Source organism: Massilia sp. ZL223 (genome assembly GCF_018119395.1).
Lineage (GTDB): Bacteria > Pseudomonadota > Gammaproteobacteria > Burkholderiales > Burkholderiaceae_D > Telluria.
In genome coordinates this window covers 57672-276723 of record NZ_JAGPWD010000002.1, presented here as the reverse complement: position 1 = coordinate 276723, position 219052 = coordinate 57672, and the positions used below count along the sequence as shown (strand labels likewise).

The window sequence follows — 219052 nt, the reverse complement described above, 5'->3', positions numbered from 1 at the left end:
GGCGACGGCGGCGCAGGCGGCTCCAACACCTCGGGTGCCGGCGGCGCGGGCGGCAGCAACACCGGTGGCGACGCCACTGGCGGTGCCGGCGGCGCAGGTACCGGCGGCGCAGGTGGTACGCAAACCGTGACCACCGGCGAATTCAACATGTCGAACACCATGTCGAACATCGCCCAGTCCGCAGCCGGCGTCTCGGTGATCAGCCAAAACAACGGCTTCTCCTCGCTGATCCAGCAAAGCGTCAACGTTCAGTCGAACATGACCGTCGGCGGCGCAGCCAGCCAGTAATCCAGCAGTGACACCGCGCGGCATTCGCCGCGCGGTGTTTTTTCCGACAAGGGGAACCTGTATGAAACCTGTGAACCGATCTCTGCTGGCTGCGCTGGCCGCGCTGCCGCTGGCGGTGCAGGCCGCCGATCCTGACAAGCTGCCGGTCGAACCCGGCTTCCTGTACGAGGTAAAGGTCGCGGCTGCGGACAGCGCCTGGGGCGAAGCCGTCGCGGTCGAACGCCTGGAACGCGCCTCCGGCAAGGACGACACCGTGCATACCGAAGCAGTGCTGGGCGGCACGGTGGGCAACAACACTGCGGTCAATACCGTCAGTGGCAACAATGTGATCGACGGCGGCTCTTTCGCCAACGCGCAAGGCTTGCCGATGGTGATCCAGAACAGCGGTTCGAACGTGCTGATCCAGAACGCGACCGTCATCAACCTGCGCTTGCAGTAGCACAACGATAAAGGCTCTATGAAAACGTTTGTCGCCATCTCTGCCGCCATGTGCGGCTTGTTGCTGGCGCCCCGCTGTCCGGCCTCCTCGATCGAACTGGCCGTCGGACAGCGCGCCACGGTGCCTGTCACCTCTTTGAAGGAAATCAAATTCCGCAAGACCACACGCCAGCAGTTCGATTTCAGCTGCGGCTCGGCTGCCCTGGCCACGCTGCTGACCTACCACTACGGCACTCCGGTGACCGAGAAGGAAGTCTTCGAGAAAATGTTCATGGCCGGCGACAAAGCCAAGATCCGCCAGCAGGGCTTTTCCATGCTCGACATGAAGCGCTACCTGGCCGGACGCGGTTTCGTCGGCGACGGCTTCCAGCAGCCGCTCGACAAGCTGTTCGAGGCGAAGCTGCCTGCGATCGTCCTGATCAACGACCGTGGCTACAACCATTTCGTCGTCATCAAAGGCGCGGAGGACGGCCGCATCCTGCTGGGCGACCCGTCCAGTGGAACCCGTTCGGTGACGCGCGAGCGCTTCAACGAACTGTGGGCCAACAAATTGCTGTTCGTGGTGCACAAATATCCGGGCAAGGTCGCCTTCAACCGCGCCGAAGACTGGCTCGCCGCACCGCGCGCGCCGCTCGGTAACGGCATCAACGTGGAACAGTACAGCCAGAGCCTTCCGAAGTTCGGTCCTGGCGATTTTTGAAAGGAATCCCATGCATTGGCTCATACATGCTCGCCACGCCCTCGTGGCTGCGCTGCTGGCCGGAGCCTGCCATGCGGCGCTGGCTGAGCAAAACCCCGTCATTGATGCCGCCGATTGGGCACCGGTGGACGAGGCGACCCTGGACGCGAACCGCGGCGGTTTCGACACGCCGGGCGGCCTCAACATTTCGCTGGGGATCGAACGCGTGGTATCGGTCAATGGCGAGGTGCTGTCGCGCACCAATCTCGCCATTCCCGACCTTGCTTCCATCAATGCCGAGCAGCTCGCACAAGCGCGCGATGCGCTCGGTACGGCCCGCCTGGTCCAGATCGGCGGCAGCAACTTCGCCCCCAGCGACCTCGGCCTGGGCAGCGGCGCCACCTTCGTCCAGAACAGCCTGGATCACCAGGCAATCCTGGCCCAAACCACCATCTCCTCAACCGTCAACAGTATGGCCTTGATCAAAGACATGAATTTTCATGCAACTATCTCCGATGCAATCGTGCGCTCGGCAGGAAACCTGTAGCATTGCAATATGATTAATTGATCAGGGAGAAACGGATGCGCACCCGTGTTTCGCGTCTCAAGGCCGCAGGTCTGGCCGCCTTGCTGCTGGGGCCTGTGGCCCACGCGCAGCAGGGGCCGGCCAGCGAACAGGATCGCAGCGCCGAACTGTCCACGCTGAAGGCCGAGCTGGCGGCGCAGCGCGAACTGGTCGAGCGCCTGACCCAGGAGCTGGAGGCGCAGCGCGCCAAGATCGAGCGTATCGAAGAACGGCGCGACGAAGCTCAGCCGATGTTGGCCGAACAGCTGGAATTGCCGCCACGCGCCGACGATCTGACCTTGTCGGAGCAGCGCGGTACCGGCGGGCAGAACAGCGGCGCGCCGGCGCCGCAGCCGGCAGCGCAGCCGGCAGCGAAGCCGGCGCCGCAAAAGAAAACCGCACAGAACAGCAACGCGCCGGCCAATCAGCGGCCATCCTCGCCTGCGGCGCCGGCCGTTCGCGGCCCCGCCCAGCCGGCGGCGCGCGCTCCCGCCCAGACCCAGCAGACGGCGGCGAACAGCAACCAGAAGGACCAGCGCCCGCCCGAAGTCGCGCCGCTGTTCGAGGCGCCCGGCGTGCTGACGCCGCGCGGCAAGTACATCCTGGAACCCGCCATGCAGTTCGGTTATTCGTCCAGCAACCGGGTGGCCCTGGTCGGCTACACGGTGATTCCGGCGCTCCTGATCGGCCTGGTGGATGTGCGTGAGGTCAAGCGCAACACGTTCACCGGTTCACTCACCGCGCGCACCGGCCTGAACAACCGGATGGAGATCGAGGTCAAGCTGCCCTATGTGTATCGTTCGGACGCCACCGTGAGCCGCGAGATCTTCACCGGCACCGCGGTCGAGCGCGTCTTCAACACGAGCGGCAAGGACATGGGCGATATCGAGATCGCCGGCCGCTACCAACTGAACAATGGCGGGCCCGACAAGGCCTATTACATCGGCGGCCTGCGCTATAAATCGTCCACCGGCAAGGATCCATTCGAAGTCGTCACCGATTGCCAGACGCGCTGCATCGGCGAGAATGTCACCGGCACCGGCCTGCCGCTATCGCTGCCGACCGGCTCTGGCTTCCATTCGCTGCAGGGCAGCCTGACCTGGCTGTTCCCCTCCGACCCGGCGGTCTTCTTCGGCAACCTCAGCTACCTGCACAACTTCAAGCGCAGCAATGTGGAGCGCCTGGTGCGCAACAACATCCGCGAGCCGCTGGGCGAACTGGAACCGGGCGCGATCATCGGCTTCAACTTCGGCATGGGCCTGGCGCTGAACGACAAAGCCTCGCTCAGCCTGGGTTACGACCACAGCACGGTGGGGCGCATGAAGCAGAACGGCAATAATGTGCCGGGCTCGGTACGCACCCAGCTTGGTACCTTGTTGCTGGGCTATTCCTACCGCTTCAACGAGAAGCGTTCACTGAGTATCGCCGTGGGCGCCGGCGTCACCCGCGACACCCCAGATGTCACGCTGACGGTACGCATGCCGTTCACATTCCGATAGGAAACACTGCACGGGCGTACGTAAAGAACGCCAATCGCAAAGGGGGTGTACGATTGAAAAAAACTTGCCGAAAAAATAAAAATTGCTTTTATAATCAGAATTGCAATGATGAGCACGCCGCTGGTTCCAGTCCTCCGACGCGCGCACAGAGCGATAAGACAAATACTTTCTTTTGAGGGAATAACATGGCGACTGGCACTGTAAAGTGGTTCAACGATGCGAAGGGTTTCGGCTTCATTACGCCTGACGGCGGTGGCGAAGACGTCTTTGCACACTTCTCGGCCATCAACGTAACCGGCTTCAAGTCGCTGCAGGAAAATCAGCGCGTGAGCTTCGACATCACTGCCGGCCCAAAAGGCAAGCAGGCTGCGAACATCCAGCCGCAATAAGTTAGCGCACGGCCCGCTCAGCGGGCATGCCGACCAAGACTGAGAGCACGCCTTTGGCGTGCTCTTTGTCGTTTCAGGGGACGGCGCGACGCGGCTAAGAGCGCCATCCCTGCAACAGGGTCAGCACCCCTGCCCCGACCAGCACCGCGCCCACCATACGGGCAGCGAACAGACCGCCGCGCGGGTTGGCATTGATGCGGCGCTGGGCGCCCAGCGCGCCCACCGTCACCGCGCCATACACCAGGGCCTGGGTGAAGGCAATGATCAGGCCCAGCAGCGCAGCCTGTGTCCACAAACCGCCTTGCCCGGGGCGCAGGAATTGCGGGAAGATCGCCAGCATGAACACATAGGCCTTGGGGTTGAGCAGGCAGGTCAGCATCCCCTGCAGGAAGATCGACCTGCCGCGCGGCAGCTGGGCCTGGGGCGAGATCGCCAAGGTGGGCGCCGCTTGCGCGCGCAGCAGCGTCCAGCCGATCCAGCCGATGTACACGGCCCCCGCCAGCAGCATGGCGTTGAACAGCGGCGGCCACACGGCCAGGATCGCCGCCACGCCGAGCACGCCCATCAGGGTGTGGGCGATGCCGCCCGCGACGATGCCGCCCACGGCGGCGAAACCGGCGCCGCTGCCACCGCGCATCGAGCTGGCCAGTACGAAGGCCATGTCCAGTCCTGGCAGCGCGATCACGCCGAAGACGACCACGAAAAACAATCCCAGTTGTGCCGCTTCCATCTTTTTCTCCTTGTTGGTTGATGCGAGCATGCAGCCTAAGGGCAAATCAGGACATAATCAGACCTAATTAAAACAAACATTTTTCGAGATGGCGAAACCGGCGACACGGGTGCTGGCGGTGCTGGAACTGCTGCAGGCGCATGGCCGCATCAGCGGCGCCGACATGGCGGCGCGCCTCGGTGTGGATGGCCGCAGCTTGAGGCGCTACATCGCGGCGCTGGAAGACATGGGCATTCCGGTAACGGCCGAACGGGGACGGGCCGGCGGCTACGCCTTGGTGGCGGGCTTCAAGCTGCCGCCGATGATGTTCAGCGAGGACGAGGCGGTGGCCCTGTCGGTGGGCTTGCTGGCCGCGCGCAGCTTCGGGCTGGACCGCAGCGCGCCGGCGGTGGCCAGCGCCCAGGCCAAGCTGGAGCGCGTCATGGCCGCCGGCCTGCGCCAGCGCGTGCGCGCGGTCGACCAGACGGTGCAACTGGACGTCGCCGGCGCCTCCGCCGCGGCCAGCCCCAGCCACACTGCGCTGGCGGCGCTGTCGGTCGCGGCCCAGGCGCGGCGGCGGGTGCGCCTGGGCTATGGCGACACCGCGGGCCGGGAGTCGGAGCGCGAATTCGACGCCTATGGCCTGGCCTATCACGGCGGCTGCTGGTATGCGATCGGCTGGTGCCACCTGCGTCACGCGATCCGTTCGTTCCGCCTGGACCGCATCCGTTCGGTGGAGACGCTCGAGCGGCCTTTCGAGCGGCCCGACGGTTTCGACGCCCTGGCCTACCTGCTGCGCTCGGTCGCCACCCTGCCGCGCGCGCACGCGGTCGAGGTGCTGCTCAAGACCAGCCTGGAGCGCGCGCAGGCGCTGCTCTCACGAACGATCGCCGTGTTCGAGCAGACGGAGGATGGCGTGGCGATGCATTGCCAGGCGGACGAGATCGATTGGATGGCCCGGCAGCTGGCCAGCCTGCCCTGCGATTTCGAGATCAGGCAGCCGCCGGCGCTGAGGGAGGCCGTGCGCGCGTGCGCAAGGAAGCTGCTGCGCCTGACAGCGTAGGGTGGACGGCAGAGCCGTCCACCCTACAGGCAAATTACTGTATCAATGTTTGTGGCCGCAGCCCGACATCACCGGCGCGCCCGGCAGCTCGGCGCCCGGTGCGCGCCCGGTTTCCTCGTCGAAGCCGGCCGCCTTCAGGCGGGCCAGGTACTGCTGCCACAACACCTGCTGCTCGCTGCCGAGCTTGTACAGGTAATCCCAGCTGAAGATACCGGTCGCGTGGCCATCCGAGAACAGCGGCTTGATCGCGTAATTCCCGACCGGCTCGACACCCGTGATGCCGACTTCGCGCTTGCCCACCTGGAGCACTTCCTGTCCCGGCCCGTGGCCCTTCACCTCGGCCGAGGGCGAATACACGCGCAGCAGCTCGAAGGGAATCGCAAACGCGGCGCCGTCGTCGAAGGCGATGTCTAGCAGGCGCGATTTCTGGTGGACGGTCAGTTCGGTCGGGTTGGGCATGGCGATTTCCTGGATTACGTGAACCGGCGAAGGATAGCAGCTTCGAGCTTCGGCAGCAGCGCGCGGCGCGCCGCCAGCACGTCAAGCGGGGTCTCGCGCGCCGCCTGCGCCCACACCGGCGCCGGGAAATGCGCGTCGTCCGCATAGCGCGGAATCACATGCCAGTGCAGGTGCGGCACCACATTGCCCAGGCTGGCCACATTGAGCTTCAGCGGCTGCATCACTTCGCGCACCGCCTCTTCCAGCTGGAACACGGCTTCGTTGAGCAGCAGGCGGTCTTCCTGCGTCAGGTCGCTCATCTCGCGCACGTGCTCGTTCCAGATCACGCGGCAAAAGCCCGGATAGCTGGCGTCATCGACGACGATGACGCTGAACTTCGGCCCGCGCCAGACGACCGGTGCGGAGAGCTCGCACAGTTCGCAACCGGCCTGCTTCATACCAGCACCCTTTCGATACCGCCGTTGTTGGCGCGCGCCACGTAGTCGGGCAGCCAGTTCTCGCCGAGCAGGTGCCTGGCGATCTCCACCACGATGTAGTCGGCGGTGGTGCCGGCGTCGTCGTTGTAGCGCGACAGGCCCTGCAGGCAGGACGGGCAGGAGGTCAGGATCTTGACGTCGCCCTTGAAGCCGTCGGCGCGCAGCTTGTCGGCGCCCTTCTCCATCTCGGCTTCCTTGCGGAAGCGCACCTGGGTCGCGATGTCCGGACGGCTCACCGCGAAGGTGCCCGACTCGCCGCAGCAGCGGTCGTTCTTCTCGATCTGGACCTTGTCCGAGGTCGAGACCAGCGCGTTCACGGTCTTGAGCGAATCCTGCATCTTCATCGGCGTATGGCAGGGATCGTGGTACATGTAGCGCGTACCGGTGACGCCTTCCAGCTTGACGCCTTTCTCCAGCAAATACTCATGGATGTCCATGATGCGGCAGCCCGGGAAGATCTTCTCGAACTCGTAGGTCGCCAGCTGGTCATAGCAGGTGCCGCAGGACACGAGCACGGTCTTGATATCGAGGTAGTTCAGCGTGTTGGCCATGCGGTGGAACAGCACGCGGTTGTCCGTCATCATCTTGTCGGCCTTGTCGTACTGGCCGGCTCCCCGCTGGGGGTAACCGCAGCACAGGTAGCCCGGCGGCAGCACGGTCTGCACGCCCACTTCCCACAGCATCGCCTGGGTCGCCAGGCCCACTTGCGAGAACAGGCGCTCCGAACCGCAGCCCGGGAAGTAGAACACGGCTTCGGTGTCGGCCGTGGTCTTCTTCGGATTGCGGATGATCGGGATGACCTTGTCGTCCTCGATGTCGAGCAGCGCGCGCGCCGTCTTCTTGGGCAGGTTGCCCGGCATCTTCTTGTTGATGAAGTGGATCACCTGCTCGCGCACCGGGGTCTTGCCGGTAGTCGGCGGCGGCGCCTTGGTCTGCTCTTTCGCCAGGCCTTTCAACAGCCCTGCCCCAACCCGCTGGGCCTTGTAGCCCCAATCCACCATCGCCTTGCGGGTGGCGTTGATGGTGGTCGGGTCGGTCGCGTTCAGGAAGAACATGGCGGCGCGGTTGGCCGGCTTGAAGCTGCGCTTGTCCATCTTGCGCAGCAGGTTACGCATGTTCATCGAGACATCGCCGAAGTCGATGTTGACCGGGCACGGCGTCACGCACTTGTGACACACGGTGCAGTGGTCCGAGACATCCTCGAATTCTTCCCAGTGGCGGATCGAGACGCCGCGGCGGGTCTGCTCTTCGTAGAGGAAGGCTTCGATCAGCGCCGAGGTGGCGAGGATCTTGTCGCGCGGCGAGTACAGCAAATTCGATTGCGGCACGTGGGTGGTGCAGACCGGCTTGCATTTGCCGCAGCGCAGGCAGTCCTTGATGCTGTTGGCGATCTCGCCGATATCGCTCTGCTGCATGATGAGCGATTCGTGGCCCATCAGGCCGAAGGACGGGGTGTAGGCGTTGCGCAGGTCGGCGTGGGCGCCTTCCAGGTTCAGCAGCTTGCCCTTGTTGAAGCGGCCTTCCGGGTCGATGCGCAGCTTGTAGTCGCGGAAGTCGCCGATTTCTTCGTCCGTCAGGAATTCGAGCTTGGTGATGCCGATGCCGTGCTCGCCCGAGATCACGCCGTCCAGCGAACGGGCCAGCTTCATGATGCGCTCGACGGCCTTGTGCGCGTCCTGCAGCATCGCGTAGTCGTCCGAGTTGACCGGCAGGTTGGTGTGCACGTTGCCGTCGCCCGCGTGCATGTGCAGGGCCACGAACACGCGCGAGCGCAGCACGCGCTTGTGGATCGCGGTGCATTCGTCGAGGATGCACTTGTAGGCGGCGCCGTTGAAGATCTGGCGCAGCGGGGCGCGCAGCTCCTGCTTCCAGGATACGCGCACGCTATGGTCCTGGACCACGTCGAACAGGGTGGCGTCCGGCTGGTTGCCGATGCGCAGGTCGAGCGCACCGGTCAGGTGGCCCAGGCCCAGCTCGGCCAGCTCGCCGGTCACGTCGCGCAGTGGCGCGTCCAGATTCGCCAGGATGAAGGCCCAGCGCTTGCCGACCAGCTGCACCAGGGCTTGCGCCTGCTGCGGGCGGTCGCCCAGGATCTCGGCGCGGTCGACGGTGTCGCCGGTGGCGTCGTCGCTCTTCTCGATCGGCAGGTGCTCGTTGCTCAGGTACTGGTGCAGCTGTTCGGCGAGCTGCAGCTTGTTCTTGATCGACAGCTCGACGTTGATGCGCTCGATGCCGTCGGTGTACTCGCCCATGCGGTTCAGCGGGATGACGACGTCTTCGTTGATCTTGAAGGCGTTGGTGTGGCGCGCGATGGCCGCGGTGCGGGCGCGGTCGAGCCAGAATTTCTTGCGCGCTTCCGGGCTGACGGCGACGAAGCCTTCGCCGACGCGGGTGTTGGCGATGCGCACCACTTCCGAGGCGGCCAGCGCCACCGCGTTCTCGTCGTCGCCGACGATGTCGCCGAACAGCGCCATCTTGGGCAGCACGCCGCGCTTGGACTTGGTGGCATAGCCGACCGCGCGCAGGTAGCGCTCGTCCAGGTGTTCCAGGCCCGCCAGGCGCAGGGTCGCGAAGGCCGGGTCGCCGTTCTTCGGCAGGCTGTCCAGGTAATCCTTGATCTCGACGATCGACGGGATCGCGTCGCGCGCCTGGCCGAAGAATTCCAGCGCCACGGTGCGGGTGAACTTCGGCATCTTGTGCAGGATCCAGCGGCTCGACGTGATCAGGCCGTCGGTGCCTTCCTTCTGGATGCCCGGCAGGCCGGCCAGGAATTTATCGGTCACGTCCTTGCCCAGGCCTTCCTTGCGGAAGCGGCGGCCTTCGATGGTCAAGGTCTCGGTGCGGAAAGGCTCGCCCTTCGGGGCGCCTTTCGTGGATGGGTGGGTCCACTCGAGCTTGAAAGTGGCCACCGGCGCGTCGTGGATCTTGGACAGGTTGTGGTCCATGCGCGTGACTTCCAGCCAGTCGCCGTTGGGGTCGACCATGCGCCAGGACGCCAGGTTGTCGAGCGCGGTGCCCCACAGGACGGCCTTCTTGCCGCCCGCGTTCATGGCGATGTTGCCGCCGATGCAGGAAGCGTGGGCCGAGGTCGGGTCGACCGCGAACACGAAGCCGGCCTTTTCGGCCGCCTGCGAGACGCGCTGGGTGACCACGCCGGCGCCGGTGTGGATGGTCGCGTACTCGCGGTCCACGCCAGGCAGGCGGGTCATCTCGACCTCGCCCATGGCCAGCAGCTTTTCGGTGTTGATCACGGCCGACATCGGCGTCAGCGGAATCGCGCCGCCGGTATAGCCGGTGCCGCCGCCGCGCGGGATGATGGTCAGGCCCAGCTCGATACAGCCCTTGACCAGGCCGGCCATCTCTTCCTCGCTGTCCGGCAGCAGGACCAGGAAGGGGTACTCGACGCGCCAGTCGGTGGCGTCGGTGACGTGCGAGGTGCGGTGCATGCCGTCGAAGCGGATGTTGCGCTTGTCGGTGTAGGCGCCCAGCACGCGCGTGGCGCGCTTGCGCAGGTCGTACATGTCGCTGAATTCGCGGCCGAAATCGTCGACCGCCTTGCGTGCGGCGGCCAGGAGCTGCTCGACGGCGGCGCTGCGCGAGGCGCTGTCGCCGCCTTCCTGGGCGTCCACGGTCAGGCGGCGCTTGTCGACTTCGGCCAGGCGGTGATGCAAGGCTTCGATCAGCTTGGCCCGGCGCTTCGGGTTGTCCAGCATGTCGTCCTGCAGGTAGGGATTGCGGCGCACCACCCAGATGTCGCCCAGCACTTCGTACAGCATGCGTGCCGAGCGCCCGGTCTGGCGGGCGCCGCGCAGCGCGTCGAGCAGCTGCCACGACGACTCACCCAGCAGGCGGATCACGATTTCGCGATCGGAGAAAGAGGTGTAGTTGTACGGGATCTCGCGCAGGCGCGCGGGAGCATTGTCGGCGAGCAGGGTATGGATATGTGCGGGGGCGTTCATGGGGATACGGATCGACGTCGGACAGGCCCGAAGGATGATCATTCTAGCTTATTGCGCTGCACCACGCAGGGGACTGGCAAAGTTTGCTACAGACCGCCTTGGAATGAAATCTCGCCACGAAGCAATTCATGCAAACTTTATTTGCACAAATTACCTGTTCTTCGTCAAAGGTATGGGTGCGTGAGCAAAACGACATATCCCATACCGTCTGCACATGCCGGCTAGTCCTTGACCTCGAAGGCCTTGCCCGTCTCGAAAAAGTGCCCGCCGGCCACGTAATGGATGCTCTTGCGGCCGCCCTGCTCCGGGTTCCAGTGACCGTTGCCGAAGGCGGCCGGATCGGCCCAGGCGGCGACCACCTCGCCCAGGAACAGGTCGTAGGTGTCCTGGATGTGCGGTTCGGGGATGAGGCGGCATTCGAGCCAGGCGATGCAGCCTTCCAGGAGGGGCGCGGCGACCTGTTCGCCCTGGAAGGTGGCGGCGCCGTAGGCGGCGAACTTGTCGACCTCGCGGCCCGACACGGAACCGACGTCCACGGTCAGCTTCGCCAGCTCGCGCGTGGGGACGTTGAGGGCGAATTCGCCGGAGGCTTCGACCAGCTTGCGCGTGAGGGTGTTCTTGTCGATGACCACGGCGACCTTGGGCGGCTTGAAGTCGAGGGGCATGGACCAGGCGGCGGCCATGACGTTGTCCTTGCCGGCGTGGTGGCTGGAGACCAGGACGGTGGGGCCGTGGTTCAAGAGGCGGTAGGATTTTTCGAGGTCGATGGGGATGCGGTGGGTCATGGGGTTAGAAGCGGAATGAAGTAGCTGCCCGCATCCTACCCCACCCGTCGTTCCGGCGAAGGCCGGAACCCAAGTTTGCGTGCGTGGCTGCTCACGCAAACTTGGACGAAACAATGCCAGTGGCATTGTTTCGGCCTTCGCCGGGATGACGATGCATAGTTCGCGGCAGGCTTAACCGATGAGGCGTTCGAAGAACTCCCCCACCGTCTTCCAGAACCCGTTCGGGATATACAGCAGCACCGCCGTCATCGTCACATACCGCAAGAACTTGCCGATCGCCATGTACATCACGCTCGGCCAGAACGGCAAGTGCAGCCACCCCGCCAGCGTGCACAGCGGATCCCCCACCCCCGGCACCCAGGACAGCAGCATGGTCTTGGCGCCATACTTCTTGAGCCAGCCGAACCACCTGCTCTGGCGTTCCTTGGCGAAGGCCACCTTGGCGCGGTAGCCGACGAAGTAATCCACCGCCCCGCCCAGGGTATTGCCGACGGTGGCGACGAAGATCGCCGGCCAGAACATCGCCGGGTTGGCCTTCACCACCGCGAACACCGCCGGTTCCGAGCCCAGCGGCAACAGGGTGGCCGAGACGAAGCTGATGAGGAATACCGACGTCAGGCCCACGGTCGGCGCGGCGAGCACATTCAGGAGCCAGAGGACGGCGTTTTCGATCATCGATGGTGGTCTGGGACGATAGTGTTGAGCGTCCATTATAATGACCCTCACTTATCGTCACGACACGATACGACGAGCCTGCTATCCAGTGCTTCATGTCGTAGTGCGGTACTGCATGCCTCGGCTACCCTCCCGGCAAAACAGTTCGCGTCGTCCCGGACCGCCGGCGCCCCTGGCACTCATTACAGACATCCGACCATGACTACCGACTACCTCAAGAAAATCCTGACCGCCCGCGTCTACGACGTGGCCGAGGAAACGCCGCTGGAACTGGCGCCCACGCTGTCCCAGCGCATGGGCAACCGCATTTACTTCAAGCGCGAGGACATGCAGAGCGTGTTCAGCTTCAAGCTGCGCGGCGCCTACAACAAGATGGCCAACCTCTCGCCCGAGCAGCTCAAGCGCGGCGTGATCTGCGCCTCGGCCGGCAACCATGCCCAGGGCGTGGCCCTGTCGGCCTGCCGCCTCGGCTGCCGCGCCCTGATCGTGATGCCGACCACCACGCCGCAGGTGAAGATCGACGCCGTCAAGGCGCGCGGCGGCGCCAGCGTGGAAGTGGTGCTGCACGGCGACTCCTACACCGACGCCTACAACCACGCCCTGCTGCTGGAAAAGGAACAGCGCCTGACCTTCGTCCATCCCTTCGACGATCCGGACGTGATCGCCGGCCAGGGCACCATCGGCATGGAGATCCTGCGCCAGCACTCCGGCCCGATCCACGCGGTCTTCGTGGCCATCGGCGGCGGCGGCCTGGTCGCCGGCGTCGGCGCCTACATCAAGGCGGTACGCCCTGACATCAAGGTGATCGGCGTGCAGACCCTGGATTCGGATGCGATGGCGCGCAGCCTCAAGGCAGGCGAGCGCGTCACCCTGCCCGACGTCGGCCTGTTCTCGGACGGCACCGCGGTGCGCCTGGTGGGCGAGGAAACCTTCCGCGTGGCCAGGGAAGTGGTCGACGAAATCATCCTGGTCGACACCGACGCCATCTGCGCCGCGATCCAGGACGTGTTCCAGGACACCCGCAGCATCCTGGAGCCGGCCGGCGCGCTGGCCGTGGCCGGCGCCAAGGCCTATGTCGAGCGTTCGCAGATGGACCGCGAGCCGGTGAAAAACGAAACCCTGGTGGCCGTGGCCTGCGGCGCCAACATGAACTTCGACCGCCTGCGTTTCGTGGCCGAACGCGCCGAGCTGGGCGAATCGCGCGAAGCGGTGTTCGCGGTCACCATCCCGGAGCAGCGCGGCAGCTTCCGCCGCTTCTGCGCCCTGGTCGGTCCGCGCAATGTCACCGAATTCAACTACCGCATCAGCGACGCGCGCGAAGCCCATGTGTTCGTGGGCGTGCAGGTCGGCAGCCGCGGCGAATCCGGCCTGCTGGCGCGCACCTTCGAGGAACACGGCTTCAGCACCCTGGACCTCACCTACGACGAGCTGGCCAAGCTGCACATCCGCCACCTGGTCGGCGGCAAGAGCACGCTGGCGCACGACGAATTGCTGTACCGTTTCGAATTCCCCGAGCGTCCCGGCGCGCTGATGCGCTTCCTGGACAGCATGGCGCCGAACTGGAACATTTCGCTGTTCCACTACCGTAACCAGGGCGGCGATGTCGGCCGCATCCTGGTCGGCCTGCAGGTGCCGAAGGCGGAGATGGAAGAGTTCCGGCAATTCCTCGCCACGCTCGGTTACCGATACTGGGACGAGAGCGCCAATCCGGTGTATAAGTTGTTCCTGGGGTCCTGAGCGGCCCGACGCGGGCTGCGTTACCAGCGCGGCGCCGCACACGATTATTGAACGCGTCGGCAGCGGAGCTGCCGACCCTACGGGTGTCACAAGCACCCTGTCTTTTCTATGAATACTCCTGATCAATCGCCACTTGGCAAAACCGCTGCATATCAAAGCCAGTACGCGCCCGAGCTGCTGTTCCCGATCCCGCGCCAGCAAAAGCGCGAGGAACTGGGACTGTCGGGCACCCTGCCCTTCTTCGGGGTCGACATCTGGAACGCCTACGAGCTGTCCTGGCTGAACATGCGCGGCAAGCCGCAGGTGGCCATCGCCACCTTCAGCGCGCCGGCCGACTCGCCCAACATCGTCGAGTCCAAGTCTTTCAAGCTCTACCTGAATTCCTTCAACCAGACCCGCCTGGCCAACACCGACGCCCTGCTGGCGCTGCTGCGCGAAGACCTGTCGAACGCCTTCGGCGCCACGGTCCACGTCGCGCTCACCACGCCGGACGCCTTCGGCAGCCTGAAAATGGGCGAGTTCGAGGGCACCCTGCTCGACCGCCTGGATGTCGAGATCGACGCCTATGTGCCTTCGCCGCACCTGCTCAGCGCGAACCATGAGGAAGCGCCGGTCGAGGAGACCCTGGTCTCGCACCTGCTCAAGTCGAATTGCCTGGTCACCGGCCAGCCGGACTGGGGCACCGTGCAAATCCATTACGTGGGACCGCAGATCGACCAGGAAGGCCTGCTGAAATACCTGATCGGCTTCCGCGAGCACAACGAATTCCACGAGCAGTGCGTGGAGCGCATCTTCATGGATGTACTGCGTCAGTGCAAGCCGACCAAGCTGGCGGTCTATGCCCGCTATACCCGGCGCGGCGGCCTGGACATCAATCCCTGGCGCGCGAATTTCAGCACCGGCAAGCCGTCCAACCTGCGCACGGCGCGCCAGTAAACGCCAGTAAGCGATGGACATGAAGGATAGATGTACGATTTTGGCCACAGTCGTGGCCGAATCGACATCATCCGGAACGATGGAAAATGATCTTTTTAGCACTGCCCGATTTTTGAGCAGAACGTGTTCAAAAGTCGGTGGAACGCGGCACGGGCATACGTTCGCTGGCCCTGCAGCTGGATTTCGTTAAGGAAATTGCGTTCCAAAATAGCTGAGAAATAAGACGGAAAGACCCCTGTTTCGTCGTGTGTCAGACGGGCGTTCGGCAAGGCCTAGATACGGACGCGAAATCGAATGTCATGGCTGTGAAACAGGCCTATAATGCGTGCTCGCAAGCACACCACTTGTGCATCGCACCATACGTTATGACGAACCTTAGCAAAATCCTCTCGCTCGACAACGTGCAGCTCGACCTCGAAGTATCGAGCAAAAAGCGTGCTTTCGAGCAAGCCGGCCTGATCTTCGAGAACAACTGCGGCATCGCCCGTTCGACCGTCTCGGACAACCTGTTCGCGCGCGAGCGCCTCGGTTCGACCGGCCTGGGCCATGGGGTCGCCGTGCCGCACGGCCGCATCAAGGGCAGCAAGAGCCTGAAGTCGCCGCTGGCCGCCTTCGTGCGCCTGAAGGAGCCGATTCCCTTCGAATCGCCCGACGGCCAGCCGGTCAGCCTGCTGTTCTTCCTCCTGATCCCGGACCACGTCACCCAGCAGCACCTGGAGATCCTGTCCGAGATCGCCGAGCTGTTCTCCGACGAAGCGGTGCGCACGGCGCTGGCCACGGATACCGACCCGAAATCGGTCCACGAGCGCATCATCAACTGGCAGCCAAGCCTGCAAGCTCTCGGCTAAGCTATACTGCGACTGCCGCGCGGCAATTTGGCTGCGCCTTTCCAGAAAACGCCATGCTGCAATCTCCGCTGACCATCCAACGGCTGTACGACGACAATCGCGATAGTCTCCAGCTGGGCTGGTTTGCAGGCTTTCCCGGCGGCGAGCGCCAGATCGCGGGCGACGCCGCTTCGGCCGCCGACCAGGTCGGCCACCTGAACCTGATCCACCCGGGCCGTATCCAGGTCTTCGGGCACCAGGAACTGAATTACTACACCCGCCTCAAGTCCAGTTCGCGCACCCACGTGATCGGCGAACTGATCGGCGGCGGTCCGCCGGCCCTGATCATCGCCCAGGGCCTGGAAACCCCGCCCGACATCCTCGCCATCTGCGACGAGCAGAACATTCCGCTGTTCTCGACCCCGCTGCCGGCGGCCCAGGTGATCGACTTCCTGCGCGTCTACCTGTCCAAGAAGCTGGCCCAGCGCGTGATCATGCACGGCGTGTTCATGGACGTGCTGGGCGTGGGCGTCCTGATCACCGGCGACTCCGGCCTGGGCAAGAGCGAGCTGGGCCTGGAACTGATTTCGCGCTCGCACGGCCTGGTGGCCGACGATGCGGTGGAGTTCTCGCGCATCGCTCCCAACATGATCGAGGGCCGCTGCCCGCCGCTGCTGCAGAACCTGCTGGAAGTGCGCGGCCTGGGCCTGCTCGACATCAAGGCGATCTTCGGCGAGACCGCGGTGCGGCGCAAGATGCGCCTCAAGCTGATCGTCCACCTGGTCAAGCGCGGCGCGCTCGACGAAGAGGTGGAGCGCCTGCCCTTCCACTTCCCGACCGAGGACGTGCTCGGCCTGCCGATCCGCAAGGTCGTGATTCCCGTCGCGGCCGGCCGCAACATCGCGGTGCTGCTCGAGGCCGCCGTGCGCAACACCATCCTCCAGCTGCGCGGCATCGACACCCTGCAGGAGTTCATGGAGCGCCAGCGCCAGGCCATGAGCGGCGACTGACAGAACGGCAAGGCTTGCGGTATCATCGGGCCATGCACATCGTCCTCATTACTGGCATCTCCGGATCGGGCAAATCGGTTGCCCTCAACGTATTGGAAGACGCAGGCTACTACTGCGTCGACAACCTGCCGCCTGCGCTGCTGCCGGCCCTGGTCGCCGCGGTGAACGAGACCGGCACCGGCAAGGTCGGGGTCGCGGTCGATGCGCGCAGCGCCGAGTCGCTGGTGGAACTGCCAGTGAGCGTGCGCCGCCTGCGCGAGGAAGGCCATTCGGTCACGGTGATGTTCCTGACCTCGAGCACCCATTCGCTGGTGGCGCGCTTCTCCGAGACCCGCCGCAGCCATCCGCTGTCGCACGAGCTGCGCCCGGGCGAAAACCCGGCTTCGCGCCGCACCCTGATCGAATGCATCGCCGAAGAGCGCGAGCGCCTGTCGGCGATCGAGAACCTGGGCCATGTGATCGACACCTCGGAACTGTCGGCCAACAAGCTGCGCGCCTGGATCAAGGAGCTGGCCGAGGTCGACCACGCGCCGCTGACTTTGTTCTTCGAATCCTTCGCCTTCAAGGTGGGGGTGCCGCTGGATGCCGACTTCGTGTTCGATGTGCGGGCGATTCCGAATCCGTATTACGACCTGGCGCTGCGGCCCTTGACCGGCCGCGACGCGCCGGTGATCGCCTTCCTCGACGCGCAGCCGAGCGCGGCGGAGATGCTGGAGGATATCCGGGCTTTCGTGGAGAAGTGGCTGCCGTCGTTCAAGACGGATAACCGCAGCTACCTGACCGTGGCCGTGGGCTGCACCGGCGGGCAGCACCGCTCGGTGTACATGGCCGAAAGGCTGGGGGCGTATTTCGGAGCGACCGAGCGGGTGATCGTCAGGCATCGGGAGCAGCCGAAGAATCTGACGGCGTAAGCTGTCTGTGCTCTCCCCCCTCACTTAGTACCCGCTACCCCAGCACGTCGTAGGCGCCAGTGGCGCGTACGACGTGCTGGTGGTGCGGGCCGAACGATGCTGTATTGCCCCCTAGAGGCAGTCTTACTTCAAATGCCTTAACGGATGCGCAACCGCCGGCCACGCCGGCACGAAGAAGCGCTCCACCATCTCCGGCGTCACCTCTTCCAAAGTCGCCGGATTCCACTTGGGCGCATTGTCCTTGTCGATCACCAGCGCACGCACGCCTTCCAGCACCTCGCCGTGCTCGAAATTGCGGCGCACCAGGTTGCGCTCCATGCGCAGGCAATCCGCCACATCCATCGCCGCCCCGCGCGCCAGCAGCTCGCGCGTCACGCACATCATCAAGGGCGAGCGCAGCCGCATCGCCTTGAGCGCCTTTTGCGCGAACGGGCTCTCGTCACGTTCCAGCGATGCCATCACCGCCGCCACCGAAGCCGCGCCGAAATGCGCATCGATCACCCCGCGCTGCGCCTGCAGCTCGCTTGCGCCTGCCTGGCCGGCGAACTGCGCCGCGAATGCGCGGATCGCCGCCGGCAGTTCCTTGCCCGGCGTGGTCTCGATGATCTGGTTCAGCCCCGCCAGCCCGGCGCCCGGCACGAACACGTCCGCCAGTCCCACATAGAGGGCATCGGCCGCGCCCACGGTCAGCCCGGTCAGGCCGAGGTAGTTGCCCAGCTGCCCAGGCGCATGCGACAGGAAGTGGCTGCCGCCCACATCCGGGAACAGGCCGATGTTCACCTCGGGCATGGCCATCTTGGTGCGGTCGGTCACGATGCGCAGGCCGCAGTCCGGGCCGCCCTGGGCGATACCCATGCCGCCGCCCATCACCACACCGTCCATGATGGCGATATAGGGCTTCGGATAGAAATGGATCAGGTGGTTGAGCGCGTATTCCTCGGTGAAGAAGTCTTCCAGCAGCGCGCTGCCGCCCATCGGGGTCGCATGGCCCACGTCATGGAAGAAGCGGATGTCGCCGCCTGCGCACAGCGCTTTTTCGCTGGTGCTGGTGATGACCACCGCATCGACCGCGCTGTCGTCCTGCCAGTCCAGCAGGATGGCGGTCATGGCGCGGACCATCTCGAGCGACAGGGAGTTCAGGGCCTTCGGGCGATCGAGGGTAATGATGCCGGTACGGTTGGCGACGCGGGTCAGGACATGGTCGGTCATGGCGTGTTCTGTGATCGAAAAGATATCTATTCTACAGAACTCGAATCGCGATAGAAACATCGGCAGGGGCAAGCTTTCCCCATCGCTTTCTGCCGCTATCGACTCGCGCCGCTTTTATTTATGCGCATTACATCCGATATTTTAATTATTCAATATGGATTACCCAATGCGGATTATCTCCCGGCGATATTCGCTTTCCTACGGCAAGCAATAAAAGTAGTCAAACTTCGCGAAATGAAAAGCACCATCGAATATATCCAATTCGCATGCGCCGAGTTCATTCATTCTGCATAATAACTGGCGTTCTTTTAATTTTACTACAAAGATGCATATATGATTTCCAATCAAAGTAACAACCTGGCAAGGTTGACGGGAAATCATTAAAGATCGGCTGAACAAGCGGGTTAACGCTTTAGAATCTGGCCCGCCGGGATATTGACGGACAGGCAGCACGATGTCGCGCAGCGCCCCCGGAATGCGGTGAGGTAGTTTTATTACCCGCTTTAAATAAATAATACAGCCGTAGTAAAACAAGAAGCCGTCTTGATGAGTATTGCCGTCATTGAAGAATTGCTCGCTCGCCTGCATTTCCCGGGCGACCCTCAGTCCAGAAAAGAATTGGCGCTCGGCCTTGCCGTTCGCTATTTCAATGGACAATGGGGCGGCATTCCTGCCGGGGTTCATTTGAACCGGCTGATGGCGGCAATCGAAAACAGCCAATACTGCTTTTTCACCGACGCTGTCGGACGTACGGTGGGCTTCGTCAGCTGGGCAATGGTGAGCCCGGCGCTCAGCCAGTCGCTGCTCCGTTCCGGCCCGGCCGCGCTCGCGCCTGCCGACTGGCGCAGCGGCGACGAGCTGTGGGTGATCGATTTCAGCGCCGTCAACGGCAGCCTGCGCCACATCCTCGCGGCGCTGCGCGACCACCTGTTCGCACAAGCGCAGAGCGCCACCTATTTCCGCTACAAGGGCCGCACCCGACTGGTGAAGCAGGTGTCGCGCCACGACCGCACCAGCTTTTTCGCTTCGCCCGGCACCCCGCCCTGCGCCCGGGGTCCCCTGACGCCGCGCGACGAGGTATTGCACGGACGCCTGCCGAACCTCGTGCGCGCCGGCGAAACCGGCGCCAGCCTGACCGCCTTGCGCTTCGCCCCGGTCCACATGCAGGCGCCGCTGTCGGCGACCCTGCACCTGGTCGGCGAATCGCTGGCCTTGCGCCAGCTGCGCCTGTACCGCACGGAAGACGGCGCCCCCGCAGGCCTGCTGGCCTGGGCATGGCTGTCCGAACGAACGATCGCCCGTATCGCGCAAGCGCCGCTGCATCAGCTCAATACCGCGGAATGGAACGAAGGCGGCATCCTGTGCCTGTGGCTGGCCTCGGTATCGGCGCCGGTATTCGACGCCATGGAGGCCGACATCCACACCGGCCTTTTTCCCGAGGAGCGGCGGATCTTGCTCTATGTGCCGGCAAGCCAGCACGGGCCGGCCCATGTCGTCGACATGGATCGCAGCAGCCAGTCCGCCCGCGGCACACGCTGGCTGCGGCAGGCGGGGGCCGGCCATGCGTGATCTCCAGTCTGCCGAAAGCCATCCGCCGATGCCGGACGTCTCCTGTCTCGGCGCAGCCGGCAGCCGCTGGCTGTTCGGCGAAGGCAGCCACCACGTACCGGTCAGGCTGCGCCGCATCGAGAACGCGCGGATCCTTTGGCTGAACCTCGGCGCAGCCGAGGCGGATCCGCAGTTTGCCGCCTGCGGCGGCGATGCCGCGCGCTACGAGGAGCATCTGTTGTCCGCGTGCGCCTACCTGGTGGACGAGGAAGCCTGGACCAGCGGCGCGGAAACGACGGGCCATGCGGACCGCTATGGCGGCCTCGGCATCGGCGCCAACGGCGGCAGCGGACGCGCCGTCGTCGTCAACGGCTACCTGGTGAAGGGTTGCGGACGCACGCCGCTGGTGAGCGCCCTCACCGATCCGGCCCACGCCTCTGGCGGCGCCTACCTCGAAGAATCGGTCAGGGAAGTCATCTACGGCGAAATCGTGCGCGCCGAGTTTCCCCATTCCGCGATCCCGGCCCTGGCGATCATCGACACCGGGCTGGTCCAGGAATGGCAGGAATCCGCCGGCCCCAAGCTCGAGCGCCGCACCTTGCTCGTACGGCCCTGCTTCGTCCGTCCCGCGCACTTCCAGCGCGCCACGGCCTTCCACTCCGGCTACCCGAAAGAAGGGATGTTCGACACCCTGCGCGTGGCCGCATGCTTCGCCCGCACCGGCGCCGCCTGGGGCGCGCAGACGCTGGCGGCACTCTACGAGCGCCTGTGGGTGAACTGGGCGCAGCAACTCGCGTATTCCTTCGTCCACCGCCTGCCGCACGGCAGCAACACCGTGTCCAACATCGCCCTGGACGGCAAACTGCTCGATTTCGGCGCCACCTCGGCGGTGCCCTCGTGGGCCAATGTGGCGACCATGCTGGCGTCCCTGCCTTTCAGCCGGCATTTCGCCACCCTGCCCGACGCGCTGCGCGCGAGCGCCTATTTCTTCGGGCGCTACCTGGATCCCGTCTTCGCCACCGAGGAACGCATCGCCATGCTGGCCGAACGCGCGCGGTCGGCCTATCGCCAGACCCTGGCCGGCGAAGCGCTGCGGCTGTGCGGCGTCCCGCGCGAGGCGGCGCAGGCGGCGGCATGCGGCCCTGACGGCGCCCTGCTCTGGTCGACCGTGGCCGCCCTGATCGGCTACTTCCAGTGCGAGCGCATCGACATGGTCCACGCAAGCCCGCAGCCGGCCCTGGCATGGGACCTGGCGGCGGTGTGGGACGAGGCGCCGCCCGCGCACCTGCTTGCGCTGCGCGCGCTGCTCGACGACCTGGTCGCGCCGGCGCAGCGCGCGGCCGCCGCGCGCCAATGCGCCAGGCTCTGCGCCGACCGCACCGGCCTGTATCGCGAAGCCGCCAAGCGCGCGATCTTCCGCGCGGTGGATCCTTCGCATGCCGGCGAGGCCCCCGATCCCGTGCACATCGGCCGCTTCATCCGGGAGCAGATTGCCGGCGGACGGCGCGACCACCGCATCGAACTCGCGCATGCGGCCACGGTCGGCTTCGCGGCCGGCGCCGATGGCGCATGGATCATCGCACGCTGCGACCACGGCGGCGGCTTGTTCGCAGTGCGCGAATCGGCAGGCGATACGCAGCGTTTGCCGATACGCCGGCTCACGGCGTACACGATCGAATTCGCCGATCCCGCCCTACCGGTGCTGGAAGCGGCCGTGCGCATCGCGGCCCCGTTCGCCGATCTGCCGGAGGCATCGGCATGAGCCTGCTCTTCAGGAAAGAAGCCCTGGAGGCGAAGAACGACTCCCTGCTCGGCAGCATCCGGGTCGGCCGCCGGCTCGACTTCTCCCTGATGACCGGGATCTCGCTGGCGCTGGGCGCTGGGCTGATCGCCTTCTGCACCTTCGGCGAAATCACGCGCAAGGCGCATGTCTCCGGCGTCCTGGTGCCGGCTGCGGGCGCCTTGCAGGTGATCGCGGCGAGCTCGGGGACGATCGTCGACCTGCCGGTACAGGAAGGCCAGCAGGTCCGGCAAGGCGCCGTGCTTGCCACGCTGGGCATGGACCGCTCGACCGGGCAAGGCGACACGGTGGAGCTGGTGCTGCAGAACATCGACTCGCGCGCCGCCGCGCTGGAGGCGGAGCGCCGCAGCCGCGCCATGCTGGGGCAACAGCGCCAGGAAGCCCTGGCCGCCAGGGTGCGCAGCCTCGCCGCCCAAGTGCAGCGGAGCAAAGACGAAGTGGACCTGGCGCGCCAGCGCGTGGACCTGGCCGAACAGGGCCTGCAGCGCTTCACGCGCCTGGCCGGTTCCGGCTTCGTCTCCGGCATGCAGGCCCAGCAAAAGCAGGAGGAATTCCTCGACACCAAGGCGCGCCAGCACAGCGCCGAACGCAACCGCGATGAGCTGCTCAGCCAGCTCGACGCCTTCACGGCGGAACAGCGGCAGGCGGAACTGCAACTGAACACCGAGCTGGGCGAAGTCGAGCGCGGCCTGGCCGCCCTGCGCCAGGAGCGCATCGAAACCGAAGCCAGGCGCCGGCTCGTGATCCGCGCCACGCGCGACGGCGTCGTCTCGGGGCTGACCATCAAGCCCGGCCAGGCCATCAATGCCGGACAGACGCTGGGCGTGCTGCTGCCGACCGACCACCAGGGCGACGTGCACCTGCAGGCGCAGTTGTACGCGCCCAGCAGGACCCGGGGCTTCGTGCAGCCCGGACAGACAGTATGGCTGCGCTACGCGGCCTTCCCGTACCAGAAATTCGGCATGGCGCAGGGAAAGGTCAGCCGCATCAGCAGTTCGCCGATCGCACCGCAGGACTTGCCGGCGGGGCAGGCGCAGGCCTTGCTGGCGGGCGCGCAGGCGAACGAGCCCTTGTACCGGATCGAAGTACGTCTCAAGGAGCAAAGCGTGGACGCCTATGGAAAGCGGTATCCGCTGGTGGCGGGCATGGCGCTCGAGGGGGACGTGGTGCAGGACCGGCGCAGGGTGTGGGAGCTCGTGCTCGACCCGCTCCTGGCGGCCCGCGCCAGACATGGGACCTTGTAGGCCGCGGCGAAGTGCGCGGCCGAACGGACGGTCCGGCAAGGGGCTGGACCGATCAATCGCAGTAATCATCGAAGGAGACTAGATGCGAATCTTGCAGCAAAGTGAAGTGGCAAGCGTGGCCGGCGGCCTGATGGCCGAGCCGACCATGGACCCGAATTTCAGCGGCCGCTACGGCTGCCCGGACGGCTACTCGGGCGTGACGCTGTACACCACCACCGTCACCCAGTCCTACCCCTCCGGCAGCACCACGAGCGGCATGGGCACCGGCTCGACCACGGCCACCATGCCGGCGCCGAAGGTCGAGACCAGCACCCGCTACGAGTGCCTGCCGCCGGTAAATTCCGGCTCGACCAGCGGCAGCGGTTCCACCGGCAGCGGTTCGACCGGCAGCGGTTCGACCAGCTCCAGCGGCGACAGCAGCAGCAGTGCTTCCGACCAGAGCGAAGACGACGAAGGCGTGTGCATGGTGCCTTGAGCGCACCAGTGACGCCCCCGAGATTTCGCCCCTGCCATGCAGGGATGCGAAAGCAAGTGCCGGCAAGGTCCGGCGATTTTTAGTTTGATTGGAGATTCAAATGCGTGTCTTAGAAAAACAAGAAGTTACCGTGGTTTATGGCGGCCTGATGATGGCAGCCGATGGCGATTCCGGCGGCAGCACCGGCTCGACCAGCACCAGCAGCGGCAGCAGCACCGCCTTCCCGAACTATTGCCCACCGGGCTATGCCGGCACGACCACCATGACCCAGTCGACCACCACGACCGGCTTCAGCACCTCGGGCACCATCAGCGCGACCGGTCCGGTCCCGGGCGCGAGCGGCACCCTGAACTCGCCGACCACCTCCACGACCACGACCTACACCCAGCAGTGCCTGCCGGTTTCGTCGGGTTCGTCGGGCTCCACCAGCTCCTCGTCGTCGCCGAGCACCTCGAGCTCGAGCAGCTCGGACAAGCCGGAAGATGACGAAATGTCCTGCAAGCCGTAATCTGCTGCGCTAAGCGTCTGAACTAGCATCACCGGCACGACAGGGCCGGCCACGCCGTCCCTGTCGTGCCATACCAGCTTTACAATGACCTATTTTTGCCTTGCCATGCCCGGATTCCGCCGTCTTCGCCATTTGCTCATTTGCTCGGCTGCCTGGATCGCCGCCCCCGGCATCGCCGCGCCGCTTCCCCCGGCCAGCCGTATCGATATTCCGGTGGCGCTCGACCAGGGCGCCTCCATCACGATCGAGGTCGCGTGGCCGGAGAACCGCACGCCGCGGGCGCTCGTGGTCGTCGTACCGGGCTCCGGTGGCGTAGCGGATCCTTACCTGGGCTCCGAATTGAAGCGGGCCGCCTACGACCCGGACAGCCGCGGCGGCACGACGGCAAGCCTGCTGGCCGCGGGCTATGCCGTCGCCTACTACGGCCAGCGTGGCTACGCCTTGCCGCGCACATGCATCCGCGGCGATACGCCGGCGGCACGCGCGGCTTCCTTCGTGCAGCACTGCGTCGACTACCGGCTGCGTGCCGGCGTCAGCCTCTCGTCGATCACCGCCGACACCGGCCGCGTGTTCACCGCGCTGCGGGAACATCCACGCACCGGGAAGCTGCGGCAGATCGCCCTGCCGTTCTCGGAAGGCATGCATCACGTCAGCGTCCTCGCCGGGCAAGGCGCGATCCAGCCGGCGGGCATCGTCTCGATCGGCGGGCCGCAGGTGCCGGTCTCCCACGTCGCCTGGTACCAGACCAGCCGCGAGCACTTTGCCGCGCTTGCCAGGAAGGCCTTCGCCCGCTGTCCGTACAAGCAGCTGACGGTGGAAAAGATCTTCAGCTGCGCCGGCAGCCCAGGCACGCCGCCGCAGCTCGACAGGATGCGGGAATTCGCGGGCGGCGAAGTGCTCAGCCGCGATTTTCTCCCGCTACGCCAGCAAATGTTCCGCGACATCTACCGGCTGGGCCTCCATGACAAGGTACTGCCGGAGAACGCCATCCTGTCGGCCAGCTTCGAGGGACACCCGATGCCGGTGGGATGGAATCTTCGCTACGCCCAGGAGCAACAAAACGCGAACAAGACCACCTTGGAACAACTGGGCCCCTACACCGGCAAGGTGATCTACCTGTTTGGCGCGCAGGACTATTTCTTCCCCCTGCCCGCGCCGGGGCCCTGCCGCGTCGAGGGCGCCAAGACCTCCGCGCCGGCCGATTGCAGCGTCAAGCTGGTGGACGGCGTCAGCCACGGCCTGGAAGACGCCGGCGGATTTCCGCCCGGCGCGGTGCTGGATGAAGTGGTTCGCGCGCTCGACGATGTCAACGCGGCTGCCGCGCGGCCTGAAGGACAAGTCCGATGACACCCAAGCTGCAAACCCAGGCGGCCGAGTGCGGCCTGGTTTGCCTGGCGATGATCGCCACGGCGCACGGCCAGCACTGGGACCTGAACGACCTGCGCCGCCGTTTTCCCCTGTCGCTCAAAGGGGCCACGCTCGAGAGCATCATCGCGTATTCGGCCGAGCTGGGCCTGGCCGCACGCCCCCTGCGCCTCGACCTGGACGAACTGCGGGAACTCGCCCTTCCCTGCATCCTGCATTGGGACCTGAATCACTTCGTGGTGCTGGAAAAGGTCTCGCGTGCGGACATCACCATCCTCGACCCGGCGGTGGGCCGGCGGCGCGTGGCCATGGCCGACGTGTCGCGCCACTTCACCGGTGTCGCCCTGGAGCTCACGCCCACCGTCGAATTCGAGGAACAGCCGCCCAAGCCGCGCCTGAGCCTGTCGAGGCTGACCGGGCAGGTGTCGGGCGTGTGGCGCTCGCTGGCGCAGATCTTCGCGCTCGCGCTGGTGCTCGAGCTGTTCGCGATCACCGGGCCGATCCTCAACCAGCTGGTGCTCGACAACGTCCTGACCTCCGGCGACCTGGACCTGCTCGACGTCCTGATCGCCGGCTTCGCGCTGCTGCTCCTGGTCCAGACCTTCATCGCGCTGGTGCGCTCCTGGATGGTCATGGTGCTGGGGCAGACCGTCGGCCTGCAATGGGTCGGCAACGTCTTCGCGCACATGGTGAAGCTGCCCGCGGACTACTTTGAGAAGCGCCACCTGGGCGACATCACCTCGCGCTTCTCCGCCGTCGGCGCGATCCAGCGCACCCTCACCACCTCGGTCGTGGAAGCCATGCTCGACGGGCTCATGGCGATCACCTCGCTGGTCATGATGTTCGTGTATGCGCCGGTGCTGGCCGTGCCGGTCCTGATTTCCTGCGCCGCCTACGCACTGATGCGCCGGCTCAGCTACCAGCCCTACCGCAACGCGGCGGCCGAGCGCATGGTGCTGTCCGCGAAAGAGAACACCCATTTCATCGAAACCATCCGCTCGATCGTCCCGCTCAAACTGTACGGCCGCGAGGACGAGCGCCGGGCGCGCTGGCAGAACCTGATCGTCGAAGTGCAGAACCGCGATATCAAGACCGCGCGCATGAACATCTGGTACGCCTGCGCCAACACCCTCATCTTCGGGATCGAGAACCTGGTGATCTTCTGGCTCGGTGCGCGCATGGTGATCCACGGCCAGACCGGCGTGGCGGGCGGGATCTCGGTCGGCATGCTGTTCGCCTTCCTCAGCTACAAGGGCCAGTTCACCGGCCGGGTCGCGGGCCTGATCAATTACACCGTGCAGCTGCGCATGCTCAGCCTGCACACCGAGCGCCTGGGCGACATCGTCCTGACGGAACGCGAACGCGACACCGAGGACGGCAACATTCCCTACAACGACCTCGAACACCTGGAGCCGTCGATCGAACTGCGCAACGTCAGCTTCCGCTATGCGACGGGCGAGCCCTGGGTACTCAAGGACGTCAACCTGACCATCCGCTCCGGGGAAAGCGTGGCCATCACCGGGCCCTCGGGCGCGGGCAAGACGACCCTGCTCAAGATCGCGCTCGGCCTGCAGCAGCCGACCGAGGGCGAGGTGCGCTACGGCGGCATTCCGATTCGCCAGCTCGGCCTGGCGAACGTGCGCAAGAAGATCGGCACCGTCATGCAGGACGACGCGCTGCTGTCGGGCAGCCTCACCGACAACGTGACCTTCTTCGATACGCTGCCGGACCGGGAGCGCGTCGAGCAGTGCGCCAGGCTCGCCAACCTGCACGAGGAGATCGTCAGGATGCCGATGGGTTTCCACACCCTGGTGGGCGACCTGGGCACCGGCCTGTCGGGAGGACAGAAGCAGCGCCTGCTGCTGGCGCGGGCGCTGTACAAGCAGCCGAAGATCCTCGCGCTCGACGAGGCCACCAGCCATCTCGACGTCGACAACGAAAAGCTGATCACGGAAGCGCTCAAGCGCATGGACGTGACGCGCATGATCATCGCGCACCGCCCGGAGACGATCAAGGGCGCGCAGCGCATCATCAAGATCAAGGACGGCGCTGTGATCGAGATGATGCAATCGGTCGATCCTGGCCGCCGCATCGAAGAAGCGCAAGCCGTGTCGTAGGCCGCATGGCCTGCGCAAGACAGACTTTCAAGACTCCCCTCGCATGAACAAGCCCTCCCCTGCCTCGAAGGCCAGCCTCGTCCTCAACAGCCTGCCCGCCACCGCCATGGGTTTCGCCTTGTGCGTCCAGATCTCGGCGCTCAGCTGGCTGCTCAGCACCAGATACCACCTCGCCATCCACGAGATCGGGATCGTCTGGGCCGCCGGCCCGGTAGCCGGCATGCTCGGGCAGGTGCTGGTCGGCTTGTCCAGCGACAGGACCTGGCTGTGGGGCGGACGCCGCCGTCCGTTCATCCTGCTCGCCGGCATCACCTCCTCCCTCTCGCTCTATCTGCTGACGAAGATCGACAAGCTGGCCGGCGCCCTGGGCATCGCCGACCTGGTGATCGTCGCCGGCGCCGTCGCCCTGGCGCTCGACTTGTCCATCAATATCGGCCTGAATCCGGCGCGCGCCCTGATCGCGGACCTGACGCCGGAGGGCGAATCCCGGACCCGGGGATTCTCGTGGATGCAGGCCATGTCGGGATTCTGGGGAGTGGTCGCCTACCTGATCGGCGCTTTCATCGGCAACGAGACGCTGATCCAGGCCGGCTGCCTGATCGTCCTGGTGTTCGCCTGCGCCACGCTGTTCGTGAAGGAAGCGCCTGTGCTCGCGAAAACGGAAACAGCGCATGCGAGCGTCTCCACCGGCACCGAGTGGCCGGAACTATGGAAGATCTGGATCGCCCATGGGTTCGCGTGGTTCGGAATCCAGGCGATCTTCGTCTACCTGATCGCCTTCGTGCAGGCCTATCTCGTTCCCGCGGCCGCCGCGGGAGCGGCCGCATCCGGAAAGGTCGTTGCCGTCTCCTTCGCCATCATGAACGTCGTCGGCTTCATCGTGCCGGCGCTGGCGCTCCCGCGCGCATCGGGCAGGTTCGGGCGTGTCAGGGTGCATGCCGCCTGCCTGGCCCTCATGGCCGGCGCCTGTCTCGCCATCGCCTTGTTCGCGCGCAGCCAGGCCTCGCTGTACGTGCTGATGGCGGTCGCCGGCATCGGCTGGGGCGCCGTCATCAGCCTGCCGTTCGCCATCATGAGCGAAAAAATCGACCGCCAGCGCATGGGCTTCTTCATGGGCATCTTCAACCTGTCGGTCGTGATCCCGCAGCTGGCCACCACCCAGGTCGGCTTTCTTCTCGCGAAAGGCGCCGGCGCCCACACATTGTTCCTGATCTCCGGCACGGCCCTGCTGATCTCTTGTTTCCTGTGGACATTGGTAGCCGACCCGGGCGCTGCGCCCAGGCAGCTCGGGAGCGTCGCCGCTCGCTAGGGAGGAATGCGGCAAAGGAAAGGCTGGATGCAAAAAGGGCGCCCCCTCAGACGCCCTTAGCTGGTATGCCCTGCTGCCTGTCAGGCCGCAGCGGCTTCTTCGCTGCCTTGATCCGGCAGGCGTTTGATCGCCTGGTGGTTATGGTCTTTCAACATCTGCTTGTGTTTCAGAACCTGCCGATCCAGCTTGTCCATCAGCGTGTCGATCGCGGCATACAGGTCTTGGGCGACACTCGCCACGTGCAGGGTCTTCCCGGACACCTGGACGTTAATCTCCGCTTTTTGCCTTTTTTCTTTTTCAGTGAGGTTGTCGACGGCGAGGAAGACATGGGTATCGATCACTTGATCGAAATGCCTGATGATGCGCTCGAGCTTATTCTGAACGTATTCACGGATAGCGGGAGTCACTTCGAGATGGTGGCCACTGATTGTGAGGTTCATACACACTCCTTTGAAAAGCGCGCCGCCCAGGCACAAGGCAGGAGTGGGCAGCGCTGTTACAAGGCTTTGCGGAGGCTGACGGGAGGGATCTTGAGCGCTTCTCGGTATTTGGCGACCGTCCTGCGCGCAATGACCATGCCTTGTTCCCCGAGCATCTCCGCGATCTTGCTATCGGATAAAGGATTCTTAGGGTCTTCTGCTCCTGTCAATTGCGCAATGAGAGCGCGGATCGCCGTCGAGGAGGCTTCTCCCCCCGCTTCGGTGGCGACGTGGCTTCCGAAGAAGTATTTCAACTCGAACATGCCGTGCGGGGTCAGCATGTACTTCTGCGTTGTAACACGAGAAATTGTGCTTTCGTGTAGGCCTAGTGTATCAGCAATCTCACGTAAAACAAGGGGACGCATCGCAACCGCGCCGTGGGAGAAAAAGTTCTTCTGGCGCTCCACAATCGCCTCTGCCACACGCAAAATCGTATCGAAACGCTGACGCATATTCTTGATCAGCCATTTCGCTTCCTGCAGCTGGGCGTTCATCTGCCCTTCGCACTTGCCCTGCTTCATCAGCGACGCATACAGGCTGTTCACCCGCAGGCGCGGCATCACGTCCGGGTTCAGCATCACGGCCCAGCCGTTCTTGGCGCGGCGCACGATCACATCCGGTACCACGTAGTCTGACACGTTCGAGGCGAAGGCCGCGCCCGGATGAGGATTGCACTGGCGCACCACGGCTTGCACCTCGCGCAAGTCTTCGTCGTCGCAATCCAGCGCCTTCTTGAGCTTGCTGTACTCGCGCTGGGCGAACCAGCTCAGGTAGCCTTCGACGATCTTCAGCGCCAGGCGGCGCGTCACCAGGGGCACGCCCTGCATACGGCGGATCTGCAGCGCCAGGCATTCGCCCGCGCTGCGCGCGCCCACGCCCACCGGGTCCAGGCTCTGCACCAGCGCCAGCGCGCAGCGCAGCTCGTCCATCTCGATCTCGAGCTCTTCCGGCAGGCGCGCATGGATCTCGTCCAGCGGTTCTTCCAGGTAGCCGTTGTCGTCCAGCGCGTCGATGACCAGCTCGGCCAGCGCGCGGTCGCGCGCGGAACAGCCGGTGACACGGATCTGCTCCATCAGGTGCTCGCGCAAGGTGACGGAACTTGCTTCCAGCTGCGGGCGGCCGTCTTCGTCCTCGCCCCCGCCCGCGCCGCCGCCCGAACCCCAGTCGGCGTCCGGCGCGTCGCGCTCGCCGTCGCCGCCTTCGAAGCCTTCGCCGTTCTCGCCCGAGGCGGCGGAGGCCTCCGACGCGCCCTCGCCTTCCTGCGCGGGAGCGGCGGGCGCTTCGCCAGTGGCGGGCGCGTTATTGATGGCGCCGTCGGCCAGCAGGCGCACCGAACGGTCGAGCGGGTCGTCGAGCCGCTCGAGCAGGGGATTGTCGGACAGGATCTGCTCGATCTCCTGGTGCAGCTCGAGCGTGGACAGCTGCAGCAGCCGGATCGACTGCTGGAGTTGCGGCGTCAGTGCAAGATGCTGCGATGTGCGGAGTTGCAGGGACTGTTTCATGTCTACATGCGGAAGTGTTCACCCAGATAGACGCGGCGCACGGATTCGTTGGCGATAATATCATCCGGCCGGCCCGAGGCCAGCACCGCGCCCTGGTTGATGATGTAGGCGCGGTCGCAGATGCCGAGCGTCTCGCGGACATTGTGGTCGGTGATGAGCACGCCGATCTTGCGCTCCTTCAGGAAGCGCACGATGCGCTGGATCTCGATCACCGCGATCGGATCCACGCCGGCGAAGGGCTCGTCGAGCAGCACGAAGCGCGGGTTGGTCGCCAGCGCGCGCGCGATCTCCACCCGGCGCCGTTCGCCGCCCGACAGCGACATGGCCGGGTTCTCGCGCAGCTTCTCGATCTGCAGCTCGGCCAGCAGGGTGTCGAGGCGCTCGCTGATCTCGTCCTTGCCCAGCGGCCGGCCATCGACCTGCTGCAGTTCCAGCACAGCGCGGATGTTCTCCTCGACGGTGAGCTTGCGGAACACCGAGGCTTCCTGCGGCAGGTAGGACAGGCCCAGCACCGCGCGCCGGTGGATCGGCAGGCTCGAGATATCGGTGCCGTTGATGTCGATCGAGCCGGCGTCCGAGGGCACCAGGCCGACGATCATGTAGAAGGACGTGGTCTTGCCGGCGCCGTTCGGGCCCAGCAGGCCGACCACTTCGCCGCACTCGACCTGGAGCGAGACGTCGCGCACCACCAGGCGCTTGCCGTAGCTTTTCTGCAGGCCCTTGACGATCAGGGTGCTGCCGCTGTCGCGCGCCTCCATCAGGGCTTCCCTGCCGGAGCCGGCGCCGCCGGAGCGGTGGTGCGCTTGGGCGACAGGATCAGGGTGCCGCGGCCGCCACCCACCTTGCTCTGGCCGCTGGCGTCGTTGCGCACGCTGGCCACTTCCTTGCGGTTGTCGTAGGAGATGAAGGGGGCGATGATCTCGTTGGTCACGCGCTTGCTTTCCAGCTCCTTGACCACGGCGTCGGCGAACAGCTTGACCATCTCGGAGCGCTCGTCGTATTCGATGCGCTGGGCCTGGCCTTCGACCCACAGGTCGGGGCCGCCGTCGCGCTTCTGGCGGAAGGTGGCGACCTTGCCCGGGTTCGCGGTCAGGGTCACGCTCATGTAGCCTTCCGGGGTTTCCTTCACCAGCGCGCGGTCCGACTTGAGCACCAGGGTGCCGCGGGTGACGACCACGTTGCCGGTCAGGATGCGGGTCTGGGTGACTTCGTCGACGTCGAGCGAATCGAAGTTGATGACGGCCTGCTTGAGCGAGTCGGCGCGCTCGGCGAAGGCCGTGAGCGACAGCAGGGAAAGGCAAACGGCAGCGAATAGTTTCTTCATGGTGTGCTGGGTCCTGGGTTGACGCGGCGCCTTCATTGTCGGGCGCCGCGCGGCGGATAGACGATCTGGCCGCGGCTGGCGATGTGCATCTTCTGGGTCGCGTTGTTGGCCACCATGCCGGTGCCGCGCACGCTGGAGGCGCCCAGCTGCATCTCGATCGGCTGATCGGTCTTGAGGATTTCTTCGTCGGGCAAGGCGGTCAGGGACTGGGTGCGCACGCGCAGCGCTTCCGAGGTGGCCGTGCGCGGGCGCTGCAGGTCGACGTTGCCGAGCATGTCGACGCGATGCTCCTGGTGGTAGATGCGCGCGCTGTCGGCGGTGACGGTCATGGCCGGGCGGCCCGGCTCGACGCCGCGCAGCACCGGCTGCACCACGGTCGAGACGTCGCCCTCGGGGATGTGGGTCAGGCGCTTGCCCGACACCAGGTAGCTCGGCTGGCCGCCTTCGGTCATGCGCACGAAGGAGAAGTTCTCGACGATGTAGTCGGGTTCGGTCGGCGGCCCGCCCAGGCGCGCATTCGTGTCGTCGCCGTCGAAGGCCTGCAGCAGCCAGAAGCTGCCGAAGGCGCAGAACACCGCGATCATCATGATCGTCAGCAGCTTCCAGCGGTGCGCGGTGCGCTTGTTGGTGAGGTAGGCGGCCATGGCGCGTCGGTGAATCAGGCGAAGTAAGGCGCGAGCGCCTGTTCGTAGGTGCCCTGGGCGCGCATCACCAGGTCGCACACTTCGCGCACGGCGCCGCGGCCGCCCGCGTTGCGCGTCACGTAGTGGGCGCGGTGCTGGACTTCCGGATGGCCCGAGGGCACGGTGACGGCGAAGCCCACGCGCGTGAACAGCGGCAGGTCGATCACGTCGTCGCCGATGTAGCCGCATTCCTCCGGCGTCACGCCGGTTTTCGCGAGCAGCTCGGCGAAGCCGATGCGCTTGTCGTGGAAGCCCTGCCACACGTGGGTGATGCCCAGGTCGGCGGCGCGCTTGACCACGATCGGCGAATTGCGCGCGCTGATGATGGCGGTCTGCACGCCGGTCTTGTTCAGCAGCTGGATGCCCAGGCCGTCGAGCACGTTGAAGGTCTTGGTGACTTCGCCGTCCGGGCCGTAGGTGAGGCTGCCGTCGGTGAGCACGCCGTCGACGTCGAAGATCATGACCTTCACGCGCTTGGCGCGTTCCATGTGTGCGAGCGGCAGCATCAGATCACCTTGGCGCGGGTCAGGTCGTGGATGTGCAGGGCGCCGACCAGGCGGTCGTCCTCGTCCACCACCAGCATCTGGTTGATGCGGAATTCTTCCATCACGGCGACCGCGTCCACGGCCAGCTGGTCCGGATGCACGCGGCGCGGGTTGGCGTGCATGACGTCGCGGATGGTCAGGTTGGAGAAGTCGTGCATGCGCTCGATCAGGCGGCGCAGGTCGCCGTCGGTGAACACGCCGATCGGGCGCTTGTCGGCGTCGACCACGGCGGTCATGCCCATGCCCTTCTGGGTGATCTCGAGCAGGGCCTTGGCCAGCGGGACTTCCGGCGCCACGGCGGGGATCGCCGCGCCGCTGCGCATCACGTCGCGCACGTGGGTCAGGAGACGGCGGCCGAGGGCCCCGCCCGGGTGCGACAGCGCGAAGTCTTCCTCGCGGAAGCCGCGCGCGTCGAGCAGCGCCACCGCCAGCGCGTCGCCCATGGCGAGCGTCACGGTGGTGCTGGTGGTCGGGGCCAGGTTCAGGGGGCAGGCTTCCTTGTCCACCGCGATGTTCAGGTGGATCTCGGCCAGCTGCGCCAGGCGCGAGGCCGGCTTGCCGGTCATGGCGATCACGTGCGTGCCCATGCGCTTGACGGCCGGCAGGATGTCGAGCAGCTCGCTCGACTCGCCCGAATTCGAGATGGCGATGAAGATGTCGTTCGGCGTGACCATGCCCAGGTCGCCGTGCGCGGCTTCGCCGGGGTGGACGAACATCGCCGGGGTGCCGGTCGATGCCAGGGTGGCGGCGATCTTGCGGCCGATGTGGCCGGACTTGCCCATGCCGGACACCACTACCCTGCCCTTGCAGGCGTACAGCAGGTCGGCGGCGCGCACGAAACTGTCGTCGTCGCCCAGGCGCGCATGCAGCGCGCGGATCGCGTCGGCCTCGATGGCGAGGGTCTCGCGCCCCAGCTCCAGCACGCGGCGGGCCTGGCTCTCGTCAAAACTTTTCAGCATTGTTTTTTCATCGGTTAAACTCATACCGGAAGTATAAACGAATTGGGAAAGCAAAAAACTTGCCAGTCATAACAAACAACAACACCGACCGGAACGGGGCATGCATTCTGGACTTGAACTGACCCTGCTCCTGCTGGGCTGCGCCGTGCTCGGCGTGGTTGCCTTCCGCATGCTGCACCTGCCGCCGATGCTCGGCTACCTCGCCGTCGGCGTCCTGATCGGCCCCCATGCCCTGGCCCTGGCCGACGACAGCCCCGCCACCCACGCCCTGGCCGAATTCGGGGTCGTGTTCCTGATGTTTTCGATCGGCCTGGAGTTCTCCCTGGCCCAGCTCAAGGCGATGCGGCGCATCGTATTCGGGCTGGGCATGGCGCAAGTCGTATTGACAATCGTCGCCACGATGCTGTTCGGACAACTCATCGCGATGCTGACGCCGCAGCTGAACATCAGCTGGCAGGCCGCCTTCGCGCTGGGCGGGGCGCTGGCGATGTCCTCGACCGCGATCGTGGTCAAGCTGATCACCGAGCGGCTCGAGCTGGAGAGCGAGCACGGGCGCCGCATCATCGGCATCCTGCTGTTCCAGGACCTGGCGGTGGTGCCGCTGCTGATCCTGATTCCTTCGCTGGCGCGCAACCCGGAAGACCTGCCGGCCACGCTCGGCCTGGCGGCCCTGAAGGCGGCCGCGGTGCTGGCCCTGCTGCTGTTCTTCGGCCAGAAGCTGATGCGGCGCTGGTTCACGGTGGTGGCCAAGCGCCGCTCGCAGGAGCTGTTCATGCTCAACCTGCTGCTGGTGACCCTGGGCGGAGCCTGGATCACCGAGCAGGCCGGCCTGTCGCTGGCCCTGGGGGCCTTCGTGGCCGGCATGCTGATCTCCGAGACCCAGTACAAGCACCAGGTGGAAGAAGACATCAAGCCCTTCCGCGACGTGCTGCTCGGGCTGTTCTTCATCACCATCGGCATGCTGCTCGACCTCAAGGTGGTGCTGGCCAACTGGTGGCTGGTGCTGGCCCTCCTGGTCCTGCCGGTGCTGCTCAAGTTCGCGCTGATCGCCGGCCTGGCCAAGCTGTTCGGCTCCTCGGACGGCGTCTCGATGCGCACCGGCCTGGCCCTGGCCCAGGCGGGCGAATTCGGCTTCGTGCTGCTCAACCTGGCCTCGGACTCGAAGCTGATCGATCCTTTCCTGATGCAGCTGGTGCTGGCCTCGATGGTGCTGTCGATGCTGGCGGCGCCCTTCATGATCGCCAACATGGACAAGATCGTGATGAAGATCGCGGCCAACGAATGGATGATGCAGTCGCTGGCCCTGACCCAGCTCGCCACGCGCACCATGAAGACCCAGAAGCACGTGATCATCGCCGGTTTCGGGCGCAGCGGCCAGAGCCTGGCGACCCTGCTGAGCGAGGAAAAGCTGCCCTGGTATGCGCTCGACCTGGACCCGGAGCGGGTGCAGGAAGCGCGCGCCGCCGGCGCCAACGTCTCCTACGGCGACGCCTCGCGCCGCGAAGCCCTGATTGCAGCCGGCATCAACCGCGCCAGTGCGCTGGTGATCACCTTCGCCGACACCCGCCTGGCGATCAAGCTGCTGCACCTGGCGCACGAGCTGGCGCCCAATCTGCCGGTGATCGTGCGCAGCCACGACGACAGCGACCTCGACATGCTCAAGGCCGCGGGCGCCACCGAAGTGGTGCCGGAAGCGCTGGAGAGCAGCCTGATGCTGGCCTCGCACGCGCTGGTGATGCTGGGCGTGCCGCTGCGGCGCGTGGTGCACCGGGTGCAGGCCGCGCGCGACGAGCGTTATGCGGCGCTGCGCGGCTACTTCCACGGCGCGGGCGACATCACGGACGATCCGGAGCACACCTATGTGCGCCTCCATTCGGTGACCCTGCCCGAAGGCGCGGCGGCGGTCGGCAAGACCCTGGCCGAACTGCGCCTGGATGAAGTGGGTGCGGAGGTGACGGCCCTGCGGCGCGAAGGACAAAAGCTCGACGCGGGCCCGGAGACGGTGCTGGACGCGGGCGATGTGGTGGTGCTGCGCGGCGAGGGAGAATCGGTCAGCCGGGCCGAGGCCCGGCTGCTCTAGGGACGCGCGATCAGGCGACCGTGACGACCTTGTTGCGGCCGCCCGCCTTGGCTTGATACAGGGCCGAATCGGCGGTCGCCACCAGGTCCTGGGCCACGCCTTCGATGGCGTGATCGCGTTCGAAGTCCGACAGCGCCGCCACGCCGATCGACACCGTCACCGCCACCTGCTCGCCGGTGCCCAGGTCCACCGGCTGCCCGGCCACGCTGGCGCGGATGCGCTGGGCCACCATGCTGGCCGCTTCCAGGTCGGCGTCGATCAGGAGCACCACGAATTCCTCGCCGCCGAAGCGCCCCAGGGCGTCGGACATGCGCAGCTCGGCCTTGATGCGCGCGGACACCTCGCGCAGCACATCGTCGCCGCCCTGGTGGCCGACCGTGTCGTTGACGCGCTTGAAGTGGTCGATGTCGATGTACATGCAGGACAGCTTGTAGCCCTGGCGCCGCGCGCGCGCGATCTCTTCCAGCAGGCGGCGGTCCATGTAGCGGCGGTTGTAGACGCCGGTGAGCGAATCGGTCAGGCCGATGTACTTCAGCATCTCGTTGCTGATCACGTTCTCCAGGCAGATCGCGATGATCGAGCCCATGTGCTCGACGAAATCGGTGCCCAGGTTCGGCGTGAAACGGTTGGGGTCGGTGCTGCCCAGGTTCAGGCTGCCGATCAGGCGCGTGTTGCGCATCAGGGGCACCAGGGCCACGCTCTGCAGCCCGGCGGGCGGGTGCGGGAACATGGCGCAGTGCTGGGCCGGCGCATAGGCGCCCAGCAGCGGGCGCAGGCGCTTGCCGTCCGCCAGGTCGAAGCCCAGCTCCACCGCCTGCTCGCAGAACAGCAGGTTCGGGAACTGCTCGAAATCCACGCCCAGCTTGTGCATGACGGTGTAGATGTCGGCTTCCTCGTCCACCAGCGACAGGGTGACGATGTCGAGCTCGGAAATCACGGGCAAGGTGCGGAAGATGGTGCCGACCAGCTCGGGGAAGCTGCTGGCGCCCACGATCTGCAGATCGAAGGCCTGGTGGCGGCACATGATTTCGTGGTTGCGCTCCGCCTGTTCGATCAGGTAGGCCATGCGCGCGCGCAGGGTTTCGTTTTCCGCCATCAGTTCTCGCGTCAACGCGTCCGGCTCGTGCATGGGAATTCCTTTCAGCAATTACCCGTAACATTACGCCATCCGTCGCCGCTTGGAAACGAAAAGCGCCCCGGGAGGGGCGCGGCGGAGGCGAATTTGCGACACCTGTTATGGCATTGGCAACAGCCGCCGGAGCGCCTTTAGAAAGCGATGCTGGCGTCCAGGTGCTGGCCGACGCGCAGGACCTGGCCGGCGCCTTCCTGGACGATGCAGTTCATGCCCATGCACACGGCGTCTTCCATGCGCGGATTGGCGCGGTAGGTCTGGAGGATGTCGAGCGGATCGGGGCCGGGAATACCGCTGGCCTGGTCGATGGCGGGAATCGGGCAGCGCGCGCAGGGTTTGACCGGCCGCAGGGACAGGCCATCCGTCGAGAACGATTCGACGAAATCCTCCTCGAACGCTTCGATACCCTCGACCACGAGGTTCGGGCGGAAGCGGTTCATCGGCAACGGAGCACGGCCGGCAGCGACCAGTTTCGCGTTCAGGTCGTCGAGCGAGGCCTGGCCGATCAGGAGCAGCGGATAGCCGTCGGCGAAGCGCGTCTCGGACGGCGTGCCGCCGGTCCACTTGGTGCTGGTGGGGCGCTGCACGTCCGAGCGGAAGCGCACCAGGCGGCAGGCGCCCCCGATGGCGTCGGCAAACCAGGCCGCGGCGGCGTCGCCGCAATCCGCCGCGGGCACGCTGTGGTCCCAGATCTGCACCTGCAAGATGGCGGCGGTGGCGTCGTGCGCCAGCGGCAGGCGCAGCAGCGGCATGCCGGGCGCCTCGACCACCAGGGCGTCGCCGTCGACGCGCGGCGCGATCAAGGCCATGCGCGGGTACTCGCGCTGGGTCAGGAACTGTCCTTCTCGCGTGACCAGCATCCATTCGCGGTCGTGCACGCCCTCGGCCACCAGGCCGGACGGCGCCAGCGTGGCCTGCGGCACGGACAAGCCGGCGCAGGATTTGATCGGATAGACGACGAGTTCGGTCAGGGTGGCCATGCGAGGATGCGAGTGCGGTGAAAGAGCGTCAGTATGGCAGCAATCGGCTCAGCGTGCGGCGGTGGGGCTGGCCCTGTCCTTCTCGTCGCGTTCGCGCTGCAGGCGCGCCTCGAGGCTGCGGCTGGCCGAGGCGGCGTACTTGGCGCAGCCTTCCGGATCGATGAAGGGATTGGTGTCGGCGGTCTTGGCGGCCGCCTTGCCGAACAGGTCGCTGAAGGACGGATGGGCCGCGACCAGCACGTCGCACTTCAGGCCGGCGAGCCGTGCGATGGACTTGCGGAAGCTCGCACTCAGGTCCGGGCGGGTGGCATCGCCGCTGTAGTGGAAGCCGTCCATCGACACCGGGTTCAGGCTGTCGGCGTAGACGATGCTCGCGCACTTGCCCTGCTCGCAGGATTCCCAGCTCCAGCTGGTGCCGCCCGGCGTGTGGCCCGGCGTGTAGTGCACGGTCAGGCGCAGCGGGCCCACCGAGACGCTCTTGCCGTCGGCGATTTCCTTCACCTCGGCGACCTTGGGGATATAAAAGCGCTCCTTCGGATCGTACTGCGGATCGTCGGTCCCCGGCGTGCCCTCGCGCAGCACCTGGGCCGCCTGCGGACTGGCGACCACGGTGGCGCCGCTGGCGCGCTGCAATTCGGCGATGGCGCCGGCATGGTCGAAGTGCGGGTGCGAATTGAGGATGAGCTTGATGTCTTCCATGCGGAAGCCCAGCGCTTCGATGTTCTTGCGGATCAGGGGAGCGGACTGAGGCAAGGCGCCGTCGAGCAGCACATGGCCCTGGGGACCGGTGACGAGCAGCGCCGACAGGCCTGCGGTGCCCACGTACCAGGTATTGCCGTAGACCTTGAACGGGGCCACGGGCTTGTTCCATTCCTCGCACATCGAGCACTTGATCGCCTCGTCGGCGAAGGCCGGCACGGCACAGCTCAGCGCCAGGCTGGCGGCCACGGCTTGCAAACACTTCTTCATCATTCACCTCGCACACGCGAACAAGGGAGCTTTTAAGCCCCTGCAGAGGGGTGCAGCGCGGGCTCATGGCGCTGCTGCCAAAACAGTACTTTACCACGCACAACACATCCGTTTTCCCCCATGCCGGGGGCTGTTTCGCCATTACCTGGCGTGGCTAAATAGCATGTCCGCAACTATGAAAACGTGAGGCGCATGATGCACAGGTCGGTCAACACCGTGGCGAAGCTTGGAGTGATGCTGGCGCTCGTCCTGGGCGCCGGCTACGTCTTGCCGGAGACCGGGCAGCTGATGGCGCCGGATTATGTCGCCGGCGACTTCAAGGCCTTTTATCCGGACGCGCGGACCAAAGTGGTCATCTACGGCGCCGGCAACTGCCCCTACTGCGCCGAGGCGCGCGCCTACCTCAAACAACGCAATATCGCCTTCGTCGACTTCGACGTGAACGACGCCGCGAAGGGCCGGCAGGACTATACGGCCCTGCACGGCCAGGTGGTGCCGCTGATCCTCATCGGAGGGCGCCGCCTGGACGGCTACAACGAGAAGGCGATCGAGGACGCGCTGGAAGAATTGTCGGCCTCGTAATCAAGGCTGGAAAAGCAAAAGCCCCGCACTGCGGGGCCTTCGTTGGCGCATCGTGTTGCCGGATCAGACGTTGAACAGGAAGTTCAGCACGTCGCCATCCTTGACGATGTATTCCTTGCCTTCGGCGCGCATCTTGCCCGCTTCCTTGGCGGCCTGCTCGCCCTTCAGCGTGATGTAGTCGTCGAAGGAAATGGTCTGGGCGCGGATGAAGCCGCGCTCGAAGTCGGTGTGGATCACGCCCGCGGCCTGCGGCGCGGTGGCGCCGATCGGCACGGTCCAGGCGCGCACTTCCTTCACGCCGGCGGTGAAGTAGGTCTGCAGGCCCAGCAGCTTGAAACCGGCGCGGATCAGGCGGTCCAGGCCCGGCTCGTCCATGCCCATGTCGGCCAGGAAGTCCTTCTTGTCGGCATCGTCCATCTCGGCGATTTCCGATTCGATCGCCGCGCAGATCGCCACGATCGGCGCGTTCTGCTTGTTGGCGAACTCGGTCAGCTGGTCCAGCAGCGGGTTATTGGTGAAGCCGGTATCCGACACGTTGGCCACGTACATGGCCGGCTTGGCGGTGATCAGGCACAGCGGCTTGACCAGTTCCATTTCTTCCTTGTCCAGGCCCATGGTGCGGACCGGCTGGCCCGCGTCCAGGTGCGGCATCACGCGCTCCAGCAGGGCGACCAGCTTGGCCGCATCCTTGTCGCCCGAGCGCGCCTTCTTCTGCTCGCGGTGGATGGTCTTTTCGACGGTGCCCATGTCGGCCAGCGCCAGTTCGGTCTGGATGACTTCGATGTCGTCGATCGGGCTGACCTTGCCGGCCACGTGGATCACGTTGTCGTCCTCGAAGCAGCGCACCACGTTGACGATGGCGTCGGTTTCGCGGATGTGCGACAGGAACTGGTTGCCCAGGCCCTCGCCCTTCGACGCGCCGGCCACCAGGCCCGCGATGTCGACGAACTCGACGATGGCCTTGACGACGCGCTCCGGCTTGACGATCTCGGCCAGCTGGTCGATGCGCGGATCCGGCACCTCGACCACGCCCACGTTCGGCTCGATGGTGCAGAACGGATAGTTTTCAGCCGGGATACCGGCCTTGGTCAGCGCATTGAACAGGGTGGACTTGCCGACGTTGGGCAAGCCGACGATGCCGCATTTGAGGCTCATGGGAATTCTTTCTCTCGGTAGACGCAGGCGGCGACGCGGCCGCCCTCAAACCTCACATTGTACCTCTGGACGGGGCGTATTGCCCAAAAAACGATCTCGTGACGCAACAGCTTGGCCTGTCTGGTGACATCCGGATAAGGCTGGGGGAACCTGAAACTGGCGCGGCTCCGCAGTCTGCGGCTCGTCCCCGGATGGCGCAAAGGCTTGTCGTCCATGCACATCTCTCTTGCGTCGTAACAACGAGTGCGAGATGCCGGTATTAAACAATCGCATGTGCTATCACTCGCGGAAAAGCTTATGCCAGCACGAGTCCTCTCACGCTTGAGCGTGTTTATTGCCTTTGCATTCAGCTCGCCGCTGGGTCAGGCACAAGCTGTTTCACTGTCCCCGTGGATGACGGGCGAGCGGCTCGTCAAGCTGATGGGCAATGTCAACGCCACCGAGGTGGCGTGGACACCGGACGGTCCCTTCCGCAGCAAGGCGCTTGCCGCCGAATACCGCGACATGGCGAACGGCCAGTTCGTCCAGGGCTACATCCACGCCTTGCACGATGCGACCGAAGGCAAAGAATGGTGCTGGAGCCAGTACAAGCCCAAGCCGGACACACTCATCAGTGCCGCGATGGACAGCCTTCAGCGCATGCCGGACGCCCAGCTCAAGCGCAATGCGGCCGAGCTGATCGTCGAGGTGTGGCGCAAGACATGGCCTTGCCCCGACCACCTGCGGAGAAGACAATGAGAGTCCCTTACGCCACTTTGAGAATGCACTTCCCCGATACCGGCAACGTCAGTCCCGATGAGCTGTACCAATGGATCGGCTATCCGGAGAACACCGCCAACCCCAACTTCCGGAACACCTGCGCAATTCGGCTCAGCCTGGCCTTGCTGGGGGCTGGCTATCCCAATCCCGGCGCCTGGCCGATCAAAGCCGGGAAATACAAGGGCCGCGCCATCGAGACCAGGCAGCGCAAGCTGAGCAGTTGGCTGGTACGCCACCTTGGTAAGCCAGAGACATTCAGCAGTGGCAAAGAGGCCGAGGAAAAGATCGGGACGCGGCGAGGCATCATTTCCTTCTTCAGCATTTACGGCGACGTCGATCCGCAGGGGCACATTGCCATCGTGGCGAAGGACCGCTGGGGCCTGTACACCCGGTGCGGAAACGAGCTGGATGGCTCAATGACGGGCTGCTACTGGAGTTCCCGCGAAGTCTGGTTTTGGGAACTCCGATAACAATATCTTGGAATCAGATCGGCTGGATGCGCGAAGGATCCGGCCGCTCGGCAAACTCCGCCAGCTCGTCGCGCAGCCGCTCGCCTTCCCCGATGGCGCGTTGCCAGTTGCGGATGCGCTCGTCGTGGTCCAGGCCGTAGAACTTGAAATCGTTGCGGTCTGGGAGTTTTGCACGCGGAAGGGTTTTCAGGAATTCCTCGGATGGGGCGACGATCACGACGTTGTCGAACCAGCCACGATTGGCGCCGCGCGCGGCACGCCGCCACGGCAGGCCCTTGTCGAGCCAACCCGGCACGATATGCGGTGTGAAGTGCGGATACAGCACGATGTCGCTGCGCCCTTCCCCTGCCGCACGCGCATAGGGCAGCGCCAGGTGGTAGTCGATGATGCCGCCGTCCCAATAGTGCCCGGGCGGCAGGGCCGTGATGCCGGTCACCGGCTTCATGATGAGCGGCAGGGTGCCTGAGGCCAGCAGGCCCGAAGCCAGGTTTTCTCGGCTCAAGGCGGAGAAATGGGTGGTGAAGGCGTCGAAACGCTCACGTAGCCAGGGCGCCGTGGAACGCTGGTCACCGATCACGACACGCTCCATCAGGCGGCCCAGCCAGGCGCGCGAGCCGATGTTGTGCAGGGCGGCCGAGGCGAAACCGCGCAGCTCGGCATAGCGGTGCGCCGGCGCCGCCAGCGAACGCAGGCCGCGCACGGTCAGCAGGTGCAGGCGGTGGTGCGGGTGGTTGACGATGTCGTCCTCGTGACCGCGCACGAATTCGCCGAGCAGGCCCTGGACTACTTCGTCGATCTCCTGCTGGGTCGGCTTCTTGCTGGTGTAGCGCTGGCCTGCGTACAGCTCGCCCAGGCGCGCGAAGGCCTTGGCCGGGTCTTTCTGGCAAGCCGCCGCCATGCGCCAGGCGCCGATCGAGGAACCGATCAGGGTGCGTTCGCGCGGGGCGCCGGCGAACCATTCGCCGAACATCCACTGGTCGAGCGACTGGAAGATCAGGCCTTTCGGGCCGCCCGCCGCAGCGGGCACGATGGCGATGTCCTGGGCGCGCAGGCCCTGCGCACGGATCTGTGCGAGCGCCAGCGGGCCCGCATGGAAAGTTAGCGACTTCATGACCGAAATTATCGCAGGAAGCGCAGGCTTGCGTCGGCTCAAGGATCGCTTGTGGCCCGTACGTAACATGGATCGGTCGCGTGTCCGGAGAACGCCTATGTCCTTCCGCTTCGCTGTGCTGCTGTGGCTATTGTTATGTTTGCATCCGGCCCTCGGCCGCGACACGGGCACTGACCACTCGGTCGTGATCGACCGCTACATCCAGCATTTCGTGGTCGAACCCGACGGCAGCTACCTGCTCACGGTCGAGCAGGTCAAGACCCTGGCCGCGCGCGAGGCGCTGCACGACCACGCGCAGTACACCATCAGCTACAACCAGTCGCTCGACGAAGTCCTCGCCATCGAGGCCCATACCGAAAAGGCCGACGGCCGACGGCTCGCGGTGCAGCCGCACCAGATCCGCGACCAGCAGGAAACCGCCAGCCTGGAAGCGCCCATGTTCCAGGACACGCGCCTGAAGATCGTCGTGTTCCCGGACGTGCAGCCGGGCGACCGGGTCGCGGTGCGCTACGTCATCCGCCGCCATACGCCGCTGTTTCCCGGCCAGTTCGAGGACTTGTCCGCGGCGCGCTTTCATCGCCACCGCGATTTCCGCCTGATCTACGACATGCCGCCCACGATGACGCTGTACGCGGACGCGGTCGGCTTCGCGCCCCTGCCCGACCAGAGTCCGCCAGGGCGCAGGCGCTACCAGTGGCGCTACGTCGACGGCGACAACGAACGCATCGAACTCGATTCCGTCAGCTACCTCGACTACGGCAAGCGCCTGGCCGTGTCGACCTTCCCCGACTACGCGGCCTTCGCACGCGCCTACCACGCGCGTGCCGCCGGCAAGGCCGTGCCCGATGCGAACATCGCAGCGCTCGCCGCCTCGATCACGCGCGGCATCGCCGATCCGTACGCGCGCGCCGTCGCGCTGTCGGACTGGGTGCGCAGGAACATCCGCTACGTCGGCGTCTACCTCGGCCCGGGCGGCGTGGTGCCGCACGACGCGGCCAGCGTTTTGGTCAACCGCTACGGCGACTGCAAGGACCATGCCGTGCTGCTCGAAGCCCTGCTGCGCGCAAGCGGCATCGAGTCGACCTCCGCCCTGGTCAACAACGGCGACGCCTATCGCCTGCCGGAAGTGCCCACGCTTGGCGTACTGAACCATGCCGTCGTCTACGTCCCCGTCCTCCAGCTCTACCTGGATCCGACGGCCGAATCGGTGGCGGGAGGGTTCTTGCCGCCCGCCCTGCTCGGCAAGCCTGTCTTGCTGAGCAACAGCGGCGGCTTCGCGATGACGCCCGGCTCGCAGCCCGCGCGCAGCAAGACCAGCACCCGCTTCGACATCCTGGCCGACGGCAGCAGCCGCTTCACGGTCACGCGCACCAGCAGCGGCGCCTCGGCCGAGCCTTACCGGCGCGTGGTGCGGGCCACGCCGCAGGCCGAGCGCGAACGCTTCGTCGAGCGCATGCTGCAAGGACTTGGGCAACAGGGAGCGGGCGTGTTGGAGCCGGGCGATACCGACGGCAGCACCGACGACTACACGCTCTCGTTCTCGGGCAATAGCCTGGCCTTCGCCCACTTCCCGGGGCCGGTGGGACTGTCCACCACCTACAACTTCTGGGGCGGGCTGGGAGATGCGGTATCCGGCTTCATCCAGGAACCGGAACGCAAGCAGGACTTCGTGTGCCCGTCCATCGATGCCGAGGACGAGCTGCAGTTCCGGCTGCCGCCGCGCGCGCGGGTGCTGGCGCTGCCGCGCCCGCTGGTGGTCGAGGATGGGAACTTCGCCTATCGCTCGCGCTATGCGCGGCGCGGCGCCACGGTGTCGGTGATCCGCCGGCTGCAGTTCCGGCATACGCAGGCCACCTGCACGCCGGAGGACTACCGGCGCATGCGGCCGGCGCTGGACAAGATGATGCGCGACCTGCGCGCGCAGGTCGTCATCGAAAGAAGATAAGTGATGCGGCGCTGACGGGTCAGGGCGTGTGCAGCTGCATCATCGCCACGTCGAACTTGCCTTCGCAGACGAGCGAGATGATGCGCAGGCTCTTGTCGATCGATTCCTCGATCAGGGTCTGTTCTTCGCGGCGCGGACGGTGCAGCACGAAGTCGGCCACGCCCTGCTGCAGGTTCAGGCTGCGCGGGTGGCCGATACCCAGGCGCAGGCGCCAGTAATCCTGGGTGCCGAGGGCCGAGGTGATGTCCTTCAGGCCGTTGTGGCCGCCCGAGGAGCCGCCCTTCTTGAGCTTGGCGGCGCCGGGCAGCATGTCGAGTTCATCGTGCACGACCAGGATTTCGTCCGGGTTGATCTTGTAGAAGCGCGCCAGTGCGCCGACCGACTGGCCGGAGCGGTTCATGTAGGTCAGCGGCTCGAGCAGCCACACCTCGTTGCCGGCGATGCGGGTCTTGGCCACCATGGCGTTGAAACGCGCTTCGCGCTGCAGGCGGCAGCCAGGCATGCTGTTGGCCAGGTTGTCGACCAGCCAGAAGCCGGCGTTGTGGCGGGTTTGTTCGTATTCAGGGCCGGGGTTGCCGAGGCCGACGATCAGGCGGATGGACATCGTGTCGTTAGTTTGATTCTGGGAAAAACAGGATTATCGCTGAAAACGGTCGCCGCACGTTCCGGTAATGCGCCGGACAAGGCCAATAAAAAACCCGCCGGGCTAGGCCACGGCGGGTTTCGTTTCCTGCGCGCCGCTTGCGCGGCACACAAGGAAGGTATTACTCAGCAGCTGCTTCAGCCGAAGCTGCGCCGCGCGGGATGGTCGAGGTGGCGATGGTCAGGTCCTGGCCGTGGGCGACCGCGGTCACGCCTTCCGGCAGGGTCAGGTCGCTCACGTGGACCGACTGGCCGGCTTCCAGCTTGCTCAGGTCGACTTCGATGAACTCCGGCAGTTTACCCGGCAGGCAAGCCACTTCCAGTTCGTTCACGACGTGCGAGATGACAGCGCTGTTCAGCTTGACGGCCGGCGAGATCTCGGCGTTCACGAAGTGCAGGGTGACCTTGGTGTGGATCGGCTTCGATGCGTCGACGCGCTGGAAGTCAGCGTGCAGGACCAGTTGCTTGTATGCGTGCATCTGGAAGTCGCGCAGCAGGACTTGCTGGGTCTTGCCTTCGATTTCGAGGTCCAGGATCGAACCGTGGAAAGCTTCTTTCTTGAGCGCGTGGAACAACGCGTTGCCGTCCAGAGCGATCAGTTGCGGGGCTTCGGCGCCACCGTAGATGATGCCCGGGGTCTGGCCAGCGTTGCGCAGGCGGCGGCTCGCTCCGGTCCCCTGCTGAGTGCGGTTGAATGCGACTACTTTCATGTGAAACTCCAAAAATAAACGGGCCCGAATGCAGGAGAAATTTCCCCAGCCCGGTTGCCCAGAGTGGCGGCCATCCCCGCGACCAGGGACAGCCAAAAAATGAGCGCCGTACTGCGCACTCAAGAAAATACTGAAACTTTTATACGTCAACGGCGCGCCGGCTATTCAGCCTGGCGCGCCGCGAAAAAACAGCGGGTGTTGCTTAGTCGACGAACAGCGAGATCACCGAGTCGCCCTTCACGATCCGCTTGAAGGTCTCGGCCAGCAGCGGTGCGCTGGTGAGCTGGCGGATCTTGCTGCAGGCGGCGCCGGCGGCACTCAGCGGGATGGTGTCGGTGACGACCAGTTCGTCCAGCGGCGAGTTCGAGATACGCTCGATCGCCGGGCCCGACAGAACCGGGTGCGTGCAGTAAGCAACCACTTTCTTGGCGCCGCGCTCTTTCAGCACTTCGGCAGCCTTGCACAGGGTACCTGCGGTGTCGACCATGTCGTCCATGATCACACAGTTGCGGCCTTCGACTTCACCGATGATGTTCATGACTTCCGACACGTTCGCCTTCGGGCGGCGCTTGTCGATGATCGCCAGGTCGCAGCCCAGGCGCTTTGCCAGCGCACGGGCGCGCACCACGCCGCCGACGTCCGGCGATACGACCAGCAGGTCGTCGTAGTTGCGCTTCTGCAGGTCGCCCAGCAGGATCGGGGAAGCGTAGATGTTGTCGACCGGGATGTCGAAGAAGCCCTGGATCTGGTCGGCGTGCAGGTCCATGATCAGGACGCGCTCGACGCCGGCTTCTTCCAGCATGTTGGCCACGACTTTCGCCGAGATCGCCACACGCGCCGAACGCGGACGGCGGTCCTGGCGGGCATAGCCGAAGTAAGGAATGGCGGCGGTGATGCGGCCTGCCGATGCGCGCTTGAGCGCGTCAACCATCAGGATGATTTCCATCAGGTTGTCATTGGTGGGAGCGCAGGTCGATTGCAGAACGAAGACGTCCTTGCCACGAACGTTCTCGTTGATTTCGACCATTACTTCGCCGTCAGAGAACTTCGAGACCACGGCCTTGCCGAGAGGAATGCCGAGGTTTTTTGCGACCCCTTCTGCTAGCGCCGGATTGGCATTGCCGGTAAAAACCATCAGGTTTTCGTAAGCCATGGGAGTCCCAAGAGGTGAGCGTTGATTCTAGAAAAACAATCAGCCGGGAGGTCCGGCTGATTAGGCTAGTGACGGGCGCTTAGCGCCGCCGGATTTCCTTGCTGGACGCATTCGCATCGACAGATCAAGAAAACTTTGGCAGGGGAACAAGGATTCGAACCTTGGTATGCCGGAATCAAAATCCGGTGCCTTAACCAGCTTGGCGATTCCCCTACACGACCTTTTACTACTTGCCGCTGCGTTCTACATTGTATCGTCTAACGCGTCGACAGGCAGGATTTTATTCTATAACTCACTGATTTTGCAAGAGCGATTTCATCAGCGGGTGACTCTTCAGCGACTTCGCCTTCCATGCCGTCCACTTATTTGGCATGGCCGCCAACACCTGGTCGGCAGCGGCTTCGCTGGAGAACGCGCAGAACACGCACGCCCCTGAGCCAGTCATCCTGGCATCGCCGTAGCCGCTCAACCATTCAACCGCCTCTGCTACCGGCGGGAACAGGCGCATGGCCACGTCCTGCAAATCATTCTTTCCGAAGCTCAACCGAATGCCTGAATCGGTGTTGCTGGAAAAGTCCGCTATTCTGACCGGTTTCGTATCCCTTGTCAAATCCGGCGCCGAAAAAATTGCAGGGGTCGGAACGGCCACGCCAGGCTCGATCACCACGTACCAGCAGTCCGGGCCGGGCACCGCCTGCAGCGCTTCGCCGATGCCTTCGGCAAACGCGGTCTCGCCGAACAGGAAGAAGGGAATGTCGGCGCCGAGCGGCAGGCCAAGGTCCATCAACTCCTGCCGCGACAGGCCGGCCTGCCACAAATGGTTGGCCGCCATCAAGGCGGTGGCGGCGTCGGACGAACCGCCGCCCAGCCCTCCCCCCATCGGCAGGATCTTCTCCACCGCCACGTCGATGCCGGGCGGCAGGCGCCCGTGGCGGCGCTGGTATTCAGCCTGCAGCAGGCGCAGCGCGCGCACGATCAGGTCCTGCTCCTCGGGCACGCCCGGGACTTCGGTGGTGCGGCGGATCTGCTCGTCCTCGCGCAGGTCGAAATGCAAGGTATCGGCGCGGTCGATCAGCTGGAACACGCTTTGCAGCAGGTGGTAGCCGTCGGCGCGGCGCCCTAGCACGTGCAGGAACAGGTTGAGCTTGGCCGGGGCCGGGCAATGGTGCAGGGAACGCATGGATCAGCCCGCCGGATTGACGACGATGCGGATCGCCAGGTCCTGGATGTCGCCGGCGGCGCTGCGCTCGGCGTCGATGCGCCGCGGGATCGGCTGGGCGCTCGTTTCGTCCTGCCAGGAGACGAAGCGCAGGCGCCAGCCGTCCTTGGTCACCACGCTGTTGTTGGCGGGCGAGGCGGCGAAGCGCTTGCCTTCGGCGTCCAGCGCATAGCCCTGCAGCCAGTCGCGCAGGCCCGAGACCGGCAGGGTCCAGCCCAGGGTCTGCTGGGTCAGTCCGTCGATGTCGGCCGCGGTGCGCGGCGGGCGGTTGGCCTGGGTGAGCGTCGCCCCCTGGGGCGTCACGGCGATGGTGGCGATGGTCTGTCCCAGCGGCGAAGCCAGGCTGACGTCGATGCGGCCCGGGGCCTGGTCCCAGGTGAAGTTACCGCTGAGCGATTCCTGCTTGCCGTCCTTGATGTAGTTGACCGACAGCTTGCCGGCCAGGTCGATGGTTTCGCGGTAGGCGCCGACGGTGGCGGTGGACAGGGGCGCGCGGGTGGTGGCGCAGCCGGCCAGGGCGGCGGCAAGAACGATCAGGGAGAGGCGTCGGGAAATCGGCATCGGTAGTGGTATCGGTGAATGGCAGACAGGTTTGGCCGGGACGCATCCCGGCCAAACCTATAAAACGTGGATTATTTCACAAGGACAGGCCGAGCCGCGCCAGCGTGGTCCGCAAGGTGTCGTTCTGCGGGTCCTTGGCGCGCGCTTCCTTCCACAGCTGCTGGGCCGCGAGCTTGTCGCCCTTCTTCCACAGCACTTCGCCCAGGTGCACCGCGATCTCGGGGTCGCGGCGCAGGCCGTAGGCGCGGCGCAGGTGCTTTTCCGCCTCGTCCAGGTTGCCCAGGCGGTAGTGCACCCAGCCCATGCTGTCCATGATGAAGGGGTCGCCCGGCGCCATTTCCATGGCCTTGGCAATCAGTCCATAGGCTTCCTGCAGGCGCACGTTGCGCTCGGCCAGCGAATAGCCGAGGGCGTTGTAGGCGTGGTGGTTGTCGGGCGCCTGGGCCATCACTTCGCGCAGCTGCTTTTCCATCACGTCCACGCGGCCCATCTTCTCGGCCAGCAGCGCGAAGTCGTACAGCAGGTCGGGATTCTTCGGATGGCGCTTGGCGGCCGCTTCCATCAGGGTATAGGCCTCCATGGTGCGGCCGGCGTCGCGCAGCAGCTGCGATTCGGCCACCGCCACCTGGGCCGCCTGGCCCGCATCCTCGGTCTTGATCCCGGACAGCAGGCGGCGCGCGCTGGGCAGGTCGCCCTGCTTGCCGATCAGGTGGGCGCGGCGCAGTTTGGCGCTGAACAGGGTCTGCGCGTCGGTACCGTCCGGCACCTTGTCGAGCCACTGGAGGGCGCCGGCCAGGTCGCCCCGCTCCTCCGCCAGCTGGGACAGGATCAGGAGCGCGCGCGAGGGGTCGCGCTCATCCTCCGGATTGCGGCCCAGCACCTCGATAAAGCGGGTGAAATAGCCTTCCGCGCCGGGCGCATCGTTCATTTGCGTGGCCAGGATGCCGAGCGCATACAGGTGGGCCGCGTTATCGGGCTGGTCCTGCAGCAGTAGTTCGAATTCCTGGCGCGCGCCCGGATAATCCTTGCGGTTGACCAGGATGCGGGCACGGGCCGCGCGCACGTCGCGCGCCTTCGGGTTGTTCTTCAGGAACTGGTCCAGCAGCGCCATCACCTGGTCCTCGTCCTCGATGGTCTGGGCCAGCATCAGGGCCGCGATCTCGGAATCGGGCTTGGCCACGAGCGCGGCGCGCGCTTCCTGCTGGGCCGCGTCCTTGTCGCCGCGGCTCAGGGCCATCTGCGCGCGTACGATGCGCGCTTCCATGGTCTGGCCATAGGGCGCGATCAGGCGTTCCAGCATGGCGCCGGCGGCGTCCTTGTCCTTGGCGCGGGTCAGCAGCTGCTGCATCTGGAACATCAGCAGGCCGCGCCGGGCCGGCGCCGCTTCGCGCAGGCGCTTCTCGAAGATCGGCTCGATATCGGCGATGTTCTCGGAGGTGACGGCCATGCCGACGAAATACTGGGTCGCTTCCTCGGATTCCGGATCCAGGTCGTGCCACAGGCGCACGGCGGCCAGGGTGTCGTCGGCCTGCTTGGCGGCCACCGCCATCTCGGCGGCGCGGCGCGCCAGGCGCGGATCGCGGGTCTGCTGGGCCAGGCTCAGCATCGTCAGATAAGGGCCTTGCCAGTCGCCGCTGCGGAATTCGAACTCGGCCTTCATCAGCTGGTAGAGCATGTTGCTGCTGAGCTCGACCTTGGGCAGGCGCGCCTCGAGTTCGGCGCGCGCCTTGGCCAGGGCTTCTTCTTCGTCCAGCGCAAGATCTTCCGCCTGCTCCTGGGCGAGCGGCGTCGCCTCCTCCTGGGCAGGCGCCGCCGGCTGCTGTTGCGGCGCGACAGCACACGCCGTCAGGAGGCCGGACAGGGTTACAATGACGAAAGCGTTTTTCAAGGCAAGTCCAGGTTTGAGATGATGTCTGATTCTACGCTCAAGCCGGCCCCGCCACGCGGCTCCATCGGCTCGTCGCTCTACTGCACAGATTACACGAATCCCCTCCCCCATGCCTGAATTGCCAGAAGTAGAAGTCACCCGGCGCGGTGTCGCGCCCCATATCGAAGGCCGCGTCGTCGAACAGGCGGTGTTCCGCCGCGAAGGCCTGCGCTGGCCTTTCCCGCCGGGCCTGTCGGAACTGCTGGCCGGGCGCCGCATCACGCACACCGATCGCCGCGGCAAATACCTGCTGATCGGCTTCGAGCACGGCACCCTGATCGTGCACCTGGGCATGTCCGGGCACCTGCGCGTGCTGCCGCCGGGGATCGAGCCGCGCAAGCACGACCACTTCGACCTCATCGTAAACGGACCGGAAGGGCGCCAGGTGCTGCGCCTGCACGACCCGCGCCGCTTCGGGGCCGTGCTCTGGCACGGTAACGAACAAGGGCCCCTGGACGAGCACGAACTGCTGCGCGGCCTGGGCGTGGAGCCGCTGGGCGAAGGTTTTTCCGGCGCCCTGCTGCACCGGGAGACGCGGCGCCGCAACGCGCCGATCAAGCAGGTGCTGCTGGCGGGCGACATCGTGGTCGGCGTCGGCAATATCTACGCCTGCGAAAGCCTGTTCCGCGCCGGGATCAACCCGAAGACGGCCGCTTCGCGCATCAGCCGGGCGCGCTACGACAAGCTGGCCGAGGCGATCAAGGAGATCCTGGCCGCCGCCATCGTGCAAGGCGGCTCGACCCTGCGTGACTTTATTGCGGTAAATGGTCAATCTGGATATTTCCAGCAGACATATTTCGTCTATGATCGTGCTGGAGTGCCTTGCCGCAACTGCGGGGCGCCGGTCCGCCAGATCAAACAGGGCCAGCGCTCGACTTTCTACTGCGCGCAGTGCCAGCGCTAGGCCGGACCTTATAAGTAGGGCAACACATGCAGGATTTTCAACAGTATGGAGCGTGGCGCGCGCTCGTGGCATCCGCGCTGGAGGGCTACGGCGCGGCGCTGCAGGATGCGTCGCTGATCGACGGCGCCGGCGAACAGCAGCTGGCCCGCGCGCTGGCGCGCTTGCGCGACGACCGGCTCTCGGTCGCCTTCGTGGCCGAATTCTCGCGCGGTAAAACCGAGCTGATCAACGCCCTCTTCTTCGCCGACTACGGCCAGCGCATCCTGCCGTCCAGCGCCGGACGCACCACCATGTGCCCGACCGAGCTGCTGTGGGACCCGGCCCTGCCGCCCTGCATCCGCCTGCTGCCGATCGAGACCCGCGCCCAGCAGCTGTCGACCAGCGACTTCCGCGAAGACGCCGGCGCCTGGACCGTGCTGCCGCTGGAACTCGATTCGCCCGAGCGCATGATCGAGGCCTTCCGCCAGGTCAGCCAGACCCGCCATGTGCCGCCCGCCGAGGCGGAGCGCTACGGCCTGTACGACCCGGCCGACCCCGATCTCGCGGCCGGCCTGGCCCAGGACGGCGCGGTCGAGATCCCGCAATGGCGCCACGCCATCATCAACCTGCCCCACCCGCTGCTCAAGCAGGGGCTGGTGATCCTCGACACGCCGGGCCTGAACGCCATCGGCACCGAGCCGGAACTGACCCTGAACCTGATCCCGAACGCGCACGCGGTGCTGTTCATCCTGGCGGCCGAAACCGGCGTGACCAAGAGCGACATCGAAGTCTGGCGCACCCATATCGGCGCGGGGCCGGGCCGCCTGGCGGTGCTGAACAAGATCGACGCCATGTGGGACGAGCTGAAGTCCAGCGAGGACAACGAGGCCGAGATCGCGCGCCAGCAGCGCGGCGTGGCCCAGCTGCTGGGCCTGGAGACGGCGCGCGTGTATCCGGTATCGGCGCAGAAGGCCCTGGTGGGCAAGATCAACGGCGACATGGCCCTGTTCGAGAAGAGCCGCCTGGGCACGCTGGAAGCGGCGCTGTTCCACGACCTGATCCCGGCGCGCAAGGAGATCATCGGGCGCCAGCTGCGCGCCGACCTGGACGCCCTGCTGGCCGGCCAGCAGGCGCTGGCGGGCGCGCGCCTGCGCGATCTGGTCGAGCAGCAGCACGAACTGGAAAGCCTGCGCGGCAAGAACCAGGGCGTGATCGCCCACATGGTGCGCCGGGTCGAAGCGGAGAAGAAGGAATTCGACGCCAGCCTGTTCAAGCTGCAGGGCACGCGCGCGGTATTCGCGCGCCTGTCCACGGAGCTGTACACGACCCTGGGCATGGACGTGGTGCAGGAGCAGACCGAGTCCGTGCGCGCGGCGATGCAGGCGGCGCGCTTCGCCACCGGCATGCGCGCCCCGGTGCGCACCTATTTCGAGCTGCTGCGCGCCAGCCTGGATGCATCGCAGGCCAAGGTCGGCGAGATCGGCGCGATGATGGAAACCATGTACCGCAAGTTCTCGGCCGAGCATGGCCTGTCGCTGAACCTGCCGATGAGCCTTTCGCTCGCGCGCTACCGCGACGAGATCGACCAGATCGAAGCCTTGTTCGACAAGCAGTTCGGCACCGCCACCCTGCTCTTCAGCAGCCGCGCGGCCCTGCTGGAGCGCTTCTTCGACTCGATCGCCTCGCGCGTGCGGCGCGCCTTCCGCGCCGCCAACCTGGATGCGGAAAACTGGCTGAAGGTGATCATGGCGCCGCTGGAAGCGCAGATCCGCCAGCACCGCGACCAGTTGCGCCACCGCCAGGCCTCGATCCAGCGCATCCACGACGCCACCGACAGCCTGGAACAGAAGATCGGCGCTTTTGAAGCCAGCCAGGCCGACCTGGAGCGCACCCGCGCCTACCTGGCCGACCTGGCCGGGCGCGTGAGCGCCAGCCTGGATGCCGATGCGCCGGAACGGAGGGCGGCGGCATGAGGGACGGGAACATGAAACACCTCGAGGAGCTCACCGACCCGAGCTTCTCCCAGGCGGTGATCGACTGGCAGCGCACGCACGGCCGCCATACCCTGCCGTGGCAGAACACGCGCGACGCCTACCGCATCTGGCTGTCCGAGATCATGCTGCAGCAGACGCAGGTGGCTGCGGTGCTGGGCTACTACGGCCGCTTCCTGGAGCGCTTCCCCACCGTGCAGGCGCTGGCCGAGGCGCCGCTTGATGACGTCATGGCCCTGTGGAGCGGCCTGGGTTACTACACCCGGGCGCGCAACCTGCATGCCTGCGCCAAACGGGTGGTCGCGGATTACGGCGGCGTGTTTCCGAGCGACCCGGCGCTGCTGGCCGAGCTGCCCGGCATCGGACGCTCGACGGCGGCGGCGATCGCTGCCTTCTCGTCCGGCGCGCGCGCCGCGATCCTGGACGGGAACGTCAAGCGCGTGTTCGCGCGGGTGTTCGGCATCGACGCCTATCCGGGCGCCAAGCCGGTCGAGGATGCGCTGTGGCGGCGTGCGGATGCGCTTCTTCCGGAGGGCGACGGCATGCAGGCGTACACGCAGGGCCTGATGGACCTGGGCGCCACCTTGTGCACGCGCTCGAAACCCGATTGCGGCCGCTGCCCGCTGCAGGCGCGCTGCGTGGCCTACGCCACCGGGCGCACCGCGGAGCTGCCGGTGCGCAAACCGAAGAAGGCGACGCCGGAGAAGCGCACGGCGTTGCTGGTCGTCGTCGATAACGGGCAGGTGCTGCTGGAGCAAAGGCCGGGGACCGGGATCTGGGGCGGCTTGCTGTCGCTGCCGGAAGTCGGCGGGCACGTGGCGCTGGAGGACGAGGCCGACCAATACGATACGGCGGAGATCGCGCGCGAGGCGGCGCAGTTCGGGACGGTGGACGAAGTGCAGGCGCTGGGGCATCTGGTGCATGTGTTCACGCACTACCGGCTGCATATCGCGCCGTTCATGGTGAGGCTGGATGCGCGCGGGGGCGCCACCGGGAGGCATGTGTGGTGGCATCTGGATGCCATCGCCGATGCGCCGCTGCCGGCGCCGGTCAAGAAGCTGTTGGTGGAGTTGGGGCAGCCGAGTTTGTTTGTGTGAGTGGCTGCTCCAAGTTTGCGTGCAGGCCCGCAGCTCAGAACTGATCAAGCGAAAAAATCCGCTTATGCTCCCGGATCGCATACCGATCCGTCATCCCCGCAATGTAATCCGCAATCTTCCTCGCCTGCTTCATCACATCGCCCTGCACCTGGTAATCCGTCGGCAGCAGCACCGGATCCTGCATGAACGCATCGAACAGCTCCCGCACCACGCGGCTGGCCTTGACGCGCATGCGGTTGACCTGGAAGTGGCGGTACAGGTTCGCATGCAGGAAGCGCTTGAGCGCCGTGGTCTGCGCCCGCATCTCGTCAGAAAAACGAATCAGCGGCGGCCCCGCCCTGACATCGTCGATGCTCTTCGGCGCGGCGTCCAGGATGCGCGCCGCCGAGGTCTCCACCAGGTCCGCCGTCATCGCCGTGATCATCAGCCGGATGGTCTCGTACAGCGCCCGCCTGCCCGGCAAGCCCGGATACTGCGCCTCCACCGCATGCCGGTGGCGCGCGAACAGCTCCACTTCTTCCATCTGCGCCATCGTCAGCAGCCCCGAACGCAGCCCGTCGTCGATATCGTGGTTGTTGTACGCGATCTCGTCCGCCAGGTTGGTCAGCTGGGCTTCCAGGCTGGGCTGGGCCTTGTCGATGAAGCGCTGCCCCAGCTCGCCCAGCTGGCGCGCGTTGTTCAGTGAGCAGTGCTTGAGGATGCCCTCGCGCGTCTCGAAGCTCAGGTTCAGGCCGTCGAAGGCGCCGTAGTGCTCTTCCAGGTGGTCGACCACGCGCAGGCTTTGCAGGTTGTGCTCGAAGCCGCCGTAGTCCTTCATGCATTCGTTGAGCACGTCCTGGCCCACGTGGCCGAAAGGCGTGTGGCCCAGGTCGTGCGCCAGCGCGGTGGCCTCGACCAGGTCCTCGTTCAGGCGCAGGCTGCGCGCCAGCGTGCGGCCGATCTGGGCCACCTCGATGCTGTGCGTCAGGCGGGTGCGGAACAGGTCGCCCTCGTGGTTGAGGAAGACCTGGGTCTTGTACTCGAGCCGGCGGAAGGCCGTCGAGTGGATGATGCGGTCGCGGTCGCGCTGGAACTCGCTGCGCGAGCCAGGGGCCGGTTCCGGGTAGCGACGCCCGCGCGACTTCGACGAGTGCGCCGCATAAGCTGCGAGATGGGCGTCGAAATCCATCATGATGTGCAGGCCTCCAGGGTGGCGCGCAGGGTGTCGATCGGCACCGTGGTGATCGACGGGCTGCCCAGGGGCTTGAGCAGGATGAAGCGGATCTCCCCGCCCTCGTTCTTCTTGTCGACCGCCATCAGCTCGATCCAGCGCTGCTCGCCCAGGTCGGGCGCCGTGGTCGGCAGGCCGGCCGCGCGCACCAGGTTGCGCACGCGTTCGACGGCGGCCTCGTCGATCAGGCCCAGGCGCGCCGACAGGTCGGCCGCCATCACCATGCCGCAGCCCACGGCTTCGCCGTGCAGCCATTCGCCATAGCCCAGGCCCGATTCGATCGCGTGGCCGAAGGTGTGGCCGAAGTTCAGCACCGCGCGCAGGCCGCCTTCGCGCTCGTCCTTGCGCACCACGTCGGCCTTGATTTCGCAGGAGCGCGCGATGGCGTGCGCCAGCGCTTCCGGATCGCGCGCCACCAGCTTGGCGATGTTCTGCTCGATCCATTCGAAGTAGGCGGCGTCCAGGATGGCGCCGTGCTTGATCACCTCGCCCAGGCCGGCCGACAGCTCGCGCGCCGGCAGGGTGTCGAGGGTGGAGGTATCGGCTAGCACCGCGCGCGGCTGGTAGAAGGCGCCGATCATGTTCTTGCCCAGCGGGTGGTTGATGCCGGTCTTGCCGCCCACCGAGGAATCGACCTGGGACAGCAGGGTCGTCGGGATCTGCACGAAGGGCACGCCGCGCATGTAGCTGGCGGCCGCATAGCCGGTCAGGTCGCCGATCACGCCGCCGCCCAGGGCCACCAGGGTGGTCTTGCGGTCGCATTTGGCGGCCAGCAGCGCGTCGAACACCAGGTTCAGCGACTGCCAGTTCTTGTGCTCCTCGCCGTCCGGCAGCACGATCTCCACCACTTCCAGGCCGGCCGCGCGCAGATGGCCGGCGACGCGCTCCAGGTAGAGCGGCGCGATGGTGGTGTTGGTGACGATGGCGGCCTTGCTGCCGGCGATGTGGCGCGAGAGAAGCGCGCCGTCGTCCAGCAGGTGGGGGCCGATCACGATCGGATAGCTGCGGTCGCCGAGTTCGACGTTGAGGGTAATGGGTGCCTGTTCGTTCATCGATGTCTTCGCCAGCCGGCGCGCCCGTGCTGCTTCGAGCGCGGCGATCTGGTCCAATATGGTCTGTACCATCGATTGTACGTTAGGACGGCCGGTGTCGATGACCAGGTCGGCAATCTCGCGGTACAGGGGGTCGCGCTGGGCCAGCAATTCCTCCAGCTTCTTGCGCGGGTCAAGGGTCTGCAGCAGCGGGCGGTTCTTGTCGTGCGCGGTGCGCTGCAGGATGCTGTTGATCGAGGCGCGCAGGTAGACCACGGTGCCGCGCTCGGCCAGCAAGGCCCGGCTGGCGGCATTCAGGACCGCGCCGCCGCCGGTGGCCAGCACCAGGTCGTGCTGGGCGCTCAGGTCGCGGATCACGTCCGCTTCGCGGCGCCGGAAGCAGGCTTCGCCCTCGATCTCGAAAATCCAGGGAATCGAGGCGCCGGTGCGCGCTTCGATCTCGTGGTCCGAGTCCACGAAGCGCTTGTTCAACTTCCGTGCAAGCAGCCTGCCGATGGTGGTCTTCCCCGCTCCCATCAGGCCGACGAGGAAGATATTGTTGTTCTTGGGATGAGGCACTACCAAACCCGCTTAGATGGTAAAACGGCCAGTATAGACTGGCCGTTCCCTGTTCCGGTAAAAAAACGCAAGGCGGGCCCTCAGGCCCGCCCCGGATCATGCGCTCCTGAAGCGGTAGCTCTTGCCCTTGCCGCGCGGGGTGACCACCTGCAGCAGGAAGTCGCCCGCTGCGCAAGCGTCTTCCGGCTTGACCGTCACCGTGTGGATCGTGCCACCGGCGTTGTTGGTCGAGGGCACCACGTCCGGGAAGAAGGTCCCCGGCTTCACCTTGGTCACGTCCGTCGCGCCGACTTTGGTGCCGACAGGCAATGGATTATTGTTGGAATCGTACAGGCGGAAGGTCAGGTCGACCGATTTGCAGGAGCCTCCCGACAGGCCCTGGAGCACGCTCGGGTCGCCGTCGCCGCCGGGGGCGCTGTTCCAGTCGCGGCAGCTCGGATTGCCGCTGCTGTCGGTGCTGCAGACCTGGCGGACCATGTTGGCGTCCGAACCGCTGAACACGATCTCGAAGGAACGGCGGATGTAGTTCAGGCCCCACTTGCCGTCGCCCGCGGCGCTGTAGGCGCTGCGGTTGTACGGGAACGGCAGGTCGCCGGCGCTTGCTTCATAGGCGCCGTTCACGTTGGCGTCGAGGAAGGCGTCGGGCAGGTCGCCGCTCTGGCCGGTGCTCGCGCCCGGGAAAGGCTCGCCGCCGCTCGGGCAGGCGTCGACCAGCGGACGGTAAGGCGTGCTGCCGGTGTAGCCGGTGCAGGTGTACTGGCCGTCGCCGTTCAGGTCGACGAAGTTCTCGATACCCTGCACATAGGCCAGCACAGTGACGCGGCCGTTGAGCGGCCTGAAGGCCTGGCTGCGCAGCGGCACCGTGCAGCCGCCGTCGGTGGTCACGCAGGCGCCCTGCGCCGACGAGCCGATCGCGCCGCCTTCGGTGACGAAGTTGACCACGGTGTTGTCCGACACCGGGTTGCCGTACTGGTCGGCCAGGCGCACCGTGATGTCGGTGCTTTCGCCGTCGTAGTCCATGCCCTCGATGTTGAACTTCGAGGCGCTCATCGACATCGATTTCTGGATCGGCAGGCCGGTCGAGATGGTCAGCGCGTCGGACAGGCCGCTGATCGTCACGCCGTTGCGGGTGGCCTCGGCGACCACGCGCACCGGGGTCGGGATCGTGCCAGAGGAGACCATGGTCGAGACCTGGCCGCTGTTGTCGGTGGTGGCGCGCGCCGGCGACACGGCCAGGCCGCCGGTGCTGGTGGTGGCGCTGAAGTTCACGTCCACGCCCGGCAGGCCGTTGCCGTGCTGGTCGACCACGCGGAAGATCAGCTGCGCCGATTCGGAGCGGCCCAGGCCGCCCGAACCCTTCAGCACGATCGAGCTGCCGGCCACGCTGCTGCTGGAGAACTGGATGGAACCGATATTGGCCGCGTCGACGTCGACGCCGATGGTCTGGGTCGAGTTGCCGAGCGAAACGGTGATGGTGTCGCGCCCGAGCAGGCAGCCGTTGTTGGTATAGGTCGCGGTCTGGACGCCGTTGGCGAAGCTGCCCGGCACCAGGGAGGCGGTGCCGTTGTTGACGCACAGCGAAGTCATGGTCAGGCCCGAGACCGAGCTGGCCGGCTGGCCGCCGCTGGTGACGGGAATGTTCAGCGACAGGGTGCTGAAGGCCGGCAGGCGCCCGGCCGGCTGCGGCGCGAAGCTCAGCGTCCCGATCGTCAGCGGCGCGGCGCCGATGGTGATGTTGCGGGTGAAGGTGGCGGTCTTGCCCTCGACCACGGCGGTGCCGGTGATCGCCACCGCGCCCGCGGCGCTGGTGCTGGCCGGCTTGACGGTGACGACGGCCACGCCGTTGGCATCGGTCAGCGCGGAGCCGGTTTCGGGAATGAAGCTGACCAGGTTGGCGGTGCCCGCAGTGAACTGGACGATGGCGCCGGCCGCCGGCTTGCCGGCCGCCGTCAGCACGGTCGCCTTGACCGAGGCGCTCTGGCCGCCGGAAAGCGAGGTGACGGCAGTGCCGGCGCCGTCGGCCAGGGTCAGGTCCATCTTCGGCGCGGCGACCGTGCCGGTGCCCGGGGTGGTGCCGGTGCCCGGGGTCGTGCCTGTGCCGGTGCCGCTGCCGTCGCCGCCGACGCCTGCCGAGCCGCCGCCGCCGCCGCAGGCGGCCAGGCTGGCCGCGACCAGCGCGGCCAGCGCCAATTGGGTCAGATGCCCGGGCGAGGTCCGGGTTCCCTGTTCTGGAGTGTGTTGCATGACGTTCTTGTTCCTGTTGTTTATGCCGTTTGGGTAAATTCGTCGTGGTAAACGAAAAACCGGCCGGGACGACCCGGCCGGCGCGATGATCAGCGCAGGTTGTTACTGCGCTCGGTCACGATCTTTGGTGTGATGAACACCAGCAATTCGGTCTTGGTATTCTCCCGGCCGGTGGTCTTGAACAGATGGCCCAGGACCGGGACGTCGCCCAGCACCGGCACCTTGCTCTCGCTGTTGCGCTCGGCCTGCTGGTAGATACCGCCCAGCACCACGGTGCCGCCGTTCTCCACCATCACCTTAGTCTTCACGTGCTGGGTGTTGATGGCGAAGCCGGCGCGGGTTTCCTCGCCCTTCGAATCCTTGTTCACGTCCACGTCCAGCACCACGTTGCCGTCCGGGGTGATCTGCGGCGTCACCTCGAGGCGCAGGTTGGCCTTCTTGAAGGCGATCGAGGTCGCGCCGCTGCTGGTCGCCACCTGGTAGGGCAGCTCGATGCCCTGCTCGATCACGGCGATCTGCTTGTCCTCGGTGACCACGCGCGGGCTCGAGATGATCTTGCCCTTGCCGTCGGCTTCCAGCGCCGACAGTTCCAGGTTCAGGAAGCGGTTGGCGGCCGAGGAGAACAGGCTGAAGGCCAGCGAGGTGGCCGGGATGCCCGCGATGCCGGCGGCGGGCAGGTTGACCATGGTGGTGTTGGTGTAGCCGTCGCCCTCGTCCGGGGTCTGGCCGGTGACCTGGCCCACGCCGGTGAGGTTGCCGCCGATGGCGACGCGCTCGTTGCCCTTGACCTGCCAGCCCGAGTCGCCGCCGCGCAGGGTGCGCAGGTCGGCGAAGCCGAGCTTGGCGCCCAGGTTGCGCGAGAAGCCGTCGTTGGCCTCGACCAGGCGGGCCTCGATCAGGACCTGCTTCGAGGCGATGTCGGTCTTCTGGATCAGCTTGCGGATGTCCTCGATCTTGGAAGCGATGTCGGTCACGAACAGCTGGTTGGTGCGCGGGTCGATGATGGCGCTGCCGCGCTTGGACAGCACGCGGTTCTTGCTGTCGGCGGCGGCGGCGCCGCTGGCGTCCAGGCCGAACACGGTGCGGAAGGCTTCCGCCTTCTGGTAGTTCAGCTGGAAGATCTCGGAGCGCAGCGGCTCGAGGTCGGCGATCTGGGCGCGCTGCTCGAGCTCGAGCTTTTCCTTGGTCAGCAGTTCTTCCTTGGGCGCGATCCACAGCACGTTGCCGTTCTTGCGCATGTCCAGGCCCTTGGCCTGCAGCACCACGTCGAGCGCCTGGTCCCAGGGCACGTCGCGCAGGCGCAGGGTCAGGTTGCCGGTCACGGAATCGCTGGTGATGATGTTCAGGCCCGAGATGTCGGCGATCGCCTGCAGGGCGGCGCGCACTTCCACGCTCTGGAAGTTGAAGGACAGCTTCTCGCCGCGGTAGCCCTGGGGGCCGGGGCCCACCCGGTTCGGGTCTTCCTTGACCGGGCGCACATCGACCACCAGCTGGGTGTCGCTCTGGTACACCGACTGCTCCCAGTTGCCTTGCGCGTCGATGGTCATGCGCACGTTCTCGCCCTGGGCGGAGGTGGTCACGCGCGACACCGGGGTGCCGAAATCGGTCACGTCCAGGCGGCGGCGCAGCGCTTCCGGCAGTCCGGTGCGCAGGAAGTCGACATGGATCTGGTTGCCGGCCTGGCGCACGTCGACCGCCACCTGGCTGTGCGGCAGGTCGACCACAACGCGGCCTTCGCCATTGGCGCCGCGGCGGAAATCGAGGTTGCGCAGCAGTTGGCGGCCGGCGGCCGCCGGGGCCGGCGCCGCCGCGGCAGGCATGCCGGCCGCGTTCACGGCCTGGGCCACGCCGCCCGAGCCTTCCACGGTGACGATCACGGACTTGCCGTCGACCGCGGTGGCGTAGTTCAGCGGGCGCGCCAGGTTCAGCACCAGGCGGGTGCGCTCGCCGGCCTGCACCACGTTCACGCCGCGCACGTCGCCCAGGTTGATCTCCTGGGAGCTCTTGCCGGTGGCGTTGGCGGTGGCGCCGAAGTCGAGCGCGATGCGGGCCGGGTTGGTGATCGAGAAGCCGATCGGCGCCTTGGCGGGCGCCGCGCGCATCGCCACGTTGATGACGACGTTCGAGCCCTGCTGGTTGGCGGTGATCGATTCGATCGCATTGCCTTGCGCCAGGGCGCTGCCGGCCGCCATGGCCAGCAGCATCGCGCCGGCGCCGCGCGCCAGCCATGCCGGGACGACGAAACGAATCATTGCTTGATGGGTCATTTCCCAGTCTCCTTACTGTCATGCAGCTCGATCGTCGCCATGCGCTCGACCCAGTCGCCGGTGGCGTCCTGCATCACTTCCCTGATATGGATGGCGCCGTCGGTCACGCGGGTGACGACGCCGTAGTTTTCGCCGATGCGCTGGCCCGCACGGACCTGGTACACCGCCTTGTCGATCTGCACCAGCGCATAGCTGACGCCGGCCTTCTGCAGGGTGCCGACCATGCGCATGGTGTCGAGCGGATAATTCTCCAGCAGTTCTTTCGGACGGCTGGTGTCGGGCTTGTTCTTGCTGGCCGAGGCCTCGGCCACGCGCGCCATTTCGGTCAGCAGCTTGTCCTGGCTGAAGGGCTCGATGGCCGCGCCCGGATTGTAGGCGTACGGGACGAAGGGCTTGACGGCCGGCAGCGGCTTGACCGAAGGCCTGGTTTCCTTCTCGACCTTCTTCATCCAGGTGCGGACTTCGTTCACGCCGCCGTCGCCGCAGCCGGCCAGCAGCACGGCCGCCAGCAGTGGCGCAATGCGGTTCAGGCGCATCATTTGGCGTCTCCTTCGGCGTTCTTGCCCTTGCCCTTGGCCTTCTTGCCCTTCTTGCCCTTGGCTTTCTTGTCCTCGCGCGCCTGGCGCTGGGCGTTCAGCTCGTCCTGGTCGAGGTAGCGGAAGGTCTTGGCCACGGCGTCCATCTGCAGGGCGCCGTCCTTGCCCGTGACGACGGACATGTTGTTCAGGGTGACGATACGCGGCAGGTTGGCCATGTCGGCGGCGAAGGCGCCGATGTCGTTGTAGCGGCCCGTCACCTTGATCTCGATCGGCAGCTCGGCGTAGTAGTCGCGCACCACTTCCTGGCCCGGCTTGAACAGCTCGAACTGCAGGCCGCGGCCGACGCCGGCCTGGTTGATGTCCGACAGCAGGCGCGCCATTTCCGACTTGCTCGGCAGCTGCTTTTCCAGCAGCACAACCGACTTGTCGACTTCGATCTTCTGCTGCTTGAGCGCTTCCAGGTTGATCGCCTGGGCCATCTTGCTCTTGTATTCGTCGCGCAGCTTCTGCTCTTCGCGCGCGCCTTTTTCCTGCTTCTCGAACTGGCCGCTCCAGTAGAAGAAGTAGCCCAGGCCGGCGACCAGCGCCATCACGCCGGCCGCGCACAGCAGGCGCGGCGCCAGCGGCCACTGGCCCGGATGGCGGCCCTGCAGGCCCTGGAACTGTTCCGCCAGGCGCGGACCGATGTCTTTCAGATCGATGTTCATGACTTCACTCCGGACCCGCCTTTGCCCGCAGGCCTGGCGGCGCCTGCCGCGTCCTGGCCCTCTTCCTCGCCGTCGGTCGGGCGCTTGATCGCCACCGACAGCGTGAACTCGACCACCTTGCGGCCGGTCTTGCTCTGCGCCAGGGTGACGGCCTTCACTTCGACCAGTTCGGGACGCTCCAGCCAGGCCGAGTTGCCCGACAGATTGCGCAGCAGTTCCGCCACGCGCTCCTGCGACTGGGCGTAGCCGGTCAGGACCACGCGCCGGCCTTCCTGCTTGAGCGACTTCAGGTGCATGCCTTCCGGCGTCTGGCGCACCAGTTCGTCCAGCAGGTAGACCGGCTGGTTGCGGTCGCCCTGCACGTCCTGGACGGCCTGCTGGCGCGCCTTCAGCGCTTCGATTTCTTCCTTGAGGGTCTTGATCTCGGCGATCTGCTTGTCGAGTTCGGCGTTGGCCTTCTTGAGCACCAGGTTGCGCTGGTCCTGGGCCGACAGCTGGCGCGCGTTGTAGGCGCCGACCGCCAGCACCACGGCGACGCCGGCGGCGGCGCCCAGGGCCAGCAGGGCGTAGAACGCGGCCTGCTTCTGCTTGCGCTTGGCCTCGCGGTGAGGCAGGAGATTAATACGGATCATCAGCCGAACCTCCGCATCGCCAGGCCGCAGGCCACCAGGTAAGCAGCGCCTTCCTGGCGCAGCTGCTGTTCGCGCACCTGGGCGCCCATCAGCATGTCCTCGAATGGATTCACGAGCGCGCTCGGGATCCGGGTGCGGCCAGCGATGATGTCGAGCAGTCCCGGCACCAGCGCGCTGCCGCCGGCCAGGTAGAGCTGGTCGATGCGCGTGTAGGGCGTGGACGTGTAAAAGAACTGGATCGCGCGCGTGACTTCCAGCGCCGCGTTCTCGAGGAAAGGAGCGAGCAGGTCGGCGCGGTAGTTTTCCGGCAGGTCGCCGGATTTCTTGCGGGTCTCGGCTTCCTCGAAGGACAGGCCGTAGGCGCGCACGATGTCCTGGGTCAGCTGGTTGCCGCCGAAAGGCTGCTCGCGCTCGTAGACGGTTTCGCCGCCCAGCAGCACGGAGACGTGGGTGGCCTGGGCGCCCATCTGGAACAGGGCGACGATCTGCTCGGAGCCCTTGTTCGCGGAGCGCTCCATTGCGCGCTCCAGCGCGCTGCGGGCGGCATAGGATTCGATGTCCATCACGGTCGCCGTGAGGCCCGCGGCTTCGGCGATCGCCACGCGGTCCTCGACCTTTTCGCGGCGCGCGGCGGCCAGCATGACCTCCATGTCCTCCGCCGAATTCGGCGCGGGACCGATCACGTCGAAGTCCAGGCTCACTTCGTCGAGCGCGAAGGGGATGTACTGGCTGGCCTCGGATTCGACCTGCACTTCGAGCTGGTCTTCCGCCAGGCCGGCCGGGAGGATGATTTTCTTGGTGATGACGGCAGCCGGCGGCATGCCCAGGGCCACGTGTTTGGCCTTGGAGCCGCTCTTCTTCCAGACGCGGCGCACGGCTTCGGCGACCTGGTCGATATTTTCGATGTTGCCGTCTACGACCGCGCCGCGCGGCAGCGGTTCGGCGGCATAGCGCTCCAGGCGCAATTCACCCTTGCCGGCATCGGCCAGCTCCACCAGGCGCACGCCCGAGGTGCTGATGTCGAGACCGGCGAGTGGCGGGCTCGACTTTCCAAACAAGGAACCTAGATTGATCACGAGCGCACTCCCTCAGCTGCCCTTCCTGCCCTGCAGCGGCGCTGTGAACGCCCGCGAGGGAAAATTTGTCTTATAAAACCGGTATTTAGTGCATATATATGAGGCACTGCGTTGAATCGTAGCAATAAGGTTGACCAGCGACAAGAAATTTCTGCACTGGAACATTACTATCCCCCCCTCGACTGCGTCATGCGCGCCACATATGCGCGCAAGCTCTGATCACCCTTGCAACCACTGTGTTCAAGGCAACAACGGCTGTGTACTCGAAGGCAATATTGCACTGTTCTGTTGCCCTAGATCCAGTATCAGACGCGATAGCGCTGCCTTATAATGAGGCGGATCAATAAAGCGAAAGCCAGCATGAAAGAGAACCAAGCAGCATCCAAGTCTTCTTCCTCGAAATACAGTCCCAAACGCCTGGTCCTGATGGCCATCGGCGCCCTCGCCGGCCTCGCGGTCATCGGCGTGCTGGTGGTCGTGTTCGCGCTCGCGATGGCCTACCCCAACCTGCCGGCGCTGGACACTATCACCGACTACCGTCCTAAGATGCCGCTGCGCATCTTTACTGCGGACAATGTGCTGATCGGCGAGTTCGGCGAGGAACGCCGCACCCTGGTGCATTTCAAGGACATCCCGGACGTCATGAAGAAGGCCGTGCTCTCGATCGAGGACGACCGCTTCTACGAGCACAGCGGCATCGACTACTGGGGCATCCTGCGCGCCGTGTTCAAGAACGCGACCGGCGGCGCGCGCCAGGGGGCCTCGACCATCACCCAGCAGGTGGCGCGCAACTTCTTCCTGTCCTCGGAACAGACCTTCAAGCGCAAGGCCTACGAGGCCCTGCTGGCCTGGAAGATCGAGAAGAACCTGTCCAAGGACCAGATCCTCGAGCTGTACATGAACCAGATCTACCTGGGCCAGCGCGCCTTCGGCTTCCAGTCGGCGGCCCAGATCTATTTCGGCAAGGACCTGCGCGACATCAGCGTGGCCGAAGCGGCCATGCTGGCCGGCCTGCCGAAGGCGCCGTCTGCCTATAACCCTGTAGTCAACCCGACCCGCGCCAGGACGCGCCAGCAATACATCCTGCAGCGCATGCATTCGCTGGGCTACATCAGCGACGCCCAGTACAAGCAGGCGAAGGAAGAGCCGCTCAAGATCAAGTCCGACAGCAACGCCTTCGGCGTGCACGCCGAGTACGTGGCCGAGATGGCGCGCCAGCTGGTCTACGAGCAGTTCAAGGAAGACACCTATACCCGCGGCCTGAACGTGTTCACCACGATCACCAAGGCCGACCAGGACGCGGCCTACCTGGCCGTGCGCCGCGGCGTGATGGAATACGAGCGCCGCCACCCCTACCGCGGCCCGGAAGGCTATATCGAGATCCCGAGCGACAAGAGCGAGGCCGACGAAGCGATCGAGGCCGAGCTGGCCGAGCATCCGGACAGCGACAACATCGTCGCCGCCATCGTGCTGCGCGCCTCGGCCACCAAGGTGTCGGCGACCATCGCCTCGGGCGAGACGATCGAGATCGGCGGCCCGGGCCTGGCCTTCGCCAAATCCTGGCTGAGCGACAAGGCCGCGCCCAACCGCCGCCTGCGCCGCGGCGCCGTGATCCGCGTGATGCAGGACGACGACTCCAAGTGGCTGATCACCCAGATGCCGGAAGTGGAATCGGCCTTCGTTGCCACCAGCACCGAGGACGGCGCGATCCGCGCGCTGGTGGGCGGCTTCGACTTCAACCGCAACAAGTTCAACCACGTGACCCAGGCCTGGCGCCAGCCGGGTTCCTCGTTCAAGCCCTTCATCTATTCGGCATCGCTGGAGCGCGGCCTGTCGCCGGCGACCATCGTCAACGACGCCCCGATCTCCTTCGACGCCGGCCAGACCGGCGGCCAGGCCTGGGAGCCGAAGAACTACGACAACAAGTACGAAGGCCCGATGACCATGCGGCGCGGCCTGACGCAGTCGAAGAACATGGTCTCGATCCGCATCCTGAACAAGATCGGCGCACGCTATGGCCAGGAATATGCGACCCGCTTCGGCTTCGACCCGGACCGCAACCCGGCCTACCTGACCCTGGCCCTGGGCGCGGGCGCGACCACCCCGCTGCAGATGGCCGGCGCCTACGCCGTGTTCGCCAACGGCGGCTACCGCATCAGCCCCTACCTGATCTCGAAGGTCACCGATGCCGACGGCAAGGTGCTGTCGGAGGCGCGTCCGGAGCGCGCCGGGATCGAGGCCAACCGCGTGATCGATGCGAGGAATGCCTACCTGGTCGACAGCATGCTGAAGGACGTGGTGCGCTACGGCACCGCGACCAAGGCCTTGTCGCTCAAGCGCCCCGACCTGGCGGGCAAGACCGGCACCACCAACGACTCGATCGACGCCTGGTTCGCCGGCTACAACCCGAAGCTGGTGGGCATCGCCTGGATCGGCTACGACCAGCCGAAGAACCTGGGCAACCGCGAGACCGGCGGCGGCCTGGCGCTGCCGATCTGGATCAGCTACATGGGCAAGGCGCTCAAGAACGAGCCGGTGGTGGAGCGCGAAGTCCCGCCGGGGCTTGTGCTGTACGGGAACGACTACTACTATGCGGAGAGCCCGCCGGGGACCGGGGTGCAGACGCTGGATGTGGGACCGCCGCCGGCGCCGGCTGAGCAGAAGGCGCGGGATGCGGTGAGGAATGAGTTGTTCTAAAGCTGGTTGAACTTGGGTCCCCGCCTTCGCGGGGACGACGTGCCAGAGGACGTGGCCGAAGTCGCTGGGCGAGTAGATCACCCACCCTTAACCAACGTCGTCCCCGCGAAGGCCGGGACAATGCCACTGGCATTGTCCCGCCCAAGTTCGCAGCACACCGCAAACGCAACAACGGCGCCTCAGGCGCCGTTTCCATTTTCAAACCAGCGAAACCTGCGCCCCGCCCTGCTCGCTCGCATACTTCGACAGCGACGCAAACAGCTCCGACTCATCGCGCGTATTGCGCCACTCGTCCCCCACGCGCTTGTAGTGGAACCCGCCCGAGCGCGCCGCCACCCACATCTCCTGCAGCGGCGCCTGGCTGTTGACGATGATCTTCGACCCGTTATCGAGGAATTCGATTTCCAGCACGTTGCCGCTGCGCTTGCACTCGACGTCGATCGCGTCTTCGTCGTTCAGGCGGTCGAGCGCCTGTTCGATCTGGTCGAGGGTGCTTTTGGCCAGCGCCAAAAATTCCGTTTCGGTCATGCTACACTCCAAAATCTGCCAATAAAACGTGATTCTAATCGTGAAGTCCTCCATCGCGCTCCCAACTGCTGCCGTTCTGCTCGCAGCAAGCCTGAGCGGCTGCGGCCAGACCGGCCCGCTGTACTTGCCGAATCCGCCCGCCAGGCCGGCTCCGGCCCCTGTCGAGCAGCCCGCCCAGCCCGTCCCGTCGAACAACGCCTCCGTCCCCGCTCCCACCAAGTAAACACCGCCATGTCGCATTTCTCGTACCAAGCCGGCGTCCTGCACGCCGAAGCCGTCGCCTTGCCCAAGATCGCCGAAGAATTCGGGACCCCGACCTACGTCTATTCCAAGACCGCCCTGCTGCAGAACTTCGCCGCCTACCACGACGCCTGCCAAGGCCGTGACGCGCTGGTCTGCTATGCGATGAAGGCCAACTCGAACCTGGCGATCATCGACCTGCTGGCGCGCCAGGGCGCGGGCTTCGACATCGTCTCGGGCGGCGAGCTGCTGCGCGTGATCGCGGCCGGCGGCGACCCGGGCAAGACCATCTTCTCGGGCGTCGGCAAGACCGTCGAGGAAATGAAACTGGCCCTCGACAAGGGCATCCTGTGCTTCAACGTCGAATCGATTCCCGAACTGCACCGCCTCAACGAGGTGGCCGGCAGCATGGGCAAGCGCGCGCCAGTGTCGCTGCGCGTGAACCCGAACGTGGACGCCAAGACCCACCCCTACATCGCCACCGGCCTGAAGGCCAACAAGTTTGGCGTGGCCTTCGACGACGCGCTGGAAACCTACCGCGCCGCCGCCAGCCTGCCGCACCTGGACGTGGTCGGCATCGACTGCCACATCGGCTCGCAGCTGCTGGACGACGCGCCGCTGCTGGAAGCGCTGACCAAGCTGATCGAACTGATCGACACCCTGGGTTCGGAAGGCATCCACCTGCATCACCTGGACATCGGCGGCGGCCTGGGCGTGAACTACGGCGCCGAAGGCGACAAGCCGCCGGTCTTGGTGCGCGACTACCTGGGCCGCCTGTTCGCCCGCATCGACGCCTGGCGCGCCGAGAAGCATGGCGGCCAGCCGATCAAGGTGATCTTCGAACCGGGCCGTTCGATCGTGGCCGACACCGGCGTGCTGGTGACCAGGGTCGAGTTCCTGAAGCCGGGCGAGGAAAAGAACTTCTGCATCGTCGACGCCGCGATGAACGACCTGATGCGCCCGACCTTGTACCAGGCCTGGATGGGCGTGCAGGAAGTGGCGCCGCGCGCGGGCGACAAGCTGACTTACGACGTGGTGGGCCCGGTGTGCGAATCGGGCGACTGGCTGGCGCGCGAGCGCGCGCTGGCGGTCGAGCAAGGCGACCTGCTGGCGGTCATGACCGCCGGCGCCTATGGCATGACCATGGCCTCGAACTACAACACCCGCGGCCGCGCGGCCGAGGTGATCGTCGACGGCGACCAGGTGCACCTGGTGCGCCAGCGCGAGAATCCGGCCGACCTGTTCGCGCTGGAATCGATGCTGACGTAATGAAAAAAGGCCCGCGCAAGCGGGCCTGTTACTTTCAGGCCGGCGCCGCCTGCGTGCGCGCCCGGCTCCACCATACCCGCAAGCCCAGCAGCACCGCCACGATGGTCCCGAACAGGATCGGTTCGGCGAAATCGTTCTTCCCCGCTTTCATCCACCAGAAATGCAGGATCGCCAGCGGCGCGATCACATAGATCAGGCGGTGCAGCCAGCGCCAGCGCTTGCCGCCCAATCTCTTGACCATGCCGTTGGTGCTGGTCGCCGCCAGCGGCACCAGCATCAGGAAGGCGATGAATCCGACCGTGATGAAGGGCCGCTTGAGCACGTCCTTCCACATCTCGCCCCAGTCGAAGAAATGGTCGAACCAGAGGAAGGTGGTGAAGTGCAGCAGCGCGTAGAAGAAGCAGAACAGCCCCAGCATGCGGCGCAGGCGGATCACCCAGTTCCAGCCGGTGAAGCGGCGCAGCGGCGTCACCGCCAGGGTAATGCACAGGAAGTACAGCGCCCAATCGCCGGTCTGGTGGGTGATGTACTCGAGCGGCTCGGTCAGCTCGCCCTGCACCGTCAGCCAGGCCATGTTCGCGAAGGGCAGCAGGCTCGCCAGGAACAGCGCCACCTTGATGGCGCCCAGCTGCTTCGGGGAGGGATTGAAGGCCATCGTCAGAAGAACTTCTTCAGGTCCATGCCCGTGTACAGCGAAGCCACCTGGTCGTAGCCGTTGAACATCAGGGTCTTGCGCTTGGGCTTGAAGAAGCCGTCCTCGCCGATGCGCCGCTCGCTGGCCTGCGACCAGCGCGGGTGGTCGACGTTCGGGTTCACGTTCGAATAGAAGCCGTATTCGTTCGGGGCGGAGTCGTTCCAGGCAGTGCGCGGCTGCTTGCTGGTCAGGCGGATGCGCACGATCGACTTGGCCGACTTGAAGCCGTACTTCCAGGGCACCACCAGGCGCACCGGCGCGCCGTTCTGGTTCGGCAGCACCTGGCCGTACATGCCCAGGGTCAGCAAGGTCAGCGGATGCATGGCCTCGTCCATGCGCAAGCCCTCGACATAGGGCCAGTCGAGCACCGGGCTGCGCAGGCCCGGCATCTGCTTGCGGTCGGCCAGGCTGGTGAATTCGACGTAGCGCGCATTGCCGGTCGGTTCGACTTGCTTGAGCAGGTTCGACAGCGAATAGCCGACCCAGGGAATCACCATCGACCAGCCTTCCACACAGCGCAGGCGATAGATGCGCTCCTCCAGCGGCGCCAGCTTGAGCAGGCGGTCGATGTCGAGCGTCAGCGGCTTCTTCACCTCGCCATCGATGGTCACCGTCCAGGGCCGTGGGCGCAGGGTATGCGCGTTCTCGGCCGGGTCGGACTTGTCGGTGCCGAATTCGTAGAAATTGTTGTAGTGGGTGGCGTCCTTGAACGAGGTCTGCGGCTCCTTCGTCGACAGTGCCGGGTTGGCGCTGGCGGCCAGGCGCTGGGCCGCGTCCTGGGCGAAGGCTTCACGGTTGGCCATTTCCCAGATGCCGGAGCCGACGGCGGCCGTGGCCGCGATGCGGGCGATGAAGCGCCGCCGTTCTTCGTAGACCTCGCGGGGCGTGATCTCGGAGGGGAACGGGAGATCGATCCCGTTCGGATTGCGTTTGATGAGCATGATGGACCCCGCAAGCAGAGAGAAACTTCAGCTTACACGGATTGGCTTAAAAGAACGTTAGTGCGCCAACATACTCAGCCGCAGAAGCGCGGCAGGAACGGGACAAGGGAGCCTCCAGGAAAAACGCCAACCCCGGCGGTTGGCGTTCCAGCTTCGCTGCCCGATGCCAGGCGCTCAGCGCTTGCTCCTCTGCGCGGGGATCGACACCATCGATGGCTTGCTGGGGTCGGGTATGTAGCTCAGCTTCATGTCGTCGCCCGTGTCCTGGTTGAATTCCATGGTCACGTTGCCATCGCCGGAAACGAATTTGTTTTTCGAGACCGCGCGCAGCCGCATCGGCTTTTCCTTGTCGATGGTCGCGTCGATGTATTGCGGCCTGGCGTCGACTTTCAAATGCCAGCCGTTCTCCATGTCGTAGGCACCGGCAATCCGCTTGACTTCCTCGGTCCTGAGCCGGATCGGCTTGGCAGGGGCGGCCGTCACCGTCACGGTCGAGATCGGCGCCGTGTCGGGCGGTGGGTAGGGTTGGGTCTGCGCACCGGCGCCGGCGGCGAACACCAGCAGGGATGCGGGTATCAGGAGAGATAAGCGTCGCATGATCGTTCCTTCGCAAAGCAGTTACCTTTGGACAGGCGTCACGCCGGATCAGCCTCGTGGCGGGCGTCGGATGCCGCAAAGCCGGCACTGCGCTTGCGGATAATTCAGTCTAGTCCGGCGTCCCTCCAGGACAAGGGTTGCGGGCAAAAGCATCACGAAACTGTCTCGAACCGGAGACCGTCATAGCCGCACGAAATGATGTCAGGCGGGCGGCACCCGGTTGACGAGTTCCTCGCCGCGTTCGAAGGCCGTCAGGCTGGCGATGGTGGTCTGCATGATCTGGCCGATGGCTTCGACGGTGAAGAAAGCCTGGTGGCCGGTGACGATTACGTTCGGAAAGGAAACCAGGCGCTGGATCACGTCGTCGCAAATGATGGTGGACGACAAATCCTGGAAGAACAGATTGGCTTCCTGTTCGTAGACGTCGATCGCCAGGCCGCCCAGTTGCCCGGTCTTGAGCGCGCCGATGGCCGCTTCCGTATCGATCAGCCCGCCACGGCTGGTGTTGATCAGTACGCTGCCGCGCTTGGCGCGCGCCAGGCTGTCGCCGTTCACGATGTGCCTGGTCTGTTCGGTCAAGGGACAGTGCAGGGACACGACATCGCTGCAGGACAATAATTCCCCGACAGGGACGTAGCGCGCGCCCAGCGCTTCGAATGCGGCGCTGGGATAGGGGTCGTAGCCCAGGACCGTGCAGCCGAAGCCCAGCATGATGCGTGCGAAGATCGCCCCGATCTTGCCGGTGCCGATGACGCCGACCGTCTTGCCGTTCAGGTCGAAACCCATCAGGCCCTCGAGGTCGAAGTTGCCGTCGCGGGTGCGGGCGCTGGCGCGCGCGATCTTCCTGTTCACGGCCAGCAGCAGGCCGACGGCGAATTCGGCCACGGAATACGGCGAATAATCGGTGACGCGGACGACGGCGATGCCATGTTGCGTGGCGGCCGCCGTGTCGATCTGGTTATACCCGGTGGAGCGTGTCGCGACCAGGCGCGTGCCCTGGGTGGCCAGGATGGCCAGGACCTCGGCGTCGACGCTGTCGTTGACGAACACGCAGACGGCCTCGCATCCCGCGGCCAGGGGAGCGGTGGCGGCGCTGAGGCGGTCCTCGAAAAAGACCAGTTCATGGCCGGCATCGCGGTTGGCGTCCGCCAGCATCGACTTGTCGTAGCGGCGCGCGCTGAAGACTGCGGTTTTCATCTCCCCCCTCCTCGCGCGTCGGCCGGCGCTGCTTTCGGCCATGCGGGCTGCGGCCGCAAGGCTTATTCGTCGAAGTCTTCCGCCAGGTTCTTCCAGCCCCGGCTCTTGGCGAAGGCCGCGAATTCCTCGGGCGCCTCGAGCACGATCAGGCGGCTTTCCTGCAGGCCCGGATCGCTGTGCCCGAAGTCCGGCCCCTTGTACCCGACCGCGCGCAGACGGTCGATGATCTGCCGCACCAGCACTGTGTCCTTGTAGGCGCCGGGCTCGAGCTTCTTCGCGAACTCCACGTACACGTCGATGATCCCGTAACCCTCGTCGAAGATGCGAATCGCCTTGACGTCGAGGGTACGGCCGCTGCTGTCCCGGGCCTGGAAGGCGCCGGACAGTTCAATATCGGAATCGGTAGTCATGGACGAAGCATACCACCCGCTTCGGTCAACGCAGCGCCGCCAGTCCGAATGTGCCCAGCATGCTGAAGCTCACCGTCCAGAAGACGATGCCGGCCGCCAGCAGCGCCAGTGAGAAAGCCCGCGGCAAGCCGATCGCTCCTGCAAGGCCAGCCGACAAGACAGGTCCGATGAGCAATGAGCCCAGCAAGCCGATCGCCCATGGCCCTTTCGCGGCCAGCCACTGCGAAAGGCGCCCACCCTCTTTGCTTTCACTCTTGCGCCAGAACATCAGGCGGCGCAGGCCATTTCCTAAAAACATCGCGATCACGGCGCCCAGGCATGCGCCCGTCGAGGCTGCGACAATCAGCAAGCCGGGATGCAGCTTCAGGTGGATCCCCAGCGGGATGGCCGCCCACAACTCGACGATCGCCAGCGTGAACACGCCAAAGAAGCTCTCGATCATGGTTTTCTCTCCTTTACGTTTGTCATGAAGCCTTGTTTGCAGCAAGATAGTAGGCAGAGAGCGGGCCGGGCAGTTCCAGATGCCGACAATGCACGAGATCCGTGGCACAAAGCACCTGGATCGGGCGTCGAAAGGCGGCGCGGAACTCCCTGAAGGAATACAAGGAGACATCGCATGGACCGATTCACTGGCGGCTGCCTGTGCGGCGGCGTTCGCCTGGTGGCGACGGGACGTCCCTACCGCGTGGGTCTTTGCCATTGCCTCGATTGCCGCAAGCATCACGGCGCCCTGTTCTACGCCGCCGCGGTCTTCCCCCGGGATGCGGTCGAGGTCGACGGCGAGACGCGCGACTACGCCGGGCGGCACTTCTGCCCGCGCTGCGGCTCTTCCGTGTTCGCGCGCAGCGGGGACGAGACCGAGGTGCACCTGGGCGCCCTGGACGCGCCCGACCAGTTAATGCCGACCTACGAGAACTGGACCGTCCGGCGCGAATCCTGGCTGCCGGCCTTTCCGCTGGCGCGGCATTACGAAGGCAATCGCGAGGGCCGGGGCCGCACGGAAGACTAGCCGATGCCGCAAGCCGGGCGCTGGACGACGATGCAGAGGTGCTTTTCAGGCAGCTGGTCGAATTCGAGATGCCGGAGCATGCAGCCGGCCTCCCTGACGACGCCGAGCAGTCCCGGTATCCCGAGCGTGCCGTAATAGACCTCCGGCCCCATTGCCGCGTCGGTGTGCTCGCTCGGCTCGTCGAGCCCGCCTGCGGAGAAGAGGAAGACGCCGCCGGGTTCGAGCGCGCGCATGAGCTTCAGCATCAGCGGTCGCTGCCGGTCCAGCCGGATATGCCAGATGCTGTCCCAGGCCGAGATGAAGCGGTAGGCGTGCGGGGGCCGCCATGCGCAGACATCGGCGTGGTACAGCACGACATCGGGATCGGCCTGCCTGGCCAGCGCCAGCATGCGCGCCGAGATGTCGATGCCTTCGAGGCGCAAGCCGCGTTCGCGCAGCAGCGGATTGAAGCGGGTATTGCAGCCGCAGCCGACGCTCAGCGCCCGGCCCTTCGCGGCTTCCAAAAACGACAAGGCCTGCGCGTGCAGGCGCAGGCCGTTGCTGGGGTCGAATGCCGCATCGGTCCAGCGCTCGGCCAAGGCGTCGTAGGCCGAGGCGATGGACGCGTGATCCACGGCGGCCGGCTTACAGCGCCCCGTAGGAATGCAGGCCCGACAGGAACATGTTCACGCCCAGGAAGGCGAAGGTCGTCACCAGCAGGCCGACCAGCGCCCACCACGCCGCCATGCGGCCGCGCAAGCCGGACATCAGGCGCATGTGCAGCCAGGCCGCGTAGTTGAGCCAGACGATCAGCGCCCAGGTCTCCTTCGGGTCCCAGGACCAGTAGCCGCCCCAGGCCTCGGCCGCCCACAGCGCGCCCAGGATGGTGGCGACCGTGAAGAAGGCGAAACCGACCGAGATCGACTTGTACATCACGTCGTCCAGCACTTCCAGCGCGGGCAGGCGGTCGGCCAGGATGCCGTGCGACTTGAGCAGGTAGGCGGTGCCGACCATGGCGGCCAGCGCGAAGGTGCCGTAGCCGATGAAATTGGCCGGCACGTGGATCTTCATCCACCAGCTCTGCAGCGCCGGCACCAGCGGCTGGATGTCGGCGGCGTCGCGCGACACGGTGTACCACAGCAGGAAGGCGACCGCGGCCGAGATGATCAGCATCACGAAGGCGCCCAGCTGGCGGGTGGCGTAGCGGCCTTCGTAGTACAGGTAGAACAGGGCCGTGATCAGGGCGAACAGGATGAACACTTCGTACAGGTTCGACACCGGGATATGGCCCACGTCCGGCCCGATCAGGTAGGACTCGTACCAGCGCACCATCATGCCGGTGGCGCCCAGCACCACGCCGGCCCAGCACAGGTTGGCGCCGGCGCCGCTGCCGAAGCTGCCGCGGCTGAGCAGGCCGACCCAGTAGAACACGGTCGAGAACACGAACAGCGCGCTCATCCACAGGATCGCGGACTGGCTCGACAGCATGTACTTGAGGAAGAATTTCTGGTTGGCGGCCGCCAGCGAGCCGTCGTACAGCGAAATCGCCCACAGCGACAGCGCGCCCACCAGGGGCAGCAGCCAGCGCATCGGCTTCCAGTGCCAGCCCAGCGCCGCGAATACCGGCGCGGTGCACAGCAGGATGGCCTTTTCGTAGATGTCCATGTAGTCCGCGTAGCGGTTCAGCGCGAACAGCGCCGCCGCGCACAGGGCCAGGGCGTAGACCCAGTCGACGGCGTTCAGGCGGCGGAAGTAGCCCGGCTCTTCCTGGTAGGTGGACTGGCTTGCTTGGGACAATTCCATGGTGTTCTCCAGGCCGCTGCCGCTTAAGCTTGCGGCAGCTTGGCTTTCAGTTCGTCAAATTCGCGCTCGAAGTCGAGCGTCTTGCGCTGGGTGCTCATCGCCATCAGCGCGTGGGCGCCGCCCTCGTGCTCGGTCACCCAGACCCACATGCGTCGTTCACGAATATAAAACATTGCGAACACGCCGGCTACCAGCAGCAGACAGCCCAGGTAAACCACGCTCTTGCCCGGCGAACGGGTCAGCTGGAGCACCGAGGCCTTGATCTCGTTGAATTCTTCCAATTGCAGGTAGACCGGGGCGCCGTACAGGAAGCTGTCCGAGAGCGCATTGGTGGCCAGCTGCAGGAAGCGGCCGTTGGCCTCGGTCGGCTCGGCGGGCGCGCTGCCGGCCTGGGCGCGCGCGACCTGCCACAGCTCCCACAAGGTGCCGTTGAGCATCTTCATGAAGATATTGGCGGCCTTTTCCTGTTCGGCCTGGGGAATCTTTTCCAGGAACTGGGCCACGGCCACGAAGCCGCCGCGCCCGCTGCCCTCGCCGGAGAAGATCTCCAGGGTGCGGGCGCTCGATTCCTGGAGCTGGGACGCCAGGGCGCCGTCGCGCTGTTCCGGCGCCAGCGCACGCTGGGCGTAGCGCCGCGCCGCTTCGGCGCGCGCCTTCGGATCATTCAGGGCGGCGCGCAGGCGCATCCAGTCGCCCACGCCGTACTTGTCGTCGGCCGGAATGCGCAGGAAGCTGAACTGCTCAGCCGGGCTGGAGCGCACGCCGGCCAGGTAGACCTGCGATCCTTCCAGGGTCACCGGCTGCATGTAGTTCAGGAATTCGCGCGCCTGGCCGGTCTTGTCGCGCAGCTTATACTGCACGCTCGGGCCGACGTTCTTGAAATCCTTGCTGTTGGCATTCTTGGCGGCCGAGCCGGAGGCCTTGCCGAGGGTGGACGCGAACTGCTCCTCGAAGGATTCGCCCTTCTTGACGGCGCGCACGTCGCCGCTGGCGTTCACGTTCTCGACGTTGAACGGACGGAAGCCCGACCATTCGACGGCATAGGTCTCGCCGCCGGCCTTCAGCTCGGTGGAACCGTTGACTTCGCCGGTGAGCTGGAAGGGCTCGGCGCTGTTGCCCGCCATCGGGTGGCCAGTCAGCTTGAGCTTGCTGCCGCCGTCGTCGAAGCTCGACTGGTAGACGGCGATGCCCTTGTAGATCAGGGGCTGGTTGACCTTGATGCTGGCCGGGAAGGTATGGCCGTTCTCGAGGTCGCGCACCACCACTTCGCTGGCGAACAGCTTGGGTGCGCCGGTCGAGTAGAACTCGATGATGAATTTCTTCAGCTCGATGGAGAACGGCAGCTCCTGCACCAGCACGCCGTTCGGCTGGGTCAGGATGGCGGTATGGGTGGTCTGGCCTTCGGCGATCGCCGTGTTGCCGCGGAAGCTGGGGTTGGCCACGCTCAGGCGGTGCTGGGCGGGAATCTGGGCGATCACGCCGCCGCCCGTGAACGGGGTTTTGCCAAGGAACCACTGCTGGAAGCGCACCGGCAGCTCGGAATCGAGCATGCCGCCCAGCAGGATCACGATGATGGCCGAGTGCGCGAAGATATAGCCGAACTTGTTGCCGGCGCCTTTCTTGGCCGCCACCAGCACCCCGCCGTCCTTCTCGACGATCCTGGTGGCGTAGCCGGCATGGCGCAGGCGCGCCGCGGTCTGGGCGGCCAGGTCGGCGCGCTTCAGGGGCGCCAGCCATTCGACCTTGTGGTGGAAGTTGCGCAGCGAGACTTCGCGCACCTGTTCGCGCCAGCTGCGCATGTCGCGCAGCATCTTGGGCGTATTGCGCACCACGCACAGGCCGGTGGAGACGATCAGGGTGACCAGGATCAGCAGGAACCACCAGCTCGAATACACGCTGTACAGGCCCAGCTTGCCGAACACTTCGAACCAGAACGGGCCGAACTGGTTGACGTAATTGGGCATCGGCTCGTTCTGCTTGAGCACGGTGCCGATCATCGAGGCGATGGCGATGATCGTCAGCAGGCTGATCGCGAAACGCATCGACGAGACCAGCTCGACCGCCTCGGCCAGGCCACGGCGGCGGGTCTTCAGTTCAATTCCGGTGGTACTCATCTTCCACTACTCACATGAGGCGCGCAAACGCCTGAGCATACAGCAAAAAGGGCAGCCAGCTCGACGCCGCCGCCCTTTCTATTTCCTATGGTGCGCCGCTTATTTCAGGCCGGCGATGTAATCCGCCACGGCCTTCATTTCTTCCGGCGACATGCGCTGCGCCAGCGTGGTCATCTGGATGCTGTTCTTGCGTGCGCCGTTCTTGAAGTTTTCCAGCTGGGCGTAGGTGTAATCCTGGTGCTGGCCGGACAGGCGCGGGTATTGCGCCGGGATGCCGCTGCCGGTGGCGCCATGGCAGCTTGCGCAGGCGGCGACGCCCTTCTCGGCGATGCCGCCGCGGTAGATCTTGCGACCCAGTTCCACGGTATCCTTGTTCTTGGCGGCGCCCGGTTTCTGCTTCTGGGTGCCAAGGTAGGCGGCGATGTGCTTCTTCTCGTCGTCCGTCAGCATCTTGGCGTAGGTCGTCATGACCGGGTTCTGGCGTTGCGGGGTGGTGAAGTCGACCAGCTGCTTGTAGGTGTAAGCGTCGATCTGGCCAGCCAGCTTGGGATTGGCCACGATGGTCGAGTTGCCTGCGGCGCCATGGCAGGACATGCAGGCCGGCAGGCCGCGCGCGGCGTCGCCGGCGTCGTACAGGGTGCCGCCTTTGGCCGGATCCGGCTTGGCAGCGGCGGCCTTCGGTGCTTCGGCCGCGACAGCAGCACTACCGCAGACAGCCAGGGCAAACAGAGATTTCACCAACGCAAACGTCAAACGATTCATTCAAGCACCCTGAAAAAGTCGAAAACAAAATCGGAATGTCAGTGCAGCGGCCTTACCGGCCGCCCCTTGGGGTTCCCCTTCCTGGAGCGGCAAACAACCCCTTATTGTACAATAGCTTTGTTTCCTTATCGCCATTCTGTTGTCACTTACACCTCTTTCCATGTCCAAATTATGGCAGGCCCGGTTCTTTACGACCGTTAATCAGCTGCGCGATCTCCCTGGCACCCAGGTTCCCGAGATCGCTTTCGCCGGGCGCTCGAACGCGGGCAAATCCACGGCGATCAATATCCTGACCAACCAGAAGGGCCTGGCTTTTGCGTCCAAGACGCCGGGCCGCACCCAGCACATCAATTTCTTCTCGATCGGCGGCGCCCACGTGGGCCAGCACCGCAAGGATGCGGTGCGCGTCGACGAGATCGAAGCCCTGCTGGTCGACCTGCCGGGCTACGGCTATGCCGAAGTCTCGGGCAACGCCAAGCTGCACTGGCAAAAGCTGCTGGGCGACTACGTCCAGCGCCGCGAGCAGCTGGCCGCGCTGGTCCTGATCATGGATTCGCGCCGCCCGTTCACCGACCTCGACATCCAGATGCTCGAATGGTTCGCCCCGACCGGCAAGCCGATCCACTGCATCCTGACCAAGGTCGACAAGCTCAACCGCAACGAATCGACCAACGCCCTGCGCCAGGCGCGCCAGATCCTCGACAGCTATGTCGACGAGGAAGGCAACGGCTTCCCGTTCACGGTGCAGCTGTTCTCGGCCCTCAAGCGCGTGGGCATCGACGAAGCGAACGACAAGATCATCGAACTGCTGGGCCTGGCCGACGAGGAAGCGCCGCCGGCGGACGAACAGCCTACCGAATAACGTTGAGGAATACCGCGATGACCATCATCACCCCCGCCTCCTATCCCGCAGCCCGCATGCGCCGCATGCGCCGCGACCCGTTCTCGCGCGCCCTGATGCGCGAAAACGTCGTGACGCCCTCGGACCTGATCTACCCGGTGTTCATCCTCGACGGCCAGAACCAGCGCCAGCAGGTGGCGTCGATGCCGGGCGTGGAGCGGGTATCGGTGGACTTGCTGATGAAGGTCGCGGAGGAAAGCGTGGCGCTGGGCATCCCGGTGCTGGCGCTGTTCCCGGTGGTGGACGCCTCGCTGAAGACCTATGACGGCGTCGAAGCGACCAATCCGGAAGGCCTGGTGCCGCGCGCGGTGCGCGAGCTCAAGCGCAATTTCCCCGAGCTGGGCATCATGACCGACGTGGCGCTGGACCCGTACACGACCCACGGCCAGGACGGCCTGCCGGACGAGAACGGCTACATCGTCAACGAGAAGACCATCGAGATGCTGATCAGGCAGTCGCTGGCCCAGGCCGAAGCCGGCGTGGACGTGGTGGCGCCGTCGGACATGATGGACGGGCGCATCGGCGCCATCCGCAATGCGCTGGAAGGCCAGGGACACATCCATACCCGCATCATGGCTTACTCGGCCAAGTATGCCTCAAGCTTCTATGGTCCGTTCCGCGACGCGGTCGGCTCGGCCGCCAACCTGGGCAAGGCCGACAAGAACACCTACCAGATGGACCCGGCCAACAGCGACGAAGCCCTGCGCGAAGTGGCGCTCGACATCGCCGAAGGCGCGGACATGGTGATGGTCAAGCCGGGCATGCCTTACCTGGACGTGGTGCGCCGCGTGAAGGACGAGTTCAAGGTGCCGACCTTCGCTTACCAGGTCAGCGGCGAGTACGCGATGCTCAAGGCGGCGGCGCAGAACGGCTGGCTGGATCACGACAAGGTCATGATGGAGTCGATGATGGCCTTCAAGCGCGCCGGCGCGGATGGCGTACTGACTTATTTCGCGCTGGAGATCGCGCGCAAGCTCAAAGCGCAAAGCTAAGCACCAGCTACGTAAGAACATCCGTCGTCCCCGCGCAGGCGGGGATCCAAGTGCTGCCGGCGTTATCGATACGCATGCAAACTTGGGTCCCCGCCTGCGCGGGGACGACGTTTTTGCGCTAGTGGGAAAAAAGCTGTCACAGACATGGAGGCTGAAACGTCTAATGGTTGTACCAACCAAATCAGCAAAGGAACCCATTCATGTCCTCCCTCCGCCTCCCCTACTACTCCCTCTCCCCCGCCGCCTACCGCGCCCTGGCCGCCGCCGAAACCGCCGTCGAAGCCTCCCCGCTCGGAAAACAGCTGGTCCGCCTGGTCTTCCTGCGCGTCTCGCAAATCAACGGCTGCGCCTTCTGCGTCGACAAGCACGCGCGCGACCTCATCAGGGATGGCGAAGACTTCCAGCGCATCAACAGCTTGAGCACCTGGCGCGAAACCGGGTTCTACACGGCCCGCGAGCGCGCCGCCCTGGCCTGGGCCGAAGCGGCGACCCGCCTCGAGCACGGCGAGGTGCCCGATGGCGTATTCTTGCCCTTGAAGGAGCATTTCACCGAGCAGGAGATTTCCGACCTCGGCTTCGCGACCGCCCTGATGAATGCCTGGAACCGTATGGCGATCGGCTTCCGCCAGCCGGTGGCCCGGGCGGCATTCCCTGACTGAGACAGCAATGGACCAGCACGACGACACCCGCCAGTTCGCAGCCCTGCGCCCGCGCCTGTTCTCGGTTGCCTACCGCATGCTGGGCATCCGCGCCGACGCCGAGGACGTGGTGCAGGACGCCTGGCTGCGCTGGAGCGATCCGGCGCGCGGCCCCGTGCAATCGGGCGAAGCCTGGCTGGTCTCGGTGGTGACGCGCCTGTCCATCGACCGCCTGCGCGCGGCCAAGGTCCAGCGCGAGCATTACATCGGCGAATGGCTGCCGGAACCGCTCATCGAAGTCGACGAGCGCACGCCCGAGGACGCCGCCGAGCTGGCCAGCGAGCTGTCGGTGGCGCTGATGTGGGTGCTGGAGCGCCTCGCGCCCGAGGAACGCGCCGCCTTCCTGCTGCGCCAGGCCTTCGACCAGGACTACGGCGAGCTGGCGGCGGTGCTCGGCAAGAGCGAGGCCGCGTGCCGCCAGCTGGTGCACCGCGCCAGCGAACGGGTGCGGCGGGAGACGCCGCGCTTCCAGGTCAGGAAAGATGTACACCGTCAGCTGCTCGAACGCTTCCTGCAGGCCGCCAGCCGCGGCGACCAGGCCGCGCTCAAGGGCCTGCTGGCCGACGATGTGGCCATCGTGGCCGATGGCGGCGGCAAGGTGGCGTCCTTCATGAAGATCGTTCGCGGGGCGGAGCGGATCGCCAACCTGTACAAGGCCGTCCACCTGCGCAATGCGCCGCGGCTGGCGTACAAGATGGCGCTGATCAACGGCGAGCCAGGCCTGCTGCGCTATGTCGACGGGCAGCTCGAATCGGCCCAGGCCTTCGTCACCGATGGCGAGCGCATCGTCGCGATCTACGCGATGCGCAATCCCGACAAGCTCGGCGCGATCGATGCGGCGCCCTGGAGCGCCTGAGATCAGGCAGGCCCGACGCGACTAGGTAATCTCGATCCAATAGCGACGCGCCAGCTGCCCTTCGTCGAAGGTAGTGCGCTCAAAAACGCCGCCATTCGACTCAATGGCTTTCCAGGATCCGACATTGGCGTCCTTACAGGTGACAAGGAGGCGAGACAGCCCGATTTTCTTCGCTTCGGGAAGAGCGAGGGCCAGCATCCTGGTCGCATAAGCCTTGCGCCTTTCGCTCGGGCAGATGCCATAGCCAATGTGGCCACCAGTCTCGATGAGATTCGGGTGGTTGATATGGTGGCGAATCTGGATGGCGCCGAAAAGTTTCGAACATTCGGTATCGGCGAGAAAAAACAGGTGTGCAGGCACTTTCGCTGGATCCGATTCCGCCGGTTCGCGCTGTACGATCGAAAGAAACTCGTCGAAGTCTTTTCCCGCAAAAAGCTTACCCGGAGACGTGGGCGTTTCGACACTACGCCACCCCTTAACCATGTCTTCGTAGGCAGCGCGATGTCTTTCGTTTGGAAATTCCAGGATGAGCATAGGGGGTAAATGCCGACATTGATGCTCAGCCTGACAAGCCTTACACATCGCGCCAAATTCGCTGACCTGATGAGTACTGCCGCGGGCGAAAGCTCACGTTCAAGATGGTTCAGTGTACGCGGCCATTGCTTTCCAAGCAACTAGCGGACTTGTCAGGTGCTCCCAGTCCAGGTCCCTCAAATCAGTGCTTCCTCAAGACTTGCTCGGCAGCCGAAGCAAGACGTACGCTTTGGATTAAGTATATTTAACAAGCGCTTCGCCATTCTCGCGTTATAGCGATGCCACTCGACCCATGGTCCCGGCCTCATGGCTAGCTCGTGCTGAGCTTTCAGGTCGCGCCGCAATGCGTCGAGCAAGGCGCTACGTTCGTGACTCAGCAGGGAATAGTTGTGGAATACCATTACAGGTCCTTTCAACGTCAGTGAAGGCACTACGGCTGATCCGATGAAACAGTGCTCCCTGGCCGTAGGCTTAAATCATGTACGGCACGCGCTTGCTTGAGCGCTGGCGTCTTCTGCATCAATGGCTACGCGGGAGGCGGGAGTAGCCAGGCACTCCCGCCCAACATCCTTCACGCTTTTGCAAGTGGCTTCATCCGGAAGCTGATTCCCATCCGATTAATCGCATTCATTGCTGCAATCACAAGCGTCAGTTCGACCAGGTTCTTTTCTCCAAACGTAGACATCGCTGCGGCATATGCATCGTCGGAAGCGTGGGTTTCGCTGACATGCGTTACTTCTTCCGTCCATGCCAGCGCTGCGCGTTCCTGGTCCGAAAACAGATAGGCCGCTTCCTCCCATACCGGCACCAGGACGATCTTGTCGACCGACATGCCACTCTTGATGAGGTCGCGGGTATGAATGTCGATACAGTGGGCGCAGCCGTTCAGTTGCGAGGTTCTTAAAAATACCAAATGGATTAATTCCTCCGGCAGGCTCGTGCCGGTTGTAACGTAATGATGAAGTGCACCGACGGCTTTAGCACCTTCAGCGGACACCTGGAACCAGTTTGGGCGTTTCATGAAATCTTCCTTATGTAAGTTGGCGATGACGGTTAGCGGCACCGCTGCTTGTAAGACGGCCGATGCGGCAGGTTTGTGACAGTCGCACGCCGATTTACACGGGAAAGGTTTCACGTGTCCCTGGCAATCTCCCCGATGTGATGGCAATACCAGCGATAAAAGTTTCCAGAGCTGTCACAAGGGGCGAGCCCAGTCCGTCTAGGAAGCATGAAGGTATAGGGTGAAAGGCGCTGCCCGGCTACCATAGGAGAGACCATGACTGATCACGCTCGCATAAACCCGGAAGCAATATTCGACGCGCTGCGTCCGCGCCTGTTTTCGATTGCATACCGGATGCTTGGTATCCGTGCGGATGCCGAGGATGTCGTGCAGGATGCCTGGCTACGCTGGCATGACGCTTCCAAGGACCAGATCCTGTCCCACGAGGCATGGCTGGTCACCGTGACAACCCGCCTCGCGATCGATCGCCTGCGAACGGCAAAGCGCGATCGCGAGGCTTATATCGGTTGGTGGCTACCGGAACCGCTAGTGGAACTCGACGAGAGGACACCCGAGAGTACGCTTGAACTGGCTAACGACGTTTCGGTTGCCTTCATGTGGGTCCTGGAGCGCCTGTCCGCCGAAGAACGTGCAGCTTTCCTGATGAGGCAAGTATTCGACGCCGATTACGCCGAGATCGCCGAGGTAGTGAAGAAGTCGGAGCCGGCTTGCCGACAACTCGTGCATCGTGCAGCGGTGCGCGTTCAGCAGGAACGTCCGCGCTTTGACGTCCCCAAGGACAAACATCGCGAATTGCTTGGCAGGTTCATCGAAGCCGCAAGGCAGGGCAATCGCGCGGACATGCGCGCCTTGATGTCCGACGAGGTGCAGCTGGTGGCCGACGGCGGGGGCAAGGCCAAGTCATTCATGCATGTCCTGAAGGGCGCAGGGCGGGTGGCAGGCGTATTCTGGACACTCGAGCTCAAGTATCCCATGCAGGTTTCTTACAAGACTGCCCTGGTGAATGGCGAGCCAGGCTTGCTGCGCTATGTGCAAGGAAAGCTGGAATCCGTACAGTCGTTTATCGTCGATAAGGAACGGATCGTGGCAGTCTTTATCATGCGTAATCCGGAAAAGCTGGCGTCGGTCCCCCAGGCGCTTTGATACTGATCAGTGCTTGCCCAAGGGCTGCTCGGCCGCCGCCGCAAGAGACGGTTCCTGCTCCGGCGCCAGGAACCGGGTCGACGGCCGGCCATCGGCGTTGTGCTGCACGATGCGCAGCGGCCGTCCCTGTGCATCGAGCCACACCTGGCCGATGCCGGCGCCGTTCCAGACGCGCTCGCCATGCTGGCGCCGGTCGGGCAGGTGCGGCGTGAAGACGAGATCGCGGCGCTTGGTGAACCAGTTCAGCGGCGAGCGCGGAGAATACAGCCAGCGATTGAGGCGGTCGAGCCAGTCGAGCAGGCGGCGCGGGAATTCGTTCTTGATCCCGCTGCTGGTGATCTGCCAGATATGCGGCGGCCGGTCCGAGTCGCGCAGCTCGACATCGTAGGCGAACGAGTAGTGCACATCGCCCGACAGGACCACGTAATTGCCCGGGGTGCGCGAATGGCTGAAGATATTCAGCATGCTGCCGGCCGCGCCGCGATGCGCCATCCAGTTCTCGGCGTCGACGCTCAGGGCCAGTCCCGCAGAGGTGGCGATCCTTTGCACCACCTCGATCAGCTTGACCCCGAACATGGGCGTGGGCGAGACGATGACGGCTTCCGTTTCGTCCAGCAGCTCGTGCTGCAGCTCGGTCAGCGCTTCCCAATCCATCAGGCCAGACGGATGGCCGGGCCGGTACCGGTTGCGCCAGCGCCGGGTGCGGGTATCGAGCACGATGACCGTGGGCTTGGTCCGCACGACGTAGCCCCACTGGCGGAAAGACAGCAGGCGCTTGACCAGCGCGTCCTGCACCGGCGCGTCCAGCCGGCCGTCCGGAGCGGCGGTGGCGGCCAGCGCCGCCAGCTCGTCCAGCGCCGTCCCGAACATCTCCGGACGGTTGCCCCAGCCCTGGCACAGCATATAGGCGACCAGCGCATTGCCCACGATGCGGCGCGCGAACGGATGCCCGTAGACGGTGGACTCCCACTTGGCCGACAGGTTCCAGTCGTCGGAGATGTCGTGGTCGTCGAAAATCATCAAGGTCTGCACGTGCGCCAGCAGCCGTGCCGCCTGCGGCAGGTCGCGGCGGAAGCCCGCCAGCGCCCCTGACTCGCGCCGCCAGCGGCCCGCATACCTGGACGCAAGCGCGGGCGGCGGCGCATCCGCCACCAGCTGCCATGGCACGGGCGACCAGACCAGCAGGTACATGGCCATCACCTCGGCCAGGGTCACCAGGTGGTTGTGCGCATTGGCCGTGGTGAAGATCGGCTTTTCGCTGCCGCCGAAAAAGCGCTCGCGCAGCGCCCGGTTGGACTTAAACGCAGGCAGCAGCTCTTCGCGCCGGTAGTAACTGGCCGCATGGCGGTACAGCGCCTCGCTGTCGGCGACCACCGCGCCTTCCAGGCATTCGCCATACAGGCCCAGGCGCCGGATCAGCGCGTGGATCGCCGCCAGCATCGGCCCTGCCACATCGTCGGCATACACCTGGTCGCCGCACAGCATGAGCATGGCGGGCCGCTCGTCGGCCCGTTCGACGTGCTCGGCCAGCAAGGCGTCGGCGCGCGCCAGGCCATCGGGCGCGGGATGATGCGGCTTGCGGCAGGAGCCGAACAGGATATTGTCGCTGCGGCTGCGCAGCACCATGTTCGGCCGCACCGCGCCCGCATGCAGCAGGTGCGGCGCCCAAATCGCGATGCCGGCCTCGCTGCCATCGCCCTGCGTGATGACCAGGTCGTACTCGATGATCGTGTCTTGCGGCAGCGGCTCGGGCAGTGCGACATCGATCAGGTGCACGCAGGCGTGGCGGCCGACGCGGATCACCCGGCAGCGGCGCGTGTCCAGGGGCAAGCGCCTGGGTGCGCCTTCCCTGGGCGCCAGCACCAGGGTCAGGTCGAGCGGTGCACTGCCGACCAGCCATAGCACCAGGCGGTCCGGCTCGAGACGGCGCAGGATTGGACCGGCAAGGACGGGCGGCAGGCCTTCGGAAACAGGAGTCGGGAACAATCGGTGCACTACGCTGGTTGAAAGAACGGATCAGTGTAGCAGACACGCCGGACCGCCCGGTCATCCGGCAGGCCCTTCGGACACGCCGCACATGCTGACCTACTTAACGGCAGGCATTGGCATTACCGCAACTCGACATGGAAATAGCCCAATGGTTTTAACAAAGAGTCGTTGCTAGCTTGCGACCACAAAGCGTAGCATCGTCATGGCGGTCAGAACACTTGGTGAATACGGACTAGCGCCATGTTTGTCAGATCTTGATTGAAGGGACCGTTATGAGCAAGAGAAGAGACTTCCTTCGGGTTGCCTCCGGCGTGGGCGTCTCCGCATGCGCGGCAGCCATGCTGCCGCGGTTCGCACTGGCCCAAAGCGGACGCAGCACGAATGTGCATTACATCGATCCAACTGCCGCCGGTCCAGGTGACGGAACGCTTGCCAACCCGTTCCGCTCATGGACCAGCGTTACCTGGCTGCCCGGCCATACCTACCTGCAGAAACGGGGCACCACGTATTCGGGCGTGTTCCGGGTGTCGGCGAGCGGCACCGCGTCGCAGCGCATCACCGTTGGCGCCTACTATCGATCCAATGGCGGCGACGATACCTCGCAGCCGAAACCGGTCATTCTCCTGCCCGGGGCGCCCACCCTGCCGGCCAGCGGCGCCTCGGTCGCGGTGTACAAGCAGGAGCGCGATTTCGTCACCTACCGGAACCTGGACATCCGGAATCCTGCCTTCCCGGAAGACAGCGACGTGGCGATCATCTGGCTGGGCAATGACTGCATCTTCGAAAATAACAACGTGACGTCGAATTGCGGCGGCGTGTATGTCTTCGAAAAAAACCGCGTGACCATCTCCAACTGTGTGTTCGACGTCATCAGCAACGGGCCCACGCACGGCAACCAGGGGATACTGGTCGCCGCGAACGGCACTATCGACGACATCCGCCTGCTCACTAATACGGTCCGCCACCGCGGCGGCGGCACGGCGGCATCGCACGGCATTCGCTGTGAAACCTACACCAGCACCGCTTTCCTCACGCGCCTTGTGATTCGCGGGAACCGCGTGTCTCCGCCAGCCGGCGTCGATTACAGCCCGAACCGCGGAGCGATCGGCATTTTCCTCGTCCGCGGGGAAGCCGCCACGCTGGACAAGAATACCGTGACCGGGATGTTGAGCGGCATCTTCATCAACAGTGGCGATCGCAGCTATGTGGGCAACAATAACTGCAGCAAGAATATGAATTTCGGCATTCATATCACCGGCCGCGCCAAGTCTTACATTATCGAGCGCAACACCTGCAATTCCAATGGCGGGGCATTGAGCAGCACCTATTACGGCCGGGGCATCGAGCTGTCGTCGGCGGCCGGACAGGACGCCGTCTCCGGGCATACGATCCGCTACAACACCTGCAGGTTCAACCTGAACTACGGCGGCCCACGGGACAATGGCTCGGAAGGCGTCGGCATCGGTGTGGACGATGGCGCCTGCAAGTGCTCGGTTTACGGCAACATTGTCTCGAACAATGAAGGGAACGGCATCCAGGTCTACGGCGGCGGCGACAGGGCCAAATGGACGGATACGGGCGGCCACACGATCGATGCCAACAAGATGGATTCAAACTGCGCTTTTTCGGTCATGGGCCGGCGCAGCGGCGGGAAGACGCCCAGCCCGTTTCAGGCGCACATCTCGCTGACTTACGTCTACGGCAGCCCCACCGTGGTTTCCAACAACACCTTCTCGGGAAGCACGTCCATGAAGGTCTACATCGACGGCACGGACGAGAACGTCACTGTCAAGTGAGAGACGTGCCAGGCCCTTGGTAGAGTTTGCCGGCCGCATTCCTCAGCCCGGCATCGGGCAGGAAGCGGTCCGCGATCACGAGGATCGCATTCAGATTGTTCCTGAGCTTTTCCAGCTCGACTTCGCCCGGAGCGATGGCGGTCTGCAGCAGGTGGATGGCCATGTCGGCCATGAGCAGGCGCTGCTTGTCCAGCCAGGCAGCGCCATCGTTCGGGCCGGCGGGGTGGGCGTGATAGCTTTCCTCGACGGCGCCATGGATGTCCCAGCCCATCCTTACCAGTTCGTTTCTCTTGTGGTCGTTCATTGTTTGTCTCGAATGTGTTCAAAAGCCGGGTGTCCGGACAAGCTGGCATACAGGAAGTCGGTGAAGCTGCGGATCCGGTTGACCCGCCGCAGGTCCGGATGGGTGAGGATCCAGACCTCGGTGTCCAGCGCCGGATCGGGCGGGGCCAGCCGCACCAGCCCGGGCTTGCCGTCGGCAAGCAGGCCCAGCAGCATACCCATCCCCATCCCGGCCTCCACGGCGCTTGCCATGCCCAGCAGCGAGTCCACGCTGGCCACATGCTGCTCCGCCGGCACGCGCTCGCGCAGCCAGCGCGCCTGGGCCAGGTGGGCCAGCGCCTCGTCCGGGGCCACCCAACCGTGGGCCGCCCAGTCGTCGTCCCGTTTCCCTTCTTCGCGGGCGCGCCGCAGGTAGGCCTCCGATGCGTAGGGCGCCGTCTGCACGCTGCCGAGCTTGCGGCCGACGAGATTGTCCGGCGGCGTGTTGGTCGGCCGGATCGCCACGTCCGCATCGCGCCGGGTCAGGTTGAGGAAGCTGTTGGCGACCGTGAGCTGCAGCCGGATGCCGGGATGGGCCTGGCGGAAGGCGGACAAGACCGGCAGCAGCAGGCCATGCAGCAGGGTGTCGGTGGTGGTGACGCGGATCGTTCCCTGCAGCGCGGCATTGCGGCCGCTGATGCGGCGCTCGGCCTCTTCCATGTTCTCGCCGACCGGCGCCAGCAAGGCCAGCAATTCCTCGCCCGTCGCGGTCAACACATAGCCGCTCTGGAAGCGCTCGAACAGGCGCGCATCGAGCGCGGCCTCGAGCTTGTCGAGGCGCCTCAGGATGGTCGAATGGCTCTGGCCGAGCCGGCGTGCGGCGGCCGACAGCGATCCGGTCTCGGCAACGGTGAGGAAGTAGCGGCAGTCGTCCCAGTCCATGATTGTGCAAATGTGGCGAACCGATATGCGAAAACGTCGAATTGTTCGCCATTCTTGCACAAGCTAGGCTGTCAGGCATTGCTAAACCTGAAGGAGCCTGACATGTACACCGTTTATCTGGCCGACACCCCAAACGGCAAGAAGATCACCATCGCCCTCGAAGAACTGGGGCTCGCCTACCAGCGCCGCTTCGTCAACCTGAACGCCGGCGAGCAGCGCGCCCCCGCGTTCGCGCGCCTCAGCCCGAACAACAAGATCCCGGTGCTCACCGACGAGCGGACGGGGCAGAGCCTGTTCGAGTCCTGCGCCATCCTCATCCACCTGGCCGACGCGGCGGGCAAGGCGCTTCCGGCGCACGGGCCGGAGCGGGATCTGGTGCTGCAATGGCTGTTCTTGCAGGCGGCGAGCGCGGGACCGATGCTGGGGCAGCTGTGGTGGTTCCGGCACGCGGCGCCCGAGCCGAACCCGATGGCGCTGGAGCGCTATACGCGCGAGACGCAGCGCATCTATGGCGTGCTCGAGCGGCGGCTGAGCGAGTCGCGCCACATCGCGGGCGACGGCTACACGATTGCGGATATGGCCTTCTATCCCTGGATGGAAACGCATGCGGAGCTGGGGATAGCTATCGGCGCTTATCCGGCGGTCGCGGACTGGCTGCACAGGGTCGGCGAACGGCCGGCGGTGCAGCGCGGCATGCGCAAGGCGCGGGAGGAAGCGCATGTCTAATGTCCTTGCCTGGACCTTGCTGCTGGCGGCCGGGCTGGTCGAGGTGGTCATGGCCTTCGCGCTCAAGTCGTCCGCAGGGTGGACGCGGCCGGGGCCCAGTTTGCTGGCGGTGCTGGCGGCGCTGGGCAGCATTTACCTGCTAGCCAGCGCGCTGCGCGGCTTGCCGCTGGGGATGGCGTATGCGGTGTGGACCGGAATCGGGGCGGTGGGGGTGACGCTGGCGGGGGCGGTGTTCTTTGCCGAGCAGCTGACGCTGGCGCGGCTGCTGTGCATGGGCTTGATCTTTGTGGGGATTGCGGGGTTGAAGACCTTGGGTGGGGAGTGAGTTACTGGCTTGCTTGGGAACTTGGGTCCACGCCTTCGCGGGGAGTCATTGCCGCCAGTGGCGGGAATGACGTGCTAAGGCACGTGTCCGAAGTCGTGCTGCTAAATGAATCGCTGATTAACCAACGTCATCCCCGCGAAGGCGGGGACCCAAGTTTGCCCGATCAGCCACTACCCCCTCGGCGGCTTGTACTCCGGGAACATCTCCTTGAACAGGAAGTCCGTCAACTCCTCCGTATCCTGCGGCCGCGCGCTCAGCTTGACCACCCTGCCCAGCCGATGCGAATCCCACTCGAAGTCCCCCGTCTTTTCCCGGCGGATCAGCTCGATCATCTTCTTGACCACCGCCGTCTCGACATCGCGCTCGCTGCCCTGCTCCACCGTCACCTGGGTCAGCCAGCGCCGCTTGAAGTTGGGATTCCAGCCGCGGAAGCGCAGGTCCATGCTGTGGAAGGTCTTGTTCGACACCGAGAAAATGCCCCCGGTCTCGTTGCGGTCGTCGCGCCCGCGGCCGTTGATGGCGGCGATGTTGGCCAGCGCCCGGGCTTCGCCGCGCGCGGCTTCGCTTTCCTCGACGGGCGCGTCGCTGCCGGTCGTCGCCCCGCGCTGCTTGCGGCGCGAAGCGATGTAGGCGGCCATGTCCATCTCCGGCGGCACCTCGGTCTTCGGCTGCGGCTGCGGCTGCGGCTTGGGCGGCTCTGGCTTTTCGTCGGGCAAGGTGATGGTGTCCGGCAAGCGCTGCACCTGCACCCGCTCGGGCTGCGGACGCGGCGTGGTCTTGTTCGGGGTCGGCTTGGGAACCGGCTTCGGCGCCTGCTGGCGCGGCGCAGCCTTCGGTTGTTGCATGGGGGCGACGAAGACCACGTCGGTCTCCTTGTCCGATGCCGGACGCGCCCGCTTCTCCTGGTCTTCCGGCTTGAACAGGTAAATCGCCACCAGCAGCAGGTGCAGCCCGATCGTGCCCGCCAGCGCCAGCCGGTTCGGTCCCCGGCGCCCATAGGTCAGCGTCTGGCGCGACGGCAGCGGCTGGCCGCAATGCGCGCACACATCGCTGTCCTCGTCATAGATATGGGAATGGTCACGCAAGGTCGTACGGTTTCCTGGAGCGGCGTCTATTTAGCGGCAGAAAAGCGCAGTCTAACCGTTTTGGCTGCGCGGCGCACCTGATGCGCCGCTCAGATTACCGTCGTGCAAGCTTGAAGGATGTTACAAGATGTTTCCGGCAGCCGAATACCGGCCGGCATGGGAGTCCATGCCGGCCCTTCGCATCAATGCACGGCTTCGAGCTTGGCCAGCTGCTCGTCGGTCATGGGACCGGTACCGCTGAACCTGTCGAGGTACAGATAGATGACCGGGGTGATGTAGAGCGTGATCACCTGCGAGAAGATCAGGCCGCCCACCACCGCCAGGCCGAGCGGCTGGCGCAGCTCGGCGCCGGCGCCGATGCCCAGCGCGATCGGCAGCGCGCCCATCATGGCCGCCAGGGTCGTCATCAGGATCGGACGGAAGCGCAGGATGCAGGCCTCGCGGATCGCGTCCTGGGGTTTCAATCCCTGGCTGCGCTGGGCCTCGAGCGCAAAGTCGATCATCATGATCGCGTTCTTCTTCACGATACCGATCAGCATCAGGATGCCGATCATCGCGATCAGGGTCAGGTCCATGTTGAACAGCCACAAGGTCAGCAGCGCCCCCACGGCCGCCGACGGCAGGCCGGCCAGGATCGTGAGCGGGTGGATATAGCTTTCGTACAGCACGCCCAGCAGCACATAGATGACGCCGATCGCGGCCAGGATCAGGATCAGCTGGCTCGACTGGGTGTCCTTGAACACCGCCGCATCGCCGCCGTAGTTGGTGATGATCGAGGCCGGCAGCTTCATCTCGCGCGCCATCTCTTCGATGGCGGCGGTGGCGTCGCCCAGCGGCACGTCCGGCGCCAGGTTGAAGGCCAGGGTAATCGCCTGCAGCTGGCCCTGGTGGTTGACGGCCAGCGGGCCCATCGTGCGCTTGACCGTGGCGAAGCTGGACAGCTTGACCAGGTCGCCGTTGTTCGAGCGCACCGAGACGCGCGACAGCGCTTCGTCGTAGTAGCGGTCCGAGGCCGCCGCTTCCAGGATCACGTAGTAGCTGGCCGCGGTCGAGTAGATGGTCGAGACCTGGCGCTCGCCGAAGGAGGCGTACAGCACGGTGCGCACGTCGGCCATCTCCACGCCCAGCAGCGCAGCCTTGTCGCGGTCGATGTCGATGGTGGCCTGCAGCGCCTTGTTCTGCGAATCGCTGGTGACGTCGCGGAAGCGCTGGTCGGCGCGCATGCGCTCCAGGAACTTCTCGGCCCAGTCGCCGATCTCGCCGCCCGACACGCTCTGCAGGGTGTACTGGTAGCGGCTCTTGCTCGGACGGCCGCCCAGCTGCAGGTTCTGCACCGGCGACAGGAAGATTTGAACGCCGGCCACCTGGCGCGTCGCCCTGCGCAGCTCGTCGACCACGATCGGCATCGGCGGACGCTCGCTGCGCGGCTTGAGCACCAGGAACATGCGGCCGGTGTTGCCGCCGCCGGTAAAGGAAGTCGTGTCCTGCACGTAAGGGCTGGTGCGCATGATATCGACCACCTTGCCCTGCAGTTCCGCCAGCTTGGCCGAGGAAGTGTCTTCCGATGCCTCGACGGTCACGCGGATCTGGCCGATGTCTTCCTCGGGGAAGAAGCCCTTCGGCATGGTCATGTAGAGCACGGCGGTGAGCACGAAGGTGCCCAGCGCCAGCATCAGCACCAGGAAGCGGTGGCGCAGCGCCATGTCGAGGGTGCGGCCGTAGGCGTCGCGCACGTTGACGAACATGGCTTCGAAGCGGCGGCCGATCCAGGACATCTCGTGCGGCTGGACGTGGCCGCCGCCCTTGAGCAGGCGCGAGCACAGCATCGGCACCAGGGTCAGCGAGACCGCCGCCGAGACCAGCACCGCCAGGCCGACGATCACGGCGAATTCGCGGAACAGCAGGCCGATCACGCCCGGCATGAAGAAGATCGGGATGAACACCGCCACCAGCGAGATCGAGATCGAGACGATGGTGAAGCCCATCTCGCGCGCGCCGACCAGGGCCGCCTGCATCGGCTTCTTGCCCATCTCCATGTGGCGCACGATGTTTTCCAGCACCACGATGGCGTCGTCGACCACCAGGCCGACCGCGAGCGTGATGCCCAGCAGGGAGATGTTGTCCAGGCTATAGCCGAAGGCGTAGAGCAGCGACAGCGCACCCAGCAGCGAGATCGGCACCGTGACCGCCGGGATGAAGGTGGCGGCCAGGCGGTGCAGGAACAGGAAGATGACCAGGATCACCAGCACCACGGTGCCGGCCAGGGTCAGGTTGACGTCGTGGATCGCTTCGCGGATCGAGACCGAGCGGTCGTTCACCAGGTGCAGCTGGATCGAGGCCGGCAGCTGCTGCTCGAAGCGCGGGATCAGGGCGCGCACCGCGTCCACCACCTGCACCGTGTTGGCGTTGGGCTGGCGCTGGACCATCAGGGAAATCGAGCGCTCGCCGTTGAGGCTACCCGCGGCCTTGACCGACTGGTAGCTGTCCTCGACTTCGGCCACGTCGCGCAGGCGCACCGGCAGGCCGTCGCGGGTGGCGACGATCAGGCCGGCGAAGTCCGCCGCGCGCATCAGCTGGCCGCCGCCCTGGATGGTCAGGGTCTGGGTCGGGCCGTCGAGGATGCCCAGCGGAGTATTCGAGTTGGCCGCGCGCAGGGCCGCCGCCAGCTCGTCCATCGAGATATTGCGCGCGTTCATCAGGTCGGACTTGGCGCGCACCCGCACGGCGAAGCGCTTCTGGCCGTTGATCGACACTTGCGACACGCCCGCGACGGTCGAGATCGCCGGCGAGATCAGGTTTTCGGCGTAATCGTTCAGCTGCGACAAGTCCATCGAGGGCGAGGTCACGTGCATGAAAAGGATCGGCGCGTCGGCCGGGTTGACCTTGCGGTAGGACGGCAGGTCGGTCATCTCCTGGGGCAGCTGGCGCTGGGCCGCCAGCAGCGCGGCCTGGACGTCCACGGCGGCGCGGTCGACGTCGATCCTGGTGTCGAATTCCAGGGTCAGGTTGGTATTGCCCTGGGTGCTGGTCGAGGTGATCAGGTTGATGCCGGCGATGGTGGAGAACTGTTTCTCGAGCGGCAGGGCCACCGAGGACGCCATGGTTTCCGGGCTCGCGCCCGGCAGGTTGGCGTTGACGTTGATGACCGGCGTGTTATAGCTCGGCAGCGCGGCGACCGGGATGTGCAGGTAGGCCAGCACGCCGACCAGCACCAGGCTGATCGACAGCAGCACCACCATCACCGGCCGGCGGATACACAGTTCGGACAGATTCATGCCTGTTCCTTCTTCGCTTTCGGCGCCGCAGCCTTGTCACCCGGCTTGCCCTGCCCCGCCAGGCGGATCTTGCCGCCCGGACGCAGGTTCTGCTTGCCCTCGGTAATGACTTTTTCGTTGCCGGCCAGGCCGGTCACCGCGGCGTAGTCGCCGAAGGCATGCAGGCGCTTGACCGGCACCTGGCGCGCCGCGTTGTCCTCGCCGGCCACGTACACGAACACACCGCTGGCCGAGTTGATGATGGCGGACTGCGGGATCACGATCGCGTCCTTGAGGGTCTGCACGGTGACGCGCGCGGTCACGTACTGGCCCGGCCACAGGCTCGCGGCCGGGTTGGCGAACTCGCCTTTCACGCGGATGGTGCCGGCCTGCGGGTCGACGGCGTTGTCGATGAAGCTCAGGCGGCCGGCAACCGCCGGCGCCTCGTCGCCGGCCCTGGCGCGCACTTCGACCGCGCCCTGCTTCTGCGCCGCCAGCAGCGCGCCCAGCGCCGACTCCGGCAGGGTGAAGGAGACGTTGATGGGGTCGAGCTGGGTGACGGTGGTGAGCGAGGTGCTTGGCTGCACCAGGGCGCCCGGATGCACGTCGATGGCGCCTACGCGGCCCGACATCGGCGCGCGGATGGAGGTATAGCTGGCGGCGACCTGGCTGGCGCGCGCCGCCGCGGCATTGCTCTGCACCAGGGCGCGCTGGGCTTCGACCTGGCTCTGCAGCGAATCCATCGCGCTCTGGGCCAGGAATTTCTGGGCCACCAGTTCCTGGCTGCGCTTGTACTGGCGTTCGAGATCGGCCAGGGTGGCGCGGTCGCGCGCCACCTGGGCCTGGGCGCGGGCCACGTTGGCGCGGTCGGCGCGGTCGTCCAGCGAGAACATCAGCTGGCCTTCCTTGACGAAGTCGCCTTCCTTGATGTGCACCTGGCGGATGGTGGCGGAAGTCTGGGGATGCAGGTCGACGGTGCGCAGCGGCGTGACGGTGCCGTTGGCGCTCAGCTCCACGCCCACGTCCTGGCGCTGAGGCGCCACCACGTTGACGGTGACCGGCGGCTGGCCGCCCGGGCCGCCCTTGCCGGAGCCCTTGCCGTTGCCTTCGGCATGCGCGCCGCCGCCCTGGTTCACGTACCACGCTCCAGCCAGCGCCAGCGCGACAGCTCCGGTAATCAGTCCGACATTCTTCTTTTTCATTCCTGTCCCTTGGCCACCTGCCCGGCGGCACTGTTATTTGCTAATCATTGACGCGCGAACGCGGCAGCCCGCGGGCGCCGCATTCTCGCAAGCCTGTGTTTCAGGCCTATTTATTTGGATAGTACTCCGGCAGCATGAGGGTGACCTCGAGACCGCCTTCCGGATGATTCGCCAGCGCGATGCTGCCGCCGTGCTGCTCGGCGATGTTGCGCGCGATCGTCAGTCCCAGTCCGGTGCCGCCGGACTCGCGCGAACGCGAAGTCTCGACGCGGTAGAACGGGTCGAACACCCGGCCCAGCTCGGCCTGGGGAATGCCCGGCCCGCTGTCGCGGATGCGCACGCGCGCGGCGCCATTGATGCGGTCGACGCTCACCCGCGCTTCGCGGCCATACTTGACCGCGTTGTCGATCAGGTTGCCCAGGCAGCGGCGCAGGTCCAGCGGACGGCCCAGCAGCGCCATGCCGGCGCGGCCGCTCAGCCCCACCTGCTGGCCGGCGTCGCTGGCGTCCGCGCACACCGCCTCGAGCAGCGAATCGAGATCGAGCAATTGCATGGTCTCGGTGGTATCCATGCTACGCGCAAGTACCAGACCCTCGCGCACCATTTCCTGCATCGCGGACAGGTCGCCGATCAGGCGTTCCTGCAGCTCGGCGTCGGGCACTTTCTCCAGGCGCAGGCGCATGCGGGTCAGCGGAGTCTGCAGGTCGTGGGTGATGGCGGCCAGCATCTGGGTGCGCTGGAAAATGTATTGGCGGATACGCGCCTGCATCGCGTTGAAGGCGGCGCTAGCCTGGCGGATCTCGCTGGCGCCGGTCAGCGCGAGCGGCGCGCGGTTGATGTCGTGGCCCAGGTCCTGGGCCGCCTTGGCCAGCTGCTTGAGCGGGCGGGTGGTCATGCGCGCCACCGCATAGGCCAGCAGGGCAATGCTCAGCAGGAAAGGAATGATCACGGTACGGTATTCGGGATCGAAGCCGCCGGCGGACGGGCGCGGCGGCAGCACCGACAGGCGCAGCTCGGCGCCGTCGCGCAGGCGCACGTTGAGCAGCTCGCAGGCGCCGCGCCACTGGGCATACATCAGCCCGTACAGCACCGGCTGCTGGTTGGGCAGCTCGCACGAGGGCGGACGGTTGGCGGCCGAGGTGATCGTGTAGCCCGGCCCCAGGCGCGTGGCCAGCGAGCGCGCGAACCAGGTGTGGGCGCCGGCCACCGGCTGGGGCGTGCCCACTTCCAGGCGCAGGCCCGGGCGGTTGGCCACCGACAGGTAGACCATGCGCGCCGAGGCCGGCACGATCTCGGTCGCCATCACCAGCTGTTCGGCGCGTTCGAGCAGGTGCTGGTCGCGCTGCTGTTCGAACTGGCGCAGGCGCTCGTGGTCGGCGGCAAGCTGGGTCAGTGCGGCCGAGATCACCATGCCCAGCAGCAGCGTGACGAACACGCGGCCGGTCATCGAGCCGAGGAAAGCCTTCACGCTGCCGGCTCCACCGTCACCTGCCCGGCCAGCACATAGCCGCCGTTGCGGACGGTCTTGATGATCTGCGGCATGCGCGCGTCTTCGCCCAGCTTCTGGCGCAGGCGGCTGATCTGGATGTCGATCGAGCGGTCGAAGGGGTCGGCGTCGCGGCCCTGGGTCAGGTTGAGCAGCTGGTCGCGGTTGAGCACGCGGTTCGGGTGTTCCAGGAACACGCGCAGCAGGCGGAATTCCGCGCCCGACAGCATGATGACCACGCCTTGCGGATTGACCAGGTGGCGCGCGGTGAGGTCCAGGGTCCAGCCGGAGAACTTCATCTGCTGCACGTTCTCGGACGGCGAATTGGACGGCATGGCGTGCGAGCGGCGCAGCACGCTGCGGATGCGCGCCAGCAGCTCGCGCGGCTCGAAGGGTTTGGGCAGGTAGTCGTCGGCGCCCATTTCGAGGCCAAGGATGCGGTCGAGCGGCTCGTTGCGGGCCGTCAGCATGATGACCGGCAGGGTCGAGGTGGCGCGCAGCTTGCGGCACAGGGTCAGGCCGTCGTCGCCGGGCATGTTCAGGTCGAGCACGATCAGGTCGGGACGCGCTTCGTCGAGCGACTTCCACATGCCGGTGCCGTCGGCGGCCGCCAGGGTGCGGTAGCCGTTCGATTCGAGGTAATCGGCCAGCAGGCTGCGGATGTCGCGGTCGTCGTCGACGATCAAAATCGTAGAGGGATTATCCATAACCGCAATTATCCGCATCTATGGCAAGCCTGGACAGCCGTTTTGTATCGGTATGTATAAGCCGAGACCGGCGAAACATATTGATACAAAGTACGAGACAGGGGAAATCCGGCGGTTACAAGTTTTGGCGAAGATGGGTCCTGTGCAGCGAGCAGTTCAGATGCACATCCAACTGAACTCACCTGAAGGAAACGCAATGAACACCATCCGCAAGAACATCGTGATCGCCCTGACCGCTTTCGGCCTGGCCGGCGCCGCCCTTGGCGTGCAGGCCCAGACCCAGGCTCCCGCCCCGGCGGAAGGCCGCCATGGCCACGCCATGACCATGGAGCAGCGCCAGGCCAAGATGGCCGAATTCAAGGCCAAGCGCGCCGAGAAGCGCGCCGAGCGCCAGGCCAAGCTGCGCGACGCGCTCAAGCTGACTCCGGCACAGCAGCCGGCCTGGGACGCCTTTGTCGCCAGCATGAAGCCGGCACAGCAAGGCGACCGTGCGGCCCGTCCGGACCGCGCCCAGCTGGCCACCCTGAGCGCCCCGCAGCGCCTGCAGATGCGCATCGAACGCCAGAAGCAGCGCACCGCCCGCATGGAAGCCCGCCTGTCGGCCCTGAACAGCTTCTACTCGGTCCTTACCCCCGAGCAGCGCAAGGTGTTCGACGAGCAGGCCAAGCAGCGCCGCGGCGGCCGTCATCATCGTGGTCATGGCGGTCACGGCATGATGCACAGCTGATCGGCCTGCGCTGTGCAGCGAAGGACGCCTTGGGGCGTCCTTTTTTCATGCCCTGCGACCCGGCTCGCTTCCTCAGGCCTTGCGCGCCTGGCATTCCCGGATCGCGGCGCGCGCCTCGTCCAGTGTCCGGAAAATGCGCACTCCTCTCGGCACCGTATCGATGCCGGCCACGCCCGCTCCCCCAGCCCACAGTTGAACGCCGCCTTGCAGTTGCTGCCTGAGTTGCCTGAGCAGCGGCGTGATGGTCTTGCGGGGAAATGAGGAACTGAAGGAAAGTCCGACGATCTCGGCGCCGTAGGCCTGGGCCGCCGCGGCGATGTCCGCCAGCGGAGACTGGGCGCCAAGGGAAATGCAGCGCGCGCCGGCAAGCGTCAGGGCGGTTTCCACCATCAGGTTGCCGAGCAAATGCAGTTCGCCCGGCACCGTCGTCAGGAGCACGCGGGGCCAGCCGAGCGGATCGTAGGCGCGCTGCAGGGCTTCGCGCAGCAGGGCTTGCACCATCTCGGTGTACAGGTGTTCATCGTGGACCTCGATCGCGCCATCCGCCCAGGCTTCGCCGACCCGGATGTTCAGCCGGGGCAAAAGATCCAGGACAAAGTTTTCCAATCCCAGCCCCGCCATCTCGGCTTGCAGGTGGGCGCGCAAGCGGTTCGGGTCCTTCTTGCGCAGCAATTCAATCGCCGGTTCGCAATCCTCGCCGGCGCCTCCGGCTGGCCTTTGCATACCGGCCAGCGCTTCCAGTTGCGTTTCGTCCAGGGGCACCACCGCGCCCGGACGCAGGCCGGTATCGAGCAGCCGCTTGATCAGCTTGAGGCGGCTCACCTGCTCTCCGGAATACACACGATTACCTGCCGTGTCCCGATCCGGCAGTGGAAAACCGTAACGGGTTTCCCACTTCCTTAGTACTTCCTTGGCAATACCTGTCTCATCTGAGACTACAGATATCGGCACCATGCTCACTCCAGATCAAAAATTCGATTTGTCTAAGACAAAAGCCATGTTATATTATTTTCCAAGCGGCAACAAACTTATTTTCAAGACAAGCAGACAACCTTCAGGACTCACCATGTACAGCACAGGAATCAAAGGGATGACCATCAAGGCGCAGGTATGCATCGGATTCGCGGCAATACTTTTGCTGATGATGGTGCTAACAGCAATCGGCGTCAGCCGCGTGAACACGGTTTCCACCAGCCTGATTACCATCGGCGACGTCAACAGCGTCAAGCAGCGCTACGCCATCAACTTCCGCGGTAGCGTACACGACCGCGCGATCAGTTTGCGCGATGTGACGCTGGTCGGCACCGACAGCGAACTGAAGGCGGCCATGGCCGACATCGCGCGCCTGGCCTCCGACTATGAAAAGTCCGCCGTACTGCTGGACAAGATGATCGCCGAGGGTGGAGATACCAGCCCCGAAGAGCGGCAAATCCTTGCCGGGATCAAGGAAATCGAAGCCCGCACACTGCCGCTGATCTCCCAGGTCGTCGCATTGCGGGAAGCGGGCGAGCTCGACCGCGCGAAGGAAGTGATGCTCAGGGACGCGCGTCCGGCCTTCGTCGAATGGCTGGCCAGGATCAACAAGTATATCGATCTGAAAGAGCACGCGAACCAGTCCGAGTCGGCGCGCGCACGGGAGGTCGCAAGCGGTTTCCAGGCGCTGATGGTGGCCATGTGTGCCGCCGCGGTCATCACCGGGGTGCTGGTTGCCGCGATCATCGTGCGTGCGATATTGCGGGCGCTCGGCGGCGAGCCGGCCAAGGCGAGCGCTATCGCCAGGCACATCGCTACCGGCGACCTCGCGGTCGTGATCGACACGGATGGGAACAACCGCTCGAGCGTACTGCATGCCATGGGCGAAATGCGGGACAGTCTCCACAAGATCGTTGCGGAGGTCCGCCTCAGCGCAAGCGCGATCTCCGCTGCGACCGGCGAGATCGCTTCGGGCAACCACAATCTGTCATCCCGCACGGAGCTTCAGGCATCTTCGCTTCAAGAAACCGCTTCGTCGATGGAACAGCTGACGTCGACGGTCAAACAGAATGCGGACAATGCGCTGCAGGCCAATCAACTGGCCGTATCCGCCGCTGCGGTGGCGCGCAAGGGCGGCGCGGTGGTGTCGCAGGTGGTCGACACGATGGAGTCGATCAATGCCTCGGCCAAGAAGATCGTCGACATCATCAGCGTGATCGACGGCATCGCATTCCAGACCAACATCCTCGCGTTGAATGCCGCAGTGGAAGCTGCGCGCGCCGGCGAGCAGGGACGGGGCTTTGCCGTGGTGGCGACCGAAGTGCGCAGCCTGGCGCAGCGCTCGGCGGCGGCGGCGAAGGAGATCAAGGCACTGATCGGCGACTCGGTGGACAAGGTCGACGCCGGCAGCCAGCTCGTCGCCGATGCCGGTTCCACGATGGACGAAATCGTCACCAGCGTGAACCGCGTGACCGATATCATGGCCGAGATCTCGGCTGCGAGCCAGGAGCAAAGCGCGGGCATCGAACAAGTCAATCGCGCCATCAGCCAGATGGATCAGGTAACGCAGCAGAATGCGGCGCTGGTCGAGGAAGCCGCGACCGGAGCCGGTTCCCTGCAGGCGCAGGCGGACAAGCTCAGTAGCGTGGTCGCGATTTTCAAGCTGGGCGATAGCGAAGCGCGTGGCCCGGCGAACCGCATGCCGGCGCACGGCCGGCAAGCCGGCTTCCCTGCACTGGTCGCGCAGCAAGCCTGAGTAGTCCCGCGTTACTTCCCGAACGGAAATCAGGCTTCGGCAGCGGAAGCACCTTCGGCACTGGCCGGCGGCACGACTGGCAAGCGCACCGTGAACGTGGTGCCGACGCCAAGCTTGGAATCGACATCGATGCGTCCGCCGTGCTTGCTGACCGTGCTATAGGATAGCGAGAGGCCCAGCCCGGTGCCGCTGCCCACCGGCTTGGTGGTGAAGAAAGGCTCGAAGATGCGGTTCAGGTTCTGCGGCGGGATGCCGCAGCCGGTGTCGCTGATCGCCACCCAGACCCAGTCGCCGTCGACGCCGGTGCTGATGGTGATCACGCCGCGCTCCTCGATCGCATGGGCGGCATTGACCAGCAGGTTCATGAAGACCTGGTTCAGCTGCGACGGCAGGCATGTCACTTCCGGCAGGCTGCCGTAGTGCTTCTCGACTGTCGCCTTGTACTTGATCTCGTTGGCGACGATATTCAGTGTACTGTCGAGGCCAGCATGCAGGTCGGCGGGTTGCCAGTCGGTCTCGCCCACGTGCGAAAAATCCTTTAGGGCCTGGACAATTTCCCGCACCCGCTTCAGTCCCTCGAGCGACTCCGCCACCAGGTCGCCGATATCGTCCTTCAGGAAGGCCAGGTCGGTTTCGCGCGCAATGGCGTCGATGCGCGCCGCCAGCGGGGTGCCGGGCGCCATTTGCGTGACGGCCCTGTTGTGGGCGCCCACTACCGCCAGCAAGGTGTTGACGTATTTTTTCAGCGACCCCATGTTGCTGTTCACGAAGCCCAGGGGGTTGTTGATCTCGTGGGCGACGCCTGCGGCCAGCTGGCCAATGGACGCCATCTTTTCGGACTGGAGCAGCTGGTCGTGCGCCTCGCGCAAGCGTGCGATCAGGCGTTCCTGCTCCTGCTCCATGCACTTGCGCGCGCTGATGTCGCTGAGCGAGCCGATCACCTCGATGGGCGTGCCGTTCTCGTCGCGGATCAGGCGCAGCTGGTCGTGCATCCACAGGTATTCGCCGCTGGCGGTGCGGAAACGGTATTCGTAGGTGCGCTCGCCTTCGACGAACAGCTGGGCGAGGCTGGAGAAGATGTTGGGCGCATCCTCCGGGTGCAGGTGGTCGAACCAGAAGTTCGGGTCGGCCAGCATGTCCTCCGGCTGGTAGCCGAGGACGTGGTAGGCATTCTTGCTGACGAAGGTCAGCTTGAAATCGCCGCTGGGGACCGAACTGTAGACAATCGCCGGGGTGTTGTCGATCAGGTATTGCAGCCGGACCAGCGGCGAAGTGGCCTCGGCCGGCCGCGGGGGCGGGCTCGAATCGAAGGATTCGAATTCTTCAAACATCATGGCCATGGCAGATTCGACGGAGATAGGTTCGCTTCCATTATCTCGACGAATATGTCCGTACAGACACTTTCTTTCCGTATTGGAAATTAATTCTTCTGGTCGGTATGGCTTTGCCACAACAGCTGACTCATGCCCTCATCTGCTCCTTGCATCGGCGTCAAGATTCGGGCTCTGCAGGCCTGCAAATCTCAAGCGCCCGCGCGCTTCGGATGATGGCCATGTTTCTTGAGCGTCTCCATGACCAGGTCGCAGTGGTCCCCCTGCACTTCGATCACGCCATCCTTCACGGTGCCGCCTGAACCGCATGCGGTGCGCAACTGTTTGCCGAGCAGGGCCAGTGCGTTGGCGTCGAGTGCGAGGCCTTTGACGACCGTTACGCATTTACCGCCCCGGCCCTTGGTCTGGCGCGAGACGCGCACTACGCCGTCGCCCGTGACCACGGGCTTGGCCTTGCACACGCACGCCGCGACGGCCTGGCGGCATTCGGGGCACATGCGCCCGCTTTCAGTGGAATAGACCAAGCCGGTGTTTGAACTGCTTTTCATGTTTTACTCAAAATCGTTGCGACGGAAAGGGCTGGTCGTGATCATCACATGCTTGGGTTCGACGTCCGACGCTTGCCCATTGCCCGCCTGCGGAAAGCAGACTTTTGCTTCTATTGATCGGGTTGACTCCCTCGCTCAGCCATCACTTCTCGTATAGCGTCGATCCAGTCGTCCCACATGGCAGGGTCAGCAGGCTTCTCGTCTTGGAAAATTTCCATGCTCATACTTCCCAGAAGGACGCCAATCTCGTCCACATTAGTCAGAGCATAGTATTTTTCCAAGAAGCGAAACATGGCTTTGTAGGCCAGCATTGCGTCCAAATTCTGCATTCGTCACCTTATGCTTAGTCCGCGACCGGCCGATTACAGTCTGCTCTCAAGCTTCATCCGCCGAGCTTTTGCAGCGACGTAAGGAACTTCCGCGCGTCTTGGTAGCCGATCACCCGACTGTCCGGGATCTCGCGGCCTTCGTTATCGAACAGGATGATCCCAGGCGGTCCGAACAGGCCGAAGCGCTTGAGCATGGCCTTGTCGTCCCCGTTGTTGGCGGTCACGTCGATCTGCAGCAGGATGGTATTCGCCAACTTGGCCTGCACGGCCGGGTCGACGAAGGTCAGCTTCTCCATTTCCTTGCACGACACGCACCAGTCGGCGTAGAAGTCGAGCATGACAGTCTTGCCGCCGGTATTGGCCAGCACCGCATCGAGCTCGGCTACATTCTTGACGCGCTTGAACTCGAGATGCTGCTGGGCGCCGCCGCGCAGGTGCGCCAGGGGCGCAAGTGCATCGCGTCCGCCGCTGGCCACACCGACCAGCTGCATTGCACCCAGCACGGCGAAGGCGCCGCCGGCGGCCATCGTGGCCCAGTGGCGGTGGTGGCGCAGCAGGTAAAAGCCATAACCGAGCAGCAGCGCCGCCCACAGCAGCATCTGCGCCGCCGCCGGGATCACCGGCGACACCAGCCACAGCGCCATGGCGAGCATCAGCACGCCGAACAGGCGCTTGACCGACTCCATCCACGCGCCCGCGCGCGGCAGCAGCGAGCCGGCCGAGACGCCGACCAGCAGCAGCGGAATACTCATGCCGATCGCCATGGCGAACAAGGCCGCGCCGCCGATCAGGACGTCGCGCGTCTGGCTGATGTAGACCAGGGCGCCGGCCAGGGGCGCGGCAACGCAGGGGCCGACGATCAGGGCGGAGATGGCGCCCATGGCGAACACGCCCGCCAGCTTGCCCGAGGAGCGGCGGCCGGATGCGTGGGCCAGGCGGGTTTGCAGCGCGACAGGCAGCTGCAGCTGGTAGAAGCCGAACATCGACAGGGACATGGCGACGATGAGGACAGCGAAGCTGCCCAGGACCCAGGGGTTCTGCAGTGCGGCGGCCAGGCCTTCGCCGATCAAGCCTGCTGCGACGCCGAGTGTGGTGTAGACGATCGCCATGCCGAGCGAATACGTGAGAGACAGGACGAAGCCGCGCGAGCGGCGCACCTGCTGGCCTTCGCCGACGATGATCGAGGACAGGATAGGCACCATCGGCAGCACGCAGGGCGTGAAGGCCAGCCCCAGGCCGAGCAGCACGAAGGCCGGGATGATGGCCAGCAGACGGCCGCCGTTGAGGATGCCGGCGATGGTGGACATGTCGGATTCGGCGGCAGGCGAGCCTGCAGCGGCAGCGGGTGCGGTCGGTGCGGACGACGGTGTGACGGCGGCGGGTGCGCTTTCGGCGGCCGGCGTAGAGGACAGTGGGACCGACATGGCCGGTCCCTGCCCCGTAGCGGCGCCGATCGGCAGCGACGGCGCGCTCGACGACGATCCGCCTGCGCCTGCGCTCAATTGCGCCGTGTGTTGTTGCGGCGGGTAGCACAGGCCGGCGTCGGCGCAGCCCTGGCTGGTGGCGGTCAGGGTGAAGTTGCCGCTGCCTTCGACGGGAATGCGGATCGTCACCAGGCCCTTGTGGGTCTCGACATCCTTCTCGAAGGTCGGATCGTATTTCACCTTCCCAGGCGGGATCTCCGGCATGCCGAGGCTGGCGCCGTCGGCCTTGAAGCCGAAGCGTTCGCGGTACATGTAGTAGCCGTCGGCGATCTGGTAGCTCACTTCCAGCGTCTGCGGATCGGCCATGCGGGCGGCGAAGCGGAAGGCCAGGGCCGGATCGAGGAATTCTTCCTCGGCACGGGCGGCGCCGGCGGTCAAGAGCACGAAGGCGGCGAACAGCGTCAGGCAGGCTTGCAGCAAGCGGCTGGCGAAGAAACGGGTCATGGTGTCGGGTGAGTTGTTACAGCGCATCGGCATGGTACACCGGCTGGGCTATACGTGCCTGTGGAGAGGCTTAAAGCTTCTTCCGAAACCGGTGATAGATGTGCTTCTCGGCTGGTACGCGCTTACGGTTGTGGTCGCTCGACGTGATCCAGCAGTTCTCGATAAGCCCCTAAAACGAGTGCAATCGCCTCGCCAGGGTCATAACCGTCCTCAGCCACCGCATCGTGGTAGATCCGGTAAAGCGCCCCTGCTGGGCCCTCGCTCGTTTTGATGTAATAGAAGTCGCCGCTGCCGACTAAGCAAGAGCCGACCGGCACGTCCCCATCCTTTGCCACGACGATCCCTGGCCAGTAATGCAAGTGGACAATCAGCATAACGCTTCCGTCCTGGGCGGTCAGCTCTGTCCGGCGTGCTGCGAAGGACAGGCGAAAAAAAACCAGGCCGAAGCCTGGTTCTTAGAGACCTTGCCGATTACTCAGCGGTCGGTGCTTCTTCAGCGGTGCCCGGTTCCGGACGGTCCAGCAGTTCGACGTAGGCCATCGGTGCGTTGTCGCCAACGCGGAAGCCCATCTTCAGGATGCGCAGGTAGCCGCCGTTGCGGTTAGCAAAACGCGGACCCAGTTCAGCGAACAGCTTCTGGACGATCTCGCGGTCGCGCAGGCGAGCGAAAGCCAGGCGCTTGTTTGCCAGGGTGTCGGTCTTGCCCAGGGTCAGGATCGGCTCGACAACGCGACGCAGTTCCTTTGCCTTCGGCACGGTGGTCTTGATGGCTTCGTGACGCAGCAGCGAAACGGTCATGTTGCGCAGCATTGCCAGACGGTGGGACGAGGTACGGTTCAGTTTACGAAGGCCGTGACGGTGACGCATGGTAAATCCTTTCGAGTGTTTTCAATTCCAGTTCTTCGATCGTTCACGCTTGCGCGTGACCGCGGACCGGTTCGGGGTTAAAACCGCCCGGACAAGGCGTCCAGGCGGGGTACTGCAAAGCGAAACAGAAATCGGGGATTACTTTTCCAGACCAGCCGGCGGCCAGTTCTCGAGTTTCATGCCCAGGGTCAGGCCGCGCGAAGCGAGGACTTCCTTGATTTCGTTGAGCGACTTGCGGCCCAGGTTCGGGGTCTTCAGCAGTTCGTTTTCCGAACGCTGGATCAGGTCGCCGATGTAGTAGATGTTCTCGGCCTTCAGGCAGTTTGCCGAACGGACGGTCAGTTCCAGGTCGTCCACCGGACGCAGCAGGATCGGATCGACCAGCGGAGCGCGCGACGGTGCTTCAGCAGCGGCTTCGGTGCCTTCCAGGGCGGCGAACACGTTCAGCTGGTCCACCAGGACGCGTGCCGACTGGCGGATCGCTTCTTCCGGGGTGATCACGCCGTTGGTTTCGATGTTGATGATCAGCTTGTCCAGGTCGGTACGCTGTTCGACACGGGCCGATTCCACGGCGTAGGACACGCGGCGCACCGGCGAGAACGAGGCGTCCAGGATGATGCGGCCGATGGTCTTGTTGGTGTCTTCCGACAGGCGGCGCACGTTGCCCGGCACATAGCCGCGGCCCTTCTCGACCTTGATCTGCATGTCCAGCTTGCCGCCGGCGGTCAGGTGAGCGATCACGTGATCCGGGTTGATCAGTTCCACGTCATGCGGCAGGTCGATGTCGGAAGCCAGGACGGCGCCTTCGCCTTCCTTCTTCAGGGTCAGGGTGACCGAATCACGGTTGTGCACCTTGAACACGACGCCCTTCAGGTTCAGCAGCAGGTCGACCACGTCTTCCTGCACACCGTCCAGCGACGAGTACTCGTGCACGACGCCGGCGATCGTCACTTCGGTCGGCGCGTAGCCCACCATCGACGACAGCAGGACGCGGCGCAGCGCGTTGCCCAGGGTGTGACCATAACCACGCTCGAACGGCTCCATCACGACTTTCGCGTGACCGGCGCCCAGTGCTTCTACATCGATGATACGTGGCTTCAACAGACTATTTTGCATGAAATGTCCTTTTCAATACCCTCGGTTCGTTACACCGATAAGGCTGATGGCATTAATGAGAACGCCTGCGGGGAGCAGGCGGTGATACGAAATCGGTAGCGAGGGGAATGATGGAAGTCGAAGACTCTTTGCGGTGCCAACCCTAGGTTGCTGCTTCCGCACCACCTCTCCCGTCGTACGCGCCACTGGCGCCTCCGACTTCCCGCGGAGGCAGGAACCCAAGTTTCTCGACATAGCCGGCAAACTTGGATCCCCGCCTTCGCGGGGACGACCGCCCAAGAACCGACTGCCGTCGGTTCTGTCGCGGTCGATTAACGCGAGTACAGTTCGACGATCAGCGCTTCGTTGACGTCAGCAGCGATCTCGTTACGCTCCGGGAACGAACGGAAGGTGCCTTCGAACTTTTTGGCATCGACCGAAACCCAGCTCGGGAAACCGACTTGCTCAGCCAGCGACAGGGCTTCAGCGATACGCACTTGCTTCTTGGCCTTTTCGCGGACGGCGATGACGTCGCCGGTCTTGACCTGGTACGAAGCGATGTTCACGACGTTGCCGTTCACGGTGAAGGCCTTGTGGCTCACCAGCTGGCGTGCTTCAGCGCGGGTCGAGCCGAAGCCCATGCGGTAAGCGACGTTGTCCAGGCGCGATTCCAGCAGCTTCAGCAGGGTTTCGCCGGTGTTGCCCTTGCGGCGCGATGCTTCAGCGAAGTAGCGGCGGAACTGACGCTCCAGCACGCCGTAGATACGCTTGACCTTCTGCTTTTCACGCAGCTGGTTGCCGTAGTCCGAAGTACGGGCGCCCGACTTCACGCCGTGTTGACCCGGCTTGACGTCCAGCTTGCACTTCGAATCGAGCGAGCGGCGTGCGCTCTTCAGGAACAGGTCGGTGCCTTCACGGCGCGACAGTTTTGCTTTTGGTCCGATATAACGTGCCACGTTAGATACCTTTATAAATTAATCACGCCCCAGTGGTGCCTTGAGCACCCAGGCGCTAGTCCGGTCCACGATTGGCCGGACGTGGCTTAAACAAATCGCCCGCCATTGAAATGGCAGGCGACAAGAGCCGGGCAGTATACCCTATTTCGGGTAACTGCACCGGCAATCTTTGGAACACCACGGAGCCGAGGCCCCGTGCGTCGTGTATTAGATACGACGACGCTTCGGCGGACGGCAGCCGTTGTGCGGAACCGGGGTGACGTCCTGGATCTCGGTGATCTTGATGCCCAGGTTGTTCAGAGCGCGCACAGCCGACTCGCGGCCCGGGCCTGGGCCCTTGATACGCACTTCCAGGTTCTTCACGCCCGACTCCTGAGCGACCTTGCCTGCAGCTTCGGCAGCAACCTGCGCTGCGAACGGGGTCGATTTGCGCGAACCCTTGAAGCCGGCGCCGCCGGAGGTAGCCCACGACAGAGCGTTGCCCTGACGGTCGGTGATCGTGATGATCGTGTTGTTGAAGGACGCGTGGACGTGGGCGATGCCCTCGGCGACGTTCTTCTTGACTTTCTTGCGCACGCGAGCTGCTGCTGCGCTGCTTTGTTGCTTGGCCATGGTCAGGTTCCTAGATTATTTCTTGAGCGATTGTGCGGCCTTGCGCGGACCTTTGCGGGTACGTGCATTGGTACGGGTACGCTGGCCGCGCACCGGCAGACCCTTACGGTGACGCATGCCGCGGTAGCAGCCCAGGTCCATCAGACGCTTGATGTTCATGGACAGTTCGCGGCGCAGGTCGCCTTCCACGACAAACTTGGCGACTTCGTCGCGCAGCTTCTCGAGTTCGTTATCGTCCAGGTCCTTGACCTTCTTGTTGGTCGCGATACCGGTTGCGTCGCAGATCTTCTGCGAGCGCGGACGGCCAATACCGTAGATCGCCGTCAGGCCGATAACAGTGTGCTGATGATTTGGGATGTTAACCCCTGCAATACGTGCCATTCGATATTCCTCGTATTAACCTTGACGCTGCTTGTGACGCGGCTCGACGCAGATCACACGGACCACGCCCTTGCGCTTGATGATCTTGCAGTTGCGGCAGATCCGCTTGACTGAAGCGTTAACTTTCATTTTGCACTCTCTTCGGTTCGTTTACTTGATGATTTTTTTACTTGGTGCGGAACACAATGCGGGCCCGGGAAAGGTCGTACGGGGTCAGTTCCACCGTCACCTTGTCGCCCGGGAGAATGCGGATGTAATTCATCCGCATTTTACCCGAGATATGCCCCAGCACCACGTGCCCGTTTTCCAGCTTCACGCGAAAGGTCGCGTTCGGGAGATTCTCGAGAATCTCCCCCTGCATTTGGATGACGTCGTCTTTTGCCATTCGGTCTATGCACTCCCCGCTTATCGCGTCGGAATTCCACCCTTGAAATTCGCCTTGCGCAGCAGCGATTCATATTGCTGCGACATGACGTAGTTCTGCACTTGTGCCATGAAGTCCATCGTCACCACCACGATGATCAGGAGCGACGTGCCGCCGAAGTAGAAGGGAACCTTCCACTGGGCAGTCATGAACTCCGGCACCAGGCACACCAGGGTGATGTAGACCGCACCAGCCAGGGTCAGGCGCATCAGGATCTTGTCGATGTAGCGGGCAGTCTGCTCGCCCGGACGGATGCCCGGAACGAATGCACCGCTCTTCTTCAAGTTGTCCGCCGTTTCCTTGCTGTTGAATACCAGCGCGGTATAGAAGAAGCAGAAGAACACGATCGCCACCGCATACAGCAACGCGTGGATCGGCTCGCCTGGTCCCATCGACGCTGCCAGGTCCTTCAGGAACCCGATGACCGGGCTGCTGGAGTCCTTGCCGCGCGTGAACCAGTCGACGATCGTTGCCGGGAACAGGATGATCGACGAAGCGAAGATCGGCGGGATCACGCCTGCCATGTTCAGCTTCAAGGGCAGGTGGCTGGTTTGGCCACCGTAGATCTTGTTGCCGACCTGGCGCTTGGCGTAGTTGACCAGGATCTTGCGCTGGCCGCGTTCAACGAACACCACGCCATAAGTCACTGCCACCACCAGCGCGACGATCAGGATCGCCGAGAAGCTGCCGATCGAACCGTTCGACACCAGGGTGAACAAGCCGCCCATGGCCGAAGGCAGACCCGCTGCGATACCGGCAAAGATGATGATCGAGATGCCGTTGCCGAGACCGCGTTCGGTGATCTGCTCGCCCAGCCACATGAGGAACATGGTGCCGGTCAGAAGGGTCGTGACGGTGACGAAGCGGAAGCCGATGCCCGGATCGAGCACCAGTCCCGGCTGCGCCTCGAGCGCGACCGCGATACCGAACGCCTGGAACAACGCCAGTGCAACCGTGAAGTAACGGGTGTACTGGGTGATCTTGCGGCGGCCGGCTTCGCCTTCCTTCTTCAGCGCCTCCAGTTGCGGCGAGACGATCGATGCGAGCTGCATGATGATCGAAGCCGAAATGTAAGGCATGATGCCGAGAGCGAACACGGTAAAGCGGGACAAGGCGCCGCCCGAGAACATGTTGAACATGCCCAGGATGCCGCCCTCGTTCTGCTTGAACAGCGACGCGAGCTGCACCGGGTCAATCCCGGGGACCGGGATGTGAGCACCGATGCGGTACACGACCAATGCGCCAAGCAAAAACCACAGCCGGCCCCAGGGGAAGCCGGAAGCGGCGCTTTTACCAAGTTGTGAATTAGTCGCCAATTTTTGCTCCGATCAGGCAGGCCGCAATTAAGCGACCGAACCGCCAGCTGCTTCGATCGCCGCTTTCGCGCCGGCGGTCGCTTTCAGGCCCTTGAGGTTCACCGCTTTGGTGATCTCGCCGGACAGGATGACGCGCACGTCACGTGCCACGACCGGCAGGATGCCTGCCTGCTTGAGCACCAGGATGTCGACGTCGCCGACAGCCAGGGTGTTCAGGTCCGACAGACGCACTTCAGCCTTGAACGAGGCGTTCAGCGATTTGAAGCCGCGCTTCGGCAGACGACGCTGCAGAGGCATCTGGCCGCCTTCGAAGCCGACTTTGTGGAAGCCGCCCGAACGCGATTTCTGACCCTTGTGACCGCGGCCGGCAGTCTTGCCCAGGCCCGAGCCGATACCGCGGCCAACGCGACGCTTCGCGTGCTTGGCGCCGTCAGCTGGTTGAATGGTATTGAGTTCCATTGATTTCTCCGTACGTAAGCCGCGGCTTACGAAACAACTTTAACGAGGTACGCGACTTTGTTGATCATGCCACGCACGGACGGGGTGTCCTGCAGCTCGGAGACCGAGTTGACACGACGCAGACCCAGGCCGCGCACGGTGGCACGGTGATCCTGACGGGTACCGATCAGGCCCTTGACGAGCTTGACTTTGACAGTGTTTGCCATGTTTGTTCCCCTTAACCCAGGATGTCTTCAACCGACTTGCCGCGCTTGGCAGCGATGTCAGCCGGAGTGCTCATTTTTGCCAGACCGTCGAGGGTAGCGCGAACCAGGTTGTACGGGTTCGACGAACCGGTCGACTTGGCGACCACGTCGGTCACGCCCATCACCTCGAAGATAGCGCGCATTGCGCCACCAGCGATCACGCCGGTACCCGGCTTGGCCGGCGACATCATGACGCGCGAGGCGCCGTGACGACCGGTAACGGTGTGGTGCAGCGTACCGTTCTTGAGGGGCACCTTGATCAGGTTGCGGCGGGCTTCTTCCATCGCTTTTTGCACGCCGACAGGAACTTCCTTCGACTTGCCCTTGCCCATGCCGATGCGGCCATCGCCGTCACCGACAACGGTCAGCGCTGCAAAACCCATGATACGACCACCCTTGACCACTTTGGTCACGCGGTTGATCGCGATCATTTTCTCGCGCATGCCATCATCCGGCTTGTCGCTTGCCATTTTCGCTTGCATTTTTGCCATGACGATTCTTCCTTAGAACTTCAGACCGGCTTCACGCGCGGCTTCTGCCAGCGCCTTCACACGGCCGTGGTAACGGAAACCCGAGCGGTCGAACGCAACTTCGGTGATTCCTGCTTTCAGTGCCTTCTCGGCGACGCGCTTGCCAACCAGGGCAGCCGCGGCAGCGTTGCCGCCGCCACCGGTCTTGCCGGCCAGTTCGGCGCGCACTTCTGCTTCCAGCGTCGAAGCCGACACCAGCACCTTTGCGTCCGGGCTGATCAGGTTCGCATAGATGTGCAGGTTGGTGCGGTGAACCGACAGACGGTTCACGCCCAGCTGGGCGATCTTGATGCGGGTTTGACGTCCGCGACGCAGACGCGATTCTTTCTTGTCCATCGTCAGCTCCGATTATTTCTTCTTGGTTTCTTTAAGCTTCACCACTTCGTCCGAATAACGGACACCCTTGCCCTTGTAAGGCTCAGGCGAGCGGTAAGCGCGCACTTCTGCGGCGACCTGGCCGACCTTTTGACGATCGATACCCTTGATCAGGATTTCGGTCGGGGTCGGGGTGACGGCAGTGACGCCTTCCGGCATCGCGTGCAGCACCGGGTGCGAGAAGCCCAGCGACAGGTTCAGGGCGTTGCCCTGCACTGCTGCCTTGTAGCCCACGCCCACCAGGTTCAGCTTCTTCTCGAAGCCCTTGGTGACGCCGGTAACCATGTTGTTGACCAGGGCGCGCAGGGTGCCCGACATGGCGTTCGATTCACGCGAATCGTCCACCACGTCGAAGGTCAGCGTGCCGTTGTTGTTTTCCACTTTGACCAGGCCGTTCAGCGGCTGGGTCAGGGTGCCGAGCGGGCCCTTGACGGTGATCGACGACGCGTTGATCGCGACATCGGTACCTGCCGGGACGGCGATTGGCATCTTAGCTACTCGAGACATGTCTACTCCTTAAGCCACGTAGCACAGCACTTCGCCACCGACGCCGGTAGCACGTGCTTTGCGGTCGGTCATCACGCCTTGCGGGGTCGAGACGATTGCCACGCCCAGGCCATTCATGACCGACGGGATTTCGTTCTTGCCCTTGTAGACGCGCAGGCCAGGACGGGACACGCGCTCGATGCGCTCGATGACCGGACGGCCGGTGTAATACTTCAAACCGATTTTCAGTTCAGCCTTGCCACCTTCGGTGGACACGGCGAAATCTTCAATGTAACCCTCGTCCTTCAGGACGTTGGCGATCGCAACCTTGACTTTCGACGACGGCATAGCGACCGTGGTTTTCTGGACAGTTTGTGCGTTGCGGATGCGGGTCAGCATATCGGCGATAGGATCGCTCATACTCATTGCTTATTCTCCTATTACCAGCTAGCTTTGGTCATACCCGGGATTTCGCCTTTCATGGCGAATTCGCGGAGTTTGGTGCGGGCCAGACCGAATTTACGGAAAGTACCACGTGGACGGCCGGTCATTGCGCAGCGGTTACGCTGGCGGGTCGGGGCCGAGTTGCGCGGCAGGGCCTGCAGTTTCAGGCGAGCTTCGTAACGTTCTTCTTCCGACTTCGATTGGTCGTCGATGATCGCTTTCAGAGCGGCACGCTTTGCGGCGAATTTCTCCACCAGGTCTGCACGCTTCTGTTCGCGGTTAATCAGTGCAAGTTTTGCCATGCTCTTAGTTCCTGAACGGGAATTTGAAGGCGGCGAGCAGCGCTTTGGCTTCTTCGTCGGTCTTAGCGGTGGTGGTGATCGAGATGTTCATGCCACGCAGCGCATCGATCTTGTCGTAATCGATTTCCGGGAAGATGATCTGCTCTTTGACGCCGATGTTGTAGTTACCACGGCCATCGAACGATTTGCCATTCACGCCACGGAAGTCACGCACGCGCGGCAGGGCCACGGTGATGAAGCGGTCCAGGAATTCGTACATGCGGTTACCGCGCAGGGTCACCATGGTACCGATCGGGTAGCCTTCGCGGATCTTGAAGCCTGCGATTGCCTTGCGAGCCTTGGTCACGACCGGCTTCTGGCCGGCGATCTTGGTCAGGTCGCCAGTGGCGTGCTCGATGACCTTCTTGTCGGCGACAGCTTCCGACAGACCCATGTTCAGGGTGATCTTGGTCAGGCGCGGGACTTCCATGATCGACTTGTAACCGAATTTCTCGGTCAGCTCGGCGACGACTTTGTCTTTGTAAATTTGTTGGAGACGGGCCATTGTTCTTACCCCTTCACTACTTCGCCGTTCGACTTGAAGACGCGGACTTTCTTGCCATCCACATCCTTGAAGCCAACGCGATCCGCCTTGCCGGTCGCTGCGTTGAACAGCGCGACGTTCGAGACGTGAATCGGCATAGTCTTGTCGACGATACCACCAGTGTTACCGGTCATCGGGTTCGGCTTGGTCGCTTTCTTGGCGACGTTGACGCCTTCGACGATGACGTGTTCAGCGTCTACACGCTTCTGAACGACGCCACGCTTGCCCTTGTCTTTACCGGCCAGAACGATGACTTCGTCGTTTTTACGAATCTTATCCATTGCGACTCCTTACAGAACTTCAGGTGCCAGGGACACGATCTTCATGAACTTCTCGGTACGCAGCTCGCGCGTCACCGGTCCGAAGATACGGGTACCGATCGGCTCCAGCTTGCTGTTCAGGAGGACAGCGGCGTTGCCGTCGAACTTGACCAGGGAACCGTCCTGGCGGCGCACACCTTTGGCGGTACGCACAACCACGGCGTTGTAAATTTCACCTTTTTTGACGCGACCACGCGGCGCAGCCACCTTGACGGTGACCTTGATGATGTCGCCAATGCTCGCATAACGGCGTTTCGAGCCGCCCAACACCTTGATGCACAGAACTTCCTTGGCACCGGTGTTGTCGGCTACTTCGAGCCGGCTTTCGGTTTGAATCATAGTATTTTCTTTCCCAACTTAAGCCGTAGAAAACCCCACGGAAAACCGTGGGCCTGCGGTCAGTCTTGGTCCCGTCGGCACGCCCCTGCTGGAGCATGACGTTTGGGTGATTGGACTTTCCAATAACTTTCGCTACACAGGCCGCCGACATCGCGGGGACATACTGCGGCAACACATGAACGAAGCCCGCTAGTATCCCAGATACCAGCGGGCCACGCAAGACAAATTTTAAGGCTTAGATGACCTGTGCTTGTTGCACAACACGGGTCACGGTCCAGGCCTTCGTCTTCGAGATCGGGCGACCTTCCGTGATCTCGACCGTGTCGCCGGTCTTGACCTGGTTGGTCTCGTCGTGCGCGTGGTACTTGTTCGAGCGCACGATGATCTTGCCATACAGCGGGTGCTTGACGTGACGCTCGATCAGGACGGTCACCGTCTTGTCCATTTTGTCGGACACGACCTTGCCGACCAGCGTACGCTTCAGCGCCGTTTTAGTGGTGTCGTTCATTTGGCTTCCTTCGAGTTCATCACAGTCTTCACACGCGCGATATCGCGACGTACTTTCTTGAGCTGCGCGGTGTTCGCCAGCTGCTGGGTAGCCAGCTGCATGCGCAGGCCGAACTGGGCCTTCAGCAGCTCATTCAGCTCCTTCTGCAGGGCGTCCTGGTCTTTGCCGCGGAGTTCCGATGCTTTCATATTCAACTCCTGTTATTGGCCGACTTGGCGCACCACGAAGGTGGTTGCCAGCGGCAGTTTGGCAGCGGCCAGGCGGAACGCTTCGCGCGCCAGTTCTTCTGCGACGCCGTCCATCTCGTACAGGACTTTGCCTGGCTGGATTTCAGCGACGTAGTACTCCGGGTTACCCTTACCGTTACCCATACGGACTTCAGCCGGCTTGTTCGAGATCGGCTTGTCCGGGAAGATACGGATCCAGATACGGCCGCCACGCTTGATGTGACGGGTCATCGCACGACGGGCTGCTTCGATCTGGCGTGCGGTGATACGGCCGCGGGCAACTGCCTTCAGGCCGAATTCGCCGAACGACACAGCGGTGCCGCGGGTGTGCGAAATGCCGGTGTTACGGCCCTTCTGCTCTTTACGATACTTTCTGCGGGATGGCTGCAGCATCTTTATTCTCCTGCTTTCTCAGCCGGCTTGGCAGCGGCGCGACGACCTGCTGGAGCGGCTCCTGGTTTGGCGCCTGGGCGCGGACGGCCGCCCGGCTTGCCATCATCGCGACGCGGGCCGCGTGGCTTCTTCTCGTCGGCCGGCACGTCGATCACAGGTGCTTCGCCCGTTGCCGAACGATCGCCCTTGTAGACCCAGACCTTGACGCCGATGATGCCGTAGGTGGTCGATGCTTCGCTGGTGCCGTAGTCGATATCGGCGCGCAGGGTGTGCAGAGGCACACGGCCTTCGCGGTACCATTCGGTACGTGCGATCTCGATGCCGTTCAGGCGGCCCGACGACATGATCTTGATGCCGACAGCGCCCAGGCGCATTGCGTTCTGCATGGCGCGCTTCATCGCGCGGCGGAACATGATGCGCTTTTCGAGCTGCTGCGAGATCGAGTCGGCGATCAGCTGCGAGTCGATTTCCGGCTTGCGGATCTCTTCGATATTGACGTGCACAGGCACGCCCATGATCTTCGTCAGCGACGACTTCAGCACTTCGATGTCTTCGCCCTTCTTGCCGATCACGACGCCAGGACGCGACGAGTAGATCGTGAAGCGTGCGTTCTTGGCAGGACGCTCGATGACGATACGGCCGACCGAAGCGTTCTTCAGCTTCTTTTTCAGGAAAGCGCGCGCTTCCAGGTCTTCCTTCAGCATTTCGGCGAAGTTGCCGTTGCCAGCGTACCAACGCGATGCCCAGTTACGGGTGACCGCCAGGCGGAAGCCGGTTGGGTGGATTTTCTGACCCATCGTATGACCCCTTAGTTACCGACAGTCACGTAGATGTGACAGGATTGTTTCGAAATGCGATCGCCGCGGCCCTTCGCACGTGCGGTGAAGCGCTTCAGGATCGGGCCCTTTTCGACGTAGATCTGGGTGACCTTCAGCTCGTCGATGTCCGCGCCATCGTTGTGTTCCGCGTTGGCGATTGCCGACTCGAGAACCTTCTTGATGATGGTCGCGCCCTTCTTCGGGCTGAACTGCAGAATGTTGAGTGCTGCGTCAACTTTCTTGCCACGGATCAGGTCAGCAACCAGGCGGCCCTTCTGTTCCGACAGGCGCACGCCTTTGAGGATAGCTTTAGTTTCCATTATTTTTTCGCCTTCTTGTCAGCGGCGTGGCCCTTGAACGTACGGGTCAGCGCGAATTCGCCGAGCTTGTGGCCGACCATGTTCTCCGAGACGTACACCGGCACGTGCAGCTTGCCGTTGTGGACAGCGATCGTCAGACCGATGAAGTCCGGGGTGATCGTCGAGCGGCGCGACCAGGTTTTGACTGGCTTCTTGTCTTTGGTCGCTTGCGCGGCTTCGACTTTTTTCACCAGGTGGGCGTCAATGAACGGCCCTTTTTTCAATGAACGAGTCATGTTTTATCCCTTATTTCTTGCCGCGGCGCGAGACGATCATCGACGAAGTGCGCTTGTTCGAACGCGTCTTCTTGCCCTTGGTCTGCTGGCCCCATGGCGACACCGGATGGCGACCTGCTGCCGTACGGCCTTCACCACCACCGTGCGGGTGGTCGATCGGGTTCATGACGACACCGCGGACGGTCGGACGCACACCGCGCCAACGCATCGCACCGGCTTTACCGATCTTGCGCAGGCTGTGCTCGGCGTTGCCGACTTCACCCACGGTTGCACGGCACTCGATGTGCACGCGACGGACTTCACCCGAGCGCAGGCGAACCTGGGCGTAGGTGCCTTCACGCGCCATCAGGACGACAGCGGCGCCGGCGGTGCGGGCCATCTGTGCGCCTTTACCCGGCAGCATTTCGACGCAGTTCATCACGGTACCAACCGGGATGTTGCGGATCGGCAGGCAGTTACCGGCCTTGATCGGTGCTTCCGCGCCGTTCATGACGGTGTCGCCCACAGCCATGCCCTTGGTGGCGATGATGTACGCACGGTGACCGTCGGCGTAGCACAGCAGAGCGATGTGCGCGGTACGGTTCGGGTCGTATTCGATACGCTCGACCTTGGCAGGGATGCCGTCCTTGTTGCGCTTGAAGTCAACCAGGCGGTAGTGCTGCTTGTGGCCACCGCCGATGTGGCGGGTGGTGATGTGACCGTTGTTGTTACGGCCAGCAGTCTTCGATTTCTTTTCAACCAGGGCTGCGAACGGACGGCCTTTGTACAGGCCTTCGGTCACAACTTTCACCATGCCGCGACGGCCTGGGGAGGTTGGCTTCATCTTAACGAGTGCCATTATTTAGCCTCCTCGACAAAATTGATTTCCTGGCCTGGCTTCAGGCACACGAAAGCACGCTTGGTGTGGTTGCGGCGGCCGTTGAAACGGCCCGAGCGCTTCTGCTTGCCTTCGCGGTTCACGGTTTGCACCGATTCCACTTCGACCTTGAACAGCAGCTCGACGGCAGCCTTGATTTCTGGCTTGGTCGCGTCCGGCAGAACCTTGAACACGATCTGCTCGTTCTTTTCCGCGACAAAGGTCGCCTTTTCGGAAATGATCGGAGCCAGCAGCACCTTCATCAGGCGCTCTTCGCTAAATTTGATTGCGGCGCTCATGCGTACATCTCCTCGATCTTGGCCAGAGCAGCTTTGGTGACCAGGACTTTCTTGTAGAACACCAGCGACATCGGGTCAGCAGCCTTCGGCTCGACGACCAGCACGTTCGGCAGGTTGCGCGAGGCGAGCAGCAGGTTTTCGTCGATGGTGTCGGTGATCACGAGGACCGATTCCAGGCCCATGCCCTGCAGCTTTTGCGACAGCAGCTTGGTCTTCGGAGCTTCGATCGACAGGTTCTCAACCACGTTCAGGCGGCCTTCGCGGGCCAGCTGCGAGAAGATCGAGCAGATACCTGCACGGAACATCTTCTTGTTGACCTTGTGCGAGAAGTTCTCGTCCGGGGTGTTCGGGAAGATACGACCACCGCCGCGCCACAGAGGCGACGACGACATACCAGCACGAGCGCGGCCGGTGCCCTTCTGGCGCCATGGCTTCTTCGTGGTGTGGCTGACTTCTTCGCGGTCTTTCTGCTTGCGGTTGCCGCTACGTGCGTTGGCGGCGTAAGCGACCACGATCTGGTGGATCAGGGCTTCGTTGTATTCGCGGCCGAACACGGTGTCGGCAGCTGCAACGCCTGCGCCAGCTTGACCTTGCTCATTCAGGAGCTGAAGTTCCATATTTAAGCTCCTTTCTTGGCTTTGGTTTTGACAGCCGGCTTGACAACCACTTGGCCGTTCTTGGCGCCAGGAACGGCACCTTTGACCATCAGCAGTTGACGCTCAGCGTCGATGCGGGCGATTTCCAGGTTCTGGGTGGTGACGGTAACGTCGCCCATGTGACCGGTCATGCGCTTACCCGGGAACACGCGGCCCGGATCCTGGGCCATACCGATGGAGCCAGGAACGTTGTGCGAACGCGAGTTACCGTGGGTCTGACGACCCGACGAGAAGTTGTAACGCTTGATGGTACCGGCGTAGCCCTTACCGATCGAGGTGCCTTGCACGTCGATTTTCTGGCCCACTTCGAACATCGAAGCATTGATGGTGTCGCCGGCTTTGAGTTCAGCGGCTTTGGTGGAATCGATGCGGAATTCCTTCAGCATCGTACCGGCTTCGACGCCAGCTTTGGCGTAGTGACCGGCGGCGGCCTTGTTCACGCGGGAAGCGCGACGCTGACCGAAGACGACCTGAACAGCGGTATAACCGTCAGTTTCAGGAGTTTTGACTTGCGCAACACGGTTGTTCGACACGTCCAGGACGGTGACAGGGATCGAATCGCCGTCATCCGTAAAGATACGCATCATGCCAACCTTGCGACCGAGAAGGCCCAGGCTCATTTTTTCTCCATTCCCACCTACGATTGGGCGGGGGTAGTTGAACTACTAAAAAATATGGGTCAAAAAAGATAGACCCATACCGAAGCCGGCTAGTATAGCGTGCAAACGACGACGGCGCAACAGAAGAATCGGGCGTGTAGCCGGCTCTGTTGCGTTTTTCGCATAATGGAGAGAGCGAGGAATCCGTTCTAGCTGAACGGCACAGAAAAGGCACACCGCTGCGCCTTTTCTCTGCAAGTCTCGGGGACTTGCGATCTGGAAGTCTGGTGGGCGGTGCAGGATTCGAACCTGCGACCCCTTGGATGTCGACCAAGTATTCTAACCAGCTGAACTAACCGCCCGGGGAGCCGCATTATACGAAGCTTGCTTGAAGTTTTGCAATAGCTTTTTTCAGCCTGCGGCGATTTTTCGACAAATCGCTGTCGGCGTGGCAATCGTGCGCGGGTTGTTGATGCCGAAACGAAATGCTATTGTACAAATGCATCACGGGCGGCCTTGAGCGTTCGTCTGGGTGCGGCCCTCCCCTCTCCCCGGCGCAGCGACGCGCCGCCGACTCCAAGGAAGCACATCAATGAATCACATCATCCTCGGCAACTCCCTTACCGACTGGCTGATCGCGCTGGCCGTCGCCGTCGCGGTCGCGGCCGGCCTGGACGCGGTCAAGGCCATCCTGCTGCGGCGCATCCGCAGCCTCACCGCCCAGCGGGCTTCGCGGGCGCGCGGCGTGGCGGTGGCGGCGCTGTCGTCCACCCGCCTGGCGGTGCTGGCGATCCTCGGCCTGTACGCCGGCGCCAGCCTGCTGGCCTTGCCGGAACGCGGCCAGCTGTTCGTCGGCCGCGCCGCGATGGCCGCCCTGCTGGTCCAGTGCGCGATCTGGGGCGACCATGGCGTCAAGAGCTGGCTGGCCTCGACCCGCGCGCAGCAGGCCGAGGATCCGGGCCGCGCCACCTCGTCGGCGGCGATCGGCTTCCTGGTGCGCGTGCTGCTGTGGGCGGTGGTTGCGCTGATGATCCTCGATAACCTGGGCGTCAATATCACGACCCTGGTGGCCAGCCTGGGTATCGGCGGTATCGCGGTGGCGCTGGCCGTGCAGAGCATCCTGGGCGACCTGTTCGCCTCGCTGTCGATCGTGCTCGACAAGCCCTTCGTGATCGGCGACTTCATCATCGTCGACAATGCGCTCGGCACCGTGGAGCACATCGGCCTCAAGACCACGCGGGTGCGCAGCCTGGGCGGCGAGCAGATCGTGTTCTCGAATGCCGCCCTGCTCAAGAGCCGCATCCACAATCTGCGCCGGATGGAAGCGCGGCGCGTGGTGTTCAACCTGGCGGTGAACCACGACACGCCCGAACCGGTGCTGCGCGCCCTGCCCGGCCTGGTCGAAGCCATCGTCAGCGAGCAGCCGCAGGTGCGCTTCGACCGCGCCCACTTCAACGGCATGACGGCGCCGGCGTTCAGCTACGAGGTGGTGTACTTCGTCGAGAGTGCCGATTACCGCGTGTTCATGGACGTGCAGCAGGAGATCTATTTGCGCATCGTGGCCATGCTCGCCGAACAGGGCGTGCGGCTGGCGCTGCCGGCGCAGACCATCCACCTGGAAGGCCGTCCCGCCGTGCTGCCGGTCCCTCTACCCCAGGATGAGCGGGTCGCAGCCTAGTTCGCACTGCATGCAATTCGGGTGGTGTATACGGAGCGCCACGAGTGAGATGAATTTGATAGATTGCCAGTTTCTAATTGGCAATTTATCTATTTCCCTGGGTTAGAATGACCGTTGATGTGAGCAAGCGCGCCGAACTGCGTGCCGCCAAACGATTCTGCCCCGGCCACACGCCGACCGTCCACACGTGCCTTCCCAAGACCTGTCCCCACTGCGCCTGACCATCGACCGCCGGCGCGCCGAGTTTGCGGATCCGGAGTTCGAAGACCGCTTCCTCCGCCATTTTCTGCCTGAGCGTAATGCCCAGCTGAAGGCAAGCCTGCTGTTTTCGGCATTCTTTTATGTCGCGTTCGGCGTCACCGATCTCACCACCCTGGGTATCACGCCCATCGCCTGGGCCATGGTCGCACTGCGCGTGCTGGTCGGCGTGGCGGCCCTGGGCGGCTATGTCGCCGTGTCCCGCAATCCGGATTCGGTGCGGGTGTCCATCCTGACCACCTGTACCGTACTGGTCGTGGGACTGGTGGTGTTTCCTATCCTGTGCTGGTACCAGCCGAGTGCGATGGCCTGGAACCTCATGTCGTTCGCGCTGGTCCTCATGGCGGTCTACGTCAACTTCCCGAACCGCTTCGTCTACGCGGTCGCGATCGGGGTGGGCGCCAGCGTGGAGTTCGCGGCGATGCTGATTTTCCAGGACACCTTGAACCCGGACGATATCCTGGCCCTGGTGCTGATGCTCATCCTCGGCAATGCCCTCGGCTATATCGCGGCCAGCCGCTTTCATCTCGCGCAGCGCGAGCAATTCCGCTCTTCCCTGCTGCTGCAGCAGCTGGCCGACCGCGATCCCCTGACCGGCTGCTACAACCGCCGCGTCCTGCAGAGCGGCCTGCTGGACGCCGAACTGGCGCGCGCGCGCCGCTACGGCTCGGCGCTGTCGGCGATCCTGTGCGATATCGACCATTTCAAGCGGATCAACGACAGCTACGGCCATGCGGCCGGCGACCAGGTCCTGAGCGGGTTCGCCGGACTGCTGCAGTCGATGACGCAGACGACGGACGGCAGCGTCATCCGCTACGGCGGCGAGGAATTCCTGCTGGTGCTGCCCCAGGCGGAGCTGCCCGAAGCGCATGCGCTGGCGGAGCGCATCCGCCATGCCTTCGCCAACACGCCGACCGCGATCGGAGGCGGCGCCTACGTTTCCGCGACCGCCAGCTTCGGCATCGCCTCCATCCCGACGCTGCATGCCTACGTGCCGCCAAAGTTCGACGCCTTGATCGAGGCTGCCGACATCCAGCTGTATGCGGTCAAGCATGGCGGGCGCAATGGGGTGCGCGGCACGATCGTGAGCGCCACGCCCGAGCCGCTGGCGGCGGGAGCCTGAAGTCAGTACTGGCGCTCCTGGAAGATCGTGGACCGGAGTGCCGGACTAGTCTTCGATCGGCGCCAGGCCCTGTCGCTGTTTCTCCCTGATCCCGTCGACCATTGCCCGCAACACGTCCGGCGCGTGTCCCTGCCAATCGTCGACCTTGCCAACGATCTTCAGGGGCTCGCGCGTGCGGTACGACCGGGTAGGATTCCCGGGAAAACGCTTGTTTGTCAGGTTGGGATCGTCCTCGAAGGCGCCCACCGGTTCGACAATGTAGATGTGGCCAGTCCCTTCCACCCCCGCGAGCGCGACGGCCAGTTCCGCACCCCAGATGGCCGGCTCCAGTAATGCACTGAAATACACATTATTGGAGACACGGCCTTCTTCATAATTGGATGCGAAGCCCGGCGCCAGCTGGTCGCCTACCTCGAAATGGTAGCGGGTACCATGATAAAAGGGACCTTTTATCTCACCGCAGTTTTCATACGTGACCGGGGTCCAATCTTGATCGCTCATGTGTTCTCCCGACGTGAATCCATACCGAGCTGAAGCAGTATGCCGGCTTGCCTTAACCGCCCTCACGAGCCCCTTCGCACACGCTGCGCTGCGCATCCCAACGGCCGCCGTGGTCGAGACAGCGGTCGATACCGACCTGGTGCCACACCCATCGGCCACAAGCCAGCAGTGCCGCTAACGCGAGAGCGGTGAGGAAAAACTTCCTCAGCTGCATACGGTTCCTCGTCGGTCAGCGAGGGCGATGTCGGGTGGAACCACACGCCCGGCTACGAAGCTGCAGCCAATACCCGCCGCGCCTGCGGATGGGCGGTCGACTGGCGCACCAGCAGCCGCCCCCGCAGGCGTTCGTGCCGCCGCGCGCCGCCCTCGCCGCGGATGCGCTGGAACAGCAGCTCGGCCAGTCGCCGTCCCATGTCGTAAACGGGCTGGGCAACGGTTGTCAGGCGCGGCATCGCGAAGGCCGCTGCATCGAGGTCGTCCCCACCCGTAACCGACAGCTGACCCGGCAGCTCGAGGCCCGCCTCCTGCGCCGCGCACAGCGCGCCCAGCGCCAGCATGGCATTGCAGGCAAACAGCGCGCTCGGCGGCACCGGCAGGGCCAGCAGCCGGCGTAGGGCGTCGTGACCGCCCTGGCAGTCGGCTTCGCCGTGCACCAGATAAGCGTCACCGAGTTCAATCCCGGCCTCGCGCAGCGCACGCCGGCAGCCGGCCAGGCGCTCGTGCCCGGCCGGCTGCCCCTCGGGCCCCGCCAGGCAGGCGATGCGCCGGTGCCCGAGCTCGATCAGGTGGCGAGTCGCCGCATAGCCCGTGGCCTCATGGTCCAGGCCGATGAAATCGGCGTCGAGCCCGGGAACCTCGTGGTCGGCCAGCACGATGGGCAGGTGCTGGCTGGCCAGCAGCGGCGCCAGCTGGTCGCGCGTGCTGCCGCCGACCAGCACCAGGCCGTCGATGCGCTTTTCGATCAGGCCGCGCAGGTGGGATGCCTGGCGCTGCGGGTCATCGTGACCGTTGCACAGCATGATGTTGTAGCCGACGGCGAAGGCAGCGTCCTCGATGCCGCGCAGCAGGTCGGCAAAGCTTGGGTGGGTGTTATCTGGAACCGAGACGCCGATGGTGTAGGTCTTGTCGTTCTTGAGGCTGCGGGCCACGGCGCTGGGGATGTAGCGCATCTCCTCGATCACCGCCTGCACTCGCTTGCGCACGTCGTCGCTGACCGAGCGCGTATTGTTGATGACGTGCGAGACGGTGGAGGTCGATACCCCTGCCCGTTCCGCGACCTGCTTCATTGTTGCCATCCTGCCTCCCTTTCCGATAGGCATTATGACGCGAATGTTACAAGACGGGCAATGTGTATGTACGGCTAACTATGGAATGTGTGACATTTTTGCCGTGTACAATCGCTCAATCACCCGCTGTGCGTGGGCCTTAACCTTCCCGTTTTCCAACAAGGAGTGTGTATGGCGATCAGTCTGCAAAAAGGCGGCAACGTCAACCTGAGCAAGGAAGCTCCCGGCCTGACCAAGGTCATCATCGGCCTGGGATGGGACCCACGCGCCACCGATGGCGCGGCATTCGACCTGGACGGCAGCGCCTTCCTGCTGAAGAACGACGCCAAAGTCCGTACGGATACCGATTTCATCTTCTACAACAACCTGAAGTCGGCGGACGGCTCGGTAGTCCATGCGGGCGACAACACCACCGGCATGGGCGCGGGCGACGACGAGAAGATCGCGGTCGACCTGGCCCGGGTGCCGCCGGAGATCGACAAAATCTCGTTCTGCGTCACCATCCACGAGGCGGACGCGCGGCGCCAGAACTTCGGCATGGTCAGCAAGGCCTACATCCGCTGCCTGAACGCCACCGGCGACACCGAGATCGCGCGCTACGACCTGTCCGAGGACAGCTCTACCGAGACCGCGATGATCTTCGGCGAACTGTACCGGCATGGAGGCGAATGGAAGTTCCGCGCGGTCGGCCAGGGCTACAAAGGCGGCCTGGGACCGCTGGCCCGTTCGTTCGGCGTCAACGTCTGAACTGGGCTCGATGCCGCCGCGGCCCGCGCCTCTGCGGGCCTACCATCCCGTTCCATCTAGAGAAAACGCATGCGCATCTGGCCCCTGCCTGCAACCCTGCACCTTGCACCTGCTCGCTATGGCCTCTTTGATCGACCGATGACATACAGAATGAAAAATGCAAGTCCAATCAATGCCCAGAGTATTAAGTCGAGTTTTGGGTTTGAGAATGGCGTAAGAAAGACGTTATAAACAATACCGAGCAATACGAATGAAACGCAGATTGCGACAATTGCAGTCTTAACGATTTTCATATGTTTCTCCACAAATGCGACGGAGGTTACTCGCCGACCCTGGCCCAGGACAGGGCGCGCAGCGTGCGGAAAAAACGAAGATAAGACATGATCGGGAAAGCGGGACAGTGATCGCGACTGGTCGATTAGACCATCCGCTGGTACCCGGGACAATCACTCGTGACGAAACAATGCTGCTGGCATAAAAAGCGTGCGTGTTGCCCACCTGCGCGCGCCGAACGGCTACAGTGAGGACAAATCACTTCCCATCACGCCGATGCCCCCTCGTCTCCATTCGCGCTGCGCTGCTTTTGCCTGCCTGCTGGCCACATGCGCCGCTGCGCTCGCGCAACCTGCGCCCTCGCCCGCCCGGACCGCTCCGGCCGCCGGGGAGCACGCGCCGGCCGCCGAGAACAAGCTCGATATCGAAGCCATGCGTCGCGCGGTCCGGGAGATGAAGTTCGACGAGGAAGTGGTGCGCCGTACGAGCGACGTCATGTCCGCCGAGCCCGATCCCGGCCACAAGCGCTTTCGCGAGAAATTCGATTCCGGCAAGCGGGGCGATTGCCTGACCGCCTTCCAGGGCATGGGGGTGCTGGCGCTGCTCGCCATGCCCATCGCGACGCTGATCGACAAGAAGGACCACGGCTGCAAGTGGTGAGCGGCAGATCAAGTCCCGGCTTCGTTCAGGACAAAGGGTGGGCCGCGGGGATGGGAAAGAATGAATTTTTGCGTGTGCGGAGGATCTTATGTCCGACCCTGGCGACCAGCAAGGCCGCGATACCGCGCGGCGCGCTCCCGAGCCGACGGTGCTTGGCTGGCTGGGCATTCTGAGCCTGATGGCGCTGGTTGTCGCGGGAACGGTGGTGACCGGCCGCCTGCTGGGGCGTGCGCTGGCGCTGGTGCTCCAGTAGGAAGGGCATGAATCCGGCCGCAGCCAGCGAGACCGTCGCACCGGCGAAGGCCGGTGCCTAAGTTAGTAACGCAGTCGAGATGCTTGCAAACTTGGACCCCGGCCTTCGCCGGGGTGACGGTTTTTAGGCTAACGAACTCATCAACGAGACGAGCCTGGCGCCGTAAACGACAAAGGCCGGGTCGCCCATACGGACTTCCCGGCCTCTGACCCGCCAGCGGAATGATCCGCCGGCAGAGGAAGCAATTACTGCAGCTTGATTTCGACGTCGACGCCAGCCGGCAGGTCCAGCTTCATCAGTGCGTCAACGGTCTTGTCGGTCGGATCCACGATGTCCATCAGACGCTGGTGCGTACGGATTTCGAACTGGTCGCGCGAGGTCTTGTTCACGTGCGGGGAACGCAGCACGTCGAAACGCTGGATACGGGTCGGCAGCGGGACCGGGCCCTTGACAACCGCGCCGGTGCGCTTGGCGGTGTCGACGATTTCCAGTGCGGACTGGTCGATCAGCTTGTAGTCAAACGCTTTCAGGCGGATGCGGATTTTCTGGTTCGGAGCGGACATGCTATTTCCTTTAAAAGAACGTTCCGGCTAGTGCCGGCAATGTGTAAAAGGTACTTCGGTACAGCTCAAGAGGCGGGAGTATAACACCGAACCCTCTCATAAAGATGGGGACAGACCAAAAAGTCTGTCCCCATCCGTTGTGCCGGCGGGACAGCGCCCGCCGGCGGATCTCGCTAACCGAAATTAGGCGATGATCTTGGCAACCACGCCGGCGCCGACGGTACGGCCGCCTTCGCGGATTGCGAAGCGCAGACCTTCTTCCATCGCGATCGGAGCGATCAGCTTGACGGTGATCGACACGTTGTCGCCTGGCATGACCATTTCTTTGTCGGCCGGCAGCACGATCGAACCGGTCACGTCAGTCGTACGGAAGTAGAACTGCGGACGGTAGTTGTTGAAGAACGGGGTGTGACGGCCGCCTTCGTCTTTCGACAGGACGTACACTTCGCCGGTGAAGTCGGTGTGCGGCTTGATCGAGCCCGGCTTGGCCAGAACCTGGCCACGCTGGACGTCTTCACGCTTGGTGCCGCGCAGCAGCAGGCCGACGTTGTCGCCAGCTTGACCCTGGTCCAGCAGCTTGCGGAACATTTCCACGCCGGTGCAGGTGGTCTTGACGGTGTCGACGATACCGACGATTTCGATTTCTTCGCCGACCTTGATGATGCCGCGCTCGACACGACCGGTCACCACGGTACCGCGGCCCGAGATCGAGAACACGTCTTCCACCGGCATCAGGAAGGCGCCGTCAACGGCACGTTCCGGGGTCGGGATGTACGAATCCAGTGCGTCAGCCAGACGGATGATGCAGTCTTCGCCCATCTCGCCAGCTGCGCCTTCCAGCGCCATACGAGCCGAACCCTTGATGATCGGCAGGTCGTCGCCCGGGAACTCGTACTTCGACAGGAGCTCGCGCACTTCCATTTCGACCAGTTCCAGCAGTTCTGCGTCGTCGACCAGGTCGCACTTGTTCAGGAACACGATGATGTAAGGAACGCCAACCTGACGCGCCAGCAGGATGTGCTCGCGGGTCTGCGGCATCGGGCCGTCAGCGGCCGAGCACACCAGGATCGCGCCGTCCATCTGCGCAGCACCGGTAATCATGTTCTTGATGTAGTCGGCGTGGCCCGGGCAGTCAACGTGCGCGTAGTGACGGTTGGCGGTCTCGTACTCGACGTGCGCGGTGTTGATGGTGATGCCGCGTGCCTTCTCTTCCGGAGCCGCGTCGATCTGGTCGTATGCCTTGGCTTCGCCGCCGAATTTCTTCGACAGAACGGTTGCGATCGCAGCCGTCAGGGTGGTTTTGCCGTGGTCAACGTGACCGATGGTGCCGACGTTGACGTGCGGCTTGGTCCGTTCGAATTTTTCCTTTGCCATTTCCTATTTTCCTTAAAAAGAAACGATTGTTTTTTTGATTGCGGGGGACAAGCTCATGCTTGCCCCCATTCTTTTAATTACTTGGCTTTCGCGGTGACGATGGCGTCGATCACATGCTTCGGTGCTTCAGCATAGTGCTTGAATTCCATCGTGTAGGTCGCACGGCCCTGGGTTGCCGAACGCAGCGAGGTCGAGTAACCGAACATTTCCGACAGCGGGACTTCGGCCTTGATGATCTTGCCGCCGCCGCCCGGGATTTCGTCCATGCCCTGCACCATACCGCGGCGGGACGACAGGTCGCCCATCACGGTACCGGCGTAGTCTTCCGGGGTCTCGACTTCCACGGCCATCATCGGCTCGAGGATGACCGGGTTGGCTTTACGGCAACCATCCTTGAACGCCATCGAACCTGCCATGCGGAACGCGTTTTCGTTCGAGTCCACGTCGTGGTACGAACCAAAGGTCAGGGTGACCTTGACGTCCACGACCGGGTAGCCAGCCAGCACGCCGGTGGTCAGGGTCTCGCGCACACCCTTCTCGACTGCCGGGATGTATTCGCGCGGAACCACGCCGCCCTTGATGGCGTCGACGAATTCGAAGCCCTTGCCCGGCTCTTGCGGTTCGATCGACAGCACGGCGTGACCGTACTGGCCGCGGCCGCCCGACTGCTTGACGAACTTGCCTTCGACGTCGGTGACTGCCTTGCGGATGGTTTCGCGGTAGGCAACCTGCGGCTTGCCGACGGTTGCTTCCACGCCGAATTCGCGCTTCATGCGGTCAACGATAATTTCCAGGTGCAGCTCGCCCATACCACCGATGATGGTCTGGCCCGATTCTTCGTCGGTACGCACGCGGAACGACGGGTCTTCCTGAGCCAGACGGTTCAGTGCCAGGCCCATCTTTTCCTGGTCAGCCTTGGTCTTCGGCTCGACAGCCTGCTGGATGACCGGCTCCGGGAACACCATCTTTTCGAGGATGATCGGTGCCGACGGATCGCACAGGGTTTCGCCGGTGGTCGCTTCCTTCAGGCCGACAGCAGCGGCGATGTCGCCCGCGCGGACTTCCTTGATCTCTTCGCGCTGGTTCGCGTGCATCTGCAGAATACGGCCGACGCGTTCCTTCTTGCCCTTGATCGGGTTGTAGACGGTGTCGCCCGAATTGATGACGCCCGAGTACACGCGGAAGAAGATCAGCTGGCCGACGAACGGGTCGGTCATGATCTTGAATGCCAGCGCAGCGAATTTCTCGTTGTCGTCGGCCTTACGGGTGACCGGCTGGTCGTCTTCGTCGGTGCCACCAACCGGCGGGATGTCGATCGGCGACGGCAGGTATTCGATGACCGCGTCCAGCATTGCCTGCACGCCCTTGTTCTTGAATGCGGTGCCGCACATCATCGGGACGATTTCGCCGTTGATGGTGCGATCGCGCAGCGCCTTCTTGATCTCGGCTTCCGACAGTTCGCCTTCTTCGAGGTACTTGTTCATCAGGTCTTCCGACGCTTCAGCGGCGGTTTCGACCAGCTTCTCGCGCCACTCGTTGGCCTGGTCCTGCAGTTCGGCCGGCACGTCGCGGTATTCGAACTTCATGCCCTGGGACGCGTCGTCCCAGAAGATCGCCTGCATCTTGACCAGGTCGACCACGCCCTTGAAGTTGTCTTCGGCGCCGATCGGGATCTGGATTGGGATCGGGTTGGCCTTCAGGCGAGCGCGCATCTGCTCGTAGACCTTGAAGAAGTTCGCACCGGTACGGTCCATCTTGTTGACGAAGGCCAGACGCGGAACCTTGTACTTGTTAGCCTGACGCCACACGGTTTCCGACTGCGGCTGCACGCCGCCCACTGCGCAGTAGACCATGCAAGCGCCGTCCAGGACGCGCATCGAACGCTCCACCTCGATGGTGAAGTCGACGTGGCCCGGGGTGTCGATGATGTTGAAGCGGTGCGGCTCGAAGTTGTTGGCCATACCCTTCCAGAAGCAGGTGGTCGCTGCCGAGGTAATGGTAATGCCGCGCTCTTGCTCCTGCTCCATCCAGTCCATGGTAGCGGCGCCGTCGTGCACTTCACCAATCTTGTGGTTCACGCCCGTGTAGAACAGGATACGCTCGGTGGTGGTGGTCTTGCCGGCGTCGATGTGAGCGGAAATACCGATATTGCGGTAGCGCTCAATGGGGGTAGTGCGTGCCATAATTTTTCCTAAATCTTTGAATGGACAAAACCGAGCAGCATTTTGAAATCAAAATGTGCCCGGCCTGAACAACGGATACTTGGCCGCACCCCCTTCGAGGTTTGGCCACTTGCTTAGAAGCGGAAGTGCGAGAACGCCTTGTTCGCTTCAGCCATGCGGTGCACTTCGTCACGGCGCTTCATCGCGCCGCCGCGGCCTTCCGCCGCTTCCATCAGTTCACCACCCAGGCGTTGCGGCATGGATTTTTCGCTGCGCTTGTTTGCGGCTTCGCGCAACCAACGCATGGACAGCGCCATACGACGAACCGGACGGACTTCCACTGGCACCTGGTAGTTGGCGCCGCCGACACGGCGGGATTTCACCTCGACCATCGGCTTGCAGTTGGCGATCGCGGTCGCGAACACTTCCAGCGGGTCCTTGCCCGACTTGGTCTGGATGTATTCGAACGCACCGTAGATGATGTTTTCTGCGACCGACTTCTTGCCGGACAGCATCAGAACGTTGACGAACTTGGCGACATCGGTGTTGCCGAATTTTGGATCCGGCAGAATCTCGCGCTTAGGTACTTCACGACGACGTGGCATTTCAATTCCTTCCTGTCTTCAGTTGAGTGCTTGTCGCACTCGCGAAAGGCCCTCATGACCCTTCACTTACTCGGCCTTCCGGCCGGCTCAACTTATCTAGTAAATGTGACTGGCTGATGAATTACTTCTTGGCAGCCTTGGCACGCTTGGCACCGTACTTCGAACGGGCCTGCTTACGGTCTTTCACGCCCTGGGTATCCAGTGCACCGCGGACCATGTGGTAACGCACACCCGGCAAGTCTTTCACACGGCCGCCGCGAATCAGCACGACCGAGTGTTCTTGCAGGTTGTGGCCTTCACCGCCGATGTACGAAATGACTTCGAAACCGTTGGTCAGGCGCACCTTGGCGACTTTACGAAGTGCCGAGTTCGGCTTCTTCGGCGTGGTGGTGTACACACGGGTGCACACGCCGCGCTTTTGCGGGCAGTTTTCCAGTGCCGGCGACTTGCTCTTCACAACCGCGGCTTCACGCGGCTTGCGAATCAGTTGATTGATGGTTGGCATCGTTCTTAATCCAACAAAGTACTACTACGTTGACGACCCGGGCCGGCACAAACTTGGCCCGGGGACTAAAACCTAGTCCCGTATCCTACAGACTGCAGAGGCGACGAAAGCCACTCACCGAAGGAGCGGCTGCGAATGCGTATACGATGTGCAGAATAAATTCGAGAACTCGCGAGTATAGACCCGATGGTCAAGCGGGTCAACCAATTTGCCGTCCCGCCAACCCGGCGGCGGCCCGCTGGGCGGTAAACCGTGGCAAATGTGGCATGCCAGCGACAAAGGGCTGTCGGCGTGGCATCAGGCTTGTCCGGTGGACATAGCCTTCCAAGAGATAAAGAAAGCATAATAGCCGACTTTCCGGCCTTTTCCAGTCGATGCGAACCCTGCTGCGCCCCGCTATTGTTTATCTGCTGCTGAGCTATACGGCGCTCTCGGCCGTGCCTTTTATCGCGCCGCTGATGGGCGCCCCGCTCGACGATCCCTGGCGCGTGGCCGGGATCGGCGTGTTCGGCTGGATCGCCGCCTGGGCCCTGTTCAAGCGGCCGGCTTACTTCCACTGGCTGCTGCTGCCGGCCTTCCTGGCCCTGCCGACCGAGCTCTACCTGCTGACTTATTACGGCCAGGGGATCTCGACCCACCACCTGGGGATCATCGCCGAGACCAGCCCCAGCGAAGCCTCGGAATTCCTGGGCGGCCAGGTGTGGCTGCTGGGCGCGGCGCTGCTGGCGGTGCTGGCCTGGTGGATCTCCACCTGGATAGTGGCCTGGCGCACCCGCGCGCTGGACTGGAACGACCGCTCGCGCTGGGCGGCGCTGGCGGTGCTGGGCGCCGGGCTGGGCGTGCTGGTCTACAGCTACAAGTATGGCGTGGCGCCGCCCACGCCTGCGCAATCGCCCGCCTCCGTCCAAGTGGCCAGCGCCGGCGCGCGCCTGGCGAAGGCGGCGTCGGCCTCCCCTGCCCTGCCGCCGCTGCCCCACTGGGCCAAACTGCCCTTCGATCTGCGCGCCACGGCCCAGTCCTGGCCTTTCGGCCTGGCCGCGCGCGGGGTCGATTTCTACCGCGAGCGCGTCCACCTGGCCGAGCTGAACCAGCGCAGCGCCGCCTTCCGCTTCGGCGCGCACCAGCTGGGCGACACGCATGCGCCGCAAATCGTGGTCATGGTGCTGGGCGAATCCTCGCGCTTCGACCGCTGGAGCCTGAACGGCTACGCGCGCGAGACCAATCCGCTGCTGTCGAAAGAGGCGAACCTGGTGACCCTGCCGGACGTGATCACGCCGGTCTCGGCCACCCGCCTGTCGGTGCCGGTCATCATTTCGCGCAAGCCCGCCATGCAGAGCCTGAAGGACGGCTTCTACGAGAAATCCTTCCTGTCGGCCTTCAAGGAGGCGGGCTTCAAGACCTTCTGGCTGTCGAACCAGGTTTCCTTCGGCAAGTTCGATACGCCCGTGTCGGTGTTCGCCAAGGAGGCGGACCAGGTGGAATTCCTGAACCTGGGCGGCTTCAGCGACAGCGCCAGCTACGACGCGGTGCTGCTCGACCCGCTGCGGCGCGCGGTGCGCGATCCGGCGCAGAAGGTGCTGATCGTGCTGCATACCCTGGGCAGCCACTGGAACTACGCGCACCGCTACCCGAAGGAATTCGACCGCTGGCAGCCCTCGCTGGCCGGCATCGACAAGCCGGACGTCACCGACAAGTCGCTGCGGCCGAAGATGAGCAACAGCTACGACAGCGCGATCCTCTATACCGACTGGTTCCTGGCCAACGTGATCGGGGTGCTGAAGGAATCCGGCCTGCCGTCCTCGCTGCTGTACGTGGCCGACCATGGGCAGACTTTATATGACAAGTCCTGCACCATCGCCTTCCACGGGCATAACACCCAGTATGAATTCCATGTGCCGGCCTTCGTCTGGTATTCGGATGCGTATGCGGAGCGCTTCCCGTCCAAGATCGCGCAGCTGCGGCGCCACCGCAAGGCCAAGCTGTCGACCGAGAACATGTTCCACACGGTGCTCGACATGGCGGACATCCGCTATCCGGACGAGCGCCTGGAGCGCAGCTTCCTGAACCCGGCGTTCAAGCGCCACAAGCGCTACGTGGACAGTTGGGGCTGGACCGACTACGACGACGCCACCATGAAAGGCGACTGCCGCGAAGTGATCGCGCGCGGCAAGCCGCTGCCGCGCAGTTAAGCCTGCCCGCTATGCCTGGGGGACCGGAGGTTTCGTCACCTTCATGCGCTCCCCGGGATGATCGAAATACGGGAGAAAGTGGCTCGCGACCAGCCAGGACACCCCGAACAGCGCGAGGCCGATCGCTTCGCCATTGAAGGTGACGTTAAACGCCGGCCACAGTCCGAAGAACTTGTGTGCGGCGATCAGCCCCATCATGGCAAGGATGCCGATTCCGCAGATCCCGTACACGATCTTGCGCCTTGCCGCGTACTCCGGATGCGGCTTGGTCCCCGCGCGCCGGTAGAACGACCAGCAGAACCAGGCGAGAATCGCAAAGACGGCGGCGGCGAACAGGAAATGCCAGGTCGATGCGACATCGTCCCTGCAGGAGGTAGGCACCAAGGCGACGCCGAGCGCCGACACGGCCGCGAGCCTGCTCGCCACTTTTTCGCAGTCGTCGGCGCCGTTGTGTGCGCTCATGATGGCGGCGATCGCGAACAGGAAGCCGACGAAGATGTCTCGCGACATGCCGTCCGCGCAATAGGCGTGGCTGATCGACGCCAGCGGCCCTTCGGCGAAATACAGCGTCAACCCGCTGAGGGTCAGGGAGATCGCCGCCACCATCAGCTTCATGGTCCTGTAGTCGATCTCGTGCTTGTCCTCGTCTCGCTTTTTGCACTCCAGCATGATCCTCTCCCGGCTGCACAGCTGAGTACATATTAGCCATATGACAAGGATGTTTCAAGCAGGCACAGGCCGGGCTTCGCTCGCCTGCGGGGTTGCCGTGCTACCATGCAGACCCGCCACCGCCTGGCAAGCGCCATGAAATACACGCTGTTCCTCTTCGACCTGGACGACACCCTGCTCGACTTCCGGGCTTCCGAACAACTCTCCTTCACCCGCACCATGCGCGAGCTCGGCCTGCACGAACCCGGCGCGGCGCTGTTCCCGGACTACCAGGCCATCAACCTGGATTTGTGGAAGCGCTTCGAGCAAGGTACGGTGACGAAAGACTTCCTCAAGGTGGAGCGCTTCCGCCAGACCTTCGCCGCGCACAGGCTGGAGCTGGACGCCGAAGCGGCCAGCCGCCTGTACCTGGAATCGCTGTCGGAGACCGTGGTGCTGATCGACGGCGCCCTGCGCCTGTGCGAATCGCTCGCCGCCTGCGGCGAAATCGGGATCATCACGAACGGCGTCGACCACATCCAGCGGCGCCGCATCGCCAGCTCCGGGCTGGGCGGGCACATTTCCTTCATCGCGACCTCGGAAGCCTGCGGCCATGCCAAGCCGGACAGCCGCTTCTTCGAGTACACGACGCGCATGGCGCGCAGCTTTTCCCACGCCGGGACGGTGATCGTCGGCGACCGGCTGGATGCGGATATTCTTGGGGCGAACCGCTACGGCATCGACAGCTGCTGGTTCAATCCCGGCAGACTGGCCAATGCTTCGCAGGCGCTGCCCACCTGCGAAGTCCACCGGCTGGACCAGGTCCACGCCTCGCTCGCAGGGCTGGCGCGCGCCGCCTGAGCGACGACAGCGCGCCGCTTCAGGGCGCGATGGCGGTCACCTCGTCACCGGGCATCGGCGTACAGGCCGCATCGAGCGGCTCCCCGCTGCGGCGCACGACGATGCGCTGCTCGTCGTGGCAGACCTCGACCCGGCGCGTCTGCGGCGCCTGGCGGCGCACGAAGGCTTCGATCGAGGCCGGCACGCTCACGTGCAGCGCCAGCGCGTGGATATCTTCCACCGGGTGGTCGTTCAGGTGCACCAGGGGCACGAACTGCCCGGCGAACATCAACAGGTGCGAAGGGATTTTCACGGGACCTGCGGCGTAGCCCTGCTCGCGCAGCCAGGCTTGCGCCTGTTCGCGCGGCGCTTGCTGTCCATCGAGCCGTCCCCACGCGCTGGCGAGCAGCTCCGCCACCCACTGGTTGCAGTTCTGGTAACGCGTGCCGTAAGCATAGGCGTTGGCGCTGTACTTCCCGGCCAGCAGGGCCAGCGCCAGGGGCTTGTCCAGTGCCGCCTGCTCGAGCAGGCGTTCTTCCTCGTCGGGCAGGAACAGCAGCGACATGTGGCCCCGCAGCGGCGCATCCGCGCCGAGCGCGAAGCCCGGCACGCCCTGGTCGAACAGGCGCGGACGCGATTCGTCGCAGGCGTAATACAGCTGGCGCACGGCCCAGGGGCTGCCGGGATTGTCCTTGAGGGCGATCCCGGCGTGCGAATACAGCAGGCCGAAGCGGCTCAGGTCCGTGCCCGCGCGCGCGATCAGGGCGGCGCGCGCGCCGGAGCGCTCCAGCTCCTGCTTCACCACGCCGGCGAAACGCAGCACGCGGTCCTGCTCTTCGGCTGTGATGTCCTGCGCGCGCTCGCAGAACGTGGGCAGGCCGGCCCAGGCGCCCGCGCTCGCCGACAGGCCGAGCGCGGCGAGGGCCAATCTGGCGAACATCAGCCGGTGACTTTGCGCGATTGCAGTTCGCGGTACCAGTCGTCCTGCAGCGCCAGGAAGAACGGACGCTGGGTGTCGCCGTAGGCGAATTCGAAGCCGTACACACGCGCCTTCACTTCCACCAGTTCGCCCGCGTTCACGCGGCGCTGGGCCAGGGCGCGATCGGGCACGTCGAGGTGGAACTCGCGCGCGCCGGCGACCGCGCGCAAGGTCATGCGGGTGGTGTCCGCCTTGCCCGGCGCCTGGGCGACGTTGATCACGCGGTACTGGCCGGCAGCCACGCGGTCTTCGCCGCTCGAGCTGTTGCTGGAGCCGCTGATCGAATCGGAAATGCTGGCCGAGGATGCCGAGCCCGCGCTGGAAGCGGAGGAAGTGAAGCTGTCGGCGTGGACCGGCGCGGCGCAGGCGGCGGCGAAGGTGGCGAGGCAAAGCGCGCGGGAAAGCGTGGTGAAGGTCATGAAGGTCTTTCGTCGAACTAAATGGCTGACATGTTACAAGGCTGGCGCACTACTGAGAAGGCAGGCGCCACCGCATAGTTTGTAACAATGTTTGGCGCTCAGCGGCCCGGCTGCTCGAAACGCACCGGCTCGGCCGCGCCTCCCTTGCGCCGGACGACTACCGTTCCCGCCATCTTGTCGTGCCAGCCCTGCTTGCGCGCATCGAATCCGACCCAGATGTAGCCCAGGAGCAGAGGCAGCACCGAGACATAGTAGCCGAGGTAGCGGATGACGAATTGACGGGTCGTCGGCTTGCCACCCGTGCGCGCATCGACGATGGTGGCGCCGATCGCCATCTTTCCCGGCGTGGTCGACATCCTTGCCCACAGCAGCACGACGATCACCGCCGGGAGCACATAGGAAATCAGGAAATCGGCCGGGCCGGCAATGAAGGCTTCGTTGCCGAAGTAGGCGACGCCGTACACCCCCACCAGCAAGGGAAGCGTGAGGATGCACAGCAGGATGGTATCGATCAGCGTCGCCCCCACGCGCGCCCAGAAGCCTACATATTCCAGTTCGGATGCCTGTTCCAACACGTTCTCCTTCCAATGAATGTTCGATGCACCATCAACCATAACAAGCTCAGGTCTCCCGCGCCAGCACCACGAAGGCCTCCAGGTAGTCGAGGCCCGCGTCTTCGTCGCGCGTGCCCAGGAAGATCTGCTTGGCGATGCCCTCCCGGCCCAGGCGCACCGGCGCCACCGGCATGCGCGCCCCATATTCCTGCACCAGCCAGCCCGGCAGCGCCGCCACGCCGCGACCGCCGGCCACCATCTGCACCATGATGTCGGTGGTCTCGATGGTCTTGCGCTCGCGCGGCGCGCAGCCGGCCGGCACGAAGAACTGGTTGTAGATGTCGAGCCGCTCGATGTCGACCGGATAAGTAATCAATACTTCATCCGACAGGTCGCAGGGCTCGACGAACTCGCGCCCGGCCAGCGGGTGATGGCGGCCCACCACCAGCATCTGCTCGTAGTCGAACACCGGCACGAAGCGCAGGCCCGGCTTGAACAAAGGATCGGGCGTGACCAGCAGGTCGACCTCGTAGGTGGACAGCGCCTGCAGGCCGCCGAACTGGAATTTCTGCTTGACGTCGACATCCACCTCCGGCCAGCTGGCCAGGTAGGGCGCGACCACCCGGAGCAGCCACTGGTAGCAGGGATGGCATTCCATCCCGATGCGCAGGGTGCCGCGCTGGCCCTGGGCGTACTGCTGCATCTGGCGCTCGGCGTGTTCGAGCTGGGGCAGCACGCGCCTGGCCAGCCCGAGAAGAGACTCGCCGGCCTGGGTCAGGCGCAGCGCGCGGCCTTCGCGCGTCCAGACTTCGGTGCCCAGCTGCTGCTCCAGCTTGCGGATGCTGTGGCTGAGCGCCGACTGGGTCAGGAACAGCACTTCGGCAGCCGCGGTCAGGGAGCCGCGGCGGTCGACTTCGCGAATGATGGAGAGGTGGATGCGTTCGAGCATGGCTGAACTATGAAAGAAATTAATAGATTCATGAAATCATACCAATTTTATTCATGAGTCGCCTCCCCTATGATGGGCTTATTCACCTACTAACGAATGAGCATCATGACCATCACGCACAATCTCGGCTTCCCGCGCATCGGCGCCCAGCGCGAACTCAAGTTCGCCCTGGAGCGCCACTGGAAAGGCGACACCTCCGCCCAGGAACTGGCGGCACTCAGCGCCGAGCTGCGCGCGCGCCACTGGCAGCAGCAGGCCAGGCTCGACTTCGCCCCGGTGGGCGACTTCTCGCTCTACGACCAGGTGCTGGACATGAGCTTCACGCTCGGGAACGTGCCTCAGCGCGCCCATGCGCACGCTTTTGAGGGCAGCGGCGAGCTGGAAGCCTACTTCCGCATCGCGCGCGGCCGCGCGGACAGCCACGACTGCGGCTGCGTGCAGGCGGGCGAGATGACCAAGTGGTTCGACACCAACTACCACCACATCGTCCCCGAGTTCAGCGCCGCCACCCGTTTCAAGCTCAATACCGGCCGTCTGGCGGAACAGCTGGCGCAGGCGCGGACGCTGAAGGTGAAGGCCAAGCCGGTCGTCATCGGTCCCCTCACCTATCTCTGGCTCGGGAAGGCGAAGGACAACATCGATCGCCTGTCCCTGCTGCCGCAACTGCTGGCGGTGTACGCCGAGCTGCTGGCCTGGTTCGCAGCGGAAGGCGTCGAATGGGTGCAGGTCGACGAGCCGGCCCTGGTCACGGAACTGGACCAGGCCTGGCGCGACGCCTACGCCGGCGCCTACGAGCGCCTGCGCGGCAGCGGCGTCAAGCTGCTGCTGGCCACCTATTTCGGCCCGCTGGAAGAAAACCTGCCGCTGGCCTGCGCGCTGCCGGTCGACGGCCTGCACCTGGACGCGATCCAGGCGCCGGGCGAAGTCGGCCTGACCATCGACGCGCTGGGCGAAGACAAGGTGCTGTCGCTGGGCGTGGTCGACGGCCGCAACGTCTGGAAGACCGACCTGCACGCCACCCTGGCCTGGCTGGAACCGGTGCAGCGCCGCATCGGCGAGCGCCTGTGGATCGCGCCTTCCTGCTCGCTGCTGCACGTGCCGGTCGACCTGCGCAGCGAGGAAGCGCTGGATCCGGAGATCCGCTCCTGGCTCGCCTTCGCCGTGCAGAAGCTGCTCGAACTGCAGATCCTGGCCACCGCCCTCGACCAGGGCCGCAGCCGGGTGCAGGAAGCCCTGGTGGAAAACGCCGCCGCCGTCGACCGCCGCCGCGCCTCGCCGCGCGTCGCCAGGCCGGAGGTCGCCGCCGCGCTGGCCGCCATCACCCCGGCCATGGGCCAGCGCCGGAGCGGCCACGAAGCGCGCAGCGCGCGCCAGGCGGCGCTGCTCCAGCTGCCGGCCTACCCGACCACCACCATCGGCTCCTTCCCGCAGACGACCGACATCCGCCAGGCGCGCCGCCAGTTCAAGCGCGGGGAGCTCGACGCCCCCGGCTACGAGGCCGCGATGCGCGCCGAGATCGCCCGCTGCGTGCGCGAGCAGGAAGCGCTGGGACTGGACGTGCTGGTGCACGGCGAGGCCGAGCGCAACGACATGGTCGAATACTTCGGCGAGCAGCTCGACGGCTATGCCTTCACCGGGAACGGCTGGGTGCAGTCCTACGGCTCGCGCTGCGTCAAGCCGCCCATCCTGTACGGCGACATCCAGCGCCCGCGCCCGATGACGGTGGCCTGGACCGCCTACGCCCAGTCGCTGACCGGCAAGCCGATGAAGGGCATGCTGACCGGCCCGGTGACCATGCTGAACTGGTCCTTCGTGCGCGACGACCAGCCGCGCGCCCTCACCTGCCGCCAGCTGGCGCTGGCCATCCGCGCCGAGGTGCTGGACCTGGAGCGGGCCGGCGTGCGCGTGATCCAGATCGACGAGGCGGCCCTGCGCGAAGGCCTGCCGCTGCGCCGCGCGAATTGGGACGCCTACCTGGCGTGGGCGGTGGACGCCTTCCGCATCGCCGCCAACGGCGTGCGCGACGAGACCCAGATCCACACCCACATGTGTTATTCGGAGTTCAACGACATCCTCGCCGCGATCGCGGAGATGGATGCGGACGTGATCACGATCGAGACCTCGCGCTCGAACATGGAGCTGCTGGCGGCCTTCGACGACTTCCGCTACCCGAACGAGATCGGCCCGGGCGTATATGACATCCATTCGCCCAACATCCCAAGCCAGGAGCAGATCGTAGGGCTGATGCACCAGGCGGCTGCGCGCATCCCGGCGCAGCGCCTGTGGATCAACCCGGACTGCGGCCTGAAAACCCGCAGCTGGGAAGAGGTGCGGCCGGCCCTCGCCAATATGGTGGCGGCGGCCCGGACCCTGCGCCAGACCAGCGAAGTCTACTAGAGATATATCAAAAACTAATTTAGGACATCACAACATATCATTGGATTTATATTTTGCGACGCAGCATACTGCACCTGTCTCCACTATTTCTCCTCCAAGAAAATAGTCTTCAAGCCCGCGCAATGCGGGCTTTTTTTTTGGCTGCCTCGCCGAGCGCCATGAAAACGTCTGCAGTGCTAGAGTCGGCACTCCCCATCCGGACATGAACCGTGAGCGCACGAGAACTTTCGACACCGCGGCAAGCCAGGGTGGAAGACGTGTCGATGGGAGAAGCCTCCCTGCTCGATGCCCTCCCCGCCGCCGCCTTCATCTGTTCCGCCCAGCGCGAGCTGACCGCTGCAAACGACCTGTTTGCCGAGCTGCTCGGCCATGCCGCGCCCCAGCTTCAGGGGCTCCCGCTCGCCCAGCTCGGCGAGGCGACGCTGGCCGGGGGCGATGCGATGGATGCGGTGCTGGCCGGACAACTGCGCGCCTGTTCGTTCGGCATGCGTTTCCTGCGCGCCGACCAGCAGCTGGTCTGGTGCGCGGTGTCCATGCGGCAGGTGGATGCGGGGGGCAGTGCCGCGCTGCTGGCGCTGGTGCGCGACGCCAGTGCGGACCAGGTCGGCGAGATGGTCCTGCAAACCGTCGACGAGGGCTTCATCCTGCTCGACGAGCAGTTCCGCATCCTGCAGATCAACGCCGAGGCGCTGCGCATCGACGGCCGGCCGCGCGAACAGATCCTCGGCCGCACCCATTGGGAGGTGTGGCCCGGGTCGGAAGACCTGCAGATCGGCGCCGCCTACCGCAAGGCCATGACGGAACGCGCCCACGTCCGCATCGAGCAGGTCTATCCCCACCTGGGGCAGGACATCTGGGTGGAAGCGCGGGCCTATCCCTTCCAGGACAAGCTCGCCGTGTTCTACCGCGACATCACGGAACGCAAGCGCGCGGAGCGGGCGCTCGCCGAAAGCGAAGCCAGTTTCAGGACCATCACGAAGGCCATGCCGCAGATCGTGTGGTCGACCCTGCCGAACGGCTATCACGACTACTTCAACGAGCGCTGGTACGAATACACCGGCTGGTCGGCAGGCTCGGGCGACGGCAACGCGTGGATCGGGCTGTACCACCCCGATGACATCGAGCGCACCATGCGCCGCTGGCGCTACAGCCTGGACACCGGCGAGCCTTACGAGATCGAATACCGGATGCGCCACCATCCCGGCGAATACCGCTGGAACCTGGGACGCGCCCTGCCGCTGCGCGACCATACCGGCGCCATCATCCGCTGGATGGGCACCTGCACCGATATCCACGAGCAGGTGACCATCAAGGCCGCCCTGCAGGACACCCAGTCGCGCCTGACGGTCGCGCTGGAGGCGGCGCAGATCGGCACCTGGCGCTGGGATATCGCGGCCGGCACGATCAGGGGCGACCGCAACTTCACGAGCATGCTGGTCCTGCCGGACGAGGAGACGCAGCCCTTCGTGCGGATGCTGGCCTCGCTCCATCCGGACGACAGCGCCGCCGTCAAGGCCACCATCTCCAGCTCGATCGCGACCGGCGAACCCTACCTGCAGGTGTTCCGGGTGCTGCGTCCCGACGGCATGGTGCGGCACATCCAGGGGCGCGCGACGGTACAGCTGGATGCGGGCGCCAGGCCGGTCTCGATGTCCGGCGCCGTGGTCGACATCACGCAGCAGGTGGCGGCGGAAGAAGCGCGCCGGCTCAGCGAATCGCGCTTCCGCACCATCGTCGATTCGGACCTGATCGGCATCATCGAATTCCGCCACGACGGCACGCTGATCAAGGCCAACGACGCCTTCCTGAAGATGGTGGGCCTGACGCGCGAGGATTTCGACGCGCACGGGCTGTCGTGGCGCGACGCGACGCCGCCGGAGTGGCTGCCGCTCGACTGGGCGGCCCTGGAGAGCCTGAAGCTGACCGGCATCATGCAGCCCTTCGAGAAGGAGTACTTCCGCCGCGACGGCAGCCGCGTGCCGGTCTTCATCGGCGCCACCAGCTTCCAGGGCACGTATTCGGAGGGCATCGCCTACATCCTCGACATCAGCGAATTGAAGAAGGCGCAGCGCGCGCTCGAAGCCAGCGAGCAGACCTTCCGCACCCTGGCCGACAACATCCCGCAGCTGGCCTGGATGGCCGGCCCCGACGGCAACATCTACTGGTACAACAGAAGCTGGTTCGACTACACCGGCACCACGCTCGAGCAGGTGCAAGGCTATGGCTGGGAAAGCGTGCATCATCCCGACCATGTCGAGCGGGTCAAGGCGCACTATCACCAGGCCATCGTGGTCGAACAGCGCGTGTGGGAAGACACCTTCCCCCTGCGTGGCGCGAACGGCGAATACCGCTGGTTCCTGTCGCGCGCGGTGCCGGTGCGCGACCACGAGGGGCACATCCTGCGCTGGCTGGGCACCAACACCGACGTCACCGTGCAGCGCGAAGCCGAGGAAGCGCTGAAGAACGCCGACCGCAGGAAGGACGATTTCCTGGCGCTGCTCGCGCACGAGCTGCGTAATCCGCTCGCCCCGATCAGCACCGCGGCGCAGCTGCTCAAGCTGGGCGCCCAGAACCCGGACAACATCCGTCGCTCGAGCGAGATCATCGACCGCCAGGTCAAGCACATGCGCGACCTGGTCAACGACATCATGGATGTGTCGCGCGTGACCCGCGGCCTGGCCTCGGTCAACAAGGAAGAAGTGGACGTCGGCTCGGTGCTCGACAGCGCCATCGAGCCGACCCGCCCCCTGATCGATTCCAGGAAGCATACGCTGCACACCAGCATGCCGGCGCGCGGCGCGCTGGTGCTGGGCGACCGCACGCGCCTGGTGCAGGTGGTGGCCAACCTGCTGAACAACTCCGCCAAGTACACGCCGCCGGGCGGCACGATCCGGCTGACGGCGGAAGCGGATGCAGGCAGCGTGCGCATCGCCGTGGCGGACAATGGCCAGGGCATGGACGAGAACTTGCTGCCGCGCGTGTTCGAACTGTTCGCGCAGGCCGAACGCACGCCCGACCGGGCCGAAGGCGGGCTGGGACTGGGGCTCGCGCTGGTCAAGAGCATCGTGGAGCTGCACGACGGGACCATCAGCGCGCACAGCGAGGGCCCCGGCACGGGCAGCAGCTTCGTGATGACCCTGCCGCTGCTGCGCGAGACGCCATGACGGAAGTGGTCTGCACCATCGGCCACTCCAACCGCTCGATCGAGGAATTCATCGAGCTGCTGCAGACCCATGGCGTCGGGTGCGTGCTCGACATCCGCACCGTGCCCAAGTCGCGCCGCAATCCGCAGTTCGGCCAGGACAGCCTGCCGGCATCGCTGGCGCGGGCCGGCATCGGCTACCGCTACCTGGCCGGCCTGGGCGGCCTGCGCCGTCCGCGCAAGGATTCTCCCAACGCCGGCTGGCGCAACGAATCCTTCCGCGGCTACGCCGACTACATGCAGAGCGAGGAATTCGCGGAGAACGTGGACGTGGTGGCGCAGCTGGCCAAGGACGAGCGCTGCGCCCTCATGTGCGCCGAAGCCGTGCCCTGGCGCTGCCACCGCTCGATGGTGGCCGATGCGCTGACGGTGCGCCAGGTGCAGGTCGAGCACATCCTGGGCAAACAGGCGCGCCGACCGCACAAGCTCACGCCCTTCGCCCACGTGGAGGGTACGCGGATCACCTATCCTCCCAAGGCAGAGGGCGAGTCCGACTGACTCAGTTGAGCGAGCCGTCGGCGCGCAGCCGCTCGACCACCATGTCGACGAAGCTGCGCACCTTGGCGGCCGAGTGCCTGCCCTCGCGGTGGATCACGTGGATGGGCAAGGGCGGCGCCTCGTAGTCGCCCAGCACGATCTGCATCTCCCCCGCCGCCAGCTGGGACGCGACCTGGTAGGACAGCAGGCGCGCGATACCGAAGCCGCGCAGCGCCGCCTCGATCGCCGCATCGTTGGTGGTGACCGTCAGGCGCGGGCTGATCTTCAGGCTGAATGCTTCGCCGTCGCGCACGAACTTCCATTCCGAGGTTGGCGACAGGCCGCTGGCGGCGATCAGCACGTGCTCGCGCAAGTCCTCCGGCGAATGCGGCAATCCCCTCTCCTTCAGGTAGGCCGGCGAGGCACACAGCACGCTGCGCACCTGTCCCACGCGGATCGCCTGCAGGCTGGAATCCGGCAGGTGGCCGATACGGATGCCGGCGTCCAGTCCCTCTTCCACCAGGTGCACCACGCGGTCCAGGAACAGGGCCGACACCGTCACGTCGGGATAGCGCCGCAGGTAGTCGACCACCACCGGCGCCACGTACATGCGGCCGAACAGCACCGGCGCGGTGATCGCCAGGCGTCCGCGCGGGGTGGCGTTGACGCCGCCCGCCGCTTCGTCCGCTTCGTCGACCTCGGCGAGGATGCGGCGCGCATCCTCCAGGTAGCGCAAACCGGCCTCGGTGGCGCGCACGAAGCGCGTGGTGCGGGTCAGCAGGCGTACGCCCAGGCGCTGCTCGAGCGCGGAGACGGCGCGCGTCACCGCCGGCGCCGACATGCCCAGGCGGCGCGCGGCGGCGGAAAAGCTTTCGCTCTCGGCGACGGCGACGAAAACGCTCATCAGGTGCAGGCGGTCCATTCCATTATTCCGATAGATGAAAGAGTGTTGTTCATTCTACGGATATTCTTTTGCTGCGGTAAAGAGCGCAAGATTCTCCTTGCGGAAAGACTCACCAATCAAGGAGAACAGCATGAGCCGCATCACCGTCGTCACCAATGAATCCGCCAGCGCAGAACAGCGCGCCCTGCTGGACGCCATCCACGGCCAGCTGGGCATGGTGCCCAACTTCCTGAAGGTGCTGGCCAACTCGCCCGCCGCGCTGAAGGCCTTCCTGGGCCTGCACGGCATCGCCGGCGCAGGAAGCCTGAGCCTGCAGACCCGCGAGCGGATCGCCCTCGCCCTGGCCGAGCAGAACTCCTGCGAATACTGCCTGTCGGCCCACAGCGCCATCGGCGGCCAGGCGGGCCTGAACGGCGACGAGATCCTGGCCAACCGCGCCGGCTCCAGCCAGGACGCCAAGGCCGCAGTGGCGGTGCGCTTCGCACGCTCGCTGGCCGAGCACAAGGGCGAGGTCACCACGGCCGAACTGGTCGAGATGCGCGAGGCCGGCTACAGCGATGCCGACATCGTCGAGGTGATCACCCACGTGGGCATGAACATCCTGACCAATATTTTGGGCAAGGCCAGCCGCGTCGAGATCGACTTCCCGAAAGTGGCGCTGCAACGCGCCGCCTGACCAATCACGCACGAAGGAGCCGGCCATGGCACGCGCATTCTCCAGCATCGCCTACACGCCCTCGGTGCGCCGGGCGCAGGAACGCTACGGCAGCCGGGCCGCCAACGCCGGCTTCGATATCGACCCGAGTACGCGCGACCGCGTCAGCGAGCGCGACGCCGCCTTCATCGAACGCGTCGAGACCTTCTTCATGGCCAGCAGCGGCGAGAACGGCTGGCCCTACGTCCAGCACCGCGGCGGTCCGCGCGGCTTCCTCAAGGTGCTGGACGAGCGCACCATCGGCTTCGCCGACTTTGCCGGCAACCGCCAGTACATCTCGGCCGGGAACCTGGAACACGACGCGCGCGTGATGCTGATCCTGATGGACTTCGCCACCCGCGGCCGGCTCAAGATCTGGGGCCGCGCCCGCATCGTGCACGAGCGCGACGAGCCGGAACTGGTGGCGAAGCTGGAAGTGCCGGCCTACCGCGCCCGCATCGAGCGCGCCTACGTGATCACGGTCGAAGCCTTCGACTTCAACTGCCCGCAGCACATCGTGCAGCGCTTCTCGGAAGAGGAGCTGGTGGAGATGGCGGCCGAGCCGGCGGGCCGAGCCATGCTGGGCAAGCTGCTCAAGCTGGCGCCCGACGCGCCGGCAAGCCTGGGCAGCGGGCCCTTATCGCTGGTGGTGAGCGGCATGCGCCAGCTCACGCCGCTGGTGCGCGCCTACAGCTTGGCGAGCGCCGACGGCGCTCCACTGCCGGAAGTCGCGCCCGGCGCCCACCTGGCGCTGCCGGTGCGTCTGCAGGATGGCCGCGAGGGAGTGCGCCACTACTCCATCGTCTCGGCAGCCCGTGCCGGCAAGGACTGGGAAGTCGCCGTGCTGCGCCGGGACGAGGACGGCGGGTCGGCCGCCGTGCAGCGCAATTATCAATTGGGCACGGTGCTGCATTGCGCCCTGCCCCGCAACGACTTCGTCCTGCACACGGACGCGCGGCCGGCGGTGCTGATCGCCGGCGGCATCGGCATCACGCCGCTGCTGCCGATGTGCGAAGCGCTGGCCGCGCGCGGCACGCCCTGGCAGCTGCACTATGCGGGCCGCACCCGTGCGCAGCTGGCTTACCGTGGCGAGCTGCCGCCCGGCGCACGCATCTATGCCGATGGCGAGCGGCTGGAGCTGAAGCGCATCGTGGCCGATGCGCCGCCAGATGCCGTGTTCTACGTTTGCGGCCCGGAACGGCTGCTCGCGGCGGTGCAGGCTTCCGGCATCGATCCCGCCCGCCTGCGTTTCGAACGCTTCGATGCCCCGGCAGGGGGCCAGGCCGTCGAACTGGTGCTGCGCCGCTCTGGCGTGACGGTACAGGTGCCGCCCGCCCAAAGCCTGCTCGACGCCATCCGCGCTGCCGGTATCGATGCGCCTTCCGACTGCCGCCTCGGCAACTGCGGCGCCTGCGCAGTGAAAGTGCTGGAAGGTGTGCCGGAGCACCGCGATGCTGTCCTCACCCGCAGCGAGCGCGAACTGGCCGGCCTGATGTGCCCCTGCGTCTCGCGCGCCCGCAGCGAACGCCTTGTCCTCGATCTTTGATAGTGAAGGAATCCACCATGAACGACAGCATCCAAGCCCGCCCACCATTTCCGCCCTTCACCCGCGAGAGCGCCATCGAGAAGGTCCGCCTGGCCGAAGACGGCTGGAACTCGCGCGATCCCGAGCGCGTCAGCCTGGCCTACACGCCGGACAGCCGCTGGCGCAACCGCGCCGAATTCGCGACGGGGCGTGCCGAGATCGTGCAATTCCTGAGCCGCAAATGGGCGAAGGAGCTCGACTACCGGCTGATCAAGGAGTTGTGGGCCTACGAAGGCAACCGCATCGCCGTGCACTATGCCTACGAATGGCACGATGATTCGGGCAACTGGTTCCGTTCCTACGGCAACGAGAACTGGGAGTTCGACGAACAAGGCCTGATGCAGCGGCGGTTTGCCTGCATCAACGATCTGCCGATCAAGGAATCGGAGCGCAAGTTCCACTGGCCGCTGGGCCGTCGGCCTGACGGGCATCTTGGGCTAAGTGAGCTTGGACTATAGGGCGACGAACAAAACCTCACCACGCATTGTCGGTACGTCTGCTATCGCCTGTGCATTCAATCGGTGCTCGCAACACATTGGTTGAATCCTCAGAGTTGTCCTCAAACCCAAGTAAGCGCATGGTTGAGGCCTGCTTCAAGGTCTACAAGGGAAAACCTTGCTGAAGGAAGCACTACTGCAGTTAAAGCCACGCAGTCTATCTCTACACTCAACTGTTCCGGACGATGGTTTCCGGGAAATTTGCGTAGAGATAAGCGAACAGTTGCCTCGCTGAGCCAATCGCTCGAATCAACTGACCAAGATTCGTCGTCGAATGAAAGCAACCGACACTCTCGTTCTAGATCCCAAATGCTCGGGCTGTAAACCCATAATGAATTTCTAGCTTCCCATATGTCAACCCGCAACTGAAAACGCTGGCTTGGCGAAGTCGAAATTATTTCCATGTTTTTTACAGTTATTGGCTGGAGAGACTAGTCCGCTTCTGTCGATCTCAGCCGTTCCGTGAACGATAGCTTCGCTAAGCCGCTGTGCTGACGTTTTGTAGTCGGCGTCTTCCGTGGGCGCTCGTTCAGCAGCCCCGCCAACTAGTCGAAATTCTCCTTATACGGGACGCAGATTAACTACACCGTCAGCCCAAGTTCGCCCAGGATCGCGTCCTTCATCTGCTGCAGCTCCGGACTCGACACCTTGCGCGGGTGCGGCTGGGTGACAGCGAAGCTGGCCTGCACCCTGGTCGGCCGCGGCGCCAGCACCACGATGCGGTCGGCGAGATAAAGCGCTTCCTCGACATCATGGGTGATCAGGACCACGGTATGACGCTCTTCCTGCAGGATGCGCAGCAGTTCGTTCCGCATGCGCAGGTTCATCAGCGCGTCGAGCGCCGAGAAAGGTTCGTCCATATAGAGGATCTCGGGCTTGACCACCAGCGCCCGCGCGATCTCCACGCGCTTTAACATGCCGCCCGAGAGCTCACGCGGGTACGCGTTCTCGAAGCCTTTCAGCCCCACCATCTCGGCATAGTGATCGGCCAGCCGCGCCTTCCCGGCGCGCTCGCCTTCGTTCAGGCCGAACGTCAGGTTCTCCTGCACCGTCAGCCAGGGGAACACGGAACCGTGCTGCGAGATCACGATCCCTTTCGGCCCCGGGCGCACCAGGCGCTCGCCATCGATCCTCACTGCGCCGCTGTCCGGCTGCTCGAAGCCCGAGATCATTTTCATCAGGGTCGACTTGCCGCAGCCCGACGGACCGACGATGGCGACGAATTCGCCGTCCTCGATCTCGAGCGAGATCCCGCCCACCACCGGCAGGGTCGTGCCGCCCTTGTTGAAGCTCTTGCGGATATCGTCGATGACGATCTTAACGGCCATAGCGCCACCTTACCGAGTTGAGTCCTTCCAGCCTGCGCATGACGGCGTCGAGCAGCAGCCCGATGACGCCGATGATCACCATGCCCGCCACCACCAGGTCGTAGCGGTTGCCGGCATTGCGCGCGTCGATGATCAGGTAGCCCAGTCCCGAGTTCCGCACGATCATCTCGGCCGCCACCACCACCAGCCAGGCCACGCCCAGGCCGATGCGCATGCCCACTACGATATCCGGCAGGACCGCCGGCACGATCACCTGGTGGAACATCTTCTGGCGCGAGACCCCGAAGTTCATGGCCGCGTGCAGGTAGCGCTGTTCGATGGTGTGCACGCCGTTCGCGGTCTGCACGATCATCGGGAACACGGCCGCCAGGAAGATCAGGAAGACCGGCGCCACGTCGCCCACGCCGAACCACAGGATGGCCAGCGGAATCCAGGCGATCGGCGAGATCGGCCGCAGGATCTGGAACAGCGGATTGAGCGTGTGGTAGACGCGGTCCACGCGTCCCATCCACAGGCCCACCGGCACGGCCACCGCGACCGCCAGCAGGAAGCCGACCGTCACCCGCATCAGGGACGCGCCGATGTGCTGCCACAGGGTGCCGTCGCGCGCCAGTTCGGCGGCGCCGGCCAGCACCTGGCCGGGGGTCGGGAAGATCAGGCTCTGGCTCTGCACGACGGACAGGTGCCACAGCAACACCAGTGCCACGATCAGCAGCAGCGCGGGCCAGCCGCGTTTGAGTTTATCCACGGGTGTTGCTTTCCTTGGTCAAGTGGGCGAGGCGCCAGCGCAGGCGCGCCAGGCCGGCTTCAGGAGCCGGTTCGACGATCACCTTCATCGAGCCGCTGGCATGAGCGGTGCAGTTGAATTCATTTTCGGAGACGGTCTCGAAAGGCATGCGGAAATCCTGGCCGGGCATGATCAGGACCGGCCCGAACATCTGCGGCACCTTGTCCTTGTTGCGCAGCAGGAGTACATCCTGCACGCCCAGGGTCAGGCGGATGGTCGAGGGCAGGATGTCGCGCTTGTCCCCCGCCATGCGGCGCTCCCAGGTGCCGGCCGGGATCTCGAACAGCTTGTCGCGGCTGTCCAGGTGAAGGGGCGCGAACATGGCCCAGCCCAGCACGCCCGCGATGCAGACAAGCGTCAGCCAGAGGAGCCACAAGCGGTGAAGGATCCTCATGCCTACTTCTTCAACAGGATCGCGAGGTCATGCGCGATATCGGCGGCCGGGCGGCCGAAGGGCATCAGCGCGCGCAGCATGCCGCGCCGGTCGATGAAATACAAATACGAGGAATGGCCCAGCTGGTAGTCCGCCTTGCCCTCGATGACCTGTTTCGTCACGCTGATGCCGTAGTCGCGCAGCACGTCCTGGATCTGCTCCGGCGTACCGCTGATGCCGATGAAGCTCGGATCGAACTTGGCCAGGTAAGTGCGCAGGTGGCTGGCGGTGTCGCGCTCGGGGTCGACCGTGACGAACACTACCTGGACGTCGGCGGCGGCCGCGCCGAGCTGGGTGCGCGCCTGGGCCAGCGACGCCAGCGATACCGGGCAGACGTAGGGACAATGGGTATAGCCGAATTCCAGCACCACCACCTTGCCGCGCAGGCTGGAGAGCTTGAAGGGCTTGCCGGTCGACGCGGGGAGCGCGATCTCCGGCGCGGCGCGCGGCGGCTCGAACACGCCGGATTTCAGGTTCTGGGCCTGAGTTTGGCTGAGACTAAGTCCACAGCACAGCAGCAATGACAAAAGAAAGGTCTTCACAGCGGAATCGGCACCGGTTTGATGTTCCTGTAAAAGCTCTCGTCGACGTAGCGCTCGTAGGCCACCGGGCGCTTGAGCGTGCCCGCCTCGACCGACAGCTGCATCAGTTCGTCGAACTCGGCGCGGATCATGCGCAGGTCGCCATAGGTCACGCGGTCTTCCGGATTGTCCATCACGAACTTGATGATCTTCGGGTCCTGGCCAAAGTAGGTGCGGCTGGCGGCGATGTGGGCCGCCTTGTCGCGATTCGCCGGTCCCTTGTCCAGCCAGTCGCCGGCCGACTGGATGTGGTTGACCAGGTCCTGCACCAGCGGCCGGTCGGTCCGGATCAGGTCTTCGCGCACCGTGAGCACGCAGCAGATGTAGTTGCGCCACTCGTCGCGCGTCATCGCCAGCGGCCGCGCATAGCCGGCGCGCTGGGCGGCCGCGCCGAAAGGCTCGCCGGTGCAGTAGGCGTCCACGGCGCGCGCGTACAGCGCGGCCGGCATGTCCGGCGGCGCCATCTCGATCAGCGTGATGTCCTTGGGCGTCATGCCGGCGCGCGCCAGCATCTTGCGCAGGAAAAGGAAGTCGACCGCGAAGCGGCTGGGGATGGCGATGCTCTTGCCGCGCAGGTCGCGGAAAGTGCGCGCCGGCGAATCGGTGCGCACCATGATCACCGCGCCCGAGCGGTGGCCGAGCGAGACGATCTTGAGCGGGATGCGGCTGTCGACCAGGTCCATGACCAGCGGCGCGAGCATGTAGGCGGCCTGGATGCGGCCGGTCATCAAGGATTCCTTGACTTCGGGCCAGCCGCTGAACTTGGCGTAGGCGAAGGGCGATGGCCCGGCGCCGCGCTGCTCGTTGACGCGGGTGCGCGCCTGGCAGGCGATGGGCAGGGTCAGGTTGCAGGTCACAGGCAGGCCGCCGACGATCAGCGGCTTCGCCGCGGCTGCCTGCACCGGCGCCGGCAGCATCAGGGGTGCGGCGGCGGCCAGGGCGCTTTTGAGCACCTGCCGGCGGCGCAGCGCGTGGAGTGTGGCAGGCTCGTCAGGCATCATGGCTAAGACCAAAGCAGGAGGAAAAACGTTTCCAGATTGTACAACAGCTGTCCCGACGTCAGTACAAGCGCATAATCGTCAACCCCGGCGCTCATGCATATCCGATTTATCGCCCTGCCCGCAGAGCAGTGATGTACCCTTGCCGGCACATCCCATCCACAGGAGATTGCCTCATGCGGCTGCCATTCGCGCTTCTTCTCGCCATCACCGTCAATGCAAGCGCCGCCGACTTCGAGCCCGGCAAGCTGAAAGGCCCGAAGAACGGTCCGCAGAACGAAGTCCTGGTCCTCGGCACGCCCCACTTGTCGCAGCTGCCGGCCACATTCGCACCAAGCGGGCTTGGTCCGCTGAACGAACGTCTCGCCGCATGGCGCCCGCACGCGATCGCCATCGAAGCCCTGTCGGGCACGCAGTGCGCCTACATGCGCCAGTTCCCCCACCGCTACCAGGACTCGATCGATACCTACTGCTGGGACCCGGCGCCCGCGCGCGCCGCCACTGGCCTGGACGTCCCGGCCGCCACGCAGCAAGTCGAGACCATGCTGGCGTCCTGGCCCGCCGCGCCGAGCGCCGCGCAACGGCGGCGCCTCGCGGCGCTGTTCCTGGCGGCGGGCGAGCCGGCATCGGCCGTGGTCCAGTGGCTGCGCCTGCCCGAGGCGGAGCGCAAAAGTGGCGATGGATTGAGCGCAGAGCTAGCGACTACCCTGCAGACGCTGCGCGCCAAGCGCAACGAGTTCTATCTGATCGCCGCCCCGCTGGCGGCGCGCCTGGGCCTCGAGCGCCTGCATGCCTTCGACGACCATACCGCCGACCAGCCGATGAAGGACGAGGCGGATCACAAGCGCTATGGCGCGGCGCTCATGAAGGCCTGGGACAACCCCGCCGGCGCCAGGCGCAAGCAACAGGACGAGGCGATCCATGCGCGCATCGGCACCCCGGAAGGCGTGCTGGCCATGTACCGGGCCCTGAACGCGCCGGACCAGTGGCAGCTCGTGTTCGACAACGATTTCGGCGCGGCCCTGGAAGAGCCCTCGCCCCAGCGCTATGGTCGCGACTACGTCGGCTATTGGGAAACCCGCAACCTGCGCATGGCCGCCAACATCCGCGAACTCATGAACGCGCGCATCGGCAGCCGCACCCTGGTGCTGGTGGGCGCATCGCACAAGGGCTACCTCGACGCCTATCTCGACCAGATGCACGACTTGCGCCTGGCCGATGTGCGGCGCGTGCTCGACTAGTCCGTCAGGGCCGGTCGATCCTGGCCCGCGCGGCGGAAGCGACGTTCTTCAGCCAGGGATTGGCCGCATGCCAGCGCTCCGCGAAGGCCTGGATCGCCGGCAGGTGCTGGAGCGACGCCCCCAGCATGTCCAGCCCGTCCATGAACATCCGCTGGTGGCGGCCGCTCAGGGTGAAGCTGGCCGTACCCGTCGCGCTGATCACTTCCAGGCGTTCGACGTCGATGCGCACCTGCATCGGCGCGCCGGACGCCGCCTCCGCGAACAGGCGCTCGGCGTCTTGTTCCGACACGGTGGCCAGCATCAGGCCATTGTTCATGGCGTTGGAGTAGAAAATCTCGCCGAAGCTCGAGGCGATCACCGCGCGCACGCCGAACTGCTGGAGTCCCCAGACCGCGTGTTCGCGGCTCGAACCGCAGCCGAAATTCGCGCCGCCCAGGAGGATGGACGCGTCGGCGTAGGCCGGCTGGTTCAGGACGAAGTCCGGGCGCGCCTGGCCCTGGCCGTCGAAGCGCAGGTCGTACAGGACGCCGCGGTCCAGTCCCGCCTTGTCAATGCCGCGCAAGAACTGCTTGGGCATGATCTGGTCGGTGTCGAGATTGGCGATCGGAAGCGGCGCGGCGACGCCCTCGATGATGGTGTGCTTATTCATGGTGTGCCAGCAGCTTTCGTACGTCGGTGATCTGGCCGGTGACCGCGGCGGCGGCGGCCATGGCGGGGCTCATCAGGTGGGTGATCGCACCGCGTCCCTGGCGGCCTTCGAAGTTGCGGTTGGTGGTGGACGCGCAGCGCGTGCCCGGCGCCAGCACGTCGTCGTTCATGGCCAGGCACATCGAGCAGCCCGGCTTGCGCCATTCGAATCCGGCCGCGACCAGCCTGGCGGCGATGCCTTCGCGCTCGGCCTGGTCCCGCACCGCGCCCGATCCGGGCACCACCATGGCGCGCACGCCGGGCGCCACCTTGCGCTCGCCGATCACGTCGACCACGGCGCGCAGGTCTTCGATGCGGCCATTGGTGCAGGAGCCGATGAATACGTGCTGGATCGCGAGACCTTCCAACGGCATGCCGCTGCTGAGGCCCGTGTACTGCAGCGCCCGCGCATCCGAGGCGCTCAAGGGCGCCGGGATGGGACTAGTCACCGGCAAGGCCTGGTCCGGGCTGGTGCCCCAGGTGACGGTCGGGGCCAGCCCGGCGGTGCTGAAACGGTGCTCGGCGTCGAAGCGCGCGTCCGGATCGCTTGCGAGCAGGCGCCATTGTTCCAGCGCGCGCTGTTTCATGTCGGCGTCGCCGGCCAGGTCCGGGCAATGGGCGAGCACGTAGTCGATGGCCGTCTCGTCGGGCGCGATCAGCGCGCCGCGCGCACCTGCTTCGACTGCCATGTTGCAGAGCGTGAAGCGCGCTTCGGTGCTGAGGGCGTCGATCGCGCTGCCGCAGAACTCGACCACATAGCCGCGGGCTCCTTGAGCGCCGATGCGGGCGATGACCATCAGGATCATGTCCTTGGCGGTGGTGCCGGCCGGGAGCTTCCCATCGATCCGGATGCGCATGTCCTTCGCCAGGCGGTAGACCAGAGTCTGGGTGGCCAGCAGGTGCTCGACCTCGGTGGTGCCGATGCCGAAGCCCAGGGCGCCGAGGGCGCCGTAGGTGGTGGTGTGGCTGTCGCCGCAGATCACGACCATGCCCGGCCTGATCATGCCATGCTCGGGAGCGATCACGTGCTCGATGCCCTGCCAGCGGTCGTTGGTATCGAACAGCGGAATGGCCTGCCGGTCGCAGTTGCGCTTGAGGTTGGTGGCCTGCAGCGCGGAATCGGCATCCTCGATGATGCGGAACTTGTCCGCCTTCGTGGGAATGATATGGCTGACGGTGGCGACGTTCTGCCCCGGGTACAGGGTCTTCAGGCCGCGTGCGTCCAGGCCGGCGAAGGCCTGGGGGCTGGTGTACTCGTTCATCAGGTGCAGGTCGGCGTACAGCAGGACGTTGTCGTCGTCCAGCTGGGCGACCGTGTGCGAGTCCACCAGTTTTCGGTAAAGAGTCTTGCTCATTGTCTCAGGCTTGTTGGTTTATTCAGCGGTAATGCCGCGTTCCTTGATCAGCTTGGCCCACAGCGGCAGTTCCTGCGCCAGCCGCGCCTGGGCCTGGGCCGGGGTCGACGGCGACGGATCGAAGCCGTCCTTGACCAGCTTGTCCTTCAGCTCGGGCGAATTGAGCGCCTTGTTGAGCGAGGCATTGAGCTTGTCGATGACCGGCTTGGGCGTATTCGCTGGGGCGAAGACCATGAACCAGGTTTCGAAGTTGTAGCCGGTGGCGCCCGATTCCTGCAGGGTCGGCACGTCGGGCAGCAGCGGGGAACGCTTTGGCCCGGTGACGCCGATCGCACGCAGTTTGCCGGCGCGGACGTGGGGCACGGCCGCGGACAGCACCGGGAAGCTCATGTCGACCATGCCGGCCATCGTGTCGAGCAGCGCCGGGCCGCCGCCCTTGTAGGGCACGTGGGTGATGTCGGTGTGGGTGACGTCCTTGAACAGTTCGGCCGCCATGTGGAAGGTGCTGCCCGGCCCGGCCGAGCCGTAGTTGAACTTGCCCGGCTTGGACTGGGCGGCGGCCAGCAGCGCCTTGGTGTCCTTGCCCGGGAAGGCCGGATTGACGACCAGGACGTGCTGGGACGAGGCGACCATGCCGATCGGCGCCAGATCCTTGAGGGTGTTGTAGGGAAGCTTGGGGAAGAGCGCCGGGTTGATGGCCAGCGAGACCGTCTGCAAGCCGATGGTGTAGCCGTCCGGGTCGGACTTGGCCACCGCGTCGACGCCGATGTTGCCGCCCGCGCCGGCCTTGTTCTCCACATAGATGCTGCCGCCGGCCGCCTTGGCCCACTCGTCCACGATGCGCCGGGCCACGATGTCCGCGCTGCCGCCGGGTGCATAGGGCACGACCAGGCGGATCGGACGGGTCGGATAGTTCTGGGCGGATGCGGCAGTCGATGCCGCAGTCGATGCAACGGCCGCTGCGGCGAGCAGCGCGAGTTTCAGCTTCATGGGTCTCCTCCGGTGTTTGTCTGGTTTTTTACTACCGGACCATCATATTCAAAAAAACGATCTATATAATTCACCTTCCGGCATTTCATTAGGTCGCACAGGTTACGAATGGACGGAATATCCGATTTGTCGTTCTTCTCGCTGCTGGTACGCCAGGGCAGCCTTGCCGCGGCGGCCCAGGAACTGGGCATCACGCCGCCCGCGGTGAGCAAGCGGCTGGCGGCCATCGAGGCGCGGCTGCGGGTGCGGCTGCTCAACCGGACCACGCGCCGCATGAGCCTGACGCCGGAGGGCGAAACCTACCTGGCGGAAGGTGAACGCCTGGTGCTCGAGCTGGAAGCGCTGGAGCGCAAGATCTCCGGTGGCAGCGTCGTTCCCCAGGGACTGCTGCGGGTCAGCGCCACCCTGGGCTTCGGCCGCCGGCATGTGACGCCGCAGCTGTCGCGCTTCGCGGTCGAGTATCCCGAAGTCGAGGTGCAGCTGCACCTGACCGACCGCCCGGTGAACCTGGTGGAGCAAGGCTTCGACCTGGCCTTCCGTTTCGGCGAGCAGCCGGACGCGCGTCTGACGGCGCGCAAGCTGGCCGACAACCGGCGCTTCCTGTGCGCCGCGCCCTCCTACATCGCCGCGCGGGGCATGCCGGCCTCGCCGCGCGACCTGCACAACCACAGCTGCATCGTCCTGCGCGAGAGCGACGAGATCTTCGGGCAATGGCATTTCCGCTCGGGGGCGAAGCAGGAGACGGTCAAGGTCAGGGGCCAGCTGAGCACCAACGATGGCGAGGCGGCGCTCGCGTGGGCGCTCGACGGGCACGGCATCGTGCTGCGCTCGGAATGGGATGTCGCGCCCTATTTGCGTTCCGGGCGGCTGCGCCCCGTGCTGACGGACTGGGTAACGCCGCCGGCCGACATCTACATGCTGTTCCCGACCAAGAGCCATCTGCAGGCCAAGACCAGGGCGATGGTCGATTTCATGCTCGAAGCGTTCGCGGACAAGCGCAGGACCGAGCGGTCAGCCAGAAGCGATAGCGAATTGCTTTGGTGATCCCGGCTGTGGCCATGTACATCCTCAAGGCCTCAAGCAAGTTATCCAGCGCTAACCAAGAAAGACCCGCACTGCTTAGCAGCTCTTAAGCCTTTTGGGATGGCGCCCGGACCTTCCCACGCTGAAAATGCTCCGCCAGGAAATCAATGAACGCCCGCGCGCGAATGGTCTGGTTACGCTGGCTCGGATAGTAGACGAACAGGTCGGCCGAGGGCAGCGTGAACTCCGGCAGCACGATCCTCAGCCTGCCGCTGTCGAGATACTTGGCCAGGTCCCATTCCGAGCGGATCAGGATGCCCTGGCCATCCAGCGCCCAGCCGAGAACGATGTCGCCGTCGTTGCTCGACAGGTTGCCGTGCACCTTGACGACTTCGGTATGGTCTTGGTACTGGAAGCGCCAGATGCCGTAGGCGTCGTCGTTCTGCCGGTGGATGATGCAGCGGTGGCTGGCCAGGTCCGCCAGCGTCCTGGGCGCACCATGGCGTTCGAGATAACCCGGCGACGCGCACAAGAAGCGCCGGTTCGACATGATACGGCGCGCATTCAGGCGCTTGTCCGGCAGCGCCCCGAAGCGGATCGCCAGGTCGAAGCCGCTCTCGACCAGGTCGATCGGCTTGTCGGTCACCTCCATCTGCACTTCCACATCGGGATAGCGCGCCGAAAAGCGCGAGACCAGCGGCGCGATGGTCGTGCGGCCAAAACCCAGGGTGGCGTTCACGCGCAGCAGCCCTTTGGGCGTGGAGCGCCCCTGCGCTACCGCGTCTTCCATGTCCCTGATGTCGTCCAGGATGCGCGCCGCGTACTGGAGATAGGTCTCGCCCTCGCTGGTGAGACTAACGCTGCGCGTGGTCCGGTTGAGCAGGCGCACGCCCAGGCGGGCTTCGAGCGCCGCCAGGCGCTTGGTGGCCGCCGGCGGCGTCAGGTCCATCGCCCGCGCGGCGGCAGCCAGGCTGCCGAGCCGGGCGACCAGGACGAAGAACTGCATGTCGGAAGTAGGCTCAGTCTTCACTTCTACTCAATACATAATTGAATCCAGGAGAATTATAGGCCGCTTCCGGGCGCGTAAGCTAGGGACTTTCCAGTCAGGAGTCCATTGTGAGAATCGTCGAAATCCGCGAAAAAACCGTCCCGATCAGCTCGCCCATCCGCAACGCCTACATCGACTTCAGCAAGATGACCCTGAGCCTGGTCGCCGTGGTCACCGACGTGATCCGCGACGGCAAGCCGGTGGTCGGCTACGGCTTCAACTCCAACGGCCGCTACGGCCAGGGCACCCTGATGCGCGAGCGCTTCATTCCGCGCATCCTGGAAGCCGACCCGAGCTCGCTGCTCGACGACAGCGGCGCAAACCTGGACCCGCACAAGGTCTGGAACTGCATGTTCACCAACGAGAAGCCCGGCGGCCATGGCGAGCGCTCGGTGGCGATCGGCACCATCGATATGGCGATCTGGGATGCGGTGGCGAAGATCGAAGGCAAGCCCCTGTTCCAGCTGCTGGCCGACCGTTACGGCAACGGCCAGCCTGACCGCAAGATCTTCGTCTACGCGGCCGGCGGCTACTACTACCCGGGCCAGGACCACGAGAAGCTGAAGGACGAGATGCGCAGCTACATCGACCGCGGCTACACGGTGGTCAAGAAGAAGATCGGCGGCGCTTCGCTGGACGAGGACCTGCGCCGCATCGACTCCATCCTGTCGGTGCTGCAGGACGGCCAGAAGCTGGCCGTGGACGCCAACGGCCGCTTCGATCTCGACACCGCCATCAAGTACGCCAAGGCGCTGTCGCAGTACGACCTGTTCTGGTACGAGGAAGCGGGCGACCCGCTCGACTTCGAACTGCAGGCCACCCTGCGCAACTACTACAAGAACCCGATGGCGACCGGCGAGAACCTGTTCTCGATGCAGGACGCGCGCAACCTGATCCGCTACGGCGGCATGCGCGCGGACCGCGACTGGCTGCAGTTCGACTGTGCGCTCTCGTACGGCCTGGTCGAGTACCTGCGCACCCTCGACATGCTGCGCGAGCACGGCTGGTCGCCGAGCCGCTGCATCCCGCACGGCGGCCACCAGATGTCGCTGAACATCGCGGCGGGCCTGGGCCTAGGCGGCAACGAGTCCTATCCCGACCTGTTCCAGCCCTACGGCGGCTTCCCGGACGGCGTCCGGGTCGACAAGGGCTACATCACGATGCCGGACCTGCCGGGCATCGGCTTCGAAGGCAAGGCCGACCTCTACGCCGAGATGCGCAAATTATCTGACTGAGATTCAGCCGACTGAGGTTCCGCCAGGTGGCCGCTCAGCCAGCGCGCCACCTCCGCCGCCCGGTTCTCTATCCGGGCGCCGAAGCCCTGGGTGGCGAGCAGTGCGATGCCGTTCGGGTTGCGCAGCACGCCCGCGGCCAGCGCCGGCCTGCCGCTCGCGGTATCGATGAAGAAGGCGTCCAGCCGCTCGCGCAGCAGCGGCGCCAGCACCAGGTTGTGCGAGGACACCAGCACCAGGTCGCGCTCGCTCAGCTGCTCCAGAACGGCCGCGGCGGCCGACACCGATTCCAGGTGATTGGTGCCGCGGAATACCTCATCGACCAGGCAGACGCCGGGCGTCTTCGCGTCGAGCAGTTCGCGTGCACGGCGCAGTTCCGACATGTACAGGCTCTCGCCGCCCAGCAGCGAATCCTCGTTCTGCATGCTGGCGCGCACCGGCAGCGCAGGCACGCGGGCTTGCTGCGCATAGCAGAAGCCGAAAGCGCGCGCCGCCACCAGGTTCAGGCCCACCATGCGCAGGAAGGTGCTCTTGCCGGACGCGTTCTGGCCGGAGACGAAGGCGCCGCACCCCTGCAGCTTGAGCGACAAGGCCGCCGGCCGGTGCATCAGCGGATGCACGCCCTCTTCCAGCACCAGGGAGCGTGCATCCGAGCGCTCGGCCCAGCACCAGCGCTCGCTGGCCAGCAGGTGCCGCGCCAGCGCCACGTCCGCCTCCAGGTTCGCGCACAGTAGATAGCACTCGCGCAGCAGCTTGCGCTCGGCGGCGACCAGGCGCACCGTCTTGAAGTAGCGGCCCACATTGGCGGCGCCGAACCAGTCGGCGTACTGCTTCCCGCCCGGGATCATGCGTACCAGGAGCGAGCGCGCCAGCCGTACGTGCAGGCGCGCGGCGGGCCGGCGCAGGTCGACGAAGGCCGCGGTGAGGGTGCTGTCTTCCTGTCCCAGCCTGGCGACCGCCGCCAGCAGCGCGTGCAGGGCGCGGATGGCGGCGTCCCAGGACTCGACCCGGCGGTGGTAATGGATCTGCAGGGCCATCAGCGGCGCCAGCGCCGCCAGGACGGCGATCCAGCCCAGCGGCAGGGTGATGGTCGCGGCGACCGCCAGCAGCAAGGCCACCGGCAAAATCCACAGCCACCTGCCCCACCATGGCGTGGGCGGCATGTCCGCGCCGAACAGCAGGCCGGCCACTTCGCTGTCCGCATGGCGCAGGACGCGCAGGTCGGCATGCATGCGTTCCAGGCGCAGCGGGTCCGCCATCAATGTGCGCAAGCGTTCGCGCCCTGCGGCGCAGCCGGCGTCGTCCAGCCCCGCGCGCAGGCGCTGGTGGATCACCTGGCGCCCGAAAATGCTGACCTCCTGCGTCAGCTGCTCTTCATAGGAACCGAGCAGCAGGTCGTCCCAGGTCTGCTGGTCCAGGTCGGACGCGCTGTCCGCGCGTGTCCGGTGCAGGCGTCCGATCTCTTCAAGCGTGAAGAAATGGCGGGACGGTTCCTGGCTCGCGCTCGGCAGCATGCCGCGCGACAGGTCTTTCAGGTAGACGAACAGCGACAAGGTGGGGGCTTTCGTGGTGCCGGCCCATGCCGGCGCGTGATGGAAAGTGCGGCCGATCACGGCAACTTGCAAGATCCGCAAGGCCATGTCCGCACGATTACCCGAGGCGGGTAGACGCTGTCCGTCCGCTGTCCGGCACCGTCTTTACGGACAGGCCGGACACCGGTCTCTGCAAAGGCAGTTCCAACAAAATCAAGTACTTAACTAACTGGCATGATTCCTGCAATGGATGGGGCCATACCTGCCCTCACCAGAACAAGACCATGATCCGCGATACCTCACAACAAGACGCCGTCATCGCCCCGCCGCCGGCGCAGAAACTCAAGCGCCGCGCCCTGATCGGCGGCGCCGCAGCCGCCGTCGTCGCCGTCAGCGCCCTGCTCCTGTCCGCCTGGAACAGCAGCGAACACTCGGTCTCCGCCGAGCGCCTGCGCATCGCCGAAGTCGGCCGCGGCACCTTGGTGCGCGACGCCTCGGTCAACGGCCGCGTGGTGGCCGCCGTCAGCCCCACCCTGTACTCGACCTCCCCGGCCACAGTCAACCTGAAGGTCGCCGCCGGCGACACCGTCAAGAAGGGCGATGTCCTGGCCGTGCTGGAGTCGCCCGACCTGACCGATGAACTCAAGCGCGAAGTGTCGAGCTACGAGCAGCTCAAGGCCGAGGTGGCGCGCCAGCAGATCCTGGCGCGCAAGCAAAAGCTGCTGGCCCAGCGCGAAGCCGACACTGCCGAGATCGACCGCCTGTCGGCCCAGCGCACCCTCGAGCGCTACGAGAGCGTGGCCCAGGTGGGCATCATCGCCAAGATCGACTACCAGAAGGCCAAGGACGCGCTGAACTCGGCCCAGATCCGCGCCCGCCACGCTTCGCAAGCCGCGGCCCTGGAAGGCGACGACGTGCAGCTGGCCCTCAAGACCAAGGTCAACGAACTGGAACGCCAGCGCCTGTCGCTCGCCAACGCCCAGCGCCGCGTGGACGAGCTGACCGTGCGTGCGCCGGTCGACGGCTTCATCGGCACGCTCAACGTCCAGAACCGCATGGTGGTGGCCGCCAACGCGCCGCTCATGACCCTGGTCGACCTCTCCAAGCTCGAGGTCGAGATCGAAGTGCCGGAAACCTATGTGGCCGACCTGGGCTTGGGCATGAACGCCGAGATCACCCTGCCGAGCGGGAAAGCCACCGGCAAGCTGTCCGCCCTGTCGCCGGAAGTGGTCAAGAACCAGGTGCTGGCGCGGGTGCGCTTCGACGGCGAGCAGCCCAAGGGCCTGCGCCAGAGCCAGCGCGTCACCGCGCGCCTGCTGATCGAGGAAAAGCCGAACGTCCTGATGCTGCCGCGCGGTCCTTTCGTCGAGAACGAAGGCGGACGCCAGGCCTACGTGGTGCAGGACGGCGTGGCCGTGCGCACCCCGATCCAGCTGGGCGCCACCAGCATCTCGGCCGTCGAGATCCTGTCCGGCCTGAAGCCGGGCGACAAGGTCGTCATTTCCGGCACCGATACTTTCAACAACGCGAACCGCGTTTCGATCAACCGCTGAACGAACAAGACTAACAAAGGAGAATCCCATGCTGCGCATGACCAACCTGAGCAAGGTGTACCGCACCCACATGATCGAAACCCACGCGCTGCGCGGCTTCGAGATCGAAGTCAAGCAGGGCGAGTTCGTGACCGTCACCGGCCCTTCCGGCTCGGGCAAGACCAGCTTCCTGAACATCGCCGGCCTGCTGGAGGAATTCACCTCGGGCGAGTACATCCTCGACGGCGTCAACGTGAAGGGGCTGGACGACACCGCCCGCTCGCGCCTGCGCAACGAGAAGCTCGGCTTCATCTTCCAGGGCTTCAACCTGATTCCCGACCTGAACCTGTTCGACAACGTCGACGTGCCGCTGCGCTACCGCGGCTTCAACGCCAAGGAGCGCAAGGAGCGCATCGAGGACGCCCTGGCCAAGGTCGGCCTGGCTTCGCGCATGAAGCACTACCCGGCCGAACTGTCGGGCGGCCAGCAGCAGCGCGTCGCGATCGCGCGCGCCCTGGCCGGCTCGCCCAAGCTGCTGCTGGCCGACGAACCGACCGGCAACCTGGACACCCAGATGGCGCGCGGCGTGATGGAACTGCTGGAAGAGATCAACGCGGCCGGCACCACCATCCTGATGGTGACCCACGACCCGGAACTGGCGGTGCGCACCACCCGCAACGTGCACATCATCGACGGCCAGGTCTCGGACCTGGTGCGCAAGGGCCCGACCCTGGTCGACACCAAGGCCGCCAGCGCCGCCAACGCATAAGGACCGGCCATGTTCTCCTATTACTTCAAGCTCGGCGTGCGCAGCCTGCGCCGCAACCCCGCGCTGACGGCGCTGATGGTGCTGACCCTGGCGGTCGGCGTGGCCGCCAGCATTTCCACGCTCACCATCCTGCACATGATGTCGGGCGACCCGATTCCCGAGAAGAGCGACCGCCTGTTCGTGCCGCACGTGGACAACGGCCCGCTCGAAGGCTGGGTGCCCAGCGACGGCCCCAACGACGACCAGCTGAGCTACCCGGACACCATCAACCTGCTCAAGAGCGGCCAGGGCGAGCGCCGCACCGCCATGTACGGCGTCGAAGTGCCGATCGAGCCGCCGCGCTCCGACATCCCGGCCTTCAACGCCACCGGCCTGGCGCCGACCCGCGACTTCTTCGCCATGTTCAACGTGCCCTTCCTGCACGGCCAGGCCTGGACCGAGGGCGACGACGCCCGGGGCGCCGATGTCGTGGTGCTGGGCCGCGCCACCGCCGAGAAGCTGTTCGGCGACGCCAACCCGGTCGGCAAGCAGCTGCGCATGCTGGGCGCCCCCTTCACCGTGGTGGGCGTGACCGACACCTGGGCGCCGGTGCCGCGCTACTACAAGCTGATCGGCGGACGCTTCAGCAACGGCGAGGAATTCTTCATCCCCTTCGCCAGCGCGATCCGTCACGAGATCGGCCACAGCGGCAGCATGAACTGCAGCGCCAACCGCGATCCGGGCTGGGCCAACCTCCTGATTTCGGAATGCACCTGGCTCCAGTTCTGGTTCGAGACCCGTTCCGCCGCCGACCGCGCGGACCTGCAGAACTGGCTGGACAGCTATGCCAGCGAACAGCGCAAGCTGGGCCGCCTCAAGCGCAACGCCCCGAACAAGCTGTACAACGTGATGGAATGGATGGAGCAGCTCAAGGTGGTCGGCAAGGACAGCAAGCTGTCGGCCTGGCTGGCCTTCGGCTTCCTGATCCTGTGCCTGGTGAACACCGTCGGCCTGCTGCTGGCCAAGTTTTCGGTGCGCGCTACCGAAGTCGGCATCCGGCGCGCCCTGGGCGCCTCGCGCAGCGATATCTTCCGCCAGTTCCTGATCGAGTCGAGCGTGATCGGCCTGGTGGGCGGCGTGCTGGGACTGGTGCTGGCCTTCGGCGCCCTGGGCCTGATCGGCATGCAGAGCAAGGGCATGGCGATGGTCGCCCGCATGGACTGGCAGATGCTGATGCTGACCTTCATCATGTCCGTCACCGCCGCGATCGTGGCCGGCCTGCTGCCGACCTGGCGCGCCTGCCAGGTGACGCCGGCCATCCAACTCAAATCGCAATAAGAGACTGAGAGAGACCATCATGGAAATCCGTCCGATTTTTTCCGCCCTGCTGCGCAACAAGACCGGCCCTATCCTGGTCGCGCTGCAGGTGGCGCTGAGCCTGGGCATCCTGGCCAACGCCCTGCACATCGTGAACGAACGGCGCGAAGTGGTTGCGCGCCCTTCCGGCCTGTCCGACGAAGCCTCGACCTTCTACTTCACGGTCCGTAACCTGAACACCGACGGCCCGGAGCAGCAGCTGGCCACCATGAAGCGCGAGGCCGACGTGCTGCGCGCCGTACCGGGCGTGGTGGCGGTCGCCAACGTAACCCAGATGCCGCTGTCGCGCAGCGGCAGCAACAGCAGCGTCGCCCTGGACCAGCGCCAGGAACGCGAAAGCGCGATCGCCTCGCAGTACGTGTCGGGCGATTCGCTGGTCAAGGCCTACGGTCTCAAGATCGTCGACGGCCGCGACTTCGTGCCCAGCGAGTACGTCGAGATCAACGAGAACCAGCAGCGCGAGCTGCCCAAGCAGATCGTGATCTCCAAGCCCCTGGCCGACAAGCTGTGGCCGGGCCAGTCGGCGGTCGGCAAGACCATGTACTTCGGCACCGGAGAAGGCTCGCAGGGCACGCAAGTGGTGGGCGTGGTCGAGCGCCTGCAGTCGGCCCACGCAGAGGTGGGCGAGCGCGGCGACTTCGCGGTGCACATCCCGGCGCGCCTGTACGGCAACCCGGGCGCGCTGTACGCCGTGCGCACCGAGCCGGGCCAGCGCGACCGCGTGATCAAGGACGCCGAGGAAGCGCTGCGCAAGTCCTCGGCCACCCCGATGATCCTGGACGTCAAGACGGTCGAGGAAGACCGCAAGAACCGCTACCGCGGCGACATGGCCCTGTCTTGGATGCTGATCACGGTCAGCGTGCTGCTGCTCCTGATCACCTGCTCGGGCATCGTCGGCATGGCCAGCCTGTGGGTCACCCAGCGCCGCAAGCAGATCGGCGTGCGCCGCGCCCTCGGCGCCCGCAAGCTCGACATCCTGCGCTACTTCATCATGGAGAACTTCCTGATCACCAGCACCGGCGTGTTCGGCGGCCTACTGTTCGGGGTCGCCCTGAACCATCTGATGGTGAGCAAGCTGGAGATGGCGCGCCTGCCGATTCCCTACCTGGTGGGCGGCGCGATCGTGTTCTGGGCGCTCGGCATCCTGGCGGCCTACGGCCCGGCCTGGCGCGCGGCCAGCATCTCGCCGGCGATGGCCACCCGCAGTGTCTGAGCCAGTGTCCACCACCCTGCGTCAATGCTATGCTAGCGGCCATGCCTACAGTTCTCATCATTGACGACAACGCCGCCGTCGCGATCGCGCTCGAAGTGCTGTTCTCGCTGCACGACATCGCGGCGCTGCGCGCGGCCTCGCCCGAGGAAGGGCTGGCGGTCCTGGCCCGCCAGCCGGTGGACCTGGTGATCCAGGACATGAACTTCAGCGCCGACACCACCTCGGGCGAGGAAGGCGTAGCGCTGTTCCGCGAAATCCGCCAGCGCCATCCCGACCTGCCGGTAATCCTGCTGACCGCCTGGACCCACCTGGACGCGGCGGTCGACCTGGTCAAGGCGGGGGCGGCCGACTATCTCTCCAAGCCCTGGAACGACGAGCGCCTGCTGGCCACCGTCACCAACCTGATCGAGCTGGGCCAGGCCAACCGCGCGCTCACGTCGCGCCTGCAGCGCGAGCGCCGCGCCAAGCGCGAACTGGAACAGAACTTCGACCTGCGCGGCCTGGTGTGGCAAGACCCGGCCACGGAGCGCGTGCTGCACCTGGCCTGCCAGGTGGCGCGTGCCGACGTGCCGGTCCTGATCACCGGCCCGAACGGCACCGGCAAGGAACGCATCGCCGAGATCATCCAGGCCAATTCCCAGGTACCCGACGGCCCCTTCGTGGTGCTCAATTGCGGCGCCCTGCCCTCCGAGCTGATCGAGGCCGAACTGTTCGGCGCCGACGCCGGCGCCTATACCGGCGCCTCGAAAGCGCGCGAAGGCAAGTTCGAAGCGGCCGACGGCGGCACCCTCTTCCTCGACGAGATCGGCAACCTGCCGCTGGCCGGCCAGATGAAACTGCTGCGCGTGCTGGAGACCGGCCGCTTCGAGCGGCTGGGCTCGAACCGCGAACGCCAGGTGAAGGTGCGGGTGATCAGCGCCACCAACGCCGACCTGGGCGCCATGATCCGGGCCGGCAGCTTCCGTGAAGACCTGTTCTACCGCCTGAACGTGATCGAGCTGCGCCTGCCGCCGCTGGCCGCGCGTCCGGGCGACATCCTGCCGCTGGCGCTGTCCTTCCTCCCGCGCGGCAAGCGCCTGCACGCCTCGGCCGAGGCGGCCCTGCTGGCCCACACCTGGCCCGGCAATGTGCGCGAACTGAAGAACGTGATGGCGCGCGCCAGCCTCCTGGCCCAGGGCGAGGTCATCATGGTGGCCGACCTCGGCCTGCCGGCCGTGCACGTGGCCGCCAACGACACGGAACCCGACCGCGACGCCATCGCCCAAGCCCTGGCGCGCGCCGGCGGCGTGGTGGCCCAGGCCGCCGCGGAGCTGGGCCTGTCGCGCCAGGCGCTGTACCGCCGCATGGAGCGGCTGGGCATCGCCAGGTCGGCATGAGCGCTGCATGAGCACCACCAGGCGCGGCAAGCGCTTCCGCCTGTCGCTGGTCACGCGCTGGTCGGCCCTGGTCGGCACCCTGCTGGCGCTGGGCATCCTGATCGCCATCGGCCTCGACAGTCTGTTCCCCGACAGTCCGCTGCTGGTGTTCTCGGTCTGCCTGCTGGCGGTGGTGCCGATTTCGATCATCACCATCCGCTCGCAGATCCAGCCCATCCTGTCGCTGTTCCGCGCGCTGGAGGGCACGGTGGCCAGCTACCGCGACGGCGACTTTTCCTTCAGCCTGCACTGGCCGAACAACGACGAGCTGGCCGACCTGATCGCCGCTCACAACGACCTGGGCCAGGTGCTGCGCGAACAGCGCCTCGGCCTGGTGCAGCGCGAACTGCTGCTCGACACCATGGTCCAGAACACGCCGGTGGCGATGCTGCTGGTAGCCGATTCGGCCGGCAACCGCGGCACCATCGTCTACGCCAACGTGGCGGCGCGCCAGCTGCTGTCCAGCGGCCGCAAGCTGGAGGGCCACCAGGTCAAGGACATCCTGGACGGCGCCGCGCCGGCGCTGAGGGAAGCCGTGGCGCGCGGCGGCGACGGCCTGTTCACGGCCGGCGAGGCCGAGGACGAAGAGGTCTACCACCTGGCGCGCAGCGCCTTCACCCTGAATGGCCGCAAGCACGAGCTGCTGCTGCTGCGCCACCTGACGACCGAACTGCGGCGCCAGGAAGTGCAGACCTGGAAGAAGGTGATCCGCGTGATCAGCCATGAGCTGAACAATTCGCTGGCGCCGCTGGCCTCCCTCGCCCACTCGGGCGCGGAGCTGGTGCGGCGGGGCCAGACCGAGCGCCTGCCGCAGATTTTGGAAACCATCGGCGAGCGCACCCGTCACCTGGAGAGCTTCATCCTCGGCTACGCGCGCTTCGCCAAGCTGCCCACGCCGCGCCTGGAAGCCATCCCCTGGCCGGCCATGGTGGCGCGCCTGCGCGACCAGGTGGTGTTCCGTGTCGGGGGCGAGCTGCCGCCGGAGCCGGCCTGGATCGACGCGGCCCAGATGGAGCAAAGCCTGCTCAACCTGCTGAAGAACGCCCACGAATCGGGCTCGGCGCCGGAAGACGTGGAGCTGCAGGTGCGCCGGGTGCAGGACCTGCTGCGCATCGATGTGCTCGACCGCGGCAGCGGCATGAGCGACGCCGTGCTGACCAATGCCCTGGTGCCCTTCTACTCGACCAAGCGCAGCGGCACCGGCCTGGGCCTGGCGCTGGCGCGCGAAATCGCCGAGGCGCACGGCGGGCGCATCACCCTGGCCAACCGCGAAGGCGGCGGCCTGGCCGTGACGCTCATCCTTCCCGCCCTGCCGGAGAGGACATGCTGACCATCATCGGCAAGGCGAGCTCGATCAATGTGCGCAAGGTGCTGTGGACCTGCGCGGTCCTGGGGCTGGAAGTCCGGCGCGAGGAATGGCGCGAGGAGCATGCGGCGCTCAATCCCAACCGGATGGTGCCGGTGCTGGTCGACGGCGGGTTCGTGCTGTGGGAGTCGAATACGATCTGCCGTTACCTGGCGGCGCGTGATGGCGGCGATGCCTTGCTGCCGCGTGAGCCGCAGGCGCGCGCAGGGGTCGAGCAGTGGATGGACTGGCAGGCGACTGAACTCAACACGGCCTGGCGCTATGCCTTCATGTCGCTGGTGCGCGGCAGCGCGGCGCACCGGGATCCGGCACAGGTCGCGGCCAGCATCGCCAGCTGGAACCGCCTGGTCGGGCTGCTGGATGTGCGGCTCGGCCAGACCGGGGCGTATGTGGCGGGTGGGAGCTTCACGCTGGCCGATATCGTGCTGGGCGTGTCTGTCAACCGCTGGCGGATGACGCCGATGGACCGGCCGGTCTATCCGCAGGTGGACGCGTGGTATGCGCGGCTGGCGGAGCATGCGGGGTTTGCCGAGCATTGCGCTAACGGTACGCCATAGCCGCTTGAACTTGGGTTCCGGCCTTCGCCGGAACCCAAGTTTGCACGCGTACCGTGACCTCCGAGCTGTGAACGACCGTCTGGTAAGATCGCTTCACCATGCCCAAGTACCTGCAACCCGTCGATCCCCGCTTCTCCCAGCCCGGCCACCCACCCGCCACCATCGATGAATTCGAAGGCGTGCGCTTCCTGCACCTCGGCAGCTCCTGGGTCCAGGGCGCGATGCGCCTCTCCAAGCCGGATGCGATCGAGCTCGAATACGTGCAGATGATGATGATGTGGACCCTGTTCCTGCAGGCGCCGCGCCACATCGTGCAGCTGGGCCTGGGCAGCGCGGCCCTCACCAAGTTCTGCTACCAGCGCTTCCCCGACGCCCGCGTCACCGCGGTGGAACTGAACCCCAACGTGATCGCGATCTGCCGCGCCCTGTTCGGGCTGCCGGAAGACGACGCGCGCCTGAAGGTGCGCGAAATGAACGCCCTCGACTTCGTGCTCGACCGCGCCAACCACGGCACGGCCGACGTGCTGCAGGTCGACCTGTACGACCAGGATGCGCGCGGCCCGGTGCTGGACACGCCGGAGTTTTACCAGGGCTGCCATGACTGCCTGAAGGAAGGCGGCATCATGACCGCCAATGTGTTCGGCGACGTCAGCAACTACGACAAGAACCTGCTGGCGATGCAGGATGTGTTCGACGCGGTGGTGTGGCTGCCCGAGGTGCACGACGCGAACATCGTGGTGCTCGCGTTCAAGAACGCGCCGCAGCTCGACTTCTCGGTGCTGTACGAGCGCGCCGCCGAGATCAAGCGGCGCTGGAACCTGCCGGCCAAGAACTGGGTCAATGGGCTGAAGGAGTGGATGCGCGACCACCAGGGCTAGCGGAAGGGCGGGCGCCGACACCGGCGTTCACGCCCGCGCGGGCGGCGGCGCTCAGCGACGGACGTCCGCGCCGCGACAGCGAGGGCGCGCCCAGCTCCGAGGCCGGCACTGGCAGGCCGAGCACGGCGTAGATGTCGCCGCCCGGCTCGCGCTCCAGCGCCAGCACCGGGAATACACGCTCCAGGTTGGCGTACTTGGCCCAGGCGCCCGCGCCGCGCTGCCTGGAAGGCCGCACCGACATCGCCGCGTAGCCCTTGGCGCCGTTCTCGACGGCCGCGATGCTCCAGGCCCGGCCCTGGTAAGCCTGCGCGCCCGCCTCCCTGTGGTCCGCACTGTCGAAGCACAGCACGCGCAGGTGGGCGCCGGGCAGCGCATGCTCTTGCAGGCGCTGGTTTGGCCCATGCCACAACTGCATCAGCACGATGCCGGAAGGGCCGAAGGCATCCCAGGCATCTTCCAGGTTGCCGTAATGCTCGAGACCATAGCGTTTGCAGAGCTGAGTGATATTCATGTGCTAGTCGTTTCTCCGCTGTTGGCGCCGCTCCTTGCTGCGACGGGCTCCGGGATCCTGCAAGGCGCGCAGGAGGATCTCCCGGGAGACGTTGCAGCTGTCGAGGTACACCATGCCCGCGCTGATCCCGCGTGTCTCGGCCAGAAACAACGCATATTCGGTGGCAAGCGCGCTGCGCTCGTCTGTTCGTCGCTGAGTCATGATGTGGCTGCAAAAAACAAATACTGCCGATGTCGTCCGTCCAGGCGGCACGACGGCAAATCCAGGGCGGCGGAGCAATGCCCCGCCTGGCCGGATACCCCCCGATTTCGGTACCGGCTTGTTGTTCATCGTATATCCTTCTTTTCGCGCACTATTGAGAGAGTTGTTAGCGAACGTAACAAGTCCTTGTGCACCTACCCACCTTACCGCCACGAAATTTTTGTTGGCCTCCTTCCATTCCCACGGCATAAATCAGCGCTAAGGCCCCCGATACGTGGCTTTTGCGCTACATCTATGCAAGGAAGAGACATTTGTACTTACCACTTTGGATAACAAAAGCTTTCTTTCGTATAACTCGTTGTTAATATTAAATTGCGTCTTAGTAATCTGGACGAGAAAACAAAACACAACGCAAAAGGATTGAGGATGACGAAGAAGAAACTGCCACAACGCGCCCTGTTGGCGTCCGCCCTCATGGCGGCACTGGCACCTGTAGCTGCGCAGCAAACCGAAGAAAACGTGGCCCAGGTCGTGGTGCTGGGTTCGCGTACCCAGGCCAAGACCGCGCTCGACACGGCGGTGCCGGTGGGCCTGATCAATTCCAAGGATCTGCAGTCGGCGGGTTCGCTGGAACTCGGCAAGATCCTGCAGGACCTCGATCCTTCGTTCAACTTCACCTCGACTTTCATCAGCGACGGCACCGACATCATCCGTCCGGCGACCCTGCGCGGCCTGGGGCCGGACCAGCTGCTGGTGCTCGTCAACGGCAAGCGCCGCCACCAGCAGGCGCTGGTGAACGTGCAGCAAACCATCGGCCGCGGCTCGGCCGGTACCGACATCAACGCCATCCCGCTGTCGGCGATCCAGTCGATCGAAGTGCTGCGCGACGGCGCGGCCGCGCAGTACGGCTCGGACGCGATCTCGGGCGTGATCAACATCATCCTCAAGAAGGGCAACCAGGGCGCCATCAGCGCCAGCGCCGGCACCACCGACGAGGGCGACGGCGACACCATCTCGCTGAGCGCGCACAAGGGCTTCGCGCTCGGCGCCGACGGCGGCTACCTGAACCTGTCGGCCGAAGCGCGCGACCGCGAGGAAACCAACCGCGCCGGCGTGGACAGCCTGCGCGTGAACCCGCCGCGCGTGACCCAGCGCATCGGCGACTCGGACGCCAAGGATTACTACCTGTGGATGAACGCCGCCCTGCCGGTGGCCGGCGGCGAGTTCTACACCTTCGGCGGCGCCTCCAAGCGCAAGGGCGATTCCTCGGGCTTCTACCGCTCGGCGGGCGACGACCGCAACGTGCCGGCGGTCTACCCGAATGGCTTCCTGCCGAACATCATCACCACCGTCAAGGACGCCTCGATCTCGGCCGGCTACCGCCACGACCTGGCCGGCGACTGGAGCGCCGACATCAGCCTGACCCACGGCCGCAGCCAGCTCCAGTTCCACGAGCGGAACTCGATCAACGTCAGCTATTACTACGAGAACGGTTCCTCGCCCACCGAGGCCGACACCGGCACCCTGAAGTTCGACCAGACCACCTTCAACCTCGACTTCAAGGGTTCGGTGGACGTCATGGGCGGCCCGCTGTACGTGGGCACCGGCTTCGAATGGCGCCAGGATAACTACGAGATCGAAGCGGGCGACCCGGTCTCCTACCAGTATGGCCGCACCAACAACCCGGCCGTCACCATCCTCAACCAGAACGGCGGCATCGCCGCTTCGGGCATCCAGGGCTTCCCTGGCTACACCCCGGGCACCGCCGTGGACGACGGCCGTCACAACACCGCGCTCTACCTCGACCTGGAGCGCAAGTGGGGCGACACCTTCTCGGCCGGCGCCGCCGTGCGCCACGAGCGCTACTCGGACTTCGGCAGCACCACCACCGGCAAGCTGAGCGCACGCTGGGATCCGAGCCGCACCCTCGGCCTGCGCGGTTCGCTGTCGAGCGGCTTCCGTGCGCCTGGCGTGCAGCAGAAGTTCTACAGCTCGGTCTCGACCAACCTGAACGCCGCCGGCGTGCTGACCGAGACCCTGACCGCGCGCGAGAACAGCGCCGTCACCCGCGCCTTCGGCATCGAGCCGTTGAAGGAAGAGACCTCGAAGAGCATGAGCTTCGGCGCGATCCTGCGCCCAGCCCAGGGCCTGTCGGTGACCGCCGACGTCTACCGCATCAAGATCGACGACCGCATCGTCTTCTCCAGCAACATCTCGCCGGAGACAGGCGCCTGCGCGACCGCTGCGGCCTGCCCGATCAAGGCGATCCTGGATCCGCTGCGCGTGGGCCAGGCGCAGTTCTTCACCAACGCGATCGACACCACCACCACCGGCTTCGACCTGGTGGCCCAGCAGACCCTCAAGTTCCAGGGCTCGACCCTGGTGCTGTCCGGCCAGCTCGGCTTCAACAAGACCGAAGTGGACGACCGCCACTCGCAGTCGCCGGTGCTGAGCGGCACCCAGCTGTTCGACGACACCCAGGTGACCCTGATCGAGCGCGGCCAGCCGCGCAAGCACCACGTGCTGGCGGCCGACTACACCACCGGCCCATGGAACGTGACCGCACGCGCCAACTACTTCGGCGAAGTGCAGGGCCAGGGCTTCACCCCGGGCTTCATCCAGACCTGGGATGCGAAGTGGATCGTCGACCTGACCGGCCGCTACGCGTTCAACAAGAACCTGAGCCTGAGCGCCGGCGTGAACAACCTGTTCGACACCTACCCGACCAAGTGGGATCCGGTCAAGGCGGCGCCGTTCCCGCAGCTGGGCTTCACCCACTGCTGGGAAACCTGCCCGTTCGGCATCAACGGCCGTTCGTTCTACGTGAAGGCCGACTACACCTTCTGATCGAACCGGCTTAGCCGCGATGCCCGCGCTGCCGCCTGCCGGCAGCGCGGGCTTTTTTCATCGCACCGCACGCAGCCTGGCGGTGCCGCCAAGGGCTTGCCGTGAGAACAAGCTGGCCCTACACTGAGGCCGGCAGAGCCAGGTCCTGGGGCCGAAGCTGCCGGGTAGCTCATCAACGCAACAGAGGCAGGAATGAAGCAGCCGATGTCACAGCTCCGCATCAGTCTTTATATGATCGTGGGGACGATCTTCCTCCATGGCGCCGTGATGGTGCTGAACGAATTGTTCTTCCGCCGCGCGGAGTTTTTGCAGGGCATCGGCTGGATTTATATTCCCGCCGGGACCCGCCTGCTGTGCACCCTGCTGTTCGGCTGGGCCGGGGCGGTCGGTTTGCTGATCACCGGCTGGTTTGCATGCTATTGGTATTACTTTCCTGGCGACGTCGCGCGCGCATTCGCCGGGACGATCGCGGGCGCCGCCGGGCCCTATCTGGTGTACCTGATCGCGCAGCGGGAATACGGGCTCCAGTCTTCGCTGCGGAACCTGACCCCAGCGCGCTTGCTGGTCTGCGCCCTTGGCTGCGCGATCGCCAGTCCCGCGCTTCACCATATCTGGTTCATCCTGCAGAATAAGGACGAACTGCTGCTGGGCTTCTTTGTCATGTGCGTCGGCGACCTGGCGGGTGCGCTGATCGTGCTGTACATCGCCAAGGCCCTGCTGACATTCAGGGACAGCCGGCTGCGGGCAATATGAGAACCACGGAGGACCAATTGGAAACTCGACTTGCAGCTTGCAGTTGCGGCCAGCTTTCGGCGCGCGTCACGGGCGAACCTGTTCGCATCTCGATCTGTCACTGCCTGGCTTGCCAGCGCCGCACCGGCAGCGTCTTCGGACAGCAGGCCAGGTTCCTGCGTGAGCACCTGACCGTCAGCGGCCAATCGACGGCCTACACCCGCGTTGGCGACGAAGGCCCGGGCGCCACCTTCCACTTCTGTCCGCAATGCGGCGCGACCGTCTACTATGACATCAGGGGAATGGATGGCTATGTGGGGATTCCGGTCGGCGCGTTTGCCGATCCCGACTTCCCTGCCCCGACGGTTTCCGTCTATGAGGAGCGCATGCACCGGTGGGTGGTTCCGCCTCCGGATGCCGAGCACTTTCGCTGACCTACGGCGGGTATTCGAGGGCAGTTGGCGATACCTCCGGTGGCATCGAACGCTACCCGCAAGAATGCGCTAACGCAGGACAGCGGGCCTGCCAATAATGGCTGTACTCCCACCTCTGGAGACATGCCATGTGCTCACTTCGATCCTCCTCACTCGTCAACGACATTCACTCCGCGCTGAACGCAACCCGCGTGGCGCACATCCACCAGCCTCGCAGCGTGGCCGAGATCCGCACCCTCGTCGCAGATGCCGCGCGCCAGGGCCTGCCGCTGGCGATCTGCGGCGGGCGGCATGCCATGGGGGGCCAGCAATTCGCCGCCGACGCCGTTTAGCTCGACATGCGGCAGATGCGCCGCGTGCTGGCTTTCGACGCCGCCGCCGGACTGATCGAAGCGGAAGCCGGCATCGAGTGGCCCGAACTGATCGACTATCTCGACAGCGCAGCGGCGCCGCATGGGCGGCACTGGAGTATTCGCCAGAAGCAGACCGGGGCGGACCGCTTGTCGCTGGGCGGCTGCCTTTCCGCCAACATCCATGGACGCGGCCTGCGCATGCGTCCCTTCATCGACGACGTGGAAGCCTTTACCCTGGTCGATGCGAACGGCGAGGTCCGGCACTGCAGCCGCACCAGCAATGGCGAACTGTTCGCCCTGGCGATCGGCGGTTATGGCCTGTTTGGCGTCATCGCCAGCGTGACCCTTCGTCTTGCGCCAAGCCAGACAATGCGGCGCGACGTGACGCTGCTGGAACTGGACGAGCTGATGCCGGCATTCGCGGAACGCATCGCCGGCGGCCATGCATTCGGCGACTTCCAGTTCGCCATCGATCCGGAAAGCAGCGACTTCATGCAGCGCGGCGTGTTCTCGTGCTATGTGCCGGTCGGTGTAGCGACGCCGCCCGACAGTGCGAACAGGGAACTGTCGGAACAGGACTGGCGCCATCTGCTGCAGCTGGCGCACACCGACAAGAGCACGGCGTTCGAGTGCTACGCGCGCCACTACCTGGCGACGGACGGCCAGCTTTACCGCAGCGACCGGCTGCAGCAAAGCACCTATCTGGACGGCTACCACCTCGACCTCGACGCGCGACTGGGACATTGCGGCTCCGAGATGATCGGCGAGATCTATGTGCCTCGCGATCGCCTGGTGGACTTCATGCGCGAGGCCGCGCGCGACTTCCGGCAGCACGGCGTCGACCTCATTTACGGGACCATACGCCTGATCGAGCGCGACACCGAGAGCTTCCTCCCGTGGGCGCGCCAGGATTACGCCTGCGTCATCTTCAACCTGCACACGCCGCACACCGCGGACGGCGTCGATGCGACCCATGCCGCCTTCCGCCGGCTGATCGACATGGCCATCGCACGCGACGGCAGCTTTTACCTCACCTACTCGCGGGCCGCCAGGGCGGACCAGGTGCACGCCTGCTATCCGCAGTTCGCGCAGTTTCTCGATGCGAAACGGCGCTACGACCCGCATCAGCGCTTCCAGAGCAACTGGTACCGGCATTATTCCGCCTTGTTTGCCTGCGCACCGGAGGACCTGGCGGCATGAAGACAGGGAAGCCAAGCAATACGGCGCTGATTGTCGCGGCGGGACTTCAGCTGGCCACACCACCTTCCGATGCGAAGCACTTCGGCGAACGCCTGCTGCGCCGCACGCATCCGCGCCTGTCCGGCCTGCTGCACCGGCCATGGTTTCGGCGCCTGTGCAGGCTGTTCGAGCGCCTAACCCTCCCGGGTGTTTTCCTGCACTATGCGCTGCGCAAACAGATCCTGCGCCAGCACGCGCAGGCCGCCCTGGCTGCGGGGTGTACGCAAGTGGTCGTCCTCGGCGCCGGGTTCGACACCTTGTGCATGGAGCTGAAGGCGGCGCGCCCGGACCTGTGCTGCATCGAAATCGATCACCCTGCCACGCAGCCGGCAAAGCGCAAGGCCGCCCGAGGCAGCGGCATCGGTTTCGTCGCGGCCGACCTGGCGCAGCAGGAACTTGCTCCCCTGTTGAAAGCCCATCCAGGATTCCGCGAAGGCGCTTTCACCTTGTTCGTTGCGGAAGGGCTGCTGATGTACATGCCGCTCGAGGCCGTGCGTGCGCTGTTTGCGCAGCTGGCCGCGGCCGCGCCGCACAGCCAGGTGGCGTTCACCTGGTTCGAGCCGCTTGCGGACGGGCGCCCCGGATTCCGCCGGCAAGGCCGCCTGGTCGACGCCTGGCTGAGATGGCGGGGCGAACCCTTCCTCTCGGGCATGGCGGGCCCGAAGCTGGCAGGCTTTCTGTCCGGCCTTGGCTTCGCGCTCCAGCGCCTGGATGCCAGCAGTAGCCTGCTGGACACCACGTGTGCTGCGGAGCGGCCGATCGAAGGCGAGTACATCGCCCTGGCGTCCCGGGCAGCTATGCAGGAGAGATATGTTTAGTTTTTCTCGCTCGAGAATGCTAAATTCGCGCTCTTGACCGATCCATAGTGGTAGAAACTACGCATGAAGCCGTTCCTCGTGAATTTCAAACACCTCGTTGTTTCGCTGGCGATGTTCGCTCCGTTGCAATCCTGGGCCGGCGATGTCCATCAAGAGATCCCGGCCTTGGGCCTCAGGCCTGCCTATAGCGATCTCAAATGCAAGGACATCATCATCGGCGCGAGCATGGCAAGTAAAGAACCTGCTTATGTCGGCGTGGTCGAAGCGGCAGTGCGTGAAGGAGGCGATTCCGCAAACGCCCTCTTCAACACGATGCCCGAGGAATTCTTATGGTGGATCAGGATGACCGGTTCCATCGACATCTATACTGTCGGGATGGCGGTCCACGAAACCAGCCATACGCTGAACACAAGGCTGACCAACTGCAATCGGGGGCGTGCGAGCTTTTATTTCGAAGGCGTCCGCTGGAATACCGAATATCGCTCCACCGGCAGTCCTCCCTACGCCACTGCCGCGTCCTACGTTCCCGACGAGCTGAAAATGTCTCCGCTTAGCCGATACCAGAATTATTTTGTGAGGCTCGGCACGAACCCGGCAAACGATTTTCGTGCGCTACTGGACGAGTTCAATGCCTACGTTGAAGGAGCAAGGACGGAAGTGAACGCCATCGGTTCGCCCCTGTATAAGCGCTCGGTGCAGTTCGACGCATTCGACGGCAATCTGGGCGGGACAGCCGAATTCATGCTGTACACGCTCGCTTACCTCAAGAAGGTCAGGATCGAGCATCCGGACGCCTGGGAGGCCATCCGCAACAGCCCGCTCCTTCTTGCTCATATCCAGCGCATGTGGTCCGGTGCGGAGATGCTCTTCGATCGGTGGAAATCGACCGGCGATAAAAAATATATCGTCTCCAGGAGCATCCTGCACAGCGCCTATCAAGCGGCCTATATTGCGGAGCTGGATCACCTGGGCATACGGCATCGGCCGCTTTCCCCCCTCGGGCAAACCTTGACGCGCGCCGGGGACCTGGCTGGCCAGCCGCCTGCCATGTAGCAGGCTCCCTGTTCAGCGCTTGACCGGTTTCTTCTCTTTCGGCGGCGGCATCAGCGCCGCCGTTTCCAGGATCAGGCGCCGCAGTGCGTCAGGATCGTCGAGCAGCTCGTCGGCGATCGGGAAGTCTTTCGCCTGCGGATAGGGCGGCCCCTTGGGCAGGTTGGGCGCCAGCGTCTCGACGGCTTGGGAAGGCTTGATGAACAGGCTGTTATCGCAGGCGAAAGCCACGACCTTCCCGTCCAGGTAGAGCGCGAACTCCCCGAACAGCTTCTTGCAGGTGAGCCGGTCGCCCAGGCCGGCCTGTTCGATGACGTAATCGACGAAATGACGTTCGGTTGCCATTGAATTTGTTCCTCTTAACGGCGCTCGCGCCACCACAGCGCCAGCATGGCCAGGACGAAGACCAGCGCGAAAGGCCAGGCCGGCAGCGCGCGTGTCGGTCCCTCTCCCGCCGCAGCCGGCGTGCGCGCCGCGTAACGCAGCGTCGCGTCGCGCCGCTGGGCCGCCTGCCACTGCGGCCAGTCGGCCGGCGCGTACACGTAGATCGCGTGGGAGCCGGCCTTCTTGTCCACGACCCGCAGCCAGCCAGTCTTCTGCGGCCACACGGCCACGCAGGACGCATCCGCACGGTCGGCACGGCGCTGCCACGCCAGCGTCTGTTTCAGGTCCGGGATGGCCACTTCGCCGCTAACGCCGCGCGCGCACACTTCCAGGCGCTGGCCAGGCAGCGGCATCTCGCCGGGAGCCAGCCACTCGGTCTGCTGCTTCAATGCGATGCCGAGGCTGTCCAGCACACCCTGCCACCACAGCGCCAGCGCGCGCGGCTCGCCGATCGCATGGCGGTGCCACTCGGTCACGCCCAGCCAGGCAATGCGGCCCTTTTGCCAGTCGCGCGTCCACACGACGCCGTCCGAGCCGGTCCATGGTCCTGCCGCGCGTGCGCCGGGCGCCAGCGGCGCCACCGGCAGCTCGAGCGGCGCCCCGATCTTGCGCCCGGCCGGCTGCGCCTGCAAGGGCAGCTGCAAGCTGCGCAACCAGACGCCCGGATCGTTCGCATTCCCACCCAGGACCAGCAGCGGCATGCCCTGGCCTACTTTCGCCAGCAATGCCGCGCGTTCCCCTGCGCCGGCGCGCTCGAACCAGGCGGCGTCGATCACCATCAGGTTCGGCGCCGCCATCTCCTCGCGCGGCGTTTCGGTGCGGGTTACGGCGCGGCTGAGCATGACTTGCCAGTCCAGCAGCGCGCCGCTGCCCACCAGCAGCTCGTTCAGCGCGCGCAGGTCGAACGAGGGCGCGCCGAAGCGGCCCTGTACCTGCAGGATGGCCGGATCGTGCACGATGAAGGGAACCGGGCCCTCGGCGATGAGCTTATCCTTCGCATCGAGCAGGCGCGCCTTGAGCACCACCGGCTCGGCTACCGGCGGCAGCCATTCGGCGGACAGGTCGCCGTTGCCCTTGCCTTGCGCGAGCACCTGGCCATTTTCGGCCAGCAGTTCCAGGCGCGCCTCGCCCTTGTCCTCGCGCTGGACCCTGAGGGTGAACATGCGTCCCAGGGCGACTTCGCGCGGGAAGTCCAGGCGCAGGCTGCCGCCGCGCGGCATGTCCCAGGCGAGCGGTCGCGCCGGCAGGTCGTTCCACTGCGCGGCGCGCAGGCCGTCGCCCTTGAGGGTGAGCGCGCGGATGCCTTCCATCGAAGACGGAAGCGCCTTCGGATCGAGCGCCAGGGTGCGCCCGCCTTCGCCGGGAACGCGCAGGTCGGCGGCGAACAAGCCCAGCGCGCCGGCGGCGATGGCCACCAGCACCGCATCCAGCCACTTGCGGCGCCACAGGTAAAGACCAGCGCTCGCCACGCCGGCAAGGGCGACGGCCGCGATCAGGGGCTGGTTGTTCATGGCTTGCTCCTTTCGTGGATACCCTCGCGCCAGCCGCGCACGAAGGGCGTCTCGACGCTCGGACGGGCCTGCAGCAGCACCTGGCCCTGCCCCGCGCCGGCACGCAGCCAGGCGCGCAGCACCGGGCGGCAGCTCGTGCAGCCGTCGGCCACGTCCTGGATCGCGCGCTGGGCCGACAGGCGTTGTTCGTCCTCCATCAGGCGCGCGCGCACCCAGTCGTGCGCGGTGCGGGTCCACAAGGCCGGCAAGGGGCCGTCGTTCGACAGAGACTGCACCAGGGCGCGCACTTCGTCCGGCACCGGCTGGTCCGGACCGCCCTGCTCGCGGCGGTAGCTGGCCGTGCCATCCATGTCGCCGGTCATGCGCTTCTCTTCCTTGATCGGCGGCGGCGTGAAGGCGGTCTTGTGCAGGTAGACGCGCTCGGCCTGCTGCAGCTCCTTGATCGCCTCCAGCGCCTTGTGCTCTGGCGGCAGTGCGGTCTTGGGCGCGATGGCGCGCAGGGCCTTTTCGGCGTCCCACATGGCGGACAAGGCGCGGCGCAGGACCTTCTTGGTTTCCTCGTCGTAGAGGGTGGCGTTCTCGGATTCGTCGTGGGCGTGGCCGAACTGGTGCAGGATGTCCTGCTTCTCTTCACCGTCGTGGTCGCCGTGCTCCTCGCCGCCCTCGTCGTCGGCGAACAGCGAGGATTCCTCGCCCAGGAACTGGCCGTAGCGGCGGCGCAGCATGCCCTGGTCGCCCGCGATCTTCTGGCTGCGGTCGCGCACGGCTTCTTCGCTCATCTTCGTGCTGCGCATATCGGCCACCAGCTGCTCGGTGTCGATGATGATCTGGCGCTGGCTGCGCAGGCTCTGCGGCTTGACCAGCATCGGCATCGCCGCGCTCTCTTCCTCGGCTTCGCCCGGCGGCGCCGGCAGGCGCAGGGTGTAGGTCGGCGATTGCACGGTGTGCGGGCGCGAGGCGTTGTCCGTGGCGCGCACGAAGAAGTACAGCTCGTCGCCCGGCTCCATGCCCAGCTCCGCCAGGGACCATTGCTTGGACCAGTTGCGCTGTTTCGGATCGCTGGAGGACGGCAGCGGCATTTCACGGTCGGTGAAGCGCACGTTCTCGCCGCTGCCGCGCGCCAGGGTCATGTGCAGGGTCGCGCGCTTGATCACATAGTCGTCGCGGATCTTGACGCCCATTCCCGCCGTGGCGGCGTTCTCGGGCAGCTCGACCACCATCTGGCTGGGCGCCGTGATCGTGATCTCGGGCGGCTGGTCCGGAATCACGCGCAGCGTATAGCGCTGGCCGCGCCAGCGCCACAGCACCGATTCGGTGGCCAGCCATTGCACGCAGTCCTTGCCGGGCTTGAGTACCTGACCATTACCCAGTTCGATGCTGTCGGTGTTGGAGGCGCCATCCTTCAGGCACCAGGCTACCAGCGTCTGCTCCGGGACCTGCAAGTCGCGCGGCGCCCATGCCGAGGCGGCCACGCCCGTGTAGGCCGGCGGAGCCAGGCGCACGGTGAGCGGCGACAGCGGCGCGGCCAGCGCGGCGGACACAGGCTGCAGCGGCTGGCCGGCGGCCGGCTGCTTGCCTTGTCCGGCGAACCACAGCATCCCGGCCAGCACGGCGCTGGTCAGGAGGATGGGCATACCGGCGGAAATGCGGCCCTTGGCGATGCCGCGCAGCTGGGGCGCGGTGACGCTCGCGTCCAGGCGGTCCAGCAGGCGCTGGCGCTGCAAGCGCGCGACGGGAGTCTCGGCATGGACCAGCAATGCCGAGCTGTCCTCCATCTCCGGCACGGCGCCGTCCAGCCAGGCGTCCCATTCGTGGTTGACGCGGCGGCGCAGCTTAGCCCAGTCCCAGGCGCACCAGCCGGCCCAGGCGAGCAGCCCCGGCCCGGACGGCACGGCCAGCCATGGCAAGGCTCCGCCCACCCACAGCGGCAGGCGGCGCAGCTGGGCGGCGCGCCAGACGCGCCGGACGATCTCAGCGCCTTCTTGCATGCGTCAATAACCTTTCCAGTACAAACAGGGCCACCAGGGCGGCCAGCAGCATGTCGCGCAGGGCGCCGCTCGGTTCGGGCGCACGCGCATCCTTCGAGGCGGCGAACACGCGCGACGGCATCGTGTAGTGGCGCGGACCGATGTGCACCTGCTGCCAGTGTTCGATCAGGGCCCGCGCGGCGTCCGGATCGCGCGGCGGCCAGGACTTCGACAGCCACAGGCGGCCGCGCGCGCTGTCCGCGTGCAGCACGCCGCCGGCTTCACGCGCCTTGCTCATTTCGGGGAAGGCGGCGGGGTCGAGCACCCACCAGAGCGGCGCGCGCATCGCGGCCGGCGGCGCGCCGGTCCGGTCCCAGACGATCAGTTCGGTCCTGGCGCCCGGCGCCGCATCGACGATCACCCGTTCCGGGCCGTCGAGCGCGGCGAACAGGCGGCGCCACTCCTGCAGGCGCTCGCTGTCGATATAGACGTGGCGTTCGGTCTTTGCCGGCGGTTTGGCCAAGGTGTGCAGCTCGACGGTGCGGCCGAAGGCCGGCAGCGTGGCCGGCATCGGGATGTCGCCCAGCACCAGCAGGCGCGCGTCCGGCTTCCATTCGCGCTCGTGGGTGCGGACCCAGGCGATGGCTTGCGCCGCCGGCATGGCGACGCGCTCGGCCTGGGCCAGTCCCGCCTGCGCGGCCTGGCGCTCGGCCCAGGCCGGGTCGGTACCTTCGGCGATGACGACGGTGTCGCCGCGCCATGGGAACACCGGGTCGGCCAGCCAGGCCACCAGGGCGGCCAGCAGCAGGCAGCGCACCAGCAGCAGGAGCGGATCGCTGAAGCGCCACACGCGGGTCTGGCGCGGCTCGGCGCGCGGCAGGAAGCGTGCGGTCGCCAGCGGCTCCGCCTTGTGCTGCTCTCGCTTCTTGCGGTGCCACCAGATCGGCAAGGCGAGCGTGGCGAGGCCCAGCCACCAGAGGCCGTTCATGGACGTCCTCCCGGCCGGCGCAGCCAGCGCCGCAATACCTCGACCGGCGCCTGCTCGATGGCAGCCTGGGTCAACGGCATGTCGTTCTTGCGGCAGGCGGCCGTGACCGCGGCGAAGTGTTCCTCGCGGTTGCGGCGGTAGCCGTCCTTCAGGTCGGCGCCGAAACGGAACACGCCCGCGTCCTGTTCAGGGTCGCGGTAAGCCAGCGCCGGCGAAAAACTGACGTCGGTCTCGGCCTGGGTCTGCAGGCACAGCACGCGCACGTCGTGGCGCATCTGGCGCAGCCGGGTCAGCGCCTGCGAGAGCGGCGAGGGCCAGTCGAGCAGGTCGCTGGCGGCAAAGATGGCGCTCGGCGCGCGTGCGAAGTGCAGGCTGGCGCGCAGGGTGTCGGCATCCGGCAGCTCGCCCCTGGGTTCGACGCGCTGCAGCTGGGCCAGCACGCGCTGGAGCTGGCGCGGCCCGCGCGAGGCCGGGGTGAACTGCACCCTGCCCTCGCCCAGCACCACCAGGCCGAAGGCGTCGCCCTGGCGCTGGGCGATGGCGGCCACGCAGCCGAGCAGCATGCGCGCGTAATGCAGCTTGTCGAGTTTTTCCACGCTGCGGCTGGGCTCCGCCATCGAGGCCGACGCATCCAGCACCAGCCAGACGGCGACATGGCTGTCGCGTTCCGCTTCGCGCACGAAGTAGCGGTCGGCGCGCGCCAGCAGTTTCCAGTCGACGCGCCGCCACTCGTCCCCAGGCGCGTAGGCCCGGTATTCCGAGAACTCGACACCCGCACCGCGCTCGCGGCCGGCATGAATGCCGTGCCCGAGCCCGGCCAGCACGTGCCGGATCACGAGGTCGAGGTTCTGCGTGTGCGCGATCAGCGCGGTATTCGCCAGCGACAACTTAGTCGACCTTGATCTCGTTGCGCAGGGACTGGAGGATGTCGGCGATGGCGATGCCGTCTGCCTCGGCTTCGAAGTTGCGCAGCACGCGGTGCGCCAGCACAGGCAGCAGCATGGCCTGGATGTCGTCGCGCGTGACCGCCAGGCGGCCCTGCATCAGGGCGCGCGCCTTGGAGGCCAGCACCAGCGCCTGGCCGGCGCGCGGACCGGCGCCCCAGCCGATGTGCTGCTTGACCGCGGCGACCGTGGTCTCGCTCGGGCGCGTCGCGCGCACCAGGCGGGTGGCGTAGCGCAGCAGGTGGTCGCCGATCTCGATGTCGCGCACCAGCTGCTGCAGGCGCAGCAGCGTTTGCACGTCCATCGCCGGCTCGGCGTCGTCCAGTCCCGCGTGGGTGGTGCGCGAGACCATCAGCACTTCTTCGTCCTCGGTCGGGTAGACCACGTCGATGCGCAGCAGGAAGCGGTCCAGCTGGGCTTCCGGCAGCGGATAGGTGCCGGCCTGTTCGATCGGGTTCTGCGTGGCCAGCACGAAGAAGGGGCGCGGCAGCTTGTGGGTCTGGCCGGCGAAGGTGACGGCGCGTTCCTGCATCGCTTCCAGCAGCGCCGACTGGGTCTTGGGCGGGGCGCGGTTGATCTCGTCCGCCAGCAGCACCTGGGTGAACACCGGCCCCTGCTGGAAGCGGAACACGCGCTGGCGCGTGCTGGTGTCTTCTTCCAGGATCTCGGTGCCCACGATATCCGAGGGCATCAGGTCCGGCGTGAACTGCACGCGGCGGAATTCCATGTCGGTCGCCTGCGCGAGCGACTTCACCAGGAGGGTCTTGCCCAGGCCCGGCACGCCTTCCACCAGCGCGTGGCCGCCGGCCAGCAGGCAGGTCAGCAGCAGCTCGACCACGTCGTTCTGGCCGATGATCACGCGCGCCATGCTGGCGCGCAGCGCGCCTATCTTCGCCGTCAGGTCGGCGATTTCCCGTTCATCCCACGCTACCGCATCACGTTCAGCCACCGCTCACGCTCCCAACGCATATTGAATAATATTCACCGCAAAACGGGTATTGTCGACCGCCAGGAAACGCTTGTTGCGGAAGTCGTAATCCCATTCGCAGCCATAGTCCTTGTTCGAGTACAGCACCCGGATGCGGCCGCCGAACTCGATGGCCTTCAGGTACTCGTGCACCAGGTCGTCGCCCCAGCCATTCAGCTCGCCGCCCGTGGTCGGCGGGCCGTCGAACTTGAAGAAGCACGAATACAGCTTGTGCGTATTCGGGATCTTCTTCAGCGCGCTCGCCCCGAAGATCTTGACCATCTCGGCCTCGAAGGACTTGGCGAACAGCCCGTCGATGTCGTGGTTGCAGTCGTCGACGAAGACGAAGCCGCCGCCGCGCACGTAGCGCTCGAAATTGCGCCGCTCCGCAGGGGTGAACTGGACCAGCTTGTGGCCGGCCAGGTAGCAGAACGGCGCCTGCAGCATTTTCGGATCGGCGAGCGCCACCATGCGCTCGACCGGATCCACCCGCAAGGTGGTGTACTCGACGAGCGAGTTCAGCACGTTACTGGGCATGCGGATATCCACGTCCCAATCGCCCGACTCATACATCAGGCGCGTGAAGTAGAAATCGTAAGACGCCATTGATTAGACTGCGTCGGACAGCGAGGTGAAGTTGAAGTCGCGGACCTTCATCGGCGGCAGCACCATCTGGAACGGCACTTCGTCGCCGCCGATGATCTGCGGCTTGCCCAGTTCCTCGATGTTGTTGAGGATGGTGACCGGGCTCTCGTTGAAGCGGAAGTTCTTCACCGGGTGCTTGATCTTGCCGTTCTCGACGTAGAAGGTGCCGTCGCGGGTCAGGCCGGTGATGAGCAGCGACTGCGGGTCCACCATGCGGATGTACCAGGTGCGGGTGACCACGATGCCCTTCTTGGTGCCTTCGATCAGCTCTTCCAGCGACTTGGTGCCGCCGGCCATGATCATGTTGCCGTGACTGGCGGTCGCCTGCTTGCCGGTCTTCTTGGCCCAGTAAGGCGAATAGCCGAGCGAGGCCACGCGGCCGTCCTTGATCAGGTCCGTGCGCTGGCGCGCGATCATGGTCTGGTTGTCCCACGGGGCCACCGGCACGTCCGGGTTCCACGGGTCGGCCCAGATGTTGACCTGCTGGTCGAACAGCTTCTCGCCCAGGCGGTTGCCGCCGCCCTTCTTGGCCAGGAAGCTGCGGCCTTCGTCGGCCGCGCGGGCGCCGAAGGAGCTGAACATATTGCCCAGGATTTCGGAGGTGGCGGCCGGTTCCAGGATCACGGTGTAGCGGCCCGGCTCCAGCGCCTTGGCGTCGACCGAGCGCAGCGCCTTCTCGATCGCCACGTTGGCCGCTTCGCTTGCGTTGAAGCGGCGTGCATCCACGGCCGAGCGGGTCACCCAGCCCGAACCGCGGCCGTCTTCGGTGCGCGCGGTGCAGGTGAAGGACAGGTCGGTGAATTCCTGGAAACCGAACACGCCGTTCGAGTTGGCGATGCAGGCGAAGCGGGTGCTGTCGGTGAAGAAGCCGGCGGTGACCAGCTTCTTGGCGCGCGCCTGGCCGATGCTGGCGGCGGCGACTTCGGCGCGGTAGTCCGGGTCGATGGCGGAGGTAGCAGGCACGAAGGTCTGGGTGCCGCGGTATTCCTGCTTGCCGACGGCCGGCACGAACTCCGGATTCTCCGGCGCCAGGCGCGCCAGTTCCTCGGCGCGGCGCACGGCCTTTTCCAGCGACTTGTCGTCGAATTCATTGATGACGGCGGTGCCGGTGCGCTTGCCGAAGGCGACGCGCACGGCCAGCTCCATGTCCTCGGTGAGGCCCGCGGTCGACACGCTGTTGCGCGCGAAGCGGATGTTGCCGGTGCGGTTGCCTTCGATCGACACCGTGCATTCGTCGGCCTTCGAGAAGCCGATCACGCGGTCGGCGATGCGTTTTGCTTGTTCTTGATTCAGGGATTTCATCCTGGTCTCCTCATCCGATCTTGCGTGCGGTGTTGATCACATTGATGCCGTTGAAGCGCGTGGTGCTCGAGCCGTGCGACACGGCGCTGACCTGGCTCGGCTGGCCTTTGCCGTCGAAGAACGAGCCGCCCATGCGCCAGTCGCGTTCGTCGCAAATGGCGCTGCAGGCGTTCCAGAACTCCTGGGTGTTCGACTGGTAGGCCACGTCTTCCAGCGGGCCGGTGATCTTGCCGTTCTTGATTTCGTAGAACAGCGTGCCGCCGAACTGGAAGTTGTAGCGCTGCTGGTCGATCGAGTAGGAGCCGCGGCCGAGAATGTAGACGCCCTTCTTGACGTCCTTGATCATCTCGTCCGGGGTCAGGCGCGCCTTGCCCGGTTCCAGCGACACGTTCGGCATGCGCTGGAACTGGATGGTGCTCCAGCTGTCCGCGTAGGAGCAGCCGTGCGATTCCTTCTCGCCGATGATGTGGGCCTGGTCGCGCGTGGCCTGGTAGTTCACCAGCACGCCGTTGCGGATGATGTCCCACTTCTTGGTCTTGACGCCTTCGTCGTCGTAGGCCACGTAGCCGAGCGAGCCCGGGGTGGTCTTGTCGGCGACGAAGTTGACGCGCTCGTGGCCGTACTTGAATTTCCTGGTCTCCCACTTGTCCAGCGTGGCGAAGCTGGTGCCGGCGTAGTTGGCTTCGTAGCCGAGCACGCGGTCCAGTTCCGTCGGATGGCCGACGTTTTCGTGGATGGTCAGGAACAGGTGTTCGGGCGACAGCACCAGGTCGTACTTGCCCGGCTCGACCGACTTGGCGCCGAGCTTCTCGCGCGCCTGCTTGCCGGACAGGCGTGCGTCCTCGACGATGTCGTAGGAACCGGTGTAGAGCGTGGTCACGCCGCCGGCGGCCTGCACCTTGTGCTCGGGGCGGGCGTCGAAGTACTCGTAGCCCATCGACACCGGCGCGCCGAGGCCGGCGCGCGAGCGGAACTTGCCGCTGGCCTTGTCGACCGCGGTGGCGGTGATCGGAGCCCACAGGCGGTGGATGTCCTGGTCGATGTAGGAGCCGTCGGTGGAGGCGAAGTACTTCTGCTGGTTGATCTGGAACAGCGACGCGGTCATGAAGCTCGCGCCCGCGTCCATGCCGGCCTTGTTAGCGGCGATTAGCATCTCGGCCTTTTCCTTGACCGGGACCAGGCGCCAGTCCTTCTTGACCGGCGTGGCCCAGGCCACTTCGCCGACGCCCTTGACCGGGGCCAGGCGCACCGGCTCGGTCTGCAGCTTGGCGTTGGCCTTGGCGATGGCGACCGCCTGGCGCGCGGCCTCGGCCACGCCGTCCGGGGTCATGTTGTTGGTCGAGGCAAAACCGTAGGCGCCGTTGGCGACCACGCGCACGCCGACGCCGCTGGACTCGGTGTTGCTGATGTTCTCGACGTTCAGGTCGCGCGTGATGATGAATTGGTTCAGGTAGCGGCCGATGCGCACGTCGCAGTAGGAAGCGCCGGCCTTGGTGGCGGCGTTCAGGGCGACGTCGGCCAGGGCCTTCTTCGCCGCGGCGGCCATCGGGTTCAGGAGCTCGTCGGCGGCGATGGCGTTGCCGAAGACGGGGACGAGCATGGCGCCTGCAGTGCCGGCGCCGACTTTGAGGAAGGTACGACGTTCCATTCAATTCTTCCGTTTGCTTATGCACGTCATCCCGGCGAAGGCCGGGATGACGTTGTTTTATGTTGCGGGTTAAACGGCGTCCGATAGCGACGTGAAGTTGAAGTCCCGAATCTTCATCGCCGGAATCAGCATCGAATAATTCGCCTCATCCCCACCGATCACCACCGGCTTGCCGATCTCCTCGATGTTGTTCAGCATCGTCACCGGGCTCTCGTTGAAGCGGAAGTTCTTCACCGGGTGCTTGATCTTGCCGTTCTCCACATAGAAGGTGCCGTCGCGGGTCAGGCCGGTCAGCAGCACCGACTGCGGGTCCACCATGCGGATGTACCAGGTGCGGGTCACCAGGATGCCCTTCTTGGTGCTGGCGATCAGCTCCGCCGTCGACTTGTCGGTGCCGGCCATGATGATGTTGCCGGCCGTGCCCACGGCGCGCTGGCCCTTCTTCTTGGCCCAGAATTGCGAGTAGTTGAGCGCGTTGATGCGCCCGTCCTTCACCAGATGGATGCGCTCGCGCGGCAGCATGTCGTTGTCCCACGGCAGGACCGGGACGTCCTTGTCCCAGGGGTCGGACCAGATGTTGACCTGCTGGTCGAACAGCTTGTCGCCCAGGCGGTTGGCGCCGCCCGGCTTGGACAGGAAGCTGCGGCCCTCGTCGGCGTTGCGGGCATTGAAGCCGTTCAGCATGAAGCCGATCAGGTCGCTGGTGGCGGCCGGCTCCATGATCACGGTGTAGCGGCCCGGCTCCAGCGCCTTGGCCTCGACCGAGCGCAGCGCCTTCTCGATCGCCACTTCGGCCGCTTCGCGCGGGTCGAACTTGGCGACGTCGCGCGCCGAGCGCTTCACCCAGCCCGAACCGCGGCCGTCTTCGGTGCGCACGGTGCAGGTGAAGTCCAGCGAGGTGGCGACCTGGTGGCCGAACACGCCGTTGGAGTTGGCCACGGTTTCGAAGGACGAACGGTCGGTGAAGAAGCCGGCGGCCACCAGCCCCTTCTTGCGGCAGGCCTCCATCGCGTAGGCGGCGGCCTGGGCGCGGTATTCCGGATCGATCGCGGAGGTAGCGGGCACGAAGGTCTCGGAGCCCTTGTAGCCGGTCTTGGCGATCGCCGGCATGAACTCCGGGTTTTCCGGCGCCAGGCGCGCCAGGTCCTCGGCGCGGCGCACGGCGCGCTCCAGCGATTTGTCGTCGAACTCGTTGATGGTGGCGGTGCCCTGGCGCTTGCCGAAGGCGACCTGCACCTGCACGCGGGTGTCGTCGGCCAGGCCGGCGGTCGAGACGGCATTGCGCGCGAACCGGATGTTGCCGATGCGGTTGCCTTCGACGCTGACGATGCACTCATCGGCCTTGGACAGCGACAGCACGCGGTCCGTGATGCGCTTGGTTTGTTCCTGGGTCAAGATGCTCATGGGTCCCGTCCTTTAGCCGATCTTGCGAGCGGTGTTGATCACGTTGATGCCGTTGAAGCGCGTGGTCGAGGAACCATGCGAGACGATCGAGATCTGCGGCGGCTGGCCCTTGCCGTCGAAGAAGGAACCGCCCATGCGCCAGTCGCGCTCGTCGCAGATGGCGCTGCAGGCGCTCCAGAATTCCTGGGTGTTGGCCTGGTAGGCCACGTCTTCCAGCATCTGGCCGATCTTGCCGTCCTTGATTTCGTAGAACAGCTGGCCGCCGAACTGGAAGTTATAGCGCTGCTGGTCGATCGAGAACGAACCGTCGCCGACGATGTAGACGCCCTTCTTGATGTCCTTGACCATCTCGTCCGGAGTCAGCTTCTTCTTGCCGGCCGCCAGCGAGACGTTCGGCATGCGCTGGAACTGCACCGAGTTCCAGCTGTCGGCGTAGGAGCAGCCGTGCGATTCCTTCTCGCCGATGATGTGGGCCTGGTCGCGGGTGGCCTGATAGTTGACCAGGATGCCGTCCTTGATGATGTCCCACTGCTTGGTCTTGACGCCTTCGTCGTCGTAGCCCACGCAGCCCAGCGAACCCGGGGTGATCTTGTCGGCGTACAGGTTGACGATCGGCGCGCCGTACTTGAAGCTCTTGGTCTGCCACTTGTCCAGGGTGGCGAAGCTGGTGCCGGCGTAGTTCGCCTCGTAGCCCAGCACGCGGTCCAGTTCCGTCGGGTGGCCGACGTTTTCGTGGATGGTCAGCCACAGGTGTTCCGGCGACAGCATCAGGTCGTACTTGCCCGGCACCACCGACTTGGCGGTCAGCTTGCGCTTGGCGTCGCGGCCCGCGGCCTTGGCGTCCTCGATGATGTCATAGGATTCGGTGTACAGGGTGGCGACGCCGCCGGCGGCCTTGATCTTGTGTTCGGGACGCGCGTCCAGGTATTCGTAGCCCTTGCCGACCGGGGAGCTCAGGCCCGAGCGCGAGCGGAACTTGCCGGTGGCCTTGTCCACGGCGGTGGCCTGGAACGGGGCCCACAGGCGGTGCACATCCTGGTCGATGTAGGAGCCGTCGGTCGAGGCGAAGAACTTCTGCTGGTTCACCTGGAACAGCATCGACTGCATGAAGTTCGCGCCGTTGTCCATGCCGGCCTTGTTCGCGGCGATGAGCAGGTCGGCCTTTTCCTTGATCGGCACCGCGCGCCAGTCCTTCTTGATCGGGGTGGCCCAGGAGACGTCGCCCACGCCCTTGACCGGTGCGAGACGCACCGGTTCGGACTGCAGCTTGGCGTTGGCCTTGGCAATCGCCACCGCCTGGCGCGCCGCGTTGGCGATACCGTCGCTGGACATGTCGGAGGTCGCGGCGAAGCCGTAGGCGCCGTTGCAGATCACGCGCACGCCCACGCCGGCCGATTCGGTGTTGGCCACGTTCTCGACGTTCAGGTCGCGGGTCACGATGAACTGGTTCAGGTAGCGGCCAATGCGCACGTCGCAGTAGCTGGCGCCGGCCTTGGTGGCGGCGTTCAGGGCGACGTCGGCGAGCGCCTTCTTGGCGGCGACGGGCATGGTGCTGAGCAGTTCTTCAGCGGCGATCGCGCGGCCGAACGGGATCAGCGTCGAACCGAGCGCCAGGCTGCTTAAATTGAGAAAAGTACGACGTTCCATAGGGTCTCCTGGGTATCCTATTTCGGGCAGCGGTTCCGCCGGCACAGCACGGCGCCGCTCTTGTATGTACAGCGCTTCTGGGAACTTCGTCGTCTCCGGATGGGGTGACGGCAAACTTCTCAACCATAGACTAAAGTTTTTGGTTAGGCAATCTTTATGCCATCCATACGGGCTATCCAAAGTGGCTGATTCCACAACACCCGCAAACGCGTGTCCGAATGTCCGGACACTGTCCGCCTGTCCGCCCCGGACAGGCGCGGACACTTCGACATATGTATAAATACCAAGCTTGACTGTCCGGCCACACTGCCGGATCATCAGCCCGGCGGCAGCGGCGTCCCGCCCTGCCATCGACAATCACCATGGAGACTTCGCACCGATGAAACGACTGATCCTGGCCGCCATGCTGGCCACCGGACTGGCCGGCGCCGCGCAGGCGGACGACGCCCTGAAGGCCGCCATCGCCGGCGAACACCGCAGCGCCGCCAACAAGGCGCGCGACGTGTACCGCCATCCCTACGAGACCCTGACTTTCTTCGGCATCAGGCCGAACATGACCGTGGTGGAACTGGCGCCGTCGGGCGGCTGGTACACCGAGATCCTGGCGCCCTACCTGCGCGACAAGGGCAAGCTGATCGGCGCGGGCGAAGCGATCCAGCCGGACAAGCGCTACGGCACCACCTTCAAGAAGAAGCTGGATTCCAATCCGGCCGTCTTCGACAAGGTCGTCCCGTCCGTGTTCGAGCCGCCGGCCACCTACCAGATCGCGGCGCCCAACAGCGTCGACATGGTCCTCACCTTCCGCAACCTGCACAACTGGGTCGGCAACGGCGAAGACGCCCTGCGCACCACCTTCAAGGAAATCCACAAGGTGCTCAAGCCGGGCGGCGTGCTGGGCGTGGTCGACCACCGCCTGCCGGCTTCGATGACGCAGGACGCCAAGGCCTCGAGCGGCTACGTGCACGAAGCCTGGGTGATCAAGATGGTGGAAAGCGCGGGCTTCAAGCTGGCCGGCAAGTCCGAGGTCAACGCCAATCCGAAGGACACCGCCAACCACGAAAAAGGCGTGTGGACCCTGCCGCCGGTGCTGGCCAACAAGGACAAGGACCGCGAGAAGTACATGGCGATCGGCGAGAGCGACCGCATGACGCTCAAGTTCGTCAAGCAGTGACGTGCCGGGGAGGACGGCCTCCGTCCTCCCTCCTGTGGACTTCCGCGTATTTCCAATTGCGGCGCGGGTGTATATTCTTCCGGTTGAGCACCTACTACCGCAACCGAAGGAATTCATGAAAATCTACCGCTTTGCCGCCCTGGCGCTTGCCGCATCGAGCCTGGCCCATGCCCAGGACAGCACCCCGCAGACCACGCCCGTCCCTCCCGCCGCCACGACCCAGACCGCCGCCCCGGCGCTGCCGGCCATCGAGGCCTCGGTGGTCAAGATCTTCTCGACCGTGCGCCGTCCGGACCCGTACAAGCCCTGGACCAAGGCCTCGCCGAACGACATCACCGGCTCGGGCGTGATCATCGAGGGCAAGCGCATCCTGACCAATGCCCACGTGGTGAGCTATGCGAGCCAGGTCGAGGTGCAGGCCAGCCAGTCGGGCGACAAGGTGGCGGCCAAGGTGATCGCGATCGCGCGCGGGCTGGACCTGGCGGTGCTGGAGCTGGAAGACCCGAGCTTCTTCGACAGGCGTCCGCCGGTCACCCGCGCCGCGGTGCTGCCGGACGTGCGCGAGCAGGTGTTCGCCTACGGCTACCCGGTGGGCGGCAATTCGCTGTCGACCACCAAGGGCATCGTCTCGCGGGTGGAGTTCGTGCCCTACAGCTCCTTCAGCTCTGGCCTGCGCATCCAGATCGACGCGCCCATCAATCCGGGCAACAGCGGCGGCCCGGTGATCGCGGGCGACAAGATGATCGGCCTGGCCTTCTCGATGGCGGCGGGCGCCCAGAACATCGGCTACGTGATTCCGAACGAAGAGATCGAACTGTTCCTGCGCGACGTGGCCGACGGCAAGTACGACGGCAAGCCGCTGCTGCACGACAGCATCCAGACCCTGGAAAACCCGGCCCTGCGCGCCTTCCTCAAGCTCGACAAGTCGGTCGAAGGCGCGGTGGTGCACAAGCCCTACCGCACGGACGCGTCCTGGCCGCTGAAAGAGTGGGATGTGATCACCCACATCGGCGAGTACCCGGTCGACAACCAGGCCATGGTGAAGCTGGGTTCCAACCTGCGCGTGCGCTTCCAGTACCGCATCCAGCAGGTGGCGAAGAACGGCAAGGTGCCGATGACCATCGTCCGCAACGGCAAGACCATGAAGGTGGACGTGCCGGCGACCGGCCCGCGTCCGCTCCTGATCCCGGATCTAAATGGCGGCTATCCGTCGTATTTCGTCTACGGCCCGATGGCGTTCACCCGCGCCAGCGCGGAGTTCCTGAGCTTCATCGGCACCAATGCGGGGGCGATGCACGGGTATGCCTTCAACGCCAGCCCCCTGATCACGCGCCGCGGCGATTCGCCGGATGCGCAGCGCGAGGAGCTGGTGGTGATCAGCTCGCCCTTCTTCCCGCACAAGCTGGTCAGCGGCTATTCGAACCGCTTCGGGTCGGTGGTGGAGTCGATCAACGGCAAGCCGGTGCGCAGCCTGAGCCACCTGGTGGCGCTGCTGCGTGACCTGAAGGACGAGCAGATCGTGCTGCGCTTCGACCAGCGCTATGGCGAGACCATGATCTTGCCGCGCAAGGCGACCTTGGATGCGACCGAGGCGATCCTGTCGGATAACGGGATCAGGGCGCAGGGGTCGGAGGATATGATGAAGGTGTGGGACGGGAAGTGAGTTAACGCTGCTCAGCGAAAGTCAACTTGGGTCCCGGCCTTCGCCGGGACGACGTGCATACTGTGTTGGCCTTAAGACCGTCATCCCGGCGGAGGCCGGGATCCAAGTTTGCTCAATCCGCCGACTTCTTCTCTTTCACCGGCGTAAACAGCAAATCCTGGAAGTCATAGCTGAAGTCCGTTTCCGTGGAAATCGGCTTCATGCGCATCCGCTCGATCGACCCGTCATGATCGAGCGAGAACGTCACATACGCATCCGCATTGAAGTTCCGCTCCTTCCAGCGCACGACGAAGGTATCGTGCTGGAAGTGCTCCAGTTCCCCCATCAGGTCCGGCGTGCGCGAGAACACCATCACCTGCTTGCCGCCCACCTTCTTGATGGTCGCCTTGCCATACCAGGCGTCCTCGTACTCGCCCTCGTACGACGCCAGCGGCAGCGACGGCTTGCTCTTGGCCGCGCGGGTCGCCGACTCCTTCTTGACGCGCTCCATTTCCTTGGCGTGCATCTCCTTGTCCATGTCGGCGAAGCGGCCGATCCAGTCGGTCGGGACCACGTCCAGGTACTGGTCCATCAGGCGGTACTGCAGCGCGCTGAGCGAGGGGCCGCTCTCGGCGTTGGTGAAGATCGCGATGCCCAGCTTCGCTTCCGGCACCAGCAGCACGCGCGAATAGAAGCCCTGCAGCGCGCCGCCGTGCATCGCCACCAGCTTGCCCTGGTAGTCGCGCAGCTGGAAGCCCAGGCCGTAGGCGAAGAAGTTCGGCTTGGTCGCCGCCAGCGGAGGACGCGGCTGGCCGATCTTCATCGGGGTCTGCGCCGTCCACATCTCGCGCGCCTGCTTCTCGGACCACAGTCGTGTTTCCTTGCCGTCCGCGTCCTTGCCCACGCGGCCCTCGTCCAGCAGCACGTTCATCCAGCGCGCGATGTCCTCGGCGTTGGTGTTGATGCCCACCGCGCCGATCGCGTTCGCCACCGGCATCGGCTTGACCACCGAGATCTTGCCGTTGATCTTGCTGTGCGGCGCCGACACGTTGGCGATGTTCGCATGCTCGTCCAGGCTGGTGGTGGTCGTGTTCATGCCTGCTGGCTTGAGAATCCACTCGCGCATGGTCTCACCCCAGGACTTCCCGGATTTCATGGCGATGATCTTGCCGGCCACGATGTACAGCAGGTTATCGTAGGCGTAGCTGTTGCGGAAGCTGGTCGCCGGCTTGATGTAGCGGAGATTGTGGATGATCTCGTCGGTGCTGAAGGTGGTGGTCGGCCACCACATCAGGTCGCCCGCGCCCAGGCCCAGGCCGCTGCGGTGGGTCAGCAGGTCGCGCACGGTCATCTCGGCCGTGACGTAGGGGTCGTACATGCGGAAGTCCGGCAGGTGCTTGATGACCGGATCGTCCCAGGACAGCTTACCCTGGTCGACCAGCATCGCCAGGCCGGCGGCGGTGAAGGCCTTGGAGTTCGAGGCGATCTCGAACAGGGTCTTGCCGTCCACCGGGGTCGGATCGCCCAGCTTGCGCACGCCGAAGCCCTGCGCGGCCAGCACCTTGCCGTCCTTGACGACGGCGATGGCGATGCCCGGCACGTCGAATTCCTTCATCACGCGCTTGACGTCGGCTTCCAGGTTGTACGCCGGCGCCTCGGCTGCGGCAACGGCGGCCGGAGCCTGCGCGAACGCCGCGCCGGTGGTGGAGAATGCGATCAGGATCGCGGCTGCGAGTCGGTTCATTGCTTGCACTATCGTCTTCCTTTTATTTCTTGTTCATCTGCTTGTCGACGCTCGATTGCGTCTCCGGGTGGTAACGCTCGCGCGCGGCCTTGTAGACACGCTCGGCCCAGGCGCGGTCGTCCGCCTTGGCGCGCAGCGCGCCGTACAGCGGCACCACGAACTTCTGGCGGCCCACGCTCATCAGGAAGGCTTCCAGGTTCGGGCGGATGCCGTGGTAGCCGGCATGCACCGAGGCGCGGTAGAAGCGGAAGGCCACTTCGTTGTTGCCGGTCTTGGCCAGGCCGAAGGCCTTATCCAGTTCCTCCAGCTGCTTCGCATCCGCCTTGTTGTCGATGTCGTTCAGGAACTTCATCCACTCGGCGGCGTTCCAGTTCTTCGTGTCCAGCTGGGCGGTCTTGACCTCGCCCTTGAGCCAGCCCTCGGTGGTGGCGTTCAGCTTGGCCAGGCGGGCCGACACCGCGCGCTGGGCGCTGGCCGGGATGCCCGGGCCATACAGCCACTCGTCCAGCTCCGCATCGCTCATGACCTTCGGGTTCTTCGACAGCAGGTTGGCGCGCAGGTAGGCCACGAACTGCTCGGTGGTCACGCTCTGGAAGGCGTGCTGGTCGAACCAGCCGCGCAGGAAGGGATCGAAGGCGGCGCGGCCGGCGCGCTGCTCCAGGGTGCGCAGGAACCAGGCGCCCTTCGGATAGGCCAGCTCTTCGTCGGTGTAGTGCTCGGACGAGGTGTCCGGATCGCGGGTGACCAACGCCTGCTTCGCCAATGGCAGGGTCTTCAGGTGCTCGAGGGCCTCTTCCTGCTCCAGCTGCAGGTTCATGGTGGCCACGTCTTCGCCGTAAATCTTTTCCAGGATGCGGGTGGTCACGTAGGTGGTGAAGCCTTCGTTGAGCCACCAGTGCTTCCACGAGGCGTTGGTCACCAGGTTGCCCGACCAGCTGTGCGCCAGCTCGTGGGCGATCAGGTCGACCAGGCTGCGGTCGCCCGCGATCATGGTCGGGGTCAGGAAGGTCAGGCGCGGGTTTTCCATGCCGCCGATCGGGAAGGACGGCGGCAGCACCAGCATGTCGTAACGTCCCCAGCGATAGGGGCCGTACAGCGATTCAGCCGCGGCCACCATCTTCTCAGTGTCGGCCAGCTCGTACTCGGCGGCCTTGATGCGCTTCGGTTCGGCGTACACGCCGGTGCGCGGCCCCAGGCTGCGCACATCGAGTTCGCCGATGCCGATCGCCAGCAGGTAGGAAGGAATCGGCTGCGGCATCCTGAATTTCCAGCCGCCCTTGCCATTCGCTTTTGGGTCATTCTCCGCGCTCATCACCACGCGCAGGCCGCTAGGGGCCTGGATGCGGGCGGTGTAGGTGAAGCGCACCGCCGGCGTATCCTGGATCGGCACCCAGGAACGCGCGTTGATCGACTGCGACTGGCTGAACATGAAGGGACGCTTGCCCGACATGGTCTGGGCCGGCGTCAGCCACTGCAGGGCGGTGGCGGTCGGCGCGGTGCGGTAGTAAATGCGCACCTTCTTCGGCTGGCCCGGCAGGGCGATATGCAGCGCCTGGCCCTTCTCCTGGTCCAGCTTGTCGAGCGTATAAGGCACGCTGCGCCAGGCGCCGCCCGCGTCCTGCGCCTCGATCTTCGAGATCGCCAGCTCGCGCGTGTCGAGATCGAGGGTGGTGGCCGACTTGTCCAGCCAGTCGAGGGTCAGCTCGGCGTGACCGTCCAGGGTCTTGCGGGTGAAATCGGCCTTCAGGTCCATGTGCAGGGCACTGGTCTTGACCTGGTCGTATTTGGCGTAGCTCAGGGGGTCGAGCGCGAATGCGCAGGCGGTCCAGGCACCCAGGATCAGGGTGGCGGCGGCGCGCGGCAGGAAGCGTGTCTTCATGGTCTCTCGCAGGGATGGCAGCCGAGGCAGGGCTGCGGGCGCGAGCAGAATAGCACGCGCTATCCTGCAGCGAAAGCGCGGCAAATCGCCCGTATGTACGCCGTGCGGAGGTCCGACTCTGCTATGATCGCGCCTTTCGCCTCACCCGCTTTTCCGCTTCATGGACGCCTTCCTCGTTTCGACCGGCATCGTGGCGCTCGCCGAGATCGGCGACAAGACCCAGCTGCTGGCTTTCCTCCTCGCCGCCCGTTTCCGCCGTCCCCTGCCGATCGTGTTCGGCATCTTCGTGGCCACCATCTTCAACCACGCCTTCGCCGCCGCCGTGGGCGCGCTGGTCAGCGAGCTGCTCGGCCCGAACACGATGCGCTGGGTGCTGGGCCTGTCCTTCCTGGGCATGGCGGCCTGGATCCTGGTGCCGGACGAGATCGACGACGAGGAAACCAGCCTGGCGCGCCACGGCGTCTTCCTCACCACCCTGATCGCCTTCTTCGTGGCCGAGATGGGCGACAAGACCCAGGTCGCCACCGTGGCGCTGGCGGCGCGCTACGAATCGATGGCCGCCGTCGTCGCCGGCACCACCTTCGGCATGATGCTGGCGAACGTGCCGGCCGTGTACTTCGGCGAACGCATCGCCAACCGGGTGCCGGTGAAGCTGGTGCACGGCATCGCCGCCGTCATCTTCGCGGTGCTCGGCATCGCCACCTTGCTGGGCGCGGGCGAAGGCCTGGGCTTCTGAGCATCATTCCTGCGTCACCCACACGGGCGCCGACCACAGCACCTTGCCGTCGTCCTGGGTGATCCGGGCGTAATAGAAATGCTCGCCCGGCGCGGGGATGAAGCTGGTGGTCGCCTTATCCGATAATTGGGTCACCTGGCCCTTGCGTCCCGGGACCCCTTCCATGATCGCCACCGCCGCCACCTGCTTGCCGGTGCTGCTGGCGAAATTCGCCACCAGCTCGAGCGGCCCCCGGTTGCGGAAGCGCTCCCCCATCATCCGGCCGTTCGCGCTTAGGACCAGCTGCGAACCCTTGTCCATGGTGGCGAACACGCGCCGCGCCTTCAAGGCGTCGATGAAGCTGTCCCGGGTCAGCGCGGCGCCGGCGGGAACCAGGATGCCGGTGCGGTTGGTGTAGGACGCGCCCCAGTTGGCGCAATGGTTGTCCTGGTTGGTGCTGAAGGCCACGTGATAGCCCGCCTCCAGCAGGCGGTTGCAGGCCGCCTCGAAGTGGCTGCGGCGGGTTTCGGACTCCGACAGGCTGGTCGAGAAGGCGGTGCTGTTCACCACCTCGCACAGCGCCATGACTTCGTCGCCATCCGGCGTGTAGGCCAGCGGGACCCCGTTCACCATGAACTGCCCGGTCTGGGCCGGATGATTGAACTGCCCCACCCAGCCGCGCTCGCGCATCAAGGTATACAGGGCCGCGTAATCGCCGCGCGGCGTGCGCGTATCCGCCATCAGCTCGCCCCTGGCGTTGGTCTCCCAGCCCAGCAGCTCGCGGCTGTTGAAGATGTTGAGGTGGCCGCCGTTGTTGATGACGCCCCACTCCATGCCGTACAGCGCCAGGAAGCCCGGATGTGCCTGCGTGTAGGCGTCCGCGCTGGCCAGGCCGGCCTGGTACAAGGCCCGCGCCTTGCCGGCATCGGCGTCGGGCGCGCTGCCGTCGGAACCGTCGTACATGTGGTTGTGCTCCGAGGCGAGCAGGATGTCCAGTCCCTGCTTGTGCGCGAACGCGAAAGCCGCATCCGGGCCGTATGGCGAGCTGAGTGGCGGCTGTGCGCCCTTGCAGGCCGTGACTTCGGCGCCGCCGTCGCTGTGCTTGGTCTGGCTGTGCAGGTTGCCCAGGTAGACGGTGTAGGGCAGCGTACCGGGCGCCGGGGCGGCAGCGGGCGAGGAAGTCGCGCCAGGCAGCGGCTGGAAGCGCGGCATCCGTGGCTGTGAGGGTTTGCCGACCGCGATCTCCCAGTCCTGGCTGACCGCCTCGTGGCCGTCGCCGCGCAGCACGGCATGCAGCTTCACCTGGTAGATGCCAGGCGGCGCGGGCGAGCGGCCGATCCGCCCCGACCAGGGCACCGCCACGCTGACGCTGGATGCGGCCAGGGTCGCCCGGCCGCGCCAGCGCAGCGCTGTCCGGCCGCCGGGACGCACCAGCTCCACGCGCCAGTCGACGATCCCGGGGCGGTCGAGGCCGGGATAGTCGAAGCTCAGCGTGAATGTGCGCTGCTGCGCCGCCCCCGCCTGGAAGTGCGCGTACAGGGTGGCTTCGAATTCCTTGTGTTCAGCCGGGGCGGCAGTGGCCAGGCCGCAGCTCAACAACAAGGCGCTAAGGGAGAGGGAAATAAGTGAGGTTTTCATGATGCAATTTTTGCAATTGCATCGATTTCGGCCTTGCGCCGGGATACCTGAAAATTGTATTTTTATCTACAAACTATGCGTGCGCTCAAGTTGCCATTCGATTAACTTAACGGAGGATGTTTAGTAAAACACATGCTAAACACAGGGGGAAACGCGCCTGTTTAGTTGCCTGAGAGTCAAACCCGGCCATAATCCGCTGACACAGTCCGGCCCACCGGGCGACACATGTATGGAGACAGCATGACAGTTCGTTTCAAGCACGAATCCCTCTCCCTGACTTTGCTGGCGGCGCTGGCGTTCTCCACCCTGCCTGCACAGGCCGCCACATCAGGTTCGCCTGCGAGCGCCGTCAATGTCTTCATCGGCACCGGCGGCGACGGCCACACCTTCCCGGGCGCCAGCCGGCCTTTCGGCATGGTGCAGCTCAGTCCCGACACCCAGGTGCGCCACTTCCGCCAGAGCTATCCCTGGGCGTCCGGCTACCGCCATGACGATACGTCCATCCTCGGCTTCTCGCACACCCACTTCTCCGGCAGCGGCCACTCGGACCTGGGCGACGTGCTCCTGATGCCCTACAGCGGCGAGACCAAGCTGGAGCCGGGCTATCCCGAGCGTCCCTTCTCCGGCTACCGCTCGCGCTTCTCGCACCAGGAGGAGAAGGCCGAACCGGGCTATTACGCCGTGCGCCTGAAGGACAACGAGGTCGACGTCGAGCTCACCGCCAGCGAGCGCGTGGGCCTGCACCGCTACCGATTCCACAAGGATGCGCAGGCCAAGGTGATCCTCGACCTGCGCTCCAGCATCTACGACTACGGCAGCAAGAACCTGTGGTCGCGCCTGCGCGTACGCGACGCCACCACGCTCACCGGCATGCGCGAGACGCGCGGCTGGGCGCCAGGCCGCCAGCTCTACTTCGCCGTCAAGTTCTCGCGCCCGATGAGCGCGCGCCAGCTGCACAACCGCGAGGAAGCCGTCGAATACCGCGGTTTCGCGGCGCCGGGCAAGACGCCCCAGGACAAGGTGCTGGTCGAGGGCAAGGCCCTGGTCGCGGCGCTGGAATTCGGCGCGCCGCAGGACGGCACGCTGATGGTGAAGGTCGCGGTCTCGCCGGTGAGCGAAGACAATGCGCTGGCCAACCTGGAAGAGATGCCGGGCTGGGACTTCGAGGCCGAGCGCGCCCGCGCCGGCGCCGCCTGGAACGAGGCGCTGTCGGCGGTGAAGGCGGATGCGCCCGAGCCGATGCGCACCATGTTCTACACCAGCCTGTATCACAGCATGCTGGCGCCCTCGCTGTTCATGGACCGCGACGGCCGCTATCGCGGGCCGGACAACCAGGTGCACCAAGCGAAGAACTTCCGCTTCCACTCGACCTTCTCGCTGTGGGACACCTACCGCGCCCTGCACCCGCTGCTGACCCTTGTCGCGCCGGAGCGCCGCAATGCCGACTTCGTCAATTCGCTCATCGCCGCCCAGCAGCACAGCCCCTACGGCATCCTGCCGGTGTGGTCCTTCCACGGCCTGGAGACCTGGTGCATGATCGGCTACCACGCGGTGCCGGTGATCGCCGACGCCTACATGAAGGGCATCCGCGGCTTCGATCCCGACCAGGCGCTGAAGGCGATGACGGCCAGCGCCGAATACGGCCCCTACGGCGGCCTGGAACACTACATGAAGCTGGGCTACGTGCCGATCGACCGCGAACCGGAAGCCGCGTCCAAGACCGTGGAATACGCCTTCGACGACTGGACCATCGCGCGCATGGCCGAGAAGATGGGCAGGAAGGACGTCGCCGCCCGCTACTACCAGCGCGCCCAGAACTACCGCAACGTGTTCGACAAGGAGACGGGCTTCATCCGCGCCCGCAAGTCCACCGGCGAATTCCGCACCCCCTTCAACCCGGTGCAGTCGAACTTCGGCAGCGATTACACCGAGGGCAGCGCCTGGCAGTATTCCTGGTATATGCCGCACGATAACGCGGGCCTGATCGCCATGCTGGGCGGGGACACGGCCCTGGTGTCCAAGCTGGACCAGGTCTTCGACGCCAAGGTCGAAGACAAGGTCTATGCCCACATGGAAGACATCTCGGGCCTGATCGGCCACTACGCCCACGGCAACGAGCCATCGCACCACGTGGCCTACCTCTACAACTTCGCCGGCGCCCCCTGGCGCACCCAGGAACGCCTGACCCACATCATGGCGACCCAGTACGCCAACCGCCCGGATGGCCTGTCGGGCAACGACGACCTGGGCCAGATGTCGGCCTGGTTCGCCTTCACCGCGCTCGGCTTCTACCCGGTGGCGCCGGCCTCCAACGAATACGTGATCGGCCGTCCCTTCCTCGACAAGGCGGTGCTGAACCTGCCGAACGGGAAGCGCTTCACGGTGCGCGCCGAGCAGCTGAGCGAGGCCAATCGCTACGTCGGCCGCGTCACCCTGAACGGCAAGCCGCTGGCCAGGACCTTCCTGCGCCACGAAGACATCGTCGCCGGCGGCGAACTGGTATTCACGATGCAGGCCATCCCGAACAAGGACTGGGGCAAGGAACCCAGCGCCCGTCCCTACACCCAAACCCGCTACTGACAACACATGATGAACACGAACACGATCATCCGCTGCGCCGCCACCCTGCTAGCCGCCAGCGCATTCAGCGCCACCGCCCAGGTGGTCCAGAAAGTGAGCGACCCGGTCGAATGGGTCAATCCCCTGATGGGCACCGCCAGCAAGCCCGAACTCTCGAACGGCAACACCTATCCGGCGATCGCCGTCCCCTGGGGCATGAACTTCTGGACGCCGCAGACCGGCAAGATGGGCAACGGCTGGGCCTACACCTACGACGCCGACAAGATCCGCGGCTTCAAGCAGACCCACCAGCCTTCCCCGTGGATGAACGACTACGGCCAGTTCGCCGTCATGCCGGTGACGGGCGCCAAGCGCTTCGACCAGGACAAGCGCGCCAGCTGGTTCTCGCACAAGTCGGAAACCGCCAAGCCCTATTACTACAGCGTCTACCTGGCCGACGCCGACGTCACCACCGAGATCGCGCCGACCGAGCGCGCGGCCCAGTTCCGCTTCACCTTCCCCAAGTCCGATGCCAGCTATGTCGTGGTCGACGCCTTCGACAAGGGCTCCTACGTGAAGGTCCTCCCTGGCCAACGCAAGGTGATCGGCTACAGTACCAAGCACGCGCGCGGTCCGCTGCCGAAGAACTTCCGCAACTATTTCGTGATCGAGTTCGACCAGCCCTTCGCCTCCACCGATACCTGGCAGGGCGACAAGCTCCTCGAGGGCAAGCTGGAAACCGAAGGCGATCATAGCGGCGCCTTGCTCGGCTTCAAGACCGCCAAGGGCCAGAAGGTCCACATGCGCGTCGCTTCCTCGTTCATCAGCTTCGAGCAGGCGGAACTGAACCTGAAGCGCGAACTGGGCCAGGACGACTTCGACGCCACCCGCGCCAAGGGCAAGGCCGCCTGGAACAAGGTGCTCGGCCAGCTCCAGGTGGAAGGCGGCACGGTCGACCAGACCCGCACCTTCTATTCGAGCCTGTACCGCACGGTGCTGTTCCCGAACAAGATGTACGAGATCGATGCGGCCGGCAAGCCGGTGCACTGGAGCCCGTATAACGGCCAGGTCCTGCCCGGCCGCCTGTTCGCCGGCACCGGCTTCTGGGATACCTTCCGCGCCCTCTACCCCTTCCTGAACCTGGTCTACCCCTCGATCAACAGCGAGATGCAGGAAGGCCTGGCCAACGCCTACAAGGAAGGCGGCTGGCTGCCGGAGTGGTCCAGCCCGGGCTACGCCGACATCATGGTCGGCAACAACTCGGCCTCGGTGGTGGCGGACGCCTGGATCAAGGGCGTGCGCGGCCAGGACATCGAAACCCTGTGGCAGGCGCTCAAGCACGGCGCCAACAACGAAGGCCCGATGACGGCCGTGGGCCGCGCCGGCGTGAAGTACTACAACGAGCTGGGTTACGTGCCGTATGACGTGGGCATCAACGAGAACGCCGCGCGCACCCTGGAATACGCCTACGACGACTTCACCATCTACCAGCTCGGCAAGGCGCTGGGCAAGCCGAAGTCGGAGATCGAGATCTACGCCCAGCGCAGCCTGAACTACAAGAAGCTGTTCGATCCGGAGACCGGCCTGATGCGCGGCCGCAAGCGCGACGGCAGCTTCCAGACACCGTTCAACCCGTTCAAGTGGGGCGACGCCTTCACCGAGGGGAACAGCTGGCACTACTCGTGGTCCGTGTTCCACGACGTGGCCGGGCTGGCGGACCTGATGGGCGGGCGCAAGGCCTTCGTCGACAAGCTCGACATGGTGTTCTCGCTGCCGCCGGTCTACGACGAAAGCTATTACGGTTCGGTGATCCACGAGATCCGCGAGATGCAGATCGCGAACATGGGCCAGTACGCGCACGGCAACCAGCCGATCCAGCACATGACCTACCTGTACAACTACGCGGGCGCGCCGTGGAAGTCCCAGCACTGGATCCGCGAGACCATGGACCGCATGTACGCGCCCACGCCGGACGGCTACTGCGGCGACGAGGACAACGGCCAGACCTCGGCCTGGTACGTGTTCTCGGCGCTGGGCTTCTATCCGGTCACGCCGGGCGTGAACCAGTACGTGGTGGGCACGCCGCTGTTCAAGAAGGCCACCGTCAAGCTCGAGAACGGCCGCAGCTTCACGGTCAGCGCCAAGGGCGACGGCCGCTACGTGGACGCCCTGCGTGTCAACGGCCGCGCCGTCGAGCGAAACTGGCTGGGCCATGAAGAGCTGATGGGCGGCGCCAAGCTGGATTTCAGCATGTCCGCCAAGCCGAACATGAAGCGCGGCACCCGCGAGCAGGATGCGCCCTACTCGCTGTCGCGCGACCAGCAACGCTAAGAGGACAGGATGCCCGACTTCTTTTCGCCCGACACGCTGACCCGGCATGTGGCCGACACGATGTCGTTCTACTATCCGCGCTGCGTCGATCCGAGCGGCGGCTTCTATCACTACTTCCTGGACACGGGGACGGTGTACGACCGCAGCACGCGCCACCTGGTGTCCAGCACCCGCTTCGTGTTCGTGTTCGCGAACGCCTGGCGCCAGTTCGGCAAGGACGAGTACCTGGACATGGTGCGCCACGGGATCGACTTCCTGCGCCATGCGCACCGCAATCCGGACACCGGCGGCTATGCGTGGCAGCTGCGCTGGCAGGACGGGAAGGCCGAGGTACTGGACGGCGACAACCACTGCTACGGCCTGGCCTTCGTGCTGCTGGCCTATTCGCATGCCCTGATGGCCGGCGTGGAGGAAGCGCGGGCATGGATCGCCGAGACCCTGGCCCTGATGGAAGAGCGCTTCTGGGAAGAAGAACACGGCCTGTACGCCGACCAGGCCAGCGCCGACTGGTCGCGGCTGGACAGCTATCGCGGCCAGAACGCCAACATGCACGCCTGCGAAGCCTTACTGGCGGCTTACCGCGCTACCGGCGAGCTACCCTACCTGCATCGTGCCGAGACCCTGGCCACCAACATCACCCAGCGCCAGGCCGGCCGCGCGGGCGGCATGATCTGGGAGCACTACAAGCAGGACTGGCAGGTCGACTGGGAATTCAACCTGCACGACAAGGCCAACCTGTTCCGGCCCTGGGGTTACCAGCCGGGGCACTTCACGGAATGGAGCAAGCTGCTGCTGCAGCTCGAGGCGCATGGCGAACAGCTGGCGGGATCACGGGACTGGCTGCTGCCGGCCGCCCAGGACCTGTACGCCACGGCGCTGCGCTATGCCTGGGACAAGGAGCACGGCGGCCTGCACTACGGCTTTGCGCCGGACGGCACGGTGTGCGATTCGGATAAATACTTCTGGGTGCAGGCAGAGACCCTGGCGGCGGCCGCGCTGCTGGGCGCACGCACCGGGGCGGAACGCTACTGGCTCGACTACGAAAGGCTGTGGAACTACTGCTGGGAGCATTTCGTCGACCACGAGCACGGGGCCTGGTACCGCATCCTGACGCGCGAGAACGTCAAGTATTCGAACGAGAAGAGCCCGGCCGGGAAGGTGGATTACCACACGATGGGGGCATGCTACGACATCCTTCCGGCGCTGGCGCGCCGCCGTAGCGGAAATTAAGAAGTCAGCCACCGTCGCCCCGGCGGAGGCCGGGGCCCAAGTTCAGCGTCTCGACAGCTCTTGCAAACTTAGGTTCCGGCCTGCGCCGGAACGACGTTCATGCCTTAACTAAACGTTCAGAAGTGATATTCGGCCCGCACCATCGGCGTGCTGGCGCGCTGCCCACGCCCCCCGGTGGTCACACGCGAATTCCCGAACTTGTTGTTCCAGAACTGATACTCCACCCCGATACGGAAGCGGTTCTTCTTCTGCCCGTAGCGCGCGCCGATGTCGTACATCAGCTGCATGTCGATGTTGGTCTCCGCGCTGGTCGGGTTGCCCACTTCGTCCAGCCCTTTGGCCGCGATGAAGTTCGCATAGCCCTCGAACGACCAGCCCTCGGCCACCGGAATACCCCAGCTGGCGCTCAGCATCGGATGGTTGTCGTAGGTGTAGCGCCGTCCCGCCACGCCGGAGATCGGCGGGAAGGCGCCGCTCGGCGCATTGCTTTCGTGGATCAGGAGCAGGCTGGTGTTGAGGAAGCCCGGCACGTCCCACATCAGGGTCGGGCCCAGCACCAGCATGCGCTTGCGCGAGTTGTAGCCCACGTCTTCCTTGTGGTTCAGGTCGAAGCCGCCCGTCAGGCCCAGGCCCTTGACCGGGCCGAAGCGCAGCTCGCGGCCGCTGAGGGCGCCGATATCCAGGGTGTGGCGGTACAGCAGGTAGGCTTCTTCCGCGCCCGAGCTGTCGGTCAGCGACTTCGGATCCTTGCTGTCGGACTTGAGCAGGTCCAGGTTGAAGTAGTTGCTGCCGTACTTGTAGCCGCTGGCGTGGGTCAGCGCGAGCACGTGCTTGTTGATGTGCTCCGGGTTGAAGGGCTCGGCGAAGCGGGTGCCGTAGCGCCAGCTGACCGCGTTGTCGCTCCAGTCGAGCGCATTCGCCGCGCCGGCGGCGAGCATCAGGGCGGCGCAGCAGGCGCCGCGGATGGTCTTGGTCATGTCATTGTCCTTTTGTCGTGTTTGCGGCGGCCAGGCGCACTTCGATCCGGTGCAGGCGCGCGTCGTCGGCCAGCATGATACTTGGTTCGGGCAGCGGCTCGCCATCCAGCGTCATTCCTTCCTCTCCGTCACGGCTCACCACGATCTCGTAGATCGTCCTGCGGTAGCGGTAGCGCAGCCGGAATCCCGGCATGCCGGGCGCCAGGCGCGGCGCCAGCAGCAGGCGCTGTCCCACGCGCTCCAGGCCCAGCAGCGACTCCACGATCAGCAGCCAGGCCCACGCCGCCGCGCCAGTGTAGCAGCCGCCGATGGCGCGTCCGGCATCCGGCTCTATCGTGCGCACGCCGTCGGTCAGGAAATACGGGGGCGCCGCGTAGCGGGCGCAGTCGGCTGCCGTGGCCGTGCGCGCCGTCGGGTCGAGCGTACGCGCCGCCTGCCAGGCGCGCGCCGCGTCATCCATCCGGGCGAAGCCGATGCCGGACCAGGCGGCGGCGCGGTGGTCCTGGCCGGGCCAGGCTTCCAGTCCCTCTGCCCAGTGGCGGTCGTAAGGGGGCTCGGTGCGCAGGGCAAGTTCGCCCAGCAGGCGATCCCCGGCCGCTTCCATCGCCTGCGTGGCGCGCGCGGCGCCGGCCTGCAGCGCCCAGGCCTGGCTCGCCAGGTCGATGCGGCAGAGGCCATTGGCGCCGGAACCCAGCGCGCCGCCGTCGGCAAGATAAGCCCAGCGATACCACTGGCCGTCCCAGCCATGCTCTTCCAGCTGGGCCGCGAGCGCCAGCGCCGCGCCGCGGCAGGTGGTGGCGAAGCCGAAGTCGCCGCGACGGTCCGCCACTTCGGCGAAGCGCTGCAGAACCACGCCCATGAAGAAGCCCAGCTGCACGCTCTCGGTGCGGCTGCCGGGACCGTGCGCTTCCTCGTGCAGGCGGGCGCCGGCCAGGGGCAGGCCGCGCGCGCCGAACTGCAGGCAGCCGCGCAGGCCATGCACGCAATGCTGGTACAGGTCTTCCACCGCCGCCACGCGCGAGGCGCCGCTCTCCCCCGCCTCGACCGGGTTCTCGCCCAGCACCGACTGGTCGCCCGTCACTGCCAGGTAGCGCGCCAGGGCGAAAGGCAGCCACAGGAAATCCTCGGCCGCGGGCGGCGGTCCCGCCTCGACCTCGCGCGCGGCGCGCAGCAGCTGATCGCGCAGCAGTTCGGGGCGGGCGTGCAAGGCGGCCAGCGCGGATTGCAGCCGGATGGCGAAGGCCGGCGCACCCATGGTGCAATTGATGGCCTGGTAGAGCAGCCAGCCGTTGGCAAGCAGGTCGAGCTTGGGCTCGGCCGAGGCCAGCTCGACGCAGCCGAGCGTGTCTTCCCACCAGCGGCGCAGCTGTTCCCAGGCGGCTGACGCGCCTTGTGCACCGCCGTGGCGCTGGACCATGCGGCTGGCGTCCAGGCTGCCGGGGCCGGTGACGCCGAGCACGAACACCAGTTCGCACTCTTCGCCCGGCTGCAAGGGCACGGCCACCTGCAGAGCGCCGCAAGGCTCCAGTCCCGCGCCGGTGCTGCCGGACAGGCCGGCGCGCCCCATTGCCGCCGGGCGCGCCAGGTTCCCGGACTGGCCAAGGAATTCGAGACGGTCGGCACTGACGGCGACGTGCTCGGCGTCCGCATGGAAGAAGGCCACCTTGTCGCCGAAGCCGGCGCCAAAGGCATTGCGCGCGAACAGGGCGCCGCTGGCGAGGTCGGCGCCGGTCACGATCTGCAGGCCGGGCGCCGACGCCGGGTCGTCCAGCACCCACTCCACATACCCGGTCGCGCTCAGGCGGCGCGGCGCGCTGCTGTCGTTACGCAGGCGCAGCACCGCATACTTGAGCGGCACATCCAGCGCCGCGAAGCAGCGCAGTTCGGAGCGGATGCCGTGCGCGCGATGCTCGAACACGCTGTAGCCAAAGCCATGGCGGACCAGGTAGGGCTCACCGGACCCAGCCGGCCATGGGGTGGGAGACCAGAACACGCCGCTGTCCTCGTCGCGTACATAGAACGCCTCTTCCGCCGTCACGCGCGCGCCGTGGTGACCGCACCATGTGCTGGCGTCGCCGCGTTCCGAGACCACGCTGCCGAAATCGATGTTGGCCAGCAGGTTGACCCAGGGTACGGGAGGCGCCGGCGCATCGGCGGCGATCCTCACCACGTATTCCCGGCCATCCTGGGTGAAGCCGCCGATACCGTTGCCGTGCACGAGTGCCGGGGCCTGGAACGCGGGCGTGTCCGCCGTCCATGCGTGCGCCTCCGGCGCCGGCTCGAGCAGCGGCGGCAGCGTGCCGCGGGGGCGCGCCGCGCGGCGCAGCTGGTCGTGCAGGCCGCCACGTTCTTCCAGCAGTACGGCGCTGGCGATGGAGCGCAGCAGGATGCGGTCTTCCTGCGGCACCTCGGGCAGCAGGTGCACATGCACGCCGCCCGGCTGCTCGAAGGAGGATGGGTCGAGCACCGGCGCGGCCAGGTGCATCACCTGCTCGCGCGCCGCGGCGCTGTCGCACAGCACCAGCAGGTCGACCGCCAGGCCGCGGCTGCGCCAGTAGGCGTGCGCCTGCAGGGTCTGGCGCACCAGGTCGGATTCCGGTCCCTGGCCGGCCTGCAGCAGCAGTACCGGCAGGTTCCCGCCGATCCCGTAGGGCGCCAGGTCGGCGCGGCCGCGCACGTTGCGGGCGATGACGGCGGCGTCGGTGCGCAGCGCCGGCACCGGGCGCAGCAGGCAGCCGGCCAGGCGGGTGTACAGCTGGGCGTCGGCCTCGCTCACTTCCATGCGGCGCAGGAAGGCCTGGCCATGGGTCCACGCCGCTTCCACCGCGTGGTCGACGGCGTGGCCGGACTGGAAGCGCTGCGCCAGCTCGCGCGCCGCCGCCAGGCCGCCGGCCGCGCCCAGCACCAGGTCCACCGTCGCTTCCTGGCCGGGCGCCAGGGCCAGGCTGCGGCGCATCGCCAGCAGCGGCTGGTCCGGTTCCGGATCGATACCACCGAGCTCACCGCCGGCCAGCACCGCTTGCGGCGCCAGCAGGTCGTGGCCGTGCCGGATAAAACGCGCGCGGCCGGTCTCGAAGCTGGCGTCGCCGGAGATGCCACGCACCGTCATCAGGTGCAGCACGACCGGCGCGTCCGGTGCGCTCACGCACATCAGCGCTCCGGCCTGCTCCTCCAGCCAGGTTGCCACGCCGCTGCGCCTCCCCGCTTCGGCAGGCGGCGCCGCCAGTTCGACACAGCTGGTCAGCTCCAGGATGCGCGGCGCCTGGCCGCGGTTGGCGATGCGGATGCGGCGCAGTTCCACATCCTCGTCGGGCGCCACCACCACGTCGGTCACCATGTCGATGCCGTGGTCGTGGCGGCGGAAGCTGGCGCGCCCCTCGGCGAACACGGCTTCGATCCGTTCCGGCTGCGCCAGCGTAGGCTGCAGGGTGTTCGACCATAGCTGGCCGCTTTCCGTGTCGCGCACGTAGCAGGCCATGCCGGTACTGCCCTCGCGCGTCAGCAGGCGGTCTTCCCAGCGGGTCCTGGTGGCGCCGTCGCTGGACACCACCGCGTGCAGGCTGCCGTTCGAGAGCAGCTGGACTTCGGGCAGCGCCGTATCGCCTTGCGCGATGACACGGGCGTAGGCGCGCGCAGGCGGAAGCTCGTCCTGCGGAAGGCCGGCGCCGTAGCGCACGGGCGCCGCCGCGCCGGAGGCAGGCAAGGGTTCCTGCAGCAGGCCGCTGGCGGCGCGCAGTTCGGGATCGGCCAGGAAGCGGCGCTGCATCGGCGCTTCCAGCAGCGCCTGCGCCAGCGCCAGCATGCCCATGGCCTGGTGCCGCGCCAGCCATGCGCGCACCACCACCTTGCGCTCGCCCTGGGGTAGGCGCGAGGACGCGTAGTCGGCCGCCTCGTAGTAGCCGTGCTCGCCCAGCAATCCCTCGGCCGTCATCCGCTCCAGGTTGGCCAGGCTGAGCGCCGGGGCCACGGGCAGCGCCAGCAGGGCCGCATAGGGGGCGGCCACCAGCTCGTCCGGCGCGCGCCGCTGCAGCGCCGCGGCGGGAATGCCGAAGCGCCTGACCAGGTAGCGCGCGGAACCGTCGACCGCATTGCAGCCGGATTCCGAGAAGCCCCAGGGCACATCGTGCCGCTGCGCATGCGCGGCCTGGGCGCGCACCAGGCCGCGCGCCGCGCCGTCGAGCAGGGTATCGCGCCAGGACGGCATCAGCACCTGGGGCGCCAGGTAGTCCGACAATGCGCCGCAGCGCGACAGCAGCAGCGCGCCGGCTTCCTCGATGCGCACCGGCCGGCCGAGCGACTGCCAGTGCTCCTGTCCCAGCTGTCCCTGGGCCACCGCCGCGTAACTGGCCATGCGCGCTTCCGATGCCAGCAGGTCGCAGCTGTCGCTGTCGAGGCGCTCGTCGCGCACGTGGTAGCCCGCCGCCAGCAGGCCGGCCGTGCTGTCGACCAGGGCGCGGAAATCCATCTTCGCCAGCTCGCGCGCCTGCTCCGCCAGCTCCCTGGCGCGCGCCAGGCGGCGCCGCGCGCAGTCGCGGCCCTCGGCCACGTGACGCGCCAGGGCGGCGTTCGATCCCGGCGGTTCGAAGGCGGCCAGCTCGCGCAAGGTCGGGATGCGCGTCAGGTCGGCGCCGATCACGTATTCCTGGGCCGTGCGCATCCATGGCGCCAGGGCCAGCACTTCGTCGAGCTGGGCCTCGCACTGGGCTGCCAGGCGCACGGCCCAGTTGCGCAGGCCGGCCGGCGCGTCCTCCGGCAGCGACTGGCTGAGCCGGCGGGCTTCGGCCGCTACCGCGCGCAGGCAGTCCGCCAGGCCCGGCAAGGTGTCGGTGGCCCGGCAGCGGTCCGGCTCGAGGGTGCGGGCGACGGCGGCCACCGCGCTGCGGACGGATGGCGGCGCGTCGGCTGCGCAATCCTCGACCACGCGCAGCGCCGCCCGGATGCCGTCCAGCTGCGCGGCGCCGGCGACGGGGCGGTCCGGCAGCTCGTCCAGGCCGGCCGCCAGGATGCGCAGCGCCAGCAGCAGGCTGCCGCTGTCGGCGGTGGAGACGAAGGCCGGCTCCACGGGCGCCAGGGTGGCGCCGTCGTACCACGCGAACAAATGCCCGCGCCAGCTCTCCAGCAGCTCCATCGAGGCGAGGATGGACTGGGTGCGCGCCAGCAGCTTGCCGGCCGTGAGGAAGCCGAAATCGTGCGCGGCCAGGCCTGCCAGCAGCGACAGGCCCATGCCGGCGGGCGAGACGCGCGCATCCACGGCGGGCTGCGGATGCTCGAGCACCGCTTCCGGCGCCAGGCGCTTGGCGCCGGGATGGTCTTCGAAGAAGCTCCAGCTGCGCCGCGCCAGCGCCTTGAGGAAGACGGTTTCGGCGCCGCTGAAGCGCGGCGCGCGCTGGCGCGAGGGCTGGCTGAGCCACCATGCCAGGGTGGGCGACAGGAACCAGACCAGCAGCAGCGGCGCGGCCGAGAACAGGGCGTAGGGATTGGCGAAGGTCAGCAGCACCGCCGTGCCCACCGCGAGCGCGGGCGCGAACCACATGCTGCGCCAGTTGTTGACGATGGCGGCGCTCGGCCGCGCCAGGAAGGCCGGGCGCGACTCCAGCAGCCGGCGGCGCGACACCTTGCGGCGCCACAAGGCCTTGGCGGCGGCGTCCATCTGGCAGTAGGCGGCATGCGGCAGGAAGGCGACCGACAAGGCGGCGCGCACCAGCGGCACGCGGGCGCCGCGCGCCCAGCCGTCCAGGTGCTGGCGCCAGGGCGCGTCGTGCGGACGGTCGGCCAGCGCCACCAGGCTGCCCGCCAGGGCCGGCAGGAAGAACACCGCCAGCACGGCCATGCTCCAGAACACCGGCGCGGCCAGCAGCGACCAGCACAGGATCAGCAAGACCAGCAGCGCGGGCTCGGCCAGGCTGTCGCGCAGGCGGTCGAACAGGCGCCAGCGCGCATCCGGCTGGACCAGGGAGGCTGCCCGGCTCCCCAGGCGGCCGGCGATCTGCCAGTACGCCCTACCCGCGCGGTGGCGACGCAGTGCGTGCTCGCCATAGCTGGCGGGATGCAGGACGCCGAGCCGCAGGTCGTGCACGCTGCCGCAGCGCAGGCGGTCTTCTTCCGGCAAGCCGGGCGCGAAACGTTCTTCGTCGCGGCTGTCGCCGCAGGCGCGCTGCCAGGCGTCGACATCATAGATCGCGGCCCAGCCCAGGCCCGCGTCGTCGCCGGCGCCGCAGCCCGCCCCGTGCGCGGCCCAGGTGCCGGCGCCGTCTCCCCACAGGCGCTCGTAGCGGGTTGCGCCCTGCTCCGGCGGCGCGGCGCGCAGGCTGGGACGCAGCAGGCCGTGGCCTTCGAGTACGCGGCCGTCCTTGCCCAGCACCGGCTGGTTCAGCGGATGCGCCATCGCCGCCACCAGGCCGCGCGCGGCGTCGATCGGCAGGCCGGTCGCGGCATCGATGGCGATCACGTAGCGCACTTCAGCGAGAGCCTGCAGCGCGCCGGCCGCAAGGACGAAATGCTCGCGTGCCGCTCCGCACAGGTAGGCATTCAGGTCCGCCAGCTGGCCCAGGCGCCGCTGGCGCCCGATCCAGGCATGTTCGCTGGCGCTCCAGGTGCGCGCCCGCACCAGCAGCAGGAAGGGTTCGATCCTGGCGGTCGCCGCATCCGGCTCGCCATGCTCGTCGTAGGTTTCGACCACCTGCTCGTGGCCGTATGCCGCATTCAGCGCCTCGATGCCCCTGCGCGCCTGTTCCAGCAGGGCGGCGTCTTCCGGCATCTGCTCGCTGCCGGCATCCGGCAAGTCGGCCAGCAGGCAGAAACGCAGGCGCGGGTCGCGGTTGCCGAGGTAGCGCACCTCCAGGTCGCGGCACAGCGCGGCCACCTGTTCCTGGTCGCGCAGCGCGGCCGACACGGCGACAATGGTTTGGGCGCCCTTCGGGATGCCGGCGCCGAAGTCCATGCGCGGCGTCGCGGGCGGCGATGCGATCCAGCCGTTCATCATGCGCACCAGTGCGCGCGCCAGTTCGCTGGCGCCCACCAAGGCCAGCAGGCCGATCACCACCAGCAGCGCGATGCCGGCGCCGTCCTGCCGCGCATGCACCACGAGCGCCGCCGCGAACAGCAGGCTGAAGGAGCAGACGGCGCCGATGCGCAGCCCCAGGCTGCGGCGTCCCAGCCGGCGCATCGGGCTTGCGCCGCCGCGCAGGCGCTCTTCCAGCTGCGCGCGGCCCGCTCCCGCCAGGTAGAAGCCGACGTGGCGGGTGCGCCGGTCCAGCCCTCCCTCGCCCGGCGCCAGGTGCACGCCGGCCAGCGCCAGCGCTTCCTGCGCCACCTCGGTCTCGCTGTGTCCCGTGGCCTGGGCCAGGCGCTCGACGGCGTGCCGGTACAGGTCGCGCGTGGGCCCGTCCATGCGGCCATAGCCGCCGTCCGGATCGCCGCGCAGCACCTGCTCGACCGCGCCGATGTCCTCGGCGAAGGCGCGCCAGTCGACCCCGCCCGCCAGGCGCAGGCTGTCCAGGCTGTTGGCGGCGGAAACGGCGTCGTCGGCCTGTTCGCTGTGTTCGAGCTGGATCTGCTGGGCGATGCTGCCGCCCTCGTCCTGCAGGCGCGCATCGACCCAGTCGAGCGCCTGCGCCAGCAGCGCGCCCTGCCCTTGCAGGCGGCGCGCCAGCTCGGCCACGAAGCTGCTGCCCAGCGGCTGCACCCCGCGCGCCATGTCGGCTACCAGCAGGATCAGGTCTCCCGGGCGCTGTTCGCTGGTGTCGACCATGCGCGCGGCCCAGCCGGCCGCCTTGTCGCGCTCCAGGCAGGCGCGCGCGGCGCGCTGGGCCAGGCGGCGCAGGTTGTCGATCAGCGCCATGCGCAGCAGGCAGGGCAAGGCGTCCAGTTCGGCCAGCGCCAGCGGCGCGCCTTCCTGGTAGGCGGAGAGGAAGCGCGACAGCTGGTCCGGCTCCACCTTGCCGTCGCCATGCGCAACCGCTTCCAGCACCAGCCGCCAGGCGCGCGGCTCGCCGTCCGCTTCTCCTCCGGCTTTCAGGCGCGGCAGCGGACGCACGCCGTGCAGCAGCTGGCCGCGCGCCAGGCGCACCTGGGCGTCGATCAGGTGGTATTGGCCGAGCAGGCGGCTGCCGGCGGGCGGCAATTCGATGCCCGCGTGGGCGGCGCGGTCGAGCGCATCGCAGGCCTGGGCAATGGCCGCAGCGTTCTCGTCCAGCAGGGAAAGCAGGTCGGAGGCGGAAGCAGGGGCGGCCGGCTGGTGGCTCCCGGCGAGCTGGCGGCCGTGCACGGCCAGCTGGGCCGCGCTGAGGGGCGCGGCACGCAAGGGTATGTCATCGCCCTGACCGTGGCCAGGACGCGCAGGCGGCTCGTCGGCCATCGGATTGTTCTCCAGTT

At 65.5% G+C, this 219052-nt stretch carries 208 protein-coding genes, 2 tRNA genes and 1 pseudogene (1 of these 211 running past the window's edge); 79 read left to right on the top strand and 132 right to left on the bottom strand.

Translation table 11 applies throughout. From position 1 onward, the window contains the following. The 6 genes and pseudogenes from KBW95_RS02755 to KBW95_RS02730 form a co-directional block, all read left to right on the top strand. A pseudogene (locus KBW95_RS02755) lies at positions 1-288 on the top strand (hypothetical protein); the annotation flags it as partial. Positions 289-358: 70 nt separating this feature from the next. Then, positions 359-727 carry a hypothetical protein gene (locus KBW95_RS02750; RefSeq protein WP_373888744.1) on the top strand — a complete coding sequence of 123 codons (369 nt, stop codon included), beginning with the start codon at positions 359-361 and terminating at the stop codon, positions 725-727. Between the two features lie 18 nt (positions 728-745). Beyond that, positions 746-1426 (top strand): C39 family peptidase, encoded by a 681-nt coding sequence (locus KBW95_RS02745; RefSeq protein ID WP_211527160.1) that lies wholly within the window; start codon positions 746-748, stop codon positions 1424-1426. A gap of 10 nt (positions 1427-1436) precedes the next feature. Next, positions 1437-1952 (top strand): hypothetical protein, encoded by a 516-nt coding sequence (locus tag KBW95_RS02740; protein WP_211527430.1) that lies wholly within the window; start codon positions 1437-1439, stop codon positions 1950-1952. Between the two features lie 35 nt (positions 1953-1987). Beyond that, the gene (locus KBW95_RS02735) at positions 1988-3469 is read left to right on the top strand and encodes a hypothetical protein (protein WP_211527162.1); all 1482 of its coding nucleotides are present in this window, start codon (positions 1988-1990) and stop codon (positions 3467-3469) included. A 185-nt stretch (positions 3470-3654) separates the two neighbouring features. Then, positions 3655-3858, top strand: a complete 204-nt coding sequence (locus KBW95_RS02730; RefSeq protein WP_020653674.1) for a cold-shock protein — start codon at positions 3655-3657, stop codon at positions 3856-3858. A 94-nt stretch (positions 3859-3952) separates the two neighbouring features. Here the strand turns inward: KBW95_RS02730 and KBW95_RS02725 are convergent, their stop codons facing one another. Continuing rightward, positions 3953-4588 (bottom strand): LysE family translocator, encoded by a 636-nt coding sequence (locus KBW95_RS02725; protein WP_211527429.1) that lies wholly within the window; start codon positions 4586-4588, stop codon positions 3953-3955. An 88-nt stretch (positions 4589-4676) separates the two neighbouring features. On the opposite strand from KBW95_RS02725, the gene KBW95_RS02720 reads away from it, so the two are divergent. Beyond that, positions 4677-5630 (top strand): YafY family protein, encoded by a 954-nt coding sequence (locus tag KBW95_RS02720; protein ID WP_211527428.1) that lies wholly within the window; start codon positions 4677-4679, stop codon positions 5628-5630. Between the two features lie 42 nt (positions 5631-5672). On the opposite strand, the gene KBW95_RS02715 is transcribed toward KBW95_RS02720, so the two are convergent. The 5 genes from KBW95_RS02715 to KBW95_RS02695 form a co-directional block, all read right to left on the bottom strand. Continuing rightward, the gene (locus KBW95_RS02715) at positions 5673-6089 is read right to left on the bottom strand and encodes a gamma-butyrobetaine hydroxylase-like domain-containing protein (RefSeq protein ID WP_211524249.1); all 417 of its coding nucleotides are present in this window, start codon (positions 6087-6089) and stop codon (positions 5673-5675) included. A 14-nt stretch (positions 6090-6103) separates the two neighbouring features. Further along, a complete protein-coding gene (locus tag KBW95_RS02710; protein WP_211527427.1) occupies positions 6104-6526 on the bottom strand; it encodes an HIT family protein in 423 nt (140 codons plus the stop codon). Beyond that, the gene (locus tag KBW95_RS02705; protein WP_211524247.1) at positions 6523-10524 is read right to left on the bottom strand and encodes an FAD/FMN-binding oxidoreductase; all 4002 of its coding nucleotides are present in this window, start codon (positions 10522-10524) and stop codon (positions 6523-6525) included. Before KBW95_RS02705 ends, KBW95_RS02710 begins: the two co-directional genes overlap by 4 nt. Positions 10525-10745: 221 nt before the next feature. After that, positions 10746-11309 carry a flavin reductase family protein gene (locus KBW95_RS02700; protein ID WP_211524246.1) on the bottom strand — a complete coding sequence of 188 codons (564 nt, stop codon included), beginning with the start codon at positions 11307-11309 and terminating at the stop codon, positions 10746-10748. A 171-nt stretch (positions 11310-11480) separates the two neighbouring features. After that, complete coding sequence (locus tag KBW95_RS02695; protein ID WP_211524245.1) at positions 11481-11984, bottom strand: YqaA family protein; 504 nt, start codon at positions 11982-11984, stop codon at positions 11481-11483. Positions 11985-12095: 111 nt separating this feature from the next. On the opposite strand from KBW95_RS02695, the gene ilvA reads away from it, so the two are divergent. The 5 genes from ilvA (at position 12096) to rapZ (ending at position 17405) form a co-directional block, all read left to right on the top strand. Then, on the top strand, positions 12096-13721 hold the full coding sequence (gene ilvA, locus KBW95_RS02690; RefSeq protein ID WP_373888746.1) for a threonine ammonia-lyase, biosynthetic: 1626 nt from the start codon (positions 12096-12098) through the stop codon (positions 13719-13721). A gap of 108 nt (positions 13722-13829) precedes the next feature. Further along, positions 13830-14657, top strand: a complete 828-nt coding sequence (gene queF, locus KBW95_RS02685) for an NADPH-dependent 7-cyano-7-deazaguanine reductase QueF (protein ID WP_211524243.1) — start codon at positions 13830-13832, stop codon at positions 14655-14657. Between the two features lie 365 nt (positions 14658-15022). Further along, the gene (locus KBW95_RS02680) at positions 15023-15505 is read left to right on the top strand and encodes a PTS sugar transporter subunit IIA (protein ID WP_211524242.1); all 483 of its coding nucleotides are present in this window, start codon (positions 15023-15025) and stop codon (positions 15503-15505) included. A gap of 53 nt (positions 15506-15558) precedes the next feature. After that, on the top strand, positions 15559-16494 hold the full coding sequence (gene hprK, locus KBW95_RS02675; RefSeq protein ID WP_211524241.1) for an HPr(Ser) kinase/phosphatase: 936 nt from the start codon (positions 15559-15561) through the stop codon (positions 16492-16494). Between the two features lie 32 nt (positions 16495-16526). Beyond that, positions 16527-17405, top strand: coding sequence for an RNase adapter RapZ (rapZ, locus tag KBW95_RS02670; protein ID WP_211524240.1), 879 nt, complete (start codon positions 16527-16529; stop codon positions 17403-17405). A 123-nt stretch (positions 17406-17528) separates the two neighbouring features. Here rapZ and KBW95_RS02665 read toward each other — a convergent pair whose 3' ends face one another. Together KBW95_RS02665 and KBW95_RS02660 are read right to left on the bottom strand one after the other, a co-directional pair. Continuing rightward, positions 17529-18614 carry an enoyl-CoA hydratase/isomerase family protein gene (locus KBW95_RS02665; RefSeq protein ID WP_211524239.1) on the bottom strand — a complete coding sequence of 362 codons (1086 nt, stop codon included), beginning with the start codon at positions 18612-18614 and terminating at the stop codon, positions 17529-17531. Positions 18615-18812: 198 nt separating this feature from the next. Beyond that, entirely contained in the window at positions 18813-19298 is a 486-nt protein-coding gene (locus tag KBW95_RS02660; protein ID WP_211527426.1) for a hypothetical protein, read from the bottom strand. Between the two features lie 12 nt (positions 19299-19310). Between KBW95_RS02660 and KBW95_RS02655 the strand changes: the two genes are divergently transcribed. The 8 genes from KBW95_RS02655 (at position 19311) to KBW95_RS02620 (ending at position 28981) form a co-directional block, all read left to right on the top strand. After that, positions 19311-20183, top strand: coding sequence for a toxin-activating lysine-acyltransferase (locus tag KBW95_RS02655; protein ID WP_211527425.1), 873 nt, complete (start codon positions 19311-19313; stop codon positions 20181-20183). Then, positions 20176-21924 carry a hypothetical protein gene (locus tag KBW95_RS02650; protein WP_211527424.1) on the top strand — a complete coding sequence of 583 codons (1749 nt, stop codon included), beginning with the start codon at positions 20176-20178 and terminating at the stop codon, positions 21922-21924. Before KBW95_RS02655 ends, KBW95_RS02650 begins: the two co-directional genes overlap by 8 nt. After that, entirely contained in the window at positions 21921-23207 is a 1287-nt protein-coding gene (locus KBW95_RS02645) for an HlyD family secretion protein (RefSeq protein WP_211527423.1), read from the top strand. The genes KBW95_RS02650 and KBW95_RS02645 overlap by 4 nt, the downstream gene beginning before the upstream one ends. An 82-nt stretch (positions 23208-23289) precedes the next feature. Beyond that, a complete protein-coding gene (locus tag KBW95_RS02640) occupies positions 23290-23682 on the top strand; it encodes a hypothetical protein (protein ID WP_211527422.1) in 393 nt (130 codons plus the stop codon). Between the two features lie 100 nt (positions 23683-23782). Next, positions 23783-24190, top strand: coding sequence for a hypothetical protein (locus KBW95_RS02635; protein WP_211524233.1), 408 nt, complete (start codon positions 23783-23785; stop codon positions 24188-24190). Between the two features lie 84 nt (positions 24191-24274). Continuing rightward, positions 24275-25537, top strand: coding sequence for a hypothetical protein (locus tag KBW95_RS02630; RefSeq protein ID WP_211527421.1), 1263 nt, complete (start codon positions 24275-24277; stop codon positions 25535-25537). Beyond that, on the top strand, positions 25534-27672 hold the full coding sequence (locus KBW95_RS02625) for a peptidase domain-containing ABC transporter (protein ID WP_211527420.1): 2139 nt from the start codon (positions 25534-25536) through the stop codon (positions 27670-27672). The genes KBW95_RS02630 and KBW95_RS02625 overlap by 4 nt, the downstream gene beginning before the upstream one ends. 43 nt (positions 27673-27715) lie before the next feature. Then, positions 27716-28981 carry an MFS transporter gene (locus KBW95_RS02620; RefSeq protein WP_211524230.1) on the top strand — a complete coding sequence of 422 codons (1266 nt, stop codon included), beginning with the start codon at positions 27716-27718 and terminating at the stop codon, positions 28979-28981. Between the two features lie 80 nt (positions 28982-29061). Here the strand turns inward: KBW95_RS02620 and hpf are convergent, their stop codons facing one another. From hpf to KBW95_RS02585, 7 genes are read right to left on the bottom strand one after another with little or no spacing between them, the layout of a single operon-like run. Next, the gene (hpf, locus tag KBW95_RS02615) at positions 29062-29421 is read right to left on the bottom strand and encodes a ribosome hibernation-promoting factor, HPF/YfiA family (RefSeq protein WP_211524229.1); all 360 of its coding nucleotides are present in this window, start codon (positions 29419-29421) and stop codon (positions 29062-29064) included. A gap of 56 nt (positions 29422-29477) precedes the next feature. Next, entirely contained in the window at positions 29478-30962 is a 1485-nt protein-coding gene (locus KBW95_RS02610) for an RNA polymerase factor sigma-54 (RefSeq protein ID WP_211524228.1), read from the bottom strand. 2 nt (positions 30963-30964) lie between these two features. Next, entirely contained in the window at positions 30965-31720 is a 756-nt protein-coding gene (lptB, locus tag KBW95_RS02605) for an LPS export ABC transporter ATP-binding protein (protein ID WP_211524227.1), read from the bottom strand. After that, positions 31720-32286 carry a lipopolysaccharide transport periplasmic protein LptA gene (lptA, locus tag KBW95_RS02600; protein WP_211527419.1) on the bottom strand — a complete coding sequence of 189 codons (567 nt, stop codon included), beginning with the start codon at positions 32284-32286 and terminating at the stop codon, positions 31720-31722. The genes lptB and lptA overlap by 1 nt, the downstream gene beginning before the upstream one ends. Positions 32287-32318: 32 nt before the next feature. Beyond that, a complete protein-coding gene (lptC, locus tag KBW95_RS02595; protein ID WP_211524225.1) occupies positions 32319-32930 on the bottom strand; it encodes an LPS export ABC transporter periplasmic protein LptC in 612 nt (203 codons plus the stop codon). Positions 32931-32944: 14 nt separating this feature from the next. Beyond that, positions 32945-33475 carry an HAD family hydrolase gene (locus KBW95_RS02590; protein WP_211524224.1) on the bottom strand — a complete coding sequence of 177 codons (531 nt, stop codon included), beginning with the start codon at positions 33473-33475 and terminating at the stop codon, positions 32945-32947. Beyond that, entirely contained in the window at positions 33475-34497 is a 1023-nt protein-coding gene (locus KBW95_RS02585) for an SIS domain-containing protein (protein WP_373888743.1), read from the bottom strand. The genes KBW95_RS02590 and KBW95_RS02585 overlap by 1 nt, the downstream gene beginning before the upstream one ends. Positions 34498-34573: 76 nt before the next feature. Between KBW95_RS02585 and KBW95_RS02580 the strand changes: the two genes are divergently transcribed. Next, on the top strand, positions 34574-36553 hold the full coding sequence (locus KBW95_RS02580) for a monovalent cation:proton antiporter-2 (CPA2) family protein (RefSeq protein ID WP_211527418.1): 1980 nt from the start codon (positions 34574-34576) through the stop codon (positions 36551-36553). A gap of 10 nt (positions 36554-36563) precedes the next feature. Here KBW95_RS02580 and KBW95_RS02575 read toward each other — a convergent pair whose 3' ends face one another. The 3 genes from KBW95_RS02575 to bla form a co-directional block, all read right to left on the bottom strand. Further along, on the bottom strand, positions 36564-37682 hold the full coding sequence (locus KBW95_RS02575) for a diguanylate cyclase (protein WP_211527417.1): 1119 nt from the start codon (positions 37680-37682) through the stop codon (positions 36564-36566). 137 nt (positions 37683-37819) lie between these two features. Beyond that, complete coding sequence (locus KBW95_RS02570; protein ID WP_211527416.1) at positions 37820-38665, bottom strand: MOSC domain-containing protein; 846 nt, start codon at positions 38663-38665, stop codon at positions 37820-37822. A gap of 48 nt (positions 38666-38713) precedes the next feature. Beyond that, positions 38714-39637, bottom strand: coding sequence for a subclass B3 metallo-beta-lactamase (gene bla, locus KBW95_RS02565; RefSeq protein WP_229429489.1), 924 nt, complete (start codon positions 39635-39637; stop codon positions 38714-38716). A 189-nt stretch (positions 39638-39826) separates the two neighbouring features. On the opposite strand from bla, the gene KBW95_RS02560 reads away from it, so the two are divergent. Continuing rightward, a complete protein-coding gene (locus tag KBW95_RS02560; RefSeq protein WP_211527415.1) occupies positions 39827-40216 on the top strand; it encodes a glutaredoxin family protein in 390 nt (129 codons plus the stop codon). 63 nt (positions 40217-40279) lie between these two features. On the opposite strand, the gene ychF is transcribed toward KBW95_RS02560, so the two are convergent. Further along, a complete protein-coding gene (gene ychF / locus KBW95_RS02555; protein WP_211524218.1) occupies positions 40280-41371 on the bottom strand; it encodes a redox-regulated ATPase YchF in 1092 nt (363 codons plus the stop codon). 297 nt (positions 41372-41668) lie between these two features. Between ychF and KBW95_RS02550 the strand changes: the two genes are divergently transcribed. Both KBW95_RS02550 and KBW95_RS02545 read left to right on the top strand, forming a co-directional pair. Then, the gene (locus KBW95_RS02550) at positions 41669-42109 is read left to right on the top strand and encodes a Rap1a/Tai family immunity protein (protein ID WP_211524217.1); all 441 of its coding nucleotides are present in this window, start codon (positions 41669-41671) and stop codon (positions 42107-42109) included. Then, positions 42106-42600, top strand: coding sequence for a T6SS effector amidase Tae4 family protein (locus KBW95_RS02545; RefSeq protein ID WP_211527414.1), 495 nt, complete (start codon positions 42106-42108; stop codon positions 42598-42600). Before KBW95_RS02550 ends, KBW95_RS02545 begins: the two co-directional genes overlap by 4 nt. A 13-nt stretch (positions 42601-42613) precedes the next feature. Here KBW95_RS02545 and KBW95_RS02540 read toward each other — a convergent pair whose 3' ends face one another. Continuing rightward, positions 42614-43711: a patatin-like phospholipase family protein gene (locus tag KBW95_RS02540; RefSeq protein WP_211527413.1), complete on the bottom strand. Its 1098-nt coding sequence runs from the start codon at positions 43709-43711 to the stop codon at positions 42614-42616. A gap of 97 nt (positions 43712-43808) precedes the next feature. Here KBW95_RS02540 and KBW95_RS02535 point away from each other — a divergent pair, with 97 nt between their 5' ends. After that, complete coding sequence (locus KBW95_RS02535) at positions 43809-45656, top strand: DUF3857 and transglutaminase domain-containing protein (protein ID WP_211527412.1); 1848 nt, start codon at positions 43809-43811, stop codon at positions 45654-45656. Between the two features lie 19 nt (positions 45657-45675). On the opposite strand, the gene pth is transcribed toward KBW95_RS02535, so the two are convergent. The 7 genes from pth to KBW95_RS02500 form a co-directional block, all read right to left on the bottom strand. Beyond that, positions 45676-46260 carry an aminoacyl-tRNA hydrolase gene (gene pth / locus KBW95_RS02530; protein ID WP_211527411.1) on the bottom strand — a complete coding sequence of 195 codons (585 nt, stop codon included), beginning with the start codon at positions 46258-46260 and terminating at the stop codon, positions 45676-45678. A gap of 160 nt (positions 46261-46420) precedes the next feature. Further along, the gene (locus KBW95_RS02525; protein WP_211524212.1) at positions 46421-47008 is read right to left on the bottom strand and encodes a 50S ribosomal protein L25/general stress protein Ctc; all 588 of its coding nucleotides are present in this window, start codon (positions 47006-47008) and stop codon (positions 46421-46423) included. A 202-nt stretch (positions 47009-47210) separates the two neighbouring features. Continuing rightward, positions 47211-48161, bottom strand: a complete 951-nt coding sequence (locus KBW95_RS02520; RefSeq protein ID WP_211524211.1) for a ribose-phosphate pyrophosphokinase — start codon at positions 48159-48161, stop codon at positions 47211-47213. 136 nt (positions 48162-48297) lie between these two features. After that, positions 48298-48374, bottom strand: a tRNA-Gln gene (locus tag KBW95_RS02515). A gap of 79 nt (positions 48375-48453) precedes the next feature. Then, complete coding sequence (gene ispE, locus KBW95_RS02510) at positions 48454-49341, bottom strand: 4-(cytidine 5'-diphospho)-2-C-methyl-D-erythritol kinase (protein WP_211524210.1); 888 nt, start codon at positions 49339-49341, stop codon at positions 48454-48456. Between the two features lie 3 nt (positions 49342-49344). Then, positions 49345-49941: an outer membrane lipoprotein LolB gene (locus tag KBW95_RS02505; RefSeq protein ID WP_211527410.1), complete on the bottom strand. Its 597-nt coding sequence runs from the start codon at positions 49939-49941 to the stop codon at positions 49345-49347. A 76-nt stretch (positions 49942-50017) separates the two neighbouring features. Further along, positions 50018-51829 (bottom strand): tetratricopeptide repeat protein, encoded by a 1812-nt coding sequence (locus KBW95_RS02500; RefSeq protein ID WP_211524208.1) that lies wholly within the window; start codon positions 51827-51829, stop codon positions 50018-50020. A 109-nt stretch (positions 51830-51938) separates the two neighbouring features. Between KBW95_RS02500 and mutM the strand changes: the two genes are divergently transcribed. Genes mutM through mutY form a run of 3 tightly spaced genes read left to right on the top strand, consistent with a single transcriptional unit; the run spans position 51939 to position 55839 of the window. Beyond that, positions 51939-52772: a bifunctional DNA-formamidopyrimidine glycosylase/DNA-(apurinic or apyrimidinic site) lyase gene (gene mutM, locus KBW95_RS02495; RefSeq protein ID WP_211524207.1), complete on the top strand. Its 834-nt coding sequence runs from the start codon at positions 51939-51941 to the stop codon at positions 52770-52772. A gap of 26 nt (positions 52773-52798) precedes the next feature. Then, positions 52799-54724 (top strand): dynamin family protein, encoded by a 1926-nt coding sequence (locus tag KBW95_RS02490; RefSeq protein ID WP_211527409.1) that lies wholly within the window; start codon positions 52799-52801, stop codon positions 54722-54724. An 11-nt stretch (positions 54725-54735) separates the two neighbouring features. Beyond that, positions 54736-55839, top strand: coding sequence for an A/G-specific adenine glycosylase (mutY, locus tag KBW95_RS02485; protein ID WP_211527408.1), 1104 nt, complete (start codon positions 54736-54738; stop codon positions 55837-55839). 34 nt (positions 55840-55873) lie between these two features. On the opposite strand, the gene KBW95_RS02480 is transcribed toward mutY, so the two are convergent. The 8 genes from KBW95_RS02480 to KBW95_RS02445 form a co-directional block, all read right to left on the bottom strand. Beyond that, positions 55874-57007: a deoxyguanosinetriphosphate triphosphohydrolase gene (locus tag KBW95_RS02480; protein ID WP_211524286.1), complete on the bottom strand. Its 1134-nt coding sequence runs from the start codon at positions 57005-57007 to the stop codon at positions 55874-55876. Continuing rightward, a complete protein-coding gene (aroKB, locus tag KBW95_RS02475) occupies positions 57007-58617 on the bottom strand; it encodes a bifunctional shikimate kinase/3-dehydroquinate synthase AroKB (RefSeq protein ID WP_229429503.1) in 1611 nt (536 codons plus the stop codon). Before aroKB ends, KBW95_RS02480 begins: the two co-directional genes overlap by 1 nt. 138 nt (positions 58618-58755) lie before the next feature. After that, complete coding sequence (locus KBW95_RS02470) at positions 58756-60903, bottom strand: Ig-like domain-containing protein (RefSeq protein WP_211524203.1); 2148 nt, start codon at positions 60901-60903, stop codon at positions 58756-58758. An 89-nt stretch (positions 60904-60992) separates the two neighbouring features. Next, positions 60993-63170, bottom strand: coding sequence for a type IV pilus secretin PilQ (gene pilQ, locus KBW95_RS02465; RefSeq protein WP_373888742.1), 2178 nt, complete (start codon positions 63168-63170; stop codon positions 60993-60995). Further along, positions 63167-63709: a pilus assembly protein PilP gene (locus KBW95_RS02460; protein WP_211527407.1), complete on the bottom strand. Its 543-nt coding sequence runs from the start codon at positions 63707-63709 to the stop codon at positions 63167-63169. The genes pilQ and KBW95_RS02460 overlap by 4 nt, the downstream gene beginning before the upstream one ends. Then, positions 63706-64416: a type 4a pilus biogenesis protein PilO gene (locus KBW95_RS02455; protein WP_211527406.1), complete on the bottom strand. Its 711-nt coding sequence runs from the start codon at positions 64414-64416 to the stop codon at positions 63706-63708. Before KBW95_RS02455 ends, KBW95_RS02460 begins: the two co-directional genes overlap by 4 nt. After that, a complete protein-coding gene (locus KBW95_RS02450; protein ID WP_211527405.1) occupies positions 64413-65048 on the bottom strand; it encodes a PilN domain-containing protein in 636 nt (211 codons plus the stop codon). The genes KBW95_RS02455 and KBW95_RS02450 overlap by 4 nt, the downstream gene beginning before the upstream one ends. Next, positions 65048-66124: a pilus assembly protein PilM gene (locus KBW95_RS02445; RefSeq protein WP_211527404.1), complete on the bottom strand. Its 1077-nt coding sequence runs from the start codon at positions 66122-66124 to the stop codon at positions 65048-65050. The genes KBW95_RS02450 and KBW95_RS02445 overlap by 1 nt, the downstream gene beginning before the upstream one ends. 360 nt (positions 66125-66484) lie before the next feature. Between KBW95_RS02445 and KBW95_RS02440 the strand changes: the two genes are divergently transcribed. After that, positions 66485-68821, top strand: coding sequence for a penicillin-binding protein 1A (locus KBW95_RS02440; RefSeq protein WP_211527403.1), 2337 nt, complete (start codon positions 66485-66487; stop codon positions 68819-68821). Positions 68822-69019: 198 nt separating this feature from the next. On the opposite strand, the gene cyaY is transcribed toward KBW95_RS02440, so the two are convergent. Further along, the gene (gene cyaY, locus KBW95_RS02435; protein ID WP_211524197.1) at positions 69020-69349 is read right to left on the bottom strand and encodes an iron donor protein CyaY; all 330 of its coding nucleotides are present in this window, start codon (positions 69347-69349) and stop codon (positions 69020-69022) included. 40 nt (positions 69350-69389) lie between these two features. On the opposite strand from cyaY, the gene KBW95_RS02430 reads away from it, so the two are divergent. Both KBW95_RS02430 and lysA read left to right on the top strand, forming a co-directional pair. Beyond that, positions 69390-69572: a lipoprotein gene (locus KBW95_RS02430; RefSeq protein WP_211527402.1), complete on the top strand. Its 183-nt coding sequence runs from the start codon at positions 69390-69392 to the stop codon at positions 69570-69572. 8 nt (positions 69573-69580) lie between these two features. Continuing rightward, a complete protein-coding gene (lysA, locus tag KBW95_RS02425) occupies positions 69581-70858 on the top strand; it encodes a diaminopimelate decarboxylase (protein ID WP_211527401.1) in 1278 nt (425 codons plus the stop codon). 34 nt (positions 70859-70892) lie between these two features. Here lysA and KBW95_RS02420 read toward each other — a convergent pair whose 3' ends face one another. The 6 genes from KBW95_RS02420 to KBW95_RS02395 form a co-directional block, all read right to left on the bottom strand. Beyond that, positions 70893-71513, bottom strand: coding sequence for a sulfite oxidase heme-binding subunit YedZ (locus KBW95_RS02420; RefSeq protein ID WP_211527400.1), 621 nt, complete (start codon positions 71511-71513; stop codon positions 70893-70895). Between the two features lie 2 nt (positions 71514-71515). Next, a complete protein-coding gene (gene msrP / locus KBW95_RS02415) occupies positions 71516-72493 on the bottom strand; it encodes a protein-methionine-sulfoxide reductase catalytic subunit MsrP (protein WP_211527399.1) in 978 nt (325 codons plus the stop codon). Positions 72494-72667: 174 nt separating this feature from the next. Then, positions 72668-73090 (bottom strand): hypothetical protein, encoded by a 423-nt coding sequence (locus KBW95_RS02410; RefSeq protein WP_211527398.1) that lies wholly within the window; start codon positions 73088-73090, stop codon positions 72668-72670. Positions 73091-73291: 201 nt separating this feature from the next. Further along, positions 73292-74287, bottom strand: a complete 996-nt coding sequence (locus tag KBW95_RS02405; RefSeq protein WP_211527397.1) for a 2-hydroxyacid dehydrogenase — start codon at positions 74285-74287, stop codon at positions 73292-73294. 62 nt (positions 74288-74349) lie between these two features. After that, on the bottom strand, positions 74350-74697 hold the full coding sequence (locus KBW95_RS02400; protein ID WP_211524191.1) for a hypothetical protein: 348 nt from the start codon (positions 74695-74697) through the stop codon (positions 74350-74352). 25 nt (positions 74698-74722) lie between these two features. Further along, the gene (locus tag KBW95_RS02395; RefSeq protein ID WP_211527396.1) at positions 74723-75139 is read right to left on the bottom strand and encodes a hypothetical protein; all 417 of its coding nucleotides are present in this window, start codon (positions 75137-75139) and stop codon (positions 74723-74725) included. Between the two features lie 174 nt (positions 75140-75313). Between KBW95_RS02395 and KBW95_RS02390 the strand changes: the two genes are divergently transcribed. Further along, positions 75314-75706, top strand: coding sequence for a GFA family protein (locus tag KBW95_RS02390; RefSeq protein WP_211524189.1), 393 nt, complete (start codon positions 75314-75316; stop codon positions 75704-75706). Here KBW95_RS02390 and KBW95_RS02385 read toward each other — a convergent pair. From KBW95_RS02385 to KBW95_RS02370, 4 genes are all read right to left on the bottom strand, one after another. Then, the gene (locus tag KBW95_RS02385; protein WP_211524188.1) at positions 75703-76320 is read right to left on the bottom strand and encodes a methyltransferase domain-containing protein; all 618 of its coding nucleotides are present in this window, start codon (positions 76318-76320) and stop codon (positions 75703-75705) included. The two genes, KBW95_RS02390 and KBW95_RS02385, sit on opposite strands and share 4 nt — an antisense overlap. A gap of 10 nt (positions 76321-76330) precedes the next feature. Then, entirely contained in the window at positions 76331-77488 is a 1158-nt protein-coding gene (gene ccsB, locus KBW95_RS02380; RefSeq protein WP_211527395.1) for a c-type cytochrome biogenesis protein CcsB, read from the bottom strand. 23 nt (positions 77489-77511) lie between these two features. Continuing rightward, positions 77512-79602, bottom strand: coding sequence for a cytochrome c biogenesis protein ResB (locus KBW95_RS02375; RefSeq protein WP_211527394.1), 2091 nt, complete (start codon positions 79600-79602; stop codon positions 77512-77514). 99 nt (positions 79603-79701) lie between these two features. Continuing rightward, entirely contained in the window at positions 79702-80364 is a 663-nt protein-coding gene (locus tag KBW95_RS02370; protein WP_211524185.1) for a cytochrome c, read from the bottom strand. A gap of 160 nt (positions 80365-80524) precedes the next feature. Between KBW95_RS02370 and yihA the strand changes: the two genes are divergently transcribed. The 4 genes from yihA to KBW95_RS02350 all read left to right on the top strand — a co-directional run bounded on the left by yihA (position 80525) and on the right by KBW95_RS02350 (position 83811). Continuing rightward, positions 80525-81226 (top strand): ribosome biogenesis GTP-binding protein YihA/YsxC, encoded by a 702-nt coding sequence (gene yihA, locus KBW95_RS02365; RefSeq protein WP_211524184.1) that lies wholly within the window; start codon positions 80525-80527, stop codon positions 81224-81226. A 17-nt stretch (positions 81227-81243) separates the two neighbouring features. Next, entirely contained in the window at positions 81244-82257 is a 1014-nt protein-coding gene (hemB, locus tag KBW95_RS02360; protein ID WP_211527393.1) for a porphobilinogen synthase, read from the top strand. Between the two features lie 200 nt (positions 82258-82457). Further along, positions 82458-82916 carry a carboxymuconolactone decarboxylase family protein gene (locus KBW95_RS02355; protein WP_211527392.1) on the top strand — a complete coding sequence of 153 codons (459 nt, stop codon included), beginning with the start codon at positions 82458-82460 and terminating at the stop codon, positions 82914-82916. Further along, a complete protein-coding gene (locus tag KBW95_RS02350; protein ID WP_373888745.1) occupies positions 82909-83811 on the top strand; it encodes an RNA polymerase sigma-70 factor in 903 nt (300 codons plus the stop codon). Before KBW95_RS02355 ends, KBW95_RS02350 begins: the two co-directional genes overlap by 8 nt. 21 nt (positions 83812-83832) lie before the next feature. Here the strand turns inward: KBW95_RS02350 and KBW95_RS02345 are convergent, their stop codons facing one another. Beyond that, complete coding sequence (locus tag KBW95_RS02345) at positions 83833-84345, bottom strand: GNAT family N-acetyltransferase (protein ID WP_211527390.1); 513 nt, start codon at positions 84343-84345, stop codon at positions 83833-83835. A 571-nt stretch (positions 84346-84916) separates the two neighbouring features. Further along, positions 84917-85366 (bottom strand): carboxymuconolactone decarboxylase family protein, encoded by a 450-nt coding sequence (locus tag KBW95_RS02340; RefSeq protein ID WP_211526908.1) that lies wholly within the window; start codon positions 85364-85366, stop codon positions 84917-84919. A gap of 255 nt (positions 85367-85621) precedes the next feature. Between KBW95_RS02340 and KBW95_RS02335 the strand changes: the two genes are divergently transcribed. Continuing rightward, entirely contained in the window at positions 85622-86509 is an 888-nt protein-coding gene (locus KBW95_RS02335) for an RNA polymerase sigma-70 factor (protein ID WP_211527389.1), read from the top strand. 6 nt (positions 86510-86515) lie between these two features. On the opposite strand, the gene KBW95_RS02330 is transcribed toward KBW95_RS02335, so the two are convergent. Further along, positions 86516-88504 carry an alkaline phosphatase family protein gene (locus KBW95_RS02330; RefSeq protein WP_373888741.1) on the bottom strand — a complete coding sequence of 663 codons (1989 nt, stop codon included), beginning with the start codon at positions 88502-88504 and terminating at the stop codon, positions 86516-86518. Between the two features lie 266 nt (positions 88505-88770). On the opposite strand from KBW95_RS02330, the gene KBW95_RS02325 reads away from it, so the two are divergent. After that, positions 88771-90294 carry a right-handed parallel beta-helix repeat-containing protein gene (locus KBW95_RS02325; protein ID WP_211527388.1) on the top strand — a complete coding sequence of 508 codons (1524 nt, stop codon included), beginning with the start codon at positions 88771-88773 and terminating at the stop codon, positions 90292-90294. Here KBW95_RS02325 and KBW95_RS02320 read toward each other — a convergent pair. Further along, positions 90287-90598: a hypothetical protein gene (locus tag KBW95_RS02320; RefSeq protein ID WP_229429488.1), complete on the bottom strand. Its 312-nt coding sequence runs from the start codon at positions 90596-90598 to the stop codon at positions 90287-90289. The genes KBW95_RS02325 and KBW95_RS02320 overlap by 8 nt on opposite strands. Further along, on the bottom strand, positions 90595-91497 hold the full coding sequence (locus KBW95_RS02315; RefSeq protein WP_211527387.1) for a LysR family transcriptional regulator: 903 nt from the start codon (positions 91495-91497) through the stop codon (positions 90595-90597). The genes KBW95_RS02320 and KBW95_RS02315 overlap by 4 nt, the downstream gene beginning before the upstream one ends. Before the next feature lie 102 nt (positions 91498-91599). On the opposite strand from KBW95_RS02315, the gene KBW95_RS02310 reads away from it, so the two are divergent. After that, positions 91600-92223, top strand: coding sequence for a glutathione S-transferase family protein (locus tag KBW95_RS02310; protein WP_211527386.1), 624 nt, complete (start codon positions 91600-91602; stop codon positions 92221-92223). Next, positions 92216-92548, top strand: a complete 333-nt coding sequence (locus tag KBW95_RS02305; protein ID WP_211527385.1) for a multidrug efflux SMR transporter — start codon at positions 92216-92218, stop codon at positions 92546-92548. Before KBW95_RS02310 ends, KBW95_RS02305 begins: the two co-directional genes overlap by 8 nt. Before the next feature lie 170 nt (positions 92549-92718). Here the strand turns inward: KBW95_RS02305 and KBW95_RS02300 are convergent, their stop codons facing one another. The 5 genes from KBW95_RS02300 to KBW95_RS02280 form a co-directional block, all read right to left on the bottom strand. Beyond that, positions 92719-93633 (bottom strand): hypothetical protein, encoded by a 915-nt coding sequence (locus tag KBW95_RS02300; RefSeq protein WP_211527384.1) that lies wholly within the window; start codon positions 93631-93633, stop codon positions 92719-92721. A 182-nt stretch (positions 93634-93815) separates the two neighbouring features. After that, positions 93816-96908 carry an efflux RND transporter permease subunit gene (locus KBW95_RS02295; RefSeq protein WP_211527383.1) on the bottom strand — a complete coding sequence of 1031 codons (3093 nt, stop codon included), beginning with the start codon at positions 96906-96908 and terminating at the stop codon, positions 93816-93818. Further along, positions 96905-98089 carry an efflux RND transporter periplasmic adaptor subunit gene (locus KBW95_RS02290; protein ID WP_211527382.1) on the bottom strand — a complete coding sequence of 395 codons (1185 nt, stop codon included), beginning with the start codon at positions 98087-98089 and terminating at the stop codon, positions 96905-96907. The genes KBW95_RS02295 and KBW95_RS02290 overlap by 4 nt, the downstream gene beginning before the upstream one ends. Before the next feature lie 106 nt (positions 98090-98195). Further along, positions 98196-99557: an ATP-binding protein gene (locus KBW95_RS02285; protein WP_211527381.1), complete on the bottom strand. Its 1362-nt coding sequence runs from the start codon at positions 99555-99557 to the stop codon at positions 98196-98198. Continuing rightward, positions 99554-100282, bottom strand: coding sequence for a response regulator (locus KBW95_RS02280; protein WP_211526918.1), 729 nt, complete (start codon positions 100280-100282; stop codon positions 99554-99556). The genes KBW95_RS02285 and KBW95_RS02280 overlap by 4 nt, the downstream gene beginning before the upstream one ends. Positions 100283-100478: 196 nt before the next feature. Between KBW95_RS02280 and KBW95_RS02275 the strand changes: the two genes are divergently transcribed. Continuing rightward, complete coding sequence (locus tag KBW95_RS02275) at positions 100479-101009, top strand: Spy/CpxP family protein refolding chaperone (RefSeq protein ID WP_211526919.1); 531 nt, start codon at positions 100479-100481, stop codon at positions 101007-101009. Between the two features lie 72 nt (positions 101010-101081). On the opposite strand, the gene KBW95_RS24685 is transcribed toward KBW95_RS02275, so the two are convergent. Continuing rightward, on the bottom strand, positions 101082-101963 hold the full coding sequence (locus KBW95_RS24685; protein WP_211527380.1) for a MerR family transcriptional regulator: 882 nt from the start codon (positions 101961-101963) through the stop codon (positions 101082-101084). A gap of 136 nt (positions 101964-102099) precedes the next feature. Between KBW95_RS24685 and KBW95_RS24780 the strand changes: the two genes are divergently transcribed. Continuing rightward, a complete protein-coding gene (locus tag KBW95_RS24780; protein ID WP_211527379.1) occupies positions 102100-103737 on the top strand; it encodes a methyl-accepting chemotaxis protein in 1638 nt (545 codons plus the stop codon). A gap of 29 nt (positions 103738-103766) precedes the next feature. Here KBW95_RS24780 and KBW95_RS02260 read toward each other — a convergent pair whose 3' ends face one another. The 34 genes from KBW95_RS02260 to KBW95_RS02095 form a co-directional block, all read right to left on the bottom strand. Then, positions 103767-105068, bottom strand: a complete 1302-nt coding sequence (locus tag KBW95_RS02260) for an ATP-binding protein (RefSeq protein ID WP_211527437.1) — start codon at positions 105066-105068, stop codon at positions 103767-103769. A gap of 191 nt (positions 105069-105259) precedes the next feature. After that, positions 105260-105616, bottom strand: coding sequence for a translation initiation factor Sui1 (locus KBW95_RS02255; protein ID WP_211527378.1), 357 nt, complete (start codon positions 105614-105616; stop codon positions 105260-105262). A 110-nt stretch (positions 105617-105726) separates the two neighbouring features. After that, positions 105727-105945 (bottom strand): hypothetical protein, encoded by a 219-nt coding sequence (locus KBW95_RS02250; RefSeq protein ID WP_211527377.1) that lies wholly within the window; start codon positions 105943-105945, stop codon positions 105727-105729. Positions 105946-105998: 53 nt separating this feature from the next. Beyond that, positions 105999-107873, bottom strand: a complete 1875-nt coding sequence (gene dsbD / locus KBW95_RS02245; RefSeq protein WP_211527376.1) for a protein-disulfide reductase DsbD — start codon at positions 107871-107873, stop codon at positions 105999-106001. A gap of 122 nt (positions 107874-107995) precedes the next feature. Beyond that, the gene (locus KBW95_RS02240) at positions 107996-108247 is read right to left on the bottom strand and encodes a hypothetical protein (RefSeq protein WP_211527375.1); all 252 of its coding nucleotides are present in this window, start codon (positions 108245-108247) and stop codon (positions 107996-107998) included. Between the two features lie 97 nt (positions 108248-108344). Further along, positions 108345-108740 (bottom strand): 50S ribosomal protein L17, encoded by a 396-nt coding sequence (rplQ, locus tag KBW95_RS02235; protein ID WP_211526684.1) that lies wholly within the window; start codon positions 108738-108740, stop codon positions 108345-108347. A 138-nt stretch (positions 108741-108878) separates the two neighbouring features. Then, entirely contained in the window at positions 108879-109856 is a 978-nt protein-coding gene (locus tag KBW95_RS02230; protein WP_005663401.1) for a DNA-directed RNA polymerase subunit alpha, read from the bottom strand. Positions 109857-110167: 311 nt separating this feature from the next. Then, entirely contained in the window at positions 110168-110791 is a 624-nt protein-coding gene (gene rpsD, locus KBW95_RS02225) for a 30S ribosomal protein S4 (protein WP_211519056.1), read from the bottom strand. A gap of 207 nt (positions 110792-110998) precedes the next feature. Then, positions 110999-111403 carry a 30S ribosomal protein S11 gene (rpsK, locus tag KBW95_RS02220; RefSeq protein ID WP_005663404.1) on the bottom strand — a complete coding sequence of 135 codons (405 nt, stop codon included), beginning with the start codon at positions 111401-111403 and terminating at the stop codon, positions 110999-111001. A gap of 15 nt (positions 111404-111418) precedes the next feature. Continuing rightward, on the bottom strand, positions 111419-111784 hold the full coding sequence (gene rpsM, locus KBW95_RS02215) for a 30S ribosomal protein S13 (protein WP_036208931.1): 366 nt from the start codon (positions 111782-111784) through the stop codon (positions 111419-111421). A 15-nt stretch (positions 111785-111799) separates the two neighbouring features. Continuing rightward, positions 111800-111913, bottom strand: coding sequence for a 50S ribosomal protein L36 (gene rpmJ / locus KBW95_RS02210; protein ID WP_005663407.1), 114 nt, complete (start codon positions 111911-111913; stop codon positions 111800-111802). A 37-nt stretch (positions 111914-111950) separates the two neighbouring features. Next, positions 111951-112169, bottom strand: coding sequence for a translation initiation factor IF-1 (gene infA / locus KBW95_RS02205; RefSeq protein WP_005663428.1), 219 nt, complete (start codon positions 112167-112169; stop codon positions 111951-111953). A gap of 20 nt (positions 112170-112189) precedes the next feature. Further along, positions 112190-113524, bottom strand: a complete 1335-nt coding sequence (gene secY / locus KBW95_RS02200) for a preprotein translocase subunit SecY (RefSeq protein ID WP_211526683.1) — start codon at positions 113522-113524, stop codon at positions 112190-112192. A gap of 27 nt (positions 113525-113551) precedes the next feature. Beyond that, positions 113552-113983, bottom strand: a complete 432-nt coding sequence (gene rplO / locus KBW95_RS02195) for a 50S ribosomal protein L15 (RefSeq protein ID WP_211526682.1) — start codon at positions 113981-113983, stop codon at positions 113552-113554. 26 nt (positions 113984-114009) lie between these two features. After that, positions 114010-114189 (bottom strand): 50S ribosomal protein L30, encoded by a 180-nt coding sequence (rpmD, locus tag KBW95_RS02190; protein ID WP_036246278.1) that lies wholly within the window; start codon positions 114187-114189, stop codon positions 114010-114012. A gap of 11 nt (positions 114190-114200) precedes the next feature. Then, positions 114201-114719, bottom strand: coding sequence for a 30S ribosomal protein S5 (rpsE, locus tag KBW95_RS02185; protein ID WP_026354944.1), 519 nt, complete (start codon positions 114717-114719; stop codon positions 114201-114203). Positions 114720-114731: 12 nt separating this feature from the next. After that, a complete protein-coding gene (rplR, locus tag KBW95_RS02180; protein WP_020655691.1) occupies positions 114732-115094 on the bottom strand; it encodes a 50S ribosomal protein L18 in 363 nt (120 codons plus the stop codon). Between the two features lie 12 nt (positions 115095-115106). Then, on the bottom strand, positions 115107-115640 hold the full coding sequence (gene rplF / locus KBW95_RS02175) for a 50S ribosomal protein L6 (protein WP_211519059.1): 534 nt from the start codon (positions 115638-115640) through the stop codon (positions 115107-115109). Between the two features lie 9 nt (positions 115641-115649). Continuing rightward, entirely contained in the window at positions 115650-116045 is a 396-nt protein-coding gene (gene rpsH / locus KBW95_RS02170) for a 30S ribosomal protein S8 (protein WP_211526681.1), read from the bottom strand. A gap of 14 nt (positions 116046-116059) precedes the next feature. Further along, the gene (rpsN, locus tag KBW95_RS02165) at positions 116060-116365 is read right to left on the bottom strand and encodes a 30S ribosomal protein S14 (protein ID WP_005663444.1); all 306 of its coding nucleotides are present in this window, start codon (positions 116363-116365) and stop codon (positions 116060-116062) included. A 4-nt stretch (positions 116366-116369) separates the two neighbouring features. Beyond that, positions 116370-116909 (bottom strand): 50S ribosomal protein L5, encoded by a 540-nt coding sequence (gene rplE, locus KBW95_RS02160; RefSeq protein WP_036208953.1) that lies wholly within the window; start codon positions 116907-116909, stop codon positions 116370-116372. A 5-nt stretch (positions 116910-116914) separates the two neighbouring features. After that, entirely contained in the window at positions 116915-117229 is a 315-nt protein-coding gene (gene rplX / locus KBW95_RS02155; RefSeq protein WP_211519063.1) for a 50S ribosomal protein L24, read from the bottom strand. 9 nt (positions 117230-117238) lie between these two features. Further along, complete coding sequence (gene rplN / locus KBW95_RS02150) at positions 117239-117607, bottom strand: 50S ribosomal protein L14 (protein ID WP_211519064.1); 369 nt, start codon at positions 117605-117607, stop codon at positions 117239-117241. 235 nt (positions 117608-117842) lie between these two features. Next, positions 117843-118115 carry a 30S ribosomal protein S17 gene (rpsQ, locus tag KBW95_RS02145; RefSeq protein ID WP_027867253.1) on the bottom strand — a complete coding sequence of 91 codons (273 nt, stop codon included), beginning with the start codon at positions 118113-118115 and terminating at the stop codon, positions 117843-117845. Continuing rightward, positions 118112-118303 (bottom strand): 50S ribosomal protein L29, encoded by a 192-nt coding sequence (gene rpmC / locus KBW95_RS02140; protein WP_211519065.1) that lies wholly within the window; start codon positions 118301-118303, stop codon positions 118112-118114. The genes rpsQ and rpmC overlap by 4 nt, the downstream gene beginning before the upstream one ends. Positions 118304-118315: 12 nt before the next feature. After that, positions 118316-118735: a 50S ribosomal protein L16 gene (gene rplP / locus KBW95_RS02135; RefSeq protein WP_005663456.1), complete on the bottom strand. Its 420-nt coding sequence runs from the start codon at positions 118733-118735 to the stop codon at positions 118316-118318. 2 nt (positions 118736-118737) lie between these two features. Beyond that, complete coding sequence (rpsC, locus tag KBW95_RS02130; RefSeq protein WP_211526680.1) at positions 118738-119532, bottom strand: 30S ribosomal protein S3; 795 nt, start codon at positions 119530-119532, stop codon at positions 118738-118740. Between the two features lie 11 nt (positions 119533-119543). Continuing rightward, complete coding sequence (gene rplV, locus KBW95_RS02125) at positions 119544-119876, bottom strand: 50S ribosomal protein L22 (protein ID WP_174348348.1); 333 nt, start codon at positions 119874-119876, stop codon at positions 119544-119546. Next, positions 119873-120148, bottom strand: a complete 276-nt coding sequence (gene rpsS, locus KBW95_RS02120) for a 30S ribosomal protein S19 (protein ID WP_026354942.1) — start codon at positions 120146-120148, stop codon at positions 119873-119875. The genes rplV and rpsS overlap by 4 nt, the downstream gene beginning before the upstream one ends. A 10-nt stretch (positions 120149-120158) precedes the next feature. Then, entirely contained in the window at positions 120159-120986 is an 828-nt protein-coding gene (rplB, locus tag KBW95_RS02115) for a 50S ribosomal protein L2 (protein ID WP_211527374.1), read from the bottom strand. Further along, positions 120986-121303 carry a 50S ribosomal protein L23 gene (rplW, locus tag KBW95_RS02110; RefSeq protein ID WP_211519068.1) on the bottom strand — a complete coding sequence of 106 codons (318 nt, stop codon included), beginning with the start codon at positions 121301-121303 and terminating at the stop codon, positions 120986-120988. Before rplW ends, rplB begins: the two co-directional genes overlap by 1 nt. Continuing rightward, complete coding sequence (gene rplD, locus KBW95_RS02105; protein WP_211519069.1) at positions 121300-121920, bottom strand: 50S ribosomal protein L4; 621 nt, start codon at positions 121918-121920, stop codon at positions 121300-121302. The genes rplW and rplD overlap by 4 nt, the downstream gene beginning before the upstream one ends. A gap of 2 nt (positions 121921-121922) precedes the next feature. Beyond that, positions 121923-122579, bottom strand: a complete 657-nt coding sequence (gene rplC / locus KBW95_RS02100) for a 50S ribosomal protein L3 (protein WP_211519070.1) — start codon at positions 122577-122579, stop codon at positions 121923-121925. A gap of 264 nt (positions 122580-122843) precedes the next feature. Further along, positions 122844-122920 (bottom strand) — tRNA-Val (locus KBW95_RS02095). A 230-nt stretch (positions 122921-123150) separates the two neighbouring features. On the opposite strand from KBW95_RS02095, the gene KBW95_RS02090 reads away from it, so the two are divergent. Together KBW95_RS02090 and KBW95_RS24475 are read left to right on the top strand one after the other, a co-directional pair. Continuing rightward, entirely contained in the window at positions 123151-124236 is a 1086-nt protein-coding gene (locus tag KBW95_RS02090; RefSeq protein ID WP_211527373.1) for a mechanosensitive ion channel family protein, read from the top strand. A 187-nt stretch (positions 124237-124423) separates the two neighbouring features. Beyond that, positions 124424-125617: a GGDEF domain-containing protein gene (locus KBW95_RS24475; RefSeq protein ID WP_211527372.1), complete on the top strand. Its 1194-nt coding sequence runs from the start codon at positions 124424-124426 to the stop codon at positions 125615-125617. A 45-nt stretch (positions 125618-125662) separates the two neighbouring features. Here the strand turns inward: KBW95_RS24475 and arr are convergent, their stop codons facing one another. Together arr and KBW95_RS02075 are read right to left on the bottom strand one after the other, a co-directional pair. Continuing rightward, positions 125663-126118 carry an NAD(+)--rifampin ADP-ribosyltransferase gene (gene arr, locus KBW95_RS02080; RefSeq protein ID WP_211527371.1) on the bottom strand — a complete coding sequence of 152 codons (456 nt, stop codon included), beginning with the start codon at positions 126116-126118 and terminating at the stop codon, positions 125663-125665. 266 nt (positions 126119-126384) lie between these two features. Then, the gene (locus tag KBW95_RS02075; protein ID WP_229429487.1) at positions 126385-127413 is read right to left on the bottom strand and encodes a LacI family DNA-binding transcriptional regulator; all 1029 of its coding nucleotides are present in this window, start codon (positions 127411-127413) and stop codon (positions 126385-126387) included. 162 nt (positions 127414-127575) lie between these two features. Between KBW95_RS02075 and KBW95_RS02070 the strand changes: the two genes are divergently transcribed. From KBW95_RS02070 to KBW95_RS02060, 3 genes are all read left to right on the top strand, one after another. After that, complete coding sequence (locus KBW95_RS02070; RefSeq protein WP_211527370.1) at positions 127576-128151, top strand: TerD family protein; 576 nt, start codon at positions 127576-127578, stop codon at positions 128149-128151. A 483-nt stretch (positions 128152-128634) separates the two neighbouring features. Then, positions 128635-129084: a hypothetical protein gene (locus KBW95_RS02065; RefSeq protein WP_211527369.1), complete on the top strand. Its 450-nt coding sequence runs from the start codon at positions 128635-128637 to the stop codon at positions 129082-129084. Between the two features lie 88 nt (positions 129085-129172). Beyond that, positions 129173-129337, top strand: coding sequence for a hypothetical protein (locus KBW95_RS02060; RefSeq protein WP_211526675.1), 165 nt, complete (start codon positions 129173-129175; stop codon positions 129335-129337). A gap of 245 nt (positions 129338-129582) precedes the next feature. On the opposite strand, the gene rpsJ is transcribed toward KBW95_RS02060, so the two are convergent. The 5 genes from rpsJ to rpsL form a co-directional block, all read right to left on the bottom strand. Next, positions 129583-129900 (bottom strand): 30S ribosomal protein S10, encoded by a 318-nt coding sequence (gene rpsJ / locus KBW95_RS02055; RefSeq protein ID WP_005663509.1) that lies wholly within the window; start codon positions 129898-129900, stop codon positions 129583-129585. 183 nt (positions 129901-130083) lie between these two features. After that, positions 130084-131274: an elongation factor Tu gene (tuf, locus tag KBW95_RS02050; RefSeq protein ID WP_211527338.1), complete on the bottom strand. Its 1191-nt coding sequence runs from the start codon at positions 131272-131274 to the stop codon at positions 130084-130086. Between the two features lie 77 nt (positions 131275-131351). Continuing rightward, positions 131352-133457 carry an elongation factor G gene (fusA, locus tag KBW95_RS02045; protein WP_211524808.1) on the bottom strand — a complete coding sequence of 702 codons (2106 nt, stop codon included), beginning with the start codon at positions 133455-133457 and terminating at the stop codon, positions 131352-131354. 113 nt (positions 133458-133570) lie between these two features. Then, a complete protein-coding gene (rpsG, locus tag KBW95_RS02040) occupies positions 133571-134041 on the bottom strand; it encodes a 30S ribosomal protein S7 (RefSeq protein ID WP_211524809.1) in 471 nt (156 codons plus the stop codon). Positions 134042-134162: 121 nt separating this feature from the next. Then, positions 134163-134546, bottom strand: coding sequence for a 30S ribosomal protein S12 (gene rpsL / locus KBW95_RS02035; RefSeq protein WP_036240557.1), 384 nt, complete (start codon positions 134544-134546; stop codon positions 134163-134165). Positions 134547-134920: 374 nt separating this feature from the next. On the opposite strand from rpsL, the gene KBW95_RS02030 reads away from it, so the two are divergent. Further along, positions 134921-136735, top strand: a complete 1815-nt coding sequence (locus KBW95_RS02030; RefSeq protein ID WP_211524810.1) for a phosphoethanolamine transferase — start codon at positions 134921-134923, stop codon at positions 136733-136735. A 9-nt stretch (positions 136736-136744) separates the two neighbouring features. Here the strand turns inward: KBW95_RS02030 and KBW95_RS02025 are convergent, their stop codons facing one another. Further along, positions 136745-137404: a hypothetical protein gene (locus KBW95_RS02025; RefSeq protein WP_211524811.1), complete on the bottom strand. Its 660-nt coding sequence runs from the start codon at positions 137402-137404 to the stop codon at positions 136745-136747. A 135-nt stretch (positions 137405-137539) separates the two neighbouring features. Here KBW95_RS02025 and KBW95_RS02020 point away from each other — a divergent pair, with 135 nt between their 5' ends. Further along, positions 137540-138244, top strand: a complete 705-nt coding sequence (locus tag KBW95_RS02020) for a YjjG family noncanonical pyrimidine nucleotidase (RefSeq protein ID WP_211527368.1) — start codon at positions 137540-137542, stop codon at positions 138242-138244. A 19-nt stretch (positions 138245-138263) separates the two neighbouring features. Here KBW95_RS02020 and KBW95_RS02015 read toward each other — a convergent pair whose 3' ends face one another. The 4 genes from KBW95_RS02015 to KBW95_RS02000 form a co-directional block, all read right to left on the bottom strand. Then, positions 138264-139163, bottom strand: coding sequence for a DUF2145 domain-containing protein (locus tag KBW95_RS02015; protein ID WP_211524812.1), 900 nt, complete (start codon positions 139161-139163; stop codon positions 138264-138266). After that, positions 139163-139621, bottom strand: a complete 459-nt coding sequence (locus KBW95_RS02010) for a hypothetical protein (RefSeq protein ID WP_211524813.1) — start codon at positions 139619-139621, stop codon at positions 139163-139165. The genes KBW95_RS02015 and KBW95_RS02010 overlap by 1 nt, the downstream gene beginning before the upstream one ends. 98 nt (positions 139622-139719) lie before the next feature. Beyond that, the gene (locus KBW95_RS02005; protein WP_229429486.1) at positions 139720-140193 is read right to left on the bottom strand and encodes an RDD family protein; all 474 of its coding nucleotides are present in this window, start codon (positions 140191-140193) and stop codon (positions 139720-139722) included. Positions 140194-140242: 49 nt separating this feature from the next. Continuing rightward, positions 140243-141124, bottom strand: coding sequence for a LysR family transcriptional regulator (locus tag KBW95_RS02000; RefSeq protein WP_211527367.1), 882 nt, complete (start codon positions 141122-141124; stop codon positions 140243-140245). 105 nt (positions 141125-141229) lie between these two features. Between KBW95_RS02000 and metE the strand changes: the two genes are divergently transcribed. From metE to KBW95_RS01985, 3 genes are all read left to right on the top strand, one after another. Beyond that, complete coding sequence (gene metE / locus KBW95_RS01995; protein ID WP_211527366.1) at positions 141230-143521, top strand: 5-methyltetrahydropteroyltriglutamate--homocysteine S-methyltransferase; 2292 nt, start codon at positions 141230-141232, stop codon at positions 143519-143521. A 263-nt stretch (positions 143522-143784) separates the two neighbouring features. Next, positions 143785-146685, top strand: coding sequence for a PAS domain S-box protein (locus KBW95_RS01990; RefSeq protein WP_211527365.1), 2901 nt, complete (start codon positions 143785-143787; stop codon positions 146683-146685). After that, entirely contained in the window at positions 146682-147221 is a 540-nt protein-coding gene (locus tag KBW95_RS01985; RefSeq protein WP_211524818.1) for a DUF488 family protein, read from the top strand. Before KBW95_RS01990 ends, KBW95_RS01985 begins: the two co-directional genes overlap by 4 nt. 1 nt (position 147222) lies before the next feature. On the opposite strand, the gene KBW95_RS01980 is transcribed toward KBW95_RS01985, so the two are convergent. After that, complete coding sequence (locus tag KBW95_RS01980; RefSeq protein WP_211524819.1) at positions 147223-148122, bottom strand: LysR family transcriptional regulator; 900 nt, start codon at positions 148120-148122, stop codon at positions 147223-147225. Between the two features lie 112 nt (positions 148123-148234). Here KBW95_RS01980 and KBW95_RS01975 point away from each other — a divergent pair, with 112 nt between their 5' ends. From KBW95_RS01975 to KBW95_RS01965, 3 genes are read left to right on the top strand one after another with little or no spacing between them, the layout of a single operon-like run. Next, positions 148235-148780: a carboxymuconolactone decarboxylase family protein gene (locus KBW95_RS01975; protein WP_211527364.1), complete on the top strand. Its 546-nt coding sequence runs from the start codon at positions 148235-148237 to the stop codon at positions 148778-148780. A 25-nt stretch (positions 148781-148805) separates the two neighbouring features. Then, positions 148806-150344, top strand: coding sequence for a 2Fe-2S iron-sulfur cluster-binding protein (locus KBW95_RS01970; protein ID WP_211527363.1), 1539 nt, complete (start codon positions 148806-148808; stop codon positions 150342-150344). 17 nt (positions 150345-150361) lie between these two features. After that, the gene (locus KBW95_RS01965) at positions 150362-150841 is read left to right on the top strand and encodes a nuclear transport factor 2 family protein (protein WP_211527362.1); all 480 of its coding nucleotides are present in this window, start codon (positions 150362-150364) and stop codon (positions 150839-150841) included. Positions 150842-151461: 620 nt separating this feature from the next. Here KBW95_RS01965 and KBW95_RS01960 read toward each other — a convergent pair. From KBW95_RS01960 to KBW95_RS01940, 5 genes are all read right to left on the bottom strand, one after another. Then, on the bottom strand, positions 151462-152208 hold the full coding sequence (locus KBW95_RS01960) for an ABC transporter ATP-binding protein (RefSeq protein ID WP_211527361.1): 747 nt from the start codon (positions 152206-152208) through the stop codon (positions 151462-151464). Then, positions 152198-152956, bottom strand: a complete 759-nt coding sequence (locus tag KBW95_RS01955) for an ABC transporter permease (protein WP_211524824.1) — start codon at positions 152954-152956, stop codon at positions 152198-152200. Before KBW95_RS01955 ends, KBW95_RS01960 begins: the two co-directional genes overlap by 11 nt. Next, positions 152949-153389: a hypothetical protein gene (locus KBW95_RS01950; protein WP_211527360.1), complete on the bottom strand. Its 441-nt coding sequence runs from the start codon at positions 153387-153389 to the stop codon at positions 152949-152951. Before KBW95_RS01950 ends, KBW95_RS01955 begins: the two co-directional genes overlap by 8 nt. 2 nt (positions 153390-153391) lie before the next feature. Continuing rightward, the gene (locus KBW95_RS01945) at positions 153392-153889 is read right to left on the bottom strand and encodes an SCO family protein (protein WP_373888740.1); all 498 of its coding nucleotides are present in this window, start codon (positions 153887-153889) and stop codon (positions 153392-153394) included. A gap of 77 nt (positions 153890-153966) precedes the next feature. After that, positions 153967-155010: an ABC transporter substrate-binding protein gene (locus tag KBW95_RS01940; protein WP_211527359.1), complete on the bottom strand. Its 1044-nt coding sequence runs from the start codon at positions 155008-155010 to the stop codon at positions 153967-153969. Between the two features lie 173 nt (positions 155011-155183). Between KBW95_RS01940 and KBW95_RS01935 the strand changes: the two genes are divergently transcribed. Further along, positions 155184-156248, top strand: coding sequence for a DUF5694 domain-containing protein (locus tag KBW95_RS01935; protein ID WP_211527358.1), 1065 nt, complete (start codon positions 155184-155186; stop codon positions 156246-156248). A 4-nt stretch (positions 156249-156252) separates the two neighbouring features. Here KBW95_RS01935 and leuD read toward each other — a convergent pair whose 3' ends face one another. Genes leuD through KBW95_RS01920 form a run of 3 tightly spaced genes read right to left on the bottom strand, consistent with a single transcriptional unit; the run spans position 156253 to position 159280 of the window. Further along, on the bottom strand, positions 156253-156897 hold the full coding sequence (leuD, locus tag KBW95_RS01930) for a 3-isopropylmalate dehydratase small subunit (protein WP_211527357.1): 645 nt from the start codon (positions 156895-156897) through the stop codon (positions 156253-156255). Further along, positions 156890-158290, bottom strand: coding sequence for a 3-isopropylmalate dehydratase large subunit (gene leuC / locus KBW95_RS01925; RefSeq protein ID WP_211524837.1), 1401 nt, complete (start codon positions 158288-158290; stop codon positions 156890-156892). The genes leuD and leuC overlap by 8 nt, the downstream gene beginning before the upstream one ends. Before the next feature lie 18 nt (positions 158291-158308). Next, entirely contained in the window at positions 158309-159280 is a 972-nt protein-coding gene (locus KBW95_RS01920) for a tripartite tricarboxylate transporter substrate binding protein (protein ID WP_211524838.1), read from the bottom strand. Positions 159281-159388: 108 nt separating this feature from the next. Here KBW95_RS01920 and KBW95_RS01915 point away from each other — a divergent pair, with 108 nt between their 5' ends. Continuing rightward, positions 159389-160324: a LysR family transcriptional regulator gene (locus tag KBW95_RS01915; protein ID WP_211524839.1), complete on the top strand. Its 936-nt coding sequence runs from the start codon at positions 159389-159391 to the stop codon at positions 160322-160324. 85 nt (positions 160325-160409) lie between these two features. On the opposite strand, the gene KBW95_RS01910 is transcribed toward KBW95_RS01915, so the two are convergent. Further along, positions 160410-161333, bottom strand: a complete 924-nt coding sequence (locus KBW95_RS01910) for a LysR family transcriptional regulator (RefSeq protein WP_211524840.1) — start codon at positions 161331-161333, stop codon at positions 160410-160412. Positions 161334-161419: 86 nt separating this feature from the next. Here KBW95_RS01910 and KBW95_RS01905 point away from each other — a divergent pair, with 86 nt between their 5' ends. Next, entirely contained in the window at positions 161420-162586 is a 1167-nt protein-coding gene (locus KBW95_RS01905; RefSeq protein WP_211524841.1) for a mandelate racemase/muconate lactonizing enzyme family protein, read from the top strand. Here the strand turns inward: KBW95_RS01905 and KBW95_RS01900 are convergent. Beyond that, positions 162556-164217, bottom strand: coding sequence for a hypothetical protein (locus KBW95_RS01900; protein WP_229429485.1), 1662 nt, complete (start codon positions 164215-164217; stop codon positions 162556-162558). The two genes, KBW95_RS01905 and KBW95_RS01900, sit on opposite strands and share 31 nt — an antisense overlap. 182 nt (positions 164218-164399) lie before the next feature. Here KBW95_RS01900 and KBW95_RS01895 point away from each other — a divergent pair, with 182 nt between their 5' ends. From KBW95_RS01895 to KBW95_RS01860, 8 genes are all read left to right on the top strand, one after another. Next, on the top strand, positions 164400-165668 hold the full coding sequence (locus KBW95_RS01895) for an efflux RND transporter periplasmic adaptor subunit (RefSeq protein WP_211524842.1): 1269 nt from the start codon (positions 164400-164402) through the stop codon (positions 165666-165668). Positions 165669-165696: 28 nt separating this feature from the next. Further along, positions 165697-166416, top strand: a complete 720-nt coding sequence (locus KBW95_RS01890) for an ABC transporter ATP-binding protein (RefSeq protein ID WP_211524843.1) — start codon at positions 165697-165699, stop codon at positions 166414-166416. Between the two features lie 9 nt (positions 166417-166425). Beyond that, a complete protein-coding gene (locus KBW95_RS01885; RefSeq protein WP_211527356.1) occupies positions 166426-167733 on the top strand; it encodes an ABC transporter permease in 1308 nt (435 codons plus the stop codon). A gap of 19 nt (positions 167734-167752) precedes the next feature. Next, a complete protein-coding gene (locus KBW95_RS01880) occupies positions 167753-168985 on the top strand; it encodes an ABC transporter permease (RefSeq protein ID WP_211527355.1) in 1233 nt (410 codons plus the stop codon). Between the two features lie 41 nt (positions 168986-169026). Further along, on the top strand, positions 169027-170361 hold the full coding sequence (locus KBW95_RS01875; RefSeq protein WP_211527354.1) for a sigma-54 dependent transcriptional regulator: 1335 nt from the start codon (positions 169027-169029) through the stop codon (positions 170359-170361). 7 nt (positions 170362-170368) lie between these two features. After that, positions 170369-171730 carry a PAS domain-containing sensor histidine kinase gene (locus KBW95_RS01870; RefSeq protein WP_211524847.1) on the top strand — a complete coding sequence of 454 codons (1362 nt, stop codon included), beginning with the start codon at positions 170369-170371 and terminating at the stop codon, positions 171728-171730. Next, complete coding sequence (locus KBW95_RS01865) at positions 171724-172323, top strand: glutathione S-transferase N-terminal domain-containing protein (protein ID WP_211524848.1); 600 nt, start codon at positions 171724-171726, stop codon at positions 172321-172323. Before KBW95_RS01870 ends, KBW95_RS01865 begins: the two co-directional genes overlap by 7 nt. A gap of 98 nt (positions 172324-172421) precedes the next feature. Beyond that, positions 172422-173201: a spermidine synthase gene (locus KBW95_RS01860; protein WP_211524849.1), complete on the top strand. Its 780-nt coding sequence runs from the start codon at positions 172422-172424 to the stop codon at positions 173199-173201. Here KBW95_RS01860 and KBW95_RS01855 read toward each other — a convergent pair. Both KBW95_RS01855 and KBW95_RS01850 read right to left on the bottom strand, forming a co-directional pair. Further along, positions 173161-173712 carry a hypothetical protein gene (locus KBW95_RS01855; protein ID WP_211524850.1) on the bottom strand — a complete coding sequence of 184 codons (552 nt, stop codon included), beginning with the start codon at positions 173710-173712 and terminating at the stop codon, positions 173161-173163. The two genes, KBW95_RS01860 and KBW95_RS01855, sit on opposite strands and share 41 nt — an antisense overlap. Positions 173713-173715: 3 nt before the next feature. Further along, complete coding sequence (locus KBW95_RS01850; protein ID WP_211524851.1) at positions 173716-174042, bottom strand: hypothetical protein; 327 nt, start codon at positions 174040-174042, stop codon at positions 173716-173718. 297 nt (positions 174043-174339) lie between these two features. Between KBW95_RS01850 and KBW95_RS01845 the strand changes: the two genes are divergently transcribed. The 7 genes from KBW95_RS01845 (at position 174340) to KBW95_RS01815 (ending at position 181389) form a co-directional block, all read left to right on the top strand. Then, positions 174340-176760, top strand: a complete 2421-nt coding sequence (locus KBW95_RS01845) for a TonB-dependent siderophore receptor (RefSeq protein ID WP_211524852.1) — start codon at positions 174340-174342, stop codon at positions 176758-176760. Between the two features lie 192 nt (positions 176761-176952). Then, positions 176953-177513, top strand: coding sequence for a hypothetical protein (locus KBW95_RS01840; RefSeq protein ID WP_229429484.1), 561 nt, complete (start codon positions 176953-176955; stop codon positions 177511-177513). Positions 177514-177530: 17 nt separating this feature from the next. Next, positions 177531-177926: a GFA family protein gene (locus tag KBW95_RS01835; protein ID WP_211524853.1), complete on the top strand. Its 396-nt coding sequence runs from the start codon at positions 177531-177533 to the stop codon at positions 177924-177926. Between the two features lie 128 nt (positions 177927-178054). After that, positions 178055-178258, top strand: coding sequence for a hypothetical protein (locus tag KBW95_RS01830; RefSeq protein ID WP_211527353.1), 204 nt, complete (start codon positions 178055-178057; stop codon positions 178256-178258). 6 nt (positions 178259-178264) lie between these two features. After that, entirely contained in the window at positions 178265-179479 is a 1215-nt protein-coding gene (locus KBW95_RS01825) for an FAD-binding oxidoreductase (RefSeq protein WP_211527352.1), read from the top strand. Next, positions 179476-180336 carry a class I SAM-dependent methyltransferase gene (locus KBW95_RS01820; RefSeq protein WP_211527351.1) on the top strand — a complete coding sequence of 287 codons (861 nt, stop codon included), beginning with the start codon at positions 179476-179478 and terminating at the stop codon, positions 180334-180336. The genes KBW95_RS01825 and KBW95_RS01820 overlap by 4 nt, the downstream gene beginning before the upstream one ends. Before the next feature lie 63 nt (positions 180337-180399). Continuing rightward, a complete protein-coding gene (locus KBW95_RS01815; RefSeq protein WP_211527350.1) occupies positions 180400-181389 on the top strand; it encodes a hypothetical protein in 990 nt (329 codons plus the stop codon). Between the two features lie 12 nt (positions 181390-181401). Here the strand turns inward: KBW95_RS01815 and KBW95_RS01810 are convergent, their stop codons facing one another. From KBW95_RS01810 to KBW95_RS01760, 11 genes are all read right to left on the bottom strand, one after another. Then, positions 181402-181731 carry a TfoX/Sxy family protein gene (locus KBW95_RS01810; protein WP_211524857.1) on the bottom strand — a complete coding sequence of 110 codons (330 nt, stop codon included), beginning with the start codon at positions 181729-181731 and terminating at the stop codon, positions 181402-181404. 14 nt (positions 181732-181745) lie between these two features. Next, a complete protein-coding gene (locus tag KBW95_RS01805) occupies positions 181746-183281 on the bottom strand; it encodes a hypothetical protein (protein ID WP_211524858.1) in 1536 nt (511 codons plus the stop codon). Beyond that, positions 183278-185269, bottom strand: coding sequence for a DUF4175 family protein (locus KBW95_RS01800; protein ID WP_211524859.1), 1992 nt, complete (start codon positions 185267-185269; stop codon positions 183278-183280). Before KBW95_RS01800 ends, KBW95_RS01805 begins: the two co-directional genes overlap by 4 nt. Beyond that, positions 185253-186236 (bottom strand): BatA domain-containing protein, encoded by a 984-nt coding sequence (locus KBW95_RS01795; RefSeq protein ID WP_211524860.1) that lies wholly within the window; start codon positions 186234-186236, stop codon positions 185253-185255. Before KBW95_RS01795 ends, KBW95_RS01800 begins: the two co-directional genes overlap by 17 nt. Then, on the bottom strand, positions 186233-187123 hold the full coding sequence (locus KBW95_RS01790) for a DUF58 domain-containing protein (protein WP_211524861.1): 891 nt from the start codon (positions 187121-187123) through the stop codon (positions 186233-186235). Before KBW95_RS01790 ends, KBW95_RS01795 begins: the two co-directional genes overlap by 4 nt. A gap of 1 nt (position 187124) precedes the next feature. Continuing rightward, on the bottom strand, positions 187125-188129 hold the full coding sequence (locus KBW95_RS01785) for a MoxR family ATPase (protein ID WP_211524862.1): 1005 nt from the start codon (positions 188127-188129) through the stop codon (positions 187125-187127). Positions 188130-188132: 3 nt separating this feature from the next. Then, on the bottom strand, positions 188133-188753 hold the full coding sequence (locus KBW95_RS01780) for a DUF4159 domain-containing protein (protein WP_211524863.1): 621 nt from the start codon (positions 188751-188753) through the stop codon (positions 188133-188135). 3 nt (positions 188754-188756) lie between these two features. Then, positions 188757-190094 carry a TldD/PmbA family protein gene (locus tag KBW95_RS01775; protein ID WP_211524864.1) on the bottom strand — a complete coding sequence of 446 codons (1338 nt, stop codon included), beginning with the start codon at positions 190092-190094 and terminating at the stop codon, positions 188757-188759. Between the two features lie 10 nt (positions 190095-190104). After that, complete coding sequence (locus KBW95_RS01770; protein ID WP_211524865.1) at positions 190105-191742, bottom strand: TldD/PmbA family protein; 1638 nt, start codon at positions 191740-191742, stop codon at positions 190105-190107. A 69-nt stretch (positions 191743-191811) separates the two neighbouring features. Beyond that, on the bottom strand, positions 191812-193146 hold the full coding sequence (locus KBW95_RS01765) for a TldD/PmbA family protein (RefSeq protein WP_211524866.1): 1335 nt from the start codon (positions 193144-193146) through the stop codon (positions 191812-191814). A gap of 12 nt (positions 193147-193158) precedes the next feature. Continuing rightward, positions 193159-194793 (bottom strand): TldD/PmbA family protein, encoded by a 1635-nt coding sequence (locus KBW95_RS01760; protein WP_211524867.1) that lies wholly within the window; start codon positions 194791-194793, stop codon positions 193159-193161. 379 nt (positions 194794-195172) lie between these two features. Here KBW95_RS01760 and KBW95_RS01755 point away from each other — a divergent pair, with 379 nt between their 5' ends. Together KBW95_RS01755 and KBW95_RS01750 are read left to right on the top strand one after the other, a co-directional pair. After that, positions 195173-195964: a class I SAM-dependent methyltransferase gene (locus KBW95_RS01755; RefSeq protein ID WP_211524868.1), complete on the top strand. Its 792-nt coding sequence runs from the start codon at positions 195173-195175 to the stop codon at positions 195962-195964. Positions 195965-196079: 115 nt separating this feature from the next. Then, positions 196080-197627: a S1C family serine protease gene (locus KBW95_RS01750; protein ID WP_211524869.1), complete on the top strand. Its 1548-nt coding sequence runs from the start codon at positions 196080-196082 to the stop codon at positions 197625-197627. A gap of 112 nt (positions 197628-197739) precedes the next feature. Here the strand turns inward: KBW95_RS01750 and KBW95_RS01745 are convergent, their stop codons facing one another. Both KBW95_RS01745 and KBW95_RS01740 read right to left on the bottom strand, forming a co-directional pair. Beyond that, positions 197740-199350, bottom strand: a complete 1611-nt coding sequence (locus KBW95_RS01745) for a serine hydrolase (protein WP_211524870.1) — start codon at positions 199348-199350, stop codon at positions 197740-197742. Positions 199351-199372: 22 nt separating this feature from the next. Then, positions 199373-201229 carry a M1 family metallopeptidase gene (locus KBW95_RS01740; RefSeq protein ID WP_211524871.1) on the bottom strand — a complete coding sequence of 619 codons (1857 nt, stop codon included), beginning with the start codon at positions 201227-201229 and terminating at the stop codon, positions 199373-199375. Positions 201230-201389: 160 nt separating this feature from the next. Here KBW95_RS01740 and KBW95_RS01735 point away from each other — a divergent pair, with 160 nt between their 5' ends. Continuing rightward, a complete protein-coding gene (locus KBW95_RS01735; protein ID WP_211524872.1) occupies positions 201390-201965 on the top strand; it encodes a TMEM165/GDT1 family protein in 576 nt (191 codons plus the stop codon). Positions 201966-201968: 3 nt separating this feature from the next. Here KBW95_RS01735 and KBW95_RS01730 read toward each other — a convergent pair whose 3' ends face one another. Next, a complete protein-coding gene (locus KBW95_RS01730) occupies positions 201969-203582 on the bottom strand; it encodes a CehA/McbA family metallohydrolase (RefSeq protein WP_211527349.1) in 1614 nt (537 codons plus the stop codon). A 240-nt stretch (positions 203583-203822) separates the two neighbouring features. Between KBW95_RS01730 and KBW95_RS01725 the strand changes: the two genes are divergently transcribed. Genes KBW95_RS01725 through KBW95_RS01715 form a run of 3 tightly spaced genes read left to right on the top strand, consistent with a single transcriptional unit; the run spans position 203823 to position 209702 of the window. After that, positions 203823-206162, top strand: a complete 2340-nt coding sequence (locus KBW95_RS01725) for a GH92 family glycosyl hydrolase (protein ID WP_211527348.1) — start codon at positions 203823-203825, stop codon at positions 206160-206162. Positions 206163-206168: 6 nt separating this feature from the next. Further along, entirely contained in the window at positions 206169-208472 is a 2304-nt protein-coding gene (locus KBW95_RS01720) for a GH92 family glycosyl hydrolase (protein ID WP_229429483.1), read from the top strand. 9 nt (positions 208473-208481) lie between these two features. Further along, positions 208482-209702, top strand: a complete 1221-nt coding sequence (locus KBW95_RS01715) for an AGE family epimerase/isomerase (protein ID WP_211527347.1) — start codon at positions 208482-208484, stop codon at positions 209700-209702. 116 nt (positions 209703-209818) lie between these two features. Here the strand turns inward: KBW95_RS01715 and KBW95_RS01710 are convergent, their stop codons facing one another. Further along, the gene (locus KBW95_RS01710; protein WP_211524876.1) at positions 209819-210679 is read right to left on the bottom strand and encodes an outer envelope protein; all 861 of its coding nucleotides are present in this window, start codon (positions 210677-210679) and stop codon (positions 209819-209821) included. 1 nt (position 210680) lies between these two features. Further along, on the bottom strand, positions 210681-219052 hold the 3' portion of the coding sequence (locus KBW95_RS01705; RefSeq protein WP_373888739.1) for a GH36-type glycosyl hydrolase domain-containing protein. The gene runs 13 nt beyond the window's last position; only the last 8372 of its 8385 coding nucleotides appear in the window; its start codon lies off the right edge, out of view — the gene reads right to left on this strand; its stop codon occupies positions 210681-210683.

Coding starts and splice junctions, on each gene's coding strand:
- hprK (WP_211524241.1), top strand. CDS start 15,559: ATGCTGCAATCTCCGCTGACCATCCAACGGCTGTACGACGACAATCGC.
- mutM (WP_211524207.1), top strand. CDS start 51,939: ATGCCTGAATTGCCAGAAGTAGAAGTCACCCGGCGCGGTGTCGCGCCC.
- KBW95_RS02255 (WP_211527378.1), bottom strand. CDS start 105,616: ATGAAAAGCAGTTCAAACACCGGCTTGGTCTATTCCACTGAAAGCGGG.
- KBW95_RS01775 (WP_211524864.1), bottom strand. CDS start 190,094: ATGAAATCCCTGAATCAAGAACAAGCAAAACGCATCGCCGACCGCGTG.
- rplC (WP_211519070.1), bottom strand. CDS start 122,579: ATGAGCCTGGGCCTTCTCGGTCGCAAGGTTGGCATGATGCGTATCTTT.
- rpmC (WP_211519065.1), bottom strand. CDS start 118,303: ATGAAAGCATCGGAACTCCGCGGCAAAGACCAGGACGCCCTGCAGAAG.
- infA (WP_005663428.1), bottom strand. CDS start 112,169: ATGGCAAAAGACGACGTCATCCAAATGCAGGGGGAGATTCTCGAGAAT.
- rapZ (WP_211524240.1), top strand. CDS start 16,527: ATGCACATCGTCCTCATTACTGGCATCTCCGGATCGGGCAAATCGGTT.
- KBW95_RS02290 (WP_211527382.1), bottom strand. CDS start 98,089: ATGAAAAAGAAGAATGTCGGACTGATTACCGGAGCTGTCGCGCTGGCG.
- arr (WP_211527371.1), bottom strand. CDS start 126,118: ATGAGCGATCAAGATTGGACCCCGGTCACGTATGAAAACTGCGGTGAG.
- KBW95_RS02345 (WP_211527390.1), bottom strand. CDS start 84,345: ATGCTCATCCTGGAATTTCCAAACGAAAGACATCGCGCTGCCTACGAA.
- KBW95_RS24780 (WP_211527379.1), top strand. CDS start 102,100: ATGACCATCAAGGCGCAGGTATGCATCGGATTCGCGGCAATACTTTTG.
- KBW95_RS02260 (WP_211527437.1), bottom strand. CDS start 105,068: ATGTTTGAAGAATTCGAATCCTTCGATTCGAGCCCGCCCCCGCGGCCG.
- KBW95_RS01710 (WP_211524876.1), bottom strand. CDS start 210,679: ATGACCAAGACCATCCGCGGCGCCTGCTGCGCCGCCCTGATGCTCGCC.
- rplR (WP_020655691.1), bottom strand. CDS start 115,094: ATGGACAAGAAAGAATCGCGTCTGCGTCGCGGACGTCAAACCCGCATC.
- KBW95_RS01735 (WP_211524872.1), top strand. CDS start 201,390: ATGGACGCCTTCCTCGTTTCGACCGGCATCGTGGCGCTCGCCGAGATC.
- KBW95_RS02410 (WP_211527398.1), bottom strand. CDS start 73,090: ATGCGACGCTTATCTCTCCTGATACCCGCATCCCTGCTGGTGTTCGCC.
- rpsE (WP_026354944.1), bottom strand. CDS start 114,719: ATGGCAAAAATGCAAGCGAAAATGGCAAGCGACAAGCCGGATGATGGC.
- KBW95_RS02400 (WP_211524191.1), bottom strand. CDS start 74,697: ATGACTACCGATTCCGATATTGAACTGTCCGGCGCCTTCCAGGCCCGG.
- rplQ (WP_211526684.1), bottom strand. CDS start 108,740: ATGCGTCACCGTCACGGCCTTCGTAAACTGAACCGTACCTCGTCCCAC.
- KBW95_RS02695 (WP_211524245.1), bottom strand. CDS start 11,984: ATGATCGAAAACGCCGTCCTCTGGCTCCTGAATGTGCTCGCCGCGCCG.
- bla (WP_229429489.1), bottom strand. CDS start 39,637: ATGATGAAGAAGTGTTTGCAAGCCGTGGCCGCCAGCCTGGCGCTGAGC.
- KBW95_RS02715 (WP_211524249.1), bottom strand. CDS start 6,089: ATGCCCAACCCGACCGAACTGACCGTCCACCAGAAATCGCGCCTGCTA.
- KBW95_RS02240 (WP_211527375.1), bottom strand. CDS start 108,247: ATGCTGATTGTCCACTTGCATTACTGGCCAGGGATCGTCGTGGCAAAG.
- KBW95_RS01830 (WP_211527353.1), top strand. CDS start 178,055: ATGTGCTCACTTCGATCCTCCTCACTCGTCAACGACATTCACTCCGCG.
- pilQ (WP_373888742.1), bottom strand. CDS start 63,170: ATGACCCATCAAGCAATGATTCGTTTCGTCGTCCCGGCATGGCTGGCG.
- rpsC (WP_211526680.1), bottom strand. CDS start 119,532: ATGGGTCAGAAAATCCACCCAACCGGCTTCCGCCTGGCGGTCACCCGT.
- rpsQ (WP_027867253.1), bottom strand. CDS start 118,115: ATGAACGACACCACTAAAACGGCGCTGAAGCGTACGCTGGTCGGCAAG.
- cyaY (WP_211524197.1), bottom strand. CDS start 69,349: ATGACCGAAACGGAATTTTTGGCGCTGGCCAAAAGCACCCTCGACCAG.
- KBW95_RS01935 (WP_211527358.1), top strand. CDS start 155,184: ATGCGGCTGCCATTCGCGCTTCTTCTCGCCATCACCGTCAATGCAAGC.
- KBW95_RS02610 (WP_211524228.1), bottom strand. CDS start 30,962: ATGAAACAGTCCCTGCAACTCCGCACATCGCAGCATCTTGCACTGACG.
- hpf (WP_211524229.1), bottom strand. CDS start 29,421: ATGAACCTCACAATCAGTGGCCACCATCTCGAAGTGACTCCCGCTATC.
- KBW95_RS01980 (WP_211524819.1), bottom strand. CDS start 148,122: ATGGACCGCCTGCACCTGATGAGCGTTTTCGTCGCCGTCGCCGAGAGC.
- KBW95_RS02665 (WP_211524239.1), bottom strand. CDS start 18,614: ATGACCGACCATGTCCTGACCCGCGTCGCCAACCGTACCGGCATCATT.
- KBW95_RS01985 (WP_211524818.1), top strand. CDS start 146,682: ATGACGGAAGTGGTCTGCACCATCGGCCACTCCAACCGCTCGATCGAG.
- KBW95_RS02395 (WP_211527396.1), bottom strand. CDS start 75,139: ATGATCGAGAGCTTCTTTGGCGTGTTCACGCTGGCGATCGTCGAGTTG.
- KBW95_RS02280 (WP_211526918.1), bottom strand. CDS start 100,282: ATGGATAATCCCTCTACGATTTTGATCGTCGACGACGACCGCGACATC.
- KBW95_RS01760 (WP_211524867.1), bottom strand. CDS start 194,793: ATGGAACGTCGTACTTTTCTCAATTTAAGCAGCCTGGCGCTCGGTTCG.
- metE (WP_211527366.1), top strand. CDS start 141,230: ATGACCATCACGCACAATCTCGGCTTCCCGCGCATCGGCGCCCAGCGC.
- KBW95_RS02440 (WP_211527403.1), top strand. CDS start 66,485: ATGAAAGAGAACCAAGCAGCATCCAAGTCTTCTTCCTCGAAATACAGT.
- KBW95_RS02335 (WP_211527389.1), top strand. CDS start 85,622: ATGACTGATCACGCTCGCATAAACCCGGAAGCAATATTCGACGCGCTG.
- KBW95_RS02340 (WP_211526908.1), bottom strand. CDS start 85,366: ATGAAACGCCCAAACTGGTTCCAGGTGTCCGCTGAAGGTGCTAAAGCC.
- KBW95_RS01825 (WP_211527352.1), top strand. CDS start 178,265: ATGCGGCAGATGCGCCGCGTGCTGGCTTTCGACGCCGCCGCCGGACTG.
- rplN (WP_211519064.1), bottom strand. CDS start 117,607: ATGATTCAAACCGAAAGCCGGCTCGAAGTAGCCGACAACACCGGTGCC.
- KBW95_RS02660 (WP_211527426.1), bottom strand. CDS start 19,298: ATGAACCCCGGCAGGAATGCCGCCCCATTGTCCATTGAAATAGCGAAC.
- KBW95_RS01970 (WP_211527363.1), top strand. CDS start 148,806: ATGGCACGCGCATTCTCCAGCATCGCCTACACGCCCTCGGTGCGCCGG.
- KBW95_RS02720 (WP_211527428.1), top strand. CDS start 4,677: ATGGCGAAACCGGCGACACGGGTGCTGGCGGTGCTGGAACTGCTGCAG.
- KBW95_RS02525 (WP_211524212.1), bottom strand. CDS start 47,008: ATGAAAGTAGTCGCATTCAACCGCACTCAGCAGGGGACCGGAGCGAGC.
- KBW95_RS01800 (WP_211524859.1), bottom strand. CDS start 185,269: ATGCAAGAAGGCGCTGAGATCGTCCGGCGCGTCTGGCGCGCCGCCCAG.
- KBW95_RS02625 (WP_211527420.1), top strand. CDS start 25,534: ATGACACCCAAGCTGCAAACCCAGGCGGCCGAGTGCGGCCTGGTTTGC.
- pth (WP_211527411.1), bottom strand. CDS start 46,260: ATGTCCATCCGCCTGATCGTCGGCCTCGGCAACCCCGGCCCTGAATAC.
- KBW95_RS02480 (WP_211524286.1), bottom strand. CDS start 57,007: ATGGATTTCGACGCCCATCTCGCAGCTTATGCGGCGCACTCGTCGAAG.
- KBW95_RS02025 (WP_211524811.1), bottom strand. CDS start 137,404: ATGCTGGAGTGCAAAAAGCGAGACGAGGACAAGCACGAGATCGACTAC.
- KBW95_RS01965 (WP_211527362.1), top strand. CDS start 150,362: ATGAACGACAGCATCCAAGCCCGCCCACCATTTCCGCCCTTCACCCGC.
- tuf (WP_211527338.1), bottom strand. CDS start 131,274: ATGGCAAAGGAAAAATTCGAACGGACCAAGCCGCACGTCAACGTCGGC.
- KBW95_RS01890 (WP_211524843.1), top strand. CDS start 165,697: ATGCTGCGCATGACCAACCTGAGCAAGGTGTACCGCACCCACATGATC.
- msrP (WP_211527399.1), bottom strand. CDS start 72,493: ATGCTCATCAAACGCAATCCGAACGGGATCGATCTCCCGTTCCCCTCC.
- KBW95_RS01770 (WP_211524865.1), bottom strand. CDS start 191,742: ATGGAACGTCGTACCTTCCTCAAAGTCGGCGCCGGCACTGCAGGCGCC.
- rplX (WP_211519063.1), bottom strand. CDS start 117,229: ATGGATAAGATTCGTAAAAACGACGAAGTCATCGTTCTGGCCGGTAAA.
- rplW (WP_211519068.1), bottom strand. CDS start 121,303: ATGAGCGCCGCAATCAAATTTAGCGAAGAGCGCCTGATGAAGGTGCTG.
- KBW95_RS01875 (WP_211527354.1), top strand. CDS start 169,027: ATGCCTACAGTTCTCATCATTGACGACAACGCCGCCGTCGCGATCGCG.
- rplE (WP_036208953.1), bottom strand. CDS start 116,909: ATGGCCCGTCTCCAACAAATTTACAAAGACAAAGTCGTCGCCGAGCTG.
- mutY (WP_211527408.1), top strand. CDS start 54,736: ATGAAACACCTCGAGGAGCTCACCGACCCGAGCTTCTCCCAGGCGGTG.
- leuD (WP_211527357.1), bottom strand. CDS start 156,897: ATGAATAAGCACACCATCATCGAGGGCGTCGCCGCGCCGCTTCCGATC.
- KBW95_RS01755 (WP_211524868.1), top strand. CDS start 195,173: ATGAAACGACTGATCCTGGCCGCCATGCTGGCCACCGGACTGGCCGGC.
- rpsN (WP_005663444.1), bottom strand. CDS start 116,365: ATGGCAAAACTTGCACTGATTAACCGCGAACAGAAGCGTGCAGACCTG.
- hemB (WP_211527393.1), top strand. CDS start 81,244: ATGACCATCATCACCCCCGCCTCCTATCCCGCAGCCCGCATGCGCCGC.
- KBW95_RS01950 (WP_211527360.1), bottom strand. CDS start 153,389: ATGAGGATCCTTCACCGCTTGTGGCTCCTCTGGCTGACGCTTGTCTGC.
- KBW95_RS01795 (WP_211524860.1), bottom strand. CDS start 186,236: ATGAACGGCCTCTGGTGGCTGGGCCTCGCCACGCTCGCCTTGCCGATC.
- KBW95_RS02680 (WP_211524242.1), top strand. CDS start 15,023: ATGACGAACCTTAGCAAAATCCTCTCGCTCGACAACGTGCAGCTCGAC.
- rpsL (WP_036240557.1), bottom strand. CDS start 134,546: ATGCCAACCATCAATCAACTGATTCGCAAGCCGCGTGAAGCCGCGGTT.
- aroKB (WP_229429503.1), bottom strand. CDS start 58,617: ATGGGAGCGGGGAAGACCACCATCGGCAGGCTGCTTGCACGGAAGTTG.
- KBW95_RS02740 (WP_211527430.1), top strand. CDS start 1,437: ATGCATTGGCTCATACATGCTCGCCACGCCCTCGTGGCTGCGCTGCTG.
- KBW95_RS02630 (WP_211527421.1), top strand. CDS start 24,275: ATGACCTATTTTTGCCTTGCCATGCCCGGATTCCGCCGTCTTCGCCAT.
- rpsK (WP_005663404.1), bottom strand. CDS start 111,403: ATGGCCAAGCAACAAAGCAGCGCAGCAGCAGCTCGCGTGCGCAAGAAA.
- leuC (WP_211524837.1), bottom strand. CDS start 158,290: ATGAGCAAGACTCTTTACCGAAAACTGGTGGACTCGCACACGGTCGCC.
- lptA (WP_211527419.1), bottom strand. CDS start 32,286: ATGAAGAAACTATTCGCTGCCGTTTGCCTTTCCCTGCTGTCGCTCACG.
- KBW95_RS02355 (WP_211527392.1), top strand. CDS start 82,458: ATGTCCTCCCTCCGCCTCCCCTACTACTCCCTCTCCCCCGCCGCCTAC.
- KBW95_RS02705 (WP_211524247.1), bottom strand. CDS start 10,524: ATGAACGCCCCCGCACATATCCATACCCTGCTCGCCGACAATGCTCCC.
- KBW95_RS01895 (WP_211524842.1), top strand. CDS start 164,400: ATGATCCGCGATACCTCACAACAAGACGCCGTCATCGCCCCGCCGCCG.
- KBW95_RS01865 (WP_211524848.1), top strand. CDS start 171,724: ATGCTGACCATCATCGGCAAGGCGAGCTCGATCAATGTGCGCAAGGTG.
- rplF (WP_211519059.1), bottom strand. CDS start 115,640: ATGTCTCGAGTAGCTAAGATGCCAATCGCCGTCCCGGCAGGTACCGAT.
- KBW95_RS01855 (WP_211524850.1), bottom strand. CDS start 173,712: ATGAATATCACTCAGCTCTGCAAACGCTATGGTCTCGAGCATTACGGC.
- KBW95_RS01820 (WP_211527351.1), top strand. CDS start 179,476: ATGAAGACAGGGAAGCCAAGCAATACGGCGCTGATTGTCGCGGCGGGA.
- KBW95_RS01715 (WP_211527347.1), top strand. CDS start 208,482: ATGCCCGACTTCTTTTCGCCCGACACGCTGACCCGGCATGTGGCCGAC.
- KBW95_RS01810 (WP_211524857.1), bottom strand. CDS start 181,731: ATGGCAACCGAACGTCATTTCGTCGATTACGTCATCGAACAGGCCGGC.
- lysA (WP_211527401.1), top strand. CDS start 69,581: ATGTCGCATTTCTCGTACCAAGCCGGCGTCCTGCACGCCGAAGCCGTC.
- KBW95_RS02020 (WP_211527368.1), top strand. CDS start 137,540: ATGAAATACACGCTGTTCCTCTTCGACCTGGACGACACCCTGCTCGAC.
- KBW95_RS01845 (WP_211524852.1), top strand. CDS start 174,340: ATGACGAAGAAGAAACTGCCACAACGCGCCCTGTTGGCGTCCGCCCTC.
- KBW95_RS02250 (WP_211527377.1), bottom strand. CDS start 105,945: ATGCAGAATTTGGACGCAATGCTGGCCTACAAAGCCATGTTTCGCTTC.
- dsbD (WP_211527376.1), bottom strand. CDS start 107,873: ATGACCCGTTTCTTCGCCAGCCGCTTGCTGCAAGCCTGCCTGACGCTG.
- queF (WP_211524243.1), top strand. CDS start 13,830: ATGAATACTCCTGATCAATCGCCACTTGGCAAAACCGCTGCATATCAA.
- rpsS (WP_026354942.1), bottom strand. CDS start 120,148: ATGACTCGTTCATTGAAAAAAGGGCCGTTCATTGACGCCCACCTGGTG.
- KBW95_RS02545 (WP_211527414.1), top strand. CDS start 42,106: ATGAGAGTCCCTTACGCCACTTTGAGAATGCACTTCCCCGATACCGGC.
- KBW95_RS02060 (WP_211526675.1), top strand. CDS start 129,173: ATGTCCGACCCTGGCGACCAGCAAGGCCGCGATACCGCGCGGCGCGCT.
- ychF (WP_211524218.1), bottom strand. CDS start 41,371: ATGAGCCTCAAATGCGGCATCGTCGGCTTGCCCAACGTCGGCAAGTCC.
- KBW95_RS01975 (WP_211527364.1), top strand. CDS start 148,235: ATGAGCCGCATCACCGTCGTCACCAATGAATCCGCCAGCGCAGAACAG.
- KBW95_RS02075 (WP_229429487.1), bottom strand. CDS start 127,413: ATGGCAACAATGAAGCAGGTCGCGGAACGGGCAGGGGTATCGACCTCC.
- KBW95_RS01815 (WP_211527350.1), top strand. CDS start 180,400: ATGAAGCCGTTCCTCGTGAATTTCAAACACCTCGTTGTTTCGCTGGCG.
- lptC (WP_211524225.1), bottom strand. CDS start 32,930: ATGGCCGCCTACCTCACCAACAAGCGCACCGCGCACCGCTGGAAGCTG.
- KBW95_RS02570 (WP_211527416.1), bottom strand. CDS start 38,665: ATGGCCACCCTGACCGAACTCGTCGTCTATCCGATCAAATCCTGCGCC.
- KBW95_RS01940 (WP_211527359.1), bottom strand. CDS start 155,010: ATGATGCCTGACGAGCCTGCCACACTCCACGCGCTGCGCCGCCGGCAG.
- lptB (WP_211524227.1), bottom strand. CDS start 31,720: ATGGAGGCGCGCGACAGCGGCAGCACCCTGATCGTCAAGGGCCTGCAG.
- rpsH (WP_211526681.1), bottom strand. CDS start 116,045: ATGAGTATGAGCGATCCTATCGCCGATATGCTGACCCGCATCCGCAAC.
- KBW95_RS02580 (WP_211527418.1), top strand. CDS start 34,574: ATGCATTCTGGACTTGAACTGACCCTGCTCCTGCTGGGCTGCGCCGTG.
- rpsJ (WP_005663509.1), bottom strand. CDS start 129,900: ATGTCCGCTCCGAACCAGAAAATCCGCATCCGCCTGAAAGCGTTTGAC.
- KBW95_RS01990 (WP_211527365.1), top strand. CDS start 143,785: ATGGGAGAAGCCTCCCTGCTCGATGCCCTCCCCGCCGCCGCCTTCATC.
- KBW95_RS02520 (WP_211524211.1), bottom strand. CDS start 48,161: ATGGCTTACGAAAACCTGATGGTTTTTACCGGCAATGCCAATCCGGCG.
- KBW95_RS02275 (WP_211526919.1), top strand. CDS start 100,479: ATGAACACCATCCGCAAGAACATCGTGATCGCCCTGACCGCTTTCGGC.
- rplP (WP_005663456.1), bottom strand. CDS start 118,735: ATGCTGCAGCCATCCCGCAGAAAGTATCGTAAAGAGCAGAAGGGCCGT.
- rplB (WP_211527374.1), bottom strand. CDS start 120,986: ATGGCACTCGTTAAGATGAAGCCAACCTCCCCAGGCCGTCGCGGCATG.
- KBW95_RS02620 (WP_211524230.1), top strand. CDS start 27,716: ATGAACAAGCCCTCCCCTGCCTCGAAGGCCAGCCTCGTCCTCAACAGC.
- KBW95_RS02305 (WP_211527385.1), top strand. CDS start 92,216: ATGTCTAATGTCCTTGCCTGGACCTTGCTGCTGGCGGCCGGGCTGGTC.
- KBW95_RS01960 (WP_211527361.1), bottom strand. CDS start 152,208: ATGGCCGTTAAGATCGTCATCGACGATATCCGCAAGAGCTTCAACAAG.
- KBW95_RS01915 (WP_211524839.1), top strand. CDS start 159,389: ATGGACGGAATATCCGATTTGTCGTTCTTCTCGCTGCTGGTACGCCAG.
- KBW95_RS02540 (WP_211527413.1), bottom strand. CDS start 43,711: ATGAAGTCGCTAACTTTCCATGCGGGCCCGCTGGCGCTCGCACAGATC.
- KBW95_RS01850 (WP_211524851.1), bottom strand. CDS start 174,042: ATGAACAACAAGCCGGTACCGAAATCGGGGGGTATCCGGCCAGGCGGG.
- KBW95_RS01720 (WP_229429483.1), top strand. CDS start 206,169: ATGATGAACACGAACACGATCATCCGCTGCGCCGCCACCCTGCTAGCC.
- KBW95_RS01765 (WP_211524866.1), bottom strand. CDS start 193,146: ATGAGCATCTTGACCCAGGAACAAACCAAGCGCATCACGGACCGCGTG.
- rplO (WP_211526682.1), bottom strand. CDS start 113,983: ATGGAACTCAATACCATTCAACCAGCTGACGGCGCCAAGCACGCGAAG.
- KBW95_RS02015 (WP_211524812.1), bottom strand. CDS start 139,163: ATGTTCGCCAGATTGGCCCTCGCCGCGCTCGGCCTGTCGGCGAGCGCG.
- KBW95_RS01920 (WP_211524838.1), bottom strand. CDS start 159,280: ATGAAGCTGAAACTCGCGCTGCTCGCCGCAGCGGCCGTTGCATCGACT.
- KBW95_RS02635 (WP_211524233.1), top strand. CDS start 23,783: ATGCGTGTCTTAGAAAAACAAGAAGTTACCGTGGTTTATGGCGGCCTG.
- KBW95_RS01730 (WP_211527349.1), bottom strand. CDS start 203,582: ATGAAAACCTCACTTATTTCCCTCTCCCTTAGCGCCTTGTTGTTGAGC.
- KBW95_RS02090 (WP_211527373.1), top strand. CDS start 123,151: ATGAATCACATCATCCTCGGCAACTCCCTTACCGACTGGCTGATCGCG.
- KBW95_RS02735 (WP_211527162.1), top strand. CDS start 1,988: ATGCGCACCCGTGTTTCGCGTCTCAAGGCCGCAGGTCTGGCCGCCTTG.
- KBW95_RS02585 (WP_373888743.1), bottom strand. CDS start 34,497: ATGAGTTTAACCGATGAAAAAACAATGCTGAAAAGTTTTGACGAGAGC.
- KBW95_RS02320 (WP_229429488.1), bottom strand. CDS start 90,598: ATGAACGACCACAAGAGAAACGAACTGGTAAGGATGGGCTGGGACATC.
- KBW95_RS02470 (WP_211524203.1), bottom strand. CDS start 60,903: ATGCAACACACTCCAGAACAGGGAACCCGGACCTCGCCCGGGCATCTG.
- KBW95_RS02575 (WP_211527417.1), bottom strand. CDS start 37,682: ATGCACGAGCCGGACGCGTTGACGCGAGAACTGATGGCGGAAAACGAA.
- yihA (WP_211524184.1), top strand. CDS start 80,525: ATGTCCAAATTATGGCAGGCCCGGTTCTTTACGACCGTTAATCAGCTG.
- KBW95_RS01885 (WP_211527356.1), top strand. CDS start 166,426: ATGTTCTCCTATTACTTCAAGCTCGGCGTGCGCAGCCTGCGCCGCAAC.
- KBW95_RS01880 (WP_211527355.1), top strand. CDS start 167,753: ATGGAAATCCGTCCGATTTTTTCCGCCCTGCTGCGCAACAAGACCGGC.
- KBW95_RS02030 (WP_211524810.1), top strand. CDS start 134,921: ATGCGAACCCTGCTGCGCCCCGCTATTGTTTATCTGCTGCTGAGCTAT.
- KBW95_RS02535 (WP_211527412.1), top strand. CDS start 43,809: ATGTCCTTCCGCTTCGCTGTGCTGCTGTGGCTATTGTTATGTTTGCAT.
- fusA (WP_211524808.1), bottom strand. CDS start 133,457: ATGGCACGCACTACCCCCATTGAGCGCTACCGCAATATCGGTATTTCC.
- KBW95_RS02375 (WP_211527394.1), bottom strand. CDS start 79,602: ATGAGTACCACCGGAATTGAACTGAAGACCCGCCGCCGTGGCCTGGCC.
- KBW95_RS02725 (WP_211527429.1), bottom strand. CDS start 4,588: ATGGAAGCGGCACAACTGGGATTGTTTTTCGTGGTCGTCTTCGGCGTG.
- KBW95_RS01725 (WP_211527348.1), top strand. CDS start 203,823: ATGACAGTTCGTTTCAAGCACGAATCCCTCTCCCTGACTTTGCTGGCG.
- KBW95_RS02550 (WP_211524217.1), top strand. CDS start 41,669: ATGCCAGCACGAGTCCTCTCACGCTTGAGCGTGTTTATTGCCTTTGCA.
- KBW95_RS02000 (WP_211527367.1), bottom strand. CDS start 141,124: ATGCTCGAACGCATCCACCTCTCCATCATTCGCGAAGTCGACCGCCGC.
- KBW95_RS02455 (WP_211527406.1), bottom strand. CDS start 64,416: ATGAACATCGATCTGAAAGACATCGGTCCGCGCCTGGCGGAACAGTTC.
- KBW95_RS01780 (WP_211524863.1), bottom strand. CDS start 188,753: ATGGCGTCTTACGATTTCTACTTCACGCGCCTGATGTATGAGTCGGGC.
- rpsG (WP_211524809.1), bottom strand. CDS start 134,041: ATGCCACGTCGTCGTGAAGTACCTAAGCGCGAGATTCTGCCGGATCCA.
- KBW95_RS02010 (WP_211524813.1), bottom strand. CDS start 139,621: ATGACCTTCACCACGCTTTCCCGCGCGCTTTGCCTCGCCACCTTCGCC.
- KBW95_RS02700 (WP_211524246.1), bottom strand. CDS start 11,309: ATGACCCACCGCATCCCCATCGACCTCGAAAAATCCTACCGCCTCTTG.
- KBW95_RS02655 (WP_211527425.1), top strand. CDS start 19,311: ATGGCGGCAATCGAAAACAGCCAATACTGCTTTTTCACCGACGCTGTC.
- KBW95_RS02560 (WP_211527415.1), top strand. CDS start 39,827: ATGATGCACAGGTCGGTCAACACCGTGGCGAAGCTTGGAGTGATGCTG.
- KBW95_RS02590 (WP_211524224.1), bottom strand. CDS start 33,475: ATGCTGCCGCTCGCACACATGGAACGCGCCAAGCGCGTGAAGGTCATG.
- KBW95_RS02310 (WP_211527386.1), top strand. CDS start 91,600: ATGTACACCGTTTATCTGGCCGACACCCCAAACGGCAAGAAGATCACC.
- KBW95_RS01750 (WP_211524869.1), top strand. CDS start 196,080: ATGAAAATCTACCGCTTTGCCGCCCTGGCGCTTGCCGCATCGAGCCTG.
- KBW95_RS02645 (WP_211527423.1), top strand. CDS start 21,921: ATGAGCCTGCTCTTCAGGAAAGAAGCCCTGGAGGCGAAGAACGACTCC.
- KBW95_RS02420 (WP_211527400.1), bottom strand. CDS start 71,513: ATGGCCTTCAATCCCTCCCCGAAGCAGCTGGGCGCCATCAAGGTGGCG.
- KBW95_RS01870 (WP_211524847.1), top strand. CDS start 170,369: ATGAGCACCACCAGGCGCGGCAAGCGCTTCCGCCTGTCGCTGGTCACG.
- KBW95_RS02370 (WP_211524185.1), bottom strand. CDS start 80,364: ATGAATCGTTTGACGTTTGCGTTGGTGAAATCTCTGTTTGCCCTGGCT.
- KBW95_RS02405 (WP_211527397.1), bottom strand. CDS start 74,287: ATGAAAACCGCAGTCTTCAGCGCGCGCCGCTACGACAAGTCGATGCTG.
- KBW95_RS02505 (WP_211527410.1), bottom strand. CDS start 49,941: ATGCCGATTTCCCGACGCCTCTCCCTGATCGTTCTTGCCGCCGCCCTG.
- KBW95_RS01860 (WP_211524849.1), top strand. CDS start 172,422: ATGCCCAAGTACCTGCAACCCGTCGATCCCCGCTTCTCCCAGCCCGGC.
- KBW95_RS02325 (WP_211527388.1), top strand. CDS start 88,771: ATGAGCAAGAGAAGAGACTTCCTTCGGGTTGCCTCCGGCGTGGGCGTC.
- KBW95_RS02450 (WP_211527405.1), bottom strand. CDS start 65,048: ATGATCCGTATTAATCTCCTGCCTCACCGCGAGGCCAAGCGCAAGCAG.
- rpmD (WP_036246278.1), bottom strand. CDS start 114,189: ATGGCAAACACTGTCAAAGTCAAGCTCGTCAAGGGCCTGATCGGTACC.
- KBW95_RS01840 (WP_229429484.1), top strand. CDS start 176,953: ATGAAGCAGCCGATGTCACAGCTCCGCATCAGTCTTTATATGATCGTG.
- KBW95_RS02745 (WP_211527160.1), top strand. CDS start 746: ATGAAAACGTTTGTCGCCATCTCTGCCGCCATGTGCGGCTTGTTGCTG.
- rpmJ (WP_005663407.1), bottom strand. CDS start 111,913: ATGAAAGTTAACGCTTCAGTCAAGCGGATCTGCCGCAACTGCAAGATC.
- KBW95_RS01805 (WP_211524858.1), bottom strand. CDS start 183,281: ATGAACAACCAGCCCCTGATCGCGGCCGTCGCCCTTGCCGGCGTGGCG.
- KBW95_RS02295 (WP_211527383.1), bottom strand. CDS start 96,908: ATGAATCTGTCCGAACTGTGTATCCGCCGGCCGGTGATGGTGGTGCTG.
- KBW95_RS01745 (WP_211524870.1), bottom strand. CDS start 199,350: ATGAACCGACTCGCAGCCGCGATCCTGATCGCATTCTCCACCACCGGC.
- KBW95_RS02390 (WP_211524189.1), top strand. CDS start 75,314: ATGGACCGATTCACTGGCGGCTGCCTGTGCGGCGGCGTTCGCCTGGTG.
- KBW95_RS02640 (WP_211527422.1), top strand. CDS start 23,290: ATGCGAATCTTGCAGCAAAGTGAAGTGGCAAGCGTGGCCGGCGGCCTG.
- KBW95_RS02070 (WP_211527370.1), top strand. CDS start 127,576: ATGGCGATCAGTCTGCAAAAAGGCGGCAACGTCAACCTGAGCAAGGAA.
- KBW95_RS02230 (WP_005663401.1), bottom strand. CDS start 109,856: ATGCAAAATAGTCTGTTGAAGCCACGTATCATCGATGTAGAAGCACTG.
- rpsM (WP_036208931.1), bottom strand. CDS start 111,784: ATGGCACGTATTGCAGGGGTTAACATCCCAAATCATCAGCACACTGTT.
- KBW95_RS02650 (WP_211527424.1), top strand. CDS start 20,176: ATGCGTGATCTCCAGTCTGCCGAAAGCCATCCGCCGATGCCGGACGTC.
- ccsB (WP_211527395.1), bottom strand. CDS start 77,488: ATGGAATTGTCCCAAGCAAGCCAGTCCACCTACCAGGAAGAGCCGGGC.
- KBW95_RS01740 (WP_211524871.1), bottom strand. CDS start 201,229: ATGAAGACACGCTTCCTGCCGCGCGCCGCCGCCACCCTGATCCTGGGT.
- KBW95_RS24685 (WP_211527380.1), bottom strand. CDS start 101,963: ATGGTGCCGATATCTGTAGTCTCAGATGAGACAGGTATTGCCAAGGAA.
- KBW95_RS02315 (WP_211527387.1), bottom strand. CDS start 91,497: ATGGACTGGGACGACTGCCGCTACTTCCTCACCGTTGCCGAGACCGGA.
- KBW95_RS02490 (WP_211527409.1), top strand. CDS start 52,799: ATGCAGGATTTTCAACAGTATGGAGCGTGGCGCGCGCTCGTGGCATCC.
- rplD (WP_211519069.1), bottom strand. CDS start 121,920: ATGGAACTTCAGCTCCTGAATGAGCAAGGTCAAGCTGGCGCAGGCGTT.
- ispE (WP_211524210.1), bottom strand. CDS start 49,341: ATGCGTTCCCTGCACCATTGCCCGGCCCCGGCCAAGCTCAACCTGTTC.
- KBW95_RS02710 (WP_211527427.1), bottom strand. CDS start 6,526: ATGAAGCAGGCCGGTTGCGAACTGTGCGAGCTCTCCGCACCGGTCGTC.
- KBW95_RS02730 (WP_020653674.1), top strand. CDS start 3,655: ATGGCGACTGGCACTGTAAAGTGGTTCAACGATGCGAAGGGTTTCGGC.
- KBW95_RS02460 (WP_211527407.1), bottom strand. CDS start 63,709: ATGATGCGCCTGAACCGCATTGCGCCACTGCTGGCGGCCGTGCTGCTG.